Source organism: Thalassospira sp. ABD4_177, assembly GCF_056160125.1.
Window position 1 is genome coordinate 1 of record NZ_JBSWWO010000002.1, and the last position, 230,686, is coordinate 230,686.

General features: G+C 55.3%; 216 protein-coding genes, 2 tRNA genes and 1 other RNA gene. 112 read left to right on the plus strand and 107 right to left on the minus strand.

All coding sequences use genetic code 11. From position 1 onward, the window contains the following. The first annotated feature begins 301 nt into the window (after nt 1-301). Complete coding sequence (locus tag ACXAF0_RS12700; RefSeq protein ID WP_475346834.1) at nt 302-1,933, plus strand: methyl-accepting chemotaxis protein; 1,632 nt, start codon at nt 302-304, stop codon at nt 1,931-1,933. Between the two features lie 81 nt (nt 1,934-2,014). Here ACXAF0_RS12700 and ACXAF0_RS12705 read toward each other — a convergent pair whose 3' ends face one another. The 7 genes from ACXAF0_RS12705 to ACXAF0_RS12735 all read right to left on the minus strand — a co-directional run bounded on the left by ACXAF0_RS12705 (nt 2,015) and on the right by ACXAF0_RS12735 (nt 6,267). Further along, nucleotides 2,015-2,593, minus strand: a complete 579-nt coding sequence (locus ACXAF0_RS12705) for a YceI family protein (protein ID WP_475346245.1) — start codon at nt 2,591-2,593, stop codon at nt 2,015-2,017. 1 nt (nt 2,594) lies between these two features. Next, the gene (locus ACXAF0_RS12710) at nt 2,595-3,149 is read right to left on the minus strand and encodes a cytochrome b (protein WP_475346246.1); all 555 of its coding nucleotides are present in this window, start codon (nt 3,147-3,149) and stop codon (nt 2,595-2,597) included. A gap of 125 nt (nt 3,150-3,274) precedes the next feature. After that, nucleotides 3,275-3,868: a YceI family protein gene (locus tag ACXAF0_RS12715; RefSeq protein WP_475346247.1), complete on the minus strand. Its 594-nt coding sequence runs from the start codon at nt 3,866-3,868 to the stop codon at nt 3,275-3,277. A 312-nt stretch (nt 3,869-4,180) separates the two neighbouring features. Further along, nucleotides 4,181-4,630 carry a DUF2155 domain-containing protein gene (locus ACXAF0_RS12720; RefSeq protein ID WP_475346248.1) on the minus strand — a complete coding sequence of 150 codons (450 nt, stop codon included), beginning with the start codon at nt 4,628-4,630 and terminating at the stop codon, nt 4,181-4,183. Nucleotides 4,631-4,638: 8 nt separating this feature from the next. Continuing rightward, complete coding sequence (locus ACXAF0_RS12725; RefSeq protein ID WP_167725297.1) at nt 4,639-4,881, minus strand: hypothetical protein; 243 nt, start codon at nt 4,879-4,881, stop codon at nt 4,639-4,641. Between the two features lie 128 nt (nt 4,882-5,009). Then, nucleotides 5,010-5,462, minus strand: coding sequence for an outer membrane lipid asymmetry maintenance protein MlaD (gene mlaD, locus ACXAF0_RS12730; protein ID WP_475346249.1), 453 nt, complete (start codon nt 5,460-5,462; stop codon nt 5,010-5,012). 442 nt (nt 5,463-5,904) lie between these two features. Further along, on the minus strand, nt 5,905-6,267 hold the full coding sequence (locus ACXAF0_RS12735) for an NADH:ubiquinone oxidoreductase subunit NDUFA12 (RefSeq protein WP_475346250.1): 363 nt from the start codon (nt 6,265-6,267) through the stop codon (nt 5,905-5,907). A gap of 927 nt (nt 6,268-7,194) precedes the next feature. On the opposite strand from ACXAF0_RS12735, the gene ACXAF0_RS12740 reads away from it, so the two are divergent. Then, complete coding sequence (locus tag ACXAF0_RS12740; protein ID WP_475346251.1) at nt 7,195-10,899, plus strand: vitamin B12-dependent ribonucleotide reductase; 3,705 nt, start codon at nt 7,195-7,197, stop codon at nt 10,897-10,899. A gap of 121 nt (nt 10,900-11,020) precedes the next feature. Here the strand turns inward: ACXAF0_RS12740 and ACXAF0_RS12745 are convergent, their stop codons facing one another. Both ACXAF0_RS12745 and ACXAF0_RS12750 read right to left on the minus strand, forming a co-directional pair. Next, the gene (locus ACXAF0_RS12745; protein ID WP_475346252.1) at nt 11,021-11,506 is read right to left on the minus strand and encodes an SRPBCC family protein; all 486 of its coding nucleotides are present in this window, start codon (nt 11,504-11,506) and stop codon (nt 11,021-11,023) included. Then, nucleotides 11,499-11,843, minus strand: coding sequence for an ArsR/SmtB family transcription factor (locus ACXAF0_RS12750; protein ID WP_475346253.1), 345 nt, complete (start codon nt 11,841-11,843; stop codon nt 11,499-11,501). Before ACXAF0_RS12750 ends, ACXAF0_RS12745 begins: the two co-directional genes overlap by 8 nt. Nucleotides 11,844-11,978: 135 nt before the next feature. On the opposite strand from ACXAF0_RS12750, the gene ACXAF0_RS12755 reads away from it, so the two are divergent. Both ACXAF0_RS12755 and ACXAF0_RS12760 read left to right on the plus strand, forming a co-directional pair. Then, entirely contained in the window at nt 11,979-12,548 is a 570-nt protein-coding gene (locus ACXAF0_RS12755; protein ID WP_475346254.1) for an isochorismatase family protein, read from the plus strand. A gap of 143 nt (nt 12,549-12,691) precedes the next feature. Continuing rightward, complete coding sequence (locus ACXAF0_RS12760) at nt 12,692-13,090, plus strand: hypothetical protein (protein WP_475346255.1); 399 nt, start codon at nt 12,692-12,694, stop codon at nt 13,088-13,090. Nucleotides 13,091-13,187: 97 nt separating this feature from the next. On the opposite strand, the gene ACXAF0_RS12765 is transcribed toward ACXAF0_RS12760, so the two are convergent. Then, on the minus strand, nt 13,188-14,243 hold the full coding sequence (locus ACXAF0_RS12765) for an AraC family transcriptional regulator (RefSeq protein WP_475346256.1): 1,056 nt from the start codon (nt 14,241-14,243) through the stop codon (nt 13,188-13,190). A 310-nt stretch (nt 14,244-14,553) separates the two neighbouring features. Here ACXAF0_RS12765 and ACXAF0_RS12770 point away from each other — a divergent pair, with 310 nt between their 5' ends. Both ACXAF0_RS12770 and ACXAF0_RS12775 read left to right on the plus strand, forming a co-directional pair. Beyond that, nucleotides 14,554-15,381, plus strand: coding sequence for a DODA-type extradiol aromatic ring-opening family dioxygenase (locus ACXAF0_RS12770; RefSeq protein WP_475346257.1), 828 nt, complete (start codon nt 14,554-14,556; stop codon nt 15,379-15,381). Between the two features lie 50 nt (nt 15,382-15,431). Then, nucleotides 15,432-15,854: a secondary thiamine-phosphate synthase enzyme YjbQ gene (locus ACXAF0_RS12775; RefSeq protein WP_475346258.1), complete on the plus strand. Its 423-nt coding sequence runs from the start codon at nt 15,432-15,434 to the stop codon at nt 15,852-15,854. Between the two features lie 16 nt (nt 15,855-15,870). Here ACXAF0_RS12775 and ACXAF0_RS12780 read toward each other — a convergent pair whose 3' ends face one another. The 3 genes from ACXAF0_RS12780 to ACXAF0_RS12790 form a co-directional block, all read right to left on the minus strand. Continuing rightward, nucleotides 15,871-16,491, minus strand: a complete 621-nt coding sequence (locus ACXAF0_RS12780) for a TetR/AcrR family transcriptional regulator (protein ID WP_475346259.1) — start codon at nt 16,489-16,491, stop codon at nt 15,871-15,873. Between the two features lie 63 nt (nt 16,492-16,554). Further along, nucleotides 16,555-18,249 (minus strand): phosphoethanolamine transferase, encoded by a 1,695-nt coding sequence (locus ACXAF0_RS12785; protein WP_475346260.1) that lies wholly within the window; start codon nt 18,247-18,249, stop codon nt 16,555-16,557. 90 nt (nt 18,250-18,339) lie between these two features. Further along, the gene (locus ACXAF0_RS12790; RefSeq protein WP_475346261.1) at nt 18,340-19,233 is read right to left on the minus strand and encodes a DMT family transporter; all 894 of its coding nucleotides are present in this window, start codon (nt 19,231-19,233) and stop codon (nt 18,340-18,342) included. 272 nt (nt 19,234-19,505) lie between these two features. Here ACXAF0_RS12790 and ACXAF0_RS12795 point away from each other — a divergent pair, with 272 nt between their 5' ends. Both ACXAF0_RS12795 and ACXAF0_RS12800 read left to right on the plus strand, forming a co-directional pair. Continuing rightward, nucleotides 19,506-19,973 carry a RidA family protein gene (locus ACXAF0_RS12795; RefSeq protein WP_475346262.1) on the plus strand — a complete coding sequence of 156 codons (468 nt, stop codon included), beginning with the start codon at nt 19,506-19,508 and terminating at the stop codon, nt 19,971-19,973. Nucleotides 19,974-20,106: 133 nt separating this feature from the next. Next, nucleotides 20,107-21,003 (plus strand): NAD-dependent epimerase/dehydratase family protein, encoded by an 897-nt coding sequence (locus ACXAF0_RS12800; protein WP_475346263.1) that lies wholly within the window; start codon nt 20,107-20,109, stop codon nt 21,001-21,003. A 30-nt stretch (nt 21,004-21,033) separates the two neighbouring features. Here the strand turns inward: ACXAF0_RS12800 and ACXAF0_RS12805 are convergent, their stop codons facing one another. Further along, nucleotides 21,034-21,360 (minus strand): DMT family transporter, encoded by a 327-nt coding sequence (locus ACXAF0_RS12805; RefSeq protein WP_475346264.1) that lies wholly within the window; start codon nt 21,358-21,360, stop codon nt 21,034-21,036. A gap of 240 nt (nt 21,361-21,600) precedes the next feature. On the opposite strand from ACXAF0_RS12805, the gene ACXAF0_RS12810 reads away from it, so the two are divergent. After that, nucleotides 21,601-22,791 carry an FAD-dependent oxidoreductase gene (locus ACXAF0_RS12810; protein ID WP_475346265.1) on the plus strand — a complete coding sequence of 397 codons (1,191 nt, stop codon included), beginning with the start codon at nt 21,601-21,603 and terminating at the stop codon, nt 22,789-22,791. A 99-nt stretch (nt 22,792-22,890) separates the two neighbouring features. Here the strand turns inward: ACXAF0_RS12810 and ACXAF0_RS12815 are convergent, their stop codons facing one another. The 6 genes from ACXAF0_RS12815 to ACXAF0_RS12840 all read right to left on the minus strand — a co-directional run bounded on the left by ACXAF0_RS12815 (nt 22,891) and on the right by ACXAF0_RS12840 (nt 28,374). Further along, complete coding sequence (locus tag ACXAF0_RS12815) at nt 22,891-23,460, minus strand: sugar O-acetyltransferase (protein WP_475346266.1); 570 nt, start codon at nt 23,458-23,460, stop codon at nt 22,891-22,893. Nucleotides 23,461-23,513: 53 nt separating this feature from the next. Further along, nucleotides 23,514-24,557, minus strand: coding sequence for a patatin-like phospholipase family protein (locus ACXAF0_RS12820; RefSeq protein ID WP_475346267.1), 1,044 nt, complete (start codon nt 24,555-24,557; stop codon nt 23,514-23,516). Between the two features lie 107 nt (nt 24,558-24,664). Then, the gene (locus tag ACXAF0_RS12825; RefSeq protein ID WP_475346268.1) at nt 24,665-25,576 is read right to left on the minus strand and encodes a hypothetical protein; all 912 of its coding nucleotides are present in this window, start codon (nt 25,574-25,576) and stop codon (nt 24,665-24,667) included. A 146-nt stretch (nt 25,577-25,722) separates the two neighbouring features. Next, a complete protein-coding gene (locus ACXAF0_RS12830; RefSeq protein WP_475346269.1) occupies nt 25,723-25,899 on the minus strand; it encodes a hypothetical protein in 177 nt (58 codons plus the stop codon). 374 nt (nt 25,900-26,273) lie between these two features. Continuing rightward, on the minus strand, nt 26,274-27,113 hold the full coding sequence (locus tag ACXAF0_RS12835) for a hypothetical protein (RefSeq protein WP_475346270.1): 840 nt from the start codon (nt 27,111-27,113) through the stop codon (nt 26,274-26,276). Between the two features lie 130 nt (nt 27,114-27,243). Next, a complete protein-coding gene (locus ACXAF0_RS12840; protein WP_475346271.1) occupies nt 27,244-28,374 on the minus strand; it encodes a LysR family transcriptional regulator in 1,131 nt (376 codons plus the stop codon). A gap of 261 nt (nt 28,375-28,635) precedes the next feature. Between ACXAF0_RS12840 and ACXAF0_RS12845 the strand changes: the two genes are divergently transcribed. Beyond that, nucleotides 28,636-28,914 (plus strand): CopG family ribbon-helix-helix protein, encoded by a 279-nt coding sequence (locus tag ACXAF0_RS12845; protein ID WP_475346272.1) that lies wholly within the window; start codon nt 28,636-28,638, stop codon nt 28,912-28,914. Next, nucleotides 28,902-29,195, plus strand: a complete 294-nt coding sequence (locus tag ACXAF0_RS12850; RefSeq protein ID WP_475346273.1) for a type II toxin-antitoxin system RelE/ParE family toxin — start codon at nt 28,902-28,904, stop codon at nt 29,193-29,195. Before ACXAF0_RS12845 ends, ACXAF0_RS12850 begins: the two co-directional genes overlap by 13 nt. A 21-nt stretch (nt 29,196-29,216) precedes the next feature. Here the strand turns inward: ACXAF0_RS12850 and ACXAF0_RS12855 are convergent, their stop codons facing one another. Beyond that, nucleotides 29,217-30,170, minus strand: a complete 954-nt coding sequence (locus ACXAF0_RS12855; protein ID WP_475346274.1) for a LysR family transcriptional regulator — start codon at nt 30,168-30,170, stop codon at nt 29,217-29,219. Between the two features lie 163 nt (nt 30,171-30,333). Here ACXAF0_RS12855 and speB point away from each other — a divergent pair, with 163 nt between their 5' ends. The 5 genes from speB (at nt 30,334) to ACXAF0_RS12880 (ending at nt 37,879) form a co-directional block, all read left to right on the plus strand. Beyond that, nucleotides 30,334-31,350: an agmatinase gene (speB, locus tag ACXAF0_RS12860; RefSeq protein WP_475346275.1), complete on the plus strand. Its 1,017-nt coding sequence runs from the start codon at nt 30,334-30,336 to the stop codon at nt 31,348-31,350. A gap of 75 nt (nt 31,351-31,425) precedes the next feature. Further along, on the plus strand, nt 31,426-32,403 hold the full coding sequence (locus ACXAF0_RS12865; protein ID WP_475346276.1) for an ABC transporter substrate-binding protein: 978 nt from the start codon (nt 31,426-31,428) through the stop codon (nt 32,401-32,403). A 38-nt stretch (nt 32,404-32,441) separates the two neighbouring features. Continuing rightward, entirely contained in the window at nt 32,442-33,236 is a 795-nt protein-coding gene (locus ACXAF0_RS12870) for an ABC transporter permease (RefSeq protein ID WP_475346277.1), read from the plus strand. Nucleotides 33,237-33,250: 14 nt separating this feature from the next. Next, nucleotides 33,251-34,051: an ABC transporter ATP-binding protein gene (locus tag ACXAF0_RS12875; protein WP_475346278.1), complete on the plus strand. Its 801-nt coding sequence runs from the start codon at nt 33,251-33,253 to the stop codon at nt 34,049-34,051. Between the two features lie 744 nt (nt 34,052-34,795). Continuing rightward, nucleotides 34,796-37,879 (plus strand): FAD-binding and (Fe-S)-binding domain-containing protein, encoded by a 3,084-nt coding sequence (locus ACXAF0_RS12880; protein ID WP_475346279.1) that lies wholly within the window; start codon nt 34,796-34,798, stop codon nt 37,877-37,879. Between the two features lie 188 nt (nt 37,880-38,067). Here ACXAF0_RS12880 and ACXAF0_RS12885 read toward each other — a convergent pair whose 3' ends face one another. Both ACXAF0_RS12885 and parS read right to left on the minus strand, forming a co-directional pair. After that, nucleotides 38,068-38,532, minus strand: a complete 465-nt coding sequence (locus ACXAF0_RS12885) for an RES family NAD+ phosphorylase (RefSeq protein WP_475346280.1) — start codon at nt 38,530-38,532, stop codon at nt 38,068-38,070. Next, complete coding sequence (parS, locus tag ACXAF0_RS12890) at nt 38,529-38,978, minus strand: type II RES/Xre toxin-antitoxin system antitoxin (protein ID WP_475346281.1); 450 nt, start codon at nt 38,976-38,978, stop codon at nt 38,529-38,531. Before parS ends, ACXAF0_RS12885 begins: the two co-directional genes overlap by 4 nt. A 105-nt stretch (nt 38,979-39,083) precedes the next feature. On the opposite strand from parS, the gene ACXAF0_RS12895 reads away from it, so the two are divergent. The 4 genes from ACXAF0_RS12895 to ACXAF0_RS12910 all read left to right on the plus strand — a co-directional run bounded on the left by ACXAF0_RS12895 (nt 39,084) and on the right by ACXAF0_RS12910 (nt 41,128). Continuing rightward, nucleotides 39,084-39,404, plus strand: coding sequence for a Dabb family protein (locus ACXAF0_RS12895; RefSeq protein WP_475346282.1), 321 nt, complete (start codon nt 39,084-39,086; stop codon nt 39,402-39,404). 17 nt (nt 39,405-39,421) lie between these two features. Further along, nucleotides 39,422-39,649, plus strand: a complete 228-nt coding sequence (gene vapB, locus ACXAF0_RS12900) for a type II toxin-antitoxin system VapB family antitoxin (RefSeq protein WP_475346283.1) — start codon at nt 39,422-39,424, stop codon at nt 39,647-39,649. A gap of 329 nt (nt 39,650-39,978) precedes the next feature. Further along, the gene (locus ACXAF0_RS12905; protein WP_475346284.1) at nt 39,979-40,518 is read left to right on the plus strand and encodes an outer membrane lipoprotein; all 540 of its coding nucleotides are present in this window, start codon (nt 39,979-39,981) and stop codon (nt 40,516-40,518) included. Further along, nucleotides 40,505-41,128: a YajG family lipoprotein gene (locus tag ACXAF0_RS12910; RefSeq protein ID WP_475346285.1), complete on the plus strand. Its 624-nt coding sequence runs from the start codon at nt 40,505-40,507 to the stop codon at nt 41,126-41,128. Before ACXAF0_RS12905 ends, ACXAF0_RS12910 begins: the two co-directional genes overlap by 14 nt. Nucleotides 41,129-41,209: 81 nt before the next feature. Here ACXAF0_RS12910 and ACXAF0_RS12915 read toward each other — a convergent pair whose 3' ends face one another. After that, complete coding sequence (locus ACXAF0_RS12915; protein WP_475346286.1) at nt 41,210-42,202, minus strand: DDE-type integrase/transposase/recombinase; 993 nt, start codon at nt 42,200-42,202, stop codon at nt 41,210-41,212. A 275-nt stretch (nt 42,203-42,477) separates the two neighbouring features. Between ACXAF0_RS12915 and ACXAF0_RS12920 the strand changes: the two genes are divergently transcribed. The 8 genes from ACXAF0_RS12920 to ACXAF0_RS12955 all read left to right on the plus strand — a co-directional run bounded on the left by ACXAF0_RS12920 (nt 42,478) and on the right by ACXAF0_RS12955 (nt 51,110). Continuing rightward, nucleotides 42,478-42,852, plus strand: a complete 375-nt coding sequence (locus ACXAF0_RS12920) for a type II toxin-antitoxin system RelE/ParE family toxin (RefSeq protein ID WP_475346287.1) — start codon at nt 42,478-42,480, stop codon at nt 42,850-42,852. Next, nucleotides 42,849-43,145, plus strand: a complete 297-nt coding sequence (locus ACXAF0_RS12925) for a helix-turn-helix domain-containing protein (RefSeq protein ID WP_475346288.1) — start codon at nt 42,849-42,851, stop codon at nt 43,143-43,145. The genes ACXAF0_RS12920 and ACXAF0_RS12925 overlap by 4 nt, the downstream gene beginning before the upstream one ends. 192 nt (nt 43,146-43,337) lie before the next feature. After that, nucleotides 43,338-43,829 (plus strand): cache domain-containing protein, encoded by a 492-nt coding sequence (locus ACXAF0_RS12930; protein ID WP_475346289.1) that lies wholly within the window; start codon nt 43,338-43,340, stop codon nt 43,827-43,829. Between the two features lie 290 nt (nt 43,830-44,119). Next, nucleotides 44,120-44,620: a hypothetical protein gene (locus ACXAF0_RS12935; RefSeq protein WP_475346290.1), complete on the plus strand. Its 501-nt coding sequence runs from the start codon at nt 44,120-44,122 to the stop codon at nt 44,618-44,620. A gap of 199 nt (nt 44,621-44,819) precedes the next feature. After that, on the plus strand, nt 44,820-45,830 hold the full coding sequence (locus tag ACXAF0_RS12940; RefSeq protein WP_475346291.1) for an HlyD family secretion protein: 1,011 nt from the start codon (nt 44,820-44,822) through the stop codon (nt 45,828-45,830). A gap of 11 nt (nt 45,831-45,841) precedes the next feature. Further along, on the plus strand, nt 45,842-48,622 hold the full coding sequence (gene rbbA / locus ACXAF0_RS12945) for a ribosome-associated ATPase/putative transporter RbbA (protein ID WP_475346292.1): 2,781 nt from the start codon (nt 45,842-45,844) through the stop codon (nt 48,620-48,622). A gap of 4 nt (nt 48,623-48,626) precedes the next feature. Next, a complete protein-coding gene (locus ACXAF0_RS12950) occupies nt 48,627-49,769 on the plus strand; it encodes an ABC transporter permease (RefSeq protein WP_475346293.1) in 1,143 nt (380 codons plus the stop codon). 516 nt (nt 49,770-50,285) lie between these two features. Beyond that, entirely contained in the window at nt 50,286-51,110 is an 825-nt protein-coding gene (locus ACXAF0_RS12955; RefSeq protein ID WP_475346294.1) for a hypothetical protein, read from the plus strand. Between the two features lie 54 nt (nt 51,111-51,164). On the opposite strand, the gene ACXAF0_RS12960 is transcribed toward ACXAF0_RS12955, so the two are convergent. Both ACXAF0_RS12960 and ACXAF0_RS12965 read right to left on the minus strand, forming a co-directional pair. After that, nucleotides 51,165-51,241: transfer RNA gene (locus ACXAF0_RS12960), tRNA-Val, on the minus strand. Between the two features lie 16 nt (nt 51,242-51,257). Then, nucleotides 51,258-51,334, minus strand: a tRNA-Val gene (locus ACXAF0_RS12965). A gap of 347 nt (nt 51,335-51,681) precedes the next feature. On the opposite strand from ACXAF0_RS12965, the gene ACXAF0_RS12970 reads away from it, so the two are divergent. Continuing rightward, a complete protein-coding gene (locus ACXAF0_RS12970; RefSeq protein ID WP_475346295.1) occupies nt 51,682-52,548 on the plus strand; it encodes an N-formylglutamate amidohydrolase in 867 nt (288 codons plus the stop codon). After that, on the plus strand, nt 52,548-53,126 hold the full coding sequence (locus ACXAF0_RS12975; RefSeq protein WP_475346296.1) for an N-acetyltransferase family protein: 579 nt from the start codon (nt 52,548-52,550) through the stop codon (nt 53,124-53,126). Before ACXAF0_RS12970 ends, ACXAF0_RS12975 begins: the two co-directional genes overlap by 1 nt. A 767-nt stretch (nt 53,127-53,893) precedes the next feature. Here the strand turns inward: ACXAF0_RS12975 and ACXAF0_RS12980 are convergent. The 3 genes from ACXAF0_RS12980 to dgcN form a co-directional block, all read right to left on the minus strand. Next, on the minus strand, nt 53,894-54,997 hold the full coding sequence (locus tag ACXAF0_RS12980; protein ID WP_475346297.1) for a GGDEF domain-containing protein: 1,104 nt from the start codon (nt 54,995-54,997) through the stop codon (nt 53,894-53,896). 475 nt (nt 54,998-55,472) lie between these two features. Beyond that, nucleotides 55,473-56,453 carry an N-acetyl-D-Glu racemase DgcA gene (gene dgcA / locus ACXAF0_RS12985; protein ID WP_475346298.1) on the minus strand — a complete coding sequence of 327 codons (981 nt, stop codon included), beginning with the start codon at nt 56,451-56,453 and terminating at the stop codon, nt 55,473-55,475. Nucleotide 56,454: 1 nt separating this feature from the next. Further along, entirely contained in the window at nt 56,455-57,459 is a 1,005-nt protein-coding gene (gene dgcN / locus ACXAF0_RS12990) for an N-acetyltransferase DgcN (RefSeq protein ID WP_475346299.1), read from the minus strand. A 271-nt stretch (nt 57,460-57,730) separates the two neighbouring features. On the opposite strand from dgcN, the gene ACXAF0_RS12995 reads away from it, so the two are divergent. The 5 genes from ACXAF0_RS12995 (at nt 57,731) to ACXAF0_RS13015 (ending at nt 63,727) form a co-directional block, all read left to right on the plus strand. Then, nucleotides 57,731-59,080: a glutamine synthetase family protein gene (locus tag ACXAF0_RS12995; protein ID WP_475346300.1), complete on the plus strand. Its 1,350-nt coding sequence runs from the start codon at nt 57,731-57,733 to the stop codon at nt 59,078-59,080. A gap of 225 nt (nt 59,081-59,305) precedes the next feature. Beyond that, nucleotides 59,306-60,412, plus strand: coding sequence for a polyamine ABC transporter substrate-binding protein (locus ACXAF0_RS13000; RefSeq protein WP_475346301.1), 1,107 nt, complete (start codon nt 59,306-59,308; stop codon nt 60,410-60,412). A gap of 392 nt (nt 60,413-60,804) precedes the next feature. After that, nucleotides 60,805-61,971 carry an ABC transporter ATP-binding protein gene (locus ACXAF0_RS13005; RefSeq protein ID WP_475346302.1) on the plus strand — a complete coding sequence of 389 codons (1,167 nt, stop codon included), beginning with the start codon at nt 60,805-60,807 and terminating at the stop codon, nt 61,969-61,971. Then, the gene (locus ACXAF0_RS13010) at nt 61,968-62,897 is read left to right on the plus strand and encodes an ABC transporter permease subunit (RefSeq protein ID WP_475346303.1); all 930 of its coding nucleotides are present in this window, start codon (nt 61,968-61,970) and stop codon (nt 62,895-62,897) included. Before ACXAF0_RS13005 ends, ACXAF0_RS13010 begins: the two co-directional genes overlap by 4 nt. Beyond that, complete coding sequence (locus ACXAF0_RS13015) at nt 62,894-63,727, plus strand: ABC transporter permease subunit (RefSeq protein ID WP_475346304.1); 834 nt, start codon at nt 62,894-62,896, stop codon at nt 63,725-63,727. The genes ACXAF0_RS13010 and ACXAF0_RS13015 overlap by 4 nt, the downstream gene beginning before the upstream one ends. 90 nt (nt 63,728-63,817) lie before the next feature. On the opposite strand, the gene ACXAF0_RS13020 is transcribed toward ACXAF0_RS13015, so the two are convergent. Continuing rightward, complete coding sequence (locus ACXAF0_RS13020; protein ID WP_475346305.1) at nt 63,818-64,528, minus strand: TetR/AcrR family transcriptional regulator; 711 nt, start codon at nt 64,526-64,528, stop codon at nt 63,818-63,820. Nucleotides 64,529-64,869: 341 nt separating this feature from the next. After that, nucleotides 64,870-65,385: an Lrp/AsnC family transcriptional regulator gene (locus ACXAF0_RS13025; RefSeq protein WP_475346306.1), complete on the minus strand. Its 516-nt coding sequence runs from the start codon at nt 65,383-65,385 to the stop codon at nt 64,870-64,872. Nucleotides 65,386-65,542: 157 nt separating this feature from the next. On the opposite strand from ACXAF0_RS13025, the gene ald reads away from it, so the two are divergent. Continuing rightward, nucleotides 65,543-66,658: an alanine dehydrogenase gene (gene ald, locus ACXAF0_RS13030; protein WP_475346307.1), complete on the plus strand. Its 1,116-nt coding sequence runs from the start codon at nt 65,543-65,545 to the stop codon at nt 66,656-66,658. Between the two features lie 78 nt (nt 66,659-66,736). Here the strand turns inward: ald and ilvD are convergent, their stop codons facing one another. Further along, nucleotides 66,737-68,590 carry a dihydroxy-acid dehydratase gene (gene ilvD, locus ACXAF0_RS13035; RefSeq protein ID WP_475346308.1) on the minus strand — a complete coding sequence of 618 codons (1,854 nt, stop codon included), beginning with the start codon at nt 68,588-68,590 and terminating at the stop codon, nt 66,737-66,739. A gap of 593 nt (nt 68,591-69,183) precedes the next feature. Here ilvD and ACXAF0_RS13040 point away from each other — a divergent pair. Next, complete coding sequence (locus tag ACXAF0_RS13040; RefSeq protein WP_475346309.1) at nt 69,184-71,256, plus strand: O-linked N-acetylglucosamine transferase, SPINDLY family protein; 2,073 nt, start codon at nt 69,184-69,186, stop codon at nt 71,254-71,256. 21 nt (nt 71,257-71,277) lie between these two features. On the opposite strand, the gene ACXAF0_RS13045 is transcribed toward ACXAF0_RS13040, so the two are convergent. Then, nucleotides 71,278-71,913 (minus strand): D-glycero-alpha-D-manno-heptose-1,7-bisphosphate 7-phosphatase, encoded by a 636-nt coding sequence (locus tag ACXAF0_RS13045; protein ID WP_475346310.1) that lies wholly within the window; start codon nt 71,911-71,913, stop codon nt 71,278-71,280. Nucleotides 71,914-72,118: 205 nt separating this feature from the next. Here ACXAF0_RS13045 and ACXAF0_RS13050 point away from each other — a divergent pair, with 205 nt between their 5' ends. Beyond that, entirely contained in the window at nt 72,119-72,994 is an 876-nt protein-coding gene (locus ACXAF0_RS13050; protein ID WP_475346311.1) for an AEC family transporter, read from the plus strand. A 24-nt stretch (nt 72,995-73,018) separates the two neighbouring features. Here ACXAF0_RS13050 and ACXAF0_RS13055 read toward each other — a convergent pair whose 3' ends face one another. Genes ACXAF0_RS13055 through glmM form a run of 4 tightly spaced genes read right to left on the minus strand, consistent with a single transcriptional unit; the run spans nt 73,019 to nt 76,165 of the window. Beyond that, complete coding sequence (locus ACXAF0_RS13055) at nt 73,019-73,357, minus strand: hypothetical protein (RefSeq protein WP_475346312.1); 339 nt, start codon at nt 73,355-73,357, stop codon at nt 73,019-73,021. Nucleotides 73,358-73,378: 21 nt separating this feature from the next. Further along, nucleotides 73,379-73,918, minus strand: coding sequence for a DinB family protein (locus ACXAF0_RS13060; RefSeq protein ID WP_475346313.1), 540 nt, complete (start codon nt 73,916-73,918; stop codon nt 73,379-73,381). 50 nt (nt 73,919-73,968) lie between these two features. Further along, complete coding sequence (thiD, locus tag ACXAF0_RS13065) at nt 73,969-74,766, minus strand: bifunctional hydroxymethylpyrimidine kinase/phosphomethylpyrimidine kinase (protein ID WP_475346314.1); 798 nt, start codon at nt 74,764-74,766, stop codon at nt 73,969-73,971. A 49-nt stretch (nt 74,767-74,815) separates the two neighbouring features. Continuing rightward, nucleotides 74,816-76,165, minus strand: a complete 1,350-nt coding sequence (gene glmM / locus ACXAF0_RS13070; protein ID WP_475346315.1) for a phosphoglucosamine mutase — start codon at nt 76,163-76,165, stop codon at nt 74,816-74,818. A gap of 273 nt (nt 76,166-76,438) precedes the next feature. Between glmM and ACXAF0_RS13075 the strand changes: the two genes are divergently transcribed. Both ACXAF0_RS13075 and ACXAF0_RS13080 read left to right on the plus strand, forming a co-directional pair. Next, entirely contained in the window at nt 76,439-78,466 is a 2,028-nt protein-coding gene (locus ACXAF0_RS13075; protein WP_475346316.1) for a sensor histidine kinase, read from the plus strand. Then, entirely contained in the window at nt 78,466-80,457 is a 1,992-nt protein-coding gene (locus ACXAF0_RS13080) for a sensor histidine kinase (protein WP_475346317.1), read from the plus strand. Before ACXAF0_RS13075 ends, ACXAF0_RS13080 begins: the two co-directional genes overlap by 1 nt. Before the next feature lie 29 nt (nt 80,458-80,486). Here the strand turns inward: ACXAF0_RS13080 and ACXAF0_RS13085 are convergent, their stop codons facing one another. From ACXAF0_RS13085 to ACXAF0_RS13155, 15 genes are all read right to left on the minus strand, one after another. Beyond that, nucleotides 80,487-81,272, minus strand: a complete 786-nt coding sequence (locus ACXAF0_RS13085; RefSeq protein ID WP_475346318.1) for a response regulator transcription factor — start codon at nt 81,270-81,272, stop codon at nt 80,487-80,489. A 267-nt stretch (nt 81,273-81,539) separates the two neighbouring features. Further along, nucleotides 81,540-82,655, minus strand: a complete 1,116-nt coding sequence (gene folP / locus ACXAF0_RS13090; RefSeq protein ID WP_475346319.1) for a dihydropteroate synthase — start codon at nt 82,653-82,655, stop codon at nt 81,540-81,542. A 13-nt stretch (nt 82,656-82,668) separates the two neighbouring features. After that, entirely contained in the window at nt 82,669-84,612 is a 1,944-nt protein-coding gene (gene ftsH, locus ACXAF0_RS13095; protein WP_475346320.1) for an ATP-dependent zinc metalloprotease FtsH, read from the minus strand. An 85-nt stretch (nt 84,613-84,697) separates the two neighbouring features. Beyond that, complete coding sequence (gene tilS / locus ACXAF0_RS13100; RefSeq protein WP_475346321.1) at nt 84,698-86,158, minus strand: tRNA lysidine(34) synthetase TilS; 1,461 nt, start codon at nt 86,156-86,158, stop codon at nt 84,698-84,700. Nucleotides 86,159-86,167: 9 nt separating this feature from the next. Further along, nucleotides 86,168-87,238: a tol-pal system protein YbgF gene (ybgF, locus tag ACXAF0_RS13105; RefSeq protein ID WP_475346322.1), complete on the minus strand. Its 1,071-nt coding sequence runs from the start codon at nt 87,236-87,238 to the stop codon at nt 86,168-86,170. Between the two features lie 153 nt (nt 87,239-87,391). Next, nucleotides 87,392-87,886, minus strand: coding sequence for a peptidoglycan-associated lipoprotein Pal (pal, locus tag ACXAF0_RS13110; RefSeq protein WP_475346323.1), 495 nt, complete (start codon nt 87,884-87,886; stop codon nt 87,392-87,394). A 129-nt stretch (nt 87,887-88,015) separates the two neighbouring features. Further along, complete coding sequence (gene tolB / locus ACXAF0_RS13115; protein WP_475346324.1) at nt 88,016-89,386, minus strand: Tol-Pal system beta propeller repeat protein TolB; 1,371 nt, start codon at nt 89,384-89,386, stop codon at nt 88,016-88,018. 39 nt (nt 89,387-89,425) lie between these two features. Continuing rightward, nucleotides 89,426-90,346 carry an energy transducer TonB gene (locus tag ACXAF0_RS13120; RefSeq protein ID WP_475346325.1) on the minus strand — a complete coding sequence of 307 codons (921 nt, stop codon included), beginning with the start codon at nt 90,344-90,346 and terminating at the stop codon, nt 89,426-89,428. Nucleotides 90,347-90,353: 7 nt separating this feature from the next. Further along, nucleotides 90,354-90,806, minus strand: a complete 453-nt coding sequence (tolR, locus tag ACXAF0_RS13125; RefSeq protein ID WP_475346326.1) for a protein TolR — start codon at nt 90,804-90,806, stop codon at nt 90,354-90,356. Between the two features lie 2 nt (nt 90,807-90,808). Beyond that, the gene (gene tolQ / locus ACXAF0_RS13130; RefSeq protein ID WP_167721624.1) at nt 90,809-91,540 is read right to left on the minus strand and encodes a protein TolQ; all 732 of its coding nucleotides are present in this window, start codon (nt 91,538-91,540) and stop codon (nt 90,809-90,811) included. Between the two features lie 7 nt (nt 91,541-91,547). Beyond that, nucleotides 91,548-92,009, minus strand: a complete 462-nt coding sequence (locus ACXAF0_RS13135; protein ID WP_475346327.1) for a YbgC/FadM family acyl-CoA thioesterase — start codon at nt 92,007-92,009, stop codon at nt 91,548-91,550. Beyond that, on the minus strand, nt 92,009-93,070 hold the full coding sequence (ruvB, locus tag ACXAF0_RS13140) for a Holliday junction branch migration DNA helicase RuvB (RefSeq protein WP_475346328.1): 1,062 nt from the start codon (nt 93,068-93,070) through the stop codon (nt 92,009-92,011). Before ruvB ends, ACXAF0_RS13135 begins: the two co-directional genes overlap by 1 nt. Beyond that, a complete protein-coding gene (gene ruvA, locus ACXAF0_RS13145; protein ID WP_475346329.1) occupies nt 93,067-93,762 on the minus strand; it encodes a Holliday junction branch migration protein RuvA in 696 nt (231 codons plus the stop codon). Before ruvA ends, ruvB begins: the two co-directional genes overlap by 4 nt. Beyond that, complete coding sequence (gene ruvC, locus ACXAF0_RS13150; RefSeq protein WP_475346330.1) at nt 93,759-94,289, minus strand: crossover junction endodeoxyribonuclease RuvC; 531 nt, start codon at nt 94,287-94,289, stop codon at nt 93,759-93,761. Before ruvC ends, ruvA begins: the two co-directional genes overlap by 4 nt. Before the next feature lie 81 nt (nt 94,290-94,370). Beyond that, on the minus strand, nt 94,371-95,117 hold the full coding sequence (locus ACXAF0_RS13155) for a YebC/PmpR family DNA-binding transcriptional regulator (RefSeq protein WP_475346331.1): 747 nt from the start codon (nt 95,115-95,117) through the stop codon (nt 94,371-94,373). A gap of 484 nt (nt 95,118-95,601) precedes the next feature. Between ACXAF0_RS13155 and ACXAF0_RS13160 the strand changes: the two genes are divergently transcribed. The 3 genes from ACXAF0_RS13160 to ACXAF0_RS13170 all read left to right on the plus strand — a co-directional run bounded on the left by ACXAF0_RS13160 (nt 95,602) and on the right by ACXAF0_RS13170 (nt 103,013). After that, the gene (locus ACXAF0_RS13160) at nt 95,602-97,776 is read left to right on the plus strand and encodes a HAMP domain-containing methyl-accepting chemotaxis protein (RefSeq protein ID WP_475346332.1); all 2,175 of its coding nucleotides are present in this window, start codon (nt 95,602-95,604) and stop codon (nt 97,774-97,776) included. Nucleotides 97,777-98,149: 373 nt separating this feature from the next. Next, complete coding sequence (locus ACXAF0_RS13165) at nt 98,150-100,390, plus strand: methyl-accepting chemotaxis protein (protein ID WP_475346333.1); 2,241 nt, start codon at nt 98,150-98,152, stop codon at nt 100,388-100,390. A gap of 469 nt (nt 100,391-100,859) precedes the next feature. Next, entirely contained in the window at nt 100,860-103,013 is a 2,154-nt protein-coding gene (locus ACXAF0_RS13170) for a methyl-accepting chemotaxis protein (RefSeq protein WP_475346334.1), read from the plus strand. Between the two features lie 98 nt (nt 103,014-103,111). On the opposite strand, the gene ACXAF0_RS13175 is transcribed toward ACXAF0_RS13170, so the two are convergent. The 4 genes from ACXAF0_RS13175 to ACXAF0_RS13190 all read right to left on the minus strand — a co-directional run bounded on the left by ACXAF0_RS13175 (nt 103,112) and on the right by ACXAF0_RS13190 (nt 104,951). Continuing rightward, nucleotides 103,112-103,927 carry a TIGR00282 family metallophosphoesterase gene (locus ACXAF0_RS13175; RefSeq protein WP_475346335.1) on the minus strand — a complete coding sequence of 272 codons (816 nt, stop codon included), beginning with the start codon at nt 103,925-103,927 and terminating at the stop codon, nt 103,112-103,114. Nucleotides 103,928-104,030: 103 nt separating this feature from the next. Next, nucleotides 104,031-104,191: non-coding RNA, 6S RNA (gene ssrS, locus ACXAF0_RS13180), on the minus strand. 146 nt (nt 104,192-104,337) lie between these two features. Continuing rightward, entirely contained in the window at nt 104,338-104,682 is a 345-nt protein-coding gene (locus ACXAF0_RS13185) for a cell division protein ZapA (protein WP_475346336.1), read from the minus strand. Between the two features lie 2 nt (nt 104,683-104,684). After that, the gene (locus ACXAF0_RS13190) at nt 104,685-104,951 is read right to left on the minus strand and encodes a hypothetical protein (RefSeq protein WP_475346337.1); all 267 of its coding nucleotides are present in this window, start codon (nt 104,949-104,951) and stop codon (nt 104,685-104,687) included. Nucleotides 104,952-105,358: 407 nt separating this feature from the next. Between ACXAF0_RS13190 and tkt the strand changes: the two genes are divergently transcribed. From tkt to ACXAF0_RS13245, 11 genes are all read left to right on the plus strand, one after another. Continuing rightward, nucleotides 105,359-107,341 (plus strand): transketolase, encoded by a 1,983-nt coding sequence (gene tkt, locus ACXAF0_RS13195; protein ID WP_475346338.1) that lies wholly within the window; start codon nt 105,359-105,361, stop codon nt 107,339-107,341. 113 nt (nt 107,342-107,454) lie between these two features. After that, nucleotides 107,455-108,462 carry a type I glyceraldehyde-3-phosphate dehydrogenase gene (gap, locus tag ACXAF0_RS13200; RefSeq protein WP_475346339.1) on the plus strand — a complete coding sequence of 336 codons (1,008 nt, stop codon included), beginning with the start codon at nt 107,455-107,457 and terminating at the stop codon, nt 108,460-108,462. A gap of 120 nt (nt 108,463-108,582) precedes the next feature. Next, complete coding sequence (locus ACXAF0_RS13205; protein ID WP_475346340.1) at nt 108,583-109,305, plus strand: polyamine aminopropyltransferase; 723 nt, start codon at nt 108,583-108,585, stop codon at nt 109,303-109,305. Nucleotides 109,306-109,314: 9 nt separating this feature from the next. Further along, nucleotides 109,315-109,755 (plus strand): hypothetical protein, encoded by a 441-nt coding sequence (locus ACXAF0_RS13210; RefSeq protein ID WP_475346341.1) that lies wholly within the window; start codon nt 109,315-109,317, stop codon nt 109,753-109,755. A 63-nt stretch (nt 109,756-109,818) separates the two neighbouring features. Next, nucleotides 109,819-110,460 carry a thiamine phosphate synthase gene (gene thiE, locus ACXAF0_RS13215; protein ID WP_475346342.1) on the plus strand — a complete coding sequence of 214 codons (642 nt, stop codon included), beginning with the start codon at nt 109,819-109,821 and terminating at the stop codon, nt 110,458-110,460. Between the two features lie 199 nt (nt 110,461-110,659). Next, the gene (gene efp / locus ACXAF0_RS13220; RefSeq protein ID WP_475346343.1) at nt 110,660-111,226 is read left to right on the plus strand and encodes an elongation factor P; all 567 of its coding nucleotides are present in this window, start codon (nt 110,660-110,662) and stop codon (nt 111,224-111,226) included. A 66-nt stretch (nt 111,227-111,292) separates the two neighbouring features. Next, complete coding sequence (locus ACXAF0_RS13225) at nt 111,293-112,102, plus strand: inositol monophosphatase family protein (RefSeq protein ID WP_475346344.1); 810 nt, start codon at nt 111,293-111,295, stop codon at nt 112,100-112,102. A gap of 266 nt (nt 112,103-112,368) precedes the next feature. Further along, complete coding sequence (locus ACXAF0_RS13230; protein ID WP_475346345.1) at nt 112,369-113,577, plus strand: OmpA family protein; 1,209 nt, start codon at nt 112,369-112,371, stop codon at nt 113,575-113,577. A 12-nt stretch (nt 113,578-113,589) separates the two neighbouring features. Further along, nucleotides 113,590-114,774 carry a flagellar motor protein MotA gene (locus tag ACXAF0_RS13235; RefSeq protein WP_475346346.1) on the plus strand — a complete coding sequence of 395 codons (1,185 nt, stop codon included), beginning with the start codon at nt 113,590-113,592 and terminating at the stop codon, nt 114,772-114,774. Between the two features lie 4 nt (nt 114,775-114,778). After that, nucleotides 114,779-115,942 (plus strand): peptidoglycan -binding protein, encoded by a 1,164-nt coding sequence (locus ACXAF0_RS13240; RefSeq protein ID WP_475346347.1) that lies wholly within the window; start codon nt 114,779-114,781, stop codon nt 115,940-115,942. 138 nt (nt 115,943-116,080) lie between these two features. Beyond that, nucleotides 116,081-117,028 carry a hypothetical protein gene (locus ACXAF0_RS13245; protein WP_475346348.1) on the plus strand — a complete coding sequence of 316 codons (948 nt, stop codon included), beginning with the start codon at nt 116,081-116,083 and terminating at the stop codon, nt 117,026-117,028. Between the two features lie 110 nt (nt 117,029-117,138). On the opposite strand, the gene ACXAF0_RS13250 is transcribed toward ACXAF0_RS13245, so the two are convergent. Beyond that, nucleotides 117,139-117,792, minus strand: coding sequence for a peroxiredoxin (locus ACXAF0_RS13250; RefSeq protein ID WP_475346349.1), 654 nt, complete (start codon nt 117,790-117,792; stop codon nt 117,139-117,141). Between the two features lie 316 nt (nt 117,793-118,108). On the opposite strand from ACXAF0_RS13250, the gene ACXAF0_RS13255 reads away from it, so the two are divergent. Beyond that, complete coding sequence (locus ACXAF0_RS13255) at nt 118,109-119,299, plus strand: benzoate/H(+) symporter BenE family transporter (protein WP_475346350.1); 1,191 nt, start codon at nt 118,109-118,111, stop codon at nt 119,297-119,299. 29 nt (nt 119,300-119,328) lie between these two features. Here the strand turns inward: ACXAF0_RS13255 and ACXAF0_RS13260 are convergent, their stop codons facing one another. From ACXAF0_RS13260 to ACXAF0_RS13280, 5 genes are all read right to left on the minus strand, one after another. Continuing rightward, nucleotides 119,329-121,092: a SulP family inorganic anion transporter gene (locus ACXAF0_RS13260; protein ID WP_475346351.1), complete on the minus strand. Its 1,764-nt coding sequence runs from the start codon at nt 121,090-121,092 to the stop codon at nt 119,329-119,331. 65 nt (nt 121,093-121,157) lie between these two features. After that, nucleotides 121,158-122,831 (minus strand): bifunctional protein tyrosine phosphatase family protein/NAD(P)/FAD-dependent oxidoreductase, encoded by a 1,674-nt coding sequence (locus ACXAF0_RS13265; RefSeq protein ID WP_475346352.1) that lies wholly within the window; start codon nt 122,829-122,831, stop codon nt 121,158-121,160. A gap of 24 nt (nt 122,832-122,855) precedes the next feature. Beyond that, a complete protein-coding gene (locus tag ACXAF0_RS13270) occupies nt 122,856-123,740 on the minus strand; it encodes an MBL fold metallo-hydrolase (RefSeq protein WP_475346353.1) in 885 nt (294 codons plus the stop codon). A gap of 220 nt (nt 123,741-123,960) precedes the next feature. Further along, nucleotides 123,961-124,614 (minus strand): Crp/Fnr family transcriptional regulator, encoded by a 654-nt coding sequence (locus tag ACXAF0_RS13275; RefSeq protein ID WP_475346354.1) that lies wholly within the window; start codon nt 124,612-124,614, stop codon nt 123,961-123,963. Nucleotides 124,615-124,802: 188 nt separating this feature from the next. Next, nucleotides 124,803-125,249, minus strand: a complete 447-nt coding sequence (locus tag ACXAF0_RS13280) for a VOC family protein (protein ID WP_475346355.1) — start codon at nt 125,247-125,249, stop codon at nt 124,803-124,805. Between the two features lie 391 nt (nt 125,250-125,640). Here ACXAF0_RS13280 and ACXAF0_RS13285 point away from each other — a divergent pair, with 391 nt between their 5' ends. Next, nucleotides 125,641-129,126 (plus strand): indolepyruvate ferredoxin oxidoreductase family protein, encoded by a 3,486-nt coding sequence (locus tag ACXAF0_RS13285; RefSeq protein ID WP_475346356.1) that lies wholly within the window; start codon nt 125,641-125,643, stop codon nt 129,124-129,126. Between the two features lie 42 nt (nt 129,127-129,168). On the opposite strand, the gene ACXAF0_RS13290 is transcribed toward ACXAF0_RS13285, so the two are convergent. The 8 genes from ACXAF0_RS13290 to ACXAF0_RS13325 all read right to left on the minus strand — a co-directional run bounded on the left by ACXAF0_RS13290 (nt 129,169) and on the right by ACXAF0_RS13325 (nt 137,293). Then, a complete protein-coding gene (locus ACXAF0_RS13290; protein ID WP_475346357.1) occupies nt 129,169-130,347 on the minus strand; it encodes a patatin-like phospholipase family protein in 1,179 nt (392 codons plus the stop codon). A 404-nt stretch (nt 130,348-130,751) separates the two neighbouring features. Then, nucleotides 130,752-131,222 (minus strand): cache domain-containing protein, encoded by a 471-nt coding sequence (locus ACXAF0_RS13295; protein ID WP_475346358.1) that lies wholly within the window; start codon nt 131,220-131,222, stop codon nt 130,752-130,754. 42 nt (nt 131,223-131,264) lie between these two features. Further along, nucleotides 131,265-132,965 (minus strand): methyl-accepting chemotaxis protein, encoded by a 1,701-nt coding sequence (locus tag ACXAF0_RS13300; RefSeq protein ID WP_475346359.1) that lies wholly within the window; start codon nt 132,963-132,965, stop codon nt 131,265-131,267. Nucleotides 132,966-133,001: 36 nt separating this feature from the next. Further along, nucleotides 133,002-134,144 (minus strand): patatin-like phospholipase family protein, encoded by a 1,143-nt coding sequence (locus tag ACXAF0_RS13305; protein ID WP_475346360.1) that lies wholly within the window; start codon nt 134,142-134,144, stop codon nt 133,002-133,004. Between the two features lie 293 nt (nt 134,145-134,437). Continuing rightward, nucleotides 134,438-134,884, minus strand: a complete 447-nt coding sequence (locus tag ACXAF0_RS13310; protein ID WP_475346361.1) for an MmcB family DNA repair protein — start codon at nt 134,882-134,884, stop codon at nt 134,438-134,440. A 78-nt stretch (nt 134,885-134,962) separates the two neighbouring features. Continuing rightward, complete coding sequence (locus ACXAF0_RS13315) at nt 134,963-135,208, minus strand: DUF2312 domain-containing protein (protein WP_007090950.1); 246 nt, start codon at nt 135,206-135,208, stop codon at nt 134,963-134,965. 113 nt (nt 135,209-135,321) lie between these two features. Continuing rightward, entirely contained in the window at nt 135,322-136,491 is a 1,170-nt protein-coding gene (locus tag ACXAF0_RS13320) for a carboxylate-amine ligase (protein WP_475346362.1), read from the minus strand. A gap of 1 nt (nt 136,492) precedes the next feature. Next, nucleotides 136,493-137,293: an N-formylglutamate amidohydrolase gene (locus ACXAF0_RS13325; RefSeq protein ID WP_475346363.1), complete on the minus strand. Its 801-nt coding sequence runs from the start codon at nt 137,291-137,293 to the stop codon at nt 136,493-136,495. Between the two features lie 290 nt (nt 137,294-137,583). On the opposite strand from ACXAF0_RS13325, the gene ACXAF0_RS13330 reads away from it, so the two are divergent. Beyond that, entirely contained in the window at nt 137,584-138,333 is a 750-nt protein-coding gene (locus ACXAF0_RS13330) for a FadR/GntR family transcriptional regulator (protein ID WP_475346364.1), read from the plus strand. A gap of 49 nt (nt 138,334-138,382) precedes the next feature. Next, complete coding sequence (locus ACXAF0_RS13335) at nt 138,383-139,645, plus strand: glycerate kinase type-2 family protein (protein WP_475346365.1); 1,263 nt, start codon at nt 138,383-138,385, stop codon at nt 139,643-139,645. A gap of 18 nt (nt 139,646-139,663) precedes the next feature. Here the strand turns inward: ACXAF0_RS13335 and otnI are convergent, their stop codons facing one another. Further along, nucleotides 139,664-140,455 (minus strand): 2-oxo-tetronate isomerase, encoded by a 792-nt coding sequence (gene otnI / locus ACXAF0_RS13340; protein ID WP_475346366.1) that lies wholly within the window; start codon nt 140,453-140,455, stop codon nt 139,664-139,666. A gap of 76 nt (nt 140,456-140,531) precedes the next feature. Then, nucleotides 140,532-141,428: a transcriptional regulator GcvA gene (gcvA, locus tag ACXAF0_RS13345; protein WP_475346367.1), complete on the minus strand. Its 897-nt coding sequence runs from the start codon at nt 141,426-141,428 to the stop codon at nt 140,532-140,534. A 123-nt stretch (nt 141,429-141,551) separates the two neighbouring features. On the opposite strand from gcvA, the gene ACXAF0_RS13350 reads away from it, so the two are divergent. Beyond that, on the plus strand, nt 141,552-142,241 hold the full coding sequence (locus tag ACXAF0_RS13350) for an FMN-dependent NADH-azoreductase (RefSeq protein WP_475346368.1): 690 nt from the start codon (nt 141,552-141,554) through the stop codon (nt 142,239-142,241). 53 nt (nt 142,242-142,294) lie between these two features. Here the strand turns inward: ACXAF0_RS13350 and ACXAF0_RS13355 are convergent, their stop codons facing one another. Beyond that, the gene (locus ACXAF0_RS13355) at nt 142,295-143,212 is read right to left on the minus strand and encodes a LysR family transcriptional regulator (protein ID WP_475346369.1); all 918 of its coding nucleotides are present in this window, start codon (nt 143,210-143,212) and stop codon (nt 142,295-142,297) included. Between the two features lie 93 nt (nt 143,213-143,305). Here ACXAF0_RS13355 and ACXAF0_RS13360 point away from each other — a divergent pair, with 93 nt between their 5' ends. The 3 genes from ACXAF0_RS13360 to hemN all read left to right on the plus strand — a co-directional run bounded on the left by ACXAF0_RS13360 (nt 143,306) and on the right by hemN (nt 146,267). Further along, nucleotides 143,306-144,322: an NAD-dependent epimerase/dehydratase family protein gene (locus tag ACXAF0_RS13360; protein WP_475346370.1), complete on the plus strand. Its 1,017-nt coding sequence runs from the start codon at nt 143,306-143,308 to the stop codon at nt 144,320-144,322. Between the two features lie 69 nt (nt 144,323-144,391). Beyond that, on the plus strand, nt 144,392-144,820 hold the full coding sequence (locus ACXAF0_RS13365) for an HIT domain-containing protein (RefSeq protein ID WP_475346371.1): 429 nt from the start codon (nt 144,392-144,394) through the stop codon (nt 144,818-144,820). 91 nt (nt 144,821-144,911) lie between these two features. Further along, entirely contained in the window at nt 144,912-146,267 is a 1,356-nt protein-coding gene (gene hemN, locus ACXAF0_RS13370) for an oxygen-independent coproporphyrinogen III oxidase (protein ID WP_475346372.1), read from the plus strand. A gap of 85 nt (nt 146,268-146,352) precedes the next feature. Here hemN and ACXAF0_RS13375 read toward each other — a convergent pair whose 3' ends face one another. Further along, entirely contained in the window at nt 146,353-147,351 is a 999-nt protein-coding gene (locus ACXAF0_RS13375; protein WP_475346373.1) for a mitochondrial fission ELM1 family protein, read from the minus strand. Between the two features lie 254 nt (nt 147,352-147,605). Between ACXAF0_RS13375 and ACXAF0_RS13380 the strand changes: the two genes are divergently transcribed. From ACXAF0_RS13380 to ACXAF0_RS13415, 8 genes are all read left to right on the plus strand, one after another. Continuing rightward, a complete protein-coding gene (locus ACXAF0_RS13380) occupies nt 147,606-149,612 on the plus strand; it encodes a sensor histidine kinase (RefSeq protein WP_475346374.1) in 2,007 nt (668 codons plus the stop codon). Nucleotides 149,613-149,659: 47 nt separating this feature from the next. Then, nucleotides 149,660-151,036: a sigma-54-dependent transcriptional regulator gene (locus ACXAF0_RS13385; RefSeq protein ID WP_475346375.1), complete on the plus strand. Its 1,377-nt coding sequence runs from the start codon at nt 149,660-149,662 to the stop codon at nt 151,034-151,036. Between the two features lie 221 nt (nt 151,037-151,257). Beyond that, nucleotides 151,258-152,199 (plus strand): IS110 family RNA-guided transposase, encoded by a 942-nt coding sequence (locus tag ACXAF0_RS13390; protein WP_475346376.1) that lies wholly within the window; start codon nt 151,258-151,260, stop codon nt 152,197-152,199. 312 nt (nt 152,200-152,511) lie between these two features. Continuing rightward, entirely contained in the window at nt 152,512-153,504 is a 993-nt protein-coding gene (locus ACXAF0_RS13395; RefSeq protein ID WP_475346377.1) for a TRAP transporter substrate-binding protein, read from the plus strand. A gap of 47 nt (nt 153,505-153,551) precedes the next feature. Next, entirely contained in the window at nt 153,552-154,121 is a 570-nt protein-coding gene (locus tag ACXAF0_RS13400) for a TRAP transporter small permease (RefSeq protein WP_475346378.1), read from the plus strand. A gap of 22 nt (nt 154,122-154,143) precedes the next feature. Next, nucleotides 154,144-155,553, plus strand: coding sequence for a TRAP transporter large permease (locus ACXAF0_RS13405; protein WP_475346379.1), 1,410 nt, complete (start codon nt 154,144-154,146; stop codon nt 155,551-155,553). 165 nt (nt 155,554-155,718) lie between these two features. Next, the gene (locus tag ACXAF0_RS13410; protein ID WP_475346380.1) at nt 155,719-156,231 is read left to right on the plus strand and encodes a DinB family protein; all 513 of its coding nucleotides are present in this window, start codon (nt 155,719-155,721) and stop codon (nt 156,229-156,231) included. 214 nt (nt 156,232-156,445) lie between these two features. Next, on the plus strand, nt 156,446-157,663 hold the full coding sequence (locus ACXAF0_RS13415; protein WP_475346381.1) for a Bcr/CflA family multidrug efflux MFS transporter: 1,218 nt from the start codon (nt 156,446-156,448) through the stop codon (nt 157,661-157,663). Here the strand turns inward: ACXAF0_RS13415 and ACXAF0_RS13420 are convergent, their stop codons facing one another. After that, nucleotides 157,664-158,572: a LysR substrate-binding domain-containing protein gene (locus ACXAF0_RS13420; RefSeq protein ID WP_475346382.1), complete on the minus strand. Its 909-nt coding sequence runs from the start codon at nt 158,570-158,572 to the stop codon at nt 157,664-157,666. A 70-nt stretch (nt 158,573-158,642) separates the two neighbouring features. Between ACXAF0_RS13420 and ACXAF0_RS13425 the strand changes: the two genes are divergently transcribed. Further along, nucleotides 158,643-159,611, plus strand: coding sequence for a DMT family transporter (locus tag ACXAF0_RS13425; protein ID WP_475346383.1), 969 nt, complete (start codon nt 158,643-158,645; stop codon nt 159,609-159,611). A gap of 26 nt (nt 159,612-159,637) precedes the next feature. Here the strand turns inward: ACXAF0_RS13425 and ACXAF0_RS13430 are convergent, their stop codons facing one another. From ACXAF0_RS13430 to ACXAF0_RS13440, 3 genes are all read right to left on the minus strand, one after another. Beyond that, nucleotides 159,638-160,423, minus strand: coding sequence for an enoyl-CoA hydratase/isomerase family protein (locus ACXAF0_RS13430; protein ID WP_475346384.1), 786 nt, complete (start codon nt 160,421-160,423; stop codon nt 159,638-159,640). Between the two features lie 145 nt (nt 160,424-160,568). Further along, nucleotides 160,569-161,486 (minus strand): hypothetical protein, encoded by a 918-nt coding sequence (locus tag ACXAF0_RS13435; protein WP_475346385.1) that lies wholly within the window; start codon nt 161,484-161,486, stop codon nt 160,569-160,571. A gap of 92 nt (nt 161,487-161,578) precedes the next feature. Next, entirely contained in the window at nt 161,579-162,307 is a 729-nt protein-coding gene (locus ACXAF0_RS13440; RefSeq protein ID WP_475346386.1) for a YoaK family protein, read from the minus strand. 188 nt (nt 162,308-162,495) lie between these two features. Between ACXAF0_RS13440 and ACXAF0_RS13445 the strand changes: the two genes are divergently transcribed. The 7 genes from ACXAF0_RS13445 (at nt 162,496) to ACXAF0_RS13475 (ending at nt 168,797) form a co-directional block, all read left to right on the plus strand. After that, nucleotides 162,496-163,185: an orotate phosphoribosyltransferase gene (locus ACXAF0_RS13445; protein WP_475346387.1), complete on the plus strand. Its 690-nt coding sequence runs from the start codon at nt 162,496-162,498 to the stop codon at nt 163,183-163,185. Nucleotides 163,186-163,431: 246 nt separating this feature from the next. Then, nucleotides 163,432-164,070: a hypothetical protein gene (locus tag ACXAF0_RS13450; RefSeq protein ID WP_475346388.1), complete on the plus strand. Its 639-nt coding sequence runs from the start codon at nt 163,432-163,434 to the stop codon at nt 164,068-164,070. Nucleotides 164,071-164,227: 157 nt separating this feature from the next. Next, nucleotides 164,228-165,070: a universal stress protein gene (locus ACXAF0_RS13455; protein WP_475346389.1), complete on the plus strand. Its 843-nt coding sequence runs from the start codon at nt 164,228-164,230 to the stop codon at nt 165,068-165,070. A 580-nt stretch (nt 165,071-165,650) separates the two neighbouring features. Continuing rightward, nucleotides 165,651-166,868: a 5-aminolevulinate synthase gene (gene hemA, locus ACXAF0_RS13460; RefSeq protein ID WP_475346390.1), complete on the plus strand. Its 1,218-nt coding sequence runs from the start codon at nt 165,651-165,653 to the stop codon at nt 166,866-166,868. A 27-nt stretch (nt 166,869-166,895) separates the two neighbouring features. After that, a complete protein-coding gene (locus ACXAF0_RS13465; protein ID WP_475346391.1) occupies nt 166,896-167,501 on the plus strand; it encodes a hypothetical protein in 606 nt (201 codons plus the stop codon). 117 nt (nt 167,502-167,618) lie between these two features. Beyond that, nucleotides 167,619-168,158, plus strand: coding sequence for a hypothetical protein (locus tag ACXAF0_RS13470; protein ID WP_475346392.1), 540 nt, complete (start codon nt 167,619-167,621; stop codon nt 168,156-168,158). 126 nt (nt 168,159-168,284) lie between these two features. Beyond that, nucleotides 168,285-168,797, plus strand: coding sequence for a GNAT family N-acetyltransferase (locus ACXAF0_RS13475; protein ID WP_475346393.1), 513 nt, complete (start codon nt 168,285-168,287; stop codon nt 168,795-168,797). A gap of 26 nt (nt 168,798-168,823) precedes the next feature. Here the strand turns inward: ACXAF0_RS13475 and ACXAF0_RS13480 are convergent, their stop codons facing one another. Beyond that, entirely contained in the window at nt 168,824-169,567 is a 744-nt protein-coding gene (locus ACXAF0_RS13480; RefSeq protein WP_475346394.1) for an SDR family NAD(P)-dependent oxidoreductase, read from the minus strand. A 204-nt stretch (nt 169,568-169,771) separates the two neighbouring features. On the opposite strand from ACXAF0_RS13480, the gene ACXAF0_RS13485 reads away from it, so the two are divergent. Next, on the plus strand, nt 169,772-170,449 hold the full coding sequence (locus ACXAF0_RS13485; RefSeq protein ID WP_475346395.1) for an SOS response-associated peptidase: 678 nt from the start codon (nt 169,772-169,774) through the stop codon (nt 170,447-170,449). A gap of 45 nt (nt 170,450-170,494) precedes the next feature. On the opposite strand, the gene ACXAF0_RS13490 is transcribed toward ACXAF0_RS13485, so the two are convergent. Beyond that, nucleotides 170,495-170,680, minus strand: coding sequence for a hypothetical protein (locus ACXAF0_RS13490; protein ID WP_475346396.1), 186 nt, complete (start codon nt 170,678-170,680; stop codon nt 170,495-170,497). 227 nt (nt 170,681-170,907) lie between these two features. Beyond that, nucleotides 170,908-171,765, minus strand: coding sequence for a universal stress protein (locus tag ACXAF0_RS13495; protein WP_475346397.1), 858 nt, complete (start codon nt 171,763-171,765; stop codon nt 170,908-170,910). 327 nt (nt 171,766-172,092) lie between these two features. On the opposite strand from ACXAF0_RS13495, the gene ACXAF0_RS13500 reads away from it, so the two are divergent. Continuing rightward, the gene (locus ACXAF0_RS13500) at nt 172,093-172,401 is read left to right on the plus strand and encodes an ArsR/SmtB family transcription factor (protein ID WP_475346398.1); all 309 of its coding nucleotides are present in this window, start codon (nt 172,093-172,095) and stop codon (nt 172,399-172,401) included. A gap of 82 nt (nt 172,402-172,483) precedes the next feature. Here the strand turns inward: ACXAF0_RS13500 and pdxH are convergent, their stop codons facing one another. Next, nucleotides 172,484-173,104 carry a pyridoxamine 5'-phosphate oxidase gene (gene pdxH / locus ACXAF0_RS13505; protein WP_475346399.1) on the minus strand — a complete coding sequence of 207 codons (621 nt, stop codon included), beginning with the start codon at nt 173,102-173,104 and terminating at the stop codon, nt 172,484-172,486. Between the two features lie 146 nt (nt 173,105-173,250). On the opposite strand from pdxH, the gene ACXAF0_RS13510 reads away from it, so the two are divergent. The 3 genes from ACXAF0_RS13510 to ACXAF0_RS13520 all read left to right on the plus strand — a co-directional run bounded on the left by ACXAF0_RS13510 (nt 173,251) and on the right by ACXAF0_RS13520 (nt 176,385). Next, nucleotides 173,251-173,727, plus strand: a complete 477-nt coding sequence (locus tag ACXAF0_RS13510) for an RT0821/Lpp0805 family surface protein (protein WP_475346400.1) — start codon at nt 173,251-173,253, stop codon at nt 173,725-173,727. A 218-nt stretch (nt 173,728-173,945) separates the two neighbouring features. Beyond that, nucleotides 173,946-174,878, plus strand: a complete 933-nt coding sequence (locus tag ACXAF0_RS13515) for a DnaJ C-terminal domain-containing protein (protein ID WP_475346401.1) — start codon at nt 173,946-173,948, stop codon at nt 174,876-174,878. Between the two features lie 169 nt (nt 174,879-175,047). After that, the gene (locus ACXAF0_RS13520) at nt 175,048-176,385 is read left to right on the plus strand and encodes a mechanosensitive ion channel family protein (RefSeq protein ID WP_475346402.1); all 1,338 of its coding nucleotides are present in this window, start codon (nt 175,048-175,050) and stop codon (nt 176,383-176,385) included. Between the two features lie 30 nt (nt 176,386-176,415). Here the strand turns inward: ACXAF0_RS13520 and ACXAF0_RS13525 are convergent, their stop codons facing one another. Beyond that, nucleotides 176,416-177,774 (minus strand): YihY family inner membrane protein, encoded by a 1,359-nt coding sequence (locus ACXAF0_RS13525; protein ID WP_475346403.1) that lies wholly within the window; start codon nt 177,772-177,774, stop codon nt 176,416-176,418. Nucleotides 177,775-177,976: 202 nt separating this feature from the next. Here ACXAF0_RS13525 and fabI point away from each other — a divergent pair, with 202 nt between their 5' ends. From fabI to ACXAF0_RS13565, 8 genes are all read left to right on the plus strand, one after another. Next, entirely contained in the window at nt 177,977-178,807 is an 831-nt protein-coding gene (fabI, locus tag ACXAF0_RS13530) for an enoyl-ACP reductase FabI (protein WP_475346404.1), read from the plus strand. 93 nt (nt 178,808-178,900) lie between these two features. Beyond that, the gene (aroC, locus tag ACXAF0_RS13535) at nt 178,901-180,004 is read left to right on the plus strand and encodes a chorismate synthase (protein WP_475346405.1); all 1,104 of its coding nucleotides are present in this window, start codon (nt 178,901-178,903) and stop codon (nt 180,002-180,004) included. 48 nt (nt 180,005-180,052) lie between these two features. After that, nucleotides 180,053-181,162, plus strand: a complete 1,110-nt coding sequence (locus ACXAF0_RS13540) for a hypothetical protein (RefSeq protein ID WP_475346406.1) — start codon at nt 180,053-180,055, stop codon at nt 181,160-181,162. Between the two features lie 440 nt (nt 181,163-181,602). Then, nucleotides 181,603-182,217, plus strand: a complete 615-nt coding sequence (locus ACXAF0_RS13545) for a dioxygenase family protein (protein ID WP_475346407.1) — start codon at nt 181,603-181,605, stop codon at nt 182,215-182,217. Nucleotides 182,218-182,362: 145 nt separating this feature from the next. Next, nucleotides 182,363-182,968 (plus strand): TetR/AcrR family transcriptional regulator, encoded by a 606-nt coding sequence (locus ACXAF0_RS13550; RefSeq protein WP_475346408.1) that lies wholly within the window; start codon nt 182,363-182,365, stop codon nt 182,966-182,968. A gap of 60 nt (nt 182,969-183,028) precedes the next feature. After that, nucleotides 183,029-183,505, plus strand: coding sequence for a DUF2269 family protein (locus ACXAF0_RS13555; protein WP_475346409.1), 477 nt, complete (start codon nt 183,029-183,031; stop codon nt 183,503-183,505). A gap of 118 nt (nt 183,506-183,623) precedes the next feature. Further along, nucleotides 183,624-184,049, plus strand: a complete 426-nt coding sequence (locus tag ACXAF0_RS13560; RefSeq protein ID WP_475346410.1) for a GlcG/HbpS family heme-binding protein — start codon at nt 183,624-183,626, stop codon at nt 184,047-184,049. A 179-nt stretch (nt 184,050-184,228) separates the two neighbouring features. Further along, nucleotides 184,229-184,762 (plus strand): DUF4760 domain-containing protein, encoded by a 534-nt coding sequence (locus ACXAF0_RS13565; protein WP_475346411.1) that lies wholly within the window; start codon nt 184,229-184,231, stop codon nt 184,760-184,762. Between the two features lie 268 nt (nt 184,763-185,030). On the opposite strand, the gene ACXAF0_RS13570 is transcribed toward ACXAF0_RS13565, so the two are convergent. Both ACXAF0_RS13570 and ACXAF0_RS13575 read right to left on the minus strand, forming a co-directional pair. Next, the gene (locus ACXAF0_RS13570; RefSeq protein WP_475346412.1) at nt 185,031-185,771 is read right to left on the minus strand and encodes a TlyA family RNA methyltransferase; all 741 of its coding nucleotides are present in this window, start codon (nt 185,769-185,771) and stop codon (nt 185,031-185,033) included. Between the two features lie 74 nt (nt 185,772-185,845). Further along, on the minus strand, nt 185,846-186,523 hold the full coding sequence (locus ACXAF0_RS13575) for a GntR family transcriptional regulator (RefSeq protein ID WP_475346413.1): 678 nt from the start codon (nt 186,521-186,523) through the stop codon (nt 185,846-185,848). Between the two features lie 316 nt (nt 186,524-186,839). Here ACXAF0_RS13575 and dctP point away from each other — a divergent pair, with 316 nt between their 5' ends. The 8 genes from dctP (at nt 186,840) to ACXAF0_RS13615 (ending at nt 195,622) form a co-directional block, all read left to right on the plus strand. Further along, nucleotides 186,840-187,847: a TRAP transporter substrate-binding protein DctP gene (gene dctP, locus ACXAF0_RS13580; RefSeq protein ID WP_475346414.1), complete on the plus strand. Its 1,008-nt coding sequence runs from the start codon at nt 186,840-186,842 to the stop codon at nt 187,845-187,847. Nucleotides 187,848-187,952: 105 nt separating this feature from the next. Then, the gene (locus tag ACXAF0_RS13585) at nt 187,953-188,642 is read left to right on the plus strand and encodes a TRAP transporter small permease (RefSeq protein WP_475346415.1); all 690 of its coding nucleotides are present in this window, start codon (nt 187,953-187,955) and stop codon (nt 188,640-188,642) included. A gap of 12 nt (nt 188,643-188,654) precedes the next feature. After that, entirely contained in the window at nt 188,655-189,971 is a 1,317-nt protein-coding gene (locus tag ACXAF0_RS13590; protein ID WP_475346416.1) for a TRAP transporter large permease, read from the plus strand. Further along, nucleotides 189,971-191,287 carry a malonyl-CoA decarboxylase gene (locus tag ACXAF0_RS13595; protein ID WP_475346417.1) on the plus strand — a complete coding sequence of 439 codons (1,317 nt, stop codon included), beginning with the start codon at nt 189,971-189,973 and terminating at the stop codon, nt 191,285-191,287. Before ACXAF0_RS13590 ends, ACXAF0_RS13595 begins: the two co-directional genes overlap by 1 nt. Nucleotides 191,288-191,299: 12 nt before the next feature. Then, entirely contained in the window at nt 191,300-192,826 is a 1,527-nt protein-coding gene (locus tag ACXAF0_RS13600) for a malonate--CoA ligase (protein WP_475346418.1), read from the plus strand. Nucleotides 192,827-193,093: 267 nt separating this feature from the next. Then, complete coding sequence (locus tag ACXAF0_RS13605; protein WP_475346419.1) at nt 193,094-193,801, plus strand: YkgJ family cysteine cluster protein; 708 nt, start codon at nt 193,094-193,096, stop codon at nt 193,799-193,801. 101 nt (nt 193,802-193,902) lie between these two features. Next, nucleotides 193,903-194,691 (plus strand): glucose 1-dehydrogenase, encoded by a 789-nt coding sequence (locus ACXAF0_RS13610; protein WP_475346420.1) that lies wholly within the window; start codon nt 193,903-193,905, stop codon nt 194,689-194,691. Between the two features lie 103 nt (nt 194,692-194,794). Then, complete coding sequence (locus ACXAF0_RS13615) at nt 194,795-195,622, plus strand: type 2 periplasmic-binding domain-containing protein (protein ID WP_475346421.1); 828 nt, start codon at nt 194,795-194,797, stop codon at nt 195,620-195,622. A 63-nt stretch (nt 195,623-195,685) separates the two neighbouring features. Here the strand turns inward: ACXAF0_RS13615 and ACXAF0_RS13620 are convergent, their stop codons facing one another. The 6 genes from ACXAF0_RS13620 to ACXAF0_RS13645 form a co-directional block, all read right to left on the minus strand. After that, on the minus strand, nt 195,686-196,060 hold the full coding sequence (locus tag ACXAF0_RS13620; RefSeq protein ID WP_475346422.1) for a hypothetical protein: 375 nt from the start codon (nt 196,058-196,060) through the stop codon (nt 195,686-195,688). Between the two features lie 225 nt (nt 196,061-196,285). Then, the gene (gene dxs, locus ACXAF0_RS13625; protein ID WP_475346423.1) at nt 196,286-198,205 is read right to left on the minus strand and encodes a 1-deoxy-D-xylulose-5-phosphate synthase; all 1,920 of its coding nucleotides are present in this window, start codon (nt 198,203-198,205) and stop codon (nt 196,286-196,288) included. 115 nt (nt 198,206-198,320) lie between these two features. Next, nucleotides 198,321-199,289, minus strand: a complete 969-nt coding sequence (locus ACXAF0_RS13630; protein WP_475346424.1) for an alpha/beta hydrolase family protein — start codon at nt 199,287-199,289, stop codon at nt 198,321-198,323. Between the two features lie 18 nt (nt 199,290-199,307). Next, complete coding sequence (locus tag ACXAF0_RS13635; protein ID WP_475346425.1) at nt 199,308-200,201, minus strand: polyprenyl synthetase family protein; 894 nt, start codon at nt 200,199-200,201, stop codon at nt 199,308-199,310. 36 nt (nt 200,202-200,237) lie between these two features. Then, nucleotides 200,238-200,501 (minus strand): exodeoxyribonuclease VII small subunit, encoded by a 264-nt coding sequence (locus ACXAF0_RS13640; protein ID WP_044828501.1) that lies wholly within the window; start codon nt 200,499-200,501, stop codon nt 200,238-200,240. 128 nt (nt 200,502-200,629) lie between these two features. Next, a complete protein-coding gene (locus ACXAF0_RS13645) occupies nt 200,630-201,562 on the minus strand; it encodes a histone deacetylase family protein (protein ID WP_475346426.1) in 933 nt (310 codons plus the stop codon). A 691-nt stretch (nt 201,563-202,253) separates the two neighbouring features. Here ACXAF0_RS13645 and ACXAF0_RS13650 point away from each other — a divergent pair. Further along, nucleotides 202,254-202,571: an ArsR/SmtB family transcription factor gene (locus tag ACXAF0_RS13650; protein WP_475346427.1), complete on the plus strand. Its 318-nt coding sequence runs from the start codon at nt 202,254-202,256 to the stop codon at nt 202,569-202,571. Between the two features lie 77 nt (nt 202,572-202,648). Here the strand turns inward: ACXAF0_RS13650 and ACXAF0_RS13655 are convergent, their stop codons facing one another. From ACXAF0_RS13655 to ACXAF0_RS13670, 4 genes are all read right to left on the minus strand, one after another. Further along, nucleotides 202,649-203,485, minus strand: coding sequence for an EipB family protein (locus tag ACXAF0_RS13655; protein ID WP_475346428.1), 837 nt, complete (start codon nt 203,483-203,485; stop codon nt 202,649-202,651). Nucleotides 203,486-203,508: 23 nt separating this feature from the next. Then, complete coding sequence (locus ACXAF0_RS13660; RefSeq protein ID WP_475346429.1) at nt 203,509-204,480, minus strand: SPOR domain-containing protein; 972 nt, start codon at nt 204,478-204,480, stop codon at nt 203,509-203,511. A gap of 166 nt (nt 204,481-204,646) precedes the next feature. Then, the gene (gene aspS / locus ACXAF0_RS13665) at nt 204,647-206,434 is read right to left on the minus strand and encodes an aspartate--tRNA ligase (protein WP_475346430.1); all 1,788 of its coding nucleotides are present in this window, start codon (nt 206,432-206,434) and stop codon (nt 204,647-204,649) included. Between the two features lie 253 nt (nt 206,435-206,687). Further along, nucleotides 206,688-207,236 (minus strand): SixA phosphatase family protein, encoded by a 549-nt coding sequence (locus tag ACXAF0_RS13670; protein WP_475346431.1) that lies wholly within the window; start codon nt 207,234-207,236, stop codon nt 206,688-206,690. 201 nt (nt 207,237-207,437) lie between these two features. Here ACXAF0_RS13670 and ACXAF0_RS13675 point away from each other — a divergent pair, with 201 nt between their 5' ends. From ACXAF0_RS13675 to ACXAF0_RS13690, 4 genes are all read left to right on the plus strand, one after another. After that, nucleotides 207,438-209,585 (plus strand): RNA degradosome polyphosphate kinase, encoded by a 2,148-nt coding sequence (locus ACXAF0_RS13675; RefSeq protein WP_475346432.1) that lies wholly within the window; start codon nt 207,438-207,440, stop codon nt 209,583-209,585. 51 nt (nt 209,586-209,636) lie between these two features. Continuing rightward, nucleotides 209,637-211,118, plus strand: a complete 1,482-nt coding sequence (ppx, locus tag ACXAF0_RS13680; protein WP_475346433.1) for an exopolyphosphatase — start codon at nt 209,637-209,639, stop codon at nt 211,116-211,118. A 98-nt stretch (nt 211,119-211,216) separates the two neighbouring features. Beyond that, nucleotides 211,217-211,546 (plus strand): hypothetical protein, encoded by a 330-nt coding sequence (locus ACXAF0_RS13685; RefSeq protein WP_475346434.1) that lies wholly within the window; start codon nt 211,217-211,219, stop codon nt 211,544-211,546. Next, nucleotides 211,543-212,514 (plus strand): DUF1835 domain-containing protein, encoded by a 972-nt coding sequence (locus tag ACXAF0_RS13690; RefSeq protein ID WP_475346435.1) that lies wholly within the window; start codon nt 211,543-211,545, stop codon nt 212,512-212,514. Before ACXAF0_RS13685 ends, ACXAF0_RS13690 begins: the two co-directional genes overlap by 4 nt. Before the next feature lie 23 nt (nt 212,515-212,537). Here the strand turns inward: ACXAF0_RS13690 and ACXAF0_RS13695 are convergent, their stop codons facing one another. Next, the gene (locus ACXAF0_RS13695) at nt 212,538-213,452 is read right to left on the minus strand and encodes a LysR family transcriptional regulator (protein WP_475346436.1); all 915 of its coding nucleotides are present in this window, start codon (nt 213,450-213,452) and stop codon (nt 212,538-212,540) included. 102 nt (nt 213,453-213,554) lie between these two features. Here ACXAF0_RS13695 and ACXAF0_RS13700 point away from each other — a divergent pair, with 102 nt between their 5' ends. Next, complete coding sequence (locus ACXAF0_RS13700) at nt 213,555-214,418, plus strand: SDR family oxidoreductase (protein ID WP_475346437.1); 864 nt, start codon at nt 213,555-213,557, stop codon at nt 214,416-214,418. Beyond that, complete coding sequence (locus ACXAF0_RS13705) at nt 214,415-214,870, plus strand: nuclear transport factor 2 family protein (RefSeq protein WP_475346438.1); 456 nt, start codon at nt 214,415-214,417, stop codon at nt 214,868-214,870. The genes ACXAF0_RS13700 and ACXAF0_RS13705 overlap by 4 nt, the downstream gene beginning before the upstream one ends. 410 nt (nt 214,871-215,280) lie before the next feature. On the opposite strand, the gene ACXAF0_RS13710 is transcribed toward ACXAF0_RS13705, so the two are convergent. After that, on the minus strand, nt 215,281-215,745 hold the full coding sequence (locus ACXAF0_RS13710; protein ID WP_475346439.1) for a nuclear transport factor 2 family protein: 465 nt from the start codon (nt 215,743-215,745) through the stop codon (nt 215,281-215,283). A 96-nt stretch (nt 215,746-215,841) separates the two neighbouring features. Beyond that, nucleotides 215,842-216,390 (minus strand): carboxymuconolactone decarboxylase family protein, encoded by a 549-nt coding sequence (locus ACXAF0_RS13715; protein ID WP_475346440.1) that lies wholly within the window; start codon nt 216,388-216,390, stop codon nt 215,842-215,844. A gap of 166 nt (nt 216,391-216,556) precedes the next feature. Between ACXAF0_RS13715 and ACXAF0_RS13720 the strand changes: the two genes are divergently transcribed. Beyond that, nucleotides 216,557-217,144 carry a TetR/AcrR family transcriptional regulator gene (locus ACXAF0_RS13720; RefSeq protein ID WP_475346441.1) on the plus strand — a complete coding sequence of 196 codons (588 nt, stop codon included), beginning with the start codon at nt 216,557-216,559 and terminating at the stop codon, nt 217,142-217,144. A gap of 76 nt (nt 217,145-217,220) precedes the next feature. Here the strand turns inward: ACXAF0_RS13720 and rnd are convergent, their stop codons facing one another. From rnd to ACXAF0_RS13755, 7 genes are all read right to left on the minus strand, one after another. After that, entirely contained in the window at nt 217,221-218,384 is a 1,164-nt protein-coding gene (gene rnd, locus ACXAF0_RS13725) for a ribonuclease D (RefSeq protein WP_475346442.1), read from the minus strand. Between the two features lie 109 nt (nt 218,385-218,493). Beyond that, entirely contained in the window at nt 218,494-219,591 is a 1,098-nt protein-coding gene (locus tag ACXAF0_RS13730) for a succinylglutamate desuccinylase/aspartoacylase family protein (RefSeq protein ID WP_475346443.1), read from the minus strand. A 17-nt stretch (nt 219,592-219,608) separates the two neighbouring features. Continuing rightward, nucleotides 219,609-220,514, minus strand: coding sequence for a 30S ribosomal protein S6--L-glutamate ligase (rimK, locus tag ACXAF0_RS13735; protein ID WP_475346444.1), 906 nt, complete (start codon nt 220,512-220,514; stop codon nt 219,609-219,611). A 400-nt stretch (nt 220,515-220,914) separates the two neighbouring features. Then, nucleotides 220,915-221,415, minus strand: a complete 501-nt coding sequence (locus ACXAF0_RS13740) for an ATP-dependent zinc protease family protein (protein WP_475346445.1) — start codon at nt 221,413-221,415, stop codon at nt 220,915-220,917. 100 nt (nt 221,416-221,515) lie between these two features. Further along, nucleotides 221,516-222,232, minus strand: coding sequence for an HdaA/DnaA family protein (locus ACXAF0_RS13745; protein ID WP_475346446.1), 717 nt, complete (start codon nt 222,230-222,232; stop codon nt 221,516-221,518). A gap of 32 nt (nt 222,233-222,264) precedes the next feature. Then, nucleotides 222,265-223,359, minus strand: coding sequence for an AI-2E family transporter (locus ACXAF0_RS13750; protein ID WP_475346447.1), 1,095 nt, complete (start codon nt 223,357-223,359; stop codon nt 222,265-222,267). Between the two features lie 41 nt (nt 223,360-223,400). After that, nucleotides 223,401-224,498, minus strand: a complete 1,098-nt coding sequence (locus tag ACXAF0_RS13755) for a DUF2066 domain-containing protein (protein ID WP_475346448.1) — start codon at nt 224,496-224,498, stop codon at nt 223,401-223,403. Between the two features lie 378 nt (nt 224,499-224,876). Here ACXAF0_RS13755 and purM point away from each other — a divergent pair, with 378 nt between their 5' ends. Next, nucleotides 224,877-225,950, plus strand: a complete 1,074-nt coding sequence (gene purM, locus ACXAF0_RS13760) for a phosphoribosylformylglycinamidine cyclo-ligase (protein ID WP_475346449.1) — start codon at nt 224,877-224,879, stop codon at nt 225,948-225,950. Then, nucleotides 225,938-226,621 (plus strand): phosphoribosylglycinamide formyltransferase, encoded by a 684-nt coding sequence (gene purN, locus ACXAF0_RS13765; RefSeq protein WP_475346450.1) that lies wholly within the window; start codon nt 225,938-225,940, stop codon nt 226,619-226,621. The genes purM and purN overlap by 13 nt, the downstream gene beginning before the upstream one ends. Nucleotides 226,622-226,708: 87 nt before the next feature. Here purN and ACXAF0_RS13770 read toward each other — a convergent pair whose 3' ends face one another. After that, nucleotides 226,709-227,917 (minus strand): GntT/GntP/DsdX family permease, encoded by a 1,209-nt coding sequence (locus tag ACXAF0_RS13770; protein ID WP_475346451.1) that lies wholly within the window; start codon nt 227,915-227,917, stop codon nt 226,709-226,711. Nucleotides 227,918-228,000: 83 nt separating this feature from the next. Here ACXAF0_RS13770 and ACXAF0_RS13775 point away from each other — a divergent pair, with 83 nt between their 5' ends. The 3 genes from ACXAF0_RS13775 to ACXAF0_RS13785 all read left to right on the plus strand — a co-directional run bounded on the left by ACXAF0_RS13775 (nt 228,001) and on the right by ACXAF0_RS13785 (nt 229,915). Continuing rightward, on the plus strand, nt 228,001-228,879 hold the full coding sequence (locus tag ACXAF0_RS13775; RefSeq protein ID WP_475346835.1) for a LysR substrate-binding domain-containing protein: 879 nt from the start codon (nt 228,001-228,003) through the stop codon (nt 228,877-228,879). Nucleotides 228,880-229,008: 129 nt separating this feature from the next. Continuing rightward, nucleotides 229,009-229,380 carry a hypothetical protein gene (locus ACXAF0_RS13780; RefSeq protein WP_475346452.1) on the plus strand — a complete coding sequence of 124 codons (372 nt, stop codon included), beginning with the start codon at nt 229,009-229,011 and terminating at the stop codon, nt 229,378-229,380. A gap of 307 nt (nt 229,381-229,687) precedes the next feature. Next, on the plus strand, nt 229,688-229,915 hold the full coding sequence (locus tag ACXAF0_RS13785; protein WP_475346453.1) for an aa3-type cytochrome c oxidase subunit IV: 228 nt from the start codon (nt 229,688-229,690) through the stop codon (nt 229,913-229,915). 71 nt (nt 229,916-229,986) lie between these two features. On the opposite strand, the gene ACXAF0_RS13790 is transcribed toward ACXAF0_RS13785, so the two are convergent. Beyond that, the gene (locus tag ACXAF0_RS13790) at nt 229,987-230,541 is read right to left on the minus strand and encodes a P-loop nucleotide/nucleoside kinase family protein (protein ID WP_475346454.1); all 555 of its coding nucleotides are present in this window, start codon (nt 230,539-230,541) and stop codon (nt 229,987-229,989) included. Nucleotides 230,542-230,686 lie beyond the last annotated feature (145 nt).

Genomic DNA, 230,686 nt, shown 5'->3' on the forward strand with positions numbered 1-230,686 from the left:
GGTTCAACGCCTCCCAACTAATTCTGGCAGCGAGAAAGACTGATGAATAAATGCGATGAATTCACTTTCCCTGAGGGGTTCTCGCTTATGCCAGAATTTGCAATTCCAAACATTTAGATAAACTCAATTTATCACGCATGAGAAGCTCAAGTAATCTTGATACCGCACCAAACCATCCCCAAATGCTCCCTCAAAGTATCGCTACCTGTCTATTTCATACTTAGGAAGTCTGCATATGCTGAGAAATATTAAGATCGGTCGCAAAATCGCGTCAATTTCTTTCCTCGCCTTTATAATTATTATGACCCTTTCTTTGGTTCAGCTTTTCAATCTGCGTAGCAATCTTGTCGACGACAGAATGGACAAGATTAAAACTGCGACAATGACGTTAGTAACGGTCGCACAGGAACTGCAAGACAAAGTGGCCTCAGGAACATTATCCCAAGATGATGCGATAGCGCAGTTCTATGAGATTGCAAGGGTTGCAAACTATGACGGCGGAACAGGGTATTTTTTGATTATTTCTGAAGATGTCGTCATGAAGATGCATCCTAAAGCACCGCAACTAAATGGAAAAGACGTTTCAAAACTTGGGGATGCAAATGGCTATTTGATGTCTGTTGACCTTGTAGCTCAAGGCAAAAAGTCCGATGGCGGCTACACGCGATATTTCTGGACAAAACCCAATCAACCCGAAGATCAAAATTTTGAAAAGATATCTTATTCAAGACAACTTCCGTGGTCCGACATCTTAACAACTGGGGTCTATGTAGATGACATTGAATCTAAATTTTGGGAAAATGCACTGCTTATTTTGACATTTGGCAGCGCCCTTTCTGTCTTACTATTTGTGATCGGCTATTTTATAGGACGCGATATTACTGCACCTCTTTCACGACTCTCGCAACGCATGGAATACATCGCTCGTGGAAACCTTGAAGGCAATATTGAGGATCAGGAGCGCGGTGACGAAGTCGGTAACATGGCACGCACGGTGGTTGCCTTCCGCGACCAGGCAATCGAGAACATCAAGCTTCAGGAAGACCAGCGTGAACTTGAAAAACAGGCCGAGGAAAATCAGCGCAAAGCCCTGATGGATATGGCCGATTCCCTTGATTCTAAGGTCAAGGGACTGATCAGTTCGATCTCGAAATCGATCAAGGACATGCAATTCTCGACCGATGAAATGCGTCAAGCAACCGATATGAACAGCGAACTGTCGGCAGCTGTGGCCTCTGCCACCACCCAGACATCGGGAAACGTTCAGACCGTGTCTGCCGCGACCGAGGAACTCTCGGCCTCCTCGGATGAAATCGCCCAGCAGATTGCAACTTCGGCCAATATCGCCAACCGCGCCAATGACGAAGCGACGCGCACCAACGAAACGGTCACCGGCCTGTCTGAAGCTGCCCAACGCATCGGCGATGTCGCAAGCCTGATCGGCGACATTGCAGAACAGACCAACCTGCTGGCCCTCAACGCCACCATCGAGGCCGCCCGTGCCGGCGATGCCGGTAAAGGCTTTGCCGTCGTCGCGAGTGAGGTCAAAAACCTCGCCAACCAGACCGCCAAGGCGACAGAGGAAATCAATCAGCAAATCCTCGCCGTTCAGAACGAAACCACCGAGGCGGTTGATGCCATCCGCCGGATTTCCGAAACCATCGCCCAGGTCGCCGACAGCTCAACCGCAATTGCCGCCGCGGTTGAAGAACAGCACGCCGCCATCGGCGAAATCTCGCGCAGTGTGCAACAGGCGGCTGACGGCACGCGCGAAGTCTCTGAACGCATCGAGACGGTCAATGACAACGCTGGCAAAGTGTCGTCTGGCACCAACCAGCTTGCCAGCACCGCAGAAAAACTGGTGTCCGAGGCCGTCGCCCTTGATGACGCGGTTGAGGCCTTCCTCGACAATTTGCGCAAGAACGCGTCATAAACCATCACATCAGACCACGTAAAAGCCGCCCCGGAGCTTCTCCGGGGCGGCTTTTGTTTTGGGTCGTTAGCAGAGCGCCAATTACGGGCGTTTGGCTTCAATCTCGATTTCGATGGTCACCGGATCACCAACCTGGGATGTATCGGCCCACTGGCCCTGCCCGACGCCAAAGTCGGTACGGTTGATGGTCACCGTTCCCTTGGCTTCGGCCTCGTTGCCTTCGATCTCAAGATCAAACGGCAAGGTCACTTCGCGGGTGACATCGCGGATCGTCAAGTCGGCAACCGCTTCATATTTGCCCGGCGCGATTTCTTTGAAGGACTTGGTGGCAAACTTTGCGGTCGGCCATTGTGCGGCGTCGAACCAGTCGGGCGAGACGATTTGACTGTCGCGATCAGCATTCTCGGTATCGGCGGACGCAATATCGATCAGCACCTCGACCGAGGAGCTGGCAAGATCATCGGGTGAAAACACGATCTCGGCGGCAAAGGATTTGAACTCGCCTTCGAACTCGGCACCAAGCTGGGTCCCGGTGAATTCGATTTCGCTGTCATTGGCCTCAACCACCCATGGGTCGGCTGCCTTTACCACGCCGGAAAAACCGGCAAGGGTTGTGGCAAGGGCCAAGGCGGGCAGGATTTTGCGCTTCATCTGAAACATGTCAGTTTTCCTCGAGTTTGCCGGGCAACATGCGGCGCAACGTGGCATCGCGATCCCATAAATGATGTTTGAGTGCGGCGAGAATATGAACACCAACCAATCCGGCAACCGCCCAGGACAGCAACCAGTGCGCTGTGCGCAATGTATCAAACAGTTCCTGATCGGGCGAAACAAGGTTTGGCAGGGTAAACAGGCCAAACACACTGACCGGGTAGTTTGCCGCTGATGACATGGTCCAGCCGGTCAAAGGCATGGCAAACATCAGCAAGTACAAACCCAGATGCCCGGCCTTTGCGGCCAGCCGTTCGATCTGCCATTTGCCAAGTTCTTCAGGTGTCGGTTCGCTATGGCGCCAGATAACACGCAGGATCACAAGGGCCAGCACTGTCACGCCAAGCGACTTGTGGCGCGATATCCATTCAAGCTTTTCCATGCCGAGCGGCAGGAAATCCATATACCAGCCGATGGAAAATACGCTGATCACCAGAAGCGCCATCACCCAGTGGATGGTCTTGGTCACCGCGCCAAAGGCCTGCTTTGTACTGCGAAGTGTCATAACCGGCTTCCCTCACTGCCAGCCCGGATTGTTCCGGGTCCTACCCAATTTTGTCCGGGCCTAAAATATGATGTGCGCCGCAGCACACTTGCCACAGCGCACATCTTACACCCGGTGAGACAGAATTACTTCTGTTTCAGGAACTCGGAAGAAATCTGAAGTTCGACTTCGTCACCAACACCGCCGACAAGGTAATCCATGCCGTATTCCGAACGGGTCACGGTACCGGTTGCCGAGAAGCCAACAACCGAGTCACCGGTCATCGGATGTTCGCCTTCACCGGTCAGGGTGACGTCAAGAACCAGCGGCTTGGTTTCGCCAAGGAAGCTCAGATCACCGGTAACGGTTGCCCCATTTTCGCCAACAAGCTCGACCGAGGTGCTGGTGAAGGTTGCGGTCGGGAAGCTTTCAACATTGAAGAAATCAGCCGTCTTCATGTGGTTATCAAGCGCTTCAACACCGCTATCGATCTGGTTGAGATCAATGGTGATGGTCGCTGAGGATGCCGACGGATCTTCACGATCAAGCGTCAGCTCACCGGTGGTGCCGGCAAAACGGCCCTGGAAGTTGGAAAAACCAAGATGGTTGACGATGAAGATCACGCTGGTGTGGGTCGGATCAAGTTTGTAGGTATCCGCCGCCTGGGCTGAGAAAGCCGCACCCGAAAGACCTGCAGCAATGGTCAGCGCAACGCCAGCTTTTTTAATCGACTTAAACATTTTCATTTCCCTCATGTTCACAAGGTGCAGACGAACGCTGCACCAAAATAAATCGTCAACTGAAGATGACAGGCGCACCGCTTGCCCTCAAGCCAGCGAAACCGCAACATATATTTTCGTTTAGGGAAACAATCACAAAAACATCTGCCATATTCTTGACAATTTAGGCCAAATCACCGCAAACAGCTTGGCCTTGCGAATAGGTGTTTTCCACCATTTGGTGATCTCAAACGGGGCACTGCCAACGAAAAAGCTGACCGCAATTGCGATCAGCTTGTTTCCAATCCGGACCTGATTGGCGTCAAGTTGGGCTTATGGCTGTTCCGGTGCAGCCTGACCTTGCGTTGCGGATTCGCCGCCCTCGCCCTCAGAGCTGGCCGGGCCAAGGCATTCCTTGAGCCACACGTCATAGACCGGATGTTCAAGCGCTGACAGCCCCGGGCTTGAAGCAAACATCCAGCCCGAAAACAGTTGAGTGCGCGTGGCATTGCCATCATCGCGAATGTCGGCAATATCAAGGAAAGTCGCGCTTTCCGGGCGTTCTTCCGGTGGTGTGCGGAAACAAGCATCCACCCGAATTTCGAGCGTCCCGAAACTTGCCGTGCGCCCGACGGGCACCTCAAAGGTCGAAATCCGCGCGGTAATCTTATCAAGGCCCTGCAGCTGGGCGACCGGGGCCGGGCGATAATCAAGCGCCGAAGACGCTGTTCCGATCATTGCACATGTCGAACAAATCGCGGCAATCGCAAAGGATCGTTTCATTGTGGTCTTCAGTCCTGTTTGTCGCTTTTGTCATAAGGATTGTGCAGTTCGGCCACCAGATCGCGCATCACATTGCGAAACTGTTCTTCGTCACAGCCCATCAGAAGCGCATCTTCCAGCGCATCCTGCATGATTTCGCGCAGTTCGCCGAAATTGTCATTGAGAACCTTGATCTTTTCCACACACGAAAGCGGCGAGCCATCGCTGGCCTGCCAGGTGGGGAAGTGATCAACATTTTCGGTCTTTTTCATCAACCGCTCCGACATTCTGTGCAAGGCGGGGTTTGCGTTGCCTACCCTGCCCTTGCGGCCTATCTGCATCAAACCTTGCGGGGCAAACCCGGCAAAATCATGGCCGTAAATCACCGATCCGCGATGGCTTAATTTTCGCTGTTGGTCGAGGAATAGATAACCTGACCAATCAGGTCTTCAAGATTGACCGAGCCTTGGGTGTATTCGATCTCGCCACCGGCCTCGATCATGTCGATATCCCCGCCCGGCTCAAGCGCTACAAACTTGCCACCCAACAATCCGTCGGATGCAATCTTGGCGGAGCTATCAAGCGGCAGCGCCAGATTGGGCTGCACCGACATTTTGACAACCGCCATATAGGTATCGGGATCCAGTTCCTGTGCGGTCACTGTACCGACCTTGACCCCGGAGACACGGACGTCATTGCCAACAACAAGACCGTCGATACGGTTGAAGCTGGCCATGATTTCATAGCCTTCCACCGTATTGATCCCGGCGCGTGAATAGGAATAGGCCGCAAATCCGACCGCAATCGCGATCACGGCAGCACCGGCAATGGTTTCAATCAGTCTGTTGCTCATAGACCTTATCCGTTCTGTATCTCTTTGAGACTTAGGGTCAAAACCCATCAATTTGGTTTGAATGGTTCACCGTATTTGTGCGGATACGCGGAGCAAAATCGCAGGAAGATTTATATCTTTCAAGGTTTTACGACAAAGTAGCCCGTGCAAATACGGTGAATCCGAAGGACAGACGTTATATTTGTAAACTCCGACGTCAAACCCCTTGGCCGGGATACCGGCCCGCCCTGCAGGCTTTTCCTTGGATTTCACAAATATAACGACTGCCATTTAAATCAAATTGATGGGTCTTGACCCTATACTGTATTGCCCCGCCCGGAAAAACAACCACCCAAACAACGAGTGCTTGAAACGAGCACCATGCAACACACAACACATCCTGAACAAAAACGGGCGCGAGTTGCCCCGCGCCCGCCTGAAATCGGAATTCTTTATGGACGGATCAGCCTTCCGGCGACCATGCCTGATAATCGCCGGTCGCTTCCGGGCGCTTGCCACCACTATATTCGTGGCCTTTCGGACGATAGGCGTGCTTGGTGCCCGTCAGGTTCGGCAGGTGATCTTTCTGCCAGTCATACCGGTCTTCGGCCTTGTCAGACAGCGGCGCATCAACGGTGTAATGCAGCCAGGCATGCCATTCAGCCGGAACTTTCGATCCTTCGACGACACCTTTGTAAACAACCCAACGCTTGGTGCGGCGACCCTTTGCCGGAGTCTTTTCGGTGTAATAGGTATTGCCGAAACGGTCTTCGCCAACGCGCTTGCCAAACAGCGCAGTATAAATACGGGTGCCGACGGTGGCCATGTTGGGTCTCTCTCCAGATCTGGTTTGTCCGCCCGAATTTCGGGAAGGCGGCAAAAGGCGTCACAGGGCGAACGGTGATACACCCTGTTAATCAAGTGACTTATATGTCGTGATGTGCGGGGAAAGTCAATGTTTCAAGCCGCCCGGAAGGCAAACTGATCAACAAAACCCATGGCATTGCGCCGAATGCTAAATCGATACGTGTTCAGGGTGACTTTTGGCGTCTTAAAACAACCCACAACTGCTTGTGGGGCGACGACTCTTTGATCCCCCTACATCTGGGGCCTTTATCCACCCCGTTATCCACAAACCGCCCCATATATGTAGTAGGCCGCAAGCCTTGTCCTTCCTGCATTTGCGCCTGCAGCAAAAAGAAGACTTTAATATAAATATCAAACTGTTATCATTGGCTTCCATGCTAGAAAAAACAACGAAACGCCGCGTTTTTCGCTTCGCACTGGAAATGGAATGAAAACGGCGTTAGCTTGATCCTGCGTTGTGTAGGTTTACCTCGTTACCACACAATATGTAGTCCGATTCTTTGGACCGACACACAATCACGCTGCGACACAAAGCGCAGTTTTCCGGGCCTCCCGGACCGATTCAGAGATTGTTAACGAGAATCCCACCAGCATCGAATCAGCAAGACAGCACCTAGTCCACTACATGTTGTGGTAAAAATTACTGTCAACCACAAAGATTAGTGGACTGTGGCGAAATTTTGCCGTTATATTCCTTCCCACGGACCGGCTGGTTCCAAGGGGGGACCACACCACCGACCACCCATAATTGCGACGCTCTGGAAATGCCGGAAAATATCGGCATCGGGGGCAGCGCAAGAGCATTGAGCAAACTATATAAAGTCAGGCGATGTTGGCGCATCACCCGAAAGCGCCCTGTCACGTCTGATCACAACCGGAGCAGACCATGCGGATCACCAGAAAGTTCACTCAGGAAGGCGTCAGCCCATACGCCGATATCGAATTTCGTAAGTCATCGTCCGTCATCAAAAACCCGGATGGTTCCGTCGTTTTTGAGATGAATGACGTTGATATGCCCGCCTCCTGGTCACAGGTGGCGAGTGACGTTCTGGCACAGAAATACTTCCGCAAGGCTGGCGTTCCGGTTGCGCTCAAACCGGTCAAGGAAAAGGACGTGCCGTCCTGGCTTTGGCGTCAGACCGCTGACACCGCCAAGCTCGACAAAATGCCGGCTGAAAAACGCTACATCAGCGAAACCAGCTCGACCCAGGTTTTTGACCGCCTGGCAGGCACCTGGACCTATTGGGGCTGGAAAGGCGGCTACTTTGACGCCGAATCCGATGCGCAGGCCTTCTTTGATGAAATGCGCTATCAGCTCTCCCATCAGATGGGTGCACCGAACTCTCCGCAGTGGTTCAACACCGGTCTGCATTGGGCTTATGGCATTGATGGTCCGGCACAGGGTCACTCCTATGTTGATTTCAAAACCGGCGAACTGACCAAATCTTCCAGCTCGTACGAGCATCCGCAGCCGCATGCCTGCTTCATTCAGTCCGTTGCCGACGACCTCGTCAACGAAGGCGGCATCATGGACCTTTGGTCACGTGAAGCGCGTCTGTTCAAATTCGGTTCGGGTACCGGTTCGAACTTCTCCAATGTTCGTGGCGGCGGTGAAAGCCTCTCGGGCGGCGGTCGTTCTTCCGGCCTGATGAGCTTCCTGAAAATCGGTGACCGTGCTGCTGGCGCCATCAAATCGGGTGGCACCACCCGTCGTGCTGCCAAAATGGTTGTGGTCGATATCGATCACCCGGACATCGAAGAATATATTGATTGGAAAGTCGTCGAAGAGCAGAAAGTTGCTGCCCTCGTCGCCGGATCCAAGCTGGCTGAAAAGCACCTTACCGCTGTTCTGAAAGCGTGCAGCAATTGGGATGGTGACGCAGAATCCGAAGACCGTTTCCTGCCGCGTGCCAACCCGCAGCTCAAAGAAGCTGTGCTGGGCGCCCGCGCTGTGATGATCCCGGATTCCTACATCAACAAGATCATCGAATTCGCCCGTCAGGGCTTCACCGAAATCAGCTTCAAGACCTATGACACCGATTGGGATTCCGAAGCATATCTGACCGTTTCGGGTCAGAACTCGAACAACTCTGTACGTGTCTCGAACGACTTCCTGCAGGCTGTTCTTGATAACGGTGACTGGGAACTGATCCGCCGTACGGATGGCAAAGTTGCCAAATCGATTTCGGCCCGCGATCTGTGGGACAAAGTCGGCGAAGCTGCTTGGGCGTGCGCTGATCCGGGCATCCAGTACGACACCACGATCAACGAATGGCACACCTGCCCGAACTCGGGTCGCATCAATGCGTCCAACCCGTGCTCGGAATACATGTTCCTTGATGACACCGCATGTAACCTCGCATCGCTCAACCTGATGAACTTCCGTTCTGATGATGGCGGCGTGGATATCGAGGCATATGAACATGCCGTTCGTCTGTGGACCGTTGTTCTGGAAATCTCGGTTCTGATGGCACAGTTCCCGTCTGACCGTATTGCTGAGCTGTCCTATCGTTACCGTACCCTTGGTCTTGGCTATGCCAACATCGGCGGCCTGCTGATGAGCATGGGCATCTCGTATGACAGCGACGAAGGCCGTGCGATTGGCGCGTCCCTCACCGCGATCATGTGTGGCGTATCCTATGCGACCTCGGCCGAAATGGCTGGCGAACAGGGTCCGTTCCCGGGTTATGGCGACAACGCCGACGAAATGCTGCGCGTCATGCGCAACCACCGTCGTGCCGCTTATGGCGAGCAGGAAGGCTACGAAGGTCTGTCGATCAACCCGGTTCCGCTGGTTGCTGCTGACAGCCCCTATGCCGATCTTCCGGTTGCGGCGCGCGCAGCCTGGGACAAGGCCGTCGAGCTTGGTGAAAAGCACGGCTACCGTAACGCCCAGACCACCGTTATTGCCCCGACCGGCACCATCGGCCTGGTCATGGATTGCGACACCACCGGGATCGAGCCGGACTTCGCACTTGTGAAGTTCAAAAAGCTTGCTGGCGGCGGTTACTTCAAAATCATCAACCGCACCGTTCCGGTTGCTCTGGCAACGCTCGGCTATACTGAAAACCAGATCCGCGACATTGAAAAATACGCGGTTGGCCACGGTACGCTCAAAGGCTCGCCTGCCATCACCCATGATGACCTGAAAGCCAAGGGCTTTGACGACGATGCACTTGCCAAGGTTGAAGGTGCCCTGAAGAACGCATTTGACGTCAAATTCGTCTTCAACAAATACACCTTTGGCGATGATTTCTGCGTCAACACGCTGGGTCTTGATGCCAAGGCGATCAACAGCATGGACTTTGACATGCTCGCAGCCCTTGGTTTCGACAAAAAACAGATCGAAGCAGCCAACACCTATGTGTGTGGTGCGATGACCCTTGAAGGTGCCCCGCATCTGCGCGACGAAGACCTGCCGGTCTTTGATTGTGCAAACCCGTGCGGCCGTATCGGCAAGCGTTACCTGTCGGCGGAAAGCCACATCCGCATGATGGCCGCGGCTCAGCCGTTCATCTCGGGTGCGATTTCCAAAACCATCAACATGCCGAGCAGTGCGAACATCCAGGATTGTAAAGACGCTTACATGCTGTCCTGGCGTCTGGGCCTCAAAGCCAACGCGCTCTATCGCGATGGTTCGAAACTCAGCCAGCCGCTCAACTCCGCACTGGTGGAAGAAGACGATTACGCCGATCAGCCGACCGCAGCCAAGGCAGCCCAGGCGTCCGAGCAGATCGTCGAGAAAATCATCGAGCGCGTTGTCCGTGGCGACCGTCGCTCCCTTCCGGGCCGCCGCAAAGGCTACACCCAGAAGGCCACCGTTGGCGGTCACAAGGTTTACCTGCGCACCGGCGAATACGAAGACGGCAAGCTTGGTGAAATCTTCATCGACATGCACAAGGAAGGCGCTGCGTTCCGCTCGCTGATGAACAACTTCGCAATCGCGGTGTCCATCGGCCTGCAGTATGGCGTGCCGCTCGAAGAGTATGTCGAAGCCTTCACCTTCACCCGCTTCGAGCCGTCCGGTATGGTTTCGGGTAACGATGCGATCAAGATGGCAACCTCCATCCTTGATTACATGTTCCGTGAACTGGCGATCTCCTACCTTGGCCGTAACGACCTCGCCCATGTTCAGCCGTCCGACATCCTCCCGGATGCGGTTGGCGAAGGTGTCGCCGAAGGTGATCTTGGCGAAGCCGCCGAGAAAGCTGGTGATCCGGCGATCGAAACCATCCGCAAGGTGGCATCAAGCGGCTTTGTCCGTCGCAACCTCTATGTGGTTGATGGTGGTGTCCCGGCCGAGGAACGCGTTGTCGAAGTCAAATCGACCGGCACCGATGGCCACAGCCACACACCGGAAACGGCAAGTACGACCACGGTCACCACAACCACCACGACCGAGGCGGCTGCAATCCTGTCCACCAGCGAAGAAGTCATCGCCAAAACCGATGACAAGATGGACAAGATCCGCGAAGCCCGCATGAAAGGCTATGAAGGCGACGGTTGCCCCGATTGCGGCAACTTCACCCTGGTGCGAAATGGCACTTGCCTCAAATGTGACTCTTGTGGCGCGACCACCGGTTGCTCCTAAGGGCTTAAGCCCTTCAGAAAAATTGACGCAATAAGCAAAACGGCCGGGCGAAGTCCCCGGCCGTTTTGCATTATTTCACTTGAATGACGGACAATCTTTCGACGCAGTCTAGGGTCAGGACCTAGCCCGTGGCTCCCGCCACCACACCAAGCTTCTCAAAGGCTTGCATCCAACCACCACCTGCCGCACTCCCTTCTGGCACACCGGCATGGATCATCGTCATGATGGTTTTCCCACCTTCAGAACGTAAATCCACGGTAACTTCTGTTACATCCGGGGTTCCCTCAGGCATTCCCATACTCTGCGCAGATATTATGACGCCGTTCGCATCACACATACTCTCGGTATAGACAAGGCGATCTGGTGCTCGCACTTCCTTGAAAACACCGATAAACCACATTTGAACACTTCCGTTCGGTCGTGCCATTTCCATACAGATTTTGCGAACACCACCAACAGAAACATCCATCTCGACAACGGGTATTTTGGCACCATTGGGGCCGTACCACTGCTTGAACAATTCCGGGTCCGTCCACATTTGCCAAACACGATCAATATCGGCATCAAATTCGCGTTCAATACGTAGCCAATCTTGCTGATCAGTCATGCCCGTCATCCTTTTCTTTCAATACAAGCGCGTCAATCTTGTCAAATCTGCTGCTCCAGATGTGCCTGTATTGATCCGTCCAGTGCGCAATCGCTTCCAGCGTAGCTGAGTTCAACACGCACGGCCGGAACTGCGCGTCCTTGCCACGGCGCACCAAGTCGGCACGCTCGAGTACGTGAATGTGTTTTGATATCGCCGGAAGGCTCATATCAAACGGTTCCGCTAGCTCATTGACAGTTGCCTTCCCCTCAACGAGCAAATCTAGCATCTGCCGTCGGGTTGAACTGGCCAGTGCGCTGAAGATGAGATCAAGCTGTTTTGCTTCAATTTCAGTCATATCCCAATTAATAAACCATCTAGTTAATTAATCAATTGGTTTAATTCTGAAGGTATCATTTCATGAATGAAATTAGTAGGCTTCCGAAAACCGCGATCACTAACGACCGCAAACTAGCTGGAAAAAACTCGAACCATGTCTGCTCTTGCCATTGATTTCGATACCGCTCTCATCGTCCTTGATGTGCAAAAGGCCATCGATGATCCGCGCTGGAACAGCAAAAACAATCCGAACTATGCCGACGTCATCGCAAAACTTTTGGCAGAGTTTCGTGTGGCAAGCCTTCCTATCGTTCATATCCGCCACGAAGAAACCAACCCGGCGTCAAGTTTCTATGTCGATGGCCCGGGCCAACCGTTCAAGGACGAAGCCCTGCCCCTGGATGGTGAAACCGTCATCGCCAAGCAGCAAAACTGCGCCTTTGTCGGAACGTCACTGGAAAAACACCTCCATGATCGCGGCATCAAACGCCTGATCTTCACCGGTGTGGTCATCCACAATTCGATGGATGTCACGATCCGCTTGGCCCATTGCCTTGGCTTTGAAAACTGGTTGGTGCTTGATGCCACCACGGCAATTGATGTGCGTGATGCCAATGGCAAAACCTTCGCCGCGCAGGATGTGTTTGATCTGTATGCCGCGGTTCTGGCCTCGGAATATTGCGAGCTTACCGAAAGCTCCACGGTAATCGCCGCCTTCCCCTGATCGGAAAACGCACCCAAAAACAGTGTTTTGGCACTGCCGGTCAATAAACCGGCACGCCCTGCACAGTCCGCAGCATAGTATCCGCTATTCTCAAGCATGGGTACAAACCGCTGATCAAGTAGATCAGTCATACGGAGGGTGTGATGAAATCATCCGGAACGACTAACTCGGGCATCAAACAGGTCGGCGTTTCCGTGCAGACGGAACATCGCAGGTCTTTGCATACCCATCTGCTTCCTGTTGTGATTATTGCGCACGATACGCCGGATCTTGCCCGCCTCATGGGGGCCTATATCGGGCGTGCGCGTCTGGCTTTGTTGCCAGACTGGGCCTCAGCGACAAAGCTCATCAAATCACTTCGCGCCAACCATATCGGAATTCTTGCGGTTCTCGGTTTCCCCCGACAACCCGGCATCCATCCCGCTTTCGGCAAAACATGCCAATTCAAATGCAGATGTGACATCCGCGCACAAGAATGCGTCGGATATGTCCCCGCGCACATCCGCCACAGGCATGCGTCGAAACGTTTTGGCGCCGACTGAAACTGTTGCCTGATCCGTGTGTGCAGCACGGTAAAAGATGAAGGGGCCTGATCTCGCGTCCCCCCTCGCCTGATCGCAAGCTCCGTCGATCAGGCATCTAACCAAGCGTATGCAGCCAGTTTTCATAACGCTTGTCGAGGGCCCCTTCATCCACGTGGCGCGGATGCGGTGAAACACCTGCACGCACATCCCCCGGCGTAAGGCCATATTTTGCGCGGAAGGCCCGAATAAATCCGGTGTCGGTCTCATAACCACATTCAAGCGCGATATCATAGATCGAACGCTTGCCCTGCATCGGGTCCCCCAGAACCTTGAGCGCATGGCGCAACCGCATATCGCGCAGATACTGATTAACCCCGCCATGTTTCTTGAACAGGCGATAAAGGTTTGATCGCGACAGGCCAAGATCATCCGCCGCCGTTTCAGCCGTCAGGTCGGGCGATAACAGATGTTCTCGGAAATAGCGCCGTATCATCACGCTCTTTTCGATGTCCTGACGCATCGCCTGGTTCGCATTTGTCTCGCCCGTTGCACCGTTCAGACAGGTCGCCAGCATCATGACGATGGATTTCTGCAAAACCGATATCTGATTATCATCCAGTTGATCGATATAGCGATGCATCGACAGGATCTGGTTAAACAGCATGCCGACCAGCGGATCGCGTTCCGAAAGAAAACGCAGGTTGTGACCTTCGGGATTGGTCAGATGATCCTCGACCAGACGCCGGGGCAGAAATAGATGCAGGGAATTGAACTGCTCACTGGCCTGGGCTTCGGTCCGCTGCGACAGATCAAGCAACAACAATCCGCCGGGTTGAAGCACCTCGCCACCAACGCCGATATCGGACTTCACCCCGCCATCGGTGTAAAGCTGGACGTTATAATGATCCATGCCGTCTGCTGCGATCATCTGGGCCGTGCGCGAAAAGCTTTGTGAACAGCTTTGCGCTTCGACCATCATCAGATCGCGATGACGCCAGGAATCAAGATTGGCAACGAAACCGTCTGCACGCATCCTGCGGTCCGCATCCACGCTATAGATGCAGTTGATGCTTTCTTTCCAGATCTCGAACTGTTTGGCACTGGGCAAATCACGCAAGGAAAAGCGTGATCTTTCAAGCACCGTGCTCTTGGGGGATCGTTGTTGCGTCATACCTTGACAGCTTTAATCAGAAAATCATTCTTACTTTCACAATGCGCCTCTTCCGGTTGATTATCAAGCACCTTTAAATTTGCATAATATTATGAAAAGCAAATGCTTATATAATAATTCCTCCAGAAACAAACGAAAGTCCTTCTGAAAAATCACGAAACTATGCGACCGGTATTCCTCCGCCAATGTTTCCTTTTGGGGAACAAAAACCGCAAATGGCAACACACTGTTGCCAAACCATGACTGGTCAATATCCCCGATGCGGCGCATATTCATATCAAATGATTGAATAACCCATCGAGGTTTTCCCATGACGAACACAGCTTCAAACACCGGCAGCAGCGCACAAAGCCTTGCGCCGATCTTCATTTCCCACGGATCGCCGATGGTGGTGGCGCGTCAAAGCACGCCGGCCTTCGACTTCTTTGTCGATGAACTGTCAAAAATGACCGATGGCGTGCGCGCCATTCTGATGATTTCCGCCCACTGGCAGGCCGCCGCGCCGACGATCTCGACCGCCGCCAAGCAGGAAACCATCCATGATTTCTACGGCTTCCCGCAGCCACTTTATGATCTGCAATATGCCGTTGATGGCGCCCCGGAACTCGCGCGTGAAATCGCCGAGGAAATCGGCATTGATACCGACGCTAACCGCGGCCTTGATCACGGTGCCTGGATGCCGATGTATCTCGCCCGCCCCGATGCCGATATTCCGGTCTTTCAGCTATCGATGCTGGGCCATGGCAATGCGCGCGATCATTATGAATTGGGCAAAAAGCTGCGCAAACTGGGCGAGAAAGGCATCTTGGTCCTTGCCAGTGGTGCCATGACCCATAACCTGCGCGCCCTTGATTTCAACGAAGGCCCGCCGCAAGGCTGGGCAACCGAATTCACCGACTGGATGCTGGACAAAATCGAAGCGGGCGATATCAACGCCCTGCTTGATTATCGCGATACGGCACCTGGCGCCAAAATGGCTCATCCCGAGGACGACCACCTGATGCCGCTTTATGTTACGCTGGGTGCCGCCCCCGAAGGCTTTGCTGCCAAGGTCCTACATAACAGTTACGAGTTCGGCAACCTTGCCATGACGGCCCTTCGCTTCTACGATCAGGATGAGCTCAAAACTGCGGCCTGACGGCGGTTCTTCTTTGTGATCCCGTCCGGCCCCAAGCCGGACGGAGTTCCATGCTTTCACAAGACCAAACAACCCTTGAAATCCCCACCAACGGTCAGGGATTGTACGAAATCACCGAACCGGTCCAGTCATGGGTGGCTGAAACCGGTCTTGTGTGCGGGCAACTGACCGTTTTCGTCCGCCACACATCCGCCAGCCTGACCATTCAGGAAAATGCAGACCCGGATGTACGCCTTGATCTTGAAAGCTTCTTTGGCCAGCTGGTACAGGAAAATCCCAGCCTCTATCGCCACACCTGCGAAGGCCCCGATGATATGCCCGCCCACATCAAATCGGCCCTGACCGATGTGTCGCTGACCATCCCGGTTTCAAACGGCCGCGCCGTACTTGGCACTTGGCAGGGCGTTTATCTGTTTGAAAATCGCCGCGCGCCCCATACGCGCAAAGTCACCCTGCATCTGATTGGAGAATAGCTGGCGACCTCCGGGATTAGGCCCCCTGCGCGCCCCCGGATACCCAAAGCCCTTTCACCTGAATCTCAAGCAGTTCGCGCAATGTCGCGCACATGTCTTCGCAATCGAAATTCTGCGTGCTGAAATGCTCGTGAATGGTGAAGAGAAACAGCGCCATCAGGGTCTTCTGTATAAGATAAGGCGGCAAGTCCGGGTTAAGCTCCCCCGAAAGCTGCGCCTCTTCAATCAGCGCCTGAACAGCAGCAACCAGCCCGCTGCTTTCCATGACGGAATGCACAGCGCCCTTTCTGGGCGAAAACACGATCTGCTGCATGATCACTTGCCACAAACCGGGATTAAGCCCGACCTGCGTAAACCGGTAGGACGCAATATGCATGACTTTATCAACAAAGGACCATTCCGGGTCCATGGTATAAAGCCCTTTTTCAATGGCCTCCGCCATTTGTGCGCCCACACAGCAGATCAGCAATTCTTCCTTGGTCGGGAAGTGATTGAAGATTGTTCCTTCCGCCACCCCGGCCTTCTTGGCGATCTCGCGCGTTGGCACGGCATCAAAGTCCCCGGTGCAAAAGCACGCGCGCGCCGCATCAAGGATCTTCTGACGGGTTTCTTCGCGCTGGACAGTTCGAATATTCATCAACATCCCCTGATATGAGCACACTCACTGAGTACACTCATTTAAATCAGAAGATCGGATGAGTCAATTCCGGGTGATATTCGAAGAACGCTCGATGGCTGCCTGCATCACAGGCCCGCGACACGCCGCAAAGATGTCTGTCCCGGGTCGATAAAGCCCGCTCGATACATGCATCGCGCCCAGCACCGTCGAAAACAGATTGTCGTGCGAGAAGCGGCCATTTTGTGCCTGATTGGCAAGGCATCCGGTTTCAATCCGGTTGGCCTTGGCATAGCCGTCCGACATCCAGATCATCATCGGCACCTTGGTCTGCTCAGACGGCGCAAGAACATAGGGCGCCCCATGCAGATACAACCCGCCCTCGCCCAGCGACTCTCCATGGTCGGAAACATAAAGCAGCACCACATTGTAATCGTCCTGATAGGATTGCAGGCGTTCGGTCAATTGCGCGACCACATAGTCCGTATAGCGGATGGTGTTGTCATAGGTATTGATAAGCTCTTCTGTGCTGCAATTTTCAATGTCGCTGCGCGGACAATCGGGGGCAAAGGCCCGATGTGCGTCGGGATAACGCTTGTAATAAGTCGGCCCGTGACTGCCCATGATATGAAAGGCGATCAACCGGTCATGCGGCTTATCTGATGTCACCTCGCCCTCAAGGCCGCGCAGCATCACTTCATCAAAGCACGTTCCCAGTGCGCACTCTTCGGGAAACTCATCGGGCGAAATCTCGATATGCTGTATCCGGTCACACACCCCCTTACAGCCTTCGTCATTTTCCTTCCACAGAACATCAATCCCGGCATGATCGAGCACATCCATCAGGCTTTCACTATGGCGCGCGACGTCACCGTCATAACCGGCGTGGTCCATCGGCGAAAACATGCATGGTACTGAAACCGCCGTCGCCGTTCCGCAAGACGACACATCCTGAAAGGCCAGCATACCGTCAATCTGGCTGGTAAAGGGCGATGTCGGGCGCCCATAGCCATTGGCCGCAAAACTTTGCGCCCGCGCGGTTTCGCCGATCACCAGAAACATCAGGGTCGGCTTGTCCTCGGCGGCCATCGCAACCTTGCGCGCATCCTGTCCGATGGCCCGAAACGGCATGTCGGCATAAAGATAGCGCAGCTTCACAAGCTGGATCGTCCCGGTAATGTAGTTGGACGGCACGATCTCCTTGCCCAGCACCTTGTTATTGCGCCCGACCGATGCGTAATCCTTGAAATAAAGCGCCCCGATCCCGCCAAGCACCAAAAGCGGCACCACCATCAAAACCACCCGCTGCCCGATTCCACGCAAAACGGTTTTCGGGAATTTCAGCGGCACAAGGATCAGCAAGATCGCGGGCACAAGCCCAGTGACCACAAACCACAAGACCGCCTCCAGATTGAAATAGGAAAGCGCTTCGCCCTGATTGGTCTCGACCACATTTTCGATCATGCCGCGATCAAACACGATGCCGTATTTCAACATCGCATAATGCGCTAACGCCCCGGTCAGGATCAGGAAAACAAAGAACGGCTTGAACAGATAGCGCCACGAAAACGGCGTAAACACCACCATTGATGCGCAGATCAGAACAAATGGCGCGCTGATGGCAAAGCCCGCGTCATAATCACCCAAGCCCGCCAGAATGCTGTAAAAATGCCCCAGCACCTTCCAGTTCAGAACCAGCGTGAAATACACCGCCAGCGCCAAAAGGCCATATCGATAATCAATCGGTGAAAGACGTAAGAACGAACGGTTTCGTGGCATGCGGGCATCCCTGGGGCAATGAACCATGCCCCACGCATACCGCGCGAACCTGACAGCAAACTGAAATCATTCGGAATGTCTGCGCGCGCATCACGCGGCGGCACGGGCCCGCTTGCTTGCGCGCAATCCCATCAGACTGTGGATGACAAGGGTACTGATTACAACCGACCCGCTGATCAACGTCATCTCGTCGGGCACTTCATTGACAAACACCCAGACCAGAAACGATCCAAAGATCGCCTCATTAAGCATGATCAAGCTGACTTCTGCCGCCGGAATTTTGCGCGAAGCATAAGCAATCAAAAGGAATGACGCCGGTAACACCCAGAAACCCATCAACAAAAGCCAGATCCAGTCTGCCCCGATTGGCGAAAACGGCTCAGCACCTGGCAACAACACCAGCGAGACGACAAAAGACCCAAACAGCATGCCCTTGATCGCATCGATATCAGACTTGGCCCCCAGCACGTTGAAATAACCCGCCATGCAGATCGACGCCCCAAGGGCCAGCATATCACCCAGCGCATTTGCTCCGCCAAACCCGGCACTAAACAGGCTGAGCAACGCAACAAACACCACAACCGATGCAATCCAGGTCCGCATCGGTTGGGAACGTTTGAAAATAAACACCCCGATCAACCCGGCCAGAAGCGGCGTCGCGGCAATAATGATCAATGTATTGGCCGCATCGGTATTGCGCACCGAAAACATGAAAAGCGTACAGGTCCCGCCGTAAAACAGCCCGGTCAGCATTTCATATCTGCTGGGCCGGATGGATTGCACAATGCTCTTGCCCTGCTGCGCCCCATTCCAAAGCGCAACACCCAAAAGCGCCATGCTCAAAAAGCCCATCCGCCAGAACGCGGTTGTAAAATCATCGGCTTCTATCAGACGCAGCAAAAGCGCATCCGGCGACAGGATCAAAACCCCCAAAAGGGCAATCCAGCCACCATGCACATGCCTCATCTGATCCCGTAACGCCATCTGATCCAACCTTTTCGCGGCAAGTGCTGCGTCAATACGACAAAAAACAAAGCAGCACGCGGTATGCTGTGCTGCCGAAGCCCCATTGTTACGGGCCTTTCCCATTATGGCAATTCGATTTTTTTCAACAGTTCTTGAATGGGTTTCCGGCCCGTGCCTGCTCCGCAGATCAGGCGATTGCAGCGATACAAAGAAACTGTTTTGTTTGCCCGCCAACCCCGATAAGTTGGGGGCAAATTTGAACATCTGCCACGCAACAAGGATGGATCATCATGGCTGGTAAAATCGACGCCCATCTTGCCGATCTCGGCATCACGCTTCCGACCGCAACCGCCCCGGTGGCGAACTATGTGCCCTATGTGGCTTCCGGCAATCTGGTCCATATTTCCGGTCAGATCACCATGGAAAATGGCGAACTGAAATTCGTCGGCAAACTTGGTGCTGATTATGATGTCGAAACCGGCCAGAAGGCTGCCCGTCTTTGCGCGCTCAACCTTGTCGCACAGCTCAAGGCCGCCATCGGCGATCTCGACAAGGTCACGCGCGTTGTCAAACTGAACGCATTCGTTAATTCCGCCCCCGATTTCACCGATCAGCCCAAAGTCGTCAATGGCGCCTCTGACACCATGGTCGAAATCTTTGGCGATGTCGGCAAGCATGCCCGCTCGGCCGTTGGCGTTGCCGCCCTGCCACTCGGCGTTGCGGTTGAAATTGACGGCATTTTCGAAGTCGCCAACTGATTTCACTGCCGCCAAATCATCAAGGCCGGGCGGATCTGCCCGGCTTTTTTATGCCCGGCCACCACCTTGTTCTTGACCTTAACCGGGGTTGAGGTCGGACAAGACCGCATCACATCCATCGCGGAGGAAGAAAATGCGCGTTTTTGTCACCGGCGGTACCGGCCTGATCGGCTCGGCCATTGTTGAAAACCTGATGGCCCATCAACACCATGTTTTCGCACTTGCCAGAGCCCCTACCAGCCAGAGTTTTCTGACCGACCTTGGCGCCACCGCGATCATGGGCGACATCACCGATCCCGCCGCCTGGATCACCGATCTGCCAGATGTCGATGCCATCATCCACACCGCCTGCACATTTGATGCTGACATGGCGGAAACTGATCAGAACCTTCTTGATCACCTGATCGCCGCCGCCCGCCAGATGCCGGGTCAGGTGCGCTTTATCTATACCGGCGGCACATGGCTTTTCGCCCAAACCACCCCGGATGAAGCAATTGGTGAAAGCACGCCATTTGATCCCCTGCCCGATTTTCAATGGATGTGTGCGGGCATTGATCGGGTACGCAGCGATGACGGGATTGATGGCATCATCATTCATCCGGCCTGTGTTTACGCCACCGGCCGCCATGGCCATTACGGATTGTTTGCCCGTGGCATCGAAACAGCGTGGCTTGAAAACCGGGTACAAGTCATCGGCGATGCCAACACCACCCTGCCGATGATCCACACAGACGATCTCGCCGATCTGTATCGCCTGGTTCTGCAGAATGGCAAAGAAAAGTCATCCTGGTGCGGGGTCGGCCTGAACGGTGTGACCAACCAACACCTTGCCGAGTTGATTGCGCAGCATTTCGGAAATGACAACTGCCAGCTCGCCCCGATAAGCACCCAAACCGCCATCGAACATCTCGGCAGCTGGGCCGCGGGCCTTGCCCATCATCAGGTCATGAGCAATCAGGCCGCCCGCCGCGATCTGGGCTGGTCCCCCGCTCATCAGAACATCGCAGCCGACATCAAATCGATCAAATGACCTGAACCAGGGCGCCAAAAGTTAACGTCATTAACTTTCCGTACTGATCGTTTTCAGGCCAACCACCCCGGCAATGATCATCAAAAGGAACACAGACTTAACCGCCGTCATCGGCTCCTTCAGGAACAGCCAGCCGATCAGTGCAACCGACGCCGTCCCGAGCCCGGCCCAAACCGCATAGGCGGTTCCGACCGGAATGATGCGCAGCGTCATCGACAACACCCAGAAGCTCAGCCCATAGACGCCAAGGCTCAGCACCGTAAATCTCCAATCGGTAAATCCGTTGGAAAATTTCAGCGATATCGTCCCGATCACTTCAAGACTGATCGCAACAAACAGAAATACCCAGGCGAGCATCTTTGACGTCCTTAACTGTAAGGGGTGGTGGCGGCAGGCATTTCCAAAATGGCCGAAAACGCTCTTTAGGGCAATCCCCACGCCAAACCGACAAAATTACCTTGCTGTAATCTGGATCAAACCTGCGCCAATTTGATTGCGTATACTATCGCAACAGGGCACATTGCCCGGCATGGATTAATGGCGATGGCAGCACAGATACGGACCGCCATCCCCGGCCAAGAAACAGGATAAACAGTCATGATCGAAACCGATATTCTGATTGCAGGCGGCGGCATCGCCGGAATGAGTGCTGCGGCACGTTTTGCGGCAGACGGCCATCAGATCGTGATTGTCGACCCGGCCCCGGTCGATATCGGCGAAGGTACGGACCTGCGCACCACCGCCTTTCTCGAGCCCGGCATCGAAACACTTAAAAAGGCTGGCGTCTGGGATGCCATCAAACCGACCGGTGCGGAACTGCGGGTTATGCGGATTGTCGATGCCGGTGGTGCGGAGCGCACCCCGCGCGAAACCGCCGATTTTGATGGCGCGGAAACCAAGAACGGCTTCTTTGGCTGGAACGTTTCGAACAAGGCCGCCCGTGTCGCCCTGATGGCGCGCCTGGCCGAACTTGATAATGTCGATTTCCGCTTCTCGACCAAGGTGACGGCGTTCAAAAGCACCGCACGCTACGGCGAAGCCACACTATCGGATGGTCAGACGGTGCAGGCCAAAGTGGTGATCGCGGCAGACGGCCGCAACTCGTCGCTACGTGACATGGCCGGGATCAAATACAAACGCTGGGCTTATGATCAAAGTGCTTTGGTCTTTGTCGTCACCCACGACAAACCCCATGACAGCATCTCGACCGAAATCCATCGCACCGGCGGCCCGCTGACCTTGGTCCCGATGCCCGATCTTGATGGCAAGCCCTGCTCGTCGGTCGTCTGGATGGTTCCGGCCAGCCGTGCCGATGAACTGAACGCCATGAGCGACGAGGCCTTATCCGCCGAAATCACCAAAGACACCATGAACCTGTTTGGGCCGCTGACAGTCGCAAGCCTGCGCGCCGTCTGGCCAATGATCTCGCAAGTGCCGTCGCGCCTGATTGCCGCCCGCCTTGCCCTGATCGCAGAATCCGCCCATGTCGTGCCGCCAATCGGCGCGCAAGGTTTGAACATGAGCCTGCATGACATCGAAACCCTGGCCGAACTGATGGCCAAGGCCAAACTGCATGGCGAGGATATCGGCGCGACCCCGCTTCTGAAATCCTACGAACGCCGCCAGCTGCCCAAAACCGTGGCCCGCGTCGGCGGCATCGACCTGCTCAACCGCGCATCGATGTTCGAACCCAAAACACTGCGCGACCTGCGCTACGCCGGCCTCACCGCCATCAACCGCATCGGCCCGCTTCGTAAACTCGCCATCAAGGTCGGGGTGGGCAAATAAGCCGCCCGCCCACCCACCGTCCGCGCCCTCACCCGTCATTCCCGCGCCGGCGGGAATCCTGACACCGCAGGATTCCACAGGATTCCAAAAAAAAACGTTTTACCGCCCAACCGGCCTTGCCGGATTACCAACAACCGTCGCCCCGGCGGGCACATCGCGTGTGACAACCGATCCGGCACCGACAATCGCCTCATCCCCGATGGTAACGCCAGGTAAAATAATCGCACCCCCACCGATCCAGACATTTTCGCCAATCGTCACCGGTCGTGCGATTTCAAGATGCTGTTTGCGAAGCTCCGGATCACGATGATGGTCGGCACAATAAATCTGCACATTCGGACCCAGCATCGAATGCCGCCCTATCTTCACGGGCGCGGTATCCAGGATCACGCAGCCGACATTCAAAAACACGTCCTCGGCCAAATGAATATTGATGCCATAGGCACAATGAAACCGCGCCTCGATCCGCACATCATCCGCACATGCTGCAAACAGCGCCCGCAACTTCGGCCCGATATTGCCGCGCTCAGACGGATAAAGGACGCTATGCTCATGACACGCCTCAAGCGCGCGATGGCGCAACACGGCGATTTCCGGATCAAGGCAGGAATACCACTCACCGGCCTGCATTATTTCCAGATCGGTTTTGGGCTTGGGGCTTTCTGACATCCGTGGCGCTTTCCAGAATCATGATCTTGGGTAGGACGAGGCGGTCGAATATATCAGATATAATCCGGCGCAAACTGCTCCAGATCAAGTGTCGGGCGGGTGCCGATATCGCCGCGATGGGCATCAAGGAAATGCCCCGCCGCCTCGCGCCCCTTGTCGCGCAGCATGGTCATAAAATCCCATTCCGCATTCATCTTGGTCGTGTGATCAAGTTCCAGCATCACGTCACTGGCGATCAGATGCATGCGCATGGTGCCCCAACTGCTGGCCTCGCACTGATGGGGTGGCTTGTCCTTGCGGATCACCGACATCATGCGCAGCTCCTTGACCAGGCTGCTGTTAAACGAAATCTCGTTCAGCCGACTTGAAATCTCGTGCGAGGTTTTCGGAATGCCCGGCCGCTTGACCGGGTTGATCTGTACTAGCACCGTGTCATTGGCCGAACATTCGCGCACCAGCGGACCAAGGCTGGGATTACCCGAATATCCCCCGTCCCAATAAGGCACGCCATCGATCTCGACGGTTTTATAGATGTTTGGCAAACAGGCAGAGGCAAGGAGCACATCAAGGCTGATATCAGGGTTGCGAAACACCCTTGCCTGCCCGGTTTCCACATTGGTCGCGGTGATGAAAAGCTTGGTCGGGCTTTTGTTCAATTGATCAAAATCAACCACATCCCCCAACAGCCCCGCCAGCGGATTATCCCCCACCGGATTGAGGTCATAGGGCGAGAACATCTTGGCGGACATATCCAGCCACTGATACATCGGCGAACTGCCAAGCGACCAGTTGCCAAACAAGACATCAATCGGGGATCGCTGCAGCGGGCTGAACCGCGCGGCTTCGGAAACCGCAGACCAGAACGCCTCAAGGTCCTCGCGCGCGCCGTCATATTTGCCCTTGCAAAAGCCCGACGTCACCACGGCGGCATTCATGGCACCGGCCGATGTACCCGAAATCGCCTCGACCTCGATCTCTTCATCCTCAAGCAACCGGTCGAGAACGCCCCAGGTAAACGCCCCGTGCGATCCCCCGCCCTGCAGGGCCAGATTGATCTTCTTGCGGGGCTTTGACGCGTTCTTCGTATCCGTGCTCATGCCATCTCCTGCGACCGGGTCATCATGTCAGGCTTCGAGTGTCTGAACCCTGGCCATGATATGTCGTAAACAGCCCGCTCTGCCAGTGATGAATCACGCGCGGAAAATCAGGTCGTTCCGTCCTTCGCCTTTTTCGGCTTGTCCTCTACCTTGCCCCCGGTGCCTTTGAGGTTCGCCACCTTGCCCAGCAAGTCAAACCAGAACGGCGCGCCAAGACTGATCGCCGCAACCGTGATCAGCCAGCCGATAAGCAGCTTAAGCCACTCCAAATCTTTACAAATCGAAACGGGATTTTTGGAAGTTGTATATTTCTGCCAACCAATCGGAAACTGCTGAATATCCGTTAGGTTCTGGTCCTCAAGCAGTTTCAGATCTCCTTTTGCTGCAGCAACCGTTGCCTGTGCCGCAATCTCGGTCCGCAGCGCATCATTCGTCCAAAGTTCCTCGGCAATATGAACCGTGCTGGCATTGGTCACCACGACCACAACCCCAGAAATCACAACAATGAACAGCTTGACCTTGCGCTGATACCAGCCGGAAATACGGGTCATGCCCTCGTCAAACCAGTTGGCCAGCTTGTCCTGCAGCTCAGTGGCAGCATTTTCTCCCTCAGTGATCATCGCACTCAATAGTGCGGCGAGGTCATCGTCGTCCTTCTTATCTGCTGCATCACCGGCCGCCGCTTGTGGCAGCTTGGCGACGAGATCGCGAACTTCCTTGGCTTTTAGCGAAACGAAGGACTTGCCGTCGTTGTTCTTCGCCAGAACCTCGAGCAACACAGTGCTGAGTGTTTCGGGCGCAATATAGGATGGAAGTTGGTTATCTTTCCGCGACAGGTTCTTGATCAGCGGATGGGCATAAACCGCCTTGGCGTATTTGTCCCCCACCAGCCGCTTGATCCCGGCCCGAAGATTTATTGAGCGAAGCTTCCAAAGGCTTGCAATCCACTCCTGCGCGGCCGATGAGACAATACTCAAAGTCACATAGAAAAAGATCAGCCCCAACGCGACATCAATCACCGGATGTTCAAACATAACAACGTCCCCCGAAACCTTCCCAAAGGCAGGGTACCGTTATATCAGAATTATATCATTAATTGAATGAATATAACTGAAATCAATCAATGATGATTGATGCAGTTAAACCCATTGACGACCAAGTCGCATCAGTACCACGTCAAACTGGCCGGGAGGTCCTGTTTGGGGGCGAGCGCGATCACCTGATCAAGGAACAGGCGCGCAATCGGCGAAAGGCTTTTGCTTTTGCTGGTGATGATCCCGATATGGCGACGGCGTTCCGGGGTGGTCAGCGGCACAAAAATCAGCTTTTCAGGGGCTGCCATATCCGAAACCTTTGCTGCCAGTTACGAAGGGACCGTGATTCGTATGTCCTCTACCACTATGGCGATCAACGTGATGACGGATGGATCCTGAGACGTTGTAGACTTAGAGATGAACTAGCTTTGGTCAAGCAACCAAGTGATAAAAAAACTCAGGCAATGCTGGCTTGATATCTATTGTAAATTGGCCGGCAAAGCGATGGATGACCACAAGTAAAGAAATATACAAACCTCTAAGATGAACCTAACCGGGCAATCAAAGACAAGACCCCCCTGTCAGACAGTCTGTTCGCATTACCTAATGGCAAATGAATTGCGCAATTTAGCTAGCAGGGAAAAGGCCTTTCCATCAATCTGGCAATATTTCTCGCCTTACATCACTTAGGTTTGCTATTCCCGACACCCTTAAGACTCGATATTTTCTTTACTAGATCAAACCAAAATGGTGCACCGAGGCTGATCGCAGCAATCGTAATCACCCAACCGATTATCGCCCTAAAAACTTCAGCACCAGAGAACAACGCCTCAACATTTTCTATTATGCTGTCTCCTTTCCAGCCGAAAGGAAAAGCAATGGCAGCATCACTGTCAATATCAGTCCGCGACAATGCGTTGTGCCATAGATCTTCCGCGATGTGTACAGTACTCGCGTTAGTTACAAGCACCAAAACAGCAGATATTAAAATAATCAAGGTCTTTGCTTTTTGCTCGTACCATTCTGCAACAACTATCAAACCCTCGCCTAGCCAATCTGTCAGCTTCTCCCGCAACTCTTCAGCTGTACAATCAGCACCGGCAGCAAGTGTTTGTAAAACTTCAGCAATTCTGCAATCTTCCTTTTCACCCTCGGTACCATCAGACCCATATTTCTGTAAGTTAGCTAGCAGGTCCCGTACCTCATCTTTACTATACCCGGCAAAGGATTTTCCATTCTGGTTTCTGGCAAGGACCTCAAGCAATACCTCACTCAGTCTCTCTGGCGTGATACGGGACGGAAGTCTCCCCTCCCTATGAGCTAGGCTTTTGATCAAAGAGTGAGCGTAAACTGCCTTTGCATACTTATGACCTATCAAATGTCTGACGCCATCATTGAGGTGAAATGAGCGCAACCCAAGCGCCCTAGAAATAACTTCCTGTATCGCCGATGCAACTATACTGAAAATTATGTAGAACAATGCCAATCCTGAAGCTACGTGCACAATAGCATAATCGATCAAGCGAACCTCCCTGAACCTCATCTTCAGCACGGAAATTGACTATACCAAACAAAACCCTTGATTGTGTATATTTTCCCACAATCAATCATTGATATTATCTTTGATCGTTCCAGACGAATAGGCAATCCACTCAATACCATGTCAAACTGGCCGGAAGGTCCTGTTTGGGGGCGAGCGCGATCACCTGATCCAGGAACAGACGCGCAATCGGTGACAGGCTTTTGCTTTTGCGCATGATCACGCCGATATGGCGATGGCGTTCCGGGGTGGTGAGTGGCACGAAGACCAGCTTTTCGGGGGCGGCCATATCCGACACACGCGCGGCCAGTTCCGGCAAAACCGTAATCCCCACCCCTTCGGCGACCATGGCAGCCAGTGTGATGGTGTTGGATGTTTCGACAATCGGGCGCGGCAGGACCGGGCCGGTTGCACCCAATGCGAGATCCTCGTTTTCCGATGTTTCGCCTGCGTTTGGGTCACGCGATTGCAGCGCCTTTTCCTCGGCCCGCATCGCCTTTTGCGCCCTGGCCAGAACCGTTTTTGCCGCCGGAATGCCTGCTGCCACTGCATCGCGCACCGCAGGGCTTAAAACCGGCATTGTGTCCGAGGACAAATCGCTGGTCACACCGGGCTGCGCCATCAGTGCGCCGGTGCCGGATTCCGGTCCCAACCCGACAAGCTTTTGCCCCGATAAATCCGACCAGCGCAAAACCGATTTTTGGGCAAATGCATGATCGGCCCGGCACAGCACGCCAAACCGGTCGGAAAACAGCGGGCGAAAATCGATATCGGGCAACGCCTGCCATTCCCCGGCAATGCCGAAATCGGCGGCATTATTCGCCACCGCCTCATGCACTTCACCGGCATTGCGTTCATCCAGGCGAATGCGCGCATCGGGATGGGCAGCAACAAATTCGGAAATCACGGCAGGTAAAATGCGCGTCAAAACAGATGGGGCCGCTGCAATCGTAATCTTGCCGCCAACGCCCTTGGACAGCGCATCCAGATCGCCAAGCGCCTCTTCAAAATCGGCCAGCAACCGACGCGCAATCGGCAAAAACCGCTCACCCGTCTGGGTCAGCGCCACTTGGCGCGTCGTGCGATCAAAAAGTGCTGCGCCCGTCACATCCTCGAACTGGCGAATGGTCGCGGTGATGGCCGGAACCCCAAGCCCCAGAACCCCGGCCGCAGCGGTAAAACTGCCCTGATCGGCAACTGCGACAAACACACGCATATGACGGATATTAAGCGATGACAGCATGGTCGTGATGGTCCGTTCCGGTGAATTCCCCTGCCCGATCAAACCATAACGCCCGAACCGGATTTGGGAAAACGGTTATTGGCTTGTGCAAACGTTTCCACCTCGCGAGGCGTCATTCTTAAAAATAAACCTGTCCCCTTTCGACCAATCTGTCGCCTTTTCTCAATATCGGAGGGGTGAACTGACGGGCCTGGAGCTAGACAAAACGGCCCGAAAACGCTACGGTAGCACAAGGTATTACCTTTTGGCTCAGAGGCTCACATGGCATCTGCAACGTCCATCAAGCTCGATGATGACATGAAAGGCCGCGTTCGGCATCTTGCCGAAGCCCGGCAACGTACATCGCACTGGATCATGCGCGAAGCGATTTCGCAATATGTAGAACGCGAAGAGAAGCGTGAGGCGCTAAAGCGTGACACGGAGCAGGCATGGGAAGAGTTCCAGGAAACAGGCCTTCACGCAACCGCTGAAGAGGTCGACCGTTGGCTGGAAAGCTGGGGAACGGACGATGAATTGCCAGCACCCGAATGTCACAAGTAAGATTTGCGCCTGCAGCCCTTCGGGACCTGCAACGGCTCCGTGAGTTTCTGCGTACAAAGAATCCTGATGCAGCACGCCGTGCAGGGGAAGCCATCCGTCAAGGCCTGAAGGTACTTGGCGCCCACCCCAATCTTGGCCGTCTGGTTGATGACCTTCCTGAAGAATTTCGGGAATGGCTGATTGATTTTGGTGACAGCGGATATGTCGCACGATACCGGATTGACGGGGATACAGTGACCATTCTGGTCATCCGTCATCAGCGCGAAGCAGGATATTCTTGAAAGTCCGCTTCCGCCTCTAACTCATTTCTTATCCAGCGTCGGCGGCACGGTTTTGATTGCCGTCACCGTCGGATGCACTTCAATCAGGCATTCGCGGAACTCGCGCGCCATGCGCGACATCACCGATTGCGGGAAGTTGGCGACGCACATGGCGATCTTGAAGCTGAGCAGGTCGGGGCGAAGCGCGCGCATCTCGCCGCGCTCGACCCATTGCCGGGCAAAGTGGGTGGGCAGGAAGCTTACGAACTTGCCACTTCGGATCAGGTAAGCCAGCCCTTCCATGTCATAGGCCGTGGCACTCGGCGGATGTTTGAACAGCGACTGAAAGGCGAGTGCGACCGAATAACCGCGCCTTGCGTATTTCTGTTCGGCCAATTCCTCGATCGGCATTTTCGAATGTGCGGTTTCAAACAGCGCATGATCCTTGCCGCAATACATCGTCTGTTCTTCGTGAAAAAGCTGCTGCATCTGGATCGCGGCATTCATTGGCTGGTTGGGCATGACGGCAATTTCCATCTGCCGGCTGAGCAATGCGTTTTCGATCTGGTTGGGCGAGACCACCACAAAGGTCGGATGCACGCCGGGTGCCCGTTCGTTAAACAACGCAATCGCGCGATCGAGCTTACAATTGGGGTTTTCGACCATGGCATCAATCACGCCAATGCGAAGCTCACCCACCATATTGCCGCGGATCGCCCCGACCTCGGCCCGGAAAGAGTCGGCGGCGGCAAACAGTTTGATCACCTCACTATAGATCTTTTGTCCATGTTCGGTCAGCGAAAAGCCCGACCGCCCGCGCCGACAAAGCTTCACCCCCAGCCGGGTTTCAAGCGCAGACATCTGGGTGCTGATGGTCGATCTGGAAATGCCAAGGTCATCCTGGGCGGCGGTAAAGCCGTTGCTTTCGACGATGGATCGAAAAATCCGCAGCTGGCGGAAATCCACGTCACTGAGCGGTGGCAGATTGACAGACATCGGGCGCAAACCTTTGCGAAAGTGATACGTTGAAAAAATCAGACGTTTAGTTTGAAAGTTTCATATTATTGAACACGTCCCGCCATGGCAATCTCTCGACACGCTTTGAACCATTCTATTGCGCCACCGCGCCACCAGCGCCACCGCCTTGAGGGACGACCAAATGAGCAACGCCACCGACAAACCTGATGCAGCATCGGGCATTTCCTTTGTTCCGCCCTCGGCGATGACCCTGCCGCGCTATGCCGGTGTGGCAAGCTTCATGCGCGCCCCGCAAATTTCAATATCGGATGCTGCCTGTGCAGAGGTCGATATCGCACTCCTTGGCGTGCCATGGGACGGTGGAACCACCAACCGTCCAGGCGCTCGTCACGGTCCGCGACAGTTGCGCGATCTGTCGACCATGATCCGCCCGAAACACCCGGCCACCGGCCAGAACCCGTTTGAAGACCGCAACGTCGCCGATCTCGGCGATGCGCCGGTCAATCCGGCCGACATCATGGATACGCTGGCAAGCGTCACCGGCTTTATCGCCAAACTGCAAGAAATGGGCATCAGCCCGCTCAGTGCCGGCGGCGATCATTTGCTGTCCTATCCGATCCTCAAGGCGCTGGCGGCGGATGGCCCGATTGGCATGGTGCATTTCGATGCCCATACCGACCTGTTTGACAGCTATTTCAACGGTTTCAAATACACCCACGGCACTCCGTTCCGTCGCGCGATCGAGGAAGGCTACCTTGATCCGAACCGCGTGGTTCAGATCGGCATTCGCGGCACGATGTATGACGGCGAAGATGTTGAATGGGGCCTTGAACAGGGTGTGCGCATCATCCGCATGGAAGAGGTTCTTGATCGCGGCCTTGATCAGGTCATGCTTGAGGCGCGCGATATTGTCGGCATGGATAAAACCTATGTCAGCTTTGACATTGATGCGGTTGACCCGGCCTTTGCACCGGGGACCGGCACACCGGAAATCGGCGGCTTTAGCAGCCGCGAAGCCCAGAAAATGATCCGTTCTCTGGGCGGTCTCAATCTTGTGGGGGCGGACCTTGTCGAGGTTTCCCCACCCTTTGATCCTTCGGGAGGAACAGCCTGGCTTGGCATCTCGCTCATGTATGAATTGCTGTGCGTGCTGGCCGGGTCTAAAGCCACCAGAAACCCGAACCGAAAATCGGGCTGAGGCAATCCGAAAAAGACCAGAAAATCAAAAGACGAAAGCCATATCAGAGAGCATCTCACACCGGAGACACTATTGATGAAAAGCGTACTTTCCAAAATCTGCCTGTCGGGTGCGGCACTCGCAACCGCCTTCTCTCTTTCCACGGCCGCCTCGGCCGAGGAACTCACCATCGCCCATTCGACCTGGGTCGGCTATGGCCCGCTTTATATCGCGCAAGAAGAAGGCTTCTTTGAAGAAGAAGGCCTTGATGTTGATCTTGTCGTGATGGAAGACGTCAAAACCCGTATGCCCGCCCTGGCGGCTGGCCGGATTGATGTTGCCGTGACCACAATTGATACGGTGCTGGGCTTCTACACCGAAGACCACCCGCTGACCTATCTGTTCGCGCTGGATGATTCACGCGGCGGCGACGGCATCGTTGCCAATGCCGACATCACCAGCATGGCCGACCTCAAGGGCAAAAACGTTGCCTATACCGAGGGATCTGTTTCGCAGTTCTTCCTGAGTGTTCTTCTCAAGGAAGCTGGCATGAGCCTTGATGACGTCAATTCCATGAACATGTCGGCCGGTGACGCCGGTGCGGCCTTTGTCGCCAAGCGTGTTGACGCCGCTGTGACCTGGGAGCCGTGGCTGACGCGTGGCAAGGATACCGAACATGGTCATCTTCTGATCGACAGCTCCAAGGCACCGGGTCTGATCACCGACATCGCGGTCACCACCGAGGAAACCCTTGAAGCCCGCCGTCCGGAAATGGAAGCCCTGTATCGTGCATGGGCCAAGGCAATCGCCTGGCAGAAAGCCAACGAAGAAGCAGCCGATGTCATCATGGCAAAGGGTGTTGGTGGCTGGCTTGAAGACCCGGCGGTCTTTGCCGATACCCGTTCGGGCATTGCGTTTTATGATGCCGACATGAACAAGTCCTTCATGGATCCGGCCAACGAAGACGGCATTGTTGGCACCATTGCCAATGCGATGACGCTTGGCAAGGAAGGCGGTCTGTTCTCGCTTGATCTGGAACCGGCAAGCATGCTGGCGTCCGACATCGTCAAGTAACAAAACGCCATAATACAAAGACTTAAAGAGCAAGCATCATGTGGACCAGATCGCTTTTTTCACCCAAAACCGATATCGACAAGGGAACCTATGTCACCCTGTCGCTGATTTCGGTTGTTGTTATCCTGGCCCTGTGGTGCTTGCTCACCTATGGCGGGATCACGCCCAAGGACTTCCTTGCCGCCCCGCATGAGGTGGTGGAAGCCGGCATCAAGCGTATTGCCAATATGTCGCTGTTTGAACATATGTGGGCAAGCCTTGTTGTCATCCTGTCGGGCTTTATCCTGGCCTCGATCTTTGCCGTGCCGCTTGGTATCCTGATGGGCAGCTTCCGCGCCGTGCAGGCGCTGATTGAGCCGATCACCGGCTTCATGCGCTATATCCCGGTTTCGGCCCTGATCCCGCTTCTGATCCTGTGGGTCGGCATCGGGATCGAACAGAAAATCATGGTGATTTTCCTCGGCACCTTTTTCCAGCAGCTCATCCTGATTTCCGATGTTTCGGCCCGGATTTCCAAGGACCTGATTGATTGCGCCTACACCCTTGGTGCGGATCGCCGTCGCGTTGTCACCCGTGTGCTGGTTCCGGCCTGCATGCCCGGTGTGATGGATAACCTGCGGGTGACCATGGGCTGGGCCTGGACCTATCTGGTGGTCGCAGAACTGGTCGCAGCCGATACCGGCCTTGGTTATATGATTCTCAACGCCATGCGCGGGCTGTTTACCGATGTGATTTTGCTTGGTGTCTTTACCATCGGCATCTTGGGCCTGATCACCGACTTCTTCTTTAAATGGGCACGCCGGCGCTTGCTGCCCTGGTCTGCTGATTTTTAAGGGGCGATACAGTCATGAGCATGCTTTCCCTTCGTGACATCACGGTACGGTTCGAACCCAAGGGCAAACCACCGGTTCTCGCCCTTGATGACGTGTCGCTTGATGTTGCCAACGATACCTTTTCCGTCATTGTCGGCCCGTCGGGCTGTGGCAAATCCACGCTTTTGCGCCTTGTTGCCGGGCTTGAAACCCCGACATCGGGGCGGCTGGAACTTGATGGCGATCCGATCAACGGCCCGTCTGCCGATCGCGGCATGGTGTTTCAAAGCTACACCCTGTTTCCGTGGCTCACGGTCCGCGAAAACGTCATGTTTGGCCCGAAGCTCAAGGGCCTTGCCAAATCCGAATGCGAAGACATCGCCGATGATCTTCTCAAGGCCGTCCACCTGGAAGGGTTCGAGAAATCCTATCCCAAGGAACTGTCGGGCGGCATGCGCCAGCGCGTGGCGCTGGCCCGGGCGCTGGCCAATGATCCGCGCATTTTGTTGATGGATGAACCGTTTGGCGCGCTTGACAGCCAAACCCGTCAGATGATGCAGGAACTCCTGCTTGATGTCTGGCAGACCCGCCGCAAAACGGTGCTGTTCATCACCCACGACATTGACGAGGCCATCTTCCTTGGTGATGAAGTCCATGTGATGTCGGCCCGTCCAGGCCTGATCAAGCAGTCGCTTGATATCAACATTCCGCGCCCGCGCCACATCGATGCGCTCACCAGCCCGGAATTCATGGACTATAAGCGCACCATCCTGTCACTGATGCATGACGAAGCGATCAAGGCCGAAGACGCCTCCAACCACCGCAAAACCGCGTAAACGCGGCGCGCACAGCGACAAAACGCCCAGTTTAAAGGGCACGAGCAAACACCTGCCTGACTTGCCACCACCCGACAGGCTCAGGCACAGGGAATGTGCGGCTCACAGCAAATCCCGCACATTCCCGCTTTTTCTCGGGCACCGCAAAACGCCGAAACCCGAGCTATTCCGGGCATTGTAGCCCATCGGCGCCACGAAATGCCGAACTTCGGCACCCGAACAGTCCCCCGCAATCCACCTCACGCATACTGAAGCGCGACACCCCAAGCCGATTACCCCGGCCCACGCCCCAATTTGCGCTCCCCGTTCCCCCGCGAGAACCAAGCCCAAAGCACTCGCCACCAGGATACCATGCCTGATGCAAGAGCCGAGCGCCATTTGCAGGCCAATACCGCCTAGGACGGACCGAGACTTGAGGCCCGGAAAAGGGCTCAAGCGGATCTCCGCTTCGTGGCAAAATGCATCCCCTGCCCGCCGCAAAATTTGCGTCCGGAATTTCCAGCCAAAACAATTTGTATGAGGAATAAAAACCACCCATCAGGCGGCATGTTGACCGGCTGCCCAGAGCCCCCTGCCCAGTGCTTCGATTATTCACTTATTTTGAATAATCTTTCGGAATTTTCGATTTGTCTATTCAATCGCGATCAGGTCAAATGGGCGACATGCCATTTCGGGGTCCGGCCCGCACCGGAGATCCTGCCCATAAGGCATATGAAATTATCATACGAATATTGAGAGAGCCTGATGTCCGTTTCTGCCCCGGCTGCCATCCCGGTTACGAATGCTTCGAACAAAAGCGTGATTTCGAAATTGCCGGCCCTGACCCCGGATCGGTCGCTGGACAGTCTGACGCTGGGCTTTCTGAAAGCGCTGGAGGCCGAAGGGAAATTCGAGGGTGAAATCCATGCCGATTTCCCCACACGCCTGATCCATGCCACCGATAACAGCGTTTATCAGGTGATGCCAACCGCCGTGCTGCAGCCTAAGACGCGTGATGACATCAATGTGGTAATGGAAATGGCCGGGCGCGAGAAGTTTTCCGAGGTCAAAATCACCCCGCGGGGTGGCGGCACCGGTACCAATGGTCAGTCGCTTAATAACACCATCATTCTTGATACCTCCAAGCACCTCAACAATATCCTGGGCTTTGATGCCGAGCGCGGGCTTGTGCATGTCGAGCCCGGTGTGGTGCTTGATCAGCTTAATGCCTGGCTTAAGCCACACGGCTATTTCTTCCCGCCGGCGGTGTCGACTGCAAGCCGCGCCACGGTGGGCGGCATGATCGGATCGGATAGCTCCGGCAAGGGATCGCGGATTTATGGCAAGACCAGCCATTACATCCATGACATGACCACCGTCCTTGTCGATGGCACGGATTTCAATACCCGCGCGATGAGCGCGCTTGAAGCCCAGGAAATCATGGCGCGCGATGACCGAACCGGGGCACTTTATAAAAAGGTCTTTGACGAAATCAGCGCGCGCCGGGATCAGATCAAATCGATCTTCCCGGAAATGAACCGGGGACTTACGGGCTATAACCTTAAGGAAGCGGTATCTGACTCAGGCGACATGAACCTGTCGTTTTTGATCGCCGGGGCCGAGGGCAGCCTTGGCATGGTCAAGGAAATCACCTTCCGCGTCATTCCGCTGCCACAGCACAAGGCCGTCACGGTGGTGCGCTATAACAGCTTTGACAGTGCCCTTCGGCACGTCAAAACCCTGGTGCAGTTTGATCCGGTGGCGATTGAAAGCATCGATGACAAGGTCATGAAACTGGCCCGGCAGGATGAAAGCTGGCACATGCTGGGAAAGCTTCTCGGCACGGAAAACAGCAACACCCCCACACGCGGTTTCAACGTCGTCGAATTCGTTGGCGAGACGGAGGCCGAGGTTAGCGCCAAACAGGCGGAACTCAAAGCCTACCTCGATGCCAACCCGACTGAAGAGTTTGCACCCATCGGCTTTGTGCAGGCGACCGACCCTGCGCAAATAGCCGCCATCTGGTCAATCCGCGCGAAATCGGTGGGTCTGCTGGGCAACCTTGAGGGCAAACGCCGCGCCACCCCGTTTGTCGAAGATACCGCTGTGCCGCCGGAGAACCTGGCCGATTTCATTGCCGAGTTCAGAGCGCTTCTGGATGCCGAGGGGCTTGATTACGGCATGTTTGGTCATGTCGATGTCGGGTGTTTGCATGTCCGCCCGCTGCTTGACATGATGGCTGAAGAGGACGAGGCCCGCATCCGGCGCGTTTCAGACGCGGTGGCGGAGCTTACCAAACGCTATAACGGCCTGATCTGGGGCGAGCATGGCAAGGGCTTTCGCGGCGAATACTCCCCCGTTTATTTCGGGCCGGAGCTTTATGATGTTCTGCGCCGCATCAAGGAAGCGTTCGATCCCGAAGGGCAGCTTAACCCCGGCAAGATCGCCTCGCCATACAGTAAAAACACGCCCATCACGGCCATCGACAAAGCCCCCATGCGCGGCCAGTTTGACCGCCAGGTCGAGGATGCGCTGCGCGATGAATATCTGAACGCGACGCGGTGTAACGGCAACGGGGCGTGCTTTAACTGGGATCTGATGGATGCCATGTGCCCGTCCTATAAGGTCACGCGATCACGCGTCCATTCGCCCAAGGGCCGGGCCGGGATGATCCGCGAATGGATCCGCCAGCTTTCGGTTGGTACCGATCCGATGAACAAGGATCTGGCTGTCATCAATGGCCGGGATTTCTCCCATGACGTCTATGAGGCGATGGCCGGTTGCCTTTCGTGTAAGGCCTGTGCGGGGCAATGCCCGGTCAAGGTCGACATCCCGGAAATGAAATCCCGGTTCCTTGAGACCTATCACACGCGCTACAAAAGACCCGTAAAGGACCATGTGATTGCGTCACTGGAAAATATCGCTCCGCTTCTGGCAAAGGCGCCGGGGCTGTTTAACGCGCTGCAATCGATCCCGCCGATGCCATGGATTTTCAAACGCTTCATCGGCCTGACCGATTTGCCGAAACTGCACCGCCAGAGCCTTAAATCCGGCCTGCGTGCACGCGGCATTGGCACATTCAAGCAGGCGGAGCTGGATGGGCTTTCGGCCGATGAAAAGGCCAAGTCGGTGATCCTTGTGCAGGATTGCTTTACCACGCATTACGACACCAACGTGGTGCTGGCCCATGTCGACCTTTTGCAGCGTCTGGGATATCGCGTTTTCGTGCCGCCCTACCGCCCCAATGGCAAGGCGATGCATGTGAAGGGGTTCCTCAAACGCTTTGATTATCAGGCCAAGCAAAATGACATCGTGCTGGGCAAAATCGCGCAATCGGGCGTGCCGATGATCGGGATTGAGGCAAGCGTGACCCTGACGTATCGGCAGGAATACGCCCAGCGACTAAGCAACCGCCCGGACTATCGCGTGCATCTGTTCCATGAATGGCTGGCGGGCGAGATCGAGCACGGCCGCCTCACCCCACCCAAAATTGAGAACGGCGTTAACATGGGCGCAACCGATGCCCCGGCAAGCCTGTTCCCCCATTGCACGGAAAAAACCTCCATCCCCGATACCGGCGTGAAATGGCAGAAAATCTTTGATGCGTTAGGGCTAAAGCTCGCCACGGAAAAAACCGGCTGCTGCGGCATGGCCGGTGTCTATGGCCACGAAACCCGCCATCAGGAAACCTCGCGCGAGCTCTATGACCTGAGCTGGAAAAAGAAGGTCGATGCGACGGGTGCAGCAAACATGCTGGTGACCGGCTATTCGTGCCGTTGTCAGGTGGATCGCTATGAAGGGATCAAGCCGCAGCATCCGGTGGAATACCTCGCCAAGCTTGTCGCATAGGCCCACTTTAAACCCCCGCCAACCGTCATCCCCGCGCATGCGGGGATCCATAGCCGCCATAACAACAGGTGGATTCCGGGTCAGCGCTGCGCTTGCCCGGAATGACGATCTCTATGGTCAAACTGCATTCACATGATAGAGGAATTGCCCGATATCATCACCGCCAAGGTTGCGAGCAGAGTTCGCCTCTATAGCCTTGGATCGACTGAAAATTCTATTTCGGTCGCAGTTTCCACGACCTCGGAAAACAAATTATGGGCAGGGTTGAGCAGATAGTTGTTTTCCTGAGGGATGATGACACTTGGAATGGCGAGTGCGAGGTTTGAGTTGACGTCCAGCCAGACATCACCGATTTCTGCGGTCGAGGATGGTGCCGGTTCGGCGCGCCAGTCCGAAGGCAAATGATCTTTTGCCAGTGTTTCGATGCCGTCGCCTGGAAGGCGCACCTCGAACATCGCATAGCTTTGCAGAAGGCGATAATCGTTCAAATGCACCATGATTTCGAGCAACGCCAATGATTGGGATGCCGCGAGATAAATGGCCGATTTTCCCCGACTGTTCCAACGCCCGCCATAACGACGGGCCCCTTCGCCGTCGAATGCCGAGGCTTTCCATTTCTGTTTGACCAGACGAAAGCCCGAAACAGAGCTCATGCAAAGACGCCGTGCTCAAGGCGACCGATCAGGTCAAGCACGGCTTCGGTTCCGGCAGATGTGGCAACCATTTCGGCAGGACGTGCGCCGCCCAATCCCTGCACAGGGGATAACAGCCATTTGCGTGCTTGCTGCTGGTCACCTTCAAACAGATCGGTTGCCGCCTTAAGAACCTCGGCGAAGCGATACAGACGGTCACTTTCTTCAAGCTTGAATTGACCTTGCTTGGCCCGGCGCTGCAAGGTTGCCATTGGAATGACGACGTATTTTGCCAATTCCTTGCGATCCAACCCGGCAGCAGAGGCAAGCTTGCCATAGGTCGCATAGGGAATGCCCTGCTTCAAGACGTCATGCAGTTCCGGCCCGCGCGGCGGTATGCCGACGGCTTTCCAAAATCCCGATCCAGTCGCGGCATCAGGTTTGGGTTGCGCAAGAGCTGAGGACATGAGAGCCTCCAATCAAATCAAATGATACCTTCTTTATATATCACATGAGCATCACAGTACAAGTCAGCGACGATATTCCACCACAGAACGCAGAAAGAGCCCGCCATGATCCGTCACATCGTTCTGACCAAATTCAAGGCCGGGGCCACCAAGGCCGAAATCGACAGCCTGTTTGCCAAGCTGGCGGACCTTCGAAACCACCTCCCCGGCATGCGCGGGTTTGATGGCGGCGTGTCGGTCAGCCCGGAGGGGCTTGAACAAGGCTTCCGGCACGGATTTTCAATTGATTTTGACGATGCGGCGGCACGGGATGCCTATCTGGAACATCCAGAGCATAAGGCCTTGGGTGGGCAGTTGGTTGGGCTGCTTGAGGGTGGCATGGCCGGATTGGTGGTGTTTGATCTGGTTGTCGAAAAACCTTCGTAACTTTACAGGAGGCAAGCATGACAAAGGCATCTGTTTTGCAAAACGGCAAGATGCAGGCTGTCCATCTGCCAGATGATGTTGCGTTGCCTAAAGGCACGAAAACGGTCGAGGTGATTTCGGTTGGTGTGGCGCGTGTGATTGCGCCAAGTGACCATTTGTGGGACACGTTTTTTGACGGTCCTGCGGTCAGTGATGATTTTATGGAAGATCGCAACCAGCCCCAAACTCCAAAGCGCCTAGTTTGAAGACAACACCGCACTCAGTCACGGCTTTATCCTCTTCATCACCAACACCGCGATTTTGAGCGGCTGGATGGGCTGCGTTTGGAGAATTGGGTTTAAGGAGCCCTTCAAAGTGCATTTTTTTGTCGTCAGCGCTTCGTCGTATGCTTGGATTAAAATAAACGAGCGCAAACGATGAGCGTACGCCCATAGTATAATCGCTCAGTTGACCTCCCCCATACGAAAAAAGAACAAACTATACCGTTTACCACCTCAGGTTTTAAACCTATAAACCTAAAGTAAGAGATTACTCTTCGCGCATCGCTGTTAAGCGTCAAAAAACAGGTACTCTTATGAGAAAATTTATAAACCGGACCAAACCCAGCAGCTTTGCATTTGTAATTCCATTAGGAATACTCGCACTGCAGGGCTGCAATTATTCCACGCAAAGCCGCTACAACTACTCCGAAGTGGGACAAATCCAAGTTGTAAGATTCGGCACAGTCATATCCGTTCGAGATATTGAAATCACAGCAGACAATTCTTTGGCCGGGGGTATTGCCGGAGGCGCAGGCGGTGCTGCAGCTGGCGCGCAAGTTGGTAGTGGCTCGGGAAGTATTGCAGGCGCTGTGGGGGGAGCAGTTGCTGGCGCATTAGTTGGCTCTGCACTGGAACAGGCTATTCGCAATCGAGGTGGCGTAGAATACACCGTCGTGCTTGAAAATGGCAAAGTGCTGACGATCGCACAAAACGTTAGCGAAAAAGATGTGATTTTTGAAACCGATGACCGCGTTATCGTTCAAATAAATGGTTCTTATCAGCGTGTCTTACCGGCAAACAATCTTCCGACATCAATAAAGAAACCAAAGGGGATCACTCTTGAAAGCGATTAGAACGTTACTTGTAATTTATGCTGGGATTTTGCTGTCTGGATGCGCCCTGACAGTCGACGAAATCGATGTTCCCTATCAGGGGAAAGCTAACATTGCCGTCGTTGAAGGTGCTGATCAGATTAAGGTCTCAGTCACCAACACTGACAATCGCACTGTCTACAAGGACCGCGTAAGTTCAAAGAAAAATGGTTACGGCATGGAAATGGCCGCGATCATAGCAACAAATGACGTATCGGAAACGTTTAGAGATGCCGTAGCTTTCGAATTGGAGAGCGTTGGATTCCAAATTGTTGAAGATGGTGACGCGGACCTCAATGTTGGTTTGGTTCGCTTCTACAATGACTTCAAGATTGGAATGTTTGCCGGTGATGCAGTAGCCGACGGCCTGATAAATATCGTTGTTAAGAACAAGTCTGGTGACCTTATTTTCTCAAAATCCTACGAGGGTGGAGCCATCGAAGCCGACATTCAACTGGCATCAGGCTCAAACGCACGCCTTGCTTTGATCGGTGCCATGGCGGACATCGTTTCAAAAATAGCCAACGACAACGACTTACATCAGTCACTTCTGTCGATCAAAAATAACAAGGAAAATATCCCTACGTCCTAGCACCGGCATTTTAATGCCAGGTACAAAAGCCCCCATATTCGTGGGCCTTTTACTGGCATAGAGCACGAAAGGCAGCACTCATTACGAGTGCTGCCTTTTATTTTTGATACTGCAACCCGAGACTCCCGCCTTCGTGTTGTGTCCCGAGAGATTGGCAAGTGCCTCAAGAGGTGCCTTGTACCCAAGGGATCGCAATCTTGTTCTGTTATAATTGTCGATGAAGGTTTTTATAAAGTCGTTGCGCTCGGCGTGAGTTTCGAAACGATTTCGTCCTGCATTTTTTCCGTTTGCAGGAGCGTTTGAGAGGGCTTCGCCGAGGCGACGGTTGAAGCGCTCGACTTTGCCATTTGTTTGTGGTCGATAGGGCCGCGTCAGCTTGTGCTTGATGCCGTGTGCGGCACAGACTTTGTCGAAAGCATGCTGCCCGGTTCCTTTGGTGCGGGTTGTCCAGTAGGCACCACCAAACCTGTCGGTGAATTCCGAACCGTTATCGGTCAATACGGTGTGAACAGGATAGCTAAAGGCTTCCAGAAAATGCTCGAAGCAGACAGCAATGGTTTCAGCATTTCGTTTCTGAACGATCTCTACATGAACAAAACTTGTCACCCTCTCGATGGCAACAAAAACGTAGGCTGTTTTTCCGCCGATCCGGGTGAGATGCTTGAGGTCGACATGAACATAGCCGAATGCCACAGGCTCGAAAATCTGAGAAGCCTGTTTAGGGACAGCAGGCTTGCCAGAGATACCATGGCGCTTAAGGCAGCGATGCAGAGACGAACGTGAGATATCGGCCCGCACACAGCGACGCATGACCTCCAGAATATCGTCGATGGAGAGGCCTATCAGGGACCGTAATTCAACAGCGATTTCTTCCTCGCAGGCGGTGAAGTGTGTCTGGATGCGCTTTGGCCGATGCGAGAGGTCATGAACATCGGCACGTCCTTTCCATCGCCGGACGGTGGTCTCGCTTACGCCAAGTTCCAGGGCCAGCTCAGCAATGGAAGCACTGCTTGCTTGAATATAGGCTCGTGTCCGCGGTGTTGTGGTGGCATTAGCATGCAGCTTTAAGTCCATGATACAGCCCGCTCCTTGAGATAAGTCATACCTCTCACTACGCCATCACCATACAACCAATCATCCGAAATAAAACACCTGCGCGGGAATGACGGTGTGGGTGGTTGCAGGTTGTGCCGATCTAGTGGACCAAAAAGGGGACAGCCCCCTTTATCCAAGACCCCAAAGGGGGACTGTCCCCTGTTATAGCCGTTAATGCGAAACGGGCGATGACCGGATGAGAACAGGTTCCAATTTGAACTTGACAAACTGCGGACTTTCCGCATATCTATTATATGCATACGGTGATTGAAACCCCGGCTTTTCTGGCCTCGGCAAAGGACGAGCATGTCTCGGACGTCGAGAGGAAAAGCATTGTGGATTTTCTTGCCAGGAACCCCGATGCCGGAGACGTTATCGCGGGCACGGGTGGTGCCAGAAAGGTCCGGATAGCCAAGCAAGGCGGCGGAAAGAGTGGCGGTTATCGCGTGATCACGTTTTTCACAGCCGATGACATACCGGTTTTCCTGTTTGATATATACAGCAAGAGCAATCAGGCGAGCCTTTCCGCATCAGACAAAAATGATCTGCGAAAAATTCTGACCGCCCTGCCATCGGCCTGGCGCAAGATGGTCAGGGAAGAAGCCGAAAAAGCAAGGAAGCGCACATGAGCAAAGCTGGATCAAGAATTCTTCAAGGCGCACGTGAAGCCTTGGCTTTGGCAGAAGGCAAGGCCCCCGCCGATGCGTTCGTTATCCATATCCCCGAAAAAGTGGATGTTAAAAGCATTCGCAAGAAACAGGGCATGACCCAAAAGGCATTTGCCGAAACCTATGGGTTTTCCTATGGCCGCATTCGCGACTGGGAACAGGGCCGGTCGAATATAGACGAGCCATCGCGTGTGCTTCTTAAGGTGATCGAAAAAGAGCCGGAAGCGGTGCGACGAGCGCTTGCGGATGCGTGAGCTGTTGCAAAAAATGCAAAGGTCTTGACGATTTTATGTCCCAAAAGGCAACAGTCCCCTTTTTTCGTTTGCGGGCCGGTCGCGGATGGATTGCGCCCGGGAAATTGGCTTGCGGGCGGGATTTAAGCTTGAAACAATACTTTTAGCTACAATTTATAAATGCAAAACTGTCGACTTACTGCGAGGAACTTGATGGTTCTGTTACGGATTTCGGCATCATTCATGGTGTGCGTCTTTCTGATCTGGTTTACGCTATCTGTATCTGCCCGGCCGGTACTGGCCGATGAACAAGCGCCCGAGCGCGGCACAGCAGCCGAGGCGCAAGCATTGGTCAAAAAGGCTGTCGCCCATATTGACAAGGTCGGCATGTCCCAGGCCTTTCGCGATTTTGCCGATCCCGACGGAGAGTTCCAAGACAGGGACCTGTATATTTTCGTGCAGGATTATAATTGCACATTTCTGGCCCATGGTTTGAACCCGGCACTGGTCGGGCGCAATATCTGGGATCTGCAAAACCCGAATGGACGCTTTGCGTGCAGGGAAATTGTCGAAAAGACAAAAGAACAGGGTGAAGCATGGACAGATTATGTCTTTCAGGACCCTATAAGCGGGCAACTGGCCGAAAAGACCACCTATTCATTCGGGATGGCGGATTTTGTCGTGTCGTCTGGCGCGTACAAATAACCGGGGTCCGGCCTCATTTTGCGGCAGTTACCCGGCATGTAGTTATGGTATGGCGCATGATTTGCGGGCTTTTGGCCGGTATGTTTTTGGTGTACCAAAGCGCACATGCGCAAGATGCCGATATGTTGAACGACACGCGTTGCAGCAAACAAAATCTGCCACATCTTCGCATTGCCTTGCCCGAAACAATCGAAGCGGGACATGGCAAACAGCCGGTTTCGATCTTTAAACGTGAACAAGCCAAACTTGCTTTAATTTTATCAAATGCAGGTTACTGCGTGAATTTTCATATGTTTCCGTGGCTTCGCACGGACAAGCTGATCAAGGCAGGCACGCTTGACGGGTTTATTGCGACCCAGAATATTGGCTGGCACAAACGGGATTACATCATTAGCGCGGCCTTCGCCGAAATTGATATTTACGTCCTGACGGCACCGGACAGGTTTCGGCCAGAAGGGTACAGTTATGACGACCTTGCGGGGTTGAATATTGCAGTGTTGCTTGGCGACAGCCTGGGGTTTGAGCTTTCAGGGCGCGGCATTCCCTATAGCACACTGCCCACCACGGCAAGCCTGACCCGGTTTTTGCAAGCCGGGCGGGTCGATGCAGTGCTGGGGTCCAAAGCCCTGTTTGAAAAAGCCGCCACCGATGCCCTTGATAATGGATTGCTTACGATGAGTTATATCGACACGCGGGAGCTTTATCTTCTGATCTATCGGGAGGTCAAGGGTGCGCAAGTGATGATTGATCACCTTAACCAGTCGCTTTTGCTGGGTGCTGGCGACCGATGACATACCGCAGATGCCGCAAAAAGCACCCTGCTTGAGCAACATCAAAGATTTCCAAAAGTAATCCCGTCAAGATCATTGTATGTGACAATCAGTTGCACCATAAAATGAACAATGGTCATATAATGCAATTGGCACGGCGCGCTTTCTGCCGTTGGACAAGACAAAGACACATACCCCCTGACCGTTTGCGGAGACTGGAATGAAAAACTTGCGTGCTGTGTTGATCGTGCTTGTGGTGATTGTCGCTGCCGCCGGGGGTGGGTATGCCTATTGGCAAGCGCAACAGTCCGAACTTCCCGACTTTATCGCATTGGGCAACGGGCGGATTGAAGCCGAAGAAGTCCGGGTTGCGACCAAATATGCCGGGCGGGTCGAAGAAGTTCTGGTCGAAGAAGGTGATCAGGTCACGCGTGGTCAGGTCCTGGCGCGCATGGATACCGCCGAGCTGATGGCAAATCGTGCGCGCGCTCGTGCCGAGGTTGCCGCGGCCGAACAGGGCATTGCCGAGGCCGAAGCCCAGATCGTACAGCGCGAAAGCGAACTTTCCCTGGCCGAGCAGCAGCTTTCACGCGCCGAAGAGCTTGTCAAAAACAACAACATTTCCCAACAGGAAGTCGATCAGCGTCGTGCTGATCGCGATATTGCCAAGGCGGCGCTCACCGCGGCCAAGGCGCGCCTGACCAGTTCGCGGCTGAATGTCGCCGCCGCGTCGGCCGAGCTTGAAGGCATTGAAGTTCAGATTGATGATTCGGTCCTCAAAGCCCCGCGCGACGGGCGCGTGCAATATCGCCTTGCCGAACCGGGAGAGGTTCTGGCCGGTGGTGGTCCGGTCATCACGATGATCGATCTGACCGATGTTTATATGAATGTGTTCCTGCCGACCCGTCAGGCGGGTCTGGCCTTTGTCGGCAATGAAGCGCGGATCATTCTTGATGCAGCGCCAAGTGTTGTGATCCCGGCCAAGGTATCGTTCGTTGCCGATGATGCGCAATTCACCCCACGCGAGGTCGAAACACGGTCAGAACGCGACAAACTGATGTTCCGGGTCAAAATCCGCATTGATCAGGCCTTGCTGTCCGAACATCTGAGACGGGTAAAAACCGGCCTGCCCGGTGAGGCCTATGTCATGCTGGCGGATCATCATAACTGGCCAGATGAATTCACCCCGAATGTGCCCGATGACGCGACCCTGCGTCAGACCTCGCAATAGAGCGCCCCACCATGGTGGACAACACCGAGCGCAGCAGTGATCAGATCGCCGTAAGGCTTGAAGGCGTCTCGCACCGTTATGGCAAGGTCGCGGCCCTTGATGGCATCAGCCTTGAAATTCCGGTGGGTCAGACGGTTGGCTTTATCGGCCCGGACGGGGTGGGTAAATCAAGTGCGCTTGCCCTGATATCAGGCGCGCGCAAAGTGCAGGATGGCACGGTCGAAACCCTTGGCGGATCGATGGCGGATGCCAAGCACCGCAACGCGATCCTGCCGCGCATTGCCTATATGGCCCAGGGGCTTGGCAAGAACCTTTATATGGATCTGACAGTGCGCGAGAACCTTGCGTTTTTCGGTCGTCTGTTTGGTCAGGGCAAGCATGAGCGCGATGAACGGATTTCACGGCTGGTTGAGGCGACCGGGCTTGATCCCTTTACCGAGCGCCTGGCGGGCAAGCTTTCGGGCGGGATGAAGCAGAAGCTTGGGCTTTGTTGTGCGCTGATCCATGACCCCGATATCCTGATTTTGGATGAACCGACCACGGGTGTCGATCCGTTATCGCGGCAGCAATTCTGGCAACTGATTGATGCGATCCGCCAGACGCAAAATGCGATGACGGTTCTGGTGGCGACGGCCTATATGGATGAGGCCGCCCGCTTTGACCGGTTGATTGCGATGAATGACGGCAAGGTGCTGGCGACCGGGACGGCCGATGAGATTTTGCAACGCACCGGATCGGAAACGCTTGAGGCGGCGTTCATCGCCCTTCTGCCCGAAGAGCAGCGCAAAGACCATCACGAGCTTAACATCCCGGAGCGCACCATTCATGGCGACACGCCAGCGATTGTTGCCGAACACCTGACCAAGAAGTTCGGGGATTTTACCGCCGTTGATGATGTCAGTTTCCGGATTGAGAAAGGCGAGATTTTCGGATTTCTCGGCTCCAACGGATGTGGCAAGACCACGACCATGAAGATGCTGACCGGGCTTTTGAATGCGTCCGAGGGCACCGCCGAGCTGTTTGGCAAGCCGGTTGATGGCACGGATATCGCGCTGCGCAATCGGGTTGGCTATATGAGCCAGGCCTTCTCGCTTTATTCCGAACTGACCGTGATGCAGAACCTTGAGCTGCATGCGCATCTGTTTCACATCCCAAAGGACAAGATCAAACCACGGATCAAGGAGCTTTCCGAGCGGTTCGGGCTTGGCCCCTATCTTGATGACCTGAGTGAACGGCTCCCACTTGGTGTGCGCCAGCGTTTGTCGCTGGCGGTTGCGATCATTCACAGCCCGGAAATCCTTATTCTGGATGAGCCGACATCGGGCGTTGATCCGGTCGCACGTGACGGGTTCTGGGAATTGCTGGTTGAGCTTTCGCGTGATCAGGGCGTGACGATTTTCATCTCCACCCACTTCATGAACGAGGCGGAGCGCTGTGATCGCATCTCGCTGATGCATGCGGGCAAGGTTTTGATCAGTGATACGCCCGATGCGATTACCAAGGGGCGCGGCTGTGAGACGCTGGAAGAAGCGTTTATCAGCCATCTGGAAGAGGCCGACGGTGAGGATGAGCAGTCCACGCCCGCCCCTGCCCCGGAAGATGCGCTAAGTACCGCAAATGGTGCAAATGGTGATCAGGGCAGCTGGAAACCGGCGCATGCGTCGCTGTTCAGCTTCCGGCGTTTATGGGCCTATTCGCTGCGTGAAACCATGGAGCTGGTCCGCGATCCGATCCGGTTGATGTTTGCCCTTATTGGCACGGCGATCCTGATGCCGGTCTTTGGTTGGGGCATTACCTTTGATGTCGAAAACCTGACCTATGCGGTTTTGGACCGCGATCAGAGCGCGGAAAGCCGAACCTATACAGAGAACCTGTCGGGCTCGCGTTATTTCGAGGCGCAAGCACCTCTGACCAGTATTGATGATCTTGAGGCCCGGATGTTGTCGGGTGACATCACGCTGGCGATTGAAATTCCGCCGGGTTTCGGGCGCGATGTTGGCCGGGGCGCCAGCCCGGAAATCGGCGCGTTTATTGATGGCTCCATGCCGTTTCGCGCCGAGACCATTCATGGCTATGTCGAAGGCATTCATCAGCGGTATTTAAGCGAGCATCTTAAACGCGATGTTGGAAGTTCCGATACCGGCCAGCCGCTCAGGATTGAAACGCGTTATCGCTATAATCAGGATTTCAAAAGCATCTATGCCATGGTGCCCTCGGTGATTGCGCTGTTGCTGGTGTTTATCCCCGCCGTCCTGATGGCCGTCGGTGTGGTGCGCGAAAAGGAATTGGGATCGATCACCAACCTTTATGTGACGCCGGTATCCAAGCTTGAATTTCTCTGGGGCAAGCAATTGCCCTATGTGGTGCTGGGCCTGATCAACTTCTTTTTGATGAGCGCGATGGCGCTGTTCTGGTTTGAGGTGCCGTTGCTGGGCAATGGGTTGACACTTCTGATCGGGGCGACCCTGTTTGTCACCGCCACCACCGGCCTCGGGCTTTTGATTTCGTCCTTTACCAACACCCAGATCGCCGCCCTGTTTGGCACGGCGATCGCGACCATGGTGCCGTCTGTGATGTTTTCGGGGATGATGCAACCGGTTTCCTCACTCGAAGGCGTCTCGGCGCTGATGTCAAAGGCCATTCCGACATCGCATTTCATGTCGATCAGTGTCGGCACCTTCACCAAGGCGCTTGGCTTTGCGGAGCTTTATCCCGAACTGATCAGCCTTCTGATCTTCTTCCCGGCATTGACCGTGCTTTCGATGCTGCTTTTGAAAAAGCAGGAGGTGTAAGGACATGCTTGGCAGACGGATCAGTAATATCTATCGCCTTGGCATCAAGGAACTTTTCAGCCTCAGACGCGACATGGTGCTGATTGCACTTATTGTCTGGGCGTTTTCCTTTGCGATTTATAACTCGGCCACCGGCTTTTCCCATGACTTGCGGCGCGGCTCGATCGCGATTGCCGATCAGGATGGCTCCGCCCTGTCGCTTCGGATTTCGGACGCGTTTCTGCCGCCGTATTTTCAGGAGCCGGTGCGCATTAACGAGCGCGATATTGATGCGGCGATGAATAGCGGTGAATTTACCTTTGTCCTGGTGATCCCGCCACAATTTGAGGCCGATGTGGTGTCCGGTCGCGATCCGGAAGTACAGCTTAACATCGATGCCACCGCCATGATGCAGGCCGGCATCGGTCAGGGCTATATCAGTAACATTATCGCGCAGGAGGTCTCAACCTGGCTTGGCGGCAAGTCGGCCTGGGCGGGGCAAAACCAAAGTGAAGCCGCGACCATCATCACGCGCTATGCCTATAACCAGAATGTGCGAAGCGAATGGTTTACCAGCACGATGGAGATCATCAATGCGATTACCATGCTGTCGATCATCCTGTCAGGTGCAGCCCTTATTCGCGAGCGTGAACACGGCACGATCGAGCATTTGCTGGTGATGCCGCTTAATCCCTATGAAATCATGCTGGCGAAGGTCTGGGCCAATGGGCTTGTGATCCTGATGGCCTGCATGCTGTCGATGATTTTTGTCGTCCAGCTGGTGCTTGGCGTGCCGATTGCGGGATCGAAGCTTTTATTCATGGGCGGTGTGGTGATCTATCTGTTCTTTGCCACCGCCCTTGGCATTTTCCTGGCCACCATGACGCGCTCCATGCCGCAATTTGGTTTGCTGTTTATTCTGGTGGTGTTGCCCTTACGCTTGCTTTCGGGGGGCAGCACGCCGCTTGAAAGCATGCCCGAGGAACTTCAGAACATCATGCAGTTCTCCCCCGCGACCCATTTCGTCAAATACGCGCAGGCCATCCTGTTTCGTGGGGCGGGCATAGATGTCGTCTGGCCGGAATTCCTGCTGGTGTTTGCGATCGGGGTCGGTTTCTTTGCCTTCAGTGCCATGCGGTTCAGGAAGAGTATCGCGCAGATGCGGTGAGTTACCTGCGGCAACTGCCCAAGAATTTCGTTGCACCCACAGAATAGCTTACAAGGGAATCATCTTTGTAAAAGGAATTAAGGTTCCCCAACCCATGCGGACAGTTGAGTTTACTAAAAACAACTTCTACTGTTTACTTTTGCGATCTGAGATCTACTACAACGAAGGTACCCCATGCACCCTGCTTTGGCTCATCTCGCTGAAGAGGAAATTAGTGAACTGATTTCTCTCTATTATAATAGCGACAAGAAGGTGTCCGAACTTATCCAGTTATACAAACTGCAAATTACGCCAAGTCAATTTGTATCGGTGCTGCCAAAGATAGTTCACAGCGACCTCGTCTGTGCGTTCTGTGACGAAGTTCCAATGGAAAGCAAACGCAAGAGTCGCAATTCATATGGAATCTCCAATGATTTACCTAGATGCCCCAAATGTGGCCATACGACTTCGGAATTTTGTAGTTGCTCAAACTGTCTAGAGGTCCAGCGGATCGTTCGTGATGTCAATGAGCGCAAGATGAGAGAAGCACTTTGGAACACATGCGATAAACAGCTGTCAGTCGTTCCAGAAGTCGACACCCTCTCTCTAAGAACTGCAGTCCTTATTCTAGCTTTAGAACGACACGCGGTCACAGAGAACTTTGAAGAGGCGCTGCCTTTTAAAACAATTAATCCGCCGTTGGCTCCCACATTCGAATATGCCATGGAGGGGTTGAGGCACCTAAATGCAAAGAACCTTATTGAGATAAACCCCAACAGCCCTCTTGATGCGTTCGAATTCTCCGAAGATTTGTCTGAAATGACTGCGTATTGGCCGAAGAAGGTAACTTGGGCATTTTTGCCAGGCATTCATCCCGACCACAAATCCACACTCATAAACCAACTAAAAAAGACCGCAGAAGACATCAACCTTTGGCCTGAACAATGGCGAGCGGACCGAGTTCTCCTTTGGCGCGAGATAGCCAAACACGAGTGCTACGAGTATTTTGGTTACTTACTACTTCAAAGAGATTTCAAAGAGCCCGTAATCGGAAAAAAAACTGAAGCTACATTTGAAAATCTGCTCGATGATTTTTCGACTTCACAAATCTTCAATATCACTTGGCAGGCAGTAAAGAACACCATTGACTACATGGTTAGAGACAAAGTCCCCAGATATATAATCCAAAATAGTTTCATCGGCAGCATTGCAGGAAGAGCAGCAAAGGCAAAGTCTGAGGGCTGGCAAATCCGACACTCAAGACGCGATTTTAACTGCCCACAATCCGCGATAAGTTCGACTTACTACGATGTATTTCTAGGTCTAGGTGAAATTGCATTTAATCACTTCCCTACAGATTAGGGATGCGAAAAGAGAATACACAAAACCCCGCGCGGGAACCCGGCGGGGTGGGAATGGTGGGCCTAACAAGACTCGAACTTGTGACCTCTCGCATGTCAAGCGAACGCTCTAACCAACTGAGCTATAGGCCCCTATGGGTGGGAAAGATGGTGGGCCTAACAAGACTCGAACTTGTGACCTCTCGCATGTCAAGCGAACGCTCTAACCAACTGAGCTATAGGCCCGCAAATCCATCTTTCAAAAGACCAGGGCTTCGTAACCGAAAACCATGATCTGTGCCGTTTGCGTCGGCGAGGCGGTATTTAGCCCAAGGCGGACCTTGGCGCAACCCCAGAAATGGTTTTTTGACAAAAAATGTTCATCAATTCCGTGGCAATTCCCATATGCTAGAGGCTGGAACCTTTTTCATATGGGCTGGAACGTGCTGCGGGCATGGGGCCTGCAAAACAGTTTGCCGATCGACAACAAAATCGGTGCAATCCATATGTAAAAAGCTCTAAGGTGCGAATGAATCGCAGGACGCCAGTCAAGGCTGGTGCCGCGTCGTATGGGATGGACTTTACGAAAGACAATGAACCAGTTGCCTTCGGAAATTACCACAACCGGCCCCGCCACCGTTGTCCTGCCGCCCCGGCAAACCCTGCCGGTGGTGTTTGCCTCCCCGCATTCCGGGCGTCAGTATCCGCAAGACCTGATTGAACGGGCGCGGATTGGCGCGTTTGAGCTGCGCGCCTCCGAGGATGCCTTTGTCGATCAGTTGTTCAATGCCGCCCCCAAACTTGGCGCGCCTTTGTTGTGTGCGACATTTCCGCGAGCCTATGTTGATGTGAACCGGGCGGCGATGGAGCTTGATCCGCGCATGTTTGACGGCGACCTGCCCGAGGATGACGACATCAATTCGATGCGCGCCCTTTCGGGGCTTGGATCGGTACCGCGTGTGGTCAGTGGCGGGGTCGAGATTTACAAGACCCGCCTGCCCGCCGAAGAAGCGCTTTCACGGATTGATACCTATTACCGGCCCTATCACGGTGCTTTGCAGAAGCTGATCGATCAGACGCGGGCCAATTTTGGCTACTGCATTCTGATTGACTGCCATTCGATGCCCGGAGATTCGTGCGACAGCGCAAAAAACCGCGTTGATCTGGTGCTTGGCGATTGCTATGGAAGTTCCTGCCACCCGTCATTGACGCGGTTTGTGGAAGATTGTTTCCGCGATATGGGGTTCTGCCCGTCGCACAATGATCCATATGCCGGGGGTTATTGCACACGCCATTACGGTCGCCCGCAAGAACATGTGCACAGCCTTCAGATCGAGCTTTCGCGCGCGCTTTATATGGATGAAGCAACAATCAGCCCGCATCGTGGATTTGACGTCCTGCGCGACCAGATGACCGATCTGATATGGCGCTTCCATGATCTCGACGGGACCCCGTTCTAATGGCCGATACAATTGAGAACAGCGACGTGTTGAGCGACCTGGTCATCCGTGATGCCGAACCCGAAGATTTTGAGCGCATCACCGAGATTTACGGCCACCATGTTTTGCACGGTCTGGCATCGTTTGAGGAACGCGCCCCTGAAATCGCCGAACTGACATCGCGCTGGCAACATGTGCGCGAACGCGGCCTGCCCTATCTGGTGGCTGATGTTGATGGCCGGGTTGAGGGATTTGCCTATGCCGGGGCCTATCGGACGCGGCCGGCCTATCGCTTTACGGTCGAGGACACGATTTACATCGCCCCCGAAGTCGTCGGCAAAGGAGTGGGCAGTGCATTGCTGTCGGAATTGATCAAACGGGTCACCGCCCTTGGCTATCGCCAACTGATCGCGGTGATTGGCGACAGCGCCAATGTTGCATCCATCGGGCTGCATGCACGGCTGGGCTTTCGGGTGGCCGGCACGCTTCAGTCGGCCGGCTTTAAAATGGGCCGCTGGGTCGATAGCGTGATCATGCAGCGCGGTCTGGGCGACGGGGACAGCGATACCCCCGGTAACGACCCAAAGCGCGAGAAATAGGCTTCAAACCGCCCCAAGAAAGAGATTTTCAAAGGCGTTGTCATGACATTATCTGGCAGCGCCTTTTTTGTGTTTGATTGCCAGACTTACCGAAAGTTAATTTGCGGCGCACCATTTCACCAATTCCAAAACACACCATATGCTCAGGGGTTGAACATATGCTTTGCTTTTATGTAATTGGCTGAAATCAGGCAAAAAAGAAGGCCGCCTGTGACAGCGGCCCAAGTCTAGGGAGGAAACGTCCAAGAAACGAGCGACAAGTCGCTCGCCGGAATGCACTGCGTCCTACCGCAGCGCACAAATGGAGATTACTGATTTGCCGGGGAGGACGCAATAGCTTTTTGACTATTTTTTTGTCAAAAATATTACTGCTTCTTTTTTGTGCATTATTTTGAGGCATTGACCGTCAAACGCCCGCAAAATTCACATCTCCCGGTTATTTTTTGACCATCGAAGAAAACGGAATGTTCGAAATGGAGCGGAGAATCGGCGCGAATCCGAACAGATTTGAATCGATTTTAAGCGCCTTTTTCTGCCGGATTCCGGATTTTTTCCCCCGACAGGGCCGATTACCCCATCCCTGCCCGATGCCAAAAGCCGTTCGTTCGTCCTCCATTGGCCCGACGCGCCGGACAATTGCGCAGCCGCAGCCACACGACATGGCACGCGCACACGAGGATGGCGCTCCCCAGTACCGATATGATGAGGTTAGCTTGAGTGAGGAGAGTTCAGACAGGAAGACTGAGGACGCCAGCCGAGATCAGGTGTTAGTTGATGCTTTGATCGACAGAGGGCGCATTGGCCGCCGAGGGGCTTGCCATGGCGCTGACCGTGTTGCGGCGCCCGGAATAGGCCTGTGCTACGTCATCATCGCGGTCCCGGCTTTTTTTGGCGTCATACATGCGCTGATCAGCGAGATCGATCAGGTTGTGGGGCAAGGCAATGGCGTCTTTGACGCGCTCGGACAGACCGACGCTTGCTTTTTGCACCTGCCCGTTTTCAAGCTGCGCCAAACCGGGCGCCATGACACGGTCAAGCACCTCAGCAGCGCACGCGGCATCGAGTTCAGGCAGCAGGACCAGGAATTCCTCCCCACCCCAGCGGACAACAAGATCCGAGCGGCGGAAGCGATGGATCAGGTTTTTGCCGACTTCGCCCAGAATGCGGTCACCATAGTCATGACCATAGCGGTCATTGATCTGCTTGAAATCATCAAGATCGATAAAGGCCACTGTGTAAGGCACGCTTTTACGTTGGGCCCCATCGAAACTGACCCGGATCATTTCCATGCCAAAGGCACGGGTGTAGCACCCGGTCAAAGGATCAATCGCGACTTCGTGGGCGGCGGCAATGGTACGGTAAAGCTGGACCAGGGCGGAAACGAGTGCGAGGGGAAGCAAGAACGCCAAAAGCATCTCAAAAGGCACAAACCCGGTCGCAAGGCCGCTTTGCGCGCCAATCGCCAGCAACACCAGAAACGGCAAGGCCAGTAGCCCCGCCTCGACCAGAGTGATCGGCATGATGGCGATCATCATCACCAATCCGATGAGAAGGAAACTGTGCGTGCTGTGCATCCGATCAGATGCCAACGGATCGTAGGCGGCAAACACACACAGAAGACTAGCCGCAACGATCAGCATCAGCATTGGCAGATACGGGAAATGTCGGCGCCAGCGGGCACTGACCGCACGATTTGTGATCACGGCAAGCGCAACCCCGACCACGAGAAGACGCAAAACAAAGGTCTGCGACGACCACATTTCAGAGGTAAAAGTCCCATCCCAGAACGGAACGACGAGCATCACAACAAGAACAAAAAGGGCGGCAAAACGGGCGGAGAGTAGAATCGATTCCTTGCGCCGCAGATGCATGAGTTCTGCATGCCGTGGCGTGTAGAGAAAATCCCGATAGCAGCAGTGAAACGTCCTTTGAGACGGGCTGCCATTTTCAAGAGGGCTTGAAACCACGCGAACCGCTCCAACCAGATTTAAGTAGACCAGTTTCGGCCCTTTTTATAGCTGGTCCATGGTTCCTTTAATTGGCCGAAGACACAACTATACATTAGGGTGGCGCGATGTAACATGAGGGTTGGAATGGAGCTGTAAGACAGCAAGAACCCGCTACAAGATATTGATTCGTAAACAAAAAGTTAACACAAAACCCACCACAGATGGCAGCAAAAAAAATTTTGGTCAGGATATTCTACCGCGGGCCGAACCATCCTGCACGTGAGTCCGAATGCCGGAAACTGAAACGGCGCACCGGGTTTACGGTGCGCCGTCAAAATCCACCCCAATCACAGGGTGACTATGCAGTGGTATAGATGCGTACTCGCCCCTATCCCGATCAGCCCCAGAGTTCGCGATCAGGCAGCCCCATGACGCCGTTCTTGAACGTCAGGGCATGATCACGGTCCTTGGCCATCCAGATCGGACCATCGAGATCGACAATGCGCGACATCGCACCGGTAATCATCGCAGGCGCCATGGCAAGAGACGTTCCGACCATGCAGCCGGTCATCAGTTGCATGCCGGCCTTTGATGCGGCCTCTGCCAGTTCGAGCGCGCCGGTCAGACCACCGGTCTTGTCGAGCTTGATGTTGATCATGTCATAGAGATTGGCCAGACGCGGAATGTCGGCCAATGTATGAACAGACTCATCTGCACACAGCAGAACCGGGCAATCAATATCGATCAGCCCATCATCCTGCCCGGCAGGCAGCGGCTGTTCGATCATCTCGACACCCAGACCATCAAGTTCGGCGCCGATATCTTCGAGCAGATCAAGCGACCAGGCTTCGTTGGCATCGACAATGATGCGTGCCTTGGGCGAGCCTTCGCGCACCGCACGGACCGACTCAACAACGTTTTCGCCATTGAGCTTGACCTTGAGCAGCGGCGCATGGGCGATCTTGCGGGCAGCTTCGCGCATATTGTCCGGGGTGTCGATCGACAGCGTTTCAGCCGTAATCAATCCTTCCGGGGCCTTATGCCCGATCAATTCCCACACACGACGGCCCATACGTTTGGCTTCCAGGTCCCAATAGGCACAGTCGACTGCGTTGCGCGCAGCGCCGGCCTTCATGGCGTCCTGAAGTTCCTTGCGGGTCATGCCACGGTCAAGGGCGTCAGCCTGTGCTTCGATGTCGGCAATGACACCTTCGACCGTTTCATTATACCGGGCATAGGGAACGCATTCCCCATACCCGGTATGGGTGCCGTCGCTTAAGCTCACCTTGACCACATGTGCCTCGGTCCGGGCCCCGCGCGAGATTTTGAAAACCTGTGCGAGGGGGAAGACTTCGGAAATCACAGTGAGTTTTGGCAACTTAGATCTCCTGGAGTTTGTCGACCAGCGGGGCAACACCGGTCCGAACCGGGTCAACAGCCGGAAGACCGAATTCGGCTTCGATGTCCGCCAGAAGCTTGGTCGCAGCGGCATCATCAAGCGCCTTGGTGTTGACGGCAAAACCGACAACCTTGCAATTCGGGTTGGTCAGTTTGGCGTGCTGCAGGTTGACTTCAAGGCAAGTCTTGAGATCCGGCAGCTTGTAACCCGGCAGACCGCGCATGTGCGTACGGGTCGGTTCGTGGCAAACCACAAGTGCATCGGGCTGCGAACCATGGATCAGGCCCATGGACACACCAGCAAACGATGCGTGGAACAGGCTGCCCTGCCCTTCCATGACGTCCCAGTGATCGGCGTCATTGGCCGGTGCAATGGTTTCAACAGCGCCCGAGATGAAGTCGGAAATCACGGCATCAACCGAGATACCTTCGCCGGCGATGAAGATACCGGTCTGGCCGGTTGCACGGAAATCGGACTTGATGCCGCGGTTTTTGAATTCCGCGTCGATCGCAAGGGCGGTGTACATTTTACCAACCGAGCAGTCGGTACCGACTGCCAGAACGCGCTTGCCTGAGCGTTTTTCACCGTTACCGACCGGCACTTTTCCGTCGAAGTGACGAACGTCAAACAGGCTGACACCTTTGGCCTTGGCCGCATCAACCAGTTCCGGAATGGTCGAAAGACGGGTGTGCAGACCGTTGGCGATGTCCATGCCGGCATCGATTGCAGCCAGCAGGGTTTCCATCCATGCCGGGCCGATGATGCCGCCACGGTTGGCAACGCCGAGTACCAGGGTTTTAACGCCTGCGGCCTTTGCTTCGGCGATCGACATTTCCGGCAGACCGAGGTCGGCCTTGCAGTCTGGCAGGCTCAGCTGACCGACGCACCATTCCGGGCGCCACTGCTTGATCCCGATAGCGGTTTTTGCAGCCAGTTCGTCCGGCGCGTCACCAAGAAACATAAGATACGGATGTGCGATTTTCATAATACCTCCTTGACCAGCATCCAAACGCTGCTCTTAATATTGTGGCGTGACTATAGCGCAATCTGGTAGGATCGTTCCAGAGATATGAAACGATATCTTCGACGATCACACCGAAACTTCGTCTATAATTCTAAAAAACACGACAATAACGAAATTAAATACAATAGTCTTCGAAGACCAACATCCTTTCTTGTGAATTTGTTCGGGAATGGCCCGAAAAACGCAAGAAAATGCAATTTTGAAGGACTGGCGTGAAAGCGCCCGACTACACATGAGCACCGATCTCAAGACGTGGCTATCCGAGCGAAAAATCGAAGAAGTCGAATGCATTGTACCGGACATGTCCGGCGTTGCCCGCGGCAAGGTTCTTCCGACACAGAAGTTTCTGAAGGGTCTGGAGGCCAAAAGCCTCGCCATCCCCGAAGCAATTTTCTGCCTGACGGTGACCGGCGGCTATCCGGAGGAAACCGATGCCTTCCTTGACCCGGCCGAGAAGGACGTGGCCATGGTGCCCGACCCGGACACCGTGCGCGTTGTTCCCTGGTACGAGGAGCCAACGGCCCAGATCATCTGCGACTGTTTCCATTTTTCTGGCGAAGAAGTTTCAACATCCCCGCGCGGCGTGCTGAAGCGTGTTCTCAAGGCATTTGAAGAACGCGGCATGAAGCCCGTGATTGCGCCGGAACTTGAATTTTATCTGGTGGCAAAGAACACCGACCCTGACAACCCGCTGGAGCCGCCGATTGGCCGTTCGGGCCGTCCGGAACGGGCATCGAACGCCTTTGGCATTGATGCGATCAACGAGTTCGATCCGCTGATCGAGGACCTGTATGACTATTGCGAGGCCATGAATATCGATGCCGATACCATGAGCCACGAATCGGGTCCGGCCCAGCTTGAAATGAACTTCAATCATGGCGACCCGCTGGAACTGGCCGATCAGGCCTTCCTGTTCAAACGCACGCTGCGTGAAACCGCACTCAAGCACGGTGTCTATGGTACGTTCATGGCCAAGCCGATGGGCAACCTTCCGGGCAGCTCGATGCATATTCATCAGAGCCTGCTCGACCTCAAGACCGGCAAGAACCTGTTTGCCGATGCGGACGGGGAAAACTCCAAACTGTTCCTGAACTATATCGGTGGTCTGCAGCGTTATCTGCCGGCCGCCATGCCGCTTCTGGCACCGAACATGAACAGTTATCGCCGTCTGCAGCCATGGTCGGATGCGCCGATCAACATGCACTGGTCGCTTGACAACCGAACGGTCGGCCTGCGTCAGCCAAACGGCCCGCCCGCAGCACGCCGGGTTGAAAACCGCCTGCCGGGAGCGGATGCCAACCCGTATCTGGCGGTTGCGGCGTCCCTTGCCTGTGGTCTTTTGGGGATTCTGGAAGAAGTCGACGCCACCGCCCCGATTGAAGGATCGGGTTATGACCGTGCGCATTCCCTGCCCCGCCACATCCACGAGGCACTTGCGAAATTCCATCGTTGCAAGCCGCTCAAGGAACTTCTGGGCGAGGAATTTGCCGCCGCCGTCATCGCGGTAAAGGAAGCCGAATGGGATGCCTATCAGACCGTCATCAGCGCGTGGGAGCGTGAGCACCTGCTGCTGAACGTGTAAGACTCCGATTTGGAATTTTGCGCCGGGTATTGTCGCCCGGCGCAAGAATGTTGCATGTTAAATGCACAAATTTCTACTTGATGCGAAAAATGCACATTTTTCCATCTTGTATTTGACAATATCCTGAAGCATTCGAAGGATATCAGGATCGTCCCCGGGCTCCGGGGGAAGAAAACAACGGAGCCACCAAACATTCAAACGCTGCCACATGGGAGGCTCAGCGAAATGAAATCTCTTCTTAAAACATCAAGCCTTGCTGTGCTTGCAACTGCCATTGCCGGTTTTGCAACCAGCGCATCGGCACAGGAAGTTCTCAACATCTATAACTGGTCGGATTATATCGGCGAGGAAACGGTTGCGAACTTCGAAAAGGAATTCGGCGTCAAGGTCAACTATGACGTTTATGACAGCAACCAGCTTGTCGAAGCCAAGCTTCTGGCGGGCAATTCCGGCTATGACATTGTGGTTCCGACCCTTGCCGATGCCGAACGCCTGATCAAGGCAAAGCTGTTCCAGCCGATCGACAAATCCAAACTGTCGAACTATGGCAACCTTGATCCGATCATTCTTGAGCAGCAGGCCAAGTATGATCCGGAAAACACCTATGCGGTGCCGTATTTCTGGGGCACCAACGGCTTTGGCTATAACGTTGCCAAGATCAAGGAAGTTCTGGGTGACGACGCACCGGTCGATAGCTGGGCGATGATCTTTGATCCGGAATATGCCGAAAAGCTGTCGTCTTGCGGCCTGTCGCTTCTGGATGATCCGGGCGAGATTGTTCCGCTTGTGAACTTCTATCTCGGCAATGTGCCGGACGGCGAGCCGACCAAGGAATCGATCGAAAGCGCCTTTGCGCAGCTTGAGAAGATCCGCCCGCATGTGACCTATTTCCATAGCTCGCAATACATCAATGACCTTGCAAACGGAAATACCTGCATTTCTGTTGGCTGGTCGGGCGATGTCGGCATGGCTGCCCTTCGCGCAGAAGAAGCCGGCAACGGCAACGAGATCAAGTATGTCATTCCGAAGGAAGGTACCCTGATCTGGTTTGATGCGATGATGATCCCGGAAGACGCACCGAACCCGGAACTGGCACACAAGTTCATCGACTATGTGCTGCGTCCCGACGTCGAAGCTGAAATCGCAAACTATGTTGCTTATGCGACCCCGAACCTTGCTGCGATGGAACTGGTAGACCCGTCCCTTCTGGAAGACGAGGGAATCTACCCGCCGCAGGAAGTCAAGGAACGCCTGAAGTCCAAAGTTGAGCCGGGCGGTCGCCTTCTGCGGACCCGTACCCGCATGTGGACGAAGCTTAAAACCGGTCAGTAAGCAATCCTAACGGATTGTGATCCCTGATCTTTGCGAAGGGCGCGACATGGTTCGCGCCCTTTTGCTTTTGCTACTCGCGTCTGCCCGCCAGTGACTCGCGCGCAACAGCGTCGAACGGGTGCATATGACACCATTTCGGCACCCGCGAATCCATGTCAGATTGCACATTTTCTGAACACCACATGCCGTTTTCCTGCCAATTTAGGCATCAAATGGCGATTGTTGTTCAAAATATCGCACACCCCTCTTTACAGATTGCAGAATTGCTTCATCCTGCTATCAGGAAGAACCGACCTTTTCAGCAAAGTCGCAACATTCCAAGATTGCGCACAAGGTCATCAGGGGCTGACGTCTGATTTAATCGGTTCATCTTGACATTGAACAAGGGGAGAATGCTGGTGTCAGAGGCGGTTTTGGAGCATGTGCACGAGGATGTGCACAAGACGCAACCTTGGAACAATCCGGACGCGGTTCCCTATATCCGCTTTGAGAATGTGACCAAGAAATTCGGCGACTTCTATGCCGTCGACGATGTTTCCCTTGATATTTACCGCCATGAATTGTTTGCCCTTCTGGGCGGATCGGGCTGCGGCAAAACGACACTTTTGCGCATGCTGGCCGGGTTCGAGGAACCGACATCGGGCAAAATTTATATCGATGGCGTCGATATGGCCGGCGTTCCGGCCTATGAGCGCCCGACCAACATGATGTTCCAGTCCTATGCCCTGTTCCCGCATATGAGCGTCGAGCAGAATGTCGCATTCGGCCTTGTGCAGGATGGTGTATCGCGCAGCGAGACCAAGGAACTGGTGGCCGAGATGCTCGGCCTTGTGCAGATGAGCAAATTTGCCAAGCGCAAACCCCATCAGCTTTCCGGTGGTCAGCGCCAGCGTGTTGCGCTTGCACGGTCGCTGGTCAAACGGCCAAAGGTGTTGTTGCTTGATGAGCCGCTGGGCGCGCTGGATAAGAAATTGCGCGAACAGACCCAGTTCGAGCTGGTCAATATTCAGGAAAAGGTCGGCACCACCTTTGTCATGGTGACCCATGACCAGGAAGAAGCCATGACCATGGCATCGCGCATTGCCGTGATGAATGAAGGGGTGATCAACCAGACCGGCACCCCGTTCGAGCTTTATGAATATCCCAACAGCCGCTACACCGCGAACTTCCTTGGTCAGGTCAACCTGCTTGAAGGTGTTCTGATTGATGACGATGAAAAATATGCCGTCATCAAATCCGAAGAAGCCGGATGCGACATCTATATCGATCACGCGGTTCAGGGCCATCAGGGCATGACATTCTGGGCAGCCCTTCGCCCCGAGCGCCTGCGCATTACCAAGGAAGGACCGTCTGAGACCAAATACAATTGTGTGTCAGGCAAGGTTGAAGAGATCGGCTATCTTGGCGGTATTTCGACCTATCACGTGCGCCTTGAGGGCGGTAAACGCATCAAGGTGACCGAGCCGAACTCTACCCGCCAGATCGAGCCCCGCTATACGTGGGAAGACACGGTTTGGGTATCGTGGGAGGCCGGGGCTGCTTCGGTTCTGAACAAATGAGCAGTGACAAGCTTACCCTTAAACAACGTTTTGATCGCTGGATGATCAAACATGGCCGGGTGCTGGTGATCGGCATTCCCTATTTCTGGCTGTTTTTGTTCTTCCTTGTGCCGTTCCTGATCGTTCTCAAGATCAGCTTTTCCATGGCCGAATATGCGCAGCCGCCCTATACGCCGCTGTTTGCCTGGATCGAAGAAGGCATCACGATCACACTGAATTTCGGGAACTATCTGTTCCTTTTATCTGACAGTCTGTATGCCACGGCGTATCTGAACTCGATCCGGATTGCGGCGATTTCAACCATCATAACACTTCTGATCGGCTATCCGATGGCCTATGGCATTGCACGCGCCCAAGGGTCGATGCGCAGTGTGCTTTTGATGCTTGTGATCCTGCCGTTCTGGACCAGCTTTTTGATCCGTGTTTATGCCTGGATCGGCATTCTGGACCGTGAAGGATTGATCAACGCATTCCTGCTGTGGACCGGGATTATTTCCGAGCCACTGATCATGCGCCAGACCGAATTCGCGGTCTATGTCGGGATTGTTTACACCTACCTGCCCTTCATGATCCTGCCGCTTTATTCGACGCTGGAAAAAATGGATGTCAGTCTGGTGGAAGCCGCCCTTGATCTGGGGTGCAAGCCCTGGCAGGCCTTTGCCAAGATCACCTTGCCGCTATCGATGCCGGGCATTCTGGCGGGATCGCTTCTGGTGTTTATTCCAGCCGTTGGCGAGTTCGTCATTCCGGAACTTCTCGGTGGTCCGAACACGCTCATGATCGGTCGAACATTGTGGAACGAGTTCTTTGCCAACCGTGACTGGCCGATTGCATCGGCAGTGGCGATTGCGATGCTGATCTTCCTTGTCGTGCCGATCATGTGGTTCCAGCACATCCAGACCAAGCAGGAGGAAGGCCAGCAATGAGCAACAAACGTTCAACCTTCCTGATTTCGGCGCTGGTATTCGGCTTTGCCTTTTTGTATGTCCCGATCGTGCTTGTCATCATCTATTCCTTTAACGAGGGCAAGCTGGTGACGGTCTGGGCGGGCTTTTCGACCAAGTGGTATGTGTCGCTGTTTTCCAATGACGGCATGATTGATGCCGCGTGGAACAGCCTGCGGATCGGGGTGATGTCCGCGACCCTTGCCCTGGCCCTTGGTACGCCTGCGGGTCTTGTGATGTCACGCTTTGGCCGGTTCAAGGGACGCACCCTGTTTTCAGGGATGATTGCCGCCCCGCTGGTGATGCCGGAAGTCATTACCGGTCTGTCCTTGCTGCTGCTGTTTGTGACACTTGAGCAAATGATTGGCTGGCCTGCGGGCCGTGGCCTTTCGACGATTACGATTGCGCATACGACCTTCTGTGCGGCCTATGTCGCGGTTGTGGTGCAATCGCGCCTGTCGGGCATGGACACCTCGGTCGAGGAAGCGGCAATGGATCTGGGTGCCAAGCCCGCCAAGATTTTCTTTGTCATCACGCTTCCGATGATCCTGCCGGCCTTGCTGGCCGGGTGGTTGCTGTCCTTTACGCTGTCGCTTGATGATCTGGTGATTGCAAGCTTTGTCGCCGGTCCGGGCTCAACCACCCTGCCAATGAAGGTGTTCTCGTCGGTGCGTCTGGGTGTCTCGCCCGAGATCAATGCGCTTGCGACCCTGATCATCTTGGCCGTGTCGGTGATGATCATCATCGCCAGTCTGATGATCCTTAGGTCCGAGCGGATGCGCAGCCGGCCGTCTTCAGGCGTGGATGCCTGATCCCCGGTAAGACGCAAATCGATCAAACAAAAAAGCAGCGCCGGATGATGTGTCCGGCGCTGCTTTTCTTTTAAAGGTGGTCTTGTCTGATCAGACGTCCTGTTCAGCCGCCCGGCGCATCATTTCGCGGCAATGCATGCCCGGTGCGGAAACCTGCCAATAGGACACAACGGCTTCTTCGGCCGCTTCTTCGAAATCAATGATCAGATTGTTAAGTGCGTTCTGTTCCATCAGCTTTTTGACCCGATCAGGCAGCTGCGACATCTGCCACAGTCCCAAAACCAGCGCATAGGAAGAGCGCATCAGCTTGCTGGCATCTTCGGGCGTGATTTCATAAAGCTCGGCCAGGGCATCGGCGGTCCGTTTGACCATGGATGCCAGGAAGCGGCGTTGATTGACGACCATTTCATCGTCGGAGCCGGATTCCAGAACGCCTTGCGACAAAGAGGCCAGATGCAAGAACTTGTCGTTCTTGACCAGAAATTGAACGAACTGGCGGGCCACACGGGTTGAATCCCGTTCTTCTGGCCGACGCAGTGCTTCCTGATCAATGACATCGAGATTGTTCTCAAACCACTCTTTCTGGAAGTGGCGCAGCACTTCAAGGAACAATGCTTCCTTGCTTGAGAAATAAAGATATAGCGTGCCTTTGGCGAGATTGGCCTTGCGCGCAACTTCGGCGGCCGATGGCAAGGTGCCATCACCTTCCATATAGAGCTTGCGGGCGGCATCCAGAATGTCTGCACGGCGTTTTAGTTTCTGCTCGTGACTACGAGCACGAACAAGATTGTCTTGTTCCATTTGGTTAGCTTCCCCCAACGTATTTTCCCCGCACATATTATTGCATTTTAATTCACCTAAAAGTCAAACTGCGGGTTTGGAATAAATGGATAAAATTCATGAACCATTGAAAATTCATGCGTTTTTCCGACCAAACACCTACGGAAGTAGATGAATATCGGTCACATACTATCAATCCACAGATGGCATTCTGAACAAATTCCCCGATTTCGTACAGTTTTCCACCCGATTCGCACCCCATCACCCCCAAAGGGATAATGACCCGGCGCCAATCAGTATGGTGCGCCCGGCACAGTTCCGTATCGTGAAATAAACACGCTGCCCGATTTAAACTGCCCGGTTTAAACCGGCAATTCGGTGGTGCGTTTGACTTCGCGCAGTGTGATGACCGTCTGAACCCGCTCAACACCGGGAAGCTGGGTCAGCACTTCGCTGTGGATGCGCTCGTAATCGGCCGTGTCGCTATAGACGACATGGACGAGATAGTCGCTTTGCCCGGCCAGCAAATAACATTCGACAACTTCGGGCACCTTTTGAATTTCCTTTTCAAAGGTTTCAAGGGCCTCGCGGGTCTGGCGGGTGATTGCGATATTGACGAATGCGTTGCCCGGCTTGCCGATCCGTGCCGGATTGAGAAGCATGGTGTAGTGATCAATGAAGCCGGCTTCTTCGAGAAGCCGCACACGCCGCAGGCAGGCAGAGGCCGAAAGGTTTACCTTTTCAGCGAGTTCCGCATTGCTGATGCGACCGTCTTTCTGCAGCAACCGCAGAATCATCCGATCTCGTTCGTCCATCTCCATTCGAACAATCCTCCGACGCCATCGTCTTTCTGTTGAATTATCTAGCAATGATACCATCAAACACCCCTTGAATTGAAGATTAATTGCCCAATTTTTAGGGCATCATTCAAGAATAATAACAAAAGAGGCGGTAGCACGCTCTAACCGCCCGGGAATCCCCGGAAACGCCGTGGAGTTCCCCCGATTGCCACCATTTTCGTCGGGAGAAAACGACATGCTGATTGGTGTTCCAAAAGAGATCAAAAACCACGAATATCGCGTCGGACTGACGCCAAGCTCGGTCCGCGAACTTGTTGCCCATGGCCATGCGGTTCAGGTTGAAACCATGGCCGGTGCCGGTGTCGGCTTTGCCGATGAGGATTACGTCGCCGCCGGTGCGACGATTGCCGGTGCGGCGTCTGACATCTTTGCCAGTGCAGAGATGATCATCAAGGTCAAGGAGCCGCAGAAAGTCGAGTATGAGCAACTCCGTCCCGGCCAGTTGCTGTTTACCTATTTGCATCTGGCCCCGGATCCGGATCAGACGGCTGGTCTGATCAAATCGGGTGTCACTGCGATTGCCTATGAAACCGTGACCGATCGATCCGGTGGCCTACCACTTCTGGCGCCGATGTCGGAAGTGGCCGGTCGCATGGCGCCACAGGTCGGGGCCGCGGCCCTTCAGAAGGCCAATGGCGGACGGGGCATGTTGCTGGGCGGTGTGCCCGGTGTGGCACCGGCCAAGGTCGTTGTCATTGGCGGCGGTGTTGTCGGCACCAATGCCGCACGCATTGCCGCAGGCATGGGCGCGGACGTGATCATTCTTGATAAAAACGTCAAACGCCTGACCTATCTGGATGATCTTTATGGCCCGCGCATCAAGACGCAATATGCCACCATCGATGATACCGAGGCGCTTGTGCTTGAGGCCGACATGGTGGTTGGTGCGGTGCTTGTGCCCGGTGCTGCAGCCCCAAAACTGATCAAGAAAGAGCAGCTATCGCGCATGAAACCGGGATCGGTGATTGTCGATGTGGCGATTGATCAGGGCGGTTGTTTTGAAACGTCCAAGGCAACCACCCATGCCGATCCGACCTATATCGTCGATGACGTCGTGCATTATTGTGTTGCCAATATGCCCGGTGCCGTCGCACGCACATCGACCTTTGCGCTCAATAACGCCACCCTGCCCTTTGCGTTAGCACTTGCCGACAAGGGCTGGAAGAAAGCCTGTCAGGATGATCCGCATCTGGCCGCCGGGCTTAACGTCCATGATGGCAAGATCACCTATAAGGCCGTGGCCGATGCGCTGGGTTATGATCACTTGCCACTCGAAAGTGCGCTGGCCTGAACCATCAAAACCGACCATGAAATAAGGGCGCCAAATGGCGCCCTTATTGGTTTGGTGTTTTCTAAGGCCGTCTTCAGATCAGAATTCGACCTGTGTGACGTCACGCACCGCACCCTGATCGGCACTGGTTGCCATGGCCGCATAGGCACGCAGGGCGGTTGAGACCTTGCGCTTACGCGGCTTGGCCGGGCGCCATGCTTCGGGGCCCTTGGCTTCCATTGCCTGACGGCGGGCAGCGAGAACCGCATCATCGACCGCAATCTTGATCGAACGGTTCGGGATGTCGATTTCGATCATGTCGCCCGGCTCGACCAGGGCGATGTCGCCGCCAGCGGCTGCTTCGGGGGAAACGTGACCGATCGACAGACCCGACGTCCCGCCCGAGAAGCGGCCGTCCGTCACCAGTGCGCAGGCCTTGCCCAGCCCCATCGATTTCAGATAGCTGGTCGGATAAAGCATTTCCTGCATGCCCGGACCGCCTTTGGGGCCTTCGTAACGGATGACAACCACGTCGCCTTCCTTGACCTCACCACCAAGAACCTTGGCGACAGCTTCGTCCTGGCTTTCGCAGATCACGGCCGGGCCGGTGAATTTCAGGATGCTTTCATCGACGCCGCCGGTTTTGACCACACAGCCATTGGCCGCAAGGTTGCCAAACAGAACGGCAAGACCGCCATCCTGGCTATAGGCATGTTCGACGTCGCGAATGCAGCCTTCTTTTTCATCAAGATCAAGGTCGTCCCAATAACGTTCCTGACTGAACGCGGTTTGCGACGGCACGCCACCCGGCATCGCACGGAAGAACTTGTGCACGGCTTCGTTGGTGGTGCGTTTAATGTCCCATTTTTCAAGGGCATCGGCCATGGTTTTCGAATGCACGGTCGACACATCGGTGTGCAGCAGGCCCTTGCGTTCGAGTTCGCCCAGAATACGCATGATGCCACCGGCGCGATGGACGTCTTCCATGTGGAACATCGGATGGTTCGGAGCGACTTTTGACAGATACGGGATCTTGCGCGACAGGCGATCCATATCAGCCATGGTGAAATCGACTTCGGCTTCCTTGGCGATGGCAAGCAAGTGCAGAACCGTATTGGTCGAACCGCCCATGGCGATATCAAGTGCCATGGCGTTTTCAAACGCCTCAAACGTTGCGATCCCGCGCGGGGTCGCACCGATGTCTTCTTCTTCGTAATAACGGCGTGCGAGCTTGACCGAGGTGCGGGCTGCTTCAAGGAAGAGTTCCTTACGTGCGGCGTGGGTTGCCAGCACCGAACCGTTGCCCGGCAGGGCCAGACCAAGCGCCTCGGCAAGGCAGTTCATCGAGTTGGCGGTAAACATGCCAGAGCACGACCCGCAGGTCGGGCAGGCAGAACGCTCAACTTCGGTCACCTGTTCGTCCGAAATGTTCGGATCGGCAGCCTGAACCATGGCATCGACCAAATCAAGGTGATGTTCCTTGCCATCAAGGATGACCTTTCCGGCCTCCATCGGGCCACCGGAGACGAATACGCACGGGACATTCAGGCGCATCGCAGCCATCAACATGCCCGGGGTGATTTTATCGCAGTTGGAAATGCAGACCATCGCATCGGCGCAATGAGCATTGACCATATATTCCACAGAATCCGCGATGATTTCACGCGACGGCAGGCTATAGAGCATGCCGTCATGGCCCATCGCGATGCCGTCATCGACTGCGATGGTATTGAATTCCTTGGCAACACCGCCGGATGCCTCGATCTCGCGCGCGACCATCTGACCGAGGTCCTTGAGGTGCACGTGACCAGGCACGAACTGGGTGAAGCTGTTGACAACCGCAATGATCGGCTTGTCGAAATCTTCGTCTTTCATGCCAGTGGCGCGCCAAAGGCCGCGCGCACCAGCCATGTTGCGGCCGTGTGTTGTTGTACGGGACCGATATTCCGGCATGGAAGGAACCTCTCTTTACATCACTGGTGGCGTTTCTTGCGGGCGCCAGAACCGAAGCCCAGCGCCCTCTATATATGACTGCGTTCTAGCACAGTCTTCGCGCGCTTTGACAGTTTTTTGCCTGAAAATTTCGCCAAATTCCATCTTACGGCACGAATGCTACGCGCCCAGAATTTCGCATCTGGTTTTCACCAGGCATTTCATATGTGTCATCGCTGCCCTTTGAGTTTGCATGCACAGCCCTTCTCACCAGTGCCAGAGCACGATTTTGTGAACCATGTCACATGGTTGTGTCATATTTGCAGCAGAATCCTATCCCTAATACCTCAAAAACTATCCTATTGGACAGGCGACCTCTAGCCAAACAATACATATCGTAAGGGGGATTATCGCCGCCAGGCGATTCTCCCACTCCCATTCTCGCCCCGGACCCTCATACAGGTTCGGGGTTCTTTTTTGCCCAAAATCCGTAACGTTAATCGCCATCTGCGAACTGCGTGCTTTAACGGATCGCCTGAACCCTTTAATGTCGGACAAAGTATTGTTTGGGGCCCGCCCCCTATCGAGACCATCAGGTGGAGATCCGCACATCCATGTCCGACCAACTCAAGACACTGTTGCGTCGCGGACTGACTGCGCATGAGGGCAATCGCCCCGAAGAAGCCGAAAAAATCTATCGCGCGGCACTCGACCTTTCGCCCGGAAATGCCGAGGTCGAGCACCTTCTGGCCACCCTTCTGACCGGTCTTGGCCGCGATGGTGAGGCACTTGAGCTTTTTGAGGGCTGCCTTGGCAGCTTTGCCGCCAATCCGGCGGTGCGTTGCAATTACGCCATCGCACTGGAAAGTTCCGGGCAAATCGACAAAGCGATTGACCAGTTCAAGCAGGCGCTCAGTTACCATGGGGATTTCCCCACCGCCCTTTATCATCTGGCACGGCTTGAAATCCCGCGCGGCCATCTGGGTCAGGCGATGGATCTTCTGGGCAGGTTGCTGGGTCTGAAACCCAATCATTACGAAGGATTGCTGCTATTCGGGCAAACTTTGCATGATCTGGGACAGGAAGAAGCCGCCCTTAAATCGCTAGACCATGCCGCCGAGGCCGCCGGCATTTCGCCGGAGCTGATTTGCCGGGTGGGCGAAGCCTATTTACGGCTTGGCTATCCCGAGCTTGCACAGAACCTTTATCAACGGGCCCTCAGCATTGATGCGAAATATGTCCCGGGCCTGCGTGGCCTTGGCCAATCACTTGCCCATCAGGGGCAGTATTCCAAGGCGGTTGCGATATTGAAAACCGCGCGCCGCCTGACCAAGGAAACGGATGCGATTGATCTGGTTCTGGCTGATATCACGCTGCGCTGTGGCGACCTTGATAGCACAATCAAGACACTCACCAGCCTGATTGAGACATCACCAGATAATGCGACGGCAGATGCACTTTTGATCCGGGCGCGCGCCAAGCTTGGCAGCACGGATGGCGCGGCACATGCCAAGGCGGCCAAGGAATGGGCCAAGCATCATATGCCGATTGCAGCAAAACCGGCCTTTGGCAACAGCCGACAGTCGGACAAACGGTTGCGCATTGGCTGGATGTCGCCATTTTTCTGCGCGCATCCTTCGTTCGGGCTGCTCAGTGCATTGGCGCGCCACCTGAACCGGCATGAGATCGAGCTGTTCCTGTATTCCGCAACCCCACGCCCAGATGACGTGACCCGGCAATGGCAGGTGATGGCGGATGGCTGGCGCGAGGTGTGCGGACAGGACCCGATGCAGATTGCCGATCGCATCCGCAAGGACAAGGTCGATATCCTGATTGATGTCTGTGGCATCCACCCGACCCAACCGATTGAGGTGTTTGCATTAAAGGCCGCCCCGGTGCAGGCAACGCTTTCGGCGATGACCACCGGAATGGCCGAAATGGATTATCTGATCGGGCACAAGGATGTGTTTGGCGGCGGCCTGTCTGATAACAAGAAGTTTTCCGAGCGTCCCTATCCGCTCGCCCTTGGTCCCTATCTTCCCGCCGAGCTTGATGATGCCCTGCCCATCGCGCCGCTGCCAGCAGCCGTTGGCGAGGAAATCATCCGGTTTGGCTGCATCGACCGGCTGGCCAATATCAGCAATGACACGCTCAATTGCTTTGCACGTATCCTTAATAAGGTCGGCAACAGTCGCATTGTCATTCAGGATGACGTGCTTGAAGATTCCTATGCCGCCAAGACGTTTCTCGATCGTACCCGCCAGGCCGGGATCAAGCGCAACCGGCTTGATCTGGCCGGCAAGGTACGGCCGCAAGACCGCGCGGCCCTTTATGCCCAGATTGACATCGGGCTGGCACCGTTCCCGGCCATCAGCCTTGAAAATCATTACGAGATGCTGTGGTTTGGCATTCCGTTCGTATCACTCGCCGATGATCGACCGGGGTCACGGCTTGGCCTTGCGGTGTTGGGCGATATCGGGCTTGGCGCGCTGTGTGCCGAGACCGAAAAGGGCTATGTCGATAAATGCATCATGCTGGCATCCGACCTCAAGGCGCTGGCCAGCATTCGCGAAAACATGCGCGATCGCATCCGCGGCAGCCGCGCCTTCCATGGCCCGGCCGTGGCGACCGAGTTCGAAGAAGCCTGTCGCGAGATGTGGCAGAACTGGTGTCTGGGCAACCAATAGATGGGAAAGCCCGGCTGATGTTCAGCCGATATTGCTGAGAATGTGTTCTACAGCCGCAGCCAAATCATCGGCGATGAAATCGGCCTCTTGCGCTTCGGGCAGGATGGCTTCCTTGGCCCCGTGGCCGGTTCTGACCATGATGGCGCGCGCACCGGCGGCATGCCCGGCACGGATATCATTGATGCGATCCCCAATCAGGATGCTTTCAGACAGGCTGATGGCGAAATCCTCAGATGCCGCCAGAAGCATGCCCGGCTCGGGTTTGCGACAGGTGCTTTCGCGGCGATAGTCGCCCTGCCCGGTTGGGTGATAGGGCGAATAATAGATGCCCTGAACCGATGCCTTGTGATCAGAAAGCAGTGCCACCAATGCCTTATGGATTTCAAGAAGCTGGTCTTCGGTGAGATACCCACGCGCGACACCGGACTGGTTGGTCACGACGATCACCGGGATGCCGGCATCGTTCAGGCGTTTGATGGCATCACCGGCACCGCTGATCAGTTTAAGGTTGGCCACGTCGGAAAGATAATGGACTTCCTCGTTGATCACCCCGTCGCGATCAAGAAACACGGCCGGAACCGGATTGCGCTGATCGCGAAAGCACGGCGCAGGATCGATCAGGTGACGTTTGACATTTTCGGTGGTTGAACCGGTCATTGATGGCCTTTTGCGTGCTCGAGTTTCTCCAACAATGGCGCAAAGACCTTTGCAAAAGCAAGGCTTCGCACCCCGCGACGCATTTTTCTGCAGCGCAAAAAAGAAATTGGTATTACCATTATCCACTTGAGAGCAACCGAAAGACGTGACAATTTCCCTTCAAGTCACGCCCCACGATAATAAGAACTTCAAGGAATAACGTTCTATGTTTGCCGATATTTTTGCGATTCTGGCCCCGGTTTTTATCACCACAGGACTGGGATATTTCTGGGCCCGCGCCGGCAAACATTTTGATACCAACCTTGTCACCTCCATCGTTACCTATTTCGCGACACCCTGTCTGACCTTTGCTGCACTTGCGACGGTGGAGCTTGGCGGGGATACGCTGGTTCTGATGGGGACAGCCGCCGTTGCTGCCAATGTGATTTTCGCGCTGATCGGCTGGCCGGTCCTGAAGGTGTTTAACCTGTCGCCGCGTACCTATCTGCAATCGCTGACCTGGCCGAATGTCGGCAATGTTGGCTTGCCGCTTTGCATGCTGGCTTATGGGCAGGAAGGACTTGCGCTTTCGGTCGCGTTCTTTGCCGCCTATGTCGTCATTCAGCTGACCATTGGCGTTGCCTTCGTGTCAGGCAGTTTTTCGATCAAGTCGCTGGCAAAGATGCCGATCATTCCCGCCACCCTGATTGCCACGGGCTTTTTGGCCACCGAAACGCCGGTGCCGGAATGGCTTTACAACACCACCAACCTGATCGGGCAGCTGACCATTCCCTTGATGCTGTTTACCCTTGGTGTGTCGCTGGCGAAACTTCGCCCGGTCAGCCTTGCGCGCAGCACGGCCCTTAGCGTGCTGCGTCTTGGCATGGGCTTCGGGGTTGGTTTGGGCCTGTCGGAAGTGATGGGACTGACCGGCATGGAACGCGGGGTTGTGATCCTGCAATGCTCGATGCCGGTTGCCGTGTTCTGCTACCTGTTCGCGCAGCTTTATAACCGCGAGCCGGAAGAAGTTGCTGGCGTTGTCATCAGTTCAAGCTTCCTTGCGGCCATCGCCCTGCCCGCCCTTCTTTGGTACGTGCTGTAACCGCACATACCACCAACCGGTCGGTTACTTGATGATCAGGCGGTATTCGCCGCCTGTGCCATCATCCTTGTCGGCATAAAATCCGATAGCGCATTCAAACCGGCCTTTTTCAAGGTCCGGGTCGCCATATTCGGCGGCCTGTTCCATCACATGATCGCGACACGCAGCAAGGTCGTCAAAGGCGGCCTCGGATATCTTGACCCGGGTTGGTTGGCTGACATCCGGGACGTAAACCGCGGTGACATGTTCCCAAGGGGCTGCGTCACCCGGCCACAGAACATCGGCAATGTGACGGTGCGGATTTCCGAAACTGACCACTGCCAGGGCTGCAATCCCGGCAGCCAGAATTGCGCGCCGGAGCATTCTTGTATTCATTCGTATCCTTCAGGCACCTTTGCGGCCAAGGGCGGAGAAATCGATCCTTGGCATCGGTGCATCATATTCAAGATGGTAGTCATCAAGCGGTGGGGCCTGTCCGGTGACCGCCAGAAGCGCATGCACCTGCCCGCGTTGGTGGGTTTGATAGACAAACAGATGTGACAGAATATCCGCCACGGTTTCAAGTGTCTTGCTGCTGTCTTCGCGGGTCAGTTCAACGCTTCGAATGGCGTCCTTGTCGTTAAGCTGCTCGCAAAATGTCATCAGCCGCATGTCCGTGCCGCGTTGAGCAGCGGCCAGTTTATCAATGGCCGCAAACGGCATTTCATCAGCAAGGCAATCCCGTCCCCGCCCGCCATCGACCAGCGCATCAAGATAATACCAGTCAATGGTCAGGATGTGGTTCAGGGTCTGGAGAATAGAAGATGAAAACGGTGTTCGTTTGGTGTCGAGTTCGCGGTCCGTCAATTTCTGACAGACACCATACAAACGGTGATTTGACCAGGCGTTGTTACGCGCCTGATGGAAAAACGATGTGCCCGGCATACCTCAAGTGTCCCAACTTTCAGCGTCCTGTCACATTCTTGTTGAAAAACTCAACCGGTCACAGGATGCGCATGGTTTAGCGGACCGTTTCCTTTGCCAAAGTTTGGTGCGGTTCGGATGGCTTCACGGACAAAATCCCGTGCGCGGGCAACAGAATCACTCAATCCCATGCCCTGAGCCAGCCCGGTTGCAATGGCACTTGCAAGCGAGCAGCCCGTACCATGATTATTTTCAGACGGAATGCGCGTGGCTTCAAAACCTTCGACATCCCCATCCCGGCGCCACAAGATATCGACGATTTTGTCCCCCTCTGCGTGACCACCTTTTATCAGGACGGCCTCTGCACCGAGATCACCAATTTTGTGCGCTGCAGCAATCATATCACCTTCGCTGGTGATTTTCATACCCGATAGTACTTCGGCCTCGGGAATATTTGGTGTCAGAACGGTTGCAAGCGGCACCATATGGGTGATCAGGGCCTCTACCGCGTCTTCGTTCAGCAGGCGCGAACCGCTTTGCGATACCATCACAGGATCGACGACAACAGGAATACCGGCCGCCTTCGATTTGATGAATTCCGCCACCGCGGTGATTACCGGCACGGAATGGAGCATGCCCGTTTTAAGCGCATCAGCCCCAATATCATCAATCGTCACGGTAGCCTGATGGACAATCATGTCCGGATCGATGCCCAGAACGTCAAAGACTCCGGTGGTGTTTTGTACCGTAAGTGCGGTGATCGCAGTTGCAGCATAACCGCCAAGAGCGGTCACCGATTTGATATCGGCCTGAATACCGGCCCCGCCGGAGCAGTCCGACCCGGCAATAATCAAGACACGACCCTTCATACGATCCTTCCTTATCCTGCAGATATCAGGTGTTGGTCACAATGCCCAGTTAACCGGCGACAGCGGTGATTTCCGCAACGATGCCATCAACGATCTGTTCGACCTTGATAGCGTCGTCGCCCTCGGCCATGACGCGGATCAACGGTTCGGTCCCCGATTTACGGATCAGCACGCGGCCATCGCCGTTAAAGGCGCGCTCGGCCGAGGAAATGGCTTCGATCACGCTGCTTTCGGCCAGCGGATCACTGCCTGCGCTGTAGCGGACGTTCTTAAGGATCTGCGGCAGCGGATCAAACACACGGCTGAGTTCCGAGACCGGGCCTTCGCGGCTGGCAAGAACGGCCAACACTTGAAGCCCCGCCAGCAGACCATCGCCCGTCGATGCGAAGTCCGAGAGCACAATGTGACCGGACTGCTCACCACCGACATTGCAATCAAGGGCGCGCATCTGTTCAACGACATAGCGATCCCCGACTTTGGTACGGATCAAACGCACATCGTTGCTTTCAAGATAGCGTTCAAGACCCAGGTTCGACATCACGGTCGCAACCAATGCATTGCCACGCAGCTGACCGGTGCGTTTCCAATGGGTTGCGACAAGGCCCATCAATTGATCACCGTCGATCAGGTGGCCTTTTTCATCACACATCTGAACCCGGTCGGCATCACCATCAAGGGCAATGCCGACATCGGCCTTTTCGGCCAGAACACGGTCACACATTGTTTTGGTATGGGTCGAGCCGCACTGGTCATTGATATTGAGACCATTGGGGCTGGTGCCAATTTCAATCACGTCGGCCCCCAGTTCGCGCAGGACCTTGGGCGCGACGGAATAGCCAGCGCCATGCGCGCAATCAAGGACGATGCGCAGACCTTCAAGCGTGACCGAGCCCGGCAAGGATGATTTGACGGCCTCAATATAGCGGCCCGGGGCATCATCGATGCGTTTGGCACGGCCAAGGGAATTGGCCGGGACCAGCTTACCCGACAGATCGCTTTCCATCAGGGCTTCGAGTTCAAGCTCGACCTCGTCAGACAGCTTGAAGCCATCGGGGCCAAACAGCTTGATGCCGTTATCCTGAAACGGGTTGTGCGAGGCAGAAATCATCACACCGATATCAGCGCGCATTGATTTGGTCAGCATGGCGACAGCCGGGGTCGGCATTGGCCCGACCAGCATCACATCCATCCCCATCGAGGTAAAACCGGCAACAAGGGCAGGTTCAAGCATATAGCCAGACAGTCGGGTATCCTTGCCGATCACGACCTTGTGGCGGTGATCGCCACGGGTGAAATAATGGCCTGCTGCCATCCCGACTTTCAGGGCGACCTCGGCGGTCATCGGGGCTGTGTTGGCCGTCCCGCGGATACCATCGGTGCCAAAATATTTGCGGCTCATCGTCTGTGTCTCTGCTTGCGTTGCGGGCACTGCTGCCCCGTCATTCAAATCTGACTGCCGGTTATATCAAAGTGACGTCGCAATACCACTGGCAATCGGCATATTTCGCAAGTGATTGTAGCGGCAAACTGGCGACCAATCCGTTAACAGGCGAACTAGGCTCAGAGCCCAGGTCCTGTTCCGATAAAAGCCATGACCTTCGATGAAAAACCGGCTATCAAGTGACCCGTGGTTTAAGGGACTGAAACCGAGGGAATTTTGCGCAGCATCCGCTTGAATACGGCCTTTTTTGCGGTGTTGATCGTGATCGCATCCGCCGTCATGGCGATTTACGGGCACAAGACTTCAGCCCACGAAGTGCCACAAGCGCTTGTTATTCCATCCGAAGGCCCGATCCAGCACATCAATCTAAACACCTATCTGAAGCGGTTGATGACAGATCGCGACATTCAGAACCCGCGAGATATTCCCGAAATTGACGCATCCAGATTTGCGCCCGTCAATGAGGCCCTTGGCCCAGGATATACCGAACAGACCATTTGGTATCGTACACCGATCAAGGTGATTAACCAGCCCGGACGCAGCGGGAGCAGCGCGTTTATCGAAATCGGTCAGGTGTACCTGAATGACATTCGGCTCAGCATTTTATCCCACGATGGTCAACGCGTTATCTGGCAGGACCGTATTGGCGACAGGATCGATCCCGGCGTAAGCGAGGTTCACAGCCTGTCTCATGTGTCGGAATGGCCCAGGCTCGCGCTTGGGGACTATTGGCTGGTCATTGGGGTGCAGACCAACAGCGCGCATTTGCTAAACGCCCAAATCCTGCCCGACACCGAACTTATTGCCAAATCGGGCAGCGACAGCTTTATCAAGGGCACCTGCCTTGGCGTTCTGATTGTCGCTTTCGGGCTTTATTTCACGTTTGGCATTTTGTCGGGTGATCGTTCGGTAATCTGGTATTCGGCCTATGTTCTGTCACTGTTTCTGATCTATTTCGGGATAACCGGATATGCCCAGCTGATTTTAAAACCTGTCTGGCCGCTTGCATCGGACTTTATCACCGGGTCGGGCACGGCGCTTGCGCTTGGGTCGAGTATCATGATGTGGAGCTATATCACCCGTCTTGATCAGAGCCGTCCGTGGTTATTCAGGGTGATGTCCCTTTATGCCATGCTGGCGATGGCCGGTTTTATAACTGTGACCTCGGAATGGTATATCCTTTATGCCAAAGTATTTTTCGGGTCGGAAATCTTCCTGCTGACGGTGCTTTTGATCCATCTGGTTTATCGCGATTTCCGCCAGACACCCGACAAGCAAATGGTCTTTATGATGGCTGCCCTTGGCACTCCGACTCTTGCGGCAATGGCGCATCTGATGTTGCTGCTCGGCATTTTGCCCGCCAACGGGTTTACTACAAGCGTCTTTACGCTGGGATCGATCATTCAGCTTGTGTTGGTCGCGTTGGCGATGGCCTATCGGACATACCATTTGATCAACCGGCGGGTTGATGCAATGGCCTCAAGCCTGCGGACAAACCAGCTTGCCAGTGAACAGCGCACCTTCATCACGATGCTGTCGCATGAATTTCGCACCCCGCTTGCCATCATTCATCGATCTGCCGAAATTCTGGGGCTTCATCTTCAAAAAGAACCCGAAGCTGTTCAAAACCGTCTGTCGACGATCCGTTCCAACGCCGGTCAGCTTTCGGGTCTGGTCGATGCGTTTTTGACCAAGGAAACACTTGATAGCGCGACCTTCAGCACGACACGCGAAGCGGTCAGCATCAATGGCTTTCTGGGTGACTTGATTGCACGGCGCCATCGCGAGGTACCCGGTCAGAATATCAGTTTGCTTCATTGCGACGTTGCGGTTGTTGAAATTGACCGTATCCTGATGGAACGCGCGATGCTGAACCTGATTGAAAATGCTCGCAAATACGCGCCGGGTGCAGCGGTATGGATTTCAGCAGAACGTTCGGCCAATGGATATGTCTATATCCGGGTGGTCGATGAAGGCCCCGGCATTGCCGCCGACGATCTGCAAAACGTTCTGAATGCCTTTTACCGCGGTCGCGATGCGGCCAAGACACAGGGGGTTGGTCTTGGCCTGCATCTGACCAACCGGATCATCGGAGCCCATGACGGGTCGCTTTCGATCAGTGTCGGGGAAGACGGCGGCACGACCATCCTGATAAAACTGCCGTTTGAACGCGACATGACGGTTCTCAAGAAAAATGAAGTCCGCAACAGTTTCCCCTTCGGTGATGACACCGCCCCAAATAACGGGGGCATGGCGTGATGATCAGATCGGGACTGTGTACGGCCAAAACATTGATCATGTCGCTGTCGCGCCGTATCGGTATGGCGGGATTTCTGATCATGTTCGGCGTGCTTTTGCTGCCATGGCAGGCGGCCGTTGCGCAAACGACGCGTACAGCGGAGACAAATTCGGATCATTTCACCCTGTCGGGTGACGTTACCGAACCGATTGAGATCACCCGGTTTGTGGCATCCTATGTCGATGCGTCACGCGCCCTGGAATTTGAAGACATTCTGACATTGCCCGACAGCGCTTTTACGCAAACCCATGCGATCCCGTCCTTTGGCTATACCCGCGATGTGATCTGGCATCAGCTTGATTTCAGCGTCACAGCCCCCCTGACAAAGCGCGCCCTGCTTGAAATATCGCCGAGCTATCTGAACTTCATTGATATGTTTTTGATGAAAGATGGCGCGTCTGAGCCGATCTGGGGCAGTCATCTTGGCGATCATGTTCCGGCCGACGAACGCCTTTATGGTGGACGATCGCATATCGCTGCCCTTCCCCTTCTGGAAGAAGGCGATTATCGCATATACGTCCGGGTGCAAAGCAACAGCGCCAATCTGATCTGGATGACGCTTTGGCCGACCAAGGATTTGATTTCGTCGCTGTCCTTTCGCCATCTGGCGACCAATATGTTTTTCGGTTTCATCATGACCCTGGGCCTAGCCTATCTGGCGCTTGGTCTGATTGCCAAGGATCGGGCTGTGGTGCTTTATAGCGTTTGGGTGTTTGCGATTGGCACGACAGCGACCGTTGTAAATGGACTGATCCTAAGCGAAGTGCGCCCGACCACGCCATGGCTGAATGATTTATTGTTGGGGTCGATGAATATCGTGACCTATGGGGTGACGGTGTTCTTGTGGCTTTACATCATCGAGGCCAGAAAAAACCATCCGCGGGCCTACCGGATGTGTTGCGCTTACGGGCTGCTTATTCTGGCCTTTGCCGCCGGCGCGACCACAGACCTTTACACCATCTTTGGCACCTATATCGTGCCCAGCCATTCGATCTTCATGGCGATCATGTGTCTTTTCCTGATCAAACGGGCCTTTGACGATTTCCGCAATCCGCGCCATTGGGCGTTTCTTGTGGTACTGGCCATTCCGACTGCGGCAGCCATCATGATCCAGCTTGCGCTATCGGGTGTGATCGAGGCAACCCGGTTGCGGCTTGAACTCCATCAATTCACCTTGATGTTCCACCTGATCGGGATGGGTATCATCATGACGGTGCGACTATCGAAGATGGACAAGGAGCGCGCATCGGTCAGCCAAAAGGCCGAGGAAACCACAACACTGGTCGAGGAACAGCGCAAGCTGATCTCGATGCTGTCGCATGAGTTCCGCACCCCGCTTGCCGTAATCCAGCGATCCGCCGAAATGCTGATGCTGCGGCTTGATCGTCACAAGGGTGATGTGCTTGAACGTTTGCAACGCATCCAGCTTCAGGCCCAAAAGCTTGCCCGTCTGGTGGATATCTTTCTGACCAAGGACGGGATTGACACCCAGGATTTGTCGCTTGCGCGCAAGACCGTGCCGATCAACCGTTTCCTCGAGGAATTTGCCGCCCAGACCACGCGAGAAGGGGCCGAGGTCAAGGCAAGTTGCCACGGCACATTAGAACTCGAGGTCTTTATTGACGAGACCCTTATGGGGCTTGCGATCACCAACCTGATCGAAACATCGCGACGCTTTGCCCATGGTGCGCCGATCCACATCAATGTCTATCGCCATTCAGACAGGCTGGTCGAGATCAGCATTCCATGCCAGGGCGATGAGCTTGATGAAGATGAAATCGGCCTGATCGCCGATGCGCTTTTCCGGCGCAACATGGAAACGCAATCGCTGCGCCGTGCGCTTGGACTGCACATCTCGCAGCGCATTGTCGATGCCCATGGCGGGTCGATCTCGCTACGGCAAAGCAGTGGGCAAGGTATCGAACTTTGTCTGCTGTTGCCGACAGAGTAGATCTCAACGAACTGAACTCAACAGATCGATCAGGACGCTTCGGCCTCGCCGGAAACGGCGGCCGGTGAGGTGAAGGCATAACCACGACCATAGGCGGTGCGCACCGGCAGCTCTTCACCGATTTCCTTCATGATTTTCTGGCGCACGCGCCGGATGGCGGTATCTAGGTTACGGCAATTCTCGGCCGTGTCGGCCTTGCCGAGTGCTTCGACAATTTCCGGGCGGGTCAGCCAGGCGCCATTGGCCTCTATCAGGAGCTTGACGATGGTGCGTTCGGTCGCGGTCAGCTTGGCTTCGCTGCCTTCCGGGTTGCGCAGCGTCCAGTTCAAAAGGTCCAGAACCCAGCTGTCCGCGGAGATCGGCGTTTCGGCCACGTCGCTTTCGGGACGCGATGCGCGACGCAGAAGTGGTTTCAAAGCGGCCTCGATCACGGAAAGCGGGCTATCCTTGGTCAGATAGACATCGGCACCGGATTTGTACCCGGTCAGGTGATTATCCATGCCCGAAAGCGATGTCAGCATCATGATGCCGCAATCAATCGTCTTGCGGACATGCTGGGCCAGTTCATAGCCATCGGCATCGGGCAGCATGATATCGAGAATGACAGCATCGGGCGCACGCGCATCAAGTGCCCGGTAAAATGCAGCACCGGTTTCACACCCGACCACATCAAAACCGCACATCTCAAGATACTCACACAGATCCTTATTCAGGTCCGTGTTATCTTCCACAACGTAAACACAGTGTGTCATTGCATTCCAGCCAGACGTGACATCACCGTCAAACGGCTCCGTCACACCGCCAATCTCGTTCATAAAAAGACCATCGCGCTTGCTTGTTTGCCCAACCGTCAATTGTGACTTTGCGCCACTTTTGTTTGATACATATTGGTATGTGGTCATTACACCAATTCTGCAAGCACCAACCTGAAATGGTCAGAAAATGCCAGAATCGGACACAAATCAAACACAGGGCGCGGAATCGGTTCAAAGCCAAGCCTGAAACCGTTTCCGCGCCCCCGTTAATAAACCATGACGCTAAAATGACAAGTTATACGTGCAGACGATGCACCCGATACACGATTATACAATCGCCGTCGAACTGGCGACCGAGATGGCCTGAACTGTCTCGGATACATCATGGACACGGATCATTTGAACCCCATGGCGCCAGCCGTTGACGGCTGATGCGATGGAGCCACCCAGACGCTGCTTGGGATCAGCCTTGGGATCGATCTTGCCAATGAAGGACTTGCGCGATGTGCCCAGCAGGATCGGGCAGCCCAGACCATGGAAAATCGCCAAACGCGACAACAGTTCAAGATTGTGCGACAGCGTCTTGCCAAAACCGATACCCGGATCGATGCAAATGCGATCGCGCGAGATCCCGGCCCGCTCGCAGCTTTCAATGCGATCCAGCAGATAGTCATAGATATCAAGAACCGCGCAATCATATTGCGGATCGGCCTGCATAGTGCCCGGTTCGCCCTGCATATGCATCAGCATGACCGGCTTACCCGATGCAGCGGCAACTTCCATCGACCGTTCATCGCCTTCAAGACCGGTGACATCATTGATAATCGCAGCCCCGGCTTCGATGGCGGCTTCCATGACGCTGGCATGGCGGGTATCGATTGAAACGACATGCCCCTTGGCGGCCAGTTCACGAATGACCGGCACCACGCGGTTGATTTCCTCGTCCTCGGAAACGTCATCGGCACCCGGACGGGTCGATTCCCCACCGACATCAATGATTGATGCGCCTTGGTCCACCATGGCCTCAGCACGGGCGACAGACTGTTCGGTGGTGTTGTAATCGCCACCATCCGAGAAACTGTCCGGCGTGACATTGACGATGCCCATCACATGGCAGGACGCCATATCAAGCCCGGCAAAATCGGGGCGTTTAGCCATCAGGCGATCAAGCACGGCATTGATTTCATCCACCCGGCCACTGTTTTGCACCCAGCCTTCAAGGGCGAGCAGCGGCAAGATCATGCTTTCAGCCCCGCCACCTTCGCGGCGGCGGATGATTTCAAGGGCGGAAAAGCCCCGGCGCGATCCGGCGAGCGGCAAGGTATTGGGATCATCGGCATGGTCGATGAAACCGGTCGGTGCGTAGTAAAGCGGTCCTTCAAAATCGGCGAAGCCCCGCACATCGGCGGGGCTTCGTAGGACCGATCTTTTGATCTCGTCCATCAGTCTCTTTCTGTTAGCTTCCCGGTTGCGGTTCCGGGGAAAGGTCCCCGCCACCATCACCAGGGTTATCCTTGCGGGCGCCACCGGTGCTTGGCACCGTGGAACGACGTCCGCCACCGGCATCCTTGCCGCCACCGGAAGAATGGCCCGGACGGTTGATTTCTTCGCCACGCAGCAGCGCGTTGATTTCATCACCCGACAGGGTTTCATATTCCAGAAGACCTTTGGCAAGCTTGTGCAGGTCATCAAGATGTTCGGTCAGAACGCGCTTGGCGAATTCGTAAGCCTCGTCGGAATAACGACGGACTTCCTCGTCAATCAGCTGAGCGGTTTTTTCCGAAACGTTCTTGTGCTGGGCAACGCTGTGACCAAGGAAGACTTCTTCCTGGTTGTCGACATATTTGACGTTACCAAGCTTGTCGGAGAAGCCCCACTCGGTCACCATCTTGCGCGCATATTGCGTCACCATGTTGATGTCCGAGGATGCACCCGTGGTGACCTTGTCCTTGCCAAATATGATTTCCTCAGCCACACGGCCGCCCATGGCAACCGCAAGGTCGGAAATCAGCTGTTCATAGGACTTGGACACCTGATCGCGTTCCGGCAAACGCATCACCATACCCAGCGCACGACCGCGCGGAATGATGGTGGCCTTGTGGATCGGGTCGGATGCCGGGGTATGGAGCGCAACGAGTGCGTGGCCACCTTCGTGATAGGCGGTCAGCTTTTTCTCGTCATCGGTCATGATCATGGAGCGACGTTCCGCACCCATCATGACCTTGTCCTTGGCGTTTTCGAAATCGGCCATGGTGACAACACGCTTGCCAAGACGGGCCGCAAGCAGGGCTGCCTCGTTGACAAGGTTTGCCAAATCCGCACCCGAGAAGCCCGGGGTACCACGTGCAACGGTACGCAGATCAACATCCGGCCCCAGCGGAACCTTGCGCGCATGGACACCAAGAATGTGTTCACGGCCTTCAAGATCCGGGTTCGGCACAACGACCTGACGGTCAAAACGACCCGGACGCAGCAATGCGGGGTCCAGAACGTCCGGACGGTTGGTTGCAGCCACCAGGATCACGCCTTCGTTGGCTTCGAAACCATCCATCTCGACCAGAAGCTGGTTGAGGGTTTGTTCGCGTTCATCGTTACCGCCGCCAAGACCGGCACCACGATGGCGACCGACAGCGTCGATTTCATCGATGAAGATGATGCAAGGTGCGTTCTTTTTGCCCTGTTCGAACATGTCACGCACACGCGATGCACCGACACCAACGAACATTTCAACGAAGTCGGAACCCGAAATGGTGAAGAACGGGACGTTTGCTTCGCCGGCAATCGCACGGGCCAGAAGCGTTTTACCCGTCCCCGGAGGGCCCACCAACAGCATGCCTTTGGGGATTTTACCACCAAGGCGCTGGAATTTCTGCGGATCACGCAGGAAGTCGACGACTTCTTCAAGCTCGCCCTTGGCTTCTTCGATACCGGCAACGTCTTCAAAGGTCACACGACCGGATTTCTCGGTCAGCATCTTGGCCTTGGACTTGCCAAAGCCCATAGCCTTACCGCCGCCGCCCTGCATCTGGCGCATGAAGAAAATCCACACACCGATGATCAGAAGCATCGGGAACCAGCTGATCAAAGCGCTCATCAATGGAGACAGGCTTTCTTCCGGCTGTGCGATGATGCGCACGCCCTTGTCATTCAGCTTTTCAACGAGGTTCGGATAATCCGGGGTGTAAACATTAACAGAGCGACCGTCGCGCGTTTCTGCAGTCAGGTTGTTGCCCTGGATGGTGACTTCGGAAATCTGGCCGGAATCCACTTCGGCCAGGAAGTCCGAGAATGCCAGCGACGACTGACCGGACCGTCCGGAGGGCGACTGAAACAGGTTAAACAGCGCCACCAAAAGGATGGCGATAATAACCCACAGTGCGAGATTTTTTCCCATATTCATTCCAAGCTACTGGTCGCAATTTATGTGTGCCGTGACGCAAAACTTCCTGCGCAGGGTCTGACAAACAAATAGTCATAAGCCCCGCTTACGCAAGTAGGTTGTCGGGTTTCGGTGACGATTTGAAACCACTTTCCCATAAAGGTACTTGCGGCGCAAACTGCCAACTGCCACCTGGTGCGATCTTGCCCCTGCCCAGAGGCCGTTCGCAACCGGCGGCGGATAGTACGTCGGAAAGCTCCGAAACCTCAAGCCCGCCAACGGATAACAAGCCTTCTTTATCGTAGAGTGCAGGCATGGATGCAAGGGCTGCGCGCGGTAAATTACCAATAAATGGTGCAATTTCGCGCAATGCCGCGCGAAAAGGCTTCGTGTGAAACACATCACAAAGCCCAAGCGGCCCGATCCAAAGCCCGCTTTGCCCCGGCAGTGCCGCCCCATCCACCCGCCAATCAAAGCGATTATCGAAGCGCACAAGCATGGATTTGCAGAGCGATTCTGTCTCAAACGCCATCGGATCTTTCGCCATGCGGCCAAATTCCCGGTAAACGCAAATCGCGCCTTTGCGGCCATGCAGGACACAGCCGCCAAGACTGATCCGCGCGGCTTTATCAGAGCCAAGCCGATCCAGCGCCCCATCAAGTTTTTCGTGGGCAGGCATATAGGCAGCCCCACCAACAGTGCGCACCACCTGCCCCAGCGCATGGAGCGCCGCTTCGCGATCACCATCGGCAGACTGCAGAACATCCGGATTAAGGATGGCAACACCATTGGCGTGCAGCGTCACGCCGCCCGCCAGCAAACCCCCGATGCGGTGTTCGAGGCAGTGTCGGGCAGCAGCGTCAGGTTGCGGATCGACCTCGACGTCGTCCAAGGCGTCATCGGCAAGCGCATTGCGGACACGCACACGTTCGAACTTTTCATCGCGGTTTGACGGATCTTCGATCCAGGACTGCTGGCGTGCCATCAGGGTTGCGACAAGAGCTGCCTTGGCAACGCCCAGAAGCGGTCGCAGCAGTCGGCCATCGCGTAAGAACCGGCGCGCTGACATGCCCGCCTGCCCCAGCGGGGTCGCGCCCCGGTCGCGACGCATGGCGATGGTTTCGCACTGATCCCCCGCGTGATGGGCGACCAGGAGATGGAAAATGCCCGTTTCCTGCATCAGGTCATCAAAAATCTGATAACGGGCCTGACGCGCCTTTTCCTGAACCGCACCGGTGGGTTTTGCGCCCTGCCAGCGTTTGGTGATGTGTTCGATCCCATGCTGGCCAAGTTCGTCTTTTACCCAGCGGGCCTCGTCGGCTGCGGCCTTGCGCAGGCCGTGATCGACCGTCACCGCAACGAGGCGCCCGCCACGGGCCTGACACCAGTCATGGGCCAGCAGGGCAAGGGCCATGCTGTCCGCCCCGCCCGAGACACCGACAAGGAGCTTGGGGGCGGCTTCAAACGGCGCAAACGCCATCATCAGCTGATCAAAGACAACGGCGTCCAGTGGACTACCACTGGACGCCGTATGATGATCATATGATGACGTAACGTTGTCGATCATGGGATTGGATTACTGCGGGCAACCGCGATTCTGGCGTTCCTGACGGGCCCGATCCAGAACGACGTTCGAGGCGTTCGGGAAATTGTCGATCAGGTGATTGAAGGCCGTGCAGGCATCTTCATTCTTGCCAAGATTTGCCAGCGACATGCCAAGCTTCAGAAGGTTATCCGGGGCCTTGGTGCTGTCGGGATAGGTCTGGAAACCTTCGGTAAAGGCGATGGCGGCATTTTCATACTGGCCACGCACGTAATAGGTTTCGCCCAACCAGTATTGCGCATTGCCCGCCAACGGATCGTTGGGATGGTTGCTGACAAAATTGCCAAGCGCCTGTTCGGCGGCCTGGAAATCCTGACGGCGCAAAAGACCAAAGGCTTCGCGATATTGTTCTTCGGGCGTGCCGATGGTTGCCGCAGCCGTTTGGGTTTGCGGTGCAGGCGTATTGGCGGCAGACGTGCCACTTGGAATTTGCGGCGGCTGACCTTCGTTTTCGATCACGCCAAACAGTTTGGTGCCACGATCATTAAGCTGTTCGCCGCCACTTGCCCCGCCTTGGGCGGACGTTGCGCCCGCATTCGTCGCAGTACCGGTACCCTGCCCAGCGTTGCCTGCGGCAAGCGGTGCTGCCGCACCGTCGCCCGCGCCACCATTATTGGACACTGCACCGCCTTCAAGTTGGCTTAAGCGGAAATCGATGTCGGCGACCAGACGTTCAAGACGGTCTTCCATCTTGCGAATGCGGAAGTCGAATTCTTCGAGCTGGCCGGTCAGTTGGCTGGTGGTGCGTTCGAGCGCGCTGATCTGGACCTGTTGACGGGCGGCCGCCGGGGTTGATGCCCCACCGCCGGAAGACGCCACGACCTCGGCCGCGTCACCGGTACCTTCGCGATAGATATAGCGCTGCAAGAGATCGAGATCCTTGCGCAGCTGTTCGACCTGACGCGATATGTTGGCGTCTTGCGCGTGGACCGTTTGAGACCCGAGTGATGTCATGCCAAACACGGTGCCGATGGCAAGCGCCATCAGGACATTGCGGCTTCTGGACCGGTTTCTTGGCGAAATGGCGGATCGAACGCGGATCATTTTCGGGTCCTTTGTCGTCAATTCAGTCTTTGAAAGTTCACTATGTAAATACCTGTCGTGACTTTCAAACATTTTCAGGCGGCAAAAATAAGGCGCCTGCCCCGAACGGGACAGGCGCCTTGATCTTCAAGTCAGGCTTTCACCTGCACGCTCTTAACGGATAACCGAAACAGAGCGGCGGTTTTTAGCCCAGCTTTCTTCGTCATGGCCAAGAGCAACCGGGCGCTCTTTGCCGTAAGAAATCGTTTCAACGCGCGACGGGTCGATGCCCAGAGCGATCAGGTAATCTTTGACCGAGTTTGCGCGACGTTCGCCGAGTGCAAGGTTGTATTCACGGGTGCCGCGTTCGTCGGCATGACCTTCAACAACAACTTTGTACTGCGGATATTTTTTCAGCCAAGCGGCCTGCAGTTCGAGGGTGCGACGTGCTTCACCGGCAAGATCGTATTTATCGAAACCAAAGAAGACGCGGTCACCAACGTTTACAGCGAACCACTCAGGGCTGTTTTCAGCCAGAGAGGTCGAAGACGACGCGCTTGAAGAAGTGCTTGCACCGTCGCCACCAGTGGTCGCCGTGCTATCAGGTGCAGTTTCACATGCAGCCAGAAGAGCGGCAGCAGCAAAAACGCTGAGAATACGAAGTTTCATTTAAGTTTTCCCCTTAACACCGGACGCATTCGCCCGAGGTTGGTGTTTTCCATGTCTCGCGACACCGAAAATGCCCGCGATTAAAGCGAATCGCATTCAGTGCTTCGCGATGACTATACTCTTGAGATTTCAGGGAATCAAGGGCGACCATGCCGGATCCGACCCATCCGCCGGTGTAACGATCTCTCGCTCGTTATAACCGGTAAGATCAATCGAATACAAACGATAGCGATCCTTGGTCCCGTCCCTGGACGGGTGCTGGCGGTAGTACATCAAAACTCGACCGTTCGGCGCCCATGTGGGTCCCTCTACGAGATACCCTTCAGCCAGCAGCCGTTCTCCACTGCCGTCTGGCCGCATGACGCCGATATAATAACGACCTCCTTCGGATTTGGTGAATGCAATCAGGTCACCGCGCGGCGACCAGACCGGTGTGGCATAACGTCCACCGCCGAAACTGATGCGTTGTGCACCGCCACCATCAGCATTCATCACATAAAGTTGTTGTGCGCCACTGCGGTCGGAGTTGAACGCAATGCGCGACCCGTCAGGCGAGTAGGAAGGCGATGTATCCACGGCCGGATGACGCGTCAGCTGACGTTTTTCGCGCGTACGCAGGTCGAGACCGTAAATTTCACTGTTCCCGTCAAGCGCTTGCGACATCACAACCGAGTTCCCGTCTGGCGCGAATCGGGGCGCAAAGGTCATCCCCGGAAAATCACCCAGCAATTCCAACTCGCCACTATCAATATCCAGAACATAGACGCGCGGCTTGTCGTTAAAGTACGACATGTAAACCACTTCCTGTGCTGTCGGCGAGAAGCGCGGGTTCAGCACAAGGAACCGGCCATCGGACAGGAAGCGGTGGTTGGCACCGTCCTGATCCATAATGGCCAGACGTTTGGTCCGGTTATCGGCCGGACCACTTTCAGAAACATAAACAACACGCGTATCGAAATAGCCGGTTTCACCGGTGATACGCTTATAGATCTCGTCGGCGATCTTGTGTGCGATCCGGCGCCAGTTATTGGGCTGCGTGCGGTAGGCCACGCCCGACATCTGGGTTTCCGCCAGCACATCCCACAGGCGGAATTCAACACGCAACAGACCATTGGGTTCGGTCACGACGCGACCATTGACCAGTGCCTGTGCGTTGATTGCGCGCCATTCGGCAAAGTTCGGATTCACCGCCAATGACGCCGCACTCTGAATGAATGCCTTTTCATCGATCGGTGAAAACAGCCCGGACCGTTCAAGGTCAGCGGCAATCACCTGGGTGATGTTCTGACCGATTTCGGTTTCAGGAACGCCTTCGCCCGGGAAGCGGGTGACGGCAATTGGCATCGGTGTCAATTCACCCCGGGTGATATCAATCCGGAGTTCCGCCTTTGCCGGCGACATGAACCCGACATTCAGGCCAGCGACAACGGCAAGGGCGCACAGTGCCACGACACTGCTTTTTACCCAAAATCGTTTTTTTGCGTTGGTCTTGATCGTCATCCTGCCTCACTCTTTTCCATGCGTATCAGGAGTTTACCCTTAAAGGCCCAGCATTTCACGCATGTCAAAATTGAACGTGAATGTGCGCCACATTTCGTATTTATCCAGCGGCAGTTTTAGAGGACTGCATTGCGGATTTAGCACTGCTCGAAGGGCGCTTTCTGCGATCGTTCTGCGGGAAGCATCGCCCTGAATTTCGTTGCGGTTGTTGATCCGCGCCTGACGGACGGTGCCGTCCGGGTTGGCGCTGACATGAATTTCAACCGCAAAGTTGCCAGCTTCCTTGGCACCCGCCGGCGGGCTCCAGCATCTTTCGATCTGACGTTTGACGGCATCAAGCTCGCTCATGGTCAGATTGGCATCAAGACGGGTCGCCACAACCTCGCTGGCATTTTCCTGCGGGGTTTCTTCCTGCTGCGGTTCCGGTGTTGCCTGCGACGTTTCCTTAAGCTTGCTGACATCCTTAAGAACGCTCATCAGATCGCGTTTCTTAGGCTCTTCCTTTTTCGGTTCCGGCTTTGCGACCGGTTCCGGTTTCGGCGGTGTCGGCTTGCTTGCTGGTTTTACAGCGGCAAGTTCGGTCGGCTGCGGTTCCGGCTCAGGCTCTTTTGTGACCTCGGGCGTTGGGACCGGTTCCGGCTTGGGCGCAGGTTCCGGTGTCGGCTCAGGCACGGGTTCCGGTTTTGGTTCCGGTTTGGGCTCTGGCTTTGGCTCAGGTTTTGGTTCCGGCTTCGGCTCGGGCTTGGGTTCCGGTTTCGGAGCCGGTTTGGGTTCTTCTTTCGGTTCAGGCTTTGGCAGCGCCTTGGTCGGGGCAGCCGAAAATTCATCCACCGTCACGACTTCAACCGAAATGGACCGCAAATCCAGCGGTGTTTCATCGAACAAATCGGGCAAGCCAAGCCACGCCGCCAGAAACAGCGCAACATGCAAGCCAAGCGATATGAGAGCGTAACGCAGCATAATTCGATTACGAATCCCGGGCTGGCAATTCGGCGATCAGGGCCACCTTGGTAAAGCCGGCATCCTTGATCAGGCCCATGACTTCCATCACACGGCCATAATCAATCGCCTTGTCACCACGCACGAAGATGCGGGTGTCCGCCTTGTTTTCGGTAATGGCCGCGAGCTTGTCGCTCAGGGTGTCCTGGGCGATTTCACTATCCATGATGTAAATCGTGCCCTCGGCCGAAACCGACACCACCAGCGGTTCATCCTGCCCGGTCATAGGGGCCGCACTGGTTTCGGGCAGGTCGACCTCGACCCCGACTGTCATCAGCGGGGCTGCGACCATGAAGATCACAAGCAGTACGAGCATGACGTCGACCATCGGGGTGACGTTGATGTCACTCATGGCAGCGCGCCGGTTCCCCCGGCGCCCGCGACGGCGTCCTCCGCCTGATTTGGCAAGTTGAGCGCCCATGATCAGTCTCTCGTGTCGTCAAGTTGGCGCGAAAGGATCGAGGAGAACTCGTCCACGAAAGCTTCAAGACGGTTGCTGTAGCGGTTCAGATCGCTGGAAATCTTGTTATAGGCAACCACGGCCGGGATGGCGGCAACAAGGCCCATGGCCGTTGCAAAAAGCGCCTCGGCAATACCCGGTGCGACGACAGCCAGCGAGGTGTTTTTGGAAGCTGCAATCGACTGGAACGACACCATGATGCCCCAGACGGTGCCAAACAGACCGACAAACGGTGCGGTCGAGCCAACCGATGCGAGGAAGGTCATGTAGCGTTCGACCCGGTCCATTTCGCGACCAAGCGTAATTTCCATGGATTTTTCAAGGCGCTGCTGAAGGCGGGCACGCATGGTGTCGCCGTGGACACCCTTGGCGTTCGAACGGCGCCATTCGCGCATGGCCGAGACAAAGATGGCTGACATCGGATCGCGCGGTTGATCGGCGATACGGTCATAGAGGTCTTCAAGTGATCCGCCCGACCAGAAGGCTTCTTCGAAGGTGTGGGCCTGAGCGCGCAGTTTGCGCAGCCGCAGGATTTTCTCGATCACAATCGCCCATACCCAGACAGAAGCCAGCAAAAGCCCGATCATCACCGTTTTGACGACAAGCCCAGCCTGCATGAACAGTCCCCAAAGAGACATGTCATGCGCCATGACCGACTGCCCCAGCGTTACCGCGTCGACCACTTGATTTTCCATATTCCCGTCAGTCCTTTGTCACATCGAGACATCGATTAAATACTGTTCTTAATTCTTCGGGCAGACGTTGTGCCCGAAGTTCTTCCAACGACATGCAGGCGAGATAAATCTCGATCACCACAAGTTCTTCGCCGTCACGCATGATCTTTTGTTCAAAACCAAGCGATGCGCCCCCAAGCTTGATCACCCGGCTTTCGACCGTCAGACGGTCTTCCAACTGTGCGGCACGTCGAAAGTCGAGCGTACAGTGTCGAACGGCTATGGCAACTTTGTGGCGTTCTGCAACATTTCGATTGGTAAAGCCCAAGAGGTTAAGCATCGCTGAACGCGCCCGTTCGGCGAAGGCAAGATAATTGGCGTGATAAACGATCCCGCCTGCATCGGTATCTTCGTAATAAACAATAAGCGGATAGATATGCCGATTGCCCTCAAGGCGCCCGAGAAGGGCCTCGTGATCTTTTTGTGACATCAGGAATTTTCCCCCGCCTGCCCGTCAAACAGATCGGAAAGCGGCATGCCGCCCGCTTCGCGCGGCGGTGTCAGGCCAAGATGCTTGAAGCCCTTAACGCCCAGCATACGCCCGCGCGGAGTACGCTGGATCAGGCCCTGCTGCAGCAGATAGGGCTCAATCACGTCTTCGATGGTATCGCGTTCTTCGGAAAGGGCTGCGGCCAGTGTATCGACCCCGACCGGGCCACCGCCATAGTTACTGGCAATACAATTCAGGTACCGTCGGTCCTGGCTATCAAGACCAAGGTTATCGACCTCAAGCCGGGTCAGGGCCGCATCGGCAATAAATTTGTCGACCGGTGATTTTTCGGCCACGGCAGCAAAGTCACGCACGCGGCGCAACAGGCGCCCGGCAATACGCGGCGTACCGCGCGACCGGCGGGCGATTTCCATCGCACCTTCTTCGGTCATCTCGAAATTCAAAAGCTTCGCGCCACGCGAAACGATGCTGACCAGTTCTTCGGGCTCATAAAACCGCAAGCGCAGCGGAATGCCGAAACGATCACGCAGCGGGGTCGTTAGAAGGCCCGAACGGGTTGTTGCGCCCACCAGCGTAAAGGGCGGCAAATCAATCCGCACAGAGCGTGCTGCCGGCCCCTCGCCGATGATCAGGTCGAGCTGGAAGTCTTCCATCGCCGGATAAAGGATTTCTTCCACCGCCGGGTTAAGGCGATGGATTTCATCAATGAACAGAACATCGCGCGGCTGAAGATTGGTCAGAAGGGCCGCAAGATCACCCGCCTTGGCGATCACCGGGCCGGATGTGGCGCGAAAGCCGACACCAAGTTCACTGGCAACGATTTGCGAAAGGGTTGTTTTGCCAAGCCCCGGGGGCCCGAAGAACAGGACGTGGTCCATGGCTTCTTCGCGGGCACTGGCGGCCTTGATGAAGACATCAAGGTTTTCACGCACTTCTTTCTGGCCGGTAAAATCGTCAAGCCGACGGGGACGCAGCGATCCATCCTGCTGGTCTTCTTCGCGACGCTCACCACTGAGCAGACGGTCTTCTTCTTCGCTCACGCGCTAAGCTCCTTTAGTCCCAGACGGATCAGGGTATCAATCGACTTATCCTCACCCGCCTGCTGGGCGGCCTTGCCCACCGCGCCAAAGGCCTCGGAGCGGCCATAGCCCAGATTGACCAGTGCGGATACGGCGTCCGCCAGAACGACGCTATCATCCACTACCGGTTCTGCCGACGCTGTGTTGGCGCTCACATCCTGTGCCGGTTTGCTTGATTTCTTGGTCTTGGCCGCCGGTTTTTCTGGTTCCTCGGCCGGGCTTGTCGGGGCTGCGACCGGACCCAGGTTCAGCTTGGCGGCCTTGTCTTTAAGCTCGCCGACGATACGGGTTGCGACCTTGGGGCCGATTCCCGGTGCGCGACATAGGGCCGTGGTATCCTGGGCGGCCAACGCGCGCAAAAGATCGGTCGGGGTCAACACCGACAGCAGTGCCAGTGCGACTTTGGCGCCAACACCCTGCACGGTGGTCAAAAGCCCAAACCATTGCTTTTCGGCGTTATCGGCAAAGCCATACAGGTGAATGTGATCTTCGCGGACATGGGTTTCGATCATCAACCCGGCATCCCCGCCCTTGGGCGGCAGCATGGAAAGAGTCCGGCGCGACGCAAAAACCAGATAACCGACACCGTTGACATCAATGATGACGCTGTCTTCGCCGATGAAATCCACAATTCCGCGCAGTTTGGCGATCACCTGTATTTTCTCCCGTTTCGTGTTAGCGGCGCCGTCATTGAATTGGCAAGCGACCGGTTTCCGGCATGTTGCGCGTGACAGATGGCAACCGCAAGGGCATCAGCAGCATCCGGCCCGGCAATATCACATCCCGGAAGCAGGGTTGAAACCATCATTTCGACCTGCTGTTTGGCGGCATGACCGGCACCGACCACAGTCTTTTTGACGGCATTGGGTGTATATTCCGTTACCGGGATGCCATTACGTGCCGGGGCGAGTAGCGCAACACCACGCGCCTGCCCCAGTTTCAGAGTCGAAACCGGGTTCTTGTTGACAAAGGTTTCCTCGACCGCGGCCTCGTCAGGTGTCCAGACCTTGATAACTTCGATCAGGCCGGTATGAAGCTGATCAAGGCGTTCGGCCAGTGTGAGCGCCTGGGTAGATGTCACCACCCCGTTGGCGACGTGGCGCATACGGTTGTTTTCAAAGTCAATGACACCCCAACCGGTGCGCTGCAGACCGGGATCAATCCCGAGCACTCTGACCACTACATCCCCCAAAGAAAACCGGGTTCCAGATACAAAACACCCGCCATTCAAAAGCGAAAGGCGGGTGTTGGCAAATATTAATTAGCTGTCGAGGCCAGCAACGATTTCGTCGGTCCAGTTGACGTTGGTCCAGACATTCTGGACGTCATCGTTGTCTTCGAGAACATCAACAAGCTTCATGGTGCTTTGTGCCTGATCGACCGTGATGTCGGCCTCAGTCGTGGCACGGAACACCATCTTGGCACTTTCCGGGTCGCCGAATTTCTCGGTCAGGGCTTCGCGCACGGTATTGAGGTCTTCGATCTCGGTATCGATGATGTGGTTTTCATTATCAGATTCCGCGTTGGCGGCACCGGCTTCAAGTGCTGCTTCGAAGATTTCATCGGCATCAGCCTTGTCGGCAGGATATACGATCTCACCCAGACGGTTGAACATGAAGCCAACCGAGCCGGTTTCGCCAAGGTTGCCGCCATGCTTAGTGAAAGCAGCACGGACTTCCGATGCGGTACGGTTACGGTTGTCGGTCAGCGCTTCGACGATGACAGCGACACCGGCCGTGCCATAGCCCTCGTAACGGACTTCTTCGTAATTGTCGCCCTCGCCGGCACCGGTCGCCTTTTTAATCGCGCGATCGATGTTGTCCTTGGGCATGTTCTGTGCGCGGGCAGCAGAGATCGCCGCGCGCAGACGCGGGTTGCTGTCGATATCTTCGCTGATTTTCGCGGCAACGGTGATTTCGCGCGCGAGCTTGGTGAAGATCTTGGCGCGCTTTTTATCCTGCGCACCTTTGCGGTGCATGATGTTCTTAAATTGGGAATGGCCGGCCATAACCTAAAACCTGTCGTCATTGAACTCATTTTGGAACGGTATCGGGCGATACCTCGCCGGTCATACGGGCGTTCCCTGACAGACCAGCCCGTCCGGGCATATGCAGTGTGAGCATTCACAATCTGCGACATACGCGAACGAAAATTTCGACCGCTCCTATATCCTGTTTGCCCTGCGAGGTCCAGCCATGCTTGGCAGGAAGCTCAAAAATCGGCGGGAATAGTGCGATTAAACGGGAACAATTCCTTTCGCGTTTTCAAATCCTATCCGGGGATAGCCACATCCTATACGCGGATAGATGTTGCAGAAACGATGATATTCTTTCATTAATACTCTCTAGAGTAGATACTAAACTAAAGAAGAATACTCTCAGGGGTCCAAGCTGACGCCACCCACACAGGAACCGCGTTTCCTGTGGCGCCAGATACAACCTGAATGGACAAAGAAGCCATCAGGAACAGCAAGGAAACAAAGGTTAGATAGAATGGGAACTAAATTCGGGGTCCAAAGCAAACTATTGATATCGTTTGCTGTGGTAGGATTGATGGCGGTTATTTCTGCCATCGTCGGTGCTGTATCTTTCAACCAGTTCGGTAACGCGCTTCGCACGATTACTGAAGAAAAGCTTCCTCCGATTGCTGCGGCACAGGCACTTGCCACCGGCAGCGCTGAAATTGTCGCAATCGCTCCGCGCATTGTGGCTGCGGCCAATCCGGAAGAAGAGATGGCGATCAATGACGAGCTTGCAGTTCGTCTTGATGAACTCTCTGGGCACATCGCAGAGATCGAGGCAACCGGCTTCATGCCCGCTGTCATCGCAAGCATCAATGACAACCGCGCGCTTCTTGAGGACAACCTCAAACAGCTGCATGCTGTCACGCAGGAACGTTTCCAGATCAGAGATGAAAAGGCTGAGAAGCTGGGCGAATTCCAGAACCTGGCTAAACGGTACGGCGATACCCTGAAACCGGTATTGTCCTATACCCAGAATGACATCGCGCAGGGCAGCGAATATGCCGCGTCCTTTGCCGAAGATCCATCAAAGAAATATGGCGCGGACAAGGATGAGATCCTTGAGTCCTTCCAGAAATTCGCAAGCGCGATTGAAACCCGCAGCCCGGTCCTAGATATCGAACGTGCAGGTGCGAACGCATCAAACATGATCATCGCCAGCACGACGGAAACCCAGGCCGTACGCCTGTCGATCATTCCGGTGCGTATTCGCGGGACGTATACCGATGCGCTGAGCAAACTTGACGAACTTGATAACGATCGCCTCAAGGCTTTCTATGTCGATCTGATCGACAAGATGCAGAAGCTGTCGGTTGGCGATGGCAGCCTGCCTGATCTTCGCAAGCGTGAACTTGAAGCAACCGAGAAAAGCCAGGCGCTTGTTGTGCAGAGTGGCGAATATGCAAATGCGATGCGTAACAGCGTTGCCGAACTGGTTGCCGGTCTGAGTGCCGAAGTTGATCAGGCGGCCACACAGGCATCGGTTGTTGAAGAACAGAGCCTGACCGTGCTGACTGCTGTTGCAGCGATTGGTGTTGTGATTTCGCTTCTGATTTATGTTCTGTATGTTCGTGGCAACGTCCTGCGTCGCCTTGGTCTTTTGCAGAAAACCATGGTCCAGCTTGCCGATGGTAATCTTGAGGTCGCGGTCCCGGCCAAAGGCAATGATGAAATCAGTGCCATGGGTCGTGCGGTCGAGGTGTTCAAAAAGAACGCCCTTAAAGTGCAGGAAATGCAGGCCGAGGAAGAGCGCCTTAATCACGAACGCAACGAAGCGCTTCGTGACGAGCTTCTCGCACTTGCTGATACGCTTCAGAACGAAGTTGAAAGTGCTGTGAACGAAATCGCAGCCCTTGGAGACCAGCTTCAGGGTGTTTCGGGTCAGATGACCTCGAGTGCGGAACTGGTTTCCGGCCAGACCGAAGACGTTGCCAGTTCTGCCCAGGAAGCAACCGGCAATGTTGAAACGGTTGCGGCCGCGACCGAACAGCTGTCGGCGTCGAATGCGGAAATCAACCGTCAGATGGCGGAATCGACCCGTATCTCGAACGAGGCAGCCAACCGTGCCGAGGAAACCAACGAACTGGTCAACAGCCTGTCGCAATCTGCAGACCGCATTGGTGAAGTGATCGCCTTGATCACCGACATTGCAGAGCAGACCAACCTGCTTGCGCTTAACGCCACCATCGAGGCGGCCCGTGCCGGCGATGCAGGCAAGGGCTTTGCGGTTGTCGCGGCCGAGGTCAAAAACCTTGCCAACCAGACAGAAAAAGCCACCGAGGAAATTTCGGGCCAGATTTCTGGCATTCAGAAAGCCACCGGTGCGTCTGTTACCGCCATCGGCGATATTGGCCGCATCATTGAAAACATCAATGAAATCGCGACCACCATCTCTGCTGCGGTTGAAGAACAGGGTGCTGCCACCGACGAAATCACGCGCAACGTCCGTGGTGCGGCAGACCGTACCCGTTCTGTTTCGTCCTCGATCACGGAAGTTGCCAATGAAACCAGTAAGACCGGCGAACTTTCCGGTCAGGTTCTGGCAACGGCACAGGATGCCTCCGAGAAGGTCGAAAGCCTTCGTTCACGGATCAACGGCATTCTCGATGATCTGCGTAAACAGGCGCATGACCGCGCGGCTTCCTGAGCCCATTCACCACATAACCTCAAAAGGCCCGCCAATTGGTGGGCCTTTTTGTTGGCGAGCGGCATTGAAAATGCCCCTTTTTCGGCCTGAAGCATTGTCCAAGCAGCGAAACAATGACCACGACTCAATACCCAAATCTATACAGGCGCACAGGCTCCCCCGAAAACCAATGATCGCGGCGTGGTTACTATGTTATAGCTGACGCTAATGATAATAAATCAGGCCCCAGTTTTCCCGTAATCCTGTGCGGGGCAGGAAGCGGTATCCCCAAAATGTGGCTTGGAAGGGAACAAACGTTCAAACGACGTACATACATGCGTCGGCACGAGGCTGTGTTGGCGCTTGTCTCTTTGGTCTATGGGGTAAGTTAAATATGGCTTTAAGTATCAAGCGCGGCGCCAAGCCGTCTTCGCCAAAAAAGAAGAAAACAAAAAAGACGAACAAAGCTGGACTGGGCGTGCGTGAAAAGTTGGCAGGCGCCTTCTTTCTTGTCGGTCTGATTGCAATCCTGGCTGCGGCCGTATCGGTCTTCTCTTTTACGAAATTCGGCAACCAGCTTGACAAGATCGCCTATGAGCAACTTCCGCCGATGTTTGCGGCTCAGCAGCTCGCCACCACCAGCGCAAAAATTGTCGCTTCTGCACCGCGGATCGTCGCCGCATCGACCGTTGAAGAAGAACAAGCGGTCAAGGCCGATCTGGACGTGATGCTGACGAATTTGGAAAGCAATCTTGCGGTGCTTGCCGATTCCGGCCTTCCGGAACAAACACTTGCCGTGATTGAAGACAATGGTCATAGCCTTGCCGAAGCCCTGCAGGAACTTCATGACACCACGATCGAACGTTTTGAAGTCGCGGGCGAGCTGTCGGACTCGATTTCAAAGTTCCAGCAGTTGACCAGTAAATTCAATTCGATGATCCAGCCAATCCTGTCGGCATCCCAGACCAATATCACCGCTGTGACCAGCCAAGTGCATGACCTGCGTCAGTCAGGTGCGTTTATGACCCAGGAACAGGAAAACTCGATCAAGGGTTTGCTATTCAAACTTGATGAACTGATGGCGGCCCAGGCGCCGATCACGCGACTGGCCAACAATGGCGCGGAAATCAGTAACACGGTTCTTTCGGCGGCCTCGTCGAATGACCGCATGCAGCTTCGCGTCATGGGGGTTCAGGTGCGTGGTGCGGTTGGTGTTGTTGCCAACACGATTGCCGAGCTTGAGAACGAGAAACTCAAGAAGTTCTACGAAGGCCTTCTTGGCGATATCAAGAAACTGTCGATGGGACGCAAAAGCATCTCGTCATTGCGCAGCAAGGAACTGAAACTTGCTGACGAACAGATCGATATCGTTGAAGACAGCGCCGAATTTGCCGCTGCCATGGAAGACGGCGTGAACGCGCTCGTTGGCGACCTTCAGTCGGGCGTGGACAAATCGGCTGACGCTGCAAGCACTCTGACCCAGCAGAGCTCAGTCGTGATGTATGCGGTTGGTGCAGCGGCGATTGTGATCCCGCTTTTGATCTATCTGATCTATGTGCGGGCCAACCTGTTGCGTCGTCTGGCTGGTCTGCAGAAATCGATGATCTCGCTGGCAGACGGTGACCTTGACGCATCGGTTCCGTCCGCTGGCAGTGACGAGATTTCTGCCATGGGCCGGGCGGTTGATGTGTTCAAGGCAAACGCCATCAAGGTCCGCGACATGCAGGCCGAGGAAGAGCGTCTGAACCGCGAACGCAACGAAGCGCTGCGTGATGAGTTGCTGTCACTTGCCGATACCCTTCAGGGTGAGGTCGAAAGTGCGGTGAACGAGATCGCGACCCTTGCTGAACAGCTGCAAGGCGTTTCCGGTCAGATGACCGACAGTGCCGAACTGGTTTCCGGGCAGAGTGACGAAGTGTCGAAATCTGCTGACGAAGCAACCGGCAATGTTGAAACGGTTGCAGCTGCGACCGAACAGCTGTCGGCGTCAAATTCGGAAATCAATCGTCAGATGGCGGAATCAACCCGCATTTCCAACGAGGCATCCAGCCGTGCACAGGAAACCAACGAACTGGTTCATAGCCTGTCGCAGTCTGCCGACCGTATCGGTGAAGTCATCGCACTGATCACCGACATTGCCGAGCAGACCAACCTTCTGGCCCTTAATGCAACCATCGAGGCCGCCCGTGCGGGGGATGCCGGCAAAGGCTTTGCGGTTGTGGCAGCCGAGGTCAAAAACCTTGCCAACCAGACCGAAAAGGCAACCGAGGAAATTTCCGGCCAGATTTCCGGCATTCAGAAAGCCACCGGTGAATCGGTCAATGCCATCGGTGATATCGGTCGCATCATTGAAAACATCAATGAAATTGCCACCACCATCTCGGCTGCGGTCGAGGAACAGGGGGCTGCCACTGACGAGATCACGCGCAACGTGCGCGGGGCCGCGGACCGGACCCGTTCGGTTTCGGCTTCGATCAACGAAGTGGCAAATGAAACCAGCAAAACCGGCGAATTGTCCGGCCAGGTTCTGGCCACCGCACAGGATGCCTCCGAAAAGGTTGAAAACCTGCGTTCGCGGATCAACGGTATTCTGGATGATCTGCGCAAACAGGCACATGACCGCGCGGCGATTTGAAGACCGAACTGAAAAGTTCCTGATGAGAAGGGCCTGCCATTTGGCGGGCCCTTTTCGTATGACGGACCGGATTGACGCGTTTTTACCCTTGCCATGATATGAGGCGTGAATTGGCCGATCATAGTCGCTTCAAAATACCCGGCAAAGCCCTGCAATACCACAATCTATACATCTGTTTAGGGCGAAAACGCCTGCCCTGTTTGCATCAGCCATGCTATATCCGTCGCAACAATTATATAACAGCCGCTTTATCTGCGGTCCTGCCGCCCCACGATCTGGCAGACCGTCCTTCCTTAAAGAGGCCCATCCGGGGAAGCAATATCCGAGAAAACCGCGATACGAGCGTCGGCACAGATCTGTGTCGGCACTGGACTAATTTGTCTATGGGACACCAGAAATTATGGGATTTAACTTTAAACGCAGCCCCCGACCGTCGCCATCACGCAAAATCGGAAAAGCAGGACTTGGAGTGCGCGGAAAGCTTGCCGGTGCATTCTTCCTCGTCGGCCTGATTGCCATTCTTGCTGCCTCTGTATCGGTCTTCTCATTCAATAAGTTTGGTGTTCAGCTTGATGAAATCACCAACACCCAGTTGCCCCCAATGTTCATTGCCCAGCAACTGGCAACAGACAGTGTAAAAGTTGTCGCATCTGCCCCGCGCATCGTTGCGGCATCTTCGCCCAACGAGGAACAAGTCGTCAAAATTGAACTCGATATGCTACTAGACAACCTGCGCGAAAAACTTGATCAACTGGCAAATTCCGGACTGCCCCGAGCATCCTTGTCGATTATCGAGGAAGACGGACAGAATCTTGCCGACAACCTCGACACATTGCACGACGCAACCCTGCGCCGTTTTGATATGGCTGGCAAGTTGGCAGAGAGCATCAACGCGTTTCAGGCGCTGAATAACAAATACAATTCCATGCTCAAACCGTTGCTGGGAATGTCGCAAAGTCAGATCAACGGCATTGGTGCGCAGCTTGATGATATCCGCAAAAATGCCGATTTTCTAACAGATGACCAGAAAACACTTGGTACCGATCTTGCGATTAAGCTTGATGATGCGATCGCCTCGCGTGAGCCTGTGATTGAGCTGTCGAAACTTGGTAGTGATCTGGCAAACATCGTTCTGGGGGCTGCATCAAACAGCGACCAGACACGTCTGAAAATACTTGGCGTGCAAATCCGCGGAACAATCGACACGATCGAAACTCTGATCGGCAGCCTTGAGAATGCGCGGATTAAAAGTTTCTATGCGGACTTGCTGAAAGATATCAAACCGCTGGCGGTTGGCTCTGACAGCATTCCTTCCTTGCGCATTGCGGAATTGCAACTTGCCAAGGAACAGTCCGATATCGTTTTACAAAGTGCTGAATATGCGACCGCCATGGAAAGCGGTGTGAATGCCCTGGTCGGATCGCTGCAAAACGGTGTTGACCGTTCAGCGGCGACGGCAAAAGTACTGAACGCCCAAAGTACATATGCGATGTACGCCGTTGGAGTTGCAGCCATTTTTCTGCCGCTTCTGATCTTTGTTCTTTATGTGCGTGGCAGCCTGCTGCGTCGTTTGGCTGGTTTGCAAAAAACCATGGTATCATTGGCCGATGGTGATCTTGATGTTGCTGTTCCTTCCCAGGGCAATGACGAAATCACCGCAATGGGTCGTGCGGTTGAGGTCTTTAAGGAAAATGCTATCAAGGTCCGTGATATGCAGGCCGAGGAAGAGCGCCTTAACCGTGAACGTAACGAAGCTTTGCGCGATGAACTTCTGAACCTTGCAGACACGCTGCAGGACGAAGTGGAAACCGCCGTCAATGAAATTGCCGCCCTTGGCGAGCAGCTTCAAGGCGTTTCAGGTCAGATGAGCCAAAGTGCGGAACTGGTCTCCAATCAGAGCGAAGATGTTTCAAACTCGGCTGAAGAAGCAACCGGCAATGTTGAAACCGTTGCATCAGCAACCGAACAGCTTTCAAGCTCAAACGCGGAAATTAACCGTCAAATGGCGGAAACCACCCGCATTTCGAACGAAGCTGCCCAACGGGCTCAACACACCAACGAACTGGTCCATAGCCTGTCGCAGTCGGCTGGCCGTATTGGCGAAGTGATCGCACTCATCACCGACATTGCCGAGCAGACCAACCTTCTGGCCCTTAACGCGACCATCGAGGCCGCGCGTGCTGGTGATGCCGGCAAGGGCTTTGCGGTTGTGGCCGCCGAGGTCAAAAACCTTGCCAACCAGACCGAAAAAGCGACCGAGGAAATCTCGGGACAGATCACCGGCATTCAGAAAGCCACCGGTGAATCCGTCAGTGCGATTGGCGAGATCGGCTCGATCATTGATAGCCTCAATGAGATTGCCACGACCATCTCGGCTGCGGTTGAGGAACAAGGTGCTGCCACCGACGAGATCACGCGCAACGTGCGTGGTGCGGCGGACCGAACACGCGCCGTATCCGCATCGATTGCCGAGGTTGCCAATGAAACCGGCCGTACCGGCCAGTTGTCTGGTGAAGTTCTGTCCACCTCGCGGTCGGCATCGGAGAAAGTCAGCGAAATGCGCACCCGCATTTCCAGCATTCTTGATGATCTGCGCCAGCAGGCCCGCGATCGCGCCGCCTGATCAGAACGCTACATCTGAAATGACAAAGGCCCGCCATCTGGCGGGCCTTTGTCTATGGGCTGGGTGGTAAACCGGGACAACCTATTGAGGTTCCACATCTAGGCGCTGGGCCAGCTGCCTTTAAGGCGTCCACCGATACGCACCGGCTCGATCCGTTTGGCAAGACCGGTCTTGTCATCGGTTTCGACAAAAACACCGCACACCGTTGCCGGGCCATCTGCGGGTTCAAACCGGCCGGATGGCATCTTGGTGATGAATTTGCGGACCGAGTTTTCCTTTTTCATGCCAATCACGGAATCAAAGTCACCACACATGCCAACATCGGTCTGATAGGCCGTACCATTTGGCAGGATCTGGGCATCTGCGGTCGGTACATGGGTGTGGGTTCCCAGCACAAGCGATGCGCGCCCATCACAATGATGGCCAAATGCCATTTTTTCGGACGTGGTTTCGGCATGGAAATCAACGATCACGGCATCGACATTCTTGCCGAGCTTGTGCTTGGAAAACAGCTTGTCCGCGCCCTGGAACGGGCAGGACAGCGGATCCATGAACAGGCGGCCCATCATGTTGATGACGCAGACCTTCTTGCCCGACTTGGTCTTGAAAACGTAATCGCCGTTGCCCGGCGTACCATCGGGGAAGTTCCATGGACGCAGCAGTTTTTCATCTTCGTCGATATAGGCGATGATTTCGCGCTGATCCCAGACATGATTGCCGGTGCTCAGGACATCGGCACCGGCAGCGTAGAATTCCTTGCAGATCTTTGCCGTCACGCCAAAGCCGTGGGCTGCGTTTTCGACATTCACCACTGCGATATCAACCGACAACCGGTCGCGTAACATGGGGAGCGCTTCGAGCGCTGCCTTACGTCCGGTTTGCCCCAGAACGTCGCCAAGATGAAGTAAACGCATTGTGTTTCCTGTATTTCGTCAGCCAGCAGGCAGACATGTTTCGTTTTATGCACCCTGCCCCGGGACGCATGACCGGCATCGCGAAATGGAAAAGGGAATATAATCGGGAGCCACCGCTGCCGTTGGCCATTTGGTAATTCCTCGTGACCTGCAGGTGCAGGTGGGCGCCGTATAACCAGACCACGGCCTGGCAAGGGACAGCTCCCTAGAGAAATGAGCATCGGCCCCGGGAATTAGCGAACCTGACGAACAGGGTAGCTCCCTTGATGCTGTGTTCTTGATCGCCGCGAACGGCGCATCGCAAACTGTCAGCGACCGGAACTTAGTCTTCGACCATCTGAATTTCAAGTAGATTGCGTGAATTCACTACAAGGTGAAAGCAGCCATGCAACAGGTGAATGACCGTCTTGTCAGTCCTTGTTCAGGCGATCCGCAAGCGCTTCGACCCGCTCGGCCATGCTTTCGATATTGTCGGCCAGCGCGTCACCTTCGGCAGCTGTGAGGCTGCCGGGTTCAGGCTCGGAAGCCGGGCTGGCAGGTTTATCGAGTTTTTCGTGCGCCATGTCCAGTTCATCGGCAATCAGAAGACTGGTCATGACCAAAAGGCGCTGTTCACCGATCTGACCAACCGCGTCCGAGATTTCCTTGACCCGTTCGTCAACATATCCGGCAAGCGCGTGAATGCGATCTTCCTGACTGTCGTCACATGCGATGTCGTAGCTGCGACCGTTAATGCGAATGGAAACCTGTGCCATGGTTATGCCTGTTTCTTTGCGGGTTCTTCATCAAGGACGAGTTTGAGTTGATCAACAGCCCCGTCAAGGCGGTTTGAAACCGTCTCAGTCGTGCGGCTCAGCCGGTAGTAATCTTCGCGAAGGGCCGAAAGCTGCCCGCGCAGGGCTTCGACCTCTGCGGTGTCTGCGTTGGCATCCTGGCTTTTGGCCTCGATTGCCGACTCCGCAACCGTTTCCAGACGTTCCAATGCTGCTTTCAGCCGATCACTTGCCTGTTGCAACCGCGACATGATCCTACCCGAATGTTTGCTGTTTACCCAAATATCGCAGACATGAAGTGTCTGCTGCGACTCATCTGATGGCGATCAGACCCGTCGAAGATGTCATGATCATGGCTGATTTAACATCACAGATTCCGATCAACAACCGTTTTGCCCGATCACAATTAAAAGCGAGCCGGTAATAAAACGAAGAACCCCGCCAAAACCCGGAGACGATAGCGCCAACAGATCGGCAAAACCCACAACTGGACACGGCAATTGCCGGTATGGTTAATCTGAATCCGGATAACTTGGCAGTTTTTCGATAGAAGCGGTTGACGTATGCCCCCCGTAAGGGCATCTTCCGCGCGAATTCCGTTAATAAATGGAAAAGTGTTTTCATCGCCCGACCGCGAAACCCCCAGGAACCGCATCACATGACGACGCAAGCAGAACACAACCGCATGGCCAATGCCATCCGCTTCCTCTCGGCAGACGCTGTTGAGAAAGCCAAATCCGGTCACCCGGGCATGCCGATGGGCATGGCAGACGTTGCGACTGTTCTTTATACCAAATTCTTGAAATTCGATCCGAAGCACCCGAACTGGCCGGACCGCGACCGTTTCATCCTGTCCGCAGGTCACGGTTCGATGCTTCTTTATTCGCTTCTGCACCTGACCGGGTACGAAGACTTCGATCTTGATCAGATCAAGAATTTCCGTCAGATGGGCTACCGCACCGCGGGCCACCCGGAATACGGTCACGGCGAAGGCATCGAAACCACCACTGGCCCGCTGGGTCAGGGTATTGCGACTTCGGTCGGTTTCGCCCTCGGCGAGCGCATCATGAATGCCCGTTTCGGCGACAGCGTTGTTGATCACTTCACCTATGTGATTGCCGGTGACGGTTGCCTGATGGAAGGCATTTCCCAGGAAGCCATTTCGATGGCCGGTCACATGAAACTATCGAAACTCATCGTTCTGTTCGATGACAACGGCATTTCGATTGATGGCCCGACCTCGCTTTCGACCTCGGAAGATCACAAGAAGCGCTTTGAAGCCGCTGGCTGGGACGTTCAGCAGATTGACGGCCACGATCCGGCCGCGATCGAAGCCGCCATTGCCAAAGCCAAAACCACCAACACCCCGTCGATGATTGCGTGCAAAACCCAGATCGGGTTCGGTGCACCGACCAAAGCGGGTACCTCGGCAACCCACGGTGCAGCTCTTGGCGCCGAAGAACTTGCCGGCATGCGCGAGAAACTGGATTGGGGTTACGAGCCGTTCGATATCCCGGCCGACATCCGTGACGCATGGCTTGCTACTGGTGCCCGTGGTACTGAGGACTTCAATGCCTGGGGTGCACGTTTCGATGGTCTCGAAGCAGCCCTTAAGGACGAGTTCGAACGTCGTATTGAAGGCAAGCTTCCGGAAAACTGGATCGAAGCGTTCAACGACTACAAAAAGCAGATCACCGAAGACAAGCCGAAGGTCGCCACCCGTAAGGCATCCGAGAATGTTCTCGAAGTGCTGACCAAGGCGATCCCGGAAATGATCGGCGGCTCTGCCGACCTGACCGGTTCGAACAACACCAAGACCAGTGTTCAGGCACCGATCACCGCTGATGGCGGCTATGAAGGTGCGTATATCTATTACGGTATCCGTGAACACGGCATGGCTGCGGCCATGAACGGTCTGGCGCTGCATGGTGGCGTTCTGCCCTATGGTGGTACCTTCCTGGTCTTCACCGACTATTGCCGCCCGGCAATCCGTCTTTCGGCGCTGATGAACCAGCGCGTTGTTTACGTCATGACCCACGATTCCATCGGTCTTGGCGAAGACGGCCCGACCCACCAGCCGGTCGAACATGTTGCATCGCTTCGCGCCATGCCAAACGTGACCGTGATCCGCCCGGCCGATGCGGTTGAAACCGCCGAAGCATGGGCCATGTCGATCACCAACGAAAGCGGCCCGACTGTTCTGGCCCTGACCCGTCAGGGTCTGCCAGTTCTGCGTACTGACTATCGTGAAGACAACCTTGTCGCACGTGGCGGTTACGTGATTTCCGATTGCGATGGTGAGCGTCAGGTCACCCTGATCGCGACCGGTTCGGAAGTCGAGATCGCGGTTGACGCGCAGGCCAAGCTGAAAGCAGACGGCATCAATGCTGCTGTTGTTTCGCTGCCGAGCTGGGAGCTGTTTGACGCCCAGTCGCCGGAATACCGCAAGGACGTTCTGGGCAGCGCACCGCGCGTTGCCATCGAAGCGCTCTCGGTCTTTGGCTGGGAAAAATATGTTGGCGACAACGGCAAGGTTGTCGGCATGCACGGATTTGGTGCCTCGGCACCGGCCCCGGTCCTTTACGAGCATTTCGGCATCACTGCCGACGCGCTGGTCAAAGCGGCCAAGGAACTGGTTTAATTTACAAGGCCGGATCGGTAACATGCCGATCCGGCCTTTTTTCTATGGGTTCTTGACCCTAAGCCGTGATTGATACTCCCCAGGTACCAATCATTATAATTTTGGAGGGATGAATGGCTATTCGCGTAGCGATTAATGGTTTTGGCCGTATCGGCCGTCTGGTTCTGCGTTCTATCGTTGAAAGCGGTCGCACCGACGTTGAAGTTGTTGCCATCAACGACCTGGGTGACGTCAACACCAACGCACATCTTCTGAAATATGATTCCGTTCATGGTGTCCTGGCCAATGACGTCAAAGCCGAAGGCGACGATCTCGTCATTGACGGCAAGGCGATCAAGGTTTGCTCCGAACGTGACCCGGCGAACCTGCCGTGGGCCGACCTTAAAGTCGACATCGCATTCGAGTGCACCGGTATCTTCCTTGACGAAGCGGGTGCAGGCAAACACCTGACCGCAGGTGCCAAGCGCGTTCTGATTTCTGCCCCGGCAAAGGGCGATATCAAGACCGTTGTTTACGGCGTTAACTCCGACAGCCTGACGGCGGATGACGTCATCGTCTCGAACGCATCCTGCACCACCAACTGCCTTGCACCGGTTGCAGATGTTCTGAACAAAACCGTTGGCATCACCAAGGGCTTCATGACCACTGTTCACGCCTTCACCGGCGACCAGAACACCGTGGACAGCCTGCATAAAGACCTGCGTCGTGCACGTTCGGCATCGCTTTCGATGATCCCGACCTCGACCGGTGCAGCAAAGGCTGTTGGCCTTGTTCTTCCGGAACTCAAAGGCAAGCTTGACGGTACCGCGATCCGCGTCCCGACCCCGAACGTTTCCATGGTCGACCTGACCTTCGTTGCGGGCCGTGACACCACCGTTGATGAAATCAACGCAGCGATCAAGGAAGCCGCAAACGGTCCGCTGAAAGGCGTTCTTGGCGTTTGCGAATCACCGCTGGTATCGGTTGACTTCAACCACAACCCGAACAGCTCGACCTTTGATGCGACCCAGACCCAGGTCATGGATGGCAACTTCGTTCGTATCCTGTCCTGGTATGACAACGAGTGGGGCTTCTCCAACCGTATGAGCGACACCGCTGTTGCCATGGCGAAGTTCCTCTAAGCATCGCTTAGGTCCAGACTCCCAAGGTGCCCGAAGTTCTGCTTCGGGCACTTTTCTTTTGCGCCTCTTTCCGTCACTGTTGCGGCGACACGCCGATCAAGACAAACAGGAGCCCGGCCCGTGAGCCTTCTTTTCAAGGAACTTGATTATCGCCCGACGCCGATGGGGGTTTTAAGCCTGCGTCGCAGACGTGAGCTCAGCCTTGATATCGATGTCTATGAGATCAAGCTTGATGAAGAATATCTGATGTCGAGCCTGTTTACCGATGCCGAGATCGCGCTGGCTGACCTTGGCCTGGCCGAACTGGATCGCGATAACCTTGATGTGGTCGTTGGCGGGCTTGGGCTTGGCTATACCGCCAAGGCCGCCCTTGATAATCCCAAGACCGGCGAGCTGACCGTGCTTGATACCCTGCCCGAGGTCATCGAATGGCATCAGCAGGAATTGCTGCCATTGGGTGCGCAGCTTTCAAACGATCCGCGCTGTGCGCTGGTGCATGGGGATTTCTTTGCAGCCTCGCTTTCCGATACGCCGGGCATGAACCCGGATGCACCGGAAAAACTGCATGACGCGATCCTGCTTGATGTTGATCATTCGCCGGGCAATCTCCTGCATGAGGACCACAAGCGCCTTTACACCAAGGATGGCCTGGCGAAGCTTGCCACCCATCTGGTGCCGGGCGGGATTTTCGCCCTGTGGTCGACGGAGCTGCCCGAACCATGGTTTGAAGAAAACCTGAAATCCACGTTTGAGACGATCCGATCAGAGGTCATTACCTTCAAGCATCCGCTGATTGACCGTGAAGACATCAACACGGTCTATGTCGCGCGCACCAAGGCCTAAGCAACCGTTATGACCGCCCTGCCCGATCCGATTATCCGCATTCATGGCATGACCGGCGCCCGGTCTGTTTGCCGGGTGATGGGGGATCAAAGCTTTGGGTTACTCTCCCCCGATCACGCGGCGCAATCGCATGGGGCACAGTGGTTTGCCGATCTGGTCACGCTGGTTCGTGAAGAGTTTCCGGCATCGGAATTTAAGGCGATCCTTGATTGTCGCGGTCGGGTGTCTGGCGCGTTGGCCGCGATTGAGCTTGGGCTTGACGGGGTGATTGTCGATCCCCTGCCCGATGACCAGCTTAAGAACCTTCGGGACATGGCACGTCAGGCCAAGTGTTTGGTCATGACCGCCTTGCCGCCGACTGAGGCAGTCTATCAGATGGGTGATGACATACTGCCAGACGCGGAACTCGACAAACGGTTGCGCAGATACCTTGAAACGTCCACACGCTAGGCAATTGCCAAACCTTACGTCAAAGGTTACATAACACGCAGGAAATCATCAGGAATTATCATCGTGAATTCAGACGAACTTGCCGGTCTTTATCTTCTGACCCCGCCGAAAATCGATCTTGCACCCTTTGGCGAGAAGCTGAAATCCGTGCTTGATACCGGTGCAGTTGATTGCCTGCAATTGCGCCTGAAGGATGTCAGCGACGATGAAATCCGCACGGCAATTGATACCATCCTGCCGATGTGTGTCGATCGCGACATTCCGCTGATCCTTAATGATCGTCCTGACATTGCCAAGAAATCAGGCTGCGACGGTGTGCATGTTGGCGAAGACGATGCCAGCTATGACGAAGCACGCGCCATCATGGGCGAGGAACATATTGTTGGTGTGTCCTGCTATGACAGCCGGCACAAGGCGATGATCCTTGGGGAAAAGGGTGCGGATTACGTCGCATTCGGTGCGTTCTATCCGACCCAAACCAAGGAAGCCAAAACCAGCGTCACGCCGGAAATTCTTGAGATCTGGACCACCTTTACCACTGTACCCTGTGTGGCGATTGGCGGTATTACCGCTGAAAACGTGGCCCCGCTTGTTCTGGCAGGGGCTGATTTCATCGCGGTTACCGGGGGTGTCTGGAACCATCCGGACGGGCCCGAAGCCGGGGCAAAGGCGATCAAGGCAGCGATTGCAGCCACTGATATCTGATCTGGTTGCCGGGCGGCCGGAAATTGCTTGCGACGTAACTGCTTGCCCAAGCCATGCGCGAATGACGGGGTGTTATGCGCGTAAACCCGGATCAATCTGCTTGCAGCAAAACAGCCGAACTGGTAGGTAGAGCCCCTGAAATGGGGCGCTTGCCCCTTATTGCATTGTGAATCTGTGATCTGAAAGAACGGTTTGTGCCATGAAAATCAACGGCAACGAAATCCGTCCGGGTAATCTTATCGAACACAAAGGTGCCCTGTGGCGTGCAGTAAAATGCCAGGCTGTGAAGCCGGGTAAAGGCGGTGCTTTTAACCAGGTTGAACTCAAAGACATTCGTACCGGCACCAAGCTGAACGAACGTTTCCGTGCATCGGAAACCGTCGAAAAAGTTCGTCTTGAGCAGAAAGAATACACCTACCTGTTTGCTGATGGTGACATGATCACCTTTATGGACAGCGAAACCTACGACCAGATCACAGTAAATTCAGACCTTATTGGCGAAGCTGCTGTCTATCTTCAGGACGGGATGGTTGTGACCATCGAATCCTTCGAAGGTGAGCCGCTTGGCGTTCAGCTGCCCGAGCATGTCGTCTTCGAAATCGTCGAAGCCGATGCGGTCGTCAAAGGTCAGACCCAGTCTTCTTCCTTCAAGCCGGCTGTTCTTGAGAACGGTGTTCGTGTGATGGTGCCCCCGCATATTGAATCGGGTACGCGCATCGTCGTGAACACGGTCGAAGGCACCTATGTCGAGCGTGCCAAGGACTAAGGGCCTCCCTGCCCGCCGGTTCGGAAAGCGGACCTTCTTTTAATTCAAATTTCCGGGAGATATGCCGTGCGAGGCGCCGCCCGTCGTTCTGCGAATATCAACGTGATGTACAAGGCTGTCGAAAAGGCAGCCTATGGACTGAAACGCGACTTCGGTGAAGTCGAAAACCTTCAGGTGTCGATGAAAGGCCCGGCAGATTTCGTATCTGCGGCTGATCACCGTGCCGAAAAACGCCTGCGTGAAGAGCTGGAGCGTGCGCGCCCCGGTTACGGCTTCCTGATGGAAGAAGGTGGCGAGATCAAGGGTTCCGACCCTGAGCATCGCTGGATCATTGATCCGCTTGATGGCACCACCAACTTCCTGCATGGCATCCCGCATTTTGCCATTTCGGTTGCCCTGCAAAAGGGCAACGAAATCATTGCCGGCATGATCTATGACGTTGCCAAGGATGAATGCTTCTGGGCGGAAAAGGGCGTTGGCGCGTTCCTTGATAACCGTCGCCTGCGCGTTTCGGGCCGTCGCCGTCTGAACGAATGCGTTCTGGCCTGCGGTGTGCCGCATCTGGGTCACGGCGATCACGCAGCATTTGAAAAACAGCTGCATTCGGTCATGGATCGTTGCGCCGGTGTACGTCGTATGGGGGCTGCTGCCCTTGATATGGCCTATGTTGCGGCCGGTCGTTATGACGGGTATTGGGAATCTCACCTCAATGCGTGGGATATCGCAGCGGGTATTATCCTGATCTCGGAAGCTGGTGGTTATATCCGCGATGAAAAAGGCGGCACCAACATGCTTGGTACCGGCAGCGTGGTTGCAGCCAACGACTATATCCAGCCAGTGCTGGCCAAAACGCTGAAAAAGGCAATTGCGAGCTAACACACCGCTTTTGTTACTGTTTTTTGAAAGGGGCGCTTCGCGATCTGCCGAAGCGCCCCTTTTGCATTATCGGTCAAAGCGGTTGTCCATCACCTGTCTCTAAGCTATGGTGCTTGGGACTGTGTGGCCCGATTGCGGGCCTGCGGACAACAGGGGGGGCATTCCAAAAGTTTTGCGGGTGCCTAATGATCGACACAAAACTGTGTGAAATAGAACAACGTTACCAAACGATTTCAAACACAGGGTATTAAGGGGCCTGCGATTTGATGATGGGGTATTCCAAGATTTCGGTGCTTGCGATGACGGCTGCACTGGGCACGACCGTGTTCTTTGGCGCTAACGCATCCGCACAACAATACTCCCCCGTTTCGAATGACAGCAGCGTTCAGGTGAACTGGGACGTTGCAGATGGCTATGGCGGACAGCCGACCGTGCCACAATATCTTTCCCCGACTGTTTCACGCGATCACATCGTTATGCCCGGCGGAGATCTGATTTTCCCGGAAACCAAACCGAAATCGACCTTCCTGGCCGCAGAACAGTTTGCCAGTGCCAGCGGTTCGGATGGCTATGACGGCGGGTTCGAGACGGTTGTGATCGATGGATCAAGTGGCGGCGGCAACGCCTTCCCGACCCAATCAGAATTTTACGGCGTGCCTGGCGTTGCCACAACGTCACGTGCCCCGGCGTCAACACCGGCCATGATGGATGACGGTGCAAACCAGACCATCGTATTGAACCAGCCGGAACCGACCGCTGCACCGCGCAGCAAACCGGCTGCACCGGCAGTTAGCGAAAGCAGCAGCTCAAATGCGCCGACGCCGTTGACCAAACCGGCCCCTGCGCCGAGCGTTGCGGAAGCCGCACCGGCCCCTGCTGCTCCGGCACCTGCGACCGAAACCGCCGAAGTTGCCGCACCGGCAGCAGAACCGGCACCGGTTGAAGAAAACACCGCACCGAGTGCGCCTGCGGCACCGGAAGTCGCCCCGATTTCCGAAGCACCTGCTGCCCCGGCCGCACCGGCACCTGACACCACCCAGTCCGCGACCGAAATGGCCGCGACCGCCGAGCCGATAACCGAACAGGCCGCACCGGAAGCCCCGGCGGCAGAGGAAGCCGCCCTTCCGCCGGAAACCGCACCGGAACCGATGCCGGCCACGGGTACAGATGAATACAGCCTTGGCTTTGCCGCAGAAAGCTTTGAGCTGAGCGACACCGCCAAAAGCCAGCTTGATAGTGTGATTGCAAGCATGGGTCAGGACGAAAACCTGCGCATTCAGTTGCAGGCCTATGCCCAGGGGGATGGATCAAACGCGTCAAAGGCGCGTCGTCTATCGCTGTCGCGTGCGCTTCAGGTTCGTTCCTATCTTATTGACCGGGGTGTGCGCTCCACGCGCATTGATGTTCGTGCCCTTGGTGCGAATGTTCCGTCCGGCCCCGCCGATCGCGTCGATATCAAAACCGTTCAACGCTAGGATTAATCCGTTATGAGCAGCAATACGGCAAATGGCACGGGATCGCTCCCGCCCATTACCAAACCCGGAAGTTATCTGACACGTATGGCAATCTTTGTTGCCATCATCGCCGGGGTTGGTGCCCTGCTGTTCCCGGCCCTGTCTGATGCCTTTATGGCCAATGCTGTTCTTAATGGCCTGATCCTTGGTGTGTTTGTCGTTGGTGTGGTTTACACCTTCCGCATGGCCGCAAGCCTTTCACCCGAAGTTACCTGGATCGAAGATTTCCGTCGGTCCCGCCCGGGACTGACGTCACAGGTCCCGCCGAAACTTCTGGCCCCGATGGCCAGCATGATGGCCGAACAGCGCCGTGATCGACCGCAGCTCTCGACAACGTCGACCCGGACCATCCTTGACTCTATCCGTTCGCGTCTGGATGAAAGCCGCGAATTGTCCCGCTATATCGTGGGTCTGCTGGTGTTTCTTGGTCTGCTCGGCACCTTCTGGGGCCTGCTTCAGACGGTGAACTCGGTTGCTGGCGTGATCAGCAACGTCAATGTCGGCAGCGGGTCGAACATGGATCTTTGGTTCTCGGAGCTGAAAGACGGCCTGTCTGAGCCACTCAGCGGCATGGGAACGGCGTTTTCGTCCTCTCTGTTTGGTCTTGCCGGGTCGCTGGCCTTGGGCCTTCTGGACATGCAGGCCGGTCAGGCACAGAACCGTTTCTTCAACGATCTTGAAGAATGGCTTTCAAGCTTTACCCGCCTTGGCTCAGGTGGCGGCATTTCAGATGGTGAACAATCTGTTCCGGCCTATCTTTCGGCCCTGATCGAGCAGATGGCGGATAATATGGAAGGGTTGCAAAACTCTATCCAGCGCTCGGAAAGTTCGCAGATCAAATCGCATAACACGCTGATTGACTTGGCCGACAAGCTTTCGACCCTGACTGACCAGATGAAGGCTGAGCAACAATTGATGGTCAAGCTGGCGGAAAACCAGATGCACCTCAAACCGGTTCTCGATCAGCTGGCTGATTCGATGAAAATGGGCAGCTTCGGGATTGATGATAATACCCGTGCGCATATCCGTTCGCTTGATAACCAGCTGAATCGCATTGGTGAGGAACTCACCATGGGTCGCCAGCAATCCACACAGGAAATCAGAAGCGAGATCAAGCTTCTGGCCCGCACCATCGCCGCCATCGCCGAGGAGGGCTGATCGCATGATCGGGCTTTCGCGCCGTCGTAACCGCGATGTAAATACCTGGCCTGGCTTTGTTGATGCGCTGGCGACGCTTTTGATGGTGATCATCTTTCTTCTGATGATCTTTGTCATTGCGCAGGTCTATCTGGGTGCGGCTCTTTCGGGCCGTGATGAAGCGCTTAGCGATCTGACAGCCCAGGTCAATGAACTGACCAATTTGCTGTCGCTTGAACGTGGCAACAATCAGCGCATGGAGCTTGAGCTCACCCAGCTGACGACCGAGCTTTCCAATACAGCCGATCAACGCGATGATCTGCGGGCGCGCGCAGCTACCCTTGCCGATCAGTTGGCCGCAGCCGAACTTTCCGCTGACGAAATCGAGCAAAAGCTTCTTGCAGCCCTCGCCTCGCTTGAAGACAAGGAATCCGAGCTGACCGAGCTTCGCGAAACCACGGGCGAGACGATCTCTGATCAGGAAACCCGTATTGACGAGCTTTCCGCCCTTCTGGCGTCACGCGCAGCCGAACTCGAAGATCAAAAGAACCTCAGCGAAGAAGCACAGGCACAGGTCGCAGCGCTTAATCAGCAGATGCTTGCCCTTCGTCAGCAACTTGCTCGGATTGAATCCGCCCTTGAAGCGTCCGAACGCGAGAACGAGGAAAAAGATGCTCAGATCGTCAATCTTGGCAATCGCCTGAACGCCGCCCTTGCTACCAAGGTAGCGGAATTGCAGCGCTATCGTTCAGAGTTCTTTGGCCGCCTGCGTGAAGTTCTGGGCGACCGTCAGGATATCCGCGTTGTCGGGGATCGCTTTGTCTTCCAGTCCGAGGTCCTGTTTGGATCGGGCTCAGCCGACCTTGGTGAAGAAGGTCAGGAACAGCTCGCAAAACTAGGCGAAACCCTGACCGCAATTGCCGCCGATATTCCCGATGATATTGACTGGGTGATGCGTGTTGACGGCCACACCGACAAGGTGCCGATCAGAAACCTTCAGTTCGCCTCGAACTGGGAGCTTTCGGCTGCGCGTGCGATTTCGGTGGTCAAGTTCCTGATTGATCAGGGCGTTCCGCCCAACCGTCTGGTTGCTGCCGGCTTTGGCGAATACCAGCCGCTTGATAATCGCGACGACGAAATCGCCTATCGCCGCAACCGCCGCATCGAGTTCAAGATCACCGAACGCTAAGGCGTCCCGGATCTTCAAACTGAAAAGAGCAGCCTTCTACGGAAGAGCTGCTCTTTTTCTTGGGCGATACAATTAAAAGTAGAATTAGGTACCAAAACTTGGAATAGTGAGAATACTCAAGAACATCAGGGACTTCTCATGACTTCCAAGTTTTCTATCATTGCCGGTGCCGTACTACTGCTGGCGGGCTGTGTCACCAATGACGGTCCGACTGATGTCAGCGGTCGTTCTCTCAAACTTGAAAAGCAGGGCGGATTTCAGCCCACCGAGAGCCGGTTTAACACCTTCGCATTTCTCAAGCCGTCCAAGCAGTATCTGACCCAGTCAACGGAACGGAATAACGGCCAGGGGTGGACGGAAACAGTCGTCTGGGATGGCGGACGGTCCTTTGTCGAGATCGAATATATTAATTCCGCATGGTTTAACCCGGCGACGGAAGACCGGATGCTCGAACGGGACAGCTTTGAAAACATTGCAGACCGCTTCCAGGTTCCAACGGATGCATTTGTTCAGATTGACAGGGTTTCGCCGCGCACCAAAGGGTGGATTGCCTCGACAGACAAGTGCGATGTTGGACGATTTGCGAAACGGTTTAAGGGCCTGACCCCTTACGACAATGATCGCGGATATTCCGATGCGGTTGTTTCGTTTGGTAATTGCGGAGGTGACTTCACCGTATCTGTGGAAACATTTGCACAACAAATCGACCTGATGAGCGACACTGTCAAAGAACAGATCAATGCGGACTATGCCAGTGTTGGACAGCTCACACTGCCCAAAAAGCCAGAGCCACCCAAAGAGCTGTCCAAGCTTACCGGCAGCTGGAAAGGTGTTTCAGAGCAGATCAGTGGCACAGCATCACACAAAGGCGCTGCGCAATATGAGTTTGCCTTCACGGCAGCAGGCACTGATTGCACTGGTACCGCAGTAACGTCCAAGTCCTCAAGTATCAACGGTACATGGTCGCTTACATGCGATGATGGCAAAACAGCCGATGGAATATGGACCAACCGCGAAACACAGGATTTCATTGGCAGTGGTGCTGATGCAGAAAAACAGGCAATCCTGTTCAAGCTCTTGCCCTGACACACAGCAGCGAACATCCTGACCAAAGAACAAAACCCCGCCAGATTGCTCTGGCGGGGTTTTGCCTTTATACGGTCCCTTGCCCCCGGGACCGCACATCGGGGTTTTGATCAGAGGGACTTGGTGCAGAAATAGAAGTCCACGTAATCATAGGCGGGATTGTTGACACGCTCGGCTGCGGCCTTGGCGGTATGGGCCGGAGGGACGATTACCTTGTCGCCCGGTTGCCAGCCTTCTGGCGTGGCAACACCGTTCTTGTCGCTGGTTTGCATAGCATCGAGCATGCGCAGGAATTCCGGAATCGAACGCCCGTTGCTCATGGGGTAGTAGACCATGGCGCGCAGCATGCCTTCGGGATCAATGATAAAGGTCGCGCGCACAGCCGACGTGTCCCCAGCACTTGGGTGGATCATGCCATAGGCTTGGGCGACTTCCATTTTAAGATCGGCGATGATCGGGAACGGGATTTCCACGCCGAAGTTCTGCTGGATATTGCGCATCCAGGCGATGTGCGAATGGGTGCTGTCAATCGACAGGCCCAGCAGCTCGCAATTGCGTTTTGAAAATTCATCGGCATGGTTGGCAAAGGCGATAAACTCGGTCGTGCAGACCGGGGTGAAATCGGCCGGGTGGGAAAACAGCACAAGCCATTTGCCACGATAGTCAGACAGGGATTTGACGCCATCGGTGGTGGGCGCAGTGAAGTCCGGGGCCGGTTCATTGATACGCGGCAAACCGACACGAATCTGGGGAGATACAGTCATTCTGGGGCTCCTAAGTCAGGAAATATCGTCCGCTCCGTTTAAGTACATTATAATTATTTAATTCTCAGAACTTATACGATGATATATGTCAATGAAGGGTCGATTTTTTACGGAAAAAGATGTGTGAAATCAGCGCTGTGATTCCGGGCGCGCAATTCTGTCCCTGCCCCGGTCCCGCCCCATCGATTTTCAGAAATTTATGCCCTCATCGCCATCTCGTGGGCGGTGATTTTTGCTGGCCTGACTTCCGGGTTGTGGTTAGGGTCGAGGCGCTTGCCACCAACTTTTCAATTATTTGCATTTCAGCGGAGCCCCCATGCTGCGTGATATTTCGCCCCAAAGTATTTTCATGGGCCTTTTGGCCGGATTTGTTGGATCGGCCAGTTCGTTTGCCGTCGTCTTGCAGGGACTGACCGGTGTCGGTGCCAGCCCGGAACAGGCCGCATCGGGCCTGATGGCGCTGTCGATTTCGATGGGCCTTTGCGCGATTGTCTTATCGCTTAAAACCCGTCTTCCAATCAGCATTGCCTGGTCCACACCCGGTGCGGCACTTTTGGCGACATCCGGTGCGATTGAGGGCGGCTTTGCGGTTGCCGTTGGTGCCTTTATCGTTTGCGCCGTGCTGATCATTATCAGTGGTGTTTGGAAACCGTTGGGCCGTGCAGTTGCGGGCATTCCGGCGCCGCTCGCCAATGCGATGCTGGCCGGTGTATTGCTTGGTCTGTGCCTCGCCCCGGTCAAGGCGGTTGCCTTTGATCCATTGCTGGGTCTGCCGATTGTCATTGCCTGGATTGTCATGGGCCGTTTCAACCGCTTGCTTGCCATCCCCGCCGCCCTGTTGGCCTTTGTCGCGGTGATGGTATTCGGGGTCGAGTTCCCGGAAAATGCGATTGCCGATCTGGGCAGTGCGATTGTGCCGCCGGTCGAATTCGTCATGCCGGAATTTACCCTGACCGGGTTGGTTGGCATTGCCTTGCCGCTTTTCATTGTGACCATGGCATCACAAAACATTCCGGGCACCGCAGTGCTACGCGCCAATGACTATGACACCCCGCCCGGGCCGCTTTTTACCGTGACGGGGATTTTCTCGTTACTCTCCGCCCCGTTTGGCGGACATGCCGTTAACCTGGCTGCGATCACGGCTGCCCTGTGCGCGGGCAAGGACGCCCATCCTGATCCGTCGAAACGGTATTGGGCCGCTTTTTCAGGCGGTGTGTTCTATATCGTATTCGGGCTTCTGGCCGGATTGGTGACCGCCTTCATCAGTCTGGCGCCGGGCATCCTGATTGAAGCGGTTGCGGGTCTTGCCCTGATTGGCGCCTTTGCCGGATCGGCAGTTGCGGCGTTCAAGGAAGAAGACGGTCGCGAAGCAGCCGCCGTGACATTCATCGTCACAGCCGCGGGCCTGACCTTTTATGGGATTTCCGGTGCCTTTTGGGGGCTGCTTACCGGGGGGCTGATTTACTTCCTGACCCATTTGCGCAATGGCAGAAAAAAATCGGACTGATTTCTCAGCCCGATTTTTGTTCTTCAATGTTAGACCAGCTTGACCTTTGGTTCAGGGCTGGGCGGTGTTTCCACCTTTGCGTCTGTCAGGGTCGAGATGGCGTCAAACTGTGACAGGAAGACGTCACCGGTCAGCTCGTCAAGGAAGTGGGTCTTTTTCAGACGGTCCATAACCGGGCCTTTGACCTCGGACAGGTGAAGGGCAATGCCCATTTCCTCAAGCCGGTGATTTATCGCCTCAAGCGATTCAAGGGCGCTGAGGTCAATCTCGTTCACAGCCGAGCACATCAGAACCACATGTTTGAGGTTCTCGCACGCCACCACCCGATCATAGAGGTAATCCTCAAGATATCGCGCATTGGCGAAATAAAGGCTTTCGTCAATCCGGATGGTCAGAACCGACGGATGGGTGATCACCTTATGACGCAGCACGTTGCGGAAATGCTGGGTATCGGGGACAAGCCCGACCTCGGCAATATGCGGGCGTGAGGTTTTATACAAAAACAGCCCGATTGACAGAACCACACCGGCCGTCACACCGACCTCAACCCCAAGACCAAGGGTCAGAAGGATGGTGGCCAGAACCGCGATGAAATCCGCTTTGGAATATTGCCAGCTGGTTTTCAGGATCGAGAAATCCACCAGCGACAGCACCGCAACGATGATGGTGGCCGCAAGGGTCGCTTTGGGCAGGAAATAGACAAGCGGGGTCAGTGCCACCGCCGCAATCGCCAGACCAACTGCGGTAAAGGCGCCAGCAGCGGGCGTTTGCGCCCCGGCATCAAAGTTCACGACCGAACGGGCAAAACCACCGGTGACCGGATAACCGCCGGTAAAGGCCGCACCGATATTGGCAGCCCCGAGACCAATCAGTTCCTGATCCGGGTTGATGCGTTGACGACGTTTGGCCGCAAGCGTCTGCGCCACAGAGATTGATTCAACAAAGCCGATCACGGAAATCAGGATGGCCGGTACCAGAAGATCGGTGACCAAACCCGGGCTGAAGTCCGGCATGGTCAGTGGCGGCAGGCTTTGCGGGACGTCGCCAACGATTTTCACCCCGCGCTCTGCCAGACCGAGATACCAGGTCGCCGCCGTGGTGGCGAAAACGGCAAAGACCGGCCCGGCCTTGGTCAGGACGTCGGCCGTGCGCGCACCAAAACCCAGTTTGCGCAAGGCAGGCTTAAGCCCCTTACGCACCCAGAACAGAAAGCCCGTGGCACAAATGCCGATGATCAGCGTCGTCTGATTGGTTTCGGGAATATGCGCAATCAGCGAAGAAACAATTTCCCAAAGGTTATGACCGCTGGCATCAACACCAAGGATGTGTTTGAGCTGACTGGCGGCAATGATCATGCCCGATGCGGTAATGAAACCGGCAATCACCGGGTGCGACAGGAAGTTTGCCAAAAAGCCCAGCTTGAACACACCCATCGCAAGCAGGATCGCCCCGGAAAGGGCCGCAAGCGTCAGGGCAGCAAGCGCATAGCCCATGGTGCCGGTTTCGGCAATATTGCCAACAGCCGCCGCCGTCATCAGGGAAACAACCGCCACCGGCCCGACCGCAAGCGCGCGGCTGGTGCCAAAGATGGCATAAAGAATGATCGGCGCGATGGAGGCATATAACCCCGCCTCGGGCGGCAAACCCGCCAGCAGCGCATAGGCAAGTGATTGCGGGATCAGCATGATCGTCACGATCACGGCTGCAATCATGTCATTGCCAAAGGCCGTCCTGTCATAGGTCTGTCCCCAGTCAAAAATCGGGACATATTTCCGGAGCATGTTAAGGCGCATTCGTCGATCTCTTAGATCAAGGTTGGTCGAAGGCAACGCGCACGCTGCCTTGGACGAAGGGTGTTTTAGTTGGTCGTGACTTTTTCAGGCTTGGCCAGCCATTCCTTGCCGCGCAGCATCGCCTTCCAATAAATCGGCGGCAGCAGCTTTTCCTTAAGCAACCAGGCAAGGTGGGACGGCTTGGTGCCATCGATCATCCATTTCGGGAAGGACGGCAAAAGCGTTCCGCCATAACCGAATTCGGCCAGAACAATGCGACCGCGTTCGACCGTAAGCGGGCAGGATCCATAGCCGTCATACTGTGCGACCGGGGATTTGCCATCGATATCGGCAACAACGTTTTCGGCAACCACCGGCGCCTGTTTACGGGCGGCAGCAGCCGTTTTGGCGTTGGGTGCATTCATCACATCGCCCAATGACCAGATGTTGCTAAACGACTTGTGACGAAGGGTCGCCTGATCGACATCCACCCAGCCCGCAACATCTGCCAGCGGAGAGACACGAATGAAGTCCGGTGCCACCTGCGGCGGGCAGACATGGATCATGTCAAAGGACTTCTCGATGCGTTCGACCTTGGTGTCGGGTTTGGCAACATCGAACCAGGCCTTTTTCGCCTGACCATCAATCGCCACCAGATTATGGAAGAAGTTCAGTTTGGCGTCGTATTTCTTCACATAGCTTTCAAGAGCCGGGACATAATCCTTCACCCCGAACAGCACGCCACCGGCATTGCAGAAATCGATATCGATGTTCTTGAGAACACCATTGCGGTTCCAGTGATCGGCCGAAAGATACATCGCCTTTTGCGGCGCACCGGCGCATTTGATCGGCATTGGTGGCTGGGTAAAGACCGCCTTGCCTTCGCGCATCGAGGAAACCAGTTCCCAGGTATAAGGCGCAAGGTCATAGCGATAGTTTGACGTGACACCATTGCGGCCCAGCGTTTCGACCAGACCATCAACCCGGTTCCAGTCAAGCTTGAGCCCCGGGCAGACGATCAACCGGTCATATTTGACCACCCGGCAGCCATCAAGGATGACCGCATCGTCTTGCGGTTCAAACGCAGCCACGGCCGCCTTGATCCAATGCACGCCCTTGGGAATAAGCGATCCCATCGTCTGGGCCGTGGTGATGGCCTCAAACACGCCGCCACCCACCATGGTCCAGCCCGGCTGGTAATAGTGGATATCGGCCGGATCAATCACCGCGATCTCAAGGCCCGAACGGCGGGCCTGCAGGCTGGATGCCACCGAAATACCGGCAGCACCGCCGCCGATGATCACGACATCATATTTCGCATCGCCCTGATCGGTGGGCGTTTTGCCGCCATTGACAATGCGGCGGACAACACCGCCCATGTCATAACCGGCGGCCTTGGTGGCGCGAAGGATTTCGCTGGTATCGAGTTTTCCGGCCTGGCTCAACGACCAGAGCGTTGTCGAACGGGTCCCCGTCCGGCAATAGGCAAAGATCGGCTTGGGCAGTTCATCAAACAGGCGCCCGAAGTCGCTGGCGTCGTCATCACTGACCTTGCCCGCGACAATCGGCTGATAGCGGACTTCAAGCCCGGCGTCCTTTGCCGCGTTTGAAATCTCCTCGTATGTCGGTTGGTCGGAACCCTCGCCATCCGGCCGGTTACAGACGATGGACCGGAAGCCGAGCTTGGCGATTTCCTTGACATCGTCTGCAACGATTTGCGGACTGACGGAGAACCCGTCACTTATTTTTTTGGTTTCCATGGCTTTTCCTCACCTAAGTGTTGATTACAGCCCGTTCACCGGGACTTTCAGCATTTTCTTGCCGCTGTCATCGGTCGGCACCTGACCGGCGCGCATATTGACCTGAAGCGACGGGATAATCAGACGCGGCATATCAAGCTGGGCATCACGTTCGGTGCGGAACTTAATGAAATCCTCGCGGGTTTTGCCCTGGCCGACATGGATGTTGTGCTGTTTCTCTTCGCCAACCGTGGTTTCCCACTTGATGTCACGGCCGTTGGGGCCGTAATCGTGGCACATGAACAGACGCATATCGTCTGGCAGGGCGAGGAGCTTCTGGATGCTGTCATAAAGCGTCCCGGCATCGCCGCCCGGGAAGTCGGCACGGGCCGAACCACCATCAGGCATGAACAGGGTATCGCCGACAAAGGCGGCATTGCCCATGACATGCACCATGCAGGCCGGGGTATGGCCCGGGGTATAGATGGCAAAGCAGGTCATGGAGCCGACCTGATAGGTGTCGCCATCTTCAAACAGGCGATCAAACTGGCTGCCATCGCGCTGGAATTCGGTGCCTTCGTTAAACACCTTGCCAAAGGTATCCTGAACAACGGTGATCTTGCTGCCGATGCCAAGCTTGCCACCCAGTTCCTGCTGGATATAGGGGGCCGCGGACAGGTGGTCGGCATGAACATGGGTCTCGATGATCCATTCCAGCTCAAGGCCCTTTTCCTTCACAAAGGCGATGATGTTATCGGCATGATCGAACGTGATACGACCCGCCGCATAATCGATATCCATCACGGAATCGACAATCGCGCAGGCATTGCTTTCGGGGTCCTTGACCACATAGCTGATCGTGTTGGTATCTTCGTCAAAAAAGGCCGTAACTTCGGGTTTTACGGACATGTGTACCGGGTATGCAGACATGGATTCCTCCTAAACAACTGCCTCCGTGCGGCCTTGTGAACGGCCTGCATCGGATAGGTTTGCGATGGCCTTTGCCCACAGGTTTGCGGACAAAACATCTGGCTATGATCTTTATTTTAGGAATTCGCGATTTGCGCTTCAGTGACGAAGTCACCAAACATCGCAATATCAACACTTAATAATTCTAAAGTCGTAGAACCGCCCAAGCAGCAGCGGTTTTCTAGCTTTGCGCCAGCTTTTCCAGCGGTGCGCGCTCGATCAGGCGGATGGTGCCGCGCGATTGTTCGATCCATCCGCGGCGCTGGAATTCCTGCAGCTGGCGCGAAATGACTTCACGGGCGGTGCCCAGCTCAACAGCCAGTTTCTGATGGGTGGCCGACACCATATCCTCCCCGCCCGCAAGTTCGATCAGCTTGTGGGCCAAACGGATATCAAGCTTCTGGAAGGCGATTTCCTCGATCACCATGAACAGGTCGGTGATGCGTTTGGAATAGGCGGTAAAGACAAACTGGCGGAACTCGATCGAGTCCGAGACAAGCTTGTCAAACACAGCACGCGGGATGGCCACCGCACGGGTTTCGGTCTCGGCAATGCCTTCGGCAGAGTAATCCTCATAGGCCAGAAGGCAGGCTGTGGTCAGAACGCAGCTTTCCCCGGCATGCACGCGATAAAGCACAATTTCACGGCCTGTGTCGGATGTCTGTTGCACACGCACCGTGCCATCCAGCAACAGCAACAGGTTTTCCGGCGACTTGCCCGGCCCGAAAATGACGGTATTGGCGGGAACGGTAACGATCTTGCTTTCATCGACAAGGAAGGATCGGATGCCCTCGGGCAAACGTGACAGACCCGGAAACTGGTCGATCCAACTCAAAACCTTATCCCCCTTGAAAGCATTGCTTAAATCTACATCACATTCGATGTAAAAGGAAATTGTCCCGGATGCAACCGTACTTTGGAATATTTCCGAAAAAGCACCCCGCGCGTGCCATCTGATCTTGCGTCTTGATACAAAAACGGGCAGCGATACGCTGCCCGTGCATTTTGATGTGCGAAGTGCACTTACTCGGTTTTCGGCCGCGGGATGTGCAGATTACCCGTCTCGTCAATTTCCCAAAACGGGTTGAACGCCACCTCCCAGGCATGACCATCGGGATCCCGGAAATAACCGGAATATCCGCCCCAGAAAACCTTTTCGGCCGGTTTCTGGATTTTCGCCCCGGCCTTTTCGGCCTCCGCCATCACCTGATCGACTTCTTCTTCGCTGCGCGCGTTATAGGCCAGCGTCAATCCGGCAAAGCTCGCGCCCGTATCATCATCGAACTTGCCGTCTTCCTTAAGCGCGTTGCGCCCAAAAAGTCCAAGGGCAAGACCATTGGACAGCTGGTAAAACACCACCTGCCCTTCGACCATTTCGGTCATTTTCCAGCCCAGCCCGCCTTCATAAAACCGGCGCGCCCGATCCAGATCGGCAACGCCCAGCGTAATCAGCGAAACACGTTGATCCATTATATGCTCCTTGCTGTGCGCACCCGAAACCCGCGCGAGGGTACCACAGGGTGTTATCCCCGCCGAGCCTGGACCCGGCTCATCTTGCAATTTCGCATCGCAACAGAGACGCAATTTTATTGCGCGTAAATCGGTACCGGAATAAGTAAATAATAAGTTGACCTTACGTCAACAGATGCAATCAGGCGTTTTGCATAGTGCGATGCGAGTTCGTTTTGAGAAAAGGTCAGTATTTATTACCATTTCAGGATCAGGCATGGGTCCCGCAATCCAACCTGACAGATAATTTACAGGTCATACCGAAACACTGCGCCAACACCCATATCAATAAAAGCAGTGCATAGGGCCCGAAATGACCCCGCATATCAGAGAAATCCGAGGGAGACCGGTCATGGCACAACAATTGGCGGCAGTTCAACTCGACGATAAATATACGCTTGAAGAAGGCCGGGTTTACCTGACAGGTATTCAGGCGCTGGTTCGCCTGCCCCTGATGCAGCGCCAGCTTGATGCACGCGCCGGGCTCAATACCGCCGGCTGCATTTCAGGCTACCGCGGATCGCCGCTGGGCGGGCTTGATCAGCAGCTTTGGCGGGCCAAAAAGTTCCTGACCAAACAACAGATCGAATTCCAGGCCGGGGTCAATGAAGACCTTGCCGCAACCGTCGTCTGGGGCAGCCAACAGGTCAATATGTACAAGGATGCCAAATATGATGGCGTCTTTGGCATGTGGTATGGCAAGGGCCCGGGTGTTGACCGCTCCGGGGACGTGTTCAAACACGCCAACTATGCCGGCACGTCCAAGCATGGCGGTGTTTTGGTGCTGGCCGGGGATGACCATTCCTGCAAATCATCCACCCTGCCCCACCAGACCGAATATGCCTTTATCGATGCGCAGATCCCGGTCCTGAACCCGTCCGGTGTGCAGGATATTCTTGATTACGGTCTGCATGGCTGGGCGATGAGCCGTTATTCCGGGTGCTGGGTGGCGATGAAAACCATTGCCGAGACGGTGGAAAGTTCGGCCGCCGCCGACGTGGCGCCTGATCGGATCATGCCCGTCATCCCGACCGATTTTGACATGCCCGAGGGCGGCCTGCATATCCGCTGGCCCGACACGCCCAAGGAGCAGGAACATCGCCTAATGAAATACAAGCTATATGCCGCACTGGCATATGCGCGGGCGAACAAGCTGAATAAAACCGTGATCGACAGCCCGAATGCGCGGCTTGGCATCATCACCACGGGCAAGGCGTATCTCGATGTCATGCAGGCATTCGATGACCTTGGCATTTCCGAAGAAGACGCTGCCAAGATCGGCATTCGCGTTCTCAAGGTCGGGATGAGCTGGCCGCTTAACCGTGACGACGTGCGCGAATTCGCCATGGGGCTGGAAGAAATCATCGTGGTCGAGGAAAAGCGCGCGGTGATGGAAAACCAGGTCAAGGAGCAGCTTTACAACTGGCGCGAAGATGTCCGCCCGCAGGTCATCGGCAAGTTCGATGAAACCGGCGAATGGATCCTGCCATCGATGGATGAGTTGACCCCGGCACGGGTTGCCGTGGTGCTGGCCGAACGCATCAAGCGGTTCTATGACAGCCCGGCCATTCATGAACGCATCGACTGGCTGGCGGAAAAGGAACGCGAAATCGCTGAACCGCGCCCGGATGTGGCCCGCATTCCATGGTTCTGCCCCGGTTGCCCGCATAACAGTTCGACCAAGGTGCCCGACGGCAGCCGTGCGATGGCGGGTATCGGGTGCCATTACATGGTCAACTGGATGGACCGCTCGACCGAGACATTTACCCACATGGGCGGCGAAGGCGCGACCTGGATCGGTCAGGCGCCGTTCACCAATGAAAAGCACGTCTTCCAGAACTTGGGCGATGGCACCTATTATCATTCAGGGTCGCTTGCCGTGCGGGCCGCCGTCGCATCGGGTGTGAACATCACCTATAAAATCCTGTTTAACGATGCCGTTGCCATGACGGGTGGCCAGCCTGTTGACGGGCCGCTGACCGTGCCGCAAATCACGCGCCAGATGTTTGACGAGGGTGCCAAACGCATCATCGTTCTGTCGGACGAGCCCGATAAATACCCGATGGGATCGGAATTTGCGCCGGGCGTTGATATCCGTCATCGCGATACGCTTGAAGACACCCAGAAAGAACTGCGCGAAATCGAAGGCGTTTCGATCCTGATCTTTGACCAGACCTGTGCGGCGGAAAAACGCCGCCGTCGCAAACGCAAGCTGATGGTGGATCCGCCCAAGCGCGTGTTTATCAATGATCTGGTGTGTGAAGGCTGCGGCGATTGTGGTGAACAGTCCAACTGCCTTGCCGTTGTGCCGGTCGAAACCGAATTTGGTCGCAAACGCGCCATTGACCAATCGGCCTGTAACAAGGATTTCTCCTGCCTTAAGGGATTCTGCCCAAGCTTTGTCACCATCGAAGGTGGCGAACTTCGCAAACCCGATGCGGCGGCCAAGGGCGACACCGGAACGGACGCCGTCTTTGCCAGCCTGCCGCGCCCGACCCTACCCGATATTGATGATCCATGGTCGGTTCTGATCACGGGCGTGGGTGGCACGGGCGTTGTCACCATCGGGGCGTTGCTTGGTATGGCAGCCCATATTGAGGGCAAAGGCATTGTTGGCCTTGATATGGCGGGTCTTGCCCAGAAAGGCGGGGCTGTTGTCAGCCATATCCGCTTTGCCAATGATCAGAACAAGCTCCATGCCGCGCGCATTCCGGCCGGTGAAGCCAATGTGGTGCTGGGCTGTGACCTTCTGGTGGCGGCAAGCTTTGAAGGGCTTGCCAAGATGCGCCGCAACTTTACCCAAGCGGTGATCAACACCCATGAAACCGTCACCGGGGCCTTTACCCACAACCCGGACTTTGAGCTTAAAACCAACGAGCACATGAAGGTCATCAATGATGCCTGCGGATCGGACGCCGTGCATTTCGTTGAAGGCAGCGACATCGCCACCCGCCTGATGGGCAACTCGATTGCCACCAACCTGTTCATGCTGGGCGTTGCCTGGCAGCGCGGCCTGATCCCGATCAGTGAAGAAGCACTGATGCAGGCGATTGAGCTTAATGGCGTATCGATTGATATGAACAAGCAGGCCTTCTATTGGGGCCGCCTTTATGCTCATGACCGCAAGCGCGTGATTGATGTCGTCGGCCCGAACGAAGCCGAAGCCCACCCGATTGCGACCGAGCTTTCCGATATCATCGCCAAACGCCGTGCGTTCCTGACCGACTATCAGAACGCCGCCTATGCCGATCGTTTCACGGCCCTTGTCGATAAAGTTGCCGCGGCCGAAAAACGCCTTGGCGACGCGGATGATCTGGCCCGGACAGTTGCCAAATATTACTTCAAGCTGCTGGCCTATAAGGACGAGTATGAAGTGGCCCGCCTTTACACCGATCCGGCCTTCATGAAAAAGGTCACCCAGACCTTCACGGGTGATTACAAGATCAACTTCCACCTCGCCCCGCCGTCATTGGCCAATGCCGATCCGGAAACCGGCAAGCCGCAGAAATCGGTGTATGGTCCGTGGATGATGACGGCGTTCCGCATGCTGGCAAAAATGAAGTTCCTGCGCGGCACCAAACTTGACCCGTTTGGCCGCAACCCGGAACGCCAGATCGAACGTCAGTTGATCACCGATTACGAAAAACTGGTGACCGAAGTGATAGACGGGCTCACCCACGACAATGCCCGCATCGCCAAGGCATTGCTCGCCCTGCCCGAACACATTCGCGGCTACGGCCACGTCAAGGAAGAGCACATCGAAAAGGCCAAGGCGCGCGAAGCCGAACTGCTCGAACAGTTCCACAACCCGCCCGAACATCTCAAGGCAGCGGAGTAAGCCAAAAATCAAAAGGGCCGCATCAAGCGGCCCTTTTGCTGTTCAGACAAAACGCGGAGAGCGTTGACGGAAATTCGGCAAAAATCGTGTGGCTCCTTCACGCAAATCACGGACCGACTTTTCATGGCGCTTACGTTTGCGATAGTCGGCAATCATGTGATCGGTTGATTCAAAGCCGTCCTCGATCCCGCGATCAAGGTTTTCCCAGGTCCAGTCATAATTGATATGCGGGGAAACCGGGATTTCGACGATATCGATTTTACGGCCACTTTCAGCGACTTCGCGCTTAAACGCCGTGACCGCGTCCTCGCTGGCCGATGCGGCAAACAGCATCACCAGATTGTTGAGCGCGTCATACAGGTTTTCAGGCTGACGCACCTGTTTGAGATCAAGGATACGACTGACCCAGACTTCGTCGACATCCGGGTGCAGGCGCAGGAAGTCAAAGAAATTGACGGTATCGACCGTTGCCCCTTCGCAATAGGTATCGCCATTTATTTCAACCGGCTCCTCGATAAAGGGCAAGGCCGAACAGGCACATAGCGTCTGGGCATTCATCTGCGGCAAGTCATAATGGTCGGGTTTGTTGGTAAAAAGCTCAAGCCGCTGTTTGGAAAGGTTATAGGCGTTATGGAACATCGCAGGCTTGTCAGGCTGATAGAGACGATCAAATTTCAGCCGGTCGAGAAACATGCTGTCTGGTGAATAGATCTTTGCCAGCCCCTTGGTCTGGGTCTGGTACATCGATCCGACCAGAAAACGCGACAGTGGATTTGCCGCCAGAAAACCGTTTAGCAAGACATCGTTGAAATTGTGGGGCGTCCAGTATTTTGGATTGCCCATGAAGTGCTGCACATGTTCGACCGCCTGACCGATGGCGTCGGGCACAAGCAGCCCCTGATAGCTGTTGGGGTTAAAGAAGTAATTCAGTTTGTTGGCGAAATCAGAAAAGAAGTCCGGGGCAAATGCCGATGCGATCGGAAACCGTTCATAGACACTCGCCGGTCGAAAGATTTTGCGAAAGAAGGCGATGCTCTGTTCAAGTTCCTGACCTTCGTCCGCCTGATGCCAGGCAACCGATAGCCAGGCACCAATACAGGCAGAAGACCAGATGTCGAACTTGATATCAGGTTCCTGCTGCAACCGTTTGAGCACACCGATACTCAAACCAACAGCGGGCCCACCGCCAGAAAGAAAGATAGCTCGTTTGATTTTCTCCACGTCGCGATCTCCTTTGTTAAGAACCGAATGGTTCGGCCCAAACAACATGGTGCAAACGTTGCAGATGCCATCGCGTGCACCATAGTTTACCCCCAGGAGATACCAGCCCGTCTTTGCGGACTTGTAGATACGACGATCATTATAATGATTTTAAGACGCTACATTTGAGCCAATTATTCATTAGTGATGTGACGAAAACCGAGATTACATATACATCAATATAAATAAACGATGGATCTATATACTTAATTTCACTTTTGAGAGAAAATCTCATAAGTAATATCCGATACTTACACCTCGACAACACATTATTTTACTTAATAATTATTTCATACATACCGAAATTAACCCCAGAACGACAAAAGCCGCCCGAGGGCGGCTTTTTCATCGCGATTCGATTACTTTTATTCGTAGTAGCCGACCATGAAAATCTTGCCATCATGAGCCTTTACCCAGGTTTTCTTTTCAGCAAGTTTTTTGGTCTGTGGGTGGGTCCAAGTATAGTTCGACCAACCACCATCCGGCGCTGTTTTCCCTGTTTCGACCATATTGCGAATGATGAACTTGCTGTTCACATCCTGAAGATCCCAGAGACCCGGGTTATTGACCAGTTTCGGGTTGATCGCATGGGTCAGGAACGTGCCCTTCTCACCATCGGCGACAATCACGTAAAACTCGTCAAAGACATATTCACCGGATTTGTCATTGAAGACGGCAAAGGATTGCTCCTGCCCGACATCGTCATAAAGCCCAATTGCCTTGTCGACCAGCTCCTTGGCCGTTGCTTCCTTGTCTTGTGCCATGGCTGATGACACGTACAACGCCATCAAAAACGACACACATGCCGCAACGAAAGAACGCAAAACGATTTTCATCCTCAATACCCCTTAGTGATGAAAGTTGAGTTGGTGAAGGAATTAAACGGCGCGCAGGCGCGCAACGAGTTCATCCACAGAGCTGCTCAGCCCTGCCATCTCACGGCTGAGCTCGCTGGTGGCTTCACCTACGCTGCCCGCGGAATCACGGGTGGCACGTGCAATCTCGCGCACATCCCCGATGCCACCTGAAACAGTTTCCGCATACCCCGCGGCCTCGGAAATACTGCCGCTGATCTGCCCGGTGGCGTTGCCCTGTTCCATGACGGATTCTGCCGTCATTTTCAGGATTTCGTTGATACCCTGGACGCTTTCGACAATCGTTCGGATCGCCTCAACCGCCTGACCGGTTTCGGCACGGACATTGGCAATTTCCGATGCGATTTCCTCGGTCGATTTCGCGGTCTGGCTGGCAAGGTTTTTGACCTCATTGGCGACCACGGCAAACCCTTTACCCGCCTCACCGGCGCGCGCGGATTCAATCGTGGCATTCAAAGCCAGAAGATTGGTCTGTTCGGCGATATTGCCAATCAGGGCAGCAACATCTTCGATGCGAATGCTGGCTTCTTCGAGACGACGAATTTTTTCATCTGCGTCACGAGCCTGCTCACTGGCTTCCTGTGCCTGGCGGCTGCTTTTCTGGATTTCCTCGCTGATATTGGAAATCGCCGAAGCCAGACCATTGGCCGCCTGGGAAATCTCGCCCATATTGTGGCTGGATTTACCCGATGCATCAAAGGCACTTTCGCTTTGCTGATCGGTGCGTTCCGCATTCCCCAAAAGTGCCTGCGCAGAAGCACCGATTTCTTCAATCGCGGCACTGACAGCCGTTGCCGTGCCCTGAACCGAAGTTTCGATATCGTGGGCAAGCTCCTGCATGATCTTGCGTTTTTCCTCGACCGCGCGGGCTTCGTCTTCCTGACGTTGCTCTTCGGCGGCCTCAAGGCTTTCGGCATTCTGGCGGAAGACTTCGACCGCATCAGCCATTTTGCCCATTTCATCCTTGCGCCCGGTAAATGGCACAGAAATATCGGTTTTGCCTTCTGAAATGTCGCGCATCACATGGGTCAGTTTCTTTACCGGCCCACCGATGAAGGTTGCGATCAAAAAGCTGATGATCGCCATGGCGACCGAGGCCGCAACAGCAGCAATGATTGTCTGATCCTGTGCAGAGCTGCCGACTGCGATGGCCGCACCACTTGCGCTATCCATCCGAAGTTCCGCTGTTGCGCGCAGCTTGGAAAGGATGTCCATCAAAGCTTCATAATCAGACTGCGCTGACCAGGAAAAGCTGAGCGCACCGGTATAATCGATATCCAGCATCCCGATGACCTGATTAACCTTGCCCAGATAGCTGTCATAGAGTTCCTGGGCTTCAAGCGACATCTGACGTCCAGAATCCGGAAGGTTTTCATTCTCAAACAAGGTCACAAAGGACTGTCGGGCTTCCTCAATCTGGGTGTCGAGTTCCTGGGAAACAGCGTTCATTCGCTCTTCGTCAACACCGGCGGCCGACCATGACAGCAGGCGATAAACTGTCTGGTGCACCTTGGTAACATTGCGGTCAATCGTACTGATATCCTTGACCTCGGGATAGGCTTCGCTTACGGCGAACTCCAGACCATCAGAAAGTGACAGAATTGCCCGCCCGCCAATCAGACTGACGGCGATGATCGCGACAACAGCAATGACGGGTAAAACCGAAAGCTTGGTACCGATATTCAGATTCGCAAAAGTCTTCATTCTTTGGCTATCCAAAATTGACATTCACAGGTGGCATCAGGCGGCGTCGTTACTGGCCGCCTGAAGTTTGGCGACGGTTACGTCACCGGTCGTATTTCGATATGCAGAAAGAACACCGTTGGTCGCGCGATAACCGTCCTCGATGCTGCGATCGAGGTTTTCCCACGTCCAGTCGTAGCTGATATTGGCTTCGACCGGGATTTCGATGACCCGGATATCACGGCCACTTTCGGCGACTTTGTATTTGAACAGCTTGACGTCGTCTTCGCTGGTGGTTGCCGCAAACAGCATCACCAGATTATTGAGCGCGTCATAAAGGTTTTCCGGCTGTCGTATCTGCTTGACGTCCAGGATGCGACTGACCCAAACCTCATCAAGATCAGGGTTCAAACGCAGCAGATCATAGAAATTGACGGTATCGACCGTGGCCCCTTCGCAGTAGGTATCGGCACCAATCACCACCGGCTCCTCGATATAGGGGAGTGCCGAGCAGGCGCACAATGTCTGGGCGTTCATGCCCGGCAAGCCATAGGAAAGCGGCTTGTTGGTGAACAACTCCAGCCGCTGCCGCGTCAGGTTGTAGGCGTTGTGCAGGATGGCCGGTTTGCCATCCTCATAAAGCCTGTCAAAATCCAGCAAATCAAGAAAAGTACTGTCGGGATAGTAAATGCGTGACAGTCCCCGGTTGCGAGATTGGTACATCGCGCCCATCATGAAACGCGACAGCGGATTGGCCGCCATGAAACCGTTTAGGATCAATGAGTTAATATTACCCGGCGTCCAGTATTGCGGCTTGGCAAGGAACTCCTGGACATAGGATGCCGCCTCCATGATAGCTTCGGGTACGATCAATCCCTGATAGCTTCGGGGATCGAGCATATAGGCGATGGTATTGCTGGTCTGGGAGAAGAAGTCCGGGGCAAAGGCCGCTGCTATCGGGAAACGATCATAGACCTTTTCCGGTCGACAGATGCGTTTGAAGAACTCGACAGTCTGTTCATATTCGCGTCCCGGGTCTGACTGATTCCAGGCAACGGCAAGCCAGGCACCGATACAGGCCGTCGACCAGACATCAAATTTGAGATCGGGTTCTTCGTGTAACCTTTTCAAGGCACCGAGGCTCAAACCAACGGCCGGCCCACCACCAGCCAACGCAATCGCACGCTTCTTTTCCGCCATGTCGTCGTCCCCCGTCTAAGGAACCGGGCATTACGCCCACCACGGGCCAGTCAGAAAGAAGATCAAACTCCAGATCGAAACCGCTCATACTGGCCCAAGCGTTCTCGTAATGTTTATATTGCATCGCACAAATACAACCTTTGAGCCAGTGTGTTTTGTCACAACTACACTTATACGTCTTGCTGCTATGCAATAGCATAGTTAAAGTTGTATTTAGAATCATACATATAAATCAATGACTTAACGACCATATTTAGTCTGTAAGAATGAGAATTCACTATCCGTTTGAGCGACTAACCTAATACGTTTTCCTTTGAAGAAAACGCATTCAACCGCCCTGCTGCGGTCTGCCCAAAGGAGATCAGAAGCTTCTTTCGACGCGCTGCGGAAAGCTTTTGTTCGGGACTGGGGCGGATAATGGCCGCCTCAAACCGGTCGGCAACGATCAATCCGACATCCTCGGGGATCAGGTCCTTGGGGAAGTGCATCGGTACGGCAAAGAAGAACCGGTCACAGTAATCCAGATAGCTTTGCCATTTCTGATCAACCCGGAAATCCTCGACCGATGATTTGACCTCAACCGCCCAAAGCTCGCCCTTTGGCCCAAGGGCGAGCACATCAAGCCGACGGCCATTGCCCAGACGCAGCTCGGTCAAGCAGGCCATCTGATGATGATATAAAAGCCGACAGACACCTTCGGTGACGTCAGATGTGATTTCAGGGCGAGATGCGATTGTCATCGGCCAAGCTTACAAAAGCAAAAGCCCGCATCAAAGCGGGCTTTTGGTGTTCACGTCCGGTCTGCTGACAGGGTGCTGTCAGCTCATGCCCAGCGCACGTTTGTAGACTTCCAGGATTTCTTCCTGTTCGGTGCGTTCGTGGTCTTCCATTTTGCGCAGACGAATGATCTGGCGCAGGATTTTCACGTCATAGCCAAGCGCCTTGGCTTCACCGTAAACTTCCTTGATATCAGCCATCAGGTTGGCTTTTTCTTCTTCAAGGCGTTCGATACGCTCGACATAACTCGCAAGCTGATCGGCTGCGATACCACCGACTTCGGTCATCAATTCTTCTCCGATGATGGATTGCACAGCGGATATCCGATGCGCGGAATTTCAAAGGGCCAAAACCCGTTTCGGCGCGACGATACTCAATGCATCTCTCGCTGACAAGCCCGTTAGGTGTCCGATCTTGCGTGGGGGTCTGTACGCTCGATCAGGACATCGGCAACGGCGACCAAAGCTTCCTTTGGTGAGGCGCCAAGTTCGATGGCCGCGTCATAGATTTCGCGCTGTCTGCGGGCACTTGTGCCGCGTTTGACGATTGTGCGGGCATGTTCGACTTCATCGACACAGCCAAAAAATTCGGCATCAGGCCGGATGAGTTCGAGGATTTCTTCGAGCAGATCGGCATAGGGCACGATTTCACCGCGGCCAAAGTCGATCAGACCGGCCTTCTCGCCCGGATCACTGCCATAGCGGCAGGCCCGCCAACGGTTTTCACGCACCAGCATGTTGGCATAAATCCGCCAGCGCTGATTATTGCGCCGCAAACGATAGAGCATACGCATCAGGCATCGGGTGATCGATGCAACACAGACCGCGTCCTCAAGATCGGTGCAGACATCGGCAATGCGCATTTCAAGCGTCGGCCAGCGATCAGATGGTCGCAAATCCCACCAAAGCTTTGTGCCATCCTCGATCACACCGGCATTGATCAGCATATCGACATGGCGGCGATATTCCGCCCAGGAGCCGAAAACTTCCGGAAGGCCCGTGCGCGGCAGGTTGTCAAACACAGACAACCGGAACGTCTGAAGCCCGGTTTCCTTGCCCCGCCAGAAGGGTGAACTGGTGGTAAGCGCCAGAAGATGCGGCAAGAAATAGCTCGCCTGCGCCATCAGTTCGATGCGCAGATCGTCATCCTCGATCCCGACATGGACATGCATGCCGCAAATCAGCAAGCGATCCACCACCGTGCGCAAATCGCGCGCGATGGTGTTGTAACGCTCGCCATCGGTGTGTTTCTGGTCGTCCCACTGGGCAAAGGGATGGGTTGAGGCCGCGAGCAACGCCATATCGTATTTCGCGGCCACCTCGGAAAGGGTGCTGCGCATCTCAATCAGCTGCTCGCGCGCTTCAAGTGCACTGTTGCAAACCTTGCTGCCGGTCTCGACCTGACAGCGCATGAATTCGGAAGACACCTGATCACCAAGCTTTGCCTTGGCATCCTTGTGGAATTCGGCAGGCGGGTCCTTGGCAAGATCGCGGGTTTCGCGATCCACGAGCCAGAATTCTTCTTCAATGCCGATGGAAAATCCCGGTTCGCGTGCGTTAGCCCCTGCCAAATCAGTCTCTCCTGATCTTGTATAGGTTCGGATCCGCAAGGATGTCGACGAAGGCATCGCCAAGGATCTTCGCCCATTTCTCACATCCAGTATCAGTATCAATCAGATCCTGACGAATTTCAATCGACACGCACGGAAGGCCCGCCGCCTCGCCGTGGTGGTCAATGGTGTAGTCCGCCAGATGCTGGCCGGAATACGGTTCATTGTCACCGATGGTAAGGTCGGGGTTTTGCGCCCGCAGGGTTTCAAGCAACGGCACCGGAATGCGATCATCCTGATCCCACAGAACGCCGATTTCCCAAGGGCGTTCAAAGCCCTGGAATACGGGGGTAAAGCTGTGAATGGCGATTAGGGCCGGGGCGATTTTATGGGCGTGGAAAGTGGCAATCTGTTCTTCGATCGCCCAATGATAGGGCAGGAAAATTTCGCGGATGCGCTTCATATGTTCGCTGGGCGAGACGTTTTTGTTGCCCGGCACCACGGTCTGATCAGAAATTTCGGGCATCCCGGTCGGATCCCAAAGCTGCCGGTTGCAGTCGATCACAAGACGCGAAAACCCGCCCAGAACGGCCGGGCAATCAAAGCGATCAACGAGAATTTCTGTTACCTTGCGCGCACCGATGTCCCAGCCGATATGACGTTTGCGCTCTTCCTCGGGCAGGCCCAGCGTGCCAAGGCTTTTGGGGACTTCGCGGGACGCATGATCGCAGACAAAAAGCGAATGGCCCTTGCCGTTTGCGTTCAAGATTTCAAACGGGGCTGGATCATCATGGCCCAAAAGGGTCCCGGCTTGGTTCGGCACGCGTGTTCTCCTGAAATTCGGTGGTCTTCGGGTCGTTGGATCGTCGTGTATTGGCGGGTCAACCGGGGCAGCAACGCGCTCAAGGACTGGGTGCGCATGCGCCAACCGGCATCTGTTGAACTATCAATTTATCACCGCCGAGACAAGATTGCGCTGCAATAAGCAGGCTTGATGCATATCGACACTTTGCGTAGCGCCCAAACATCCCGTAAAATGGTATGACCATTTAGGGTCAGGACCTATAATATCATTGCACTGGCACAGAAAAACACGATTGGAGACAACCCAACATGCCGTCTGCCAAGCCGGTTCAGGCACAAGACGATCAGGAGCCCAAGCGTCCCAAACGGATTGCCGATCAGGTTGCCGATCAGATCCTTGAAAAGATTTCAGATGGCATTTTCCTGCCCGGAGACCGCCTACCCGGCGAACGCCAGCTTGCCGAAAGCATGTCGGTCAGCCGTGTTTCGGTACGTGCTGCCTTGCAAAAGCTCAAGACCCGTGGGTATTTGCGCGCGGTTCAGGGCGGCGGCACGGAAATCCTGTCTTCGACCGGGATCGACATGGACACCGCCATGACCGATCTGGTGCGCGATTCGATCAGCAATCTGCGCGATCTGCAGGAAATCCGCTGCACGCTTGAAACATGGGCGGCACGGCGGGCGGCCATCAATGCCAGTGACGAGGATATCAAGCTTCTGCGCATGGCCTATCGTCAGGCACATGACCCAAGGCGGGCGGCAAAATACCGTGCGGATGATGATCACCGCCTGCATATGATGATTGGCCGGGCGACCGGATCGATCATTTATTATCACGTGATGAAAATGCTGCATGACGTGCTGCAGGCAGCGCTGACCGAAATCCGCTTCAACGGCATGGCCGGCCCGACCTTTGATCGGATGGTGCAGGAACATCACCGTGACATCATCGAGGCCATCGCAGCCCATGACCCGGATGCAGCGGAAAAGGCGATGTCAGATCACTTGCAAGCCGTGATCGATTTCTTCAAAACCGCATCGGACAAGCAGGCGACCTAAATTCAAGGCCGGGATCAACCCGGCCAAAATCCAATCAGGGAAACCCAACATGACCACTTCGCGCGAAAAACTTCTGGCTTTGATGGATGCGGCCCTAAAGGCTGCCGACCCCGGCGTTCAGATCCCGCGCAACCTGCCCGAACCGCCCAAGGGCAAGACCATCGTCATTGGCGCAGGCAAGGCATCGGCCAATATGGCGCGCGCCTTTGAGAAGGCCTGGACAGGTGATGTCGAAGGGTTGGTCGTGACCCGCTATGGCCATGCGGTTGAATGCGATCAGATCGAAATTGTCGAGGCCTCCCACCCGGTGCCTGATGCCGCCGGGGAACAGGCTGCCAAGCGGATCCTTGATATCGTCTCGGCTGCGGGTCCGGATGATCTGGTGGTGGGCATGATTTCCGGCGGCGGATCGGCCCTTCTCGCCCTGCCCGGTCCGGGTTTGACCCTTGAAGACAAACAGGCGATCAGCAAGGCGCTGTTGCGCAGTGGCGCGACCATTTCGGAAATGAACTGTGTGCGCAAGCACCTGTCTGCCATCAAGGGCGGCCGTTTGGCTAAGGCATCTGCGCCGGCGCGCATGGTGACCTATCTGGTGTCTGACGTGCCAGGCGATGATCCAGCCATCATTGCATCCGGCCCGACCGTATCCGACCCAACGACCGGTCAGGATGCACTTGATATCCTCCGCCATTATCAGATTGATATCCCGAAGGCCGCCGAGGAGCTTCTGCGCAGCGAGAAGGATGAGACGATCAAGCCCGACGATCCCTGCTTTGACGGACATGAAACCATCATGCTGGCCCGCCCGCAGGACAGTCTTGAGGCCGCCGCATCCGTCGCGCATGACATGGGGCTCAATACCGTGATCCTTGGGGATGCGATCGAAGGCGAAGCGCGCGAAGTCGCCATCGTCCATGCCGGCATCGCCCATCAGGTTGCCAATCACGGCCAACCGGCAGCAAAGCCGTGCGTGTTGCTTTCAGGCGGTGAAACCACCGTCACCGTGCGTGGCAAGGGGGGTCGTGGCGGCCGCAACAGCGAATTCTTGCTCTCCCTTTTGCTGCAGCTGCGCGATCAACCGGGCTTTAGCGCACTTGCCATTGATACCGACGGCATTGATGGCAGCGAGGATAATGCCGGCGCCATCATTGATGCCAAAAGCTGGCAAACAGCCCAGGAAAACGGTGTCGATCTGTGGGAATACCTTAATAACAATGACGCCTATAGCGCCTTTGCCAAAATTGATGATCTTCTGGTGACCGGCCCGACCCTGACCAATGTCAACGACTTCCGGGCCATCCTGATTGAATAGGTTTTAATAGAAGTCCGATCAGCTTCCTGGCTTTGGCATCCAGGGGCGCACCCAGCCAAGCCCGTCTTCGGTCTTGCCGTGCGGCTTGTATTCGCAGCCGATCCAGCCTTCATAACCGATGCGATCAAGCATATAGAACAGGAAGGGGTAATTGAGCTCCCCACTGTCGGGCTCATGGCGGCCCGGGGCGCCAGCAACCTGCACATGTGCGATGCTGTCGATATGTTGATCGAGCCGGGCGGCAATGTTCCCGCCAACGATCTGGGCGTGATAGATATCGAACTGCAATTTCAGACGCGGATGATCAAGCTGCTCAAGGATCACGGCCGCCTGTTCGATGGAATTAAGCAAATAACCCGGCATATCCAGCGGATTGATCGGCTCGATCAGGATATCGACCCCGGCCTGATCGGCAAGATCGGCGGCATATAGCAGATTGTCGCAATAAAGCCGGGCGAGTTCGCCGGAATCCTCGCCCTTGCCCATCACACCGGCCATGCAATGAAGCATCTTGCAATCGGTGGCCGCCGCGTAATCAAGCGCCTTTACGACAGAGTCGCGAAAGACATCCTCGCGCCCCGGACGACAGGCCAGACCACGGTCGCCTGCCTCCCAGTCACCGGCGGGCAGGTTAAACAAAACCTGCTCCAGACCATTTTCATCAAGCAGCGATTTGACGGTGGAAAGCGGCATGTCATAGGCGCCGATATATTCCACCCCGACAAAGCCGGCATCCGCGGCCGCGGCAAACCGTTTTTCAAACGGCAGTTCGGCAAACAGGAACGAAAGGTTGGCGGCAAAGCGGGGCATGATCGATCCACAAGAATGATTGACGATGGCACATGGTTTCCGATGCATCCCGCAAGGTCAATCTTCAATCGCCGGATTACGCGGTCGTTAGGCCTGATGATCCCACTTCGCGTTTGATCCAATCGCCGAATGCTTCGACCTCGCGCAGGTTATCGCCGCGGCTGGTATGCACATAGTGATATGCGTGCCCTTTGATTTCAGGGCCAAACGGCATCACCAGCAATCCGGCATCGATTTCGGCGCGCACCATCGCCGGGCTGGCGAGAACAACACCCTGCCCGGCGATCGCGGCCTGAATGGCGTGGCTGTCATCGGAAAAGCTGATGCCCGCACTTGGCAGGAATTCCGGACATCCAGCTACCTGCCCCCATCTTTGCCAGGTCGGGGTCGCATCATCGGGCCGCAACCAGTCAAAATGCAGCAAGGTCGCCTTGCGCAGGTCTTCTGGTTTTTCCAACCCCAATGAAGGACTGCAAAGCGGGACGAAATGTTCGCGAAACAATTGGCTTGCCACCAATCCCGGATAGGGCCCGGTGCCATAACGAATGGCGGCATCCGCGACACCACCGGCAAGATCAACCGCCTCTGGCGAGGTATGTAGGCGCAAATGGATGTCGGGATATTCCGCCTGAAACCGTGGCAGGCGGGGCAATAGCCATTTTGCCGCAAAGGATGGAATGACCGAAACCGTTACACTGCGTGATACGGGGCGGTTGCGCACCTGATCAATCGCCTTGGCAAAGGATGCAAAGCCATCGCGCAAAACCGGATAAAGCGCCTGCCCGACATCGGTCAGGATCACCTGCCTCGGCTTGCGATCAAACAGTTGAACAGCCAGCGTTTCTTCAAGCAGGCGCACCTGATGGCTGATCGCGGTTGGCGTGACGCCAAGCTCGGATGCGGCATTCTTGAAACTCTGATGGCGGGCTGCGGCTTCAAAGGCGCGCAGGGTCGCTAGTGGCGGTAATGACATATGAATGAACTGAGCTCATCTATTGGCTGAGGAATTCGATTTTGCCGCGCCCCTTAAATTCAGTCAATGATTGGTCATCACAGACGCACACAGATGAACCATTTTCATCACATGGAGAGTATGATGACCAGAATTCTTCATATCGACAGCAGCTCCCGCCCGGGGCGGTCTGATCAGAAACAGCATGGCTCACACACGCGCCGCCTCACGGCACAGTTTGTGCAAAACTGGCTGGCAAAACGCCCGGACACCGAGATCATCTATCGCGATGTCGGCGCAAACCCGCCGCAACCGACCACCGGTGACTGGGTCCATGCGGCCTTTACCCACCCCAATGATCGTGAAGCCTGGATGCACGCGGCACTGTGCGAAAGCGACCAGCTGGTGGACGAGTTGCTGTCTGCCGACATCATTGTCGCCGGGGTGCCGATGTATAATTTTGGCATGCCTGCGCAAATGAAGGCATGGGTCGACAACATCGTCCGGGTGGGCCGGACATTTGGTTTTGATCGAACGCGCGGTGATATCCCCTACTGGCCAATGGTAAGCGGCAATAAATCAATTGTTGCCCTGTCAGCAAGGGGTGACTATGGCTATGGCCCGGATGGGCGTATCGCGCATTTGAACTTTGTCGAGGGCGGGCTGTTTACCCCGCTGCAATATATCGGCATCACCGATCAGTTTGGTGCGGCGGTTGAATATGACGAGTTTGCCGACGAACGAACGCAGGCATCGATCAAAGAGGCCGAAGAAAAAGTTGTTGAGCTTGTCGCTCAACTGATCGCCAAGCATGAAGCCATCAATGTCGTGTGAAATGTGAGGTGGGATGCATCAAACCGTCCCGCCCACTTTGAAGCCCCCGGCATTCATACATTCAGGCCCTCCAGCCGATAAGCCCGCATACCCGCAACGAGCGCGTCAAACACCACGCGGCAGCGCAAATGATCCCGAAGTCCTTCATGCATGGTAACCCAAGTATCCAGCCCCAAGGTAAAATCAGGCAAGAGACGCACACATCCTGACGTCCGACGCGCCAAGCCCAACTGACAGAGCGCAACCCCAAAACCTGCACGCAGCATGGCAAGCTGGGCAACATTGCTATCAACACGCAAAGCAAAACGAGCATTGGAAATTTCGGGCATGCGCTCGACCATGGCCCTGACATCGGCAGTGGCCGTATCAAAGCCGATCAGATCGAGTTGCCCCAGCTCATCCCAACCGATTTCTTCTGCTTTTCCCTGCCACCCTGCATGGGCGAGATAATCTGCCATTGCATGAAAACCGAGATCGATATTGCCAATATGCTGGGCAACCAGCGCATCCTGATCCGGTGCTACCATACGCACTGCGATATCGGCATCCCGTCGCAACAGGTTTTCCAACCGATTTGACAGGACAAGTTCGACCTCAAGGTCTGGATGATCTCGACGCAGCCTGGTGACGATTGGCGGCAAGATTTCAACACCAACAATTTCGGCTGCAGTCACGCGAACTGTTCCCTGAACAAAGCCGATATCCCCACTGGCAGCGCGTCGTAGTCCTCGCGCGGCTGACTGAACCGCGGTTGCATGCGGCAATAACGATATCGCCGTATCAGTCGGCACCAGACCGGACTGTGATCTGGTAAACAGCACAACACCCAAGTGTTCCTGCAACTCGTCCACATGCCGCCCGACAGTTGGCTGCGTCACACCAAGCACGCGCGCCGCCGCCGACAAGGAGCCGCACTCCATCACCGCGATAAAGGTTCGATACAAGTTCCAATCCGGTTCATTCTTATCCATACATTTTTGTATAGCATGAAAACATATTTATAGAATCTTGTTTTCCTAGATCGACTTTTATCCTCTGCCACACACATGCAGGAGGAATGCACGATGTCGAAACATGAAACCACAACCGCGTTGGTCGTAGGTGCCAATGGTGGGATTGGAAGCGAAGCTGGTGCTGCGCTGCTGCGCCGTGGATGGAAAGTACGCGCACTTGTCCGTAACGCACCCTCCCCCGCGGCTCACCTTGGCCATAACCAGATTGAGTGGCACATCGGTGATGCGATGGAGTCCAAGGTCGTTTTGAATGCCGCACGCGGGGCTGACGCCATTATTCACGCCGTAAATCCGCCGGGATATCGAAACTGGCAAAAACTGGTTTTACCAATGCTAGATAACACTATCCGGGCGGCCACCGTGAACAAGGCACGGATTGTTCTTCCCGGCACGGTTTATAATTTTGCCCCGGAAACATTGCAAAACGTCACCGAAGACAGCCCACAGAGTCCAAGAACCCGCAAAGGCGCCATCCGGGCCGAAATGGAAAGACGCCTTGAGATGGCCACAAGAAACGGTGCAAAGGTATTGATTGTCCGTGCCGGGGATTATTTCGGCGCAAACGCGGGCAACAACTGGTTTTCGCAATGCCTTGTCAATCCCGGGAAAAAGGTCTCCACAATCATGTATCCCGGCAAGAAAGGCATTGGTCACCAATGGGCATATTTGCCTGACGTCGCTGAAACAATGGTTAGACTGCTTGACCATGAAGCCGAAATCGAACCATATGCGCGCTTTCACATGGAAGGCCATTGGGATCATGACGGTCTGCAAATGATGCGTGCCATTCAGAACTGTGTCGGGCAAGAAGTCCCAATACGTCGCCTTCCCTGGACACTTATAAACCTGTTGCGCCCGGTATCTTCATTCTGCCGCGAAGCATCAGAGATCAGATATCTTTGGCAGCATGGTTACAAGATGGAGAATAACGCACTGACCTCCGTCCTTGGTGAAGAACCCCATACAGATCTGATGATGGCCGTGCGCACCAGCTTGGCAGCACTCGGTTGCATCGACGAACCCAGCAGTGCCGCAATCGACGCAATATCACACGCCCAAAGCGCATAAGGATATCGAGACATTCAAAGGCGTTGTCGCTATAACGTCCCCGTGACTTTTCAAGGAACGAGGATATCGATGAACAACGCATTCACCCTTCATCCGCAGCTTGCCGCCGATACCACTCTGGTGACCGACGGACCGCTTTCACATGTTTTGTTGATGAATGATGCGCGTTATCCTTGGCTTATTCTGGTCCCGAAGCGCCCTGACCTTGTCGACTATGACGACCTGAGTGCAGAAGACCGCAAAATTCTGGGCGATGAAGTGGCTGCCGTCTCCGGTGTCATCAAGCGTCGTTTTGACGCATTCAAGACCAATGTCGCGATGCTGGGCAATATGGTGCCGCAGCTTCATTGCCATGTGATTGGCCGCTTCAAGGATGATGCGGCATGGCCGGGCCCGGTCTGGGGTGTTGGTACGGCCGAACCCTATGAAGAGGATGAAGGCCGCGACCGTCTGGCGGCCCTGCGGGCCGATCTGGTATCGGCCTTCAAGCATCTTTAAGCGCTTGAAACAAACTGCTTGAGGCATATCAAGGCAGAGCAGATTGGAATAATGCAAAAGACGGACAGAACGAATTTTCGGGATGTCCGTCATGCAGCTAGCCCTTTACGAAAAATACGACCTGCGCCTGCCGCGCTACACCAGCTACCCGACCGCGCCGCATTTCCATGCCGGTGTCAATGGCGAGGTATTTGAAGGCTGGCTTGGCGATCTTGATCCCGCCCAACCGCTGTCGCTTTATCTGCATGTCCCCTATTGCGAGGAAATGTGCTGGTTCTGCGGCTGCAACACCAAGATCACCAAGAACTACAAGCCGGTGAATGGCTACGTTTCGGCCCTTCTGACCGAGATTGAAGGCACGCTTGGCAAACTGCCCGCAGACGAGACCTTCACGGTTTCGCACATTCACTTTGGCGGCGGCAGCCCGACAATCCTCAAGGCCGAAGATCTGCGCGCCATCATGGCGGCAATCCGCGGACGCCTGCAGATCCTTGATGATGCCGAAATCGCCATTGAAATGGATCCGCGTACCGCGACCGATGACTTCATGGAAGCCATGGTCGAATGCGGCTTCAACCGTGCCAGCATCGGCATTCAGGACTTCAACCAGCAGGTCCAGACAGCGGTCAACCGTGTCCAAAGCATGCAGCTGGTCCGCCAGGTGATTGCAAAACTGCGTTCGCACGGGATTGCCGGCATCAATGTCGATCTGATGTATGGCCTGCCGTTCCAGACGGTTGAGTCGCTGCGTGAAACCGTCGACCAGACGGTCGAGCTCTGCCCGGACCGTCTGTCGGTCTTTGGCTATGCCCATGTCCCGTGGATGAAAAAGCACCAGCAGCTTATCCCGACCGAGGCCCTGCCAAATACCGAGGAACGCTGGGCGCAGTATGAGGAAATCCAGAACCGCCTTGCCAAGCACGGCTTTGTTGCCATCGGGCTTGATCACTTTGCCCATCAGGCCGACAGCATGGCACGTGCGCTGTCCGACGGTCTGCTGCACCGGAACTTCCAGGGCTACACCACTGACCGTGCCGAAGCCCTGATCGGGTTTGGCCCGTCTGCGATTTCGTCCCTGCCGCAGGGCTATGCCCAGAACGATCCGGCACTGGCCCATTGGCAGCGCGCCGTTGAAGATGGCAAATGCGCAATTGAAAAGGGTGTCGCCCTGACCGATGACGACAAACTGCGCCGCGACATCATCAATGAACTGATGTGCAATCTTGCCGTTGATCTTGATGAAGTCTGCGCAAGCCATGGCATTTCCGCAGACCGCTTCGCGCCCGAGATCGAGCGTATCAAGGCGATGACCCAGGATGGCATTGTCGAAGTTAACGGGAATCACATCACGCTCAGCGAAATGGGCCGTCCGCTGGTTCGTGCGGTTTGTGCCGCGTTTGACACGTATCTTGATCACGCGCACGGGCGTCACTCACAGGCGGTTTGACCCAGCAATCCATTCGAACAAAGGGAGCCATCCGGCTCCCTTTTTTGTGTGAGAAATACCTCCAGTGAGGCGTCTATCCACGCAATCAGCTGGCGTTTGGTGCCCCAAGCAGTTCCAAACAACGTTGCGCAACCATGCGTGCCGGCTGCAAGGACGGGTGCTTGAACGGTACCAGTTCGGTATCGGGCAAAAGCGGCCGGGCATAGCCGCCGTCAAACAAGGTTTGGTGCAACCTTTGATGACGCTCATTTGCCAGACCGGCCGGGGCGTAAATATATACCCCACCCGGGGCTGCTGCCGCCTCACAGCACATCGAAACCGAATCACTCGTCACAATCAGAACATCCGCCAGCGCGAGATACCCGAAATAGGGATTTTCGTCCTTCGATTTCCAGTCATGCAAATGGTAGCTCACGCCGGACTCGGCCAACCGCTTTGCGATCAAATCTTCGCATTCCTGTCCCGTGCGTCGGCTGGTGGTAACCAGCAATGACCCGTCCACCGACCGGGCCGCATCAATGGCACGTGTAATCAGCTCTTCTGCCATGGCAGGCGTGAAGGTTGTTTTCTTGGTGCTGCCACCAACGATCACGGCAAAGCGCGGCGATGGAAGCCCTTTGAAATAGGTGCGCCAATTGTCGGCTTCGACCAGAAGCCTCGTCTCGGTCACGCGGTGTGGTGCGCCGGGGATTTGAACAATGTTTTCCCGCACAGCCATTCGGTCATGGGCCGGCACGGCAATCAGATCAAAGCTGCTGTCCCCGCCATCGGGGCGCATGATCTGACAAATGCGCGTATGACCACGGCTTTGCTTTTTGATCCAGCGCGCAACCGGGGCCGTCCGACGCCCGGCGGCGATAACAAGATCGGGCCAAGGTGCCGTCAGGCGTGCACGTGATACTTCATCCACGCCGATCAAACTGGCGTTACGGATAAAATTCGGCAGTTTGACAAGACTGGTGTAGCCGATATCAATCCGCTTGAAAGGCTGCGCCAACGCCTCAGCCACACCTACGGCCTGATTGACATTCCCGGCACGATCATCGGTCAGAACCCAGATCAGGTGTGTGTCTTGATCGCTCATGCAGGGAACTTTCCTGACAGGTTGGTTCGGGCATGTTTCGATCACGCAAATCGTGACGCGAAAATCCCGCGAGTGCTTTTCTGATAGGTACAGCCTGATCAGCGGATTATCAAGCATCAGAAGTCCGAAGAAAATTGCGCTGGGCTTTGAAATCTTTTTGTAATCTAATCCCGGCGCCCCACCTGTAAGGGATCAAAACCTACCCCAAGGGGTAGGGCAGCAAAAGCCTAACGCACAAGGTCAACGTAGACAGAATGCTCAGCACCTCGGTTTCAGTCAAAACAACATCGCGCATTGTCCTGTGCGCCCTTTTGGTGCTGCTGCCGGTCACGGTCTGGCTGGTCACCACATTCTGGCAGGAAGCAAAGCTGATCGACATTACCGAGGACGGGCGCAACAAGCTTGAGCTGTATCGCTCCAACCTGCAGGGCGCGATCAAGGAACATGAATACCTTCCGATCACGCTGGCGTCTGACAAGCGCATCATTGATCTTGCCCTTCAGGCCGACCCGAAGAATGCGGCGGCGGTGAATGTCTATCTTGAAAAGCTGGCCGCAGACAGCGGCGCATCAGATATTTACTTCATGGACCGCAATGGCGAAACGCTGGCGGCGAGCAACTGGAACAGCGATGCCTCCTTTATCGGGCGCAACTTTTCCTTCCGCCCCTATTTCCAGCAAGCCAAAAGCGGCCTGACTGGGCATTACTTTGCCTTCGGGATTACATCCAACGTGCCGGGCTATTATATCTCCCACCCGGTGCGCCCGGACGGCACCAACTTTGCCGGGGCCATGGTGGTCAAAACCCATCTTGAGGCCCTTGTGCAGCGTTGGGCACGCGGCAGCGAGAGCGTTCTGGTCACCGATCAGAACGGCATCGTCATCATTTCATCCAATCTCGATTGGCGGTTTCGCGATCTCGCCGGGCTGGACCGCAAGGACCGCCCGCGTCTGATTGCATCGCGCAAATACGGCAACTATCCGCTTGAACCCATGCCGTTGCTCGACGGCGAATGGCCAGTCGATGACAATCCGGCAACGCTAAGCCTTGGTCCGGTTGCGAAAGATCGCAACGCAAAAGAAGCCCGCGAACAAGCAACCGGCACACTGCAAACCCGCCCGGCAGCACCGGACAAGACCACCTATCTGGTCACGGCAAGCACGCTTCCCAAACAGGGCTGGCGGATGTTTCTTCTTACCGATAAATCGCTTCTGGACCGGTCGGTGATCAGTGCTGGTGTCATGGGCGGGGCTGTGCATATCATTTTGACCGGTCTGATTTTCATCATCCTGCAGCGCCGCCGCGCGATGCTGGAGCAGCTTGAAATTCGCGACTGGTCACAGCGCGAACTGGAACGTCAGGTGCGCCTGCGCACGACCGATCTGATGAACACCAACCAGCGCCTGGCAGAAGAAATCACTGAGCGGTCGCGCACCGAAGATGCCCTGCGTACCGCCCAGGCCGAACTGGTGCAAACCAGCAAGCTCGCCGCCCTTGGTCAGATGTCCGCAGGCATCGCGCACGAAATCAATCAGCCGCTAACCGCCATTCGGAACTATGCAGAAAACGCCTTGAAATTCATCGCGCGCGGCAACGATGAAACCGCGAACCGCAACCTGCAACGTATCTCGGAACTGACCGATCGCATGGGCCGGATTACCGGCAATCTCAAGGCCTTTTCCCGCCGCCCGGAGCAGGACAACCATCCGGTCGATGTCCCGGCCCAGATGCAGATGGCAATCGAACTTGCGCTTGAGACCGGGCGGGCCGGTGCGGAAAACATCACCCTGCAACAGCATGGCGATATCAAACCTGTCATTGCCGAGGCCAATCAACTGACCCAGGTCTTTACCAATCTGGTCAATAACGCGGCTGACGCCTGTCAGAATGTTGAATACCCTGAAATCGATATCTCGATTACGGGCGCAGATGACCGCGTGATTGTGAAGGTCAATGACAACGGGCATGGCATTTTGCCAGACAACCTGCCCAAACTTTTTGATCCGTTTTTCACCACCAAGCCGTTTGGCGATGGCTTGGGGCTGGGTTTATCGATCTGTTATGGCATTGTCCGAAGCTTTGGCGGCACCATCCGTGCGGAAAACCGCCCGCAAGGCGGCGCCTCCTTCATCATAGAGCTTCGCTATGAAGGACCGGGCGAAATGGCCGCGCAAAACAGCATCTCGACGCCGGGCGTCGCGGCTGCTAAAACACCGGCAGAAACCCGCACACACCTTGCAGGTCACCATGATCAGGGCTAACAGCAAAACTGTCCTCTGATCCATCCATCGGGTCAAAGGATAAGCCAGTGCCGACCAGTGCCGAATGCGTTCTGTTTGTTGACGATGACGAAGATGTGCGTGAAGCCGCACAGCAAACGCTTGAGCTTGCCGATATCCCGGTCGAAGTGTTCGCCGATGCGCCGTCTGCGATTGAACGCCTGAAAAAAGGCTGGCCGGGTGTGGTGATTTCCGACATCCGCATGCCAAAGATGGATGGTCTCGCACTGCTGTCCGAGGTCAAAAAAATCGATGCCGAAATGCCGGTCATTCTGGTCACCGGCCATGGTGATGTCGCCACCGCCGTGCAGGCGATGCATGACGGCGCATTTGATTTCATCGAAAAGCCCTATGCCCCGGATCTGTTTATCGACATCACAAGGCGCGCGATGAGCCACCGCGCGCTCGTGCTTGAAAACCGCACGCTCAAGATCGAACTGGCCCGCCATTCCAAGAACGCATCCGACTTCATTGGCCGCAACCCAGCGATGGAAAAGCTCCGCACGCTTATTGGCAATGTTGCCAGCACCAATGCCCATGTCCTGATCAATGGCGAAACCGGATCGGGCAAGGAAGTCATTGCCCGCAATCTGCATGAAATGTCGGGCCGTCCGGGGCCGTTTGTTGCGGTCAATTGCGGCGGCATGCCGGAACATCTAATTGAATCCGAACTGTTTGGCCACGAAGCCGGCGCCTTCACGGGTGCTGATCACAAACGCATCGGCAAGTTCGAATTTGCCGACAAGGGCACGCTTTTCCTTGATGAAATCGAAAGCATGCCACTTGCCCTGCAGATCAAGCTGTTGCGGGTTTTGCAGGAACGCGCCCTTGAGCGCCTCGGCTCAAACCGGGTTCTGCCGATTGATCTGCGTGTCGTTGCCGCGACCAAGATTGATTTGCGCGCTGCATCTGCCCGCGGCGAATTTCGTGAAGACCTTTATTACCGGCTGAACGTCGTGCAGCTTCACATCCCGCCGCTTCGCGATCGCAAGGATGACATTGCGCTGTTGTTTGAATATTTCACCCGCGATGCCGCCAAGCGATTTGATCGCACCGTTGCCCCGATTACGCCTGCGGAAATGGCGCGCTTTAATGCCTATGACTGGCCGGGCAATGTCCGTGAATTGCGCAATGCTGCCGAACGGCGTGTACTGGGGCTTGATCCACTGGCAACCGGCGAGGACAGCGACGAAAACTATGGCGTTCCCCTGCCCCAACAGGTCGAGGCGTTCGAGCGAAGCCTGATCACCGAAGCCCTTCGTGAACATGGCGGAAATGTCACCGCCACCGTCACAGCACTCGGCGTGCCGCGCAAAACGTTTTACGACAAGCTGACGAAATACAATATCGTCCCGGCCGAGTTCAGGCGCCCACGCAACAGCAACGCCCCAGAGCCCGTCAATTAGACGGGCTTATACATTGAGAGGCAGAAGGATTTGTTATGATCCTTCTGCCTCTTTTGTTTGAACGGGTGGTCGCCACCACCCGTTCACGGAGCACAGAGCGGTTGAGCCCTTGCGGGCAGGACCCTTGACGGTCGTAAAAAAGCAGAACCCTCTGCGCACCCTGAGGCTTCGTCGAACCGCTGAGAGAGCTTTTACGCTCGTGTATAAGAGGGACAAAGCCAATGACTTATACTACGCGTTTTGTGGGGATCGATATATCGAAATCCACCTTTGATATTTGCCTGTTACCTGAAAACCGGACAAAAACTTTTGCCAATACACCTTCGGGCATTGCCAGCTTTCTTGGTTGGCTTGCCGGGTATGAGGATGTTGAGCGTATCCTTGTTGAACCGACAGGAGGCTATGAACGCTCAATTGTTGAAGCCTTGCTGGCGGCACACTGGCCCGTTGCAAAGGTGAATGCGAAATATATCCGCCAGTTTGCCCGCGCCAGCGGCCAACTGTCCAAAACCGACCGGATTGACGCCTTCGTTATCGCAGATTACGGCAGGCGCATGGAAACCCGCTTGCTCGAGCCCCCTTCAGCACGGCAGTCTGAACTGTCCGACCTCGTACAGCGCTACCGCCAGCTTTCTCACATGATTGTTCAGGAGAAAAATCGCAGGGAAAAGCAGGTCGATAAAACGCTGGGATGGATTGAGGAAACGCTCGACTTTCTTGTTGAGCAGCGCCGCGAGGTGATCATGGCAATGGAAAACTGCCTGGCCGAAGATGAGGACCTGCAGGCCCGAGCAAATGTTCTGATGTCGCTGAAAGGTATCGGGATGAGAACCGCTTGCTTCCTGCTGGCTGGATTGCCTGAACTCGGACGGTTGGACAAAGGCCAGATTGCCAAACTGGTTGGTGTGGCACCGCTCAATCGTGATAGCGGCCTCATGCGGGGCAAAAGAACGATTGCCGGCGGCAGACAACAGGTGCGCGACGTTCTCTATGTCGCCGCACTACCTGCTATTCGCTTCGATCCGGAGATGAAAGCCTTCTACCAACGCCTCAAACAAAAGGGAAAACCCGGAAAGGTCGCGCTTGTCGCCGTCATGCGCAAAATCATTGTAAGGGCAAACGCAAGGATGCGCATATATCATGCAGCGGTCCTTGACACTTAACACCGCTGCTTTTTTGTGCCCGCGTTTCATCAACGCCAACCGCCTTTGAACAGGCGCGGCAGATCCTGTGTGAACTACCGCACATTTTGCCCAAAATAGTGAGCGAAATCACAAACATAATAGCCTGAATTTGCTGCGGCGCAACAACGCTAAATTCAATCTATAACATTGATATTATTGCACAATCATCACCTCCCACGAACTGGCCCGCGGCTTGCTGATTACGGCACAGCGCCAAACGGCGTTTTAGAACGACGCCAAAAAGGCGCGCTAACGGGAAAACAGATTTAATCAATCAAGGGAGACGTATTGATGCGTCCTATCAGCCAAAGCATTCTTGCTGCCGGCGTTGCTGCCGCAGCACTTCTGGGGTCCAACCTTTCTGCTTCCGCACAGGAAGTCATCAAGTTCGCGCACGTTGTTGCGCCGAACACCCCAAAGGGCCAGGGTGCGGATTACTTCAAGAAACGCGCCGAAGAAATTCTGGGCGACAAGGTCAAGATCGAGATTTATCCGAACTCGCAGCTGTTTGATGACAGCAAGGTTCTTGCTGCCATCCTGCGTGGTGACGTTCAGTTCGGCGCACCGTCGCTTGCGAAATTCGGCAAATGGACCAAACAGCTTCAGGTCTATGACCTTCCGTTCCTGTTCAAGGACATGGATGCGGTTTCCTGCTTCCAGAACGGTGAAAAAGGCCAGGAACTTCTCGGTGCCATGTCGTCCAAAGGCCTGACCGGTGTCGGGTACTGGCACAACGGCCTGAAACAGCTTTCCGCCAACAAGCCGCTGCGCATGCCGAGCGATGCCGAAGGCCTGAAATTCCGTATTCAGTCCTCTGACGTCATTGCTGCCCAGTTCGAAGCTGTTGATGCCGTTCCACAGAAAATGGCGTTCTCGGAAACCTATTCCGCCCTTCAGACCGGCGTTGTGGATGGTCAGGAAAACACCTGGTCGAACATCTATTCCAAGAAGTTCTTCGAAGTTCAGGACTATATCAGCGAGTCCAACCATGGCCTGCTCGACTATATGGTCGTGACTTCGACCAAGTGGTGGGAAGGCCTGGATCCGGAAATCCGCGAAGGTCTGGCACAGGCGATGAACGAAGCATCCGAATATGCCAACAACCTGTCGGCGGACCTGACCGCAGAACAGCGTCAGGCCGTGATCGATTCCGGCGAAACCGAAGTTCTGCAGCTGACTGATGCCGAGTTTGCCGCATGGCGTGATGCCGTCAAACCGGTCTGGGAAGAATTCGCAGACGATATCGGTCAGGACATCATCGACGCTGCTGCGGCGTGTAACTGATACCGCACCGTTTCCAATCCAACATTATCGGAAAAGGACCGTTTACGATGATCTCAACGGTCGTTAACCGGCTGGAGGAGGGCATTATTGCCCTCCTGCTCGCCGCCATGACGTCGCTTACCTTTGTAAACGTCATCATGCGTTATGTTTTCAATTCCGGCCTGACCTGGGCGCTGGAAATCACCGAATTCCTGTTTGCCTGGCTGATCCTGTTTGGCATGTCCTATGGGGTCAAGGTCGGTTCGCACATCGGTGTTGATGCGCTGGTTCGCCTGTTCCCCAAAAATGTGCAGCGCATCATTGGCCTGATCGTGGTCGCGGCTGGCATTCTTTATTCAAGCTGGCTGATCATTGGCGGGTGGGAGCTTGTCAGCTTCAACCACATGCTTGAAATGGAAGCCGAAGACAGCCCAGTCATGCTGTGGTTCGTCTATCTGATCATGCCCTTGGGCGCGGCCTTGCTGGCATTCCGCCTGGCGCAAGTTGGCTGGCGCATCATTACCGGCAAACAGGTCGGCTTTAATCTGGCAGACGAAGCCCGCGAAGCCATCGATCAGCTTGGCGCGGCCACCGCGGATGACGACAAATCCGCCACCGCTTCGACGCCAAAACCATAAGCCGGACGGGGAAGACATTTAAATGACGATTGCATTCCTGTTTATCCTGCTGTTTGGCCTGATGGCCTTTGGCGCGCCGATCGCGATCTCGCTGGGTGTTGCCTCGCTTTCAACCATTCTTCTGTTTGGCGATGACAGCCTGGCCACACTGGCAGAGAAACTTTTTGGCGGCATGGAGCATTACACCCTGCTTGCCATTCCCTATTTCATTCTGGCATCGGCGTTTCTGTCGACCGGTGGCGTTGCGCGGCGTTTGATCCGCTTTGCCATTGATACCGTCGGCTGGTTCCCCGGTGGCCTTGCCATGGCATCGGTTCTGGCTTGCATGCTGTTTGCCGCTGTGTCGGGTTCAAGCCCGGCGACGGTTGTTGCCATTGGCTCCATCGTGATTGCCGGCATGGTGCGCGCGGGCTACCCGCAAAGCTTTGCCGCCGGTGTGATCTGTAATGCCGGTACGCTCGGCATCCTGATCCCGCCCTCCATCGTCATGGTTGTCTATGCCGCCGCGACCGAGGTTTCCGTGGGCCGTATGTTCCTGGGTGGTGTCATTCCGGGGATCATGGTCGGCCTGATGCTGATGACCGCGATCTATATTGTCGCCCGCATCAAAAAACTGCCAAGCCAGCCCCGCCCGACCCTCGGCGAATGGGGCGGCGCGCTGTTTTCCGCATCGGGTGGCTTGTTGCTTGTCATCCTGATCATGGGCGGCATTTATGGCGGCGTCTTCACCCCGACCGAGGCCGCGGCAGTGGCAGCGTTCTATGCCATGTTTGTTGCCGTGCTGTTTTACCGTGACATGGGCCCGATCAAGGAACTGTCCTGGGTACCGGAAAGCGGCAACACATCGATTGGCAGCCTGATCGCACATAACGTGCCGCAAATGGGCAAGGCGCTTGCGCTTCTGCCGTTTGACAAGGAAATCCGTCACGTCCTGCTCGATGCCGGTAAAGTCACGATCATGCTGATGTTCATCATCGCCAATGCGATGCTGTTTGCCCATGTTCTGACCTCGGAACGCATCCCGCACACCATTGCCGAAACCATTATCGGCTGGGGACTTCCGGCGTGGGGCTTCCTGATTGTTGTGAACATTGTTCTGCTGATTGCCGGCAACTTCATGGAACCAAGCGCGATCCTTTTGATCATGGCGCCGATCCTGTTCCCGATTGCCATGCAGCTTGGCATTGATCCGATCCATCTGGGCATCATCATGGTGGTCAATATGGAAATCGGCATGATCACGCCGCCGGTCGGATTGAACCTGTTCGTGACATCGGGGATTACGGGCATGCCGTTACTCAAGGTCGTCAAGGCCGCCCTGCCGTGGCTGATGATCCTGCTGGGCTTCCTAGTGGTGATCACCTATGTCCCGGCGATATCGACCTGGCTTCCGACAACCCTGATGGGTCCGGAACGGATCATGACCCACTAAACGGGTTTGATCGCAGACACACAAAAAGCAAGGGCGGCATTCGATCGGATGCCGCCCTTGCTGTATTTCAGTGCCACGGCCCGCGACATGCGGTACTATTGGTTAAACCCATGACAACCAAGAAAATCCAGGCCTGATTGCGCCTCTGGAAGGAGCGGTTTCAAAATGTCCAAGATGAATTTCAACGACTATGGCCGCTGCATGGCGACCTATAACAGCTGGCAGAATGGCGTGCTGTTTGACCTGTGTGAACAGATCGGTGATGTCGAACGACTTCTGGATCGCGGCATGTTCTTTGGCTCCATCCATAACACGCTGAACCATATTCTTTATGTCGATCTGCGCATCCTGACCATTTTGCGCACCGGCGAAGCAGGCCCGTTTCAGCCGACCTCAATCGTCGCCGATGACTTTGAAACTCTCAAAGCCATGCGCGACGAAGTCGATGCGGAAATCATCGAATTCGTCGAAGGCACTGATCACAGCTGGCAGGATGAAATTCGCGAACTGCCATTTCCCGATGGCGTGACCCGTAAACTGCCGCGCCAACTGTTTCTCGTGCAGCTGTTCAACCAACAAACCCATCACCGTTCACAGATCACAAGCGAACTGCACAAGATGGGCTTTGATTATGGCAACACGGACGTGCCCTACACGCCCGACCTGCCGCTATACTAGGAAGCGACTTTAGCAACGCTTGGGAAAAACTGGCGCAAGCAACAGCTGGAAGAAGCCTGAATTTTATGGATAATATGGGGACCGGGATCGTATCATCCCCGGCCACGCACACCTGCCCCTTGATCGCTTAACGCACTGGTATCATGTGCAAACCTGATATCCTCTAGTCGTCATCCCAGCCCCGCCGCCAAACACTGAACGGAATTTATTGCGCATGTCCACGCCCCAGCCCGGTGCGTCGCTTAACCCGAAAAAGCTTGCCATTCTGCTTGCTGCATTGGTTGCGACCGCGCCGTTCGCCATTGATACCTATCTGCCAGCGATTCCGGCGATGGCACGCGATTTCGGCGAAGCCACCCATGCTGTTGAAGTTTCCGTCAGCACCTTCTTGATCGGATTTGCATTAGGACAGTTAATCGGTGGACCTCTGTCCGACCGGGTTGGTCGACGCCCCATCGCATTGTTGGGTTTGACAATCTACATCATTACCAGTGCGATCATCACGACAGTCGACAGCGCCCTGTCACTCAATGTCATGCGGTTTATCCAGGCAATTGGTGGCGGGTTTTCGATTGTTATTGTCGGGGCATCTGTTCGCGATCTGTTTGATGGCAAGGAAGCAGCGCGCATGTTTGCGCTGGTTGCGGTGATCATGATGATCGCACCGCTTGTCGCACCAACCATCGGCTCAGCCCTGCTGGTCTGGTCAACATGGCAATCAATCTTTGTCCTGCTGATTGTCTATGGCAGCGTGATGCTTGCCATCGTTTACCTGAAACTGCCCGAAACAACCGCGATGCGTCGTCGCCATCCAGGGCCGGTACGCCGTGTGTGGTGGACCTATCTGGAAGTGCTGCGCACGCGCAAGGCGGTTGGCTTTATGCTCACCCATGCCGGCGCCAGTGCAGTGATGTTCAGTTTCGTAACCGACAGCCCGTTTATGTATATCGATTTCTTCGGTGTTCCAGAGGCATATTTCCCCTATCTGTTCGGGGCCAATGTTGCGGTGATTATCATCTGCAACCGGCTCAACAATCCGTTGCTCAAACGACTGGAATGTCATCAGATTCTAAAAATTGGCACCGGCATTCAACTGATCGCCACCATCGGCTTATTCATCGCAATAAATGTCTTTGAGCCAAGCTTGTGGACAGCTGTGCCCTTCATCATGTTTTCCGTCGGACTGATCGGACTGACCGCGCCGAATGCCACAGCGTCCTTCATGCAGTATTTCCCGTATATCGGCGGCACGGCGACGGCCCTTTTGGGGACGATCCAGTTTGCCACCGGCGCGGTTGCCGGTATGGTCATCAGTCATTTCCATGACAACACATTGTTGCCATTGACCATTTCGATGCTGGGCTTTGCGATTTTTGCCAATCTGATGGTTCATTTCATCGCCGAAGCCAAACAAACAGAAACCACTGCCTAATCAGGCACCCAGTTCTGCACGCAGCCAGTCAACAAGGGCTTCGGTTGCCGGGTCGGACACCTGTCCGCGCAACCCGCGGAAAACCGATATGCCTGCAGGGTGAAAAACCTGTTCCGCGCAGGGGCGTATCAATATCCCCTGATCAAGCATCTGCTCCACGGTTCTTTGCCAGCCAAGGGCGATGCCCTGCCCGGCGACCGCCGCCTGCAACACCAGCGGATAGCTATCGAAATCCTTGGTTTTTAGATGGGCAATATCGGTCGCGCCCACCTCATCAAGCCACCCGTCCCAATCAAGCCAATCCTGCGGCACCACCCGATGTGACAACAAAACATGACCGGGCAGGTTTTCCAGCGCCAAGGGCGCCTGATCGGACCCAAGATAATTCGGGCTGCAGACCGGGAAAACCGCATCAGACGCCGTAAAGGCCAACGGATAGGAACCGTGCCTACGCCCGGTGGTTTGCAAAGCGACGTCAAAAGGTTGATCAGCATCGACAATCGGCGTGACCGAACTTTTGACCCGAAGTTCGATTTCGGGATGTTGGTGATGAAAATCCGACAGGCGTGGCATCAACCAATAAAACGCTTCGCACAGCTGACAGAACAAAACGATCTCGCCAGATGATCCGGACTTGCGCAAAAACGTGGCTTCCTGGGAAATATCGCCCAGTGCCAACCCAACAATCCGACCAAAACGACGCCCCTCCTCGGTCAGGAAGACGGCCCGGTTGCGACGTTCAAACAACACGGTGCCCAAATCCTTTTCCAGAATTCGGATCTGTTTGCTGATCGCGGCCTGCGTCAGACCAAGCTCGTCAGCAGCCAGCGTAAAGCTTTCATGCCGCGCGGCCGCCTCAAACGGCAAAAGCGATGTCAGGGGCGGCAAGTTTCGCTGCCATTTTTCCATAACCAAAACTCATGAAAAATAGATCAGAAGTCGTTTCAGACTGACGGCATTTGGCGATAGATACAACCCCATGCACTCAAAGATGGGTAAATTCATGGAAAACATTATCTCGCGCAACACTACATTCCTTGGGGTTATCCTGATTACGTCTGCAGTGTGCCTGCTTTCGCTGTCCGACGCGCTGGTAAAACTGCACAATGACCGGTTCAGCATTGCCCAACTGATTTTTCTGCGCTCGGCACTGGCCTGCGTGTTCTTGCTTGTGATCTGGCGCGTAAGGAAACGCGGCACCGGGTCGCTTCTACGGCCAACGCGCTGGGTCATCGTGCGAAGCTTGCTGCTCTGTGCGATGTGGTTGCTTTATTATTGCGGCCTGCCCGACATGTCATTTGCCCTCGCCGCGGCGGCACTTTACACCGCCCCGCTCTTCATGGCGGTATTTGCCCGCCTGATAATCGGCACACCGATTGACCTTCCCGACCAGGCTGCCTTGGGCGCAGGACTGATCGGGGTTGTGATGGCCGTTCAACCAAGCTCTGATAACCTGTCCCCAAGCTTGCTGCTGCCTTTCGGCGCGGCTGCGTGTTACGCGATGGCGGCGGTGTTGACCCGGGCCCATTGCCGCAACGAGACATCGCTTGGCATGGCGATCAACCTTAATCTGTGCCTGGCTGTTGGTGGCGGCATCGCACTGATGGGGCTTGAATGGATCAGCCCGACGACAACGACAGCGACCACCACACCGTCATTCCTGATGGATGGCTGGCGCACCCTGTCCCTGATGGATTTCAGTATTGTCTGCCTTCTGGCCGCCTTCATGACCTATATCGCCATCGCCGTTGCGCAGGCCTATAAGACATCGACCTCGGTCACTGTCGGTCTGTTTGACAACGCCTATCTGGTTTTCGCGGTCATCTGGAGCATCCTGTTCTTTGATGACCTGCCCAATATCATGAGCTTGGCGGGGATTACCTTGCTGGCGGGGGCGGCGGTTATGTCCGCACTCCCACGCCGCAACATGCGACTGAAAACGCTGTAAAGCCGCATGACCCGCAATTGGTGCGCCTATTTGCCGGTAAAGACCGCTTTGCGCTTTTCAAGAAACGCAGTGTAGCCTTCCTTGAAATCGGCACTTTCAAAGGCGCGGTAGCCTTCATCAAATTCACGTGCATCAATCGCCCCGCCCTGGCGCAGGCGATTGAGCATGTTTTTATGCGCACGCTGCGTCAGTGGCGCCCCACCGGCAATGCGCTTGCCAGCTTTGGTGACTTCCTCGTCAAATGCTTCAAGCGCGACATGACGGGCGATAAAGCCGATCTCGCGCGCCCGGGCGACATCAAACACCTGCCCTTCAAGCAGGATTTCAAAAAGCGCTGCCTCACCGAGCAGATCAAGCATGATCTCAAGCTCCGGATAGCCCAGCGTCGCGCCCAACTTCATCGGCGGCACGGCGAATTTTGCGTTATCAGCCGCGATCCGCAGATCACAGGAAGCCGCCAACACAAAGGACGCCCCCATGCACGGCCCGTCAATCGCGGCGATCACCGGATGGGTGCAGTTCTGAATGGTCTGAAGCGCTTCGGCATGGAGCATGCCGTAATCGCGTGCTTTCTCAAACCCGGATCTTTCGCGCACAAATTCATGGATATCCGCCCCCGCGCCAAAACCGGCCCCTTCGCCGCCGCGAATGATCACGCAGCGCAGATCCAGATTATCCGACAATTCCTGAACGATCCTGGCAAGTTCGCCCCACATCGGTTTGGTCAGGGCGTTTTTACGCTCGGGCTGACAGATGCAGATGGTGGCAACTTGATCATCAAGGGTGACATTCAGTCCGGTCTGCTCAGACATGGCATTTCCTCTGGGGCTTATCTGCTTTTGGGGCACGCTGTTTGGGCACAGCTTAAATCGGCATAACTATACCGAATAAACCCAAAAGACGGTTTTGCCAATAATCATGTCTTAGGCAAGCTCTTGAAGGAACGAGAGGTCAAGGTTATTCCGCTCTATGTAGCTTGTACAAGTGAGCAACCATTGGCTTTGACTCGCCATCGGCCCCAACCCTGAACTCTACAATTACATCCCCCCGAAATTTTGAATGTTCTCTTAAAAATTGAATATCGATATCCGGCGTAATTGTTAGTTTGATTCTTTTCTTACCACCTACATCAGGAAGAAGAGCTTTCCAGCCAGACTCTCGTTTATCTATATCGAATACCCGAACATCAATTAGGGTTCTTTCAAAATGCCTAGTGTATTCTTCGCCACTTAATTCCTCGAATAGATTTACGTCTGGCACTTCAACCATCGCCTCAGGAGTCACGAGAACAGTTTCCCCTGTCCGAACTTCGACACCTTTTTCTTCTTTACCGGGGGATAGCAGGTTTACAGCATCTCTCTGAACTCTGGTTCTTTCCCTGCCCGAAAGAACTTCAGAGATTATTTTTTTGATCTCGTCTGATGTTAAGCCCGTGTCTTCCGACAACAGTGAAATGACCGTATTTTGGTTACCAACAATATTAACCGTTGGCTTTGCTTCCTTACCCCATATTGAGTGAACTGCGTAGCCTGCGCCAAATAGCGCAATCAGTATGATCAGCATTGAAATAATTTTTGGATTTCGTTCCAAGATACTTATTCCGTTTCTCTCGCCTAATTTCGAAATGGCGTTTTCCAAATCTTGCTGATGCTCACATACAATCTTGAATATGTAGTCCGTAATTAATGAACCTTCTTCAAGATGCGTGACTGTCAGATCGTAGTGCGGAACTCGAAGCCCGGGAAAAGCTTTCTCAAGAACTCGAGGTAACCTAGATACGATTGCGTCTGTAGCCAAAAGGCTTCGCGCAACTGAATGTAATGACACAGACTGTTTGTTACTAAAATAAAGCGAGTGCTCAATCTGCAATTCCATTCAACTACCTCACCAAAGACTCAAGAAGTAAAATACATCACAAAAACACCCTATAGTTGCAACACAAGCAAAGCCAATCAAAAAATAACGTTCTATCTATGAATGCGTACTTTATCCTTTTTTACCTGCTTCCTTTCTAGCGACAGAAACCGGGTTTGTATTCGGCTAGGTACCCGGAACGCCAAAATCGCAATGGCAAAAGTGGCCACCGCGACAATCCACAGCGCCTGCTGCCCGATTTCAAGTGTCAAAAGCCCGCCGATGACTGCGCCGAGCACCATGCCGGTCCATGGCACGATCTGAATGATCCAGTCGCTGCGGCGATCACCAGTCAACCAGCGTCCGATGCCCCGGCCAAAGCGCGACAGCGCGCCGGTTACATAGGTCAGACCGATGGGAAGCCCTTCGATATGTTCGACCGTGGCATTGATCATGCCCATGCACAAAACCACAAGGAAGAAGGCCGGTGATCCGCGCATCTCGATCGGCAAAATGGCTGCCAGACACAACAAGACTGCCACGACACCCAGCAATCCCGCCAGACGCTTGCGAAACCAGCCCGCCACCACAACGCCAAGCGCATTGCCAATAACAAAGAATCCAACAGCACCAATCAGAATGGCCGCAACCGACCAGTCCCCGCGCCCGATCGCAAGGGCGGCACGCGTGGTATTGCCCGACATGAAGGACACGAAATCACCGGCCATCAAAAGGCCGATGGCATCGGTCATGCCGGCAATCATCGAAATCGCCATCACCAGCACAAGCCCGATCCCCTTGCGGCGGGCCATGATCAAACGGCGGCGTCTTTGTTGGCTCATAACAGACTGTCCTGACAGAAAACTTTGGCCTGATTAAACAGCATTTCCGGTTTGGAATGCCAGCGCTGTTCACAAAGACCGGATACTCGCCGGTTCCTGACCAAATGGTCAGCGGCTTTTCTTTGCGCTTTTCGGCCAAAAGCGCTAAGAGGTGCGCAAATATTCGATCCGGAAAAGGTACAGCTGCCATGACCACTGAAAAACCGACCGCGCATTGCACCTACGCTGCCAAGACTGTCGCCAAGATTTTGCTTGATATCGGGGCTGTAAATTTCCGCCCGGAAGAGGCCTATATCCTGACATCTGGTTGGGCCAGCCCGGTTTATATCGACTGCCGCAAACTGATTTCCTTCCCGCGTGCGCGCCGCAAGGTCATCGAACTCGCCGCCCGTCAGGTTTCTGATGCGGCTGGTTACGAGGCGTTTGACGCCGTCGCCGGCGGTGAAACGGCTGGTATCCCCTATTCCGCGTGGCTGGCCGATGCGCTTGACCTGCCGATGCAGTATGTCCGCAAAAAGCCCAAGGGCTTTGGCCGCAAGGCCCGCATCGAAGGCGACATCCATGAAGGCCAGCGCGTTCTTCTGGTCGAAGATCTCGCGACCGACGGCGCCTCAAAAGTCAATTTCGTCAACGCCATCCGCGAAGCAGGTGCTGAATGCAAACACGCCTTTGTTATCTTCTTCTATGACATTTTTGATGGCGCGCTTGATGAGTTGCGCAAGGACGACATCGAAATGCATTACCTTGCGACCTGGGCCGATGTCCTCGCCGTTGCCGAAGAAGGCGAATATTTCCACAAGGATGCCATCGAAGGCGTACGTTCTTTCCTGAACGACCCGATTGGCTGGTCCAAGGCCAATGGCGGCAAGCACGACTAAGGCCCTTTCACGCAGCCTGTGGCTGCAATGATTTTTCCAAAACGCCTGCCGGTCTTCGGCGGGCGTTTTGCGTATGGGCGATTGTCATCGGGGCTTTTCTGGACAGATCAGGCAAGTCGGTTCAATATGTGAGGCATAAAACCTAAATAGAAGCAAAAGCAAAGTCATAGCAGCAACTGTGACAAAGTTCGGGACAACAAACTGACGTGACCACGGCATACCCGCCACCGGTCGGAGGAACACCGCATGTCGATGCGCAAGATTGCCAAATGCCTGCCTGCACTTGCCCTGGGGCTTGCCCTGTCTGGCTGCATGGCCCCGGTCGAGGAACCGGTCACGATTTCCAACAGTTCCGACACCATTGTCACCCCGTGGGGTGCACCGTCCCAGAATGCGCGCCCGGCCCCTACCGCCGCAATGCCCGCATCCACGCCGGAAAATGACAATCTGGTCATGATGGAAGATCCCAACCGTAAGGCGCTGGATGACATCCGCCAGAAGCAGATCGACGAAGCACGGATTGCCCTTGGCATTCTCGATCGCATGGCGCAACGCTGTCAGACCGGCGATGCCGCGGCCTGCACGACGCTTCAAACCAATTGGAGCACGTTGTCCCAGCAACTCCATAAAACGCTGTCGCTGATGTCAGGTGATGCGATGCAGATGCCAACCAATATCCCCGCAGATGATCCAGCCATGCCCGCGATGGATACCAACACCCCGGCGTCAACCACACCGGCGCCGACACCTGCGCCAACCATGGCGCCTGCTGCCCCGACAGCAAACCAGCCGTCCCTGGCCCCGACCATGCAGGACCCGGCCAATGCCGATACGCCGACCATGGAAAAAACCATTCCGATGACCGAACCGGGTGCAGACGGCTGACATTTAGCGTCAAAATACAACTTGGAATAATTTAATTTGAGATAGAGCAAAGAAACCATCCCGCGCCGACGGTATGGTTTGATCCGACGTTAAGGTCCGGAGCGATTTGAAACATTTCGGGTCTGCGCCATGCCCCCTACCGAATGGAGATCGGATTATGTATCGGGATATTCTTGTCCATATCGACACCTCAGCTGCCTGCAAGGAACGCCTGAATGTGGCGTTGAAAGTTGCCAAGGCGCAGGATGCGCACCTTACCGGTCTTTTCCTGCTGCCCTATCCTGAAATTCCGCGCTTCATGGAAGTCCAGATCACCGAAGAAATCATCAATCAGCAGCGCGAAGCGATGGCCGAAACCGCCAAGGCGGCGCGCACCGATTTCGAAGCTGCCTGCAATGAAGCCGGTGTTGCCTTCAGCTGGCAGGAAACCTCCTGCCCGGCATCTGAAATTGCCGATACCACCGCGATGTATGCCCGCCACCATGACCTGACGGTTCTGGGTCAGCACAACCCGGACAGCTCCGATCCGTGCTCTGTCTCGGAAATGCCGGACAAAGCCATTCTGACCTCTGGCGCGCCGGTTCTGGTCGTGCCGTATGTCGGCAAGTTCGAAACCATTGGCGAACGCGTCATGGTTGCCTGGAAGCCCTATCGTGAAGCGGTGCGCGCGATGAATGACAGCATGCCGTTCCTCGAGGCTGCAAAATCCGCGCTGGTTCTGTGTGCCGACCCGAACAAAGGTGCGCGTGACACTATGCCGGTTCCCGGTGTTGATATTGGCGCACGCCTAAAATGCCATGGCGTGAACGCCAAGAAAGAAACCATGAACGCATCGGGCATCAGTGTCGGCGATCTTCTGCTCTCGCGCGCCGCCGATGAAAGCATCGACCTGATCGTCTGCGGCGCGTATGGCCGCCCACGTCTGCGCGAACTGATGCTTGGCGGTGTCACCCAGCACCTCCTGCGCCACATGACCGTTCCGGTCCTGATGTCGCACTAAAAAACAAAGACCTCCAATCTGCCAAACCGGCTGGAATTTCCAGCCGGTTTTTTCTTTGGCAATCAGCTATCTAGCCGTCAAAGCACCCACAAAAAATTCTGACGAGAAGCTTGCGCTACGAATACAAATTCCAAAATTTAGCATTGAATTTATGTGATCATGCTTATGAATACATATTGAAAAACATATGTAATTTCTGTCATGATTGATTTTTCCGATGGATGAGAACGATTTAATTGTGGCGCAAAAGTTGTTCGAATCCTTGCCAAATGGAACCAATCGGGCCAAATTGGGTCTTACCGCAAAACGGGGCGTGCTCCGAAAAGAGATCGACACAAGAGAGATGGATCGCCTTCTCTGATCTGATGGTTCCTAAGAAGACTGGAATCGCTTTAATTTTTGACAAGGGTCAATGCCATATCGATCCGCATGGTCGATAAGGAAGCCATAAAGACCCGGTCAGGCCGGAGGATATGTCCAGCACAGCAGTTCGCTGATCTGGACGAGACCAGAGCTTTGTGATGCCACCGCTGTTTTGAACTTGCGTGACACTGCAAAGAGACAGGCGAAAGAAACAAGTATGAATTACAACACCTTCTTCAAAGATGCGTTGGCAGGCCTCAAAGCTGAAGGCCGGTATCGTGTATTCGCCAATCTCGAACGTATTGTCGGAAAATTCCCCAAGGCGCTTTATCACCCCGATAACGGCGAAGCCCCGCGTGAAATCACCGTGTGGTGCTCCAACGATTATCTTGGCATGGGCCAACACCCCAAGGTGCTTGAGGCCATGCAAACCGCCATCACCGGTCAGGGTGGCGGTGCCGGTGGGACACGTAACATTTCGGGTTCCAACCATCTGCATGTCGCGCTTGAGCGTGAGCTCGCCGATCTGCACGGCAAGGAATCAGCCCTTCTGATGACATCGGGCTATGTCGCGAACTGGACCACGCTGTCGACCCTGGGCTCAAAGCTCCCTGATTGCGTGATCATTTCCGACTCCGAAAACCACAATTCCATGATCGAAGGCATGCGCCACTCCAAGGCGGAACGCCGCATCTGGAAACATAACGACGTCGCCCATCTTGAGGAAATCCTCAAGGAACTTGGGCCGCAACGCGCCAAGATCGTTGCGTTCGAGTCCGTTTATTCGATGGATGGTGATATCGCCCCGATCGGTCAGATCCTTGATCTTTGCGAAAAATACAACGCCATTTCCTATCTCGACGAAGTGCATGCGGTTGGCATGTATGGCCCGCGCGGCGGCGGTGTTGCCGAACGCGATGGCGTCATGGACCGCGTTGACATCATCCAGGGCACCCTTGCCAAGGCTTTCGGTGTGATTGGTGGCTATATTGCGGCAAAGCCGGAAATCGTCGATTTCGTGCGCAGCTTCGGCAACGGCTTCATCTTCACCAGCTCCCAGCCGCCGAGCATTGCGGCCGGCGCACTGGCATCGGTGCGCCACCTTAAGGAAAGCAATGTCGAACGTCTTGCCCAAAAGGAACGCGCCGATACCCTGCGCGCACGCATGCGCGAAGCCGACCTTCCGGTCATGGATGCACCAAGCCACATCGTCCCGCTGATGGTCGGTGATCCGGCCATGTGCAAGGAAGCCAGCGACCGCTTGCTGTTCGAACATGACATTTATGTCCAGCCGATCAACTACCCGACCGTGCCGCGCGGGACTGAGCGCCTGCGCTTTACACCAGGCCCGCTGCATAATGACGAGCTGATCGATCACTTGATCGACTCGCTTCTCACAGTCTGGAGCAAGCTTGGCATTTCCAAGGTCGCGTGAGGCAACTCGGGATTTAAGTAGCCAAGGATGAGCGAAAACAATAGCAGCCTTTATTCTGAAGGTGTTCTGCTTTTAGTAAATTTGCTGAGCGCGGCCATTTTCTTTGGCTCCGCAGCTTACGTGGTTTGCTTCGCTTTTAACTATGAGCAAATGCCTGCACCTGCCGAACTAGGGATACCGTACTTCCTTATATTGTCAGCAGTTTGCGCGCTCCTGATCAATGCAAATCACGAACGTCTCAGTTCAATCTTCACTAAAATTGGGCCCGTTGAGTTCCGCGAAATACTTGAAGAACAAACCGCAGAAGTGGAAGAAGTGAGTCTCGGGATTGAGAAACGATTTGAATATATAGAGCACAGGCTCCAAGAATATGATGACCCAGCTGGATGGGAGCACATGTTCTCTCACGACAGAATTTCAAAACTGGTTATCAACTATCTGAATGACTCCAACAACAAACCGATCTCAGCTCTGCGTTTACAGCGAGTAGCAAGCAACCAAGAAGGTTACGAACAGTTGGCCACTGCGAACTCACTAGCTTTCAGAACGACGCTTAACCAAATGGTTAAAGACGGAATCCTGACAACATCTCTTAGTGCCCGCGGCAATCGCCTCTATCAGCTAGCTAACTAGCAGCGAAAGCCTTGCAGTTCCAATCCATCACCATATATTTAGCGAGAACCAAATCATTATTTGCAATTAAGAACCGTTCGCGTTAACGTCGGACCTGTCATCAAACAGGGACCGCTTATGTATTCGGATAGAACCTTGCTTCCCAAAGAATGTCTCCGCCTTTGTGCGCTTGGCACCCTCGCCCTTTCCGACAAGCCGATCAGCTATGGCGATCTGGCCAATTCGGTGCGCCATTTCATGTCCCACATCATGGGACCGTCGCTCGACATGATGGGAAGTTCGCTTCAGCTCCTCAAGCTCGAAGGGCTGGTCAAGGAAGATACCGCAAGCGGTGCATTTTCCGACGCGCAGCTCTGCCTGACCGATGCCGGGCACGAAAAATTCATCGAGCTGATGCAAGGCAACCTGCGCGATACATCCGGCGAGCTTTCGCGCCTGATCGTGGCGCTCAAGATGCGGTTTTTGCATCTGCTTGATGATGACATCGGCACCGAACAGATCGAAATCCTGCAAGACGTCTGCGAACTCGATCTTGAACGTGTGCTGGCCCTGCGTGAAGAACACGCAAACGAGGCCGAAAACTTCACCGGCTGGCTTGAAATGGAAGTCAAACGGCTCGAGCAAAAGCGCGACTGGCTTAAAAGCCTTTTGGCCTAGGCTCTAAACTCACGCACCTGCTGGCTCGATTATGTGAATGAGCTTGGACCCTTGTGCATTTTCCCGTTATAGTCGTGATCGATGGCTTACAGGAAGTAGGCCCAACGTCACAGGCAGGGACGGAAAATGTTAATTCGTGAAGAAACCGAACACGACATTACGGCGATTCACGCGTTGCTGGATGGGGCCTTTGCAACCGCCCCCCACAGTCAGCAGACCGAACATCTGATCGTCGATGCGCTCAGAAAAAGTGGTCACCTAACCCTTTCCCTGGTCGCGGAACAGGACGATGAAATCGTCGGCTGCATCGCGTTTTCACCGGTCAAAATCAACAATGAAGCCTGTGGCTGGTTCGGCCTCGGGCCGGTTGCCGTTACGCCCGACCGCCAGGGCATGGGCATTGGCTCCGAACTGATCCAAAGCGGCATCCGCCATTTGCGTGCCGACGATGCCCATGGCTGCGTCGTGCTGGGTGAACCCGATTATTACGGCCGGTTCGGCTTTGCGCCCCTGCCTGATCTGAAACTCAAAGGCGTGCCCGATGAATATTTCATGGCACGCCCATTGGTTGATGAAATCCCGCAAGGCCTGGTCGATTACGATCCGGCCTTTTATATTGCACCTGACAATCAGGATTGATGCAGCCGCCCACCTGACCTTTCCGATCAGTAGAGATGCTGCCCACCGGTAACAAAGATTTCCGTGCCGGTAACGTATGTACTGTCGTCGCCGACCAGATAATGCACAGCCGCTGCCACGTCTTCGGGCGTTCCCATGCGGTTCATCGGGATGCGCGGTACAAGTGCCTCATATTCCGGGGAAATCATGTCTGTCTTGATCTCGCCCGGTGCAACGGCATTGACCCGAACGCCCAGCTCGGCAAACTCAACCGCCATTTCGCGGGTCAGGCCCGAAAGGGCGGCCTTTGATGTCGAATAGGCCGATCCGGCAAACGGGTGAACATAGTGGCCTGCGATCGAGGTGATATTGCAAATCGCCCCTTTCCCCCGATGAAGGGCAGAGGCAAAGCCGCGTGCCAGCGTCAGCGGGGTAAAGAAGTTCAATTCAAACACATCGCGCCACGCCGAAAGATCACCATTCAGGCTGCCCAGACGTTCCTTATACGGGGTCTTGGGCGACACACCGGCATTGTTAACCAGCGCATGTAGCGGATCATCGCCAAGAACCTCGTTGGCCTCATTGATGAAGGTTTCGACCTCTGCCGGTTTGGAAAGGTCTGCACGAATATGAATCCCCTGTGCCGGATTGCGCGGGCAGCTCGGCGGCGGCGCTTCGCGTGAACAGCAAATTACCCGCCAGCCACGTTTGGCAAAATATCCGACCGTAACATGACCGATGCCACGGCTGGCACCTGTCAGGACGACTGTTTTCGGGGCATTGCTGCTCATTGGATCTACTCACTTCACGAGATATGCGCGCAAACAGAATTTTGCGGACTTTCTTATAGCATCCAAGGCCTTCACCATCGAAGGAAAAGCCTTGCACTGCATGATTTTTCTGCAATCACCACTGCGATATAGGCTGCCCTGTCGACATTTGGCAAGGCATGCAAAACAGGCTATGTTTTTAGCGCGTTTACAATAGGCAAAAACATGTGCAGCCGCTTTGATCTGAACAGTGATATCCGCGCCTTTCAGGTCCAGCTTGGTCTGGAGATGGAAGACATCATTCGCATGCCCCTGCCCGACGGTAGTGGTGATACCGATGGCGAGCAGGTAGAAGAAGAGGCCGCTTTTGACAGCCTGACAGGCACACGCCGCCCGACCGATCCGATTGCGGTCATACTGCCGCATCGCAAGGCTGGCATTCGCTATTGGGGGTTGGGTGTGCCGGGCTTGAACAGTCCGATGATCAATGCACGGGCTGAAACATTGGCCCTAAAGCCGACCTTCCGCCCGCTTTTAAACCGCCGCTGCCTGATCCCGGCCAGCGGATGGTATGAATGGCGCAAGGATGGCGCATCCAAGCACATGAACCGCATCACCCTGCCCGATCATCAACCGTTTCTGTTTGCCGGTCTTGAAAACGGGCGCGAGGCGACGATCATCACCTGCGCACCATCAGGCGCGATCGCCCACATACACAACCGGATGCCCGCCGTGATTGGCCCCAACCATCTGGCTGACTGGCTTGATCCCCAAATTGATTTTACGGAACTGGGATACATGCTGGGCCCGCTGCCCGATCATGTCCTGTCCTGGCAGGAAGAAAAACCCGCCCCGGCCAAAGCCGATCAGACGAAAAATCAGATTGATCTGTTTTCAAAGTAAAACATGCCATACGCCCCGACCTGATCGACCGGGATCTTTATGGGCTTATTCGCTTTCGACGTCGTTTGCAGCGCACGGTGTTGCACCGCATGCACGCAATGCACCGCCAAGACCGGTATGACCGGCAACCACTGCGCCAAGGTCCGGCAGGCCAACATTCGGATTGTTGAGCTCCTGAGCCAGATCTTCGGACATGGAAGCGAAATCAATAATATCGCGCAAAGACAACATGGGACTTCCCCTGTCAGACGTTTCTTTTCCTCTGTGCGAAACGCCTCGTTTTACGGTCGGTTTTGCCGCCCGTGCGGGGTTTCATCACTTTCTTATTTCCGTAACCCTCTCGCGATTTATTCGCGAGTGCAACAAAAAAAGGCGTACAAAAGTACGCCTTTTCAGCAATATACCATCAGATAGGTAATTTAATTTCGCGATTTCAGACGCTTAAGCTGACCCAAGCGTTAATGCATTATCCAAAGCGGCAAAGCACATTTTGACAGCATATCCTGCGTCACCCCGCCAAGGATCATTTCCTTGAACCGCGAATGGCTGTACGCACCCAGAACAATGGTATCAGCACCGCACTTTTCCGCCTCGGAAATCAAGGTATTAGCGATCTGCCCATTCTCGGCACTTTCAACAACCTTGGCATCGACTCCATGCCACCTGAATTGTTCGGCCAATGCCTTGGCACATGCCCGGCCATAGGGCACCTCGCCGACACTGACAATCGTGACTTCCTTGGCAGCGCGCAGCATCGGCATGGCCGATGTTACTGCCCGGGCGGCTTCAATCCCGCCATTCCAGGCAATCATGACTTTTTCGCCGATTGTCGCAGGGGTGCGTTCCGGGGCCACAAGGATCGGGCGCCCGGTTTCCATAAGGGCAGCATCAAATGTCAGTGACGCCGAGGCTTCCCTGGGATCACGGCCAATCACGACCAGATCAAAAAGGCGTCCGCGACGCGCAACCGTTTCATCCTCGCGCCCGCTATCCTTGCGCCAGGTGCAGGTCGGTTTGGCTTCTGCCGGCGGGGTGTTGGTTTCAGTAACCCCGGAGTTTTTGACTGCGGTTTGAAACGCAACCTTGCCGCTGGCTTCGCGCTTTTCGGTTTCGGTTGCCGCGGCCTGGATCATTTCTTCGATAATCAGGCCCGACATGCCCTCGCCGACAATCGGAATAGCGTCCTGCGGCTCGGCAGCAACGAACAGCGCTTCAAGATGAGCATCAAATGTTTTGGCCAGTTTGAAGGCCGTTGCCATCACACGCTCGTCAATCGCCGTGCCTGCCACTGGTGCCAAAATTGTGCGAATTGCCATTTTAATTACTCCCGCCTGTCCGCCAGGTCATTGAACCTGCTCGAAATCCGGACTGATGATTACCATATACAAGAGCAGCTTGAGGATTTTTACCTCGACAATCTTTGTTCAAGATCAAAATTTTGCGAAAGTTATTATTATTCTTATATTTTGTTGGTGCCGGTTCGGTTTTCTCACTCAACCGCGCATAAAATGATTGTAACATGAATACCAGCGATTACGATGGCGCTCTGGAGATCGGGACGATTATTCTCTTGGGTAGGATACCGGGCGTACAAGACAGACAATTAACTTGGCGTGCGGACATAAGAACGGGGTTACTCGCGGATGGACTATAACGCACTACACGAGAATGCACGCGAAGCAGCGGAATTTCTCAAGACGCTCGGCAACGAGTGGCGGCTGCTTATTCTGTGCTCTCTCGGAGATACCGAAAAGTCGGTCGGCACCCTGGAAAATGAGCTGGGCATCAAACAATCAGCCCTGTCGCAACATCTTGCGCGACTGCGTCGTGAAGGGCTTGTAAAAACCCGCCGCGATGCACAAACGATTTACTATTCTCTGGCCAATCCGGACATCATGAAGATCATTGCAGTCTTGCAGGATACCTTCTGCCCGCCGGAACCTGTTGCCTGAAAAGACTGATACTACTCCCATGAAAAAGCGCACATGGCTTTTCTGCCCTGTGCGCTTTTTTATGTGCAATATTTCCCTACTCTTACGGAAACAGCTTCTGGGTATCCCAGCCGTTATCAGCGTCATCGCGGGTAAACAGCTTGCGGTCATGCAGGCGGAATTTTCCTTCTGCCCAAAACTCGATCCGGTCGGGGACAAGGCGGAAACCGCCCCAGTGATCCGGGCGCGGCACTTTGCCCAGACCGAACTTGGCGGTAAATTCCGCAACCCGTTTTTCCAGATCAAACCGGCCACTCATCGGGCGCGACTGGATGGATGCCCACGCGCCCAACTGGCTGCCCCGCGCCCGTGAAGCGAAATATTCATCAGACTCGGCCGCATTAACCTTCGCAACCTTGCCTTCGATGCGCACACATTTTTCAAGCGTCTTCCAGTGGAAGCAAAGGGCGGCAAAGCCGTTCTCGGCCAACTGATCACCCTTGCGGCTTTCATAGTTGGTATAAAAAACAAATCCGCGCGGATCGAAATCCTTGAGCAGCACAATACGTGCCGACGGGCGCCCTTGCGCATCAGCAGTCGCCAGCGTCATCGCATCCGGATAGGCCGATTCCGCCTTTTTGGCGTCCGAAAACCATGTTTCGAACATCTCGAACGGGGCATCGTGGGGTTCATGCCCCATTTTTGGCGCATTTTTTTCGTTCATTGCGAAAGGAATTCCTTTAGCTGATTGGTTTTGTTGCCGAGAAATCCATTTATTTCGGAACTACGGTGGCAGCAACAACGTTGGATCAGTATATATATGCAAAGCATATCGGTTGGGACTGTAAAGACAAGATGGGCAATTTAAACATGAAATTCCGTCAGATCGTTATTCCGGTCATCATGACCGCCTTCATCGCCGGCTGTGCCCAGGATCAGGGCCAGAAACAAACGGCCGGTACGCTTCTCGGTGCCGTTGGTGGTGCCGTCGCAGGTGCGCAGTTCGGCAAGGGCAGCGGCCAGCTTGTTGGTGTCGCACTTGGGACACTTGCCGGGGCCTTCATCGGCAGCGAAGTTGGCAAATCGCTTGATAATGCTGACCGCGCCATCATGGCACAAAGCACCCAGCGCACGCTTGAAGCAACGCCGACAGGCCAGACCACCACCTGGCAGAACCCCGATACCGGTGTTCAGGGAACGGTCACCCCGACCCGCACCTATCAGGAACCGAAAACCCAGGACTACTGCCGTGAATACCAGCAGACGGTCATGATCGGTGGCCAGGAAGAAACCGCCTATGGCACCGCTTGCCGTCAGCCGGATGGCAGCTGGAAAGTCGTGAACTAAGCGTCTTTTAAAAATCTGAAATGACAGGCGGTGCGGTCCTTGCGATCAGCGCCGCCTTTTCATATCTGCACATTGGTTTGGGTGATCAGCGCCCCCACACCCTGTCACCCACCATTTTCCATTGTTTCGGATCATCTGCGGCAAAATGGTTCATCTTTTGCCCCGCATGATCTAATAATGAGTGCAACGTGCTTATAGTTTCTGGAACCGGTCAGTAAATGCAGGATCCCTACAAGACTCTTGGCGTCGCCAAAACCGCCAGTCAGGACGAAATCAAAAAGGCCTATCGCAAACTGGCGCGCGAACTTCATCCCGATGTGAATCCGGGCAATGCCAAAATCGAAGAACGCTTCAAAAAGGTATCAAGCGCCTATCACCTGTTGGGCGATGCAGAACGCCGCAAAAAGTTCGACAATGGTGAAATCGACGCCGATGGTCGCGAAACCAGCCCGTTTGCCCGGGGTGGCGGCGGTCAGGCCGGTGGTGGCTTTGGCGGCGGCGATCCGTTCGGCGGCTTTTCGGGTGCCAATGCCGAAGACATCTTTGACGAGATTTTCGGCAAGGGACGCGCCCGTGGTGGCGGCGGCGGTTTCGGTGGCTTTGGCGGGGAACGCAAACCCAAAAAGGTCAAGGGCCCGAACATATCCTATGAGCTCAGCCTTGATTTTTCTGAAGCCATCCTTGGTACGACCAAACGCATCAACCTCGCCAGTGGCAAAAGCCTTGAAGTCCGCATCCCCCCCGGAAGCGAAAATGAACAGACGTTGCGCCTGAAGGGTCAGGGCATGGCGGGCATGAATGGCGGTGAAGCGGGTGATGCGCTGATCAAGCTGCATGTTCATCCCGATAAGACCTTCCGCCGTGAAGGCAATGACATCCATTGCGATCTGGCGATCAGCCTGTCCGAAGCCATCCTTGGCGGATCGATTGAAGTGCCGATTGTCGATGGCAAGGTCAATATGAAGCTGCCTGCCAACGCCAATAGCGGCACCAAGCTGCGCCTGCGTGGCAAGGGTGCGCCTTATGACCGGGGCAACAAGCGCGGTGATCAATATGTTCACCTGACGGTCAAACTGCCCGAAGAACGCGATGATGAATTGATCGAGTTCATCAAGGAATGGTCTGAAAAGCACCCTTACGAGACGCGCTGACCCATCAAATCAAAGCCGGCACATGCCGGCTTTTTTCTTGGGCAGACACCACCCAGCAACGATCCAGTTCACAGCGCGCGTCTTCAAGCTGCCTGTTAATCACGTTTCGTGTTACCATATTGTTTTAACGGGATTTGTCGCAAAGAACGAAACGGGTATCAGGGACAAGATGGAACAACTCAGCGATCCGGACATCTATCTGCAATGGCTTGAACAGGCAATCGCCTGGCTATCTGCAAATGTCCTGCTGGTGCCAATCCTGATCCAGATTGCCGCCTGTATCCTTGCCACCATCCCGGCCTTCTTGCTGCGCGGCCGGTTGGCGGCCCTGCTGTCGAAACTTCAAGACTGGAAACCGCTTCTCCCCTATGCCGGTTTCCGCCGCTTTGCGCAGGTTCTCCCCGGCCTCGCCTTTCCGCTTATTCTCGTCATTGCGATCTGGCTGCTCGATGCCATCGCCATACAGGCGGGCTATCGCCACAATGTCATCCGGCTGGTGGCAAGCCTGCTTAATGCGTGGATTGTCATTCGCCTGGCGGCCGCCATCGTCAATGATCCGGTCTGGTCGCGCACCATTGCCACCGTGGCCTGGACACTGGCTGCGCTGAATATCGTTGGCTGGCTGGACCCGGGCATCGAAATCCTTGAGGGGCTGGCAGTCGAAGTTGGCGAATTCCGCGTGTCGGTCTATGGCATCATCAAGGCCGTCTTGTCGCTTGCGGTGTTGCTGTGGGTGGCATCCTTTGCCTCGCGCCTGTTTGAACAACGCATCCGCAAGGTACAGCGCCTGACACCCTCGGTTCAGGTTCTGATGGCCAAGCTGCTCAAGCTTGTGCTGCTGTCAGTCGCGGTTCTGTTTGCCCTGTCGACGATTGGTGTTGATCTGACCGCCCTTGCCGTCTTTGGTGGTGCGGTTGGTGTCGGGATCGGCCTTGGCCTGCAGCGTATTGTCGCCAACCTGATCAGCGGCGTGATCCTGTTACTCGATCGTTCCATCAAGCCGGGTGACGTGATTGCCATTGGCGAGACATTTGGCTGGATACAATCACTTGGTGCGCGTTACACCGCCGTTCGCACCCGCGATGGTACGGAATTCCTGATCCCCAACGAAGACCTGATCACCACCCAGGTCGAAAACTGGAGCCACTCGGACGTCAAGCTGCGCCTTAAAATCCCGGTCGGCATTGCCTATAGCTGCGACCCGCATCTGGCGATCAAGCTGTGTAACGAGGCGGCGGCAAAATGCCCACGCGTGCTAGACAATCCCGGCCCCAACACCCTGATGCGCGGCTTTGGCGATAATTCGGTCGATCTGGAAATCCGTTTCTGGATCAATGATCCGCAGAACGGCCGCGGCAATATCATGAGCGAGATTTTGCTCAACGTCTGGGATGCCTTTATCGAACACAATATCGAAATCCCGTTCCCGCAACGCGATCTGCATCTGCGCAGCGGCGATGCCCAGATCCGGGTGCAGGTCGATACTGGCTCAAGCCCAAGGGGCTAATTGCTCAACCTCCATGGCAAGGCAAAAGACCTACTCGACGGTTTGCACCATATCGTTCTGATCTATTTCGGTTTCTTTGGGCACATCGTCCCTTGGTTTGACCTGCTCGGGCACCTGATCATCGGGTTTGGGCGTATCAAGCAAATCACCCACCATGATATCGAGAACCTTGCCACGGGTTTCCTCAAGCGCGATCAACCTTTCGCGCATCAATGACGGCCAGCCGCCATCGGCCGGAACCACCAGCAACCGGTCATAATCCAGAAACAACCCCAACCGGCTCATCAAATCGATCAGGCGCAACCGGTGCAGATTGCTCGAAAGCAGCCATCGATGACTTTCGGACCGTTCAATAAGTTTTTCACGGCGCAGGGCCGCAAGCGCCCAGTTCAAATCACGCCCGCCCAATTTCAATTCACGCATCATGCGGCGATAGGTTGGTGGTTTGATCCCGTCATGAAACCGGTTTTGCAAATATTCCAGAACCCGCAGAACCGCGATGATGCGTTCCATGTGCCCTGGCACCGCCCCGCGTGGATCGGGGATCAACCCGGCTACCCGTGCCGCTCGCCATTCTGATCGGGCTGCAGCCACCTGCGCACCGAGTAAGATCACAATCCAGGTCAGATACATCCACAACAGGAAGATCGGCACAATCGCGACCGCACCATAAATCGTCTGATAGGTCGGAAAGGTGGTGACGTAGAACGCAAAACCCTTTTTCAACGTCTCGAACAAAACGGCCGCAACAACGCCGCCCGCTACCCCGTCGATGATCTCGACAGAACGGTTCGGCATGCCGATAAACAGCAACGAAAACGCCGCCGCCGACAGAATAAATGGCGCAAGAAAAGTAAGCTGGCCGATCTGCGCACCAAGCGCCTCGCCACCAACCAGATGGCGCATGGCAAAGATGTAGGACGCGAGTGACAGGCTCAAGCCCAGCAGCATCGGCCCCACGGTCAGAAGCGTCCAGAACACCACCAGACGCGAAAGCAGTTTGCGCGGGCTGGTGACGCGAAACACATCATTCATCGCGCCTTCGATGGCCGACAGCAACATCACCGCGGTAAGCCCCAGCACAATCGTGCCGATGGCCGTCATCTGCCCGGTATTTTGCAAGAACCCGCCCAGATAATCGGTCACCTGCGCGCCGGTCTCGGGCAGGAAATTGTTCAGGACCACATCCATGATCTGGTCCTTGAACTGGTCAAACACCGGAAAAGCCGACAGCACGGTCAGCGCAATGGCAAGAAACGGCACCATCGCCAGAAGCGTTGTATAGGAAAGCCCGGCAGCACGTTGCACGGATTTATCATGGACAAAGCGCATAAAGGCATAACGCCAAAACGCCGTTCGATCAGCGAGCAATTTCTGAATTTCGGCCATTAAACGCTTATCCCCACGCATTTTCCGGTTATACTGCACCTGATCAACAGGATAGCGCGCCTGCACGCGTTATGACAGGCCAGATTGACCTTGGCCGTGCTTTGTGTAGGATGCGCCAAATGTCTAATGCCTTCTGGGCCGGTCGCGGCTTTTTTTGAATGCCTCTACCTGCCGGAGAGAGATCGTGGGAACGAGAGGAAATATGAGCCTGTCCACCGACAATATTTCGGGCCTGATGGCCGGTAAACGCGGCCTGATCATGGGCGTCGCCAACGACAAATCCATTGCCTGGGGCATCGCCCGCGCAGCCGCTGCTGCCGGTGCAGAGATCGCCTTTACCTATCAGGGCGAAGCCCTTGAAAAGCGTGTCCGCCCGCTTGCAGAATCTGTTGGCAGCGACACCGTTCTGCCGTGTGATGTGTCTGATGCGGCCAGCATGGATGCCGTGTTCGAGACGCTGAAGGAAAAGTGGGGCAAGCTGGACTTCGTCGTGCACGCCATCGGCTATTCCGACAAAAATGAACTCCGCGGTCGCTATGTCGACACCTCGCCGGAAAACTTCGCGATGTCGATGAATATCTCGGTTTATTCCTTTACCGCGATTGCCCAGCGCGCTGAAAAGCTGATGTCTGCGGGTGGCTCGATGCTGACCCTGTCCTATTACGGCGCAGAAAAGGTCATGCCGCACTACAATGTCATGGGTGTTGCCAAGGCCGCCCTTGAAGCCAGCGTCAAATACCTTGCCAACGATCTCGGCCCGGATGGCATCCGCGTCAATGCGATCTCCGCTGGTCCGATGAAAACGCTTGCAGCGTCCGGTATTGGCGATTTCCGCTATATCCTGAAATGGAACGAATACAACTCGCCGATGCGCCGCAATGTCACCCTTGATGACGTTGGTGGCTCGGGCCTGTACTTCCTGTCCGATCTTTCGACCGGTGTCACCGGTGAAACCCACCATGTCGATTGCGGTTATCACACCGTTGGCATGAAACAGGTGGATGCGCCGGATATCTCCGTCGTCAAAGGCTGATCGGCAAAATCGCTTATTTCCGGGCCGCCCAAAATCCTTTAAAGATCGGGCGGCCCTATTTGTCTCTGAACCCTGGAATTCTGGAACTCGGTAATGGCTGGCAACAGTTTTGGAACACTTTTCCGCTTCACCACCTTTGGCGAAAGCCACGGCCCGGCGATTGGCTGCGTCGTTGATGGTGTGCCGCCCCTGCTTGAACTGACCGAGTCCGACATTCAGGATTTCCTTGAAAAACGCAAACCCGGTCAGTCGCGCTTTACCACCCAGCGCCGCGAACCTGATCAGGTCAAAATCCTTTCAGGCGTGTTCGAAGGCAAAACCACCGGCACCCCCATCGGGCTTCTGATCGAAAATGTCGATCAGCGTTCCAAGGATTACGGCGAGATCAAAAACCAGTTCCGCCCGGGCCATGCCGATTACACCTATTGGGAAAAATACGGCACCCGCGACTATCGCGGCGGCGGCCGTTCTTCGGCCCGTGAAACCGCCATGCGCGTTGCTGCTGGCGCCATTGCCCGCAAAGTGCTGGGTGAGGGCATCAATATCCGCGCGGCCCTGGTCAAAATGGGCACAAAGGAAATCAACCGTGCCAACTGGGATTGGGATGAGGTGGACAACAACCCGTTCTTCTGCCCGGACCCCGAAGCCGTGCCAATGTTCGAGGAATACCTCGATGGCCTGCGCAAGGATGGCTCATCGGTTGGTGCGGTGATCGAGGTTGTCTGTTCTGGCGTTCCGGTTGGTCTTGGCGATCCGGTCTATGACAAGCTGGATGCCGATCTCGCCAAGGCAATGATGACGATCAATGCCGTCAAGGGTGTCGAAATCGGCAACGGCTTTGAAGCCGCCGAACTGACCGGAATTGAAAATGCCGATGAAATGCGCCTAGGCGAAGATGGCAAACCGGTCTTTGGCTCCAACCATGCCGGTGGGATCCTTGGCGGGATTTCATCGGGTCAGGACATCGTCATCCGCTTTGCCGTCAAACCGACCAGCTCGATCCTTACCCCGCGCAAAAGCCTTGATATCTATGGCAAGGAAATCGATGTCGTGACCAAAGGCCGACATGATCCCTGCGTTGGTATCCGCGGCGTTCCGGTCGGCGAAGCGATGGCGGCCATCACGCTGGCAGACCACCTTCTGCGCCACCGCGCACAGTGCGATGGCTGGAACACGGACAAGCATTTTCCGAGCTAATTTCGCGGCATCACCAAACCGTACGAATTTCGCATCACAAACGGGTTTATGCCGCGTCTATGGGGCATGAACCCGATATTGCTCAAAACCCTGATTTCACTTGCTGCGTCAAACAAGAAACCCGCCCCTGACGGGTCGGTTGGCAGTGACGCACAGCTTAAAAACCGTATCGTCCTGTTCGCGGACGAAACGGTCGATCTGCCCGACTGGGGCATTTCGGGGCTTCCCGCAATGATCCTGGGGGCCGCCCCGCAAACCTGTTTGTTTGTCAGTGACCTCAATGTCGATGGCGCCCCGGAAACCGATGTCACCGCAAAGACAGAGGATGCCAACAAGAACACCACATCTGATGACGAGACATCCGGCACGGTCTCCTTTTCACTGACCATCAAAAGTCCCCCTGCCCCGGAAAGCACCCTTCAGGCCCGCACCATCGTCTGGAAACTGTCACTGCCGATTGCCGGCTATCGCGATGTGCAAACCGGCGCCAGCAGTGCTGCCGTGCATGCCCCCGTGATCAAATCGCGGCTCAGTCTCGGCGGGGTTGCGCGTGATGTTGAAATCGGTCTTCTGGAAATGGGCGGCCTTGAACAGCCACTTTTGATCGGCAAGGACACGCTTGCCGATAAATTCCTGATCCGCCCCGACCGACCCGAAGACCAGAAAGCCCCGGCATCGCCGTCGGTCGACCTTACCCCGAAACCTGCAAAACCCGCCGAAACAAAACCCGCGCCTGATAAGTCTGAGATGTCTGACACAGCCGCGACCAAACCGGACGCAGCAAAAACGACCGATAGCAAACCCGAAACCCCGGCTCCCGCGAAAACCGGCAACGAAGACACATCTACCGACAGCACAGCACCAAGCGCGCCGCAGGCGGACACGCCGGATAAGCCCGCAACCGATCAAGCCCAAGACAGCAAGACGCCCGACACGACACAAGATGATCCGGTGCAACAACCAGCGGCCACGGCCACGGCGGACACGAATACCGATACGACCTCAGCACCAGACACAGCAGACACCGCTGACAAGGCCGCCAATCCTGATAGCCCAAGCAAACCGGCCGAAGACAGTAACACAGCAGCCTCACCGACGCCTTCACAGGCGGAGACCGACACAGCCAAACCGGCTGAGCGTGAAAACCAACCGGCCTGACCGACCCTTAAGTTGAAGCCCCTAGGCTCAGGACCTATTAATTTGGTTTGAATGGTTCACCGGATTTGTGCGGATACGCGAAGCAAAACCGCCGGAAGATATTCATCTTTCAAGGGTTTGCGACAAAGTAGCCCGTGCAAATCCGGTGAATCCGAAGGACAGACGTTATATTTGCAAACTCCGGCGTCAAACCCCTTGGCCGGGATACCAGCCCGACCGGCGGGCTTTTCCTTGGATTTCACAAATATAACGTCTGCCATTCAAATCAAATTAATAGGTCCTGAGCCTAACTTCCCCTACGCCGCCCTTTGATGGGTGGCGCCTTTTTTGACGGATAGGGGGCATTTTTCTGTCGGTCTGATCTTGTAGTTTCCCGATGCGACCACATCTGTATCCCATAAAAAAACGACCCAAAATGCGGTTGGGAAAAGGCAAGACCAATGACAACATCTCTGGATTTATCCAGCCTGTCGCGCAGGTCTGCGCTCAAGGGCTGGTTCGCCGCAGGCTCGGCGCTTATCGGCAATACCATTCTGGCACCAATCGCCGATGCCAGCGACAGAACCCTTCTGGCCACCCCAGCCTGTGGCGAGGATACCGGCCCGACGCGCTCCATGACCGAAGGCCCGTTCTATAGCGACAATCCCCCGGAAAAACGCAACTTCCGTACGGATGCCGGTGGCACCCCCGTCACGCTCATCGGCTATGTCTTAAGCGCGACCTGCACCCCGATTACCAACGCGATTGTCGATCTGTGGCATGCGGATTCTGATGGGCGCTATGACAACCAGGGTTTCAATATGCGCGGCTATCAACGCACCGACGCGCAAGGCCGCTATTATTTCGACACCATCCGTCCGGCCGAATATGCCGGCCGCACCCCGCACTATCACGTCAAGATCACCCCACCCGATGGCAGAACGCTGACCACACAGCTCTATTTCCCGGAAGAACCGCGCAATGAGCTTGATCATCTGTTTGACAGTGCCCTTCTGATGAACATGCAGCCCGCGAGTGACGGCGAAATCGGCCGATTTGATTTCGTGCTGTCCTGATCAGGCTAAACCGGACATACCTGCGATCCCTGCCAATTTTTTCCAAACCGGATCCGCGTAAAAAGCGTGATTTTTGGTCTTGCGTCGACGCGTGCCTGGCTTTAATGTTAACAAAGTTAACATAAGAAAATCGAGATACGCGCAAATGGCCAAATATCACCATGGTGATGTCCGAAACGTTCTCCTGCAACAAGCTGAAAACATCCTGATTGACGAAGGCCCGGCCGGGCTGTCACTACGCCGTCTGGCACGGCTGACCGGTGTGTCGGAAGCCGCCCCCTATCGCCATTTTGACGGCAAGGATGGCATTTTGGCGGCAGTTGCAATTAGCGCCTTTGAACGCTTTGCCGAGCAACTTGAAACCGCCGCTGCCAGCACGGAAAACCATGAAGAACGCATCATGGCGTTGGGGGCGGCCTATGTGCAGTTCGCGGTTGAAAACCCGCAGCATTTCCGCCTGATCTTTGGCCGCGAACGCCCGCCGCTTGATCAATATCCCGAATTGCGCGATGCCGCTGATAACGCCTTTGACGTTTTGCAGCGCGCGGTCACATCGGTTGATCGCAAGGCCGAGATGACCCTGACCGAGGCCGCCACCGCATATAACCGGGCACTTGCTGCCTGGAGCCGTGCACACGGCATCGCCATGCTGGTGATTGATGGCATGATCGTCCCGCCTGCCGATCAGGATCTTTCAAACTTTGTTCTGGGTCTTCTCGCCGAAGATCTGACCATCCCGGCCAGCACGTAGAACACAACAATACTCCCGCATCCATTATTGGCATCTGCCTGCAACCAACCGGAATTTCAGATGGAATATTCAACCGTCAAACTCATTCACGTTCTTGGCGCCATCCTGTTTTTGGGCAATATCATCGTTTCAGCCGTCTGGAAAATCCAGGCAGACCGCTCCAAGGATCCGGTCGTGATCGCCTTTGCGTGCCGCCTGATCAACATCACCGATCTGGCCTTCACAACCCTGGGCTCGGCCCTGATCATCATTGGCGGTATCGGGCTGTTTCATGCCACGGGCATCGCACTTTCTGATGCGCCCTATCTGATTTACGGGATCGGCCTGTTTGCCATGGCAGCAATGCTTTGGCTGGCGGGGCTTTTGCCGCTTCAGATCTATATGTCAAAAATCGCGGCAAAAACCGTGGCCAATGGCGACACCGAAATGCCGGAAAGTTATGAGAAATCTCGCCGACTTTGGAACATGGTCGGCCGGATCGCCATCCTGTTTCCACTGGGCGCACTTTATCTCATGATCATGCGCCCGGATTTCTGAGCCACGCTTTCGCGTGCGGCACCTTCCACCATACGGAAAGCCGTTTTATCTGATTGATCGGCTTTTGGCGCAGCCCGTAATATGCCGCCAGTTAAAATAAACACCCGGGAGAAGTCCGATGCTGACCATCAAACGCCTGTCCATTGAGGATGCCTATATCCTGATCGAAGGGGCGCGCAACCGTGCCAATGAAATCGGGGTTCCGATGTGCATTGCCATCACCGATGAATCCGGTGTGCTGATCGCGTTTGAGCGCATGGATGGCGGCAAGGTCACTAGCACCACCATTGCCCAGGACAAATCCTTTACCGCATCGGGCGCGCGCAAGGGCACGCATGAATATGCCGCCGCTGCCCAGCCGGGCAAACCGGCCTATGGCATCGATTCCGAAATCGGCGGTCGCCTGTCGATTGTTGCCGGCGGCCTGCCGGTCTTTGTCGATGGCGAATGCGTGGGCGGCATCGGGGTCAGCTCCGGCACCCCACCGCAGGATCAGGACTGCGCCCAGGCGGGCCTTGATTTCTTCCTGAAGAAGATCGGCTAGTAAGAAGAAAAGCCGCTTGTGTTTACACAAGCGGCCTTGAAATTTCTCGAAATTTTTTGTGCTCTTAGAGTCCGCGTTCGGTTTCGCGCATCATAAACTCACCCTTTCGAGTAGTGGACATTCAACTCTTGAGACCAATAATACAAAAATAAACCTTCTCAAGCAAGTTGATCCAAACAATGGATATTCTTTACGACCTTATCCTGCCCGGCCTTGCTTTTGTCAAAGGCTATGCCGCTGGTCTTTCATCGCAAGAAGCCATTCTGGTTTCTGCTATTTTGGCGACTGTGGGTTGGACCCAATCAAACCGGCTTACAAGAAAACTGAACCGAAAGCAGCATACCATGTCGGTAATGCTCAAAGACGAAAACCTTCAGAAAGGTCTTTCGGTCATACGCCCGGATGTCAAGGATGGTAGGTATCCGCATACTGATGAAAATGAATATTACACTTGGCAGGCAGGCCTCAGAGAATGCCTGAACTATTATGAATTTTTGTGTGTCGGCATCTTGCGCAAGGATTTCGACGAGAAATTGATTCGCATGACCGAACGCTACACGCTTGTAACGCTTCATCAATACGCATCGCACCATATCAAACACTTACGCGACTTGCGCCCACAGGGCACCAAATCAAGTGATCGAAGTCAGATATACATGGCTCTTGAAAAAATCGCGACCCGATGGGAAAAACCTTGGATGCGTTTTCCCTGAACTCTAGGGTCAGGACCTATTAATTTGATTTGAATGGCAGACGTTATATTTACGAAATCCAAGGAAAAGCCCGCCGGTCGGGTCGGCATCCCGGACAAGGGATTTGACGCTGGAGTTTGCAAATATAACGTCTGTCCTCCGGATTAAACGGATTTGCACGGGCTACTTTGTCGTAAAACTTTGAAAGATAAATATCTTCCTGCAGTTTTACTCCGCGTATCCGCACAAATCTGTTTAACCATTCAAACCAAATTAATAGGTCCTGACCCTAAGCAGTTTTCCGCCCGCAAATCAGAAATTCAACATTGCCTTCGGGACCCGTAATCGGGCTTTTGGTGATGCCGAGCACCTCCCACCCCGGAAGGTTTGCCAGCCAGTCGGAAATGGTATCGCAGACTTCCTGATGCAGTTCCGGTTCGCGGACGACACCCTTTTTCCCGACACGCTCCTTGCCGACTTCAAATTGCGGCTTGATCAGCGCGATCAGATAACCACCATCATTGACCCGCTCCATACTGGCCGGAAGCACGGTGCGAAGCCCGATGAAGCTTGCATCGCACACAACGATATCAATGGCATCAGGGATCTGTTCTTCGGTCAGGTGACGCGCATTGGTCTTTTCCATGACGACAACGCGCTCATCATTGCGAAGCTTCCAGTCAAGCTGCCCCTGCCCGACATCAACGGCATAAACCTTGGCCGCCCCGTTCTGAAGCAACACATCGGTAAAGCCGCCTGTCGAGGCCCCGACATCAACACCGATGAAACCGGTGACATCGACATCGAATTCGGCCAAACCTTTTTCAAGCTTGAGCCCGCCACGTGACACCCACGGATGGGGCTGCCCGCGCAGCGTAATGGAAATGTCTTCCTTGCACGGCATGCCCGGCTTATCGAGCCGTTGCTCGCCACTAAAGACATTGCCTGCCATGATGAAAGCCTGCGCCTTGGACCGGGTTTCCACCAGCCCACGTTCCACAAGCAATTGATCCAAACGTTTCTTTGCCATGAGCGCGTTTTAACCCACCCACCGCAAAAGGTCACGCATTTGGTCGCATCAATCTCAAGCGATCAGATGGGGAATTAGCTCGCCAGCGGCTCCAGATAACCACGCGGCACGATGGCAAGCAGATCATTAAGCGATTCGCCCTGTACGGCGACGTGCTGCTGCATGAGCTTGCCGGCCGTTTCCGCCTCGCCATTGGCAATGGCGTTCAGGATATCGGCATGTTCGTTGTTGGATGTTTTCAAACGCCCCGGGCGATGCAGCTGCAAGCGGCGATAGGGTGCCAGACGGTTCCGGACATTCTTGGTCTGACGTTCCAGGAAGCTGTTGCGACATCCGGCATAGATCGCCTCGTGGAAGCGGACATTGGCCTCGTAATAGGCATCGGCATCCGCATGATCCTTAAGCGCGTTGCATTCATCCGAAAGCGCAATCAGGTTGTCGATATCAACGCGTGGCATACGCCGTGCCGCCAGACGTGCACACATGGCTTCAAGCTCCGCCATGACTTCAAACATCTCGATCAATTCGGCCACGGTGATGGATGCCACAATCGTGCCCCGGCGCGGCATGGTTGCCACCAGCCCCGATCCGGCAAGGGTCTGAAGGGCCTCGCGCACCGGCGTGCGCGAAACGCCAAAACGCTCGCTTAGGGAACGTTCATCGAGTTTGTCGCCGGGCTTGAGCACACCGGTCACGATATCGCGTTCAAGTTTCTGAACCAGATCAGTGGCAAGCTTTCCGTTTTGCGACATGTGCGCCCTCATTCATCATCCCATACTGGTATACCAGAACACATATTCTGGTACCAATCAAAGCCTTTTCGATGCTGCTTTGCGAAGTTTTCCTGCTGCGACGCAAAAGTTCATCCGCATTTTTCCTGTATTTTGACGCAAACACTAGGGCGCGGATTTGTGGCACCGCAAAATGCCCTTCTGGTATACAAAATTGCATGGACAGCATGCCAGAAATCTGTAACGCTTTTCACCAATGCGAAAACCGCATCAATAAAAAGACGCGCAAAAGCCGTCACAATGCATTCAAAACGCATGCTTCATCCGGGAGGAAAAGATGAAGATTTTCAAAAAGACTCTTACGGCGTCCGTCGCCGCCATCTCCATGTCTGTTGCCGCCTTTGGCATGTCCGCATCCGCTGGTGCCGAGACTCTCAAGCTGTCTCACCAGTGGTCGACCAGCGACATCCGCCACAAGGTTGCAGAGATCATTGCAAACGAAGTCAAGGCTGCTGACGTTGATCTGGAAATCCAGATCTTCCCGTCCGGCTCCCTGTTCAAGGCGAAGGAACAGTGGACCCCGATGACACGTGGCCAGCTTGACATGATTGTTTATCCTCTGGCCTATGCCGGTGGTCGTGTTCCGGCGGCAAACCTGACCCTGATGCCAGCACTGGTCAAAAACCATGACCATGCCAACCGCATCAACGAATCCCCGTTCATGGCTAAAATCGAGGAGCTCCTGAACGACGAAGGCGTTGTTACGGTTGCCAAAGGCTGGCTTGCTGGTGGTTTTGCCTCCACCCAAGGCTGCATCAAACAGCCGGACGATGTCAAAGGCCTGCAGATCCGCGCAGCCGGCAAATCGTTCGAACAGATGCTTCAGGGTGCTGGCGGCTCCATCGCCGCAATGCCGAGCTCGGAAATCTATCCGGCGATGCAGACCGGCGTTCTGGATGCGGCAAACACCAGCTCGTCGAGCTTTGTGTCCTATCGTATCTACGAGCAGGTCAAATGCTACACCCCGGCCGCTGGCAATGCCCTGTGGTTCATGTACCAGCCGGTCCTGATGTCCAAGCGCAGCTATGACAAGCTCAATGATGCGCAGAAAGACGCACTGGCAGCGGCCGCAAAGGTTGCGGAAGAATACTACACCACCGAAGGCCGCAAGCAGGACTCCGACAGTGTCGCAGTCTTCAAGGAAAACGGTGTTGAGATCGCTGATCTCTCTGACGAGGACTTTGCAGCATGGCAGGCGATCGCCATGAAAACGTCCTATGCCAAGTTCGTGGAAGAAACCCCGAACGGTCAGGAACTTCTCGACATGGCGCTCGCTGTCGAGTGATCCGTGCCTGAATGATCTGTTGGTGGTGCCGGGCATCCGGCACCACCCTGATTTCCCCAACACGACCAGACCATAACACCACGGTTCCGTCAGAGGAGTACGCGCGTGTCCAACGCCATGTCCCCGCACCCATTGCCCATTGATCTGCCCGATGACTTCGCGCAGACCCCAAGTGCGTCGCATTCCGTTAAATCCGATATGCCGCCCCCGCCTGATGTCGAACCCCTCGACGATCACGCCGCACAGGCAGACCGCAACGGCCATCATCCGAAAGGACCGGTTGATGGCGTTATTGCGGCCATCCATTTCCTGTCGCGCGTGTGTGGCGTTGCCTCGGCCTCGATGTTTGCGATTGCCATGCTGATCATCTGCCAGTTGGTCTTCATGCGCTATGTGCTCAATGATTCCACGGTCTGGCAAACCGAAGCCGTCATTTTCCTGATGATCGGCGCGACCCTTGTCGGCCTGCCCTATGTCCAGTTGCTGCGCGGTCACGTCAATGTTGACCTGCTGCCGCTCTATCTCAAACGTGGCGCACGCATGACGCTTGCCATCGTCACCTTGCTGTGTGGCATGGGCATCTCGGCCATGTTTGCCTTTTACGGTCTGGAACTGGTGATCGAAGCCTTTGAAGGCGGCTGGTTGTCCGAGACCATCTGGGCTGTTCCACTCTGGAAACCGTTCATGGCGCTTCCGGTTGGCTTTGGCCTGCTGTTCTTGCAGTTCGTTGCCGATTTCCTTTCCCTCATCACCCGCAGATCGACCCCGTTCGATATTCGCGAAGGCGCATTTTAAGGAGGCCGCACCATGGATCCCTTGCTTCTTGCGGCCATTGTTGGCATCGCGACCACAGTTGTTCTTTTCTCCGGCATTCCGGTCGGTATGGGCCTGATTTTGGTCAGCATCGGTTTTATTGTCATCTTTGATGGCACCGGATCGCTGCCGCTTCTGCCGGAAATCCTGTTTGGCAAACTCGAAAGCTTCGAAGTCCTCGCCATCCCTATGTTCATCCTGATGGGGGCGGTTGTCGCCTCATCGCGCGCCGGTGGTGACCTTTATTCGGTGCTTGATCGCTGGCTGACCCGTGTTCCGGGCGGGCTAGTGATTTCAAACCTTGGCGCCTGCGCGATCTTTTCCGCCCTGTCAGGTTCATCACCGGCCACCTGTGCCGCGATTGGCAAGATGGGCATTCCGGCCATGCGCGAACGCGGCTTCCCCGATACGGTTGCCTCGGGCTCGATTGCGGCGGGCGGCACACTCGGCATCCTGATCCCGCCAAGTGTCACCATGATTGTCTATGGCATCTCGACGGAAACCTCGATCGGGCGTCTGTTCCTGGCGGGGCTTCTGCCCGGTCTGCTGGTGACGGTTCTGTTCATGGCCTGGTCGCTCTATTCGACCTGGCGTCAGGGCAATGCCCAGGCGGCCCTTGGTGTGATCAAATACAGCTGGAAGGAAAAGTTTGAAATCCTTCCGCGTGTCCTGCCCTTCCTGGTCATCATTGGTGCGGTTCTGTTCGCCCTTTATGGCGGCGTCGCCACCCCGTCCGAAACCGCCGGTGTTGGTGCGCTGTTCTGTCTGGTGACGGCGATGATTGTCTATCGCATGTGGAAACCGGGTCAGCTTTGGAATGTCATGCGTGACACCACCAAGGAATCGGTGATGATCCTGCTCATCATCGGGGCGGCTGGCCTGTTTAGCTACATGTTGTCATCGCTTCTGGTCACGCAGTCGATTGCACAGTGGATTTCCGCCCTAGAGGTCAACCGCTGGGTTCTGATGGGCTTCATCAATCTGTTCCTGCTGATCAGTGGCTTCTTCCTGCCGCCGGTCGCCGTGATCCTGATGAGCGCGCCGATCCTGCTGCCGGTGATCGTCAATGCCGGTTTCGACCCCTACTGGTTTGCCGTGATCCTGACGATCAACATGGAAATCGGTCTGATCACCCCACCGGTTGGTCTGAACCTCTATGTGATCAATGGCATCGCCCCGGATATCCGTTTGCAAAGCATCCTGAAGGGCGCGTTCCCCTATGTGCTGTGCATGATCCTGGCAATCATCATTCTGTGCTTCTTCCCTGAAATCGCCACCTGGCTTCCGGAAACGGTTATTGGAGGACGCTAATGTCAGGAATGTCTGTCAAAAGCTGGCTTTCAAGCATTGCCGACCGTGGTCGTGAACTGCTTGATCTGCCAATCTCGACCCCGCAGGAGCCGCTCAAGCAGCTCGGTGCCATGTGCAAGGACCTTGTCTCTCAGAAAGGTGAGGCACGTGGCACCGCGGTTGCCCGCGAAGTGGTCCGTCTTTGGGAAAACCTGCCAGAAGAAGACCATCTGGCCTTCTTCCAGATGATGCAGAACGACTTCAGCGCCGACCGCGCCAAGGTCACCAAGGCGGCCGAGGCCTTTGCCAAGGACCCGTCCGAGGCCAACCTTGCCGTTCTGACCCAAACGTCCGAACCGGTCCGTCAGCAGCTTCTGCGCAAGATCAATATGGCACCGGGCGGCACACGCGCGATTGTCGATATGCGTGAAACCCTGATCGGGCTTCTCAAAGGCAATCGCGATCTTGAACCGCTCAATGCCGATATGCAGCACCTGCTGACCAGTTGGTTCAACCGTGGTTTCCTTGAACTGCGCCATATTGACTGGGATACGTCGGCCGCCATCCTTGAAAAACTGATCCGCTATGAAGCGGTTCATGAAATTCAGGGCTGGGAAGATCTGCGTCGTCGTCTGGCGACGGATCGGAAATGCTTTGCCTTCTTCCATCCAGCCATCCCCGACGATCCGCTGATCTTTGTCGAGGTCGCGCTGGTGCATGGACTGGCCGACAGCGTTCAGGTGCTTTTGGCCCCGGAAATAGATGAAAAGGCCCCGGAAACCGCCAACACTGCGATCTTCTATTCGATCAGCAACTGTCAGGCCGGGCTCAAGGGGATTTCCTTTGGCAACTTCCTGATCAAACAGGTGGTCGAGGAACTCAAACGCGAATTCCCGCAACTCGAACAATTCGCCACCCTGTCGCCCATTCCGGGCTTCATGGGCTGGCTGCGCACCCGCCAGAAAAGCAAGGCTGCTGACGCCGAGCTCGCCGGTCAGGTCCTTGAAGGGCTCAGCGAGGAGGGCTGGGTCAATGATCCGATCAAGGTCGCAAAGCTGAAAAAGCCGACGTTGGGCCTGTGTGCGACCTATCTTGCCACGTGCAAGCGCGGCAAATCCCCGCTTGATCCCACCGCGCGGTTCCATCTTGGCAATGGTGCACAGCTTGAACGCCTTAACTGGCTTGGCGACACGTCCGACAAGGGCCTGCGTCAGGCGGGCGGCATGATGGTGAATTACGCCTATCACCTTGCTGATATCGAGAAAAACCACGAAGCGCTGATGAATGACGGAAAGATTGCCACATCGAAATCCGTCGCACAGCTTGCCGGAATTTAAACAGGTATGACCATGTCAGATAATCTTCTTCAAACATTTCTGGACCGTTTTCCGGCCGATAAATCCCGCACCTTCCTGATCGAACGCGATGGGACGGAGCGCAGCTTCGCCTGGCTTCTCGATCGCACCGGGCGTTATGCATCCGTCCTTGCCGCCCATGGCGTGGTCAAGGGCGACCGTGTGGCTGCACAGGTCGACAAATCATCGGATGTGATCGCGCTGTACCTTGCCTGCCTGCAGCTTGGCGCCATTCACCTGCCGCTCAATACTGCCTATACCGGGGACGAGATCGCCTATTTCCTCGGCGATGCCGCCCCGCGCGCCTTTGTCTGCCGTCCGGCCCATATCGATGCGGCCAAGGAACTCGGTGACAAGAATAACGTCGCCGCTGTCCTGTCGCTTGGGACAAAGGGCGATGGCAGCCTGAATGACGCGGCTGCCGATATCAAACCGCTGATCGACATTGTCGCGGCCGAGAAGGATGACGTTGCCGCCATCCTGTATACCTCGGGCACGACGGGCCGCTCCAAGGGCGCGATGCTGACCCATAACAATCTGGGCTCAAACGCCAAGACCCTGCATCAGGCATGGGGTTTCCAGCCGAGCGACACGTTGCTGCATGCCCTGCCGCTGTTCCATACCCATGGCCTGTTTGTTGCGATCAACATCATGCTGATGAACGGTGGCAAGGTCATCCTGCTTCCGAAATTCGATGCCGACGATGTGATTGAACGTCTGCCGCAATCGACTGTTCTGATGGGGGTTCCGACCTTCTATACCCGTCTGCTTGCACATCCGCAGTTTAACAAGGATGTTACCGCTAACATGCGTCTGTTTGTGTCGGGCTCTGCGCCGCTTCTGGCCGAAACCCATGATGCGTTCTTTGAACGTACCGGGCACAAGATCCTGGAACGCTATGGCATGACCGAAACCTGCATGAACACGTCCAACCCGCTTGATGGTGAACGCCGTCCGGGGGCGGTTGGTCCGACCCTTCCGGGGATTGAGGCGCGCGTGTGTGACAAGGATGGCAATATCCTTGGTGCTGGCGAAATCGGGGTGCTGGAAGTGCGCGGCCCGAACGTCTTTTCGGGCTACTGGCAGATGCCGGAAAAAACCGCGTCCGAGTTCCGTTCGGACGGGTTCTTTATCACCGGCGACCTCGCGACTATTGGCGAAGACGGCTATGTCACCATCGTTGGCCGCGACAAGGATTTGATCATTTCCGGTGGCTTTAACGTCTATCCCAAGGAAGTCGAAGAAGTCATTGCCGAGTATGACGAGGTCGATGAAGTCGCGATCTTTGGCCTACCCCATCCCGATTTCGGCGAAGCCGTTGCCGGTGTGATCGTGGCGGCCAATGGCGATCAGCCCGACACCGACGCCCTGATCAAACGCACCCAGGACAAGCTGGCCAAATTCAAGGTGCCCAAGCGCATCTGGGTGATCAAGGAACTGCCGCGCAACACCATGGGCAAAATCCAGAAGGCCCAGCTGCGCAAGGAATACGAGGATACCTTTACCTCCCCCACTGCATAAACGTTGCAGTCCTATACTCCCGCTGCCAAGAGGCTTGCTTCCCCAAGGAAGCCTTCCCCGCAGCACCCATGGGTCTCTGACCCGACCTTCCGGCCGGATTTATCTGGCCGGATTTTTTTTGTGCGTCTTCACGAAGACCTGAACGCCCGCAACTCTAACATTATGCAATTATTAGGGAATGACGGCGAAAGATGCTAAATTAGAAAAACAATAACGAGCAATCTGCAGGCTTGTCCAAAAGTGCCAGAACGAGAGTAACTGGGATTGATGACCAAGCTTGACGACGCCATAGACCGCATTTCGCGCAACATCGCACAGACCGGCGCCCTCACCACAAAGGCATCGCGTCGCTATGACCAGATGTTTGCCGACTTCCGTATCGAGCTCGACCAAACCCTTGATGCGGCCGATACGCTTGCCGATGCCGCCAATGCCACCATGGCCCTTCTTGAACAGGCATCCACCCTTCTGCGCGAAAGCTTCCCCAATCCCGCGCCGCGTGCATGCCGCGACCAATGCAGTGCGTGCTGCCACCTGTTCGTCAGTGTCCCGCCCGGCGTCACCGACCTGATCGCTGCCCACATCACGGCGACCTTTACCCCACCTGAACAGCTGTCCCTGCTGACCCGTTTGCGTACAGCCGCAAGCGAGATCGAACAATTCAGCAAAACAAGCGACGTGCGCGCCCGCTGCCCGCTGCTTGATGAAAATGAACGCTGCAGCATCTATACCGTCCGCCCCCTGACCTGCCGTGCCTTCACCTCGGCGGATGCCGGTCTGTGTCACGCCATGGTCTTTGGCGACAGCGCACAGCAATCCACCCGCATTGATCAGGATCCGGGCCATTACCGCCTGCATATCGAGGCAACCGACGCCTTGCAAAACCTTGCGACCCGGCGCGGTCTTGAGGGACGGCAAGAAGGTTTCGTCCACGGACTGCTGGACCGGCTTGAAAACGGACTGACATCCGCCTGATCGGGGCGGCTTGCAATTTCGCGGAAACAAGACCATTTCCCCTACGTTCCTGAAAGGTCGGGCCTTCCCCCGACACCAGCAATCAACCATATGGGGCAGACATGCAAAACCCGTCAGCACAAGCACCGCGCGTGGCCTTTGTCACCGGCGGCGCCCAGGGATTGGGCCTTGGTATTTCAAAGCATCTTCTCGGGCTCGGCTGGAAGGTCGCAATGTTTGACCTTGATGCTGATGCGGGCCGGCAAGCGCTTGAAAGTCTGACGGACGCCGAACGCGACCGCACCTTGTTTCTGCAAGGCGACGTCGCCCATGAAGCCGATATCAAACTCTGCATTCAGCAATGTTTTGACCGGTTTGGCCGCATTGATGGCCTGATCAATAATGCCGGCATCGCCGATCCCCACGCCCCCGCCATCGAGGACCTTGAATGGGATCAATGGCAACGCGTGATCAACGTCAATCTCGGCGGTGTCTTCCTGGCGACCAAACACGCCACACAACATCTGCGCGAAACCGGCGGCGCAATTGTCAATATCGCCTCCACCCGCGCCTTTCAGTCCGAAGCCAATACCGAACCCTACGCTGCCTCCAAGGGCGGGATCGTCGCCCTGACCCATGCGCTGGCAGTAAGCTTGGCCTCAGACATACGGGTCAATGCCATTGCGCCCGGCTGGATCGAAGTCGGTGACTGGCAAAAACAGGCCAACAAAACCACGCCTGATCACAGTGACATGGATAAATCCCAACATCCCGTCGGTCGGGTCGGCACGCCCGATGATATCGCGCAGGCCGTTTCCTTCCTGCTTGATGGCGACAAATCGGGCTTCGTGACCGGCGAAACCATGCGGATTGACGGCGGCATGACGCACAAGATGATCTATGCCGACTAGGCTGTGACCGGCTGCCAAATTGTCATTTGACGCGCCTTGAACATCGGGCTTACCATCCGTATATGCGAAGTGAATTTCACTATCCCTTCGGTCAGGAGCCAGCGTGCAGCATGGACAAGGTTCCAACGCACAGATGAACAACGCCCCCGAAACAGCGTTTCGCGGACGGCGACACTCCTGTCATCCCCTTTCCAGGTTAACTCTTGTTGTCATTGCGCTGATCGCATCGATCAGTCTGTCGGGCCATGTCCGCGCCGATGAAGAAACCCCGGACGAAGCCAACAGCGTGATCGTGCTGGCGATTGATTATCCGCCCCTGACCGGGGCCGAGCTTGATGGTTTTGGCCCGATGTTTGACTTGATGAAGGCCTATGCATCCGAACATTTTCAGGTGATGATCCACCCGCGCTTTGTGCCGCCTGCCCGTGCCCAGAAACAGGTCTATGACGGCGACTGGTGCCTCACGACCTATCCGCCAAATGAACGACAAACCGATGCCGTCTTTGTCCCGCTGATGAATGGGTTGATCCGGCTTGGTTTGCTCCGGCGTCGCCTGCCGACCCACACCGGGCCGTTTATCTGGCAAAGTCTCGAGGATTTGCGCGGATCAAGCATCACGATGCTGCGCTCCAACGTCGAAAGCATCATTCACCAGCGCATCATGGATGCCGGCATCGACATTGTCGAAGTCGAAACCATGCAACAGGGCATTGATCTTTTGCTCAAAGGCCGGGTCGATTACGCCCAGGGCGACAATCTGAGCTACACCATGTTTGATGAAGAAACGCGCAAGAAACTTGATATGTCGGAATCTTATCTGTTTCAGACCCGCGTCGGCTTCTATTACAACAGCAACTGCGCAGATCGCCTGTTCAGGGCCGGACACACCCCACCCAAAGAAGCCCCCAACACCGAGCTCTATACCCGATAGTGCATGAGATTCTCGGAAAACCAGAAAGGCCAATGATTGCTGAGCATATTTGAACAGCCTGCACTAGTTCTTGTTCTTAGTTTGTGTAAATGAAAAACCCTGGTCCAATCGCTCCAGTTCATTAGGAATTGTAGCAAAGAGATTACAATATTTTTTCGGATCAGCCGTAATTGAGACTCTCATCAGGCCTTCAACAGCGACCTGACGTTTTTTGTAGTGTCGGTACAAGCCATAGGAAAACGCTGCGAATGCTGTAGCCGTTGTTTGGATCACGGTAAAATCAAAGACTTTCTGATCTTCCAAATATTTCTCGAGAAACATAACAATTACCGGCCAAAGAATGAGCAAGGTAGACAAAATAATTGTAATTCCGAATCCTATTTTGGCCCAGAGGGCATAACACCACGCTTTAATATACATGTCGGTAAACAAAATCATAAGGTCTTGTTCTTCTCTACCTTCTGCTTGTCCCCATCTTTTTTTGCGTTCTCAAACAACAACTTAGCGGAAGTCTGTTTATCATCATACACAATTGCCATAAAGAACACCCTAAGTTGAAATGACACAATACAAATCAATTACAACTTCCGGTTTTGAATTTCCATAAAAAAAGCAGCGCGCAATTGCGCACTGCTAATCCTAACGTGCTCCGAATAAGTAACCTTATGCCCGCGCCTTGCTCTCGCTCATGCCAAGCGCGCCAAGGGCGGTCTTGGCGATGGCCTTGGCATCCAGTCCGGCTTTTTCATACTGGATTTCCGGCTTGTCGTGATCGACCAGCGCATCAGGCAATGCCATGGTGCGGATCTTAAGGCCGTTATCAAGCAAACCCTGCCCTGCCATATGCTGCAGAACCAGCGCGCCAAAGCCGTTGATCGAACCCTCTTCGATGGTGATCAGGACTTCATGATTGCGCGCGAGATCAGCAATCAGTTCATGATCAAGCGGCTTGGCAAAGCGGGCATCGGCCACCGTTGCCGGCAAGCCCCGTGCAGCCAGGTCTTCGGCGGCAATCAGCGCCTCGGCCAAACGCGTGCCATAGGACAGAATGGCAATCTTGCCACCTTCACGCAGGATACGGCCCTTACCGATTTCAAGAACTTGGCCCTCTGACGGCATTTCAACGCCAACACCCTCACCACGCGGATAGCGGAACGCACTGGGCCGATCATCAATCGCCCAGGCGGTCGTCGTCATATGCACCAGTTCCGCCTCATCGGCAGCCGCCATCAGAACAAAGTTCGGCAAGCAGCCGAGATAAGCAATGTCATAGGCCCCGGCATGGGTCGCCCCGTCCGCACCAACCAGACCGGCCCGGTCCATCGCGAAACGCACCGGCAGGTTCTGGATCGCGACATCATGCACAACCTGGTCATAGCCACGCTGCAGGAAGGTCGAATAGAGCGTGCAGAACGGTTTGTATCCCTCGCACGCCATCCCGGCAGCAAAGGTCACCGCATGCTGCTCGGCAATCCCGACGTCAAAGGCACGATCGGGGAAATGATCGGCAAAGATATTGACCCCCGTGCCCGACGGCATGGCAGCCGTGATGGCGGTGACTTTTTCGTCCTTCTCGGCCAGCTTGACCAGCGTTTCGCCATACACCTTGGTGTAGCTTGGCGCATTCGGGGTCGGCTTGGCCTGCTTGCCCGTCACAACATCAAACTTGGCAACGCCATGGTATTTGTCGGCGGCATTTTCCGCCGGGCCATAGCCCTTGCCTTTCTGCGTGACCGCATGGATCAGGATCGGGCCATCAACATCGGCATCGCGAACGTTTTTGAGGACCGGCAACAGATGATCCATGTTGTGACCATCAATCGGCCCGACATAGAAGAAACCCATTTCTTCAAACAGCGTCCCGCCGGTCACCATGCCACGGGTATATTCTTCAAGCTTGCGCGCCGCTTCTTCGATCTGACGCGGCAGATGCTTGGTCAGGCCCTTGGCCGCATTGCGCAAACCCTGATAGCCTTTGCCGGAAATCAGGCGCGACAAATAACCCGACATCGATCCCACCGGCGGGGCAATCGACATGTCATTGTCATTGAGGATCACGATCAAGCGTTGATCGGTGGCGGCGGCATTGTTCATCGCCTCATAGGCCATGCCCGCACTCATCGATCCGTCACCAATCACCGCAATGACGTTCTTGCGTTTGTCATCCGATAGCTGGTTGGCGACCGCCATACCAAGCCCTGCCGAGATCGAGGTGGAGCTATGCCCCGCCCCGAACGGATCATATTCAGACTCGGAACGCTTGGTGAAACCCGACAATCCGCCGCCCTGACGGATCGTACGGATACGATCACGCCGCCCGGTCAGGATTTTATGCGGATAGCACTGATGCCCCACATCCCAGATCAGACGATCACGGGGCGTATCAAACAGGTAATGGATCGCAACGGTCAGCTCGACCACGCCAAGCCCGGCGCCAAGATGGCCGCCGGTGACCGATACGGCATCAATCACCTCGGCGCGCAATTCGTCAGCCACCTGCTTCATCTGGGCAGGCTGCAATGTGCGCAGCTCGTCAGGGGTGTTGATGGTATCCAGCAGCGGGGTCTTGGAGGTCGTGCTCATTCCGATCTCGATTTTCAATTTTTTATATGGCGTTAATTTGGGCCTGAACCCTGCAACAGGGTGACGGTTATATCGCCATGTTGCAAGCTGCGTAAAATAGCGGGGTTCGACCGAATTAGCGACCCTGAATTTCACCTGATTTTACACGCTCGAGAAACCGGTGGATCACCTGTTCGACCGTGCGGTGAATGGTGTCGCGATCCTGTCCGAAATCCCGACAGAGATAACCAAAGTTCTCGGCAATATATGGGGTGCATTTCGGCAAGAAGGAATAGTGCCCAGCTCCCTTGACCTTCACGAACTTCGCCCGCCCGCGCAACAGATTGCGAAAGTGTGCGGCGTTAACATGGTCATGCAGGATTTCGTCTGTATCGGCCTCGACAAACAGCATCGGGATATCAATATCGCCAAGCCCTTCGTCGGTGGCCGTAACCCCAAAGGCCGGCGCAATCGCGATAATCGCGGTAATCCGGTCATCCCGCTCGGACACAACCGGCCCGCCATAAACGTTGTGCAACCGATCAATGTGATCGTCGCTGGGTGCGTGCTGGCAAATCACGCGATCACTCTCGGCATTGATTTCGCAGTAATCCTGCCACGCCTGGGCATCAAAGTCCCACCCGGCCAGTTTCAGAACCGTCGCCCCACCGGCCGAATGGCCAAGGGCATAGATTTTATCCTGGTCAATCTGCGGCCCAATCTCGTCATGCGCCAACAACAGATCAAGCGCCAAACGCATTTCCTGCGGGCGGCGTTCAATGATCGTCAACTGCCGGGCTTCGGACGCATCAAGGTAATTATCGCCATGATGCTGTGGGGCCGCGACGATATAGCCCCGCCGGGCCAGATATTCCGCCAACCAGAACTGATTGAACCGATGCCCTTCCGAACCATGGGAAAACAGCACCATCGGAAACGGACCGTCACCGGCAAAATCCGCCCCACGTGCCGCACCGGATGCCACGCCCATATGGCGCACTGAACTTTCCGGTTCCATTGCCGGATACCAGATGGCAAGCGGAAATGGATCCTTGTCAAACAGCCGGTCCCGAAAACCGGCTGTATATGGGGGATGGTCGGTCATTTCTAGAACCGCAAACGATCAGCGGTCACGTTCAACAACGAAACGGGCCACCGCACGCAGCGGTTCGGCCTCGCCGTCGAAGCAGTTCAGGTGATTGATCGCCTGATCGCACAGCATGCTGGCCTGCTCGCGTGCCTGATCCAGTCCCAGCAATTTAACGAAAGTCGATTTTTCCTGATCGGCATCCTTGCCCGCCGTCTTCCCGAGTTCTTCGCTGCTTGCCTCAACATCAAGGATGTCATCCTTGATCTGGAACGCCAGCCCCATGTCATGGGCATAGGAGCGCAGGGCCAGACGAATGCTTTTGGGTGCCTTGCCAAGGATCGCACCGGCTTCACAGGCAAAGGCAAACATCCGTCCGGTTTTAAGCAAATGCAGGTGCGTGACCTGTGCCTGATCAAAGCTTTGCCCTTCGCCCGCCAGATCGATCATCTGACCACCAACCATGCCATACGGCCCTGCCGCACGGGCAAGCGCACGCACCAGATCGGTGCAAACACGCGGATCGGGATGGGTATCTTCATCGGCCAGCACTTCAAATGCCTGGGTCAGCAGCGCATCACCCGCCAGAATCGCGGTTGCCTCGTCATATTGCTTATGACAGCTGGGCTTGCCGCGACGGAGATCATCATCGTCCATCGCCGGCAGATCGTCATGGATCAGCGAATAGCTGTGTACCATCTCGACCGCGGCGGCAACGCGGAGTGCCGAGCGACGCGAAACCTTGAACAAGCCGGCAGAGCTCAGCACCAGAAACGGGCGCAGGCGTTTGCCATCGCCCAGCGTCGAATAACGCATCGCCTGATACAGGCGCTGCTCGATCTGGCCATTGGCACGGGGCAGAATCCCGTCAAGCGTCTCGCCCAGATCAGCAGACGCTGCACTCAGTCCGGCAAGCAAGTCGTAACTCACGACGGTCTCCGATTATTCAATATCTGGTTATTCGATTTATTCGATTTCGGTCGGGGTTGCCGACGGGCGGCCATCCGCATTCAGGGTAATTTTTTCGATGCGCTCTTCGGCCGCGCGTAGCTTGTCCGCACAATGGCGCTTAAGTGCCGCACCGCGTTCATAGGACGCAATGGCATCATCAAGACCGACCTGCCCCTGTTCAAGCTGACGCACAAGGGTCTCAAGCTGCCCAAGCGCCTCTTCGAAACTCAGTTTCGCGATATCTTCAGGAATTGCGGGAGATGCAGTAGCCTCGGACATGTAAGCTCCATTTCTTTGATCGGCGCGGAGTTTACGCGCAAGTTTTGATCAGGGCAACCGGACAGAACGCAATTTCGTCTGGCTGAAACGCTTTTCGCGGCCAACAGGACTCACGCGCTACACGGCGCTTAATGCGCGCCCATCAAGGTCCGAACATGCTGCACGGCACTGGTGGCAAGCGATGGCAAATCATAGCCCCCTTCAAGCAGCGATACGACCCGTCCCCCGCACTGTTCTTCGGCCAGGGTCATCAGCTGCTTGGTCATCCAGACAAAATCATCGGCCTCAAAACACAATCCGGCCAGCGGATCATTCTTGTGGGCATCAAAACCGGCCGAAATAATCAGGAGCTCGGGCTTGAAGGCGGCAATGCCGGGCAGAACAGTTGAATTGAAAGCTTCCTGAAGCTCTGTCGTGCCTGATCCGGCCGGAAGACCGACATTGAGGATATTGTTCGCACAGCCGCGCTCGGTTTCCGCCCCCGTACCGGGATAAAGCGGCCATTGATGGGTCGAGCAATAAAACAGATCCGCATCGTTATAAAACAGATCCTGCGTGCCATTGCCGTGATGGACATCGAAATCCATCACTGCAACGCGCTTGATGCCAAATTTCTTGCGCGCATGGTGGGCGGCGATCGCCGCATTGTTAAACAGGCAAAACCCCATCGCCCGGTCATATTCCGCGTGATGACCCGGCGGTCTGGTGGCGACAAAGGCGTTCTTTTCATGCCCTTCCATTACCGCATCAACCGCAATGCACGCCCCACCGGCTGCACGCAGGGCCGCCTTGCCCGATCCGGGCGAAACATAGGTATCACCATCAAGCGATACGATGCGCTCATCGGGAATGGCGGCCATCACCTTGTCGACATAGGCCGGGTCATGGACGGCCTTGATCAGCTCGATCTCGGCCAGCGGCGCTTCTTCGCGATGCAGGAACATGAATTCCTCGGCCTCGAACACGCGCTGAACAACGCGCAGACGGTCTGCACATTCCGGATGTCCGGGGCCGGTATCATGATCAATGCAATCGTGGTGGGACACGAACAAAGTCGCCATTTTTCTGGGTCGCCTTCCTGAAAGGTCAAACACGGATCAATTCCGGGCATATGTCCGGAACCCGGGATCGCGTTAACCGCGTCCCTTTTTTATGTCCTTCTTGAATCGTTTTAGCGCAAAACGATTTCCTTTTCTTTGTTCTAAATCAGCATATCAAACGGCGTGCGCGCAAGCTCTTTGGCCTTCGACAAAAGCATCATCCGTCGCGCCGCAAGATACTACTATTACTTTCACAGTTTTGCCGTTTTCTCGGGTTTGTATATGCAATGTTCGAAAATGTTGCCGGTCCAACCCCGGAAACACAGCCGAACAGAAACCAACCCTTACGGTTAAACACGGCCCGTCAGAATTGCTGTCGGGCCATCACACCAAAGGGGCAAAATCGCGACCATCAGAGACCAATCTGATGCAAAGAAGGAAGTTCGAAAGGCCGTTTTCCGGCAAAAACAGCGTAAGTTGCATGTTACGTCGGAGGAAACACGCTCTTGACAGATTTGTAATATACGTGAGAATGAGTCCACCAACCAATTCCAGTAATTAGTTGGTGGCAAAAGCCGCTATACTATAGGTATTATTACCTAAGCGGCTTTGATCCAGCCAGGCAATAGCCACCCTATGGCTCTGGCTGGTGAAAATGTCGAATTTTCGTTGGGACAATGACCGCTTGCGGTCAGGCTCATAAGGAAGCCAAATGGAACTTAACAATCTAGAAGAAAAGGCCGAACAGGCGAGCACCCTGTTAAAGGCCATGAGCAATCAGAGCAGACTGCTTATCCTTTGCCAACTTAATGAAGGCGAAAAGTCGGTTGGCGAACTCGAACGTATCGTTGGACTAAGCCAGTCCGCCCTCTCGCAGCATCTCGCCCGCCTGCGTCGTGACAAGCTCGTTCAGACTCGTCGCGAAGCACAGACCATATACTATTCTTTGAATGGTGATGACGCTCTGCGCGTGATCGAGACACTTCACGGACTTTATTGCAACGCCTCGCGCAAGTCCGCCGCTGCCTAACATCAGGGGCACTCCCCATTAAAAAAGCCTGCCTTTTTTAAGGCAGGCTTTTTTATGTCAAAACGCCAAAAGCAAACTTACTGCGGGCCACATTCGGGCATCGGCAACCGGCTGACCTTATCAAGCGTGCCCAGAACTTCGAACTCGCCATAATCAAACCGCATCCCGTGCGCGACACCGTTTTCGGCGAAATCCACAGCCATCTCGGTCGACGGCCCGTTTTCAGCAGCACCCAGCGGATAGAAGGCCAGGTTCATGCGGTGAAACGCACTGCTTGCAATACCATCGGGATCATCAGCCGCATTATCGGCGTCCTTGCGATCTGAAATCACCACCGCGACCCGGTTGGTCGGCGCATCGCCGCTGCCATCAAACACCAGATCGTTGGCAAACCGCTCCCCGTCTTGTGCTCGTTTAAGCAACATCAGCGAATGCTGGGTCGGGAACAGGGTATCTGCGGCCAATTCTTCTTCGACTTCGACCGGCACTTCATAGGTCACCTTGACCATGTCATCGTCGCGGATGGCCTTGCCGACGATCTCATCGACCTTGGTGCCATCAAGATAATCGCGCATGCGAAAACGGTACTCGTTGCTGGCGAAATTTTCCCACTGTGTCATGGAATAGGCCGAATTGATCGGCGTGCCTTCCGACCCTTGCAGGATCATGATCTGCTGCATTTCGGTGACCCAGCCATCGCACATTCTCTCAAAGCGATAACCAAGCACACCGGACGCATCCACGATCGAACTCCCCGCCTCGGCGCGGGTCATCTTGAAGTGATATTCCGCAATATGCGGCACGATGGCGTCTTCAATGACCGCCACATTCCCTGCCTGCGCGGCACAGCCACCAAGACCAAGGCCCAAACAAAAGATCAGCGTTCCTTTCAGGGAACGCTGACGTTGCTTCATTTCTGAAAAAATCCCAGACAACATCACTCTCCGGTGGCGGTAACTCCGACAATCCAGGGATTCTCAATCCCCTTTTTGGCAGCAAGAAGGCGCAGATCACGTGCATGCTCTGCCGAAAGCGGACCGACCGCAACACGCAGGTAAGGCGTGCCCTTTACATCGGCATTCAAAAGACGCGGCTGGTATTCCGCATAGATGCCAAGCGCCTTTTGTGCGCGGGCTTCATCGGCAAAGCTTGCCAATACCACATAATCACCGGGCAGCGGCGCGGCAAGATCATCGCCCGCAAGCGCCTCGCCATCCACGGCCGGCTCAATCGATTTCACAATCGCATCGACCCCGTCTTCCATCGTGGTCGGGTCAGCCAGGGCGGCAGTCACAGTTTCCTTTGGTGCCTCAACTTCCGGCAGGCGCTTGTCTTCGACATAACCGGCAACAGCCGCGTCCGCTTCGACCTGCGGGTCAATCGGCCCCAGATCACCAAGCGCGACCGGAACGTCTTCAGCTTCGATCTGATCACGTGCAGAAGCCACCTCGACCGCCTCAACAGGCTCAGAAGAAACTTCAGCGGCAGCTACCACGTCATCAGATGTGTCTTTTTCAGGCAATGGCGGCAGGTTGGTCGTGACAATCGCGTTGGAGCGCATGGCGGTTGTGCTGGGTTCCGACCAATCTTCTGCCGGGGCATTCACCGCATAGATTTCCGGGCGGGCCGCACGGATTTCCTGTTTGATTTCGGGTTCGCCCATCACCGCAAGGGCTGCGGCTTCTTCTGCCAGGATGGTTTCTTCATCCTGGCAGATATCCTGTTCCAAAAGCGGGCGATGCAGCGCGCAATCCTGTTTGGCAACAAACGATACCGCATGGTCGGTCGTGCTTTTGCCAGTCGACACATAGCTGATCAAATCACCGGCCAGCTTGGCAACGGTCAGTTCAATCGGACCACCACATGCGCTAAGCGCCAGCGGCGCTGCCACAACTAGAATTTTTCTCAACAGGCCATCCCCCGAAGGATCAAATGTTCTTTTCCCCCGCCACACTGGCCCATAGCCCGTTAATATTAGGTAACGATCAGCAATCAAATACACGCAAAAGAAAACGGCCCGGAACATGTCCGGGCCGTTTGATCGATCACTGTTTCGGGCAACCCCGCAAAACAGATCAGTCTTTTTTCGCCTTCGGTGGCATCCGAACACGCAGATGCAGTTCCTTGAGCTGCTTGTCTTCGACTTCTGCCGGGGCATTCATCATCAGATCCTGTGCCTGCTGGTTCAGCGGGAAGGCAATGACTTCGCGAATGTTCGGCTCGTCAGCCAGCAGCATGACGATACGGTCAACACCCGGGGCTGAACCACCATGCGGCGGGGCGCCGAATTTGAACGCGTTCAGCATGCCGCCAAACTGCTCTTCGACAACGTCCTTGCCATAACCAGCAATTTCAAACGCACGATACATGATGTCCGGGCGGTGGTTACGAATGGCACCCGACGACAGCTCGATACCGTTACAAACGATGTCATACTGCCACGCCTTGATATCAAGCGGGTCCATGCTTTCCAGCGCTTCAAGACCACCTTGCGGCATCGAGAACGGGTTGTGGCTGAATTCGATCTTGCCGTCGTCATCTTCCTCATACATCGGGAAATCAACGATCCAGCAGAACTTGAACATGCCTTCTTCGCGCAGCTCCAGCTCGTCACAAACCTTGTCACGGACCTTACCGGCAAACTTGGCAGCCGCCAGTTCCTTGTCACAGGCAAAGAACACCGCATCGCCATTGGCAACACCGGTGATTTCCTTGATCTGTGCGATACGATCGGCATCAAGGTTCTTGGCAATCGGGCCTTTTGCTTCGCCGTCTTCACCGTAAACGATGTAACCAAGACCCGCCGCACCTTCATCGCGTGCCCAGGAATTCAGCTTGTCAAAGAAGCTGCGCGGGCGCGAAGCTGCACCGGTTGCCGGGATCGCACGAACCACCGAACCTTTTTCGATGTTGGATGCAAAGATGCCAAAGCTCGACCCACGGAACGGCTCGGTCACGTCCGAGATGATCAGCGGGTTACGCAAGTCCGGCTTGTCGGATCCGTATTTCGCCATCGACTCATCGAACGGAATGCGCGGGAACGGATACGGGGTCACATCGCGACCACCGCCGAACTCGACAAAGATGTCATGCAGGACCGGCTCGATTGCCGCAAACACGTCTTCCTGGGTGGCAAAGGCCATCTCGAAGTCGAGCTGATAAAACTCACCCGGCGAACGGTCGGCACGGGCGTCTTCATCGCGGAAGCACGGTGCGATCTGGAAATATTTGTCAAAGCCCGAAACCATCAGCAGCTGCTTGAACTGCTGCGGTGCCTGCGGCAGGGCATAGAACTGACCCGGATGCATACGCGACGGCACCAGGAAGTCACGCGCCCCTTCCGGCGAGCTCGCCGTCAGGATCGGCGTCTGGATTTCCAGGAAGCCCTGTGCGGTCATTTTCTGGCGCATGGCCGAAATGACTTTGGAACGCAGAACGATGTTCGAATGCACGCTTTCACGACGCAGGTCGAGATAACGGTGACGCAGGCGAACCTCTTCACCATATTCGACATCGCCAAAGACCGGCATCGGCAGAACTTCGGCCGACGACTGAACTTCGATGTTCGATGCGTAAACTTCGATCTCGCCGGTCGGCAAGTTCGGGTTGATGGTCTCGGCCGTACGTTTGACAACCTTGCCATCGACCGTGATCACGCTTTCGGCGCGCGCTTTGTCAAGCGTCTCGAACAGCGGGCTCGAAATGTCGATCACGACCTGGGTGATGCCGTAATGGTCGCGCAGATCAACGAACAGAAGGTTGCCGTGGTCACGTTTACGGTGAATCCAGCCAGACAGGCGAACTTCCGCGTCGGCGTCAGTCGCGCGCAGCGCATTACAATTGTGTGAGCGAAAAGGATGCATTGTCATTCCAGGTTGCTTTATTTCTTGGGCCGCAAATTTGGCCGCAAAGGTGCATGCCAGACCCGCGCTGTCAAACAAAAAACGCACCACAGCATGCCCGTCACAGGCCGATCAAAGTGCGACCCCCGGCGTTTATGCGTGATGTTTCCCTGCCCAACGGGCGCGGCATCTCAAAATTTCAGCGGTATAAAACGCGCACAGGCCGTCTTCGTCAAGTGCCAGTAATGCAGATCAGTCACCGCAGATCAGCAAATCATTGGGTGATTGGTTCCGGGCCGATCTTGATCGCCTGCAGGTCCTTGACCTTTATGAAATCGATCAGGCGGCCGGTTCCGGGTGCAATTTCACCCCAATGACCGACATCGAATTCGAAATGCGCCAGACCACAGGTCGGATATTTGCGCGCCATGACGTCCAAGGCCTTTGCATTCCCGCCGCCATAAAGTGACTGGGCGAACACCTCAATACCGGGATTGTGGCCGACCACCATCACGTGCTTGGCGTCTTCATGGGTGTGATGCAGGTTTTCAAGCAAGACCCGCTCGCTCGCCATATAAAGGTCTTCGTTATAGATCACATCCGCATCGGTGGCGAAATCGCGTCCCAAAAGGCCAAGGGTCTGCACCGCGCGCGCTGCTGTTGAACACCAGATCAGATCAGGAACCAGTTCATGCTGGCGCAAATAGCGCCCCATGAAAGGGGCTGCCTTTTCGCCGCGGCGGTTCAGTTCGCGGTCATGGTCGGCGCGACCCGGGTCCGCCCAGCTTGATTTGGCATGCCGAAGCAATAACAGCGTTTTCATGTCTTCGTCTGTTTGGCAGTCGCGAATAATGATCAAACGGTGTTCTTGCATGCCATATCGCGGGCCGGGATGCCATCAGAAAAACTGACATATAAATTTAAGAAAATTGCACCCACCCAAGCAGTTATCCTATACTCCATTTGCAACCGGGAACTGTCGCATAAATTCAAAGACGGTCCCTCAATCCGCAGGAGGCATAGCGTGACACACGCCGCTGCAGTTCAATCAAGTGCGATCACCATTGATTCGGAAAGCCGCTTTATAAACCGCGAATTATCGTGGCTGGCATTCAACAATCGCGTTCTTGAAGAAGCCCAGAACAAGGGCCACCCGCTGCTTGAAAGACTTCGCTTCCTGTCGATTTCGGCCAGCAACCTTGATGAATTTTACATGGTGCGCGTCGCGGGCCTCGTCGGGCAGCTACGCGCTGGCATGACCAAGGTCAGCCAGGATGGCATGAGCCCGTCCGAACAGCTGCGCGCCATTACCTTTGATGCCAACCAGCTGATGCAGGATCAGCAACGGGTCTGGCGTCAACTCAGCAGCGAGATGGAAAAACAGGGCATCTCGGTCATTGATAAGACCGACCTGACCCAGACGGACCGCAAATGGCTTGATGGCTATTTCATGCGCGAAATCTTCCCGACCCTGACCCCGCTTGCCATCGATCCGTCGCACCCCTTCCCGTTCATCCCGAACCTTGGCTTTGCCATCGTCATGCAGCTGTTTGATCCGGCGGACGGGCACAATATGCGCGGGCTGATCCCGGTTCCGCAAAAAATCGGCCGCTTCCTGCGTCTGCCGGGCCGGACCGAACGTTATTTACCGGTCGAACAGGCGATCCTGCTGTATCTCGGCAAGCTGTTCCCGGGGTTCGATATGATCGAACACGGTTTCTTCCGCGTCATTCGTGACTCGGATGTGGAAATCGAAGAAGAAGCCGAAGATCTGGTGCGCGTTTTCAAAACCGCCCTGAAACGTCGTCGTCGCGGCAGCATTATCCGCCTTAAAGTCAATGCGGCGATGCCCGAAGACATGCTTGATTTCGTCATTGATGAACTTGATGTCGCGCTTGAAGAAGTCGTCAAGGTTGATGGTCTTCTTGGCGTGGTTGATGTCAAACAGCTGATCGATTCCGATCTGCATCATGACCTGCTGTTTTCGCCTTATGCCGCGCGCTACCCGGAACGCGTGCGTGACTTTGGCGGCGATTGCTTTGCGGCGATCAGCAAAAAGGACCTGGTCGTCCATCACCCGTTCGAAGATTTCGACGTCGTGGTCCAGTTCCTGCTCCAGGCCGCGCGCGACCCGGATGTGGTCACCATCAAACAGACGCTCTATCGCACCTCGGAAAACAGCCCGATCGTCAAGGCACTGATTGCCGCGGCCGAGGCCGGAAAATCCGTCACAGCCATGGTCGAACTCAAGGCCCGCTTTGACGAAGAAGCCAACCTGCGCTGGGCAGCCGACCTGGAACGTGCCGGTTGCCAGGTGGTTTATGGCTTTCTCGACTGGAAAACACACGCCAAGATCTCCCTGGTGGTCCGCCGTGAAACCCACGGCCTTAGAACCTATACCCACTTCGGGACCGGCAACTATCACCCGATCACGGCGAAGTTCTATACCGATATCTCGTTCTTCTCGTGCGATCCGGCATTGGGGCGTGATGCGGCCAATATCTTTAACTTCATGACGGGTTACGCCACGCCGCGCTCGCTTGAAAAAATCGCCATCGCGCCGCATACCCTGCGCCCGACGCTTCTTACCCACATCGATCAGGAAATCGAGAACTGCAAGGCTGGCAAGCCGTCTGGCATCTGGGCCAAGATGAACAGTCTGGTCGATCCGGTGGTGATTGATGCGCTTTATCGCGCCAGCCAGGCCGGTGTGCACATTGAACTGGTCGTGCGGGGTATTTGTTGCCTGCGTCCGGGTGTGCCGGGGCTTTCGGAAAACATTCGTGTCAAATCGATTGTCGGTCGCTTCCTGGAACATTCGCGCATTGTGGTCTTTGCCAATGGCGCAAAGCTGCCGTCGCGCAAGGCCAAGGCGTTTATTTCCTCGGCTGACTGGATGCCCCGTAATCTTAACCGCCGTGTCGAAACGCTGGTGCCGGTTGAAAATCCGACCTGTCAGCAACAGATTGTTGAACAGATCATGATCGCCAACCTCAAGGATAACGCACAGGCATGGCATCTGCAGGCCGACGGTTCGTATGAACGCTGCGAGGCAGATGAAAAAGCATTCTCGTCGCACAAATATTTCATGACCAACCCGTCGCTTTCGGGCCGCGGAAGTGCGCTGGATCAAGCCGACCCGAATGTTCCCGTGCTAGAGCTTGATGACTAAGGCTTAACGCCGAAAGCTTGACGAAAGACGACCAACAGGTGCCAACACCCTATGCTGACTGACCAACGGGCTTCCAACCGCATCGCGATCATAGATGTTGGCTCCAACTCTGTGCGGCTTGTCATTTTTGATGGCATGACCCGCGCGCCCATGCCGATCTTCAATGAAAAGGTCATGTGCGGCCTTGGCCGCGATCCCGACAATACCGGCAAGCTTAATCCCGAGGGGGTCGAGCTTGCCGTTGTCGCCATGCAGCGCTTTGCCACCCTGCTGCGCGCCATGAAGGTCACCCATGTCGATGTGCTGGCGACCGCTGCTGTGCGCGCTGCCACCGATGGCAAGGAATTCTGTGACCGCGTCACCAAAGAAACCGGCTTGACCGTCAAGGTCATTGACGGCCTCGAAGAAGCCCGCCTATCGGCCCTTGGCATCATTTCCGGTGATCCGCTGGCATCAGGCATTATGGGCGATATCGGCGGTGGCTCGCTCGAACTGGTCCTGCTTGATAAGGGCGAGATCAAAAAACGCGTCAGCCTGCCGCTCGGTGCGATGCGCCTGCATACGGTGTTTGGCTCCGACCGCAGCCGCCTGACAGCTGAAATCAACAAGCATCTTGATACGGTCGATTGGCTGTCGGATGCCAAGGGACAGCAACTTTATGCCGTTGGCGGCTCCTGGCGCTCGATCGCAAAGCTGTTTATTGCCCAGGAAAACTATCCGATTTCGGTGGTTCATAACCTTGCCATGCCGCAATCGGAAATGGCCGAACTGACCCACATCATCTCCCAACAAAGCCGCGTCTCGCTTGAAAAGATCGGCGGTGTGTCCAAACGCCGCATCGACAGCCTGCCGCATGCATCGCTTGTCATGAACATGTTGATGAAGCGTATGCAACCCAACGAGGTGGTCTTTTCCGGCCATGGGCTGCGCGAAGGCTGGATGTATGAAGTCCTGCCCGAAGATCTGCGTCAGCGCGACCCCGTGCTCGAAGCCTGCTTCAGCTTTGCCGAAGACGGCGAACGTTTCCATCAGCACGGCGAAGAAGTTGCACAATGGTGCGCGCCGATCTTCGCCGACCTGCCAGTCAATATCGAACGCCTGCGACTGGCGGCCTGCATCATCGGTGATATCGGCTGGAACGAACATCCTGATTACCGGGCGGTACAAAGCTATCACCGCATTTTGCGCCACCCCTATATTGATCTGAACCATCATGACCGGGTGTTCCTCGCCTACACCATCGGCTCGCGCTATGCCGGCAACTTCAAGGGTGACGAGGCCATTGATCGCATCCTCAGCGATGATGACCGCCTGACCGGGCGCCTGTTTGGCCATGCCATTCGTCTGGGCCATACGCTTTCGGGCGGGGTCGAGGGCATCTTACCGCAAACGAAACTGCTGCTCGAAGACGGCAAACTCGTCTTGCAGTTTGAAAAGCAGGCCAGCACGCTTTACGGCGAAGTCGTCGAACAGCGTTTTTCCAAACTGGCCAAGCTGATGAACCGAGAAAGTGAAGTCCGCCTAGCCGGATAACACCGCAAAGAGCTCACACTCAAAACGCGCATTTCGTTGACGAAACACACCAAAACCGGCAGGATTACGGCCCCTTTACTGAAAAGGAGTGCCTTTTCATGACGGACACACAGCAGCCCTCCGATCACACCCCGCCAGACATCGTAACCACACTGGCACACATGCCCTTTCAAAGCTTGTGTCAGGCAATCAGCACCTTGCCCGACAGCGACGAGGACATCGAAAAGCTCCGCACCGCCGCAGGCGATGAGGAAAGGTCACGCATTGACCTGCTGATCGCACTCAGAAGCACCCGACTGGGCGAGATCGCCCCGCTATTTGCCAACGCCGACGACGATCCGACCCATACCACCATCCGCTCAAGCGATGTGCCCGACACCATGCTCTCACTGCTAACTGCGCTCAACGCAGTCAAAGGCCCGCAATGAAACCACTCGATACCCAAGCCACCCTGCACCTGCGCTGCGGCTCCGACATTCGCGATGGCCTGAAAGCAGCCGGCTTTATTGGCGATTTCCTTGAATTCTCCGATCCGTTCTGTCAGGGCCCGGTGCCCGATCTGCCGCGGGGGACCTTCATTGAAACCCGCGCGGGTTTCATCGCCCGGTCTTATGACATGGCAAAGGACGCGATCCTTGAACGGTTAAGGGCTGAATATGATGCGCTGGATCGGCTGGGGGATTATGATCATGTCGTGCTCTGGTTCGAACATGACAGCTACGATCAACTGATTCTCGCCTTCCTGATGGATGCCATCGCAACCACACGGCCCGAAACCAGTATTGAGGTCATCTCGGTCGACCACGCCCCGGACTCCGAAGGCCTTGATCGCTTCATCGGCGTCGGACAGCTCTCCACCGATGGCCTGATCTGGTGCTGGGAAAATCACCGGATGCCGTTAACCGATGATATGCTGACCTTTGGTCGCAAGGTCTGGGATGCGCTGCGTGCAACCGACCCGACGGACCTGATGGCACTCGCAGGAACCCAAAATGCGCCCCTGCCCCACATGCCAACCGCACTCAAACGCCATCTCGCCGAACTGCCCGACCCGCAAACGGGCCTGAGCCTGACACAGAAACTGACCCTGCAAATCATCACCGATCACGGTCCGCTTCCGGCTGGCAAAATCTTCGGCCATCTGACACGAACCTATGATCCGCTGCCCTATCTCGGCGATCTGATGTTCTGGCGCGAACTCGAATGGATGATGGACACCACGGACCCTCTCTTCACCGTCTCCCCAACCAACCCCGAAACCAACTGGGCTGAGCGCATCCTCACCCTCACCGATGCCGGACAAGAAACACTCGCCGGCAACCGCAACTTCCTTGAACCCTTCACCGGCACCCGCTGGATCGGGGGGATCCGCATAAGTTCGTCTGATGCATCATAACAAATGCATCTCATGAGCTGCGGCTACCCCACCTCCCGCGACACACGGAAAATCTCACCGCGCAGCCATTTATGCGCTACATTGGCAGCATTGCGCACGTGCCAGTATTGGGCAAAGCAGTATTCGGGGAAATCAAATGGCAGGTCAAACTCGCCAAAGCCCTGCATCATGGACCCCCTCAGGCGCGATGGCAGGGTGGCGATGATGTCGGTGCCGCGGATCAGGTTGGCGACGCTGGCAAAGGTCGGCACCTGAAGCGCTGTGCGTCTGGATCGGCCAAGGCCGCGCAGGATGTCATCGATTTCCGAACTGTCATTGGCGCCGATCATCACGCGTGCATGGCTGGCCGCACAGTAACGATCCAGCGTATCGGGCAAAACGTCATGAAATGCCGGATCGTAGAAGCAGCGCATATGTTCGCGAAAAAGTCCCTGCCTGGCAATATCCCCATGCTTTCCAGAGGACTCGATACTGATCGCATGATCAATCGTGCCGTCGCGCAACCATTTGACAATCCGGTCGTCCCCCGTCACCGGAAGGACCTTGAGCCGGATATCGGCCGCGCAATTTTGCACTCGCTTCATCAGGGCGGGCAGGATCACCGCCACTTCATAATCGTTGGTCCCGATCACAAAACTCGCACTATGTGCCGCATTATCCGGATCAAACGCCACCACACGGGTCAGGCTTCGTATGCCCTGCAGAAGCATGCGCACCTGCGGGGCGATTTCATCGGCATGCGCCGTCGGCACGATCGACCGCCCCGATCGCACAAACAACGGATCGCCAATAATCTGGCGCAACCGGTCCAGCCCGTGACTGACGGTCGGCTGCCCGACATCAAGGCGGTGCGCTGCTGCCGTCACTGATCCCTCGTCATAAATCGTCAGGAACAACCGCAACAGGCGATAATCAAGATCCAATTCATCGATATTCATACATATGTAATATCACACCCATCGAATTGATCATATGCATTCTTTGGCCCAGATTTCTCCCATGAACAGGCAACGCCTGCCCCCTTTATCGGAGAAACTGACATGACCATCTTGATCACTGGCGCAACCGGCCAACTTGGAACGCTGGTTGTTAAGCATCTGCTGGATCGCATTCCGGCAAGCGACATTGCCGTAAGTGTCCGAAGCCCCGAAAAAGCTGCGGATCAGAGTGCCAAGGGCATTGATGTTCGCAAAGGCGATTTTAATGACTTTGCCCTGATGACCAAGGCCTTCGCAGGTATCGACACCGCACTCATCATCTCGGCTGAGGATGACAACGCAACCCGCATCAAACAGCACCGCACCGCCGTTGATGCCGCCACAGCCGCAGGCGTCAAACACATTGTCTATACCGGCATTGTCGACCCAAAAGCCGATGCCGATTTCACCTATTCGGCCATTCACCTTGATACCGAAAACCACATCCGCCAAACCGGCCTTGCCTACACGATCTTGCGCAACAGCTTCTATGCCGATCTGTTGCTGGCGGGTGTGCCGCACGCGCTTGAAACCGGCGATTACGGCGCACCGGCCGGGGATGGCAAAATCACCTATATCCCGCGCAATGACCTTGCAGAAGCAGCCGCCGTCGTGCTTGCCGACCCGGCCGATCATGTCAACAAGATCTATGACCTGACGGGCACCAAGGGTGTTACTCATAGCGAAATCGCTGGCTACATCGCGGATGCCACTGGCAAGCCGGTCAAATTCGTCGATCTCCCTGCCGAAGTCCACACTGGCATCCTCGGCAGCCTCGGCCTGCCCGATCATCTCGTCGAAGCCCTGTCGGGGCTTTATGTCGGCGCAAAGAAAGGCGACTACGAAACCGTCAGCAATGATTTCGAAACCCTGGTCGGGCGCAAGCCGCAATCGGTTGAAGACTTTATCGCAAAGGCGCTGAAATGATCGGATCAAAACGCCATCTTCTCGCAGTATTGCCGGTCGCCTTCCTCGTCCTCATGCCAACTCTTCATGCGGGTGAAATCGAGGATCGCAACACCGCCAATGCCATCGCCTTCTATGAAATGGTCTTTAACGACAAGGACGTCGAAGGCGCGATCACGCAATATATCGGTGACGAGTATATTCAGCATAACCCGGTCGCCCCGGACGGGATCGAAGGGTTCCGCGCCGCCATTTCCGGCTGGCTTGCCGCCGATCCGTCGATCCATGCCGAAATCGTGCGTACCGTTGCCGAAGATGATCTGGTCGTGCTTCATGTCCGATCCACCTCGGCACAGGGTGAACGCGCGGTGATGGATATCTTCCGCTTTGATGATCAGGGCAAGGTTGTCGAACACTGGGATGTCGTCCAACCCGTCCCGGCTGAAATCCCCCACGACAATACGATGTTCTAGGTTCTACGCGTCCCAATACCTCAACGAAAAACAGCCGCCCGTTTCCCGGGCGGCTGTTATCGTTTCGGGCTCAAACTGCTACGCGAACTCCAACAAAAAAGGGCCCCCAAAGGGGCCCGGCAAGTTTTCAGGGAGGCATCTTGGAACTGACGTTACGGCGCAAACGTCAGCAGGGAGGAGACAAAAAGCACGGCGGTCGATGTGATCGAAAAGGCGATATATTTAACAATCATGTTCAGGGTCCTTTGCGGGGTAGCAGGCAAGGCAGCACCGGGGACGCACCGCCTTGCCTGTCTAGGGTCAGAACCTTCCATTCAAATTAGCTGGCCCTGACCTAGTAGAACTTCTTTCCGCCGAACTTTCCTTTCCCTACAGGGAACCGGAACATGGCGGGGTAATCTAAATCGGGATTACAATCCCAAGTCTGACAGCCCCGGATGATCATCCGGGCGGCGGCCAAGCGGCCAGCGGAAGAGACGCTCTTCCTCGGTAATCGGCTTGTCATTGATTTGTGCGAAGCGATGGAGCATCAGGCCTTCTTCATCAAATTCCCAGTTCTCGTTGCCATAGGCCCGGAACCAGTTGCCGCTATCATCGCGATATTCATAGGCAAAGCGCACAGCGATGCGGTTTTCATGAAACGCCCAGAGTTCCTTGATCAGGCGATACTCGATTTCCTTGGCCCATTTACGGGTCAGGAACGCAACGATGTTTTCGCGGCCTTCAAACATTTCGGCACGGTTGCGCCAACGGCTGTCTGGCGTATAGGCAAGCGACACCCTCTCGGGATCGCGGCTGTTCCAGCCATCCTCGGCCATGCGGACCTTCTGTTTGGCGGTTTCGACGTTAAAGGGTGGCAGCGGTGGCCGTGACATCAATCCTGTCCTTTGGTCTGTGGTCAATAAAGGGACCCCGGTCGGCTCGGAGCAACATGCGGAGGGGGGACAGCCGACCGGGGGAAGTGCCGGAAGTTACGCTGCGGAGGCGTTAACCACCGGGAAGTCAATCGGGGTATCAAAGGCTTCGTTGAGGTAGTTGGTGAGCGTATTGAGCGCCACGTGGGCCACGATCTCGACCAGTTCGGCCTCGCTATAGCCGGCAAGCTTGGCGGCACTGACATCGGCCTCGGACACCTGGCCACGGTTTTTAACCAGTGCCACGGCAAAGCGCACAGCCGCATCGGCCTTCTGATCGGTCGACGCACCATTGCGGTTTGCCGCAATCTCGGCGTCATCAAGCTTGGCGAGGTTCTTACCCAGATAGGTGTGGGCTGACAGGCAATAGTCACAGCCATTGATCTGTGCCACCGCAAGGGCGATGCGTTCGCGGGTTTGCGGATCAAGCGCGCCCTTGGACAGCGCACCATTCAAACCAAGATAGCCTTCAAGGGCTGCCGGGCTGTTTGCCGTCAGACGAAACAGGTTCGGAACCGAACCAAGCATCTTGTTCACGCCCTCAAGAAGCGGCTGCGAAGCATCAGGGGCGGCATCGATCGAAGCAGGCAGAGAAATGCGGGTCATTGAAACTCTCCTTAACAAGTTCGGGTTGATCAGCGTTGAAAACATATATACAGACAGGTCTGTCTATTTGTCAAACACAATTTTAAAACGACCGTTCTGATATCTGAAAGGCTTGCTATTCTGCGGCTTTCCCGCCAAAAGAATACAGACCGGTCTGACTATTGGAGTGAAAAGATTGAAATCAAAACGCGACGTTCTCGTCGATACCGCCCTTCGGCTTTTCTATACACAGGGCTTTAATGCCACCGGAATCGACAAGATCCTGGCCGAGTCCGGCGTCGCCAAAATGACGATGTACAAGCACTTCAAATCCAAGGACGAACTGATCCTGGCCGCCCTCACCCGTCGTGATGAAACGTTCCGCGACTGGCTGACATCGGAAATGCAAAAGGCCTCCACCAACCCGCGCGATCAGTTGCTGGCAATGTTTGATGCGCTCGAAGACTGGTTCCATGGCCGTGCATTCAAGGGCATGGGCTTTTCGGGCTGTGCGTTTATCAACGCATCAAGCGAGTTCGCCAAGCTTGACCACCCGGCCCATCAAATCGCCGCCGAACACAAAACCTGCGTGCTCAACCATATCGAGGGTCTCTGTGAGAAGGCCGGGGCCGCCAACCCTAAGCAACTCGCCGAAGAACTTGCCCTGCTCAAGGAAGGCGCGATTGTCACCGCCCAGGTGCGTGGCATGCCCGAATCGGCAAAGATTGCCAAGACCATGGCAACCGCGCTTTTGGATGCCGCCCTGCCCAGCTAACAGCGGTTGCTCAGTGCTCAAAAAACAAAAACGGGGCCATCGGGCCCCGTTTTTTGTTCGTCACAGCGAAATCGGATCAGCGATCAAGCTCGACAAAAACCACTTCGCCGTCTTTGAGCTTGAGCCCAAGCTGACCGTGCTTGAGACGCAGGGCATATTGCCCGAAAAGATCACGTCGCCAGCCACGCATGGCTGGAACGTCTGCATCGTCATCCGCCGCGATGTTCTGCAGATCATCGCTTGATGCCACCAGACGCTGGGCAACGCCCTTTTCTTCAGCACAGAGTTTGAGCAGGACTTTAAGCAACTCGACCGTCGGGCCGATCCCGGCCGGCAGTTCGATGCGCTGCTTGGGCTTTGGCCACTGATCCTGCGGGCTATCAAGGGCGGCCTTGATGGCTTCGATAATCGCCTGGCCGGGTTTTGAAGAGCCAAAGTTGCGACCAACACCGCGCGTTTTATCCAGATCCTTGTCCGTCATCGGCTGACGGGCAGCGATATCAAGCAAGGTATCATCGCGCAAAATCCGGTTGCGCGGCAGGTTCTTGCGCTGCGCTTCGGTTTCACGCCATTCGCCAAGCGCCCGCGCCACGGCGAGGAATTTCGGGCTGTTGGACCGGGTCTTAAGCCGCTTCCACGCGTCCGCCGGATCAATCGAATAGATCGACGGATCGGTCAGGCGTTCCATTTCCTCAAACAGCCACACGGCACGGCCATTGGCTTCAAGGCGTTCGTGGAAGGCCTCATATATCACGCGCAGATGGGTCACATCCGACAGTGCGTAACTGATCTGCTTGGTTGAAAGCGGACGGCGCGACCAATCGGTAAAGCGCATTGATTTATCAATGCTTTTGCGCGCCACCTTGTTGACCAGCGTCTCATAGCCGACCTGATCGCCATAGCCCAGCACCATCGCCGCCACCTGGGTATCAAACACCGGATGGGGCACCTTGCCCGACAGATGGACGAAAATCTCGATATCCTGACGGGCGGCGTGAAACACCTTCACGACGTCCTCGTCCTGCATCAACTCGAACAGCGGCATCAGATCAATGCCCTCGGCCAGCGGATCGACCGCCGCCCCGTTATCGGACGGCTCCGGACTTGCCACCTGCACCAGACACAGTTGCGGCCAATAGGTCGAGTCCCGCATGAATTCGGTATCGACAGTGACATATTCGAACGTGCGCAATCTTTCACACAGATTGCGAAGTTCTTCTGTAGTTGTAATCGGTTCCATGTCGATTGCTATAGCATTGCGCAGCACAATCCGCCAGTGGCTTCGATGCAGAGCAGGTCTTCGCCCGCTTTACGCCGTCAAACGCCACATCGCATTGGCTGCTGAGAGACTAAATAATCTCGTCCTCATCCAGAAGCGGATCGGATTGCAGGTGGGTTTCAATGGCATCCATGCGTTCCTGCACCTCGGACGGTCGCTTGATCAGGGCAACATGAAACAGCGCATCCCCCTGATTGACGATCGGCAGGTTGGTACGCCCGATGATCAAACCGTCTTCGCGCGCCACGATATCCTCGTCACGTTGCCCGAACGGGTCGGACACCGCCGCCACCACATCGCCCTCATGGACAAAATCACCCGCCAGCTTGAAGGTCCGCAAGATGCCCCCGGCCGGGGCGCGCAGCCAATGGCTGTTCGATGATTTGAACGATGGCACACGCGGTTCGCGCACGGTGCGTTGTGATGTCATGCCCAGCTTGCGCATCACGCGCAAAACGCCCGAAACACCGGCCCGGATCGACATTTCATCAAATCGAAGCCCCTCGCCCGCTTCATAAAGCAGGATCGGCACGCCAAGCTCACGCGCCGCTTCACGCAGTGACCCATCGCGCAACGGGCTGGTCAGAATGATCGGCGCCCCAAAGGCCTCGGCATAATTCATGATTTCCGGATCATCTTCATTGACCCGGATTTGCGGCAGGTTCACCCGATTGACCGCAGCTGTATGCAGATCAATGCCAAAGTCTGACCGCTCGACGATTTCGCTTAAGAAAAGATGGGCAAGTTGGCCTGCAAGCGATCCGCGCGAATGGCCCGGAAAGGACCGGTTCAAGTCACGCCGATCGGGCAGATAGCGCGTATGGTTTAAAAACCCGAACGCATTGACCACCGGCACGGCCAGTAACGTTCCACGCATGCCGCGCAAGGCGGGTGACTTCAACACACGCCGGATGACCTCCACGCCCACAATCTCGTCGCCATGGACAGCACCGCTGACGAAAATCACCGGACCGGGGCGTTTGCCATGCACGACACTGACCGTCAGATTGACCGGCGTGTGATTTGATAAAAGCGAAATCGGGATATCGACAAGCTGGCGTGTGCCCGGTGCAACCTTTTGCCCCCCAATTTCAAAATCAGGGGTCTTGGGGGTTCTGGCCGCTTTCGCGCCCTTGCTGTTCCCCCGGGGTGATCGGGTCTCGCTCATGCTCTTGTTCCTTGCCCTTATCCCTTGCCTTTGGTCCGCACCTTACCGGGTTTGAAATCCTTTTCCATGAAATCAATGATCATGCCGGCAATATCCTTGCCGGTTGCCACCTCGATCCCCTCAAGCCCCGGGGATGAATTGACTTCCATCACCACCGGCCCGTGGTTGGACCGCAGAATGTCAACACCGCATACATTGAGCCCCATGGCCTTGGCCGCTTCAACCGCAGTTGCGCGTTCCTGTGGTGTGATGCGGATGGATCGTGACGAACCGCCACGATGGATGTTGGACCGGAAGTCGCCTTCCGCGCCTTTGCGTTCCATGCTGGCGACCACCTTGCCACCAATCACAAAGCAACGGATGTCGCTATTGCCGGCTTCCTTGATGAATTCCTGCACCATGATGGCAACATTGGCCCCGCGAAAGGCCTCGATCACGGATTTGGCGGATTTCTCGGTCTCGCCCAGAACCACGCCGATGCCCTGTGTGCCTTCCAGCAGCTTGATCACCACCGGCGCCCCGCCAACGATGGAAAGAACCTCGTCAGTCTTTTTCGGATCATGGGCAAAGGCGGTTACCGGCAGGCCGATGCCACGGCGCGCCAAAATCTGCAACGAACGCAGCTTGTCGCGCGACCGGCCAATGGCAACCGATTCATTGATCGGATAGACCCCCATCATCTCGAACTGACGCAACACCGCCAGACCGAACTGGGTCACCGACACACCGATACGCGGGATCACCGCGTCATAGCCGGTCAGTTTGGACCCGCCATAATAGATTTCCGGTTTCAGCGAGGTAATATTCATCGACACGCGCAGCGTATTGATAATGTCGAGCTCATGCCCGCGATCCTCGGCCGCCTCGACCAACCGTTTGTGGGAGTAAAGATTGGGATTGCGTGCAAGCATCGCGATTTTCATGAGATGTCCCCCTTGGTCGGCATAAAACGGTGCGCGTCCGGTATCATACCGGCTGCGGGCGAATGCGAAATTGTCAGAAAGCAGGAGTATGTTACATCAAATCTACTTCACTTTGCCGAGGACATCTTTCTGCCCGGCAAGGAAAGGTCTGATGGACGTAGCCGCGCTACGTTCGAGGACCTTGACGCTGCGGGGCGGGAAGATGTCCCGGCCCATAGGGTTTGGTTTTGGCGGTCTTTCGCGGCGTTACACCGTTTGACCGATGCGCCGCATCGCTCTGCACGCTGTGCCTTGCCAAACAGCACGCCAAAACCAAACAAAGCGAAGTAGATTTGATGCAACATACTCTCGACGCTCCAGTCGGCTGGTGGTTCCGATCTTGGGTCGTTCTTCTGCGCGTCTATCGCTGTTCCGGCTTCCCTGCAAGATAAGATTTTGATGGCAGCACCAAAAATCTTCCTGCTTTCATCGCCGTGCGGCCCAAAAGCATGGGAAAGCCCATGATGGAGCGGTTTGCCAGCGACACTTCAACTTTCAATTTGTGATGCCCGACCAGGATATGGGTCGATATCACAAACCGTTCTTCGGCACTTCCGTTTGACGAGCGAATCTCGCGAAGCTCGACCAACGGGGCCAGACAGTCGATCTGGCCATGCCCGTCTCCGGGATAGTGCGGCAGGGTAAACGCAACAAAATCGCGCCCGTCACGCTCAATCTGTCTGGGATTGATCGCATGCAATGACGATGTCCGCGCCCCCGTGTCCACCTTAGCCTTGATCACAGGCACGTCAAGGTCGGGAAGTCCGATCCATTCCCGCCAGCCCAGAACATGCCCATCGGCAATCAGCGATGCGGTCTGGGTTTTGAGCGACGGTTTAGCTTTTGCGCGTTGCGGGCTCACATGCAGCTTCCAGTTATTGAACGCAATTTGTCAGGTGGGACTGATCATACCCGGTAACAACCTGATTGGCTTACAAAATTTGCAAGCCGCCCAGCCAAGTTCAAGCTGACAGTTCTTCCATCACACTACGCACCAGCGGCAAGGTCACTGCCCGCTTTTCGGCCAGTGCCCGACGGTCAATCGCCGTGACCAGTTCGGAAAGCGCGGCAAAGGATCGCTCGATCCTTGGCAGGACATAGCTGATGATTTGCGGGCTGGCCGGGATTTGCCGGTCGGCAAACAGCTTGATCAGAAGCCCGACAATCAGGTCATCATCGGGTGGGGAAATCTCGCACACCAGTGCCGCACCCAGCCGGGATCGCAAATCGGGCAGCGTGATCTGCCAGCGCGATGGCGGCTGGCTTGCGGTCAACAGCAAATGGCCGCTGCGTTCTTTGAGCATATTGTAAAGATGGAAACAGACCGTCTCATCAAGCCCGTCGCCCCCGACCTGATCGGCATCCTCGATCACAAGCCCGGTCGCATCGCCAATGATCGCATCGGCGTCCTGTCCGGCAAGGTCAGATGCCGCGATCTGAAGTGCACCGGACCGCGCCCGCCAGACTTCCGCCAGATGACTTTTCCCGCACCCCTTCGGACCATACAGGCACAAGGCGGGTGCGGGCCATTTCGGCCATTGGTCGATCCATGCCACGGCTTCGCTGTTACACTCGGCCACCATGAAATCATCACGGCCAAGTGCCGGGCGCATTTCAAGCGCCAGGGGCAATTGCTGCGGATCGTTATCTTTTTCCGGCTTGGAAGTCACCCGGGTCACACTCAATTCAACTTGCAGGTCTTGATATCAGCTTAGCCATCTGAATCCGCACCGGCACTGCTGCCGCCATCCGGTCCATGATCATAAAGCCGACTATCGAGATACTGCCTTAAGCCATAACGTACAAGCACGCCGATAACAGCGGCCACCGGCACCGCCAACATCACGCCCAAAAGGCCAAACACCGCACCCCCGGCAAGCAATGCAAACATCACCCAGACTGCATGCAAACCGACCTTGTCGCCAACCAGTTTTGGGGTCAGGAAATTGCCTTCAAGCACCTGACCGATCAAAAACACAATCGCCACAAGCCCAAGATCAAGCCCGAAGCCGAACTGTGCCACCGCAACGCCCATGCCCACGGCAAAGCCGGCAATCATCCCGAAATAGGGCACAAAGGACACCAGGCCGGTCATCAAACCAATGACAAAACCAAACTCAAGCCCGACCAGCGTCAAGCCAAGCCCGTAAAACAGACCGAGCAAAATACACACCGTCGCCTGCCCGCGCACAAAGCCTGCCAGCGTTTCATCAATCTCGCTGACACATTGGCGGATGTCCTTTGCGGATCTGCGCGGCAGGTAACTGTCGACCTTGGCGACGATCTTGTCCCAGTCGCGCAGCAGGTAAAACGACACCACCGGCGTAATGAACAGCAAGCTCAAGAAGTTCAAAAGCGCCAGACCACCCGACAGAACTTCACTTAGGACATTACCAACCCATTTAAGCGCATTGGCACTCTGCCCCTTGATCGCATCTGAGACACTTTGCAGCGTCTCGGGCGCCACCCGATCCAGGATGTTTTGCAGATACGGCGCAACATTGGTGCGCAGCGCATCAACATAGCCCGGGAACCGCTCAAGAAAGCCCGCAAGCTGGCTGCCGATCATCGGCACCACCAACAACATCACCAGAATGAAAACAAGGAAGAACAACACCGTGATGATGCTGGTCGCCACCACCCGGCTGGCGCCGCGCGCTTCAAGCTTATCCGCCAGCGGGTCAAGGAAATAGGCAATCGCCATCCCGGCGACAAACGGCAGAAGGATGCTTGAAAACAGCCAGATCAAGAAAAAGAATCCGACGACAAAGATCAGCCAGAAACGTGCTTGCTGCCGTAAAGTCATCCTCGGGTCCCCCTGTTACCCTTCCCCGCCGTCAAACGGGCTTAACTGCCAAGTGACAATCCCTCAAGGCGATCTGAACCGCTCGGCTGGATGAACCAAAGCTCCCCCATCCGGCTGAGATTAAGGTTCTGCTGGCTCAGCGCCGTCTGAAGCTGATTGGTCGAGCCAACATAATCAAGTGACAGCTGCACTTCGCGCTTGGACATCGCGATCACCCGCGAATTACGCACCACCGGCAACCCGATCAGCTTTTTCTCGATCCCGGCCCAGTCACCAAGACCGGTAATCGGGATAAACACCATCAGGTTGCCACCCGTGCTGTAATTGATCAGGTTGGCCCGTTTCCAGCCATCGGCAAGCTGCTCCTGCACCGATTTGGCGGCACGCACCAGCGTCTCGTTCAATGTCTCGTCCGGAAGGGTCTTTTCCTGCACGCCAAAGATCTGCGGTGCGCCATTCGGATCATATCGGGTCACGGAAACATAAACGGTCTCCCCGCCCTCGGGACCGGTCACCTCGGCACTGGCGACAACGGCCACATCCGCGCCATAGCGCTTGGCAAGCTGGGCTAGCCGCTCCATCGCCCCACCTTGGGCCTGCTCGGCGGAAACCGTGCTGATATCGGTCAGATCGCCAATCGGCGCCTTGATCGGGACAAGTCCCGAAGTCGCGATATTGCGTGACCACACTTCGCGCCACGGATTGGGATCATCCCACAGGCTGACATAATTATTGCTGCGATAGACCGGAACGATCATCACCGGTTTGGATTGCAGCTCGGCAAAGGAAATATCGCGGAAACGCAGGAACCGGCGCAGTTCATCATCCTTGAACCGCACGGTCATGTCCGCGATATAGCGCACCGAGGATGTCTTTTCATTCGACACCCCGAAATCACGCACCATGTTCGTGATCACCGATGTTTCCGGTGTCGCCAGTCCGGCACGATCTTCGGGCAGGGTCAAACGGGCAACCACTTCTTCAAACGCCTTGCGCTGACCGATTTCAAGTGCGCTTTCGCGTGCGGCCGCGGCCGTTTCGGCGCGCTCGTCAACATGAACACCCGTGACGGTGAAAATGTCCTGGGCTGCTGCCGGAAAGGCCATAATGGCGGCAACGGTCGCCGCGCCAGCCCACATCCTGATATTTTTCAATGAAGTAAGCACGTATGCCTCTTTGCCCTAATCGTGTCTTGGTTAATGCTCTTTGTGGCATGTTGAACGCATTCTGCAAAGAAAACTCTGTCATGCGCAGGTGATCATTGCATATTGCCCGCGTTTGAGTATTTTCGGCCCAGCGGAAATTATCAAGCCCGCGTTTTTTATCAGCAGGATCGTGCTTGTCCTCTATATCTGATTAAAGGCGTCAGTAAGGCGGATTGGTCAAACAGCAGGCTCACCCCTGCGACCCGGACCGCAAAAAGCCCGGCATACGGCGCCTTGAATGGATACCTGTTGATGAAAAACGCGGGCACTCCCGCTTTTATTCATGCATGCGCGAAGCCAGGGATCACCAACATGACCGCCTCTAACGGCCTTACCTATAAGGACTCCGGTGTCGATATCGATGCCGGGAATGACCTTGTCGAACGAATCAAACCGCTTGCAAAAGCAACCACCCGTTCCGGTGTTGCCGGCGGTCTTGGCGGTTTCGGTGCCCTTTTTGATCTGAAGGCCGCCGGATATAACGATCCGGTTCTGGTATCCTGTACCGATGGTGTCGGCACCAAGCTGAAAGTCGCCTTCCTGGCTGACAAACACGACACAGTCGGCATCGACCTGGTCGCCATGAGCGTCAATGACCTCGTCGTTCAGGGCGCAGAACCGCTTCTGTTTCTTGATTACTTCGCAACCGGCAAGCTGTCGGTCGATAACGCCGCAAGCGTCGTCGCCGGTATTGCCGAGGGCTGCAAACAGGCTGGCTGTGCACTGATCGGTGGCGAAACCGCTGAAATGCCGGGCATGTATGCCGACGGCGAATATGATCTCGCCGGTTTTGCGGTCGGCGCGGCTGAACGCGGCGAACTGCTTGATGGCACCAACGTTGAAGAAGGCGATGTCATCCTGGGGCTTGCCTCCAGCGGTGTGCATTCCAACGGTTACTCGCTGGTCCGCAAGGTTGTTGAAACCGCCGGTCTTGAATATGCCGATGACGCCCCGTTCGCACCGGGCAAAACCGTTGGCGAAGCGCTGCTTGAACCGACCAAGGTGTATGTCAAAAGCTGTCTCGCCGCCCACAAGGCCGGTATGGTCAAGGCACTGGCCCACATCACCGGTGGCGGCCTGACCGAAAACGTTCCGCGCGTTCTGCCCGAAAACCTGACCGCTGTCTTTGATGCCAGCTGCTGGGAATACCTGCCGGTGTTTAAATGGCTCTCCAAACAGGGCGGCATTCCGGCCATGGAAATGGCACGCACCTTTAACTGCGGCATTGGCATGTGCGTCGTCGTTCCCGCCGACAAGGCCGACGCGGCTGAAGCCCTCCTGCGCGAGCACGGCGAAACCGTCAGCCAGATCGGCGTCATCGGCCCGCGTGCCGGTGATGGCCCGCAGGTCGTGATCAAAAACATGGCCCGTACATGGGACAAGTAAGCAACGGCAAGAAGCTAAAGCTCGCCGTTCTGATCTCAGGCGGCGGGTCAAACCTGCAAGCCATCCTTGATGCCTGCAAGACGCCCGGCTACCCGGCCGAAATCGTGCTGGTTTTCTCCAATCAGCTGGATGCGGGCGGTCTTGAACGCGGCCGCAAGGCTGGCATCCGGTCTGAAACCATCTCGCACAAGGGCTATCCGGGCGGGCGCGAAGCCTATGACAACGCCGTAAGTGCCCTGATCGAGGAAAGCGGTGCCGACCTTGTCGTGCTGGCAGGTTACCTGCGTCTGGTCAGTGAAAGCTTCGTCACCCGCTGGAAAGACAAGCTGATCAACATCCACCCGTCGCTGCTGCCAAGCTTCAAGGGGCTTGGTGTGCATCAGGCTGCACTTGATGCCGGGGTGAAGTTCGCGGGCTGCACCGTGCATTACGTTGTGCCCGAAGTCGATAGCGGCCCGATCATTGCCCAGGCCGTGGTTCCGGTCCTGCCCGGTGATGATGCTGGCAAACTGGCCCAGCGTATCCTGCGTCAGGAACACCGCATCTACCCGCAGGTCATCCGCTGGATTGCCGAAGGCCGCGTCTCGGTCGATGCCAAGGGCATCGTCACCATCGAAGATGCCCCGCCAGCCGACTTTGCTGAAATCAACCCGGCGCTCGAGCCCGGATGAAAGAATCTTTGGCGCTGGCTGCGCAAGTTGCTTAACGCATGAAACGGCGGGTCATCGTGTATGCCCCGCCGTTTTCTTGCCCTGCAATCAGGACCACAAGGCCACAGTCACCAAAAGAACAACCATGCCGACGACGGCCTGCACCAACGTCCCGCCCGTCAGGACGCGAATGACGCGCCCTTCGCTTGGCTCGCTCTCCAAGGCATCTCGACGCACCAGCCAATAATAGCTGTCATTGGGCATAACTGCGACAAACGAACCAAGACAAATTGCGAAGACAGCCGCGATCTCGTTAACGCCGCTTGCAAGCACAATCGGGGCCGCGACAGGCGCAATGGCGGCAAAGGTTGCCATTGATGATCCTTGTGCCAGCTTGAACAGCACGGTCAGGGCAAAGAGTGCTATCAGGGTCACCACGCCGCTGCCTTCCGGAAACAGATGGTCCAAAGACACCAGCCCTGTCAGAACCGATCCAAATGCACTTGCTGCGCCAATAACAATAAGAAGCGACCCGGTGCGTCGCACCGCACTATCCAGGCACCCGCGCCGTTTTTCGTGTGGCGTTTGCAACAGAGCGACGATCGCAGCAAAGATCAATGCGCCCTTGGGCAGCAATAGAAAATCCACTGCTGCGACACCGGTCCGACCAACAAAGCCGCCGACAACCAACAGACCCGCCAACGCGAAAAATGGCGCAAACGTCATCAGTAAATCTCCGCTGTCAGCAGCGTCTGGCCTGATCTCCGCGCCGTGATTCTTCGTCGCAAAGCGCCCCCAAATCACACCCGCCATCCAGACGGGTAACAATAGAAGCCCACCGCAAACCAACAACCCGACAGGTTCAACCCCGGAGCCCCCCGTAACACCAAGCCCCGCCGCAACGATGAGCGGACCGGCCGGATAAAGCAACTTGAACCCGGCATAGGCTCCGAATGCCGTATCCATCTTGTAGCGCCCCGCCGCCGGAGAAAGCGCGGCATATGCAGTGTCGGGGCAAATCATGCCCGCACCTGCAATCGGAGAAGCCAACGCAACGGTGCGGCCCACCGCTTTGGACGCGATGTTTTGCTGCGACAGGACCGCAGCCAAGGTAAAGGACGGCAGCAGGATGAGGGCAAACTCGCCCAGAGCCCGTCCGAAACCTGTATTGAATTGCCCGATGACCTCGCTTGCTTCAAGCCCGCCGATCAAGCCGAGCCCAACAGTCAGCACGACCATCCAGATCACCAGAGGCAAGTCTGGTACATGATTTTTCAAACTTGATGTCGCAAATGCTGTTGCAATCTTATTTGCCATGACAGAGCCATTCTTTTAATTGAGCTGTACTCATGCTAGATGACTCATGCAGAATGTTTAAATGAGAAAACATGAGGGACAGGATGCGTACAACTCATACTAAACCACCTTTGCGATCCCTTCAGGTGTTCGAGGTTGCCGCCCGGTGCGGCAATTTCACTGCGGCGGGTCAGGAGCTTGGCCTCACCCAAAGCGGAGTGTCGCGTCAGGTCTCCGATTTGGAAGCAACACTGGGCGTTGCACTGTTTCTGCGCAACGGCGCAAGATTGAGCTTAACCCAGGCAGGGGATCGGTTGGCGCATGAATTAGCAGATAATTTCTCTCGCATCTGGTCCGCCGTGGCAGATGCACAACGATCCCATCAAGTTGTCACACTCTCCATGCTGCCATCGGTGGCAGCAAAATGGTTTGCGCCAAGACTGGGTAACTTTCTGGCGACAAATCCCGACATTGATCTTCGGATTACGGCATCCCGGCATCTTGTGGACTTTGCCCTGGAACGTGTTGATGCTGCGATCCGCTACAGCCCTGCGCCACCCGGCAATCTGGATGCGATCAAGCTCTGCACTGAGACCATCACACCGGTTTGCTCTGCAAAATATGCCATGGACAACAAGCTAGACACGTTTGAAGACCTGTATCGCGCCACCCTTCTTTATGCCGATCTTCCAGAAGACTGGAACGCCTGCTTCAAAGCTGCCGGGTACCAACGCCCGCCACCCGCCGGGCCACGCCTTGGAGATGACAGTGCGATTTTGCAGGCAGCCGTCCAGGGACAGGGCGTCGCACTCGGTCGGTCGTTGCTCGTCGCCGACGATATCGCCGCAGGACGACTGGTCGCACCTTTCAACATCTCTCTGGAAGCCAGCCATGCATATTGGTTTGTCAAACCCAAAGGTGCATCAACCACAGATGCAATTGACGCAGTAAAAGCTTGGCTGTGCTATCAATTCAAAGAATAGCGTCACAAGCGCCTTGGAACCCAGAAGCACCAATAACCGACTGGCAGGCCATAATCTTTGCGCATTCTGATGCTGTGATGTGCTGCGTAAAAGCGACGACCGCCACCACCGCCAAAGAAAGCCGACATCATGATGCGCAAATCCCCTGCCCTCATCACCGCCCTCGCCCTTTTGGCCTTTCTGCCGACCCACGCCATGGCACAGGCCGAGGCCGATGGGGCGGACATGCAAACCGGTGACAAACACTGGCGGGCGCAAAAATGCGCGGTCTATCAGGAAGTCCGTAGCGAAATGCTCGAAGAAATTCCGCGCGGCACACTCAGCCCGGAATTCGCCAGGGCCGAAGAAGACTATATTGAAAATGGCTGTGCCGGCCGGGCCTATGCCTGCCCGAAATCCAAGACAGAACTCGACTATGCCAACAAGATGTCGTTTGCGATGATGAGCCACGGGCTATCGGGCACCTTCCTGCCCTATGGCTGCAAATCGGGCATCCAGTAACCTTTTGGGATCAAAGGTGAACCGCCACGGATGTGAAATGGGTCAAACGTCTAACATTGAGGGTCAAAACTCATTCACATAATCGGCCCGGTCTCCCGGATTTGTGCGGGTATGCGGAGTTAAATCGCAGGAAGATCCATATCTTTCAAGATTTTGCGACAAAATAGCCCGTGCAAATCCGGGTGATCCGAAGGACAACTGATATGAGAGAAAGCCTCTGCGTCAAATCCCTTGACCGGGGATCACCACGATCTGCGGGCTTTTCCTCGCTTTTTCTCTCATATCAGTTGCCGGGTCGGTTATGTGAATGAGTTTTGACCCTCAGGTTAATCTGCATCTTGCACTGCATCAACTTCGTGGATATACATTTGAACAATCCAAAAACACCCAATCTGAGGAGGCAAGTTTGCAGGGTAACGATTACGAACTCACCGAAACCCATGTCAGCATCTATCACGGCTACACGAACTTCGTGAAATGGGGCACCATCTCCATCATTGCCCTGTTGATCCTGATGGCGATCTTCCTTCTGTGATCTGCCAATCGGCATTGATCCGATAGCTCACAAGCGCAAAAGCTGCCGTTCACCGGCAGCTTTTTTTATGCTCAAAGCGTGTCTGTCTCATAACGAATGACATTGAATCCCTCCTCCGCGCCGGGCGGGACAAAGGCCGCATTAATCTGATGAAACTGCGCATCACTGGCGGCAAATTGATGGGTTCCGGCCCGGTTGCGCACACGAAGGCGGTTGATACAGACATCATCTTGCTGGTCGAGATAATGCAAAACATGATCCGCCCCGGCATCCTCAAGGATCCCGCGCATCCAGCCCCGCAAACCAACCGTATTGGCCGGAAAATCCAGCACCACCGAAACCCCCGCACGCAGCAGCATCGCCACATGCGGCCCCATCACGCCGCGCACCCTGTCTGATACCCGGACATAATCGGCAACCGATCGCATCTGGTCGCCAAAAAGCGTCGATAACCATTCATCCTCGGCGATCATAACCGTGCCGGGTTTGCGCGCCAGTTCGGCGGCAAGCGTCGATTTGCCCGCCGCGATCTTGCCACACAGCATATGCAGCGTGCCGGTCTTTGTGCCGTTTTGCGGCATCAAAACCCGGTCGGTTTGGTTTAACTCTGATAAGGGCTTGGTCATCTCTGTCTCCCGTTCTGTTTTGGTCTGGCCGGGAGACAGCCACAAAAAAACCCGCCTCGCCGGCGGGTGGGTCTCATCTGGTCAAAACGTCGCTACTCCGCCACTCTATGAGAGGCGGTAAAAATTCGTGCTGAATGCTGGGTCA

Bases quoted from the DNA above. Each gene is read 5' to 3' on its own strand.
- ACXAF0_RS12700 (WP_475346834.1), top strand. From the start codon at position 302: ATGACCCTTTCTTTGGTTCAGCTTTTCAATCTGCGTAGCAATCTTGTC.
- ACXAF0_RS12705 (WP_475346245.1), bottom strand. From the start codon at position 2,593: ATGTTTCAGATGAAGCGCAAAATCCTGCCCGCCTTGGCCCTTGCCACA.
- ACXAF0_RS12710 (WP_475346246.1), bottom strand. From the start codon at position 3,149: ATGACACTTCGCAGTACAAAGCAGGCCTTTGGCGCGGTGACCAAGACC.
- ACXAF0_RS12715 (WP_475346247.1), bottom strand. From the start codon at position 3,868: ATGTTTAAGTCGATTAAAAAAGCTGGCGTTGCGCTGACCATTGCTGCA.
- ACXAF0_RS12720 (WP_475346248.1), bottom strand. From the start codon at position 4,630: ATGAAACGATCCTTTGCGATTGCCGCGATTTGTTCGACATGTGCAATG.
- ACXAF0_RS12725 (WP_167725297.1), bottom strand. From the start codon at position 4,881: ATGAAAAAGACCGAAAATGTTGATCACTTCCCCACCTGGCAGGCCAGC.
- mlaD (WP_475346249.1), bottom strand. From the start codon at position 5,462: ATGAGCAACAGACTGATTGAAACCATTGCCGGTGCTGCCGTGATCGCG.
- ACXAF0_RS12735 (WP_475346250.1), bottom strand. From the start codon at position 6,267: ATGGCCACCGTCGGCACCCGTATTTATACTGCGCTGTTTGGCAAGCGC.
- ACXAF0_RS12740 (WP_475346251.1), top strand. From the start codon at position 7,195: ATGCGGATCACCAGAAAGTTCACTCAGGAAGGCGTCAGCCCATACGCC.
- ACXAF0_RS12745 (WP_475346252.1), bottom strand. From the start codon at position 11,506: ATGACTGATCAGCAAGATTGGCTACGTATTGAACGCGAATTTGATGCC.
- ACXAF0_RS12750 (WP_475346253.1), bottom strand. From the start codon at position 11,843: ATGACTGAAATTGAAGCAAAACAGCTTGATCTCATCTTCAGCGCACTG.
- ACXAF0_RS12755 (WP_475346254.1), top strand. From the start codon at position 11,979: ATGTCTGCTCTTGCCATTGATTTCGATACCGCTCTCATCGTCCTTGAT.
- ACXAF0_RS12760 (WP_475346255.1), top strand. From the start codon at position 12,692: ATGAAATCATCCGGAACGACTAACTCGGGCATCAAACAGGTCGGCGTT.
- ACXAF0_RS12765 (WP_475346256.1), bottom strand. From the start codon at position 14,243: ATGACGCAACAACGATCCCCCAAGAGCACGGTGCTTGAAAGATCACGC.
- ACXAF0_RS12770 (WP_475346257.1), top strand. From the start codon at position 14,554: ATGACGAACACAGCTTCAAACACCGGCAGCAGCGCACAAAGCCTTGCG.
- ACXAF0_RS12775 (WP_475346258.1), top strand. From the start codon at position 15,432: ATGCTTTCACAAGACCAAACAACCCTTGAAATCCCCACCAACGGTCAG.
- ACXAF0_RS12780 (WP_475346259.1), bottom strand. From the start codon at position 16,491: ATGAATATTCGAACTGTCCAGCGCGAAGAAACCCGTCAGAAGATCCTT.
- ACXAF0_RS12785 (WP_475346260.1), bottom strand. From the start codon at position 18,249: ATGCCACGAAACCGTTCGTTCTTACGTCTTTCACCGATTGATTATCGA.
- ACXAF0_RS12790 (WP_475346261.1), bottom strand. From the start codon at position 19,233: ATGGCGTTACGGGATCAGATGAGGCATGTGCATGGTGGCTGGATTGCC.
- ACXAF0_RS12795 (WP_475346262.1), top strand. From the start codon at position 19,506: ATGGCTGGTAAAATCGACGCCCATCTTGCCGATCTCGGCATCACGCTT.
- ACXAF0_RS12800 (WP_475346263.1), top strand. From the start codon at position 20,107: ATGCGCGTTTTTGTCACCGGCGGTACCGGCCTGATCGGCTCGGCCATT.
- ACXAF0_RS12805 (WP_475346264.1), bottom strand. From the start codon at position 21,360: ATGCTCGCCTGGGTATTTCTGTTTGTTGCGATCAGTCTTGAAGTGATC.
- ACXAF0_RS12810 (WP_475346265.1), top strand. From the start codon at position 21,601: ATGATCGAAACCGATATTCTGATTGCAGGCGGCGGCATCGCCGGAATG.
- ACXAF0_RS12815 (WP_475346266.1), bottom strand. From the start codon at position 23,460: ATGTCAGAAAGCCCCAAGCCCAAAACCGATCTGGAAATAATGCAGGCC.
- ACXAF0_RS12820 (WP_475346267.1), bottom strand. From the start codon at position 24,557: ATGAGCACGGATACGAAGAACGCGTCAAAGCCCCGCAAGAAGATCAAT.
- ACXAF0_RS12830 (WP_475346269.1), bottom strand. From the start codon at position 25,899: ATGGCAGCCCCTGAAAAGCTGATTTTTGTGCCGCTGACCACCCCGGAA.
- ACXAF0_RS12840 (WP_475346271.1), bottom strand. From the start codon at position 28,374: ATGCTGTCATCGCTTAATATCCGTCATATGCGTGTGTTTGTCGCAGTT.
- ACXAF0_RS12845 (WP_475346272.1), top strand. From the start codon at position 28,636: ATGGCATCTGCAACGTCCATCAAGCTCGATGATGACATGAAAGGCCGC.
- ACXAF0_RS12850 (WP_475346273.1), top strand. From the start codon at position 28,902: ATGTCACAAGTAAGATTTGCGCCTGCAGCCCTTCGGGACCTGCAACGG.
- ACXAF0_RS12855 (WP_475346274.1), bottom strand. From the start codon at position 30,170: ATGTCTGTCAATCTGCCACCGCTCAGTGACGTGGATTTCCGCCAGCTG.
- speB (WP_475346275.1), top strand. From the start codon at position 30,334: ATGAGCAACGCCACCGACAAACCTGATGCAGCATCGGGCATTTCCTTT.
- ACXAF0_RS12865 (WP_475346276.1), top strand. From the start codon at position 31,426: ATGAAAAGCGTACTTTCCAAAATCTGCCTGTCGGGTGCGGCACTCGCA.
- ACXAF0_RS12870 (WP_475346277.1), top strand. From the start codon at position 32,442: ATGTGGACCAGATCGCTTTTTTCACCCAAAACCGATATCGACAAGGGA.
- ACXAF0_RS12875 (WP_475346278.1), top strand. From the start codon at position 33,251: ATGAGCATGCTTTCCCTTCGTGACATCACGGTACGGTTCGAACCCAAG.
- ACXAF0_RS12880 (WP_475346279.1), top strand. From the start codon at position 34,796: ATGTCCGTTTCTGCCCCGGCTGCCATCCCGGTTACGAATGCTTCGAAC.
- ACXAF0_RS12885 (WP_475346280.1), bottom strand. From the start codon at position 38,532: ATGAGCTCTGTTTCGGGCTTTCGTCTGGTCAAACAGAAATGGAAAGCC.
- parS (WP_475346281.1), bottom strand. From the start codon at position 38,978: ATGTCCTCAGCTCTTGCGCAACCCAAACCTGATGCCGCGACTGGATCG.
- ACXAF0_RS12895 (WP_475346282.1), top strand. From the start codon at position 39,084: ATGATCCGTCACATCGTTCTGACCAAATTCAAGGCCGGGGCCACCAAG.
- vapB (WP_475346283.1), top strand. From the start codon at position 39,422: ATGACAAAGGCATCTGTTTTGCAAAACGGCAAGATGCAGGCTGTCCAT.
- ACXAF0_RS12905 (WP_475346284.1), top strand. From the start codon at position 39,979: ATGAGAAAATTTATAAACCGGACCAAACCCAGCAGCTTTGCATTTGTA.
- ACXAF0_RS12915 (WP_475346286.1), bottom strand. From the start codon at position 42,202: ATGGACTTAAAGCTGCATGCTAATGCCACCACAACACCGCGGACACGA.
- ACXAF0_RS12920 (WP_475346287.1), top strand. From the start codon at position 42,478: ATGCATACGGTGATTGAAACCCCGGCTTTTCTGGCCTCGGCAAAGGAC.
- ACXAF0_RS12925 (WP_475346288.1), top strand. From the start codon at position 42,849: ATGAGCAAAGCTGGATCAAGAATTCTTCAAGGCGCACGTGAAGCCTTG.
- ACXAF0_RS12930 (WP_475346289.1), top strand. From the start codon at position 43,338: ATGGTTCTGTTACGGATTTCGGCATCATTCATGGTGTGCGTCTTTCTG.
- ACXAF0_RS12935 (WP_475346290.1), top strand. From the start codon at position 44,120: ATGTTTCCGTGGCTTCGCACGGACAAGCTGATCAAGGCAGGCACGCTT.
- ACXAF0_RS12940 (WP_475346291.1), top strand. From the start codon at position 44,820: ATGAAAAACTTGCGTGCTGTGTTGATCGTGCTTGTGGTGATTGTCGCT.
- rbbA (WP_475346292.1), top strand. From the start codon at position 45,842: ATGGTGGACAACACCGAGCGCAGCAGTGATCAGATCGCCGTAAGGCTT.
- ACXAF0_RS12950 (WP_475346293.1), top strand. From the start codon at position 48,627: ATGCTTGGCAGACGGATCAGTAATATCTATCGCCTTGGCATCAAGGAA.
- ACXAF0_RS12955 (WP_475346294.1), top strand. From the start codon at position 50,286: ATGAGAGAAGCACTTTGGAACACATGCGATAAACAGCTGTCAGTCGTT.
- ACXAF0_RS12970 (WP_475346295.1), top strand. From the start codon at position 51,682: ATGAACCAGTTGCCTTCGGAAATTACCACAACCGGCCCCGCCACCGTT.
- ACXAF0_RS12975 (WP_475346296.1), top strand. From the start codon at position 52,548: ATGGCCGATACAATTGAGAACAGCGACGTGTTGAGCGACCTGGTCATC.
- ACXAF0_RS12980 (WP_475346297.1), bottom strand. From the start codon at position 54,997: ATGCATCTGCGGCGCAAGGAATCGATTCTACTCTCCGCCCGTTTTGCC.
- dgcN (WP_475346299.1), bottom strand. From the start codon at position 57,459: ATGAAAATCGCACATCCGTATCTTATGTTTCTTGGTGACGCGCCGGAC.
- ACXAF0_RS12995 (WP_475346300.1), top strand. From the start codon at position 57,731: ATGAGCACCGATCTCAAGACGTGGCTATCCGAGCGAAAAATCGAAGAA.
- ACXAF0_RS13000 (WP_475346301.1), top strand. From the start codon at position 59,306: ATGAAATCTCTTCTTAAAACATCAAGCCTTGCTGTGCTTGCAACTGCC.
- ACXAF0_RS13005 (WP_475346302.1), top strand. From the start codon at position 60,805: ATGCTGGTGTCAGAGGCGGTTTTGGAGCATGTGCACGAGGATGTGCAC.
- ACXAF0_RS13010 (WP_475346303.1), top strand. From the start codon at position 61,968: ATGAGCAGTGACAAGCTTACCCTTAAACAACGTTTTGATCGCTGGATG.
- ACXAF0_RS13015 (WP_475346304.1), top strand. From the start codon at position 62,894: ATGAGCAACAAACGTTCAACCTTCCTGATTTCGGCGCTGGTATTCGGC.
- ACXAF0_RS13020 (WP_475346305.1), bottom strand. From the start codon at position 64,528: ATGGAACAAGACAATCTTGTTCGTGCTCGTAGTCACGAGCAGAAACTA.
- ACXAF0_RS13025 (WP_475346306.1), bottom strand. From the start codon at position 65,385: ATGGTATCATTGCTAGATAATTCAACAGAAAGACGATGGCGTCGGAGG.
- ald (WP_475346307.1), top strand. From the start codon at position 65,543: ATGCTGATTGGTGTTCCAAAAGAGATCAAAAACCACGAATATCGCGTC.
- ilvD (WP_475346308.1), bottom strand. From the start codon at position 68,590: ATGCCGGAATATCGGTCCCGTACAACAACACACGGCCGCAACATGGCT.
- ACXAF0_RS13040 (WP_475346309.1), top strand. From the start codon at position 69,184: ATGTCCGACCAACTCAAGACACTGTTGCGTCGCGGACTGACTGCGCAT.
- ACXAF0_RS13045 (WP_475346310.1), bottom strand. From the start codon at position 71,913: ATGACCGGTTCAACCACCGAAAATGTCAAACGTCACCTGATCGATCCT.
- ACXAF0_RS13050 (WP_475346311.1), top strand. From the start codon at position 72,119: ATGTTTGCCGATATTTTTGCGATTCTGGCCCCGGTTTTTATCACCACA.
- ACXAF0_RS13055 (WP_475346312.1), bottom strand. From the start codon at position 73,357: ATGCTCCGGCGCGCAATTCTGGCTGCCGGGATTGCAGCCCTGGCAGTG.
- ACXAF0_RS13060 (WP_475346313.1), bottom strand. From the start codon at position 73,918: ATGCCGGGCACATCGTTTTTCCATCAGGCGCGTAACAACGCCTGGTCA.
- thiD (WP_475346314.1), bottom strand. From the start codon at position 74,766: ATGAAGGGTCGTGTCTTGATTATTGCCGGGTCGGACTGCTCCGGCGGG.
- glmM (WP_475346315.1), bottom strand. From the start codon at position 76,165: ATGAGCCGCAAATATTTTGGCACCGATGGTATCCGCGGGACGGCCAAC.
- ACXAF0_RS13080 (WP_475346317.1), top strand. From the start codon at position 78,466: ATGATCAGATCGGGACTGTGTACGGCCAAAACATTGATCATGTCGCTG.
- ACXAF0_RS13085 (WP_475346318.1), bottom strand. From the start codon at position 81,272: ATGAACGAGATTGGCGGTGTGACGGAGCCGTTTGACGGTGATGTCACG.
- folP (WP_475346319.1), bottom strand. From the start codon at position 82,655: ATGGACGAGATCAAAAGATCGGTCCTACGAAGCCCCGCCGATGTGCGG.
- ftsH (WP_475346320.1), bottom strand. From the start codon at position 84,612: ATGAATATGGGAAAAAATCTCGCACTGTGGGTTATTATCGCCATCCTT.
- tilS (WP_475346321.1), bottom strand. From the start codon at position 86,158: ATGATCGACAACGTTACGTCATCATATGATCATCATACGGCGTCCAGT.
- ybgF (WP_475346322.1), bottom strand. From the start codon at position 87,238: ATGATCCGCGTTCGATCCGCCATTTCGCCAAGAAACCGGTCCAGAAGC.
- pal (WP_475346323.1), bottom strand. From the start codon at position 87,886: ATGAAACTTCGTATTCTCAGCGTTTTTGCTGCTGCCGCTCTTCTGGCT.
- tolB (WP_475346324.1), bottom strand. From the start codon at position 89,386: ATGACGATCAAGACCAACGCAAAAAAACGATTTTGGGTAAAAAGCAGT.
- ACXAF0_RS13120 (WP_475346325.1), bottom strand. From the start codon at position 90,346: ATGCTGCGTTACGCTCTCATATCGCTTGGCTTGCATGTTGCGCTGTTT.
- tolR (WP_475346326.1), bottom strand. From the start codon at position 90,806: ATGGGCGCTCAACTTGCCAAATCAGGCGGAGGACGCCGTCGCGGGCGC.
- tolQ (WP_167721624.1), bottom strand. From the start codon at position 91,540: ATGGAAAATCAAGTGGTCGACGCGGTAACGCTGGGGCAGTCGGTCATG.
- ACXAF0_RS13135 (WP_475346327.1), bottom strand. From the start codon at position 92,009: ATGTCACAAAAAGATCACGAGGCCCTTCTCGGGCGCCTTGAGGGCAAT.
- ACXAF0_RS13155 (WP_475346331.1), bottom strand. From the start codon at position 95,117: ATGGCCGGCCATTCCCAATTTAAGAACATCATGCACCGCAAAGGTGCG.
- ACXAF0_RS13160 (WP_475346332.1), top strand. From the start codon at position 95,602: ATGGGAACTAAATTCGGGGTCCAAAGCAAACTATTGATATCGTTTGCT.
- ACXAF0_RS13165 (WP_475346333.1), top strand. From the start codon at position 98,150: ATGGCTTTAAGTATCAAGCGCGGCGCCAAGCCGTCTTCGCCAAAAAAG.
- ACXAF0_RS13175 (WP_475346335.1), bottom strand. From the start codon at position 103,927: ATGCGTTTACTTCATCTTGGCGACGTTCTGGGGCAAACCGGACGTAAG.
- ACXAF0_RS13185 (WP_475346336.1), bottom strand. From the start codon at position 104,682: ATGGCACAGGTTTCCATTCGCATTAACGGTCGCAGCTACGACATCGCA.
- ACXAF0_RS13190 (WP_475346337.1), bottom strand. From the start codon at position 104,951: ATGTCGCGGTTGCAACAGGCAAGTGATCGGCTGAAAGCAGCATTGGAA.
- tkt (WP_475346338.1), top strand. From the start codon at position 105,359: ATGACGACGCAAGCAGAACACAACCGCATGGCCAATGCCATCCGCTTC.
- gap (WP_475346339.1), top strand. From the start codon at position 107,455: ATGGCTATTCGCGTAGCGATTAATGGTTTTGGCCGTATCGGCCGTCTG.
- ACXAF0_RS13210 (WP_475346341.1), top strand. From the start codon at position 109,315: ATGACCGCCCTGCCCGATCCGATTATCCGCATTCATGGCATGACCGGC.
- efp (WP_475346343.1), top strand. From the start codon at position 110,660: ATGAAAATCAACGGCAACGAAATCCGTCCGGGTAATCTTATCGAACAC.
- ACXAF0_RS13230 (WP_475346345.1), top strand. From the start codon at position 112,369: ATGATGGGGTATTCCAAGATTTCGGTGCTTGCGATGACGGCTGCACTG.
- ACXAF0_RS13235 (WP_475346346.1), top strand. From the start codon at position 113,590: ATGAGCAGCAATACGGCAAATGGCACGGGATCGCTCCCGCCCATTACC.
- ACXAF0_RS13240 (WP_475346347.1), top strand. From the start codon at position 114,779: ATGATCGGGCTTTCGCGCCGTCGTAACCGCGATGTAAATACCTGGCCT.
- ACXAF0_RS13245 (WP_475346348.1), top strand. From the start codon at position 116,081: ATGACTTCCAAGTTTTCTATCATTGCCGGTGCCGTACTACTGCTGGCG.
- ACXAF0_RS13250 (WP_475346349.1), bottom strand. From the start codon at position 117,792: ATGACTGTATCTCCCCAGATTCGTGTCGGTTTGCCGCGTATCAATGAA.
- ACXAF0_RS13255 (WP_475346350.1), top strand. From the start codon at position 118,109: ATGCTGCGTGATATTTCGCCCCAAAGTATTTTCATGGGCCTTTTGGCC.
- ACXAF0_RS13260 (WP_475346351.1), bottom strand. From the start codon at position 121,092: ATGCGCCTTAACATGCTCCGGAAATATGTCCCGATTTTTGACTGGGGA.
- ACXAF0_RS13265 (WP_475346352.1), bottom strand. From the start codon at position 122,831: ATGGAAACCAAAAAAATAAGTGACGGGTTCTCCGTCAGTCCGCAAATC.
- ACXAF0_RS13270 (WP_475346353.1), bottom strand. From the start codon at position 123,740: ATGTCTGCATACCCGGTACACATGTCCGTAAAACCCGAAGTTACGGCC.
- ACXAF0_RS13280 (WP_475346355.1), bottom strand. From the start codon at position 125,249: ATGGATCAACGTGTTTCGCTGATTACGCTGGGCGTTGCCGATCTGGAT.
- ACXAF0_RS13285 (WP_475346356.1), top strand. From the start codon at position 125,641: ATGGCACAACAATTGGCGGCAGTTCAACTCGACGATAAATATACGCTT.
- ACXAF0_RS13295 (WP_475346358.1), bottom strand. From the start codon at position 131,222: ATGAAAATCGTTTTGCGTTCTTTCGTTGCGGCATGTGTGTCGTTTTTG.
- ACXAF0_RS13300 (WP_475346359.1), bottom strand. From the start codon at position 132,965: ATGAAGACTTTTGCGAATCTGAATATCGGTACCAAGCTTTCGGTTTTA.
- ACXAF0_RS13305 (WP_475346360.1), bottom strand. From the start codon at position 134,144: ATGGCGGAAAAGAAGCGTGCGATTGCGTTGGCTGGTGGTGGGCCGGCC.
- ACXAF0_RS13310 (WP_475346361.1), bottom strand. From the start codon at position 134,884: ATGACAATCGCATCTCGCCCTGAAATCACATCTGACGTCACCGAAGGT.
- ACXAF0_RS13315 (WP_007090950.1), bottom strand. From the start codon at position 135,208: ATGACCGAAGTCGGTGGTATCGCAGCCGATCAGCTTGCGAGTTATGTC.
- ACXAF0_RS13330 (WP_475346364.1), top strand. From the start codon at position 137,584: ATGCCGTCTGCCAAGCCGGTTCAGGCACAAGACGATCAGGAGCCCAAG.
- ACXAF0_RS13335 (WP_475346365.1), top strand. From the start codon at position 138,383: ATGACCACTTCGCGCGAAAAACTTCTGGCTTTGATGGATGCGGCCCTA.
- otnI (WP_475346366.1), bottom strand. From the start codon at position 140,455: ATGCCCCGCTTTGCCGCCAACCTTTCGTTCCTGTTTGCCGAACTGCCG.
- gcvA (WP_475346367.1), bottom strand. From the start codon at position 141,428: ATGTCATTACCGCCACTAGCGACCCTGCGCGCCTTTGAAGCCGCAGCC.
- ACXAF0_RS13350 (WP_475346368.1), top strand. From the start codon at position 141,552: ATGACCAGAATTCTTCATATCGACAGCAGCTCCCGCCCGGGGCGGTCT.
- ACXAF0_RS13355 (WP_475346369.1), bottom strand. From the start codon at position 143,212: ATGGATAAGAATGAACCGGATTGGAACTTGTATCGAACCTTTATCGCG.
- ACXAF0_RS13360 (WP_475346370.1), top strand. From the start codon at position 143,306: ATGTCGAAACATGAAACCACAACCGCGTTGGTCGTAGGTGCCAATGGT.
- ACXAF0_RS13365 (WP_475346371.1), top strand. From the start codon at position 144,392: ATGAACAACGCATTCACCCTTCATCCGCAGCTTGCCGCCGATACCACT.
- hemN (WP_475346372.1), top strand. From the start codon at position 144,912: ATGCAGCTAGCCCTTTACGAAAAATACGACCTGCGCCTGCCGCGCTAC.
- ACXAF0_RS13375 (WP_475346373.1), bottom strand. From the start codon at position 147,351: ATGAGCGATCAAGACACACACCTGATCTGGGTTCTGACCGATGATCGT.
- ACXAF0_RS13380 (WP_475346374.1), top strand. From the start codon at position 147,606: ATGCTCAGCACCTCGGTTTCAGTCAAAACAACATCGCGCATTGTCCTG.
- ACXAF0_RS13390 (WP_475346376.1), top strand. From the start codon at position 151,258: ATGACTTATACTACGCGTTTTGTGGGGATCGATATATCGAAATCCACC.
- ACXAF0_RS13395 (WP_475346377.1), top strand. From the start codon at position 152,512: ATGCGTCCTATCAGCCAAAGCATTCTTGCTGCCGGCGTTGCTGCCGCA.
- ACXAF0_RS13400 (WP_475346378.1), top strand. From the start codon at position 153,552: ATGATCTCAACGGTCGTTAACCGGCTGGAGGAGGGCATTATTGCCCTC.
- ACXAF0_RS13405 (WP_475346379.1), top strand. From the start codon at position 154,144: ATGACGATTGCATTCCTGTTTATCCTGCTGTTTGGCCTGATGGCCTTT.
- ACXAF0_RS13410 (WP_475346380.1), top strand. From the start codon at position 155,719: ATGTCCAAGATGAATTTCAACGACTATGGCCGCTGCATGGCGACCTAT.
- ACXAF0_RS13415 (WP_475346381.1), top strand. From the start codon at position 156,446: ATGTCCACGCCCCAGCCCGGTGCGTCGCTTAACCCGAAAAAGCTTGCC.
- ACXAF0_RS13420 (WP_475346382.1), bottom strand. From the start codon at position 158,572: ATGGAAAAATGGCAGCGAAACTTGCCGCCCCTGACATCGCTTTTGCCG.
- ACXAF0_RS13425 (WP_475346383.1), top strand. From the start codon at position 158,643: ATGCACTCAAAGATGGGTAAATTCATGGAAAACATTATCTCGCGCAAC.
- ACXAF0_RS13430 (WP_475346384.1), bottom strand. From the start codon at position 160,423: ATGTCTGAGCAGACCGGACTGAATGTCACCCTTGATGATCAAGTTGCC.
- ACXAF0_RS13435 (WP_475346385.1), bottom strand. From the start codon at position 161,486: ATGGAATTGCAGATTGAGCACTCGCTTTATTTTAGTAACAAACAGTCT.
- ACXAF0_RS13440 (WP_475346386.1), bottom strand. From the start codon at position 162,307: ATGAGCCAACAAAGACGCCGCCGTTTGATCATGGCCCGCCGCAAGGGG.
- ACXAF0_RS13445 (WP_475346387.1), top strand. From the start codon at position 162,496: ATGACCACTGAAAAACCGACCGCGCATTGCACCTACGCTGCCAAGACT.
- ACXAF0_RS13450 (WP_475346388.1), top strand. From the start codon at position 163,432: ATGTCGATGCGCAAGATTGCCAAATGCCTGCCTGCACTTGCCCTGGGG.
- ACXAF0_RS13455 (WP_475346389.1), top strand. From the start codon at position 164,228: ATGTATCGGGATATTCTTGTCCATATCGACACCTCAGCTGCCTGCAAG.
- hemA (WP_475346390.1), top strand. From the start codon at position 165,651: ATGAATTACAACACCTTCTTCAAAGATGCGTTGGCAGGCCTCAAAGCT.
- ACXAF0_RS13465 (WP_475346391.1), top strand. From the start codon at position 166,896: ATGAGCGAAAACAATAGCAGCCTTTATTCTGAAGGTGTTCTGCTTTTA.
- ACXAF0_RS13470 (WP_475346392.1), top strand. From the start codon at position 167,619: ATGTATTCGGATAGAACCTTGCTTCCCAAAGAATGTCTCCGCCTTTGT.
- ACXAF0_RS13475 (WP_475346393.1), top strand. From the start codon at position 168,285: ATGTTAATTCGTGAAGAAACCGAACACGACATTACGGCGATTCACGCG.
- ACXAF0_RS13480 (WP_475346394.1), bottom strand. From the start codon at position 169,567: ATGAGCAGCAATGCCCCGAAAACAGTCGTCCTGACAGGTGCCAGCCGT.
- ACXAF0_RS13485 (WP_475346395.1), top strand. From the start codon at position 169,772: ATGTGCAGCCGCTTTGATCTGAACAGTGATATCCGCGCCTTTCAGGTC.
- ACXAF0_RS13490 (WP_475346396.1), bottom strand. From the start codon at position 170,680: ATGTTGTCTTTGCGCGATATTATTGATTTCGCTTCCATGTCCGAAGAT.
- ACXAF0_RS13495 (WP_475346397.1), bottom strand. From the start codon at position 171,765: ATGGCAATTCGCACAATTTTGGCACCAGTGGCAGGCACGGCGATTGAC.
- ACXAF0_RS13500 (WP_475346398.1), top strand. From the start codon at position 172,093: ATGGACTATAACGCACTACACGAGAATGCACGCGAAGCAGCGGAATTT.
- pdxH (WP_475346399.1), bottom strand. From the start codon at position 173,104: ATGAACGAAAAAAATGCGCCAAAAATGGGGCATGAACCCCACGATGCC.
- ACXAF0_RS13510 (WP_475346400.1), top strand. From the start codon at position 173,251: ATGAAATTCCGTCAGATCGTTATTCCGGTCATCATGACCGCCTTCATC.
- ACXAF0_RS13515 (WP_475346401.1), top strand. From the start codon at position 173,946: ATGCAGGATCCCTACAAGACTCTTGGCGTCGCCAAAACCGCCAGTCAG.
- ACXAF0_RS13520 (WP_475346402.1), top strand. From the start codon at position 175,048: ATGGAACAACTCAGCGATCCGGACATCTATCTGCAATGGCTTGAACAG.
- ACXAF0_RS13525 (WP_475346403.1), bottom strand. From the start codon at position 177,774: ATGGCCGAAATTCAGAAATTGCTCGCTGATCGAACGGCGTTTTGGCGT.
- fabI (WP_475346404.1), top strand. From the start codon at position 177,977: ATGAGCCTGTCCACCGACAATATTTCGGGCCTGATGGCCGGTAAACGC.
- aroC (WP_475346405.1), top strand. From the start codon at position 178,901: ATGGCTGGCAACAGTTTTGGAACACTTTTCCGCTTCACCACCTTTGGC.
- ACXAF0_RS13540 (WP_475346406.1), top strand. From the start codon at position 180,053: ATGCCGCGTCTATGGGGCATGAACCCGATATTGCTCAAAACCCTGATT.
- ACXAF0_RS13545 (WP_475346407.1), top strand. From the start codon at position 181,603: ATGACAACATCTCTGGATTTATCCAGCCTGTCGCGCAGGTCTGCGCTC.
- ACXAF0_RS13550 (WP_475346408.1), top strand. From the start codon at position 182,363: ATGGCCAAATATCACCATGGTGATGTCCGAAACGTTCTCCTGCAACAA.
- ACXAF0_RS13555 (WP_475346409.1), top strand. From the start codon at position 183,029: ATGGAATATTCAACCGTCAAACTCATTCACGTTCTTGGCGCCATCCTG.
- ACXAF0_RS13560 (WP_475346410.1), top strand. From the start codon at position 183,624: ATGCTGACCATCAAACGCCTGTCCATTGAGGATGCCTATATCCTGATC.
- ACXAF0_RS13565 (WP_475346411.1), top strand. From the start codon at position 184,229: ATGGATATTCTTTACGACCTTATCCTGCCCGGCCTTGCTTTTGTCAAA.
- ACXAF0_RS13570 (WP_475346412.1), bottom strand. From the start codon at position 185,771: ATGGCAAAGAAACGTTTGGATCAATTGCTTGTGGAACGTGGGCTGGTG.
- ACXAF0_RS13575 (WP_475346413.1), bottom strand. From the start codon at position 186,523: ATGTCGCAAAACGGAAAGCTTGCCACTGATCTGGTTCAGAAACTTGAA.
- dctP (WP_475346414.1), top strand. From the start codon at position 186,840: ATGAAGATTTTCAAAAAGACTCTTACGGCGTCCGTCGCCGCCATCTCC.
- ACXAF0_RS13590 (WP_475346416.1), top strand. From the start codon at position 188,655: ATGGATCCCTTGCTTCTTGCGGCCATTGTTGGCATCGCGACCACAGTT.
- ACXAF0_RS13595 (WP_475346417.1), top strand. From the start codon at position 189,971: ATGTCAGGAATGTCTGTCAAAAGCTGGCTTTCAAGCATTGCCGACCGT.
- ACXAF0_RS13600 (WP_475346418.1), top strand. From the start codon at position 191,300: ATGTCAGATAATCTTCTTCAAACATTTCTGGACCGTTTTCCGGCCGAT.
- ACXAF0_RS13605 (WP_475346419.1), top strand. From the start codon at position 193,094: ATGACCAAGCTTGACGACGCCATAGACCGCATTTCGCGCAACATCGCA.
- ACXAF0_RS13610 (WP_475346420.1), top strand. From the start codon at position 193,903: ATGCAAAACCCGTCAGCACAAGCACCGCGCGTGGCCTTTGTCACCGGC.
- ACXAF0_RS13620 (WP_475346422.1), bottom strand. From the start codon at position 196,060: ATGATTTTGTTTACCGACATGTATATTAAAGCGTGGTGTTATGCCCTC.
- dxs (WP_475346423.1), bottom strand. From the start codon at position 198,205: ATGAGCACGACCTCCAAGACCCCGCTGCTGGATACCATCAACACCCCT.
- ACXAF0_RS13630 (WP_475346424.1), bottom strand. From the start codon at position 199,289: ATGACCGACCATCCCCCATATACAGCCGGTTTTCGGGACCGGCTGTTT.
- ACXAF0_RS13640 (WP_044828501.1), bottom strand. From the start codon at position 200,501: ATGTCCGAGGCTACTGCATCTCCCGCAATTCCTGAAGATATCGCGAAA.
- ACXAF0_RS13645 (WP_475346426.1), bottom strand. From the start codon at position 201,562: ATGGCGACTTTGTTCGTGTCCCACCACGATTGCATTGATCATGATACC.
- ACXAF0_RS13650 (WP_475346427.1), top strand. From the start codon at position 202,254: ATGGAACTTAACAATCTAGAAGAAAAGGCCGAACAGGCGAGCACCCTG.
- ACXAF0_RS13655 (WP_475346428.1), bottom strand. From the start codon at position 203,485: ATGAAGCAACGTCAGCGTTCCCTGAAAGGAACGCTGATCTTTTGTTTG.
- aspS (WP_475346430.1), bottom strand. From the start codon at position 206,434: ATGCATCCTTTTCGCTCACACAATTGTAATGCGCTGCGCGCGACTGAC.
- ACXAF0_RS13670 (WP_475346431.1), bottom strand. From the start codon at position 207,236: ATGAAAACGCTGTTATTGCTTCGGCATGCCAAATCAAGCTGGGCGGAC.
- ppx (WP_475346433.1), top strand. From the start codon at position 209,637: ATGCTGACTGACCAACGGGCTTCCAACCGCATCGCGATCATAGATGTT.
- ACXAF0_RS13685 (WP_475346434.1), top strand. From the start codon at position 211,217: ATGACGGACACACAGCAGCCCTCCGATCACACCCCGCCAGACATCGTA.
- ACXAF0_RS13690 (WP_475346435.1), top strand. From the start codon at position 211,543: ATGAAACCACTCGATACCCAAGCCACCCTGCACCTGCGCTGCGGCTCC.
- ACXAF0_RS13695 (WP_475346436.1), bottom strand. From the start codon at position 213,452: ATGAATATCGATGAATTGGATCTTGATTATCGCCTGTTGCGGTTGTTC.
- ACXAF0_RS13700 (WP_475346437.1), top strand. From the start codon at position 213,555: ATGACCATCTTGATCACTGGCGCAACCGGCCAACTTGGAACGCTGGTT.
- ACXAF0_RS13705 (WP_475346438.1), top strand. From the start codon at position 214,415: ATGATCGGATCAAAACGCCATCTTCTCGCAGTATTGCCGGTCGCCTTC.
- ACXAF0_RS13710 (WP_475346439.1), bottom strand. From the start codon at position 215,745: ATGTCACGGCCACCGCTGCCACCCTTTAACGTCGAAACCGCCAAACAG.
- ACXAF0_RS13715 (WP_475346440.1), bottom strand. From the start codon at position 216,390: ATGACCCGCATTTCTCTGCCTGCTTCGATCGATGCCGCCCCTGATGCT.
- rnd (WP_475346442.1), bottom strand. From the start codon at position 218,384: ATGGAACCGATTACAACTACAGAAGAACTTCGCAATCTGTGTGAAAGA.
- ACXAF0_RS13730 (WP_475346443.1), bottom strand. From the start codon at position 219,591: ATGAGCGAGACCCGATCACCCCGGGGGAACAGCAAGGGCGCGAAAGCG.
- rimK (WP_475346444.1), bottom strand. From the start codon at position 220,514: ATGAAAATCGCGATGCTTGCACGCAATCCCAATCTTTACTCCCACAAA.
- ACXAF0_RS13750 (WP_475346447.1), bottom strand. From the start codon at position 223,359: ATGACTTTACGGCAGCAAGCACGTTTCTGGCTGATCTTTGTCGTCGGA.
- ACXAF0_RS13755 (WP_475346448.1), bottom strand. From the start codon at position 224,498: ATGTGGGCTGGCGCGGCGACCGTTGCCGCCATTATGGCCTTTCCGGCA.
- purM (WP_475346449.1), top strand. From the start codon at position 224,877: ATGACCGCCTCTAACGGCCTTACCTATAAGGACTCCGGTGTCGATATC.
- purN (WP_475346450.1), top strand. From the start codon at position 225,938: ATGGGACAAGTAAGCAACGGCAAGAAGCTAAAGCTCGCCGTTCTGATC.
- ACXAF0_RS13770 (WP_475346451.1), bottom strand. From the start codon at position 227,917: ATGGCAAATAAGATTGCAACAGCATTTGCGACATCAAGTTTGAAAAAT.
- ACXAF0_RS13775 (WP_475346835.1), top strand. From the start codon at position 228,001: ATGCGTACAACTCATACTAAACCACCTTTGCGATCCCTTCAGGTGTTC.
- ACXAF0_RS13780 (WP_475346452.1), top strand. From the start codon at position 229,009: ATGATGCGCAAATCCCCTGCCCTCATCACCGCCCTCGCCCTTTTGGCC.
- ACXAF0_RS13785 (WP_475346453.1), top strand. From the start codon at position 229,688: ATGAGTTTTGACCCTCAGGTTAATCTGCATCTTGCACTGCATCAACTT.
- ACXAF0_RS13790 (WP_475346454.1), bottom strand. From the start codon at position 230,541: ATGACCAAGCCCTTATCAGAGTTAAACCAAACCGACCGGGTTTTGATG.